149 protein-coding genes, 1 tRNA gene and 5 pseudogenes are annotated in these 172,120 nt (G+C 72.7%); 86 read left to right on the forward strand and 69 right to left on the reverse strand.

Annotated elements, in window-relative coordinates:
* The 3 genes and pseudogenes from IF19_RS0119665 to IF19_RS0119670 all read left to right on the forward strand — a co-directional run.
* Positions 1-988: Mur ligase family protein (locus IF19_RS0119665; RefSeq protein WP_032752255.1), on the forward strand; the 988-nt coding region annotated here is incomplete at its 5' end.
* A 164-nt stretch (positions 989-1,152) separates the two neighbouring features.
* Positions 1,153-1,519, forward strand: a pseudogene (locus IF19_RS1000000138690) (transposase); the annotation flags it as partial.
* Positions 1,520-1,588: 69 nt separating this feature from the next.
* Positions 1,589-1,948, forward strand: a complete 360-nt coding sequence (locus tag IF19_RS0119670; RefSeq protein ID WP_030118906.1) for a hypothetical protein — start codon at positions 1,589-1,591, stop codon at positions 1,946-1,948.
* Positions 1,949-2,047: 99 nt separating this feature from the next.
* Here IF19_RS0119670 and IF19_RS0119675 read toward each other — a convergent pair whose 3' ends face one another.
* The 5 genes and pseudogenes from IF19_RS0119675 to IF19_RS0119695 all read right to left on the reverse strand — a co-directional run bounded on the left by IF19_RS0119675 (position 2,048) and on the right by IF19_RS0119695 (position 7,225).
* Positions 2,048-2,359 (reverse strand): SCO5918 family protein, encoded by a 312-nt coding sequence (locus IF19_RS0119675; RefSeq protein ID WP_030118905.1) that lies wholly within the window; start codon positions 2,357-2,359, stop codon positions 2,048-2,050.
* Between the two features lie 56 nt (positions 2,360-2,415).
* Positions 2,416-2,820: a CBS domain-containing protein gene (locus IF19_RS0119680; RefSeq protein ID WP_030118904.1), complete on the reverse strand. Its 405-nt coding sequence runs from the start codon at positions 2,818-2,820 to the stop codon at positions 2,416-2,418.
* Between the two features lie 46 nt (positions 2,821-2,866).
* Positions 2,867-4,376, reverse strand: a pseudogene (locus tag IF19_RS01000000134855) (DEAD/DEAH box helicase).
* Positions 4,377-4,617: 241 nt separating this feature from the next.
* A pseudogene (locus tag IF19_RS1000000136280) lies at positions 4,618-4,820 on the reverse strand (cold shock domain-containing protein).
* A 536-nt stretch (positions 4,821-5,356) separates the two neighbouring features.
* Entirely contained in the window at positions 5,357-7,225 is a 1,869-nt protein-coding gene (locus IF19_RS0119695; protein ID WP_030118900.1) for a leucine-rich repeat domain-containing protein, read from the reverse strand.
* Between the two features lie 325 nt (positions 7,226-7,550).
* Here IF19_RS0119695 and IF19_RS0119700 point away from each other — a divergent pair, with 325 nt between their 5' ends.
* Entirely contained in the window at positions 7,551-8,165 is a 615-nt protein-coding gene (locus tag IF19_RS0119700) for a hypothetical protein (protein WP_030118899.1), read from the forward strand.
* Between the two features lie 460 nt (positions 8,166-8,625).
* Here the strand turns inward: IF19_RS0119700 and IF19_RS0119705 are convergent, their stop codons facing one another.
* Complete coding sequence (locus IF19_RS0119705) at positions 8,626-9,366, reverse strand: SDR family oxidoreductase (RefSeq protein WP_030118898.1); 741 nt, start codon at positions 9,364-9,366, stop codon at positions 8,626-8,628.
* Positions 9,367-9,519: 153 nt separating this feature from the next.
* Between IF19_RS0119705 and IF19_RS0119710 the strand changes: the two genes are divergently transcribed.
* From IF19_RS0119710 to IF19_RS0119730, 3 genes are all read left to right on the forward strand, one after another.
* Entirely contained in the window at positions 9,520-9,996 is a 477-nt protein-coding gene (locus IF19_RS0119710; protein ID WP_032747651.1) for an RrF2 family transcriptional regulator, read from the forward strand.
* Between the two features lie 486 nt (positions 9,997-10,482).
* On the forward strand, positions 10,483-10,710 hold the full coding sequence (locus tag IF19_RS0119720) for a hypothetical protein (protein ID WP_030118896.1): 228 nt from the start codon (positions 10,483-10,485) through the stop codon (positions 10,708-10,710).
* 506 nt (positions 10,711-11,216) lie between these two features.
* Entirely contained in the window at positions 11,217-11,666 is a 450-nt protein-coding gene (locus IF19_RS0119730; protein ID WP_030118894.1) for an SRPBCC family protein, read from the forward strand.
* A 948-nt stretch (positions 11,667-12,614) separates the two neighbouring features.
* Here the strand turns inward: IF19_RS0119730 and IF19_RS0119735 are convergent.
* The 3 genes from IF19_RS0119735 to IF19_RS0119745 all read right to left on the reverse strand — a co-directional run bounded on the left by IF19_RS0119735 (position 12,615) and on the right by IF19_RS0119745 (position 16,186).
* Entirely contained in the window at positions 12,615-14,084 is a 1,470-nt protein-coding gene (locus IF19_RS0119735; RefSeq protein ID WP_030121005.1) for an oxygenase MpaB family protein, read from the reverse strand.
* A complete protein-coding gene (uppS, locus tag IF19_RS0119740; protein ID WP_030118893.1) occupies positions 14,081-14,800 on the reverse strand; it encodes a polyprenyl diphosphate synthase in 720 nt (239 codons plus the stop codon). The genes IF19_RS0119735 and uppS overlap by 4 nt, the downstream gene beginning before the upstream one ends.
* A gap of 963 nt (positions 14,801-15,763) precedes the next feature.
* Positions 15,764-16,186: a secondary thiamine-phosphate synthase enzyme YjbQ gene (locus IF19_RS0119745; RefSeq protein WP_030118892.1), complete on the reverse strand. Its 423-nt coding sequence runs from the start codon at positions 16,184-16,186 to the stop codon at positions 15,764-15,766.
* 91 nt (positions 16,187-16,277) lie between these two features.
* Between IF19_RS0119745 and IF19_RS1000000138820 the strand changes: the two genes are divergently transcribed.
* The 6 genes from IF19_RS1000000138820 (at position 16,278) to IF19_RS0119770 (ending at position 21,976) form a co-directional block, all read left to right on the forward strand.
* Positions 16,278-16,361, forward strand: coding sequence for a putative leader peptide (locus IF19_RS1000000138820; protein WP_317992269.1), 84 nt, complete (start codon positions 16,278-16,280; stop codon positions 16,359-16,361).
* A gap of 404 nt (positions 16,362-16,765) precedes the next feature.
* Positions 16,766-17,650, forward strand: a complete 885-nt coding sequence (locus IF19_RS0119750) for an ABC transporter permease (protein WP_030121003.1) — start codon at positions 16,766-16,768, stop codon at positions 17,648-17,650.
* Positions 17,623-18,441 carry an ABC transporter ATP-binding protein gene (locus IF19_RS0119755; RefSeq protein WP_050493877.1) on the forward strand — a complete coding sequence of 273 codons (819 nt, stop codon included), beginning with the start codon at positions 17,623-17,625 and terminating at the stop codon, positions 18,439-18,441. Before IF19_RS0119750 ends, IF19_RS0119755 begins: the two co-directional genes overlap by 28 nt.
* A gap of 32 nt (positions 18,442-18,473) precedes the next feature.
* Positions 18,474-19,502, forward strand: coding sequence for an ABC transporter substrate-binding protein (locus tag IF19_RS0119760; RefSeq protein WP_030118889.1), 1,029 nt, complete (start codon positions 18,474-18,476; stop codon positions 19,500-19,502).
* Entirely contained in the window at positions 19,499-20,707 is a 1,209-nt protein-coding gene (locus tag IF19_RS0119765) for an LLM class flavin-dependent oxidoreductase (RefSeq protein WP_030118888.1), read from the forward strand. The genes IF19_RS0119760 and IF19_RS0119765 overlap by 4 nt, the downstream gene beginning before the upstream one ends.
* Positions 20,708-20,770: 63 nt before the next feature.
* The gene (locus IF19_RS0119770) at positions 20,771-21,976 is read left to right on the forward strand and encodes an NAD(P)-binding domain-containing protein (RefSeq protein WP_030118887.1); all 1,206 of its coding nucleotides are present in this window, start codon (positions 20,771-20,773) and stop codon (positions 21,974-21,976) included.
* A gap of 177 nt (positions 21,977-22,153) precedes the next feature.
* Here the strand turns inward: IF19_RS0119770 and mltG are convergent, their stop codons facing one another.
* The 3 genes from mltG to IF19_RS0119790 all read right to left on the reverse strand — a co-directional run bounded on the left by mltG (position 22,154) and on the right by IF19_RS0119790 (position 26,174).
* Complete coding sequence (gene mltG, locus IF19_RS0119775; protein ID WP_030118886.1) at positions 22,154-23,014, reverse strand: endolytic transglycosylase MltG; 861 nt, start codon at positions 23,012-23,014, stop codon at positions 22,154-22,156.
* Between the two features lie 480 nt (positions 23,015-23,494).
* Positions 23,495-24,106 (reverse strand): hypothetical protein, encoded by a 612-nt coding sequence (locus tag IF19_RS0119785; RefSeq protein WP_030118885.1) that lies wholly within the window; start codon positions 24,104-24,106, stop codon positions 23,495-23,497.
* A 250-nt stretch (positions 24,107-24,356) separates the two neighbouring features.
* A complete protein-coding gene (locus IF19_RS0119790) occupies positions 24,357-26,174 on the reverse strand; it encodes an ABC transporter ATP-binding protein (protein ID WP_030118884.1) in 1,818 nt (605 codons plus the stop codon).
* Positions 26,175-26,349: 175 nt separating this feature from the next.
* On the opposite strand from IF19_RS0119790, the gene IF19_RS0119795 reads away from it, so the two are divergent.
* The 5 genes from IF19_RS0119795 to IF19_RS0119815 all read left to right on the forward strand — a co-directional run bounded on the left by IF19_RS0119795 (position 26,350) and on the right by IF19_RS0119815 (position 35,493).
* Entirely contained in the window at positions 26,350-26,871 is a 522-nt protein-coding gene (locus tag IF19_RS0119795) for a MarR family winged helix-turn-helix transcriptional regulator (protein WP_030118883.1), read from the forward strand.
* Between the two features lie 74 nt (positions 26,872-26,945).
* Positions 26,946-29,900, forward strand: a complete 2,955-nt coding sequence (locus IF19_RS0119800; RefSeq protein WP_030118882.1) for an FAD-binding and (Fe-S)-binding domain-containing protein — start codon at positions 26,946-26,948, stop codon at positions 29,898-29,900.
* A 265-nt stretch (positions 29,901-30,165) separates the two neighbouring features.
* Positions 30,166-31,647 carry a Gfo/Idh/MocA family protein gene (locus tag IF19_RS0119805; RefSeq protein ID WP_030194639.1) on the forward strand — a complete coding sequence of 494 codons (1,482 nt, stop codon included), beginning with the start codon at positions 30,166-30,168 and terminating at the stop codon, positions 31,645-31,647.
* A 160-nt stretch (positions 31,648-31,807) separates the two neighbouring features.
* Positions 31,808-33,715: an ABC transporter transmembrane domain-containing protein gene (locus tag IF19_RS0119810; protein WP_030118880.1), complete on the forward strand. Its 1,908-nt coding sequence runs from the start codon at positions 31,808-31,810 to the stop codon at positions 33,713-33,715.
* The gene (locus IF19_RS0119815; RefSeq protein WP_030118879.1) at positions 33,712-35,493 is read left to right on the forward strand and encodes an ABC transporter ATP-binding protein; all 1,782 of its coding nucleotides are present in this window, start codon (positions 33,712-33,714) and stop codon (positions 35,491-35,493) included. The genes IF19_RS0119810 and IF19_RS0119815 overlap by 4 nt, the downstream gene beginning before the upstream one ends.
* A gap of 81 nt (positions 35,494-35,574) precedes the next feature.
* On the opposite strand, the gene IF19_RS0119820 is transcribed toward IF19_RS0119815, so the two are convergent.
* A complete protein-coding gene (locus tag IF19_RS0119820; protein ID WP_030120998.1) occupies positions 35,575-37,137 on the reverse strand; it encodes a fused MFS/spermidine synthase in 1,563 nt (520 codons plus the stop codon).
* 149 nt (positions 37,138-37,286) lie between these two features.
* Between IF19_RS0119820 and IF19_RS0119825 the strand changes: the two genes are divergently transcribed.
* Together IF19_RS0119825 and IF19_RS0119830 are read left to right on the forward strand one after the other, a co-directional pair.
* Positions 37,287-38,354, forward strand: coding sequence for a phosphotransferase family protein (locus IF19_RS0119825; RefSeq protein WP_078580676.1), 1,068 nt, complete (start codon positions 37,287-37,289; stop codon positions 38,352-38,354).
* A 125-nt stretch (positions 38,355-38,479) separates the two neighbouring features.
* Complete coding sequence (locus tag IF19_RS0119830; RefSeq protein ID WP_030120997.1) at positions 38,480-39,841, forward strand: NAD(P)/FAD-dependent oxidoreductase; 1,362 nt, start codon at positions 38,480-38,482, stop codon at positions 39,839-39,841.
* A 48-nt stretch (positions 39,842-39,889) separates the two neighbouring features.
* Here IF19_RS0119830 and IF19_RS0119835 read toward each other — a convergent pair whose 3' ends face one another.
* The gene (locus IF19_RS0119835) at positions 39,890-41,425 is read right to left on the reverse strand and encodes an ATP-dependent DNA ligase (RefSeq protein WP_030118874.1); all 1,536 of its coding nucleotides are present in this window, start codon (positions 41,423-41,425) and stop codon (positions 39,890-39,892) included.
* A 158-nt stretch (positions 41,426-41,583) separates the two neighbouring features.
* On the reverse strand, positions 41,584-42,375 hold the full coding sequence (locus IF19_RS0119840; RefSeq protein WP_030118873.1) for a metal-dependent hydrolase: 792 nt from the start codon (positions 42,373-42,375) through the stop codon (positions 41,584-41,586).
* 139 nt (positions 42,376-42,514) lie between these two features.
* Here IF19_RS0119840 and IF19_RS0119845 point away from each other — a divergent pair, with 139 nt between their 5' ends.
* Positions 42,515-45,028: a DEAD/DEAH box helicase gene (locus IF19_RS0119845; protein WP_030118872.1), complete on the forward strand. Its 2,514-nt coding sequence runs from the start codon at positions 42,515-42,517 to the stop codon at positions 45,026-45,028.
* 34 nt (positions 45,029-45,062) lie between these two features.
* Positions 45,063-45,938 carry an acyl-CoA thioesterase gene (locus IF19_RS0119850; RefSeq protein ID WP_030194651.1) on the forward strand — a complete coding sequence of 292 codons (876 nt, stop codon included), beginning with the start codon at positions 45,063-45,065 and terminating at the stop codon, positions 45,936-45,938.
* 24 nt (positions 45,939-45,962) lie between these two features.
* Here the strand turns inward: IF19_RS0119850 and IF19_RS0119855 are convergent, their stop codons facing one another.
* Positions 45,963-46,196 (reverse strand): DUF6011 domain-containing protein, encoded by a 234-nt coding sequence (locus tag IF19_RS0119855; RefSeq protein ID WP_030276571.1) that lies wholly within the window; start codon positions 46,194-46,196, stop codon positions 45,963-45,965.
* 106 nt (positions 46,197-46,302) lie between these two features.
* Here IF19_RS0119855 and IF19_RS0119860 point away from each other — a divergent pair, with 106 nt between their 5' ends.
* Together IF19_RS0119860 and IF19_RS0119865 are read left to right on the forward strand one after the other, a co-directional pair.
* Entirely contained in the window at positions 46,303-46,827 is a 525-nt protein-coding gene (locus IF19_RS0119860) for a GNAT family N-acetyltransferase (protein WP_030194657.1), read from the forward strand.
* Positions 46,828-46,875: 48 nt separating this feature from the next.
* Positions 46,876-47,364 carry a glutathione peroxidase gene (locus tag IF19_RS0119865; RefSeq protein WP_030118867.1) on the forward strand — a complete coding sequence of 163 codons (489 nt, stop codon included), beginning with the start codon at positions 46,876-46,878 and terminating at the stop codon, positions 47,362-47,364.
* A gap of 75 nt (positions 47,365-47,439) precedes the next feature.
* On the opposite strand, the gene IF19_RS0119870 is transcribed toward IF19_RS0119865, so the two are convergent.
* Positions 47,440-48,666, reverse strand: coding sequence for an acyl-CoA dehydrogenase family protein (locus IF19_RS0119870; protein WP_030118866.1), 1,227 nt, complete (start codon positions 48,664-48,666; stop codon positions 47,440-47,442).
* A 187-nt stretch (positions 48,667-48,853) separates the two neighbouring features.
* Here IF19_RS0119870 and IF19_RS0119875 point away from each other — a divergent pair, with 187 nt between their 5' ends.
* Positions 48,854-49,525 (forward strand): TetR/AcrR family transcriptional regulator, encoded by a 672-nt coding sequence (locus IF19_RS0119875; protein WP_030118865.1) that lies wholly within the window; start codon positions 48,854-48,856, stop codon positions 49,523-49,525.
* 142 nt (positions 49,526-49,667) lie between these two features.
* Here IF19_RS0119875 and def read toward each other — a convergent pair whose 3' ends face one another.
* Positions 49,668-50,216 carry a peptide deformylase gene (gene def / locus IF19_RS0119880; protein ID WP_030118864.1) on the reverse strand — a complete coding sequence of 183 codons (549 nt, stop codon included), beginning with the start codon at positions 50,214-50,216 and terminating at the stop codon, positions 49,668-49,670.
* A 114-nt stretch (positions 50,217-50,330) separates the two neighbouring features.
* On the opposite strand from def, the gene IF19_RS0119885 reads away from it, so the two are divergent.
* The 7 genes from IF19_RS0119885 to IF19_RS0119915 all read left to right on the forward strand — a co-directional run bounded on the left by IF19_RS0119885 (position 50,331) and on the right by IF19_RS0119915 (position 56,831).
* A complete protein-coding gene (locus IF19_RS0119885; protein ID WP_030118863.1) occupies positions 50,331-51,569 on the forward strand; it encodes a MurT ligase domain-containing protein in 1,239 nt (412 codons plus the stop codon).
* Positions 51,570-51,603: 34 nt separating this feature from the next.
* Positions 51,604-52,332, forward strand: coding sequence for a type 1 glutamine amidotransferase (locus tag IF19_RS0119890; protein WP_030194675.1), 729 nt, complete (start codon positions 51,604-51,606; stop codon positions 52,330-52,332).
* Between the two features lie 177 nt (positions 52,333-52,509).
* Positions 52,510-53,535 carry a 6-phosphofructokinase gene (locus IF19_RS0119895; RefSeq protein WP_030118860.1) on the forward strand — a complete coding sequence of 342 codons (1,026 nt, stop codon included), beginning with the start codon at positions 52,510-52,512 and terminating at the stop codon, positions 53,533-53,535.
* Between the two features lie 111 nt (positions 53,536-53,646).
* Complete coding sequence (locus tag IF19_RS0119900) at positions 53,647-54,597, forward strand: cytochrome c oxidase assembly protein (RefSeq protein ID WP_030118859.1); 951 nt, start codon at positions 53,647-53,649, stop codon at positions 54,595-54,597.
* A gap of 66 nt (positions 54,598-54,663) precedes the next feature.
* Entirely contained in the window at positions 54,664-54,822 is a 159-nt protein-coding gene (locus tag IF19_RS1000000137730; protein ID WP_032745620.1) for a hypothetical protein, read from the forward strand.
* Between the two features lie 175 nt (positions 54,823-54,997).
* Complete coding sequence (locus IF19_RS0119910; protein WP_030118858.1) at positions 54,998-55,714, forward strand: lysophospholipid acyltransferase family protein; 717 nt, start codon at positions 54,998-55,000, stop codon at positions 55,712-55,714.
* Positions 55,715-55,778: 64 nt separating this feature from the next.
* Positions 55,779-56,831 carry an NAD-dependent epimerase/dehydratase family protein gene (locus tag IF19_RS0119915; RefSeq protein ID WP_078580677.1) on the forward strand — a complete coding sequence of 351 codons (1,053 nt, stop codon included), beginning with the start codon at positions 55,779-55,781 and terminating at the stop codon, positions 56,829-56,831.
* 30 nt (positions 56,832-56,861) lie between these two features.
* On the opposite strand, the gene IF19_RS0119920 is transcribed toward IF19_RS0119915, so the two are convergent.
* The 8 genes from IF19_RS0119920 to IF19_RS0119955 form a co-directional block, all read right to left on the reverse strand.
* Positions 56,862-58,445, reverse strand: a complete 1,584-nt coding sequence (locus IF19_RS0119920) for an alpha/beta hydrolase (protein WP_030120987.1) — start codon at positions 58,443-58,445, stop codon at positions 56,862-56,864.
* 242 nt (positions 58,446-58,687) lie between these two features.
* Complete coding sequence (locus IF19_RS0119925; RefSeq protein WP_030276573.1) at positions 58,688-59,470, reverse strand: urease accessory protein UreD; 783 nt, start codon at positions 59,468-59,470, stop codon at positions 58,688-58,690.
* Entirely contained in the window at positions 59,467-60,144 is a 678-nt protein-coding gene (gene ureG / locus IF19_RS0119930; RefSeq protein WP_030118852.1) for an urease accessory protein UreG, read from the reverse strand. Before ureG ends, IF19_RS0119925 begins: the two co-directional genes overlap by 4 nt.
* Before the next feature lie 21 nt (positions 60,145-60,165).
* Positions 60,166-60,828: an urease accessory protein UreF gene (locus IF19_RS0119935; protein WP_030276575.1), complete on the reverse strand. Its 663-nt coding sequence runs from the start codon at positions 60,826-60,828 to the stop codon at positions 60,166-60,168.
* Positions 60,829-60,840: 12 nt separating this feature from the next.
* On the reverse strand, positions 60,841-62,562 hold the full coding sequence (locus IF19_RS0119940; protein ID WP_030118850.1) for an urease subunit alpha: 1,722 nt from the start codon (positions 62,560-62,562) through the stop codon (positions 60,841-60,843).
* Positions 62,555-62,866 (reverse strand): urease subunit beta, encoded by a 312-nt coding sequence (locus tag IF19_RS0119945; protein ID WP_030118849.1) that lies wholly within the window; start codon positions 62,864-62,866, stop codon positions 62,555-62,557. The genes IF19_RS0119940 and IF19_RS0119945 overlap by 8 nt, the downstream gene beginning before the upstream one ends.
* 13 nt (positions 62,867-62,879) lie before the next feature.
* The gene (locus IF19_RS0119950) at positions 62,880-63,182 is read right to left on the reverse strand and encodes an urease subunit gamma (protein ID WP_030118848.1); all 303 of its coding nucleotides are present in this window, start codon (positions 63,180-63,182) and stop codon (positions 62,880-62,882) included.
* 137 nt (positions 63,183-63,319) lie between these two features.
* Entirely contained in the window at positions 63,320-63,940 is a 621-nt protein-coding gene (locus tag IF19_RS0119955; RefSeq protein ID WP_030118847.1) for a TetR/AcrR family transcriptional regulator, read from the reverse strand.
* 145 nt (positions 63,941-64,085) lie between these two features.
* Between IF19_RS0119955 and IF19_RS0119960 the strand changes: the two genes are divergently transcribed.
* Positions 64,086-65,084: a hypothetical protein gene (locus IF19_RS0119960; protein WP_030120983.1), complete on the forward strand. Its 999-nt coding sequence runs from the start codon at positions 64,086-64,088 to the stop codon at positions 65,082-65,084.
* An 89-nt stretch (positions 65,085-65,173) separates the two neighbouring features.
* Here the strand turns inward: IF19_RS0119960 and IF19_RS0119965 are convergent, their stop codons facing one another.
* A complete protein-coding gene (locus tag IF19_RS0119965) occupies positions 65,174-65,464 on the reverse strand; it encodes a type II toxin-antitoxin system Phd/YefM family antitoxin (RefSeq protein WP_030118845.1) in 291 nt (96 codons plus the stop codon).
* A 108-nt stretch (positions 65,465-65,572) separates the two neighbouring features.
* Here IF19_RS0119965 and IF19_RS0119970 point away from each other — a divergent pair, with 108 nt between their 5' ends.
* The 3 genes from IF19_RS0119970 (at position 65,573) to IF19_RS0119980 (ending at position 67,693) form a co-directional block, all read left to right on the forward strand.
* The gene (locus tag IF19_RS0119970) at positions 65,573-66,196 is read left to right on the forward strand and encodes an ATP-dependent Clp protease proteolytic subunit (RefSeq protein ID WP_030118844.1); all 624 of its coding nucleotides are present in this window, start codon (positions 65,573-65,575) and stop codon (positions 66,194-66,196) included.
* A gap of 37 nt (positions 66,197-66,233) precedes the next feature.
* Complete coding sequence (locus IF19_RS0119975; RefSeq protein WP_030118843.1) at positions 66,234-66,554, forward strand: hypothetical protein; 321 nt, start codon at positions 66,234-66,236, stop codon at positions 66,552-66,554.
* A 668-nt stretch (positions 66,555-67,222) separates the two neighbouring features.
* Complete coding sequence (locus IF19_RS0119980) at positions 67,223-67,693, forward strand: C40 family peptidase (protein WP_030118842.1); 471 nt, start codon at positions 67,223-67,225, stop codon at positions 67,691-67,693.
* 131 nt (positions 67,694-67,824) lie between these two features.
* Here IF19_RS0119980 and IF19_RS0119985 read toward each other — a convergent pair whose 3' ends face one another.
* The gene (locus IF19_RS0119985; RefSeq protein WP_030118841.1) at positions 67,825-68,472 is read right to left on the reverse strand and encodes a LysE family translocator; all 648 of its coding nucleotides are present in this window, start codon (positions 68,470-68,472) and stop codon (positions 67,825-67,827) included.
* Between the two features lie 72 nt (positions 68,473-68,544).
* Between IF19_RS0119985 and IF19_RS0119990 the strand changes: the two genes are divergently transcribed.
* Positions 68,545-69,468 (forward strand): LysR family transcriptional regulator, encoded by a 924-nt coding sequence (locus IF19_RS0119990; protein WP_030120982.1) that lies wholly within the window; start codon positions 68,545-68,547, stop codon positions 69,466-69,468.
* Here the strand turns inward: IF19_RS0119990 and IF19_RS0119995 are convergent, their stop codons facing one another.
* Positions 69,469-69,909 carry an ATP-binding protein gene (locus tag IF19_RS0119995; protein ID WP_030118838.1) on the reverse strand — a complete coding sequence of 147 codons (441 nt, stop codon included), beginning with the start codon at positions 69,907-69,909 and terminating at the stop codon, positions 69,469-69,471.
* 271 nt (positions 69,910-70,180) lie between these two features.
* Here IF19_RS0119995 and IF19_RS0120000 point away from each other — a divergent pair, with 271 nt between their 5' ends.
* Together IF19_RS0120000 and IF19_RS1000000136290 are read left to right on the forward strand one after the other, a co-directional pair.
* Complete coding sequence (locus IF19_RS0120000) at positions 70,181-71,035, forward strand: helix-turn-helix domain-containing protein (RefSeq protein WP_030118837.1); 855 nt, start codon at positions 70,181-70,183, stop codon at positions 71,033-71,035.
* 11 nt (positions 71,036-71,046) lie between these two features.
* Positions 71,047-71,331, forward strand: a complete 285-nt coding sequence (locus IF19_RS1000000136290; protein WP_078580680.1) for a DUF397 domain-containing protein — start codon at positions 71,047-71,049, stop codon at positions 71,329-71,331.
* Here IF19_RS1000000136290 and IF19_RS0120010 read toward each other — a convergent pair.
* Complete coding sequence (locus IF19_RS0120010) at positions 71,324-72,484, reverse strand: 8-amino-7-oxononanoate synthase (protein WP_030276577.1); 1,161 nt, start codon at positions 72,482-72,484, stop codon at positions 71,324-71,326. The two genes, IF19_RS1000000136290 and IF19_RS0120010, sit on opposite strands and share 8 nt — an antisense overlap.
* A gap of 190 nt (positions 72,485-72,674) precedes the next feature.
* On the opposite strand from IF19_RS0120010, the gene bioB reads away from it, so the two are divergent.
* From bioB to IF19_RS0120030, 4 genes are all read left to right on the forward strand, one after another.
* On the forward strand, positions 72,675-73,937 hold the full coding sequence (bioB, locus tag IF19_RS0120015; RefSeq protein ID WP_030276579.1) for a biotin synthase BioB: 1,263 nt from the start codon (positions 72,675-72,677) through the stop codon (positions 73,935-73,937).
* Positions 73,930-75,273: an adenosylmethionine--8-amino-7-oxononanoate transaminase gene (locus IF19_RS0120020; protein WP_030276581.1), complete on the forward strand. Its 1,344-nt coding sequence runs from the start codon at positions 73,930-73,932 to the stop codon at positions 75,271-75,273. Before bioB ends, IF19_RS0120020 begins: the two co-directional genes overlap by 8 nt.
* 6 nt (positions 75,274-75,279) lie before the next feature.
* Positions 75,280-75,978: a dethiobiotin synthase gene (gene bioD, locus IF19_RS0120025; RefSeq protein WP_030118832.1), complete on the forward strand. Its 699-nt coding sequence runs from the start codon at positions 75,280-75,282 to the stop codon at positions 75,976-75,978.
* A gap of 116 nt (positions 75,979-76,094) precedes the next feature.
* Positions 76,095-76,772 (forward strand): class I SAM-dependent methyltransferase, encoded by a 678-nt coding sequence (locus IF19_RS0120030; protein ID WP_030276583.1) that lies wholly within the window; start codon positions 76,095-76,097, stop codon positions 76,770-76,772.
* Between the two features lie 170 nt (positions 76,773-76,942).
* Here the strand turns inward: IF19_RS0120030 and IF19_RS0120035 are convergent, their stop codons facing one another.
* Together IF19_RS0120035 and IF19_RS0120040 are read right to left on the reverse strand one after the other, a co-directional pair.
* A complete protein-coding gene (locus tag IF19_RS0120035; protein ID WP_030118829.1) occupies positions 76,943-77,314 on the reverse strand; it encodes a hypothetical protein in 372 nt (123 codons plus the stop codon).
* Entirely contained in the window at positions 77,311-77,538 is a 228-nt protein-coding gene (locus IF19_RS0120040; RefSeq protein ID WP_014157595.1) for a hypothetical protein, read from the reverse strand. Before IF19_RS0120040 ends, IF19_RS0120035 begins: the two co-directional genes overlap by 4 nt.
* 245 nt (positions 77,539-77,783) lie before the next feature.
* Between IF19_RS0120040 and IF19_RS0120045 the strand changes: the two genes are divergently transcribed.
* The 8 genes from IF19_RS0120045 to IF19_RS0120080 all read left to right on the forward strand — a co-directional run bounded on the left by IF19_RS0120045 (position 77,784) and on the right by IF19_RS0120080 (position 86,259).
* Entirely contained in the window at positions 77,784-78,665 is an 882-nt protein-coding gene (locus tag IF19_RS0120045; protein WP_030118828.1) for an LLM class F420-dependent oxidoreductase, read from the forward strand.
* 60 nt (positions 78,666-78,725) lie between these two features.
* A complete protein-coding gene (locus tag IF19_RS0120050; RefSeq protein WP_030118827.1) occupies positions 78,726-79,169 on the forward strand; it encodes a GNAT family N-acetyltransferase in 444 nt (147 codons plus the stop codon).
* A gap of 259 nt (positions 79,170-79,428) precedes the next feature.
* Positions 79,429-80,766, forward strand: coding sequence for a hemolysin family protein (locus IF19_RS0120055; RefSeq protein ID WP_030118826.1), 1,338 nt, complete (start codon positions 79,429-79,431; stop codon positions 80,764-80,766).
* Complete coding sequence (locus IF19_RS0120060) at positions 80,763-81,782, forward strand: hemolysin family protein (RefSeq protein WP_030118825.1); 1,020 nt, start codon at positions 80,763-80,765, stop codon at positions 81,780-81,782. Before IF19_RS0120055 ends, IF19_RS0120060 begins: the two co-directional genes overlap by 4 nt.
* Before the next feature lie 78 nt (positions 81,783-81,860).
* Positions 81,861-82,730 carry an SGNH/GDSL hydrolase family protein gene (locus IF19_RS0120065; RefSeq protein ID WP_030118824.1) on the forward strand — a complete coding sequence of 290 codons (870 nt, stop codon included), beginning with the start codon at positions 81,861-81,863 and terminating at the stop codon, positions 82,728-82,730.
* Between the two features lie 97 nt (positions 82,731-82,827).
* Positions 82,828-84,261: an adenylosuccinate lyase gene (gene purB / locus IF19_RS0120070; RefSeq protein WP_030118823.1), complete on the forward strand. Its 1,434-nt coding sequence runs from the start codon at positions 82,828-82,830 to the stop codon at positions 84,259-84,261.
* A gap of 37 nt (positions 84,262-84,298) precedes the next feature.
* Positions 84,299-84,880 carry a G/U mismatch-specific DNA glycosylase gene (mug, locus tag IF19_RS0120075; RefSeq protein ID WP_030118822.1) on the forward strand — a complete coding sequence of 194 codons (582 nt, stop codon included), beginning with the start codon at positions 84,299-84,301 and terminating at the stop codon, positions 84,878-84,880.
* A 221-nt stretch (positions 84,881-85,101) separates the two neighbouring features.
* Positions 85,102-86,259, forward strand: coding sequence for an ROK family protein (locus IF19_RS0120080; RefSeq protein ID WP_030118821.1), 1,158 nt, complete (start codon positions 85,102-85,104; stop codon positions 86,257-86,259).
* A 126-nt stretch (positions 86,260-86,385) separates the two neighbouring features.
* Here IF19_RS0120080 and IF19_RS0120085 read toward each other — a convergent pair whose 3' ends face one another.
* Together IF19_RS0120085 and sigJ are read right to left on the reverse strand one after the other, a co-directional pair.
* Positions 86,386-87,153, reverse strand: coding sequence for a GntR family transcriptional regulator (locus IF19_RS0120085; protein WP_030118820.1), 768 nt, complete (start codon positions 87,151-87,153; stop codon positions 86,386-86,388).
* A gap of 274 nt (positions 87,154-87,427) precedes the next feature.
* A complete protein-coding gene (sigJ, locus tag IF19_RS0120090) occupies positions 87,428-88,312 on the reverse strand; it encodes an RNA polymerase sigma factor SigJ (protein ID WP_030118819.1) in 885 nt (294 codons plus the stop codon).
* A gap of 217 nt (positions 88,313-88,529) precedes the next feature.
* Here sigJ and IF19_RS0120095 point away from each other — a divergent pair, with 217 nt between their 5' ends.
* The gene (locus IF19_RS0120095; RefSeq protein ID WP_030118818.1) at positions 88,530-89,360 is read left to right on the forward strand and encodes an alpha/beta fold hydrolase; all 831 of its coding nucleotides are present in this window, start codon (positions 88,530-88,532) and stop codon (positions 89,358-89,360) included.
* Positions 89,361-89,879: 519 nt separating this feature from the next.
* Here IF19_RS0120095 and IF19_RS1000000139005 read toward each other — a convergent pair.
* Positions 89,880-90,350: pseudogene (locus tag IF19_RS1000000139005) on the reverse strand (EamA family transporter); the annotation flags it as partial.
* On the opposite strand from IF19_RS1000000139005, the gene pdxR reads away from it, so the two are divergent.
* The 5 genes from pdxR to IF19_RS0120125 all read left to right on the forward strand — a co-directional run bounded on the left by pdxR (position 90,341) and on the right by IF19_RS0120125 (position 99,518).
* Complete coding sequence (pdxR, locus tag IF19_RS0120105; protein ID WP_030276584.1) at positions 90,341-91,816, forward strand: MocR-like pyridoxine biosynthesis transcription factor PdxR; 1,476 nt, start codon at positions 90,341-90,343, stop codon at positions 91,814-91,816. The pseudogene IF19_RS1000000139005 and the gene pdxR sit on opposite strands and share 10 nt — an antisense overlap.
* 146 nt (positions 91,817-91,962) lie before the next feature.
* Positions 91,963-93,555, forward strand: coding sequence for an alkaline phosphatase D family protein (locus IF19_RS0120110; RefSeq protein ID WP_030118815.1), 1,593 nt, complete (start codon positions 91,963-91,965; stop codon positions 93,553-93,555).
* A gap of 120 nt (positions 93,556-93,675) precedes the next feature.
* Positions 93,676-95,082: an SWIM zinc finger family protein gene (locus IF19_RS0120115; RefSeq protein ID WP_050493875.1), complete on the forward strand. Its 1,407-nt coding sequence runs from the start codon at positions 93,676-93,678 to the stop codon at positions 95,080-95,082.
* Positions 95,079-97,808 carry a DUF7825 domain-containing protein gene (locus tag IF19_RS0120120; protein ID WP_030276587.1) on the forward strand — a complete coding sequence of 910 codons (2,730 nt, stop codon included), beginning with the start codon at positions 95,079-95,081 and terminating at the stop codon, positions 97,806-97,808. Before IF19_RS0120115 ends, IF19_RS0120120 begins: the two co-directional genes overlap by 4 nt.
* Before the next feature lie 261 nt (positions 97,809-98,069).
* Positions 98,070-99,518, forward strand: coding sequence for a GNAT family N-acetyltransferase (locus tag IF19_RS0120125; protein ID WP_030276589.1), 1,449 nt, complete (start codon positions 98,070-98,072; stop codon positions 99,516-99,518).
* Here the strand turns inward: IF19_RS0120125 and IF19_RS0120130 are convergent.
* Positions 99,451-100,665, reverse strand: coding sequence for a trans-sulfuration enzyme family protein (locus IF19_RS0120130; protein WP_030118807.1), 1,215 nt, complete (start codon positions 100,663-100,665; stop codon positions 99,451-99,453). The genes IF19_RS0120125 and IF19_RS0120130 overlap by 68 nt on opposite strands.
* A 59-nt stretch (positions 100,666-100,724) precedes the next feature.
* Here IF19_RS0120130 and IF19_RS0120135 point away from each other — a divergent pair, with 59 nt between their 5' ends.
* The 3 genes from IF19_RS0120135 (at position 100,725) to IF19_RS0120145 (ending at position 104,022) form a co-directional block, all read left to right on the forward strand.
* On the forward strand, positions 100,725-101,204 hold the full coding sequence (locus IF19_RS0120135; RefSeq protein WP_030118806.1) for an Lrp/AsnC family transcriptional regulator: 480 nt from the start codon (positions 100,725-100,727) through the stop codon (positions 101,202-101,204).
* 176 nt (positions 101,205-101,380) lie between these two features.
* On the forward strand, positions 101,381-103,069 hold the full coding sequence (locus IF19_RS0120140) for a DUF885 domain-containing protein (protein ID WP_030118805.1): 1,689 nt from the start codon (positions 101,381-101,383) through the stop codon (positions 103,067-103,069).
* A 53-nt stretch (positions 103,070-103,122) separates the two neighbouring features.
* A complete protein-coding gene (locus tag IF19_RS0120145) occupies positions 103,123-104,022 on the forward strand; it encodes an ATP-grasp domain-containing protein (protein ID WP_030118804.1) in 900 nt (299 codons plus the stop codon).
* A 56-nt stretch (positions 104,023-104,078) separates the two neighbouring features.
* On the opposite strand, the gene IF19_RS0120150 is transcribed toward IF19_RS0120145, so the two are convergent.
* The 3 genes from IF19_RS0120150 to IF19_RS0120160 form a co-directional block, all read right to left on the reverse strand.
* Positions 104,079-107,087 carry an AAA family ATPase gene (locus IF19_RS0120150; RefSeq protein ID WP_030276591.1) on the reverse strand — a complete coding sequence of 1,003 codons (3,009 nt, stop codon included), beginning with the start codon at positions 107,085-107,087 and terminating at the stop codon, positions 104,079-104,081.
* The gene (locus IF19_RS0120155; protein ID WP_030118924.1) at positions 107,084-108,253 is read right to left on the reverse strand and encodes an exonuclease SbcCD subunit D; all 1,170 of its coding nucleotides are present in this window, start codon (positions 108,251-108,253) and stop codon (positions 107,084-107,086) included. The genes IF19_RS0120150 and IF19_RS0120155 overlap by 4 nt, the downstream gene beginning before the upstream one ends.
* A gap of 215 nt (positions 108,254-108,468) precedes the next feature.
* Positions 108,469-109,101, reverse strand: a complete 633-nt coding sequence (locus IF19_RS0120160) for a YigZ family protein (protein WP_030118925.1) — start codon at positions 109,099-109,101, stop codon at positions 108,469-108,471.
* Between the two features lie 75 nt (positions 109,102-109,176).
* Between IF19_RS0120160 and IF19_RS0120165 the strand changes: the two genes are divergently transcribed.
* A complete protein-coding gene (locus IF19_RS0120165) occupies positions 109,177-109,623 on the forward strand; it encodes a CoA-binding protein (RefSeq protein ID WP_030118926.1) in 447 nt (148 codons plus the stop codon).
* A gap of 153 nt (positions 109,624-109,776) precedes the next feature.
* Entirely contained in the window at positions 109,777-110,613 is an 837-nt protein-coding gene (locus IF19_RS0120170) for an AAC(3) family N-acetyltransferase (protein ID WP_030120971.1), read from the forward strand.
* 40 nt (positions 110,614-110,653) lie between these two features.
* Here IF19_RS0120170 and IF19_RS0120175 read toward each other — a convergent pair whose 3' ends face one another.
* Both IF19_RS0120175 and IF19_RS0120180 read right to left on the reverse strand, forming a co-directional pair.
* Entirely contained in the window at positions 110,654-111,247 is a 594-nt protein-coding gene (locus IF19_RS0120175; RefSeq protein WP_030118928.1) for a helix-turn-helix domain-containing protein, read from the reverse strand.
* Between the two features lie 204 nt (positions 111,248-111,451).
* Entirely contained in the window at positions 111,452-112,201 is a 750-nt protein-coding gene (locus IF19_RS0120180; RefSeq protein WP_030118929.1) for an acyltransferase, read from the reverse strand.
* A gap of 133 nt (positions 112,202-112,334) precedes the next feature.
* On the opposite strand from IF19_RS0120180, the gene IF19_RS0120185 reads away from it, so the two are divergent.
* A complete protein-coding gene (locus IF19_RS0120185) occupies positions 112,335-112,865 on the forward strand; it encodes a gamma carbonic anhydrase family protein (RefSeq protein ID WP_030118930.1) in 531 nt (176 codons plus the stop codon).
* Between the two features lie 206 nt (positions 112,866-113,071).
* On the opposite strand, the gene IF19_RS0120190 is transcribed toward IF19_RS0120185, so the two are convergent.
* Positions 113,072-113,509 (reverse strand): DUF4442 domain-containing protein, encoded by a 438-nt coding sequence (locus IF19_RS0120190; protein ID WP_030118931.1) that lies wholly within the window; start codon positions 113,507-113,509, stop codon positions 113,072-113,074.
* A 121-nt stretch (positions 113,510-113,630) separates the two neighbouring features.
* Here IF19_RS0120190 and IF19_RS0120195 point away from each other — a divergent pair, with 121 nt between their 5' ends.
* A complete protein-coding gene (locus IF19_RS0120195) occupies positions 113,631-114,725 on the forward strand; it encodes a DUF8017 domain-containing protein (RefSeq protein WP_030118932.1) in 1,095 nt (364 codons plus the stop codon).
* A 45-nt stretch (positions 114,726-114,770) separates the two neighbouring features.
* On the opposite strand, the gene IF19_RS0120200 is transcribed toward IF19_RS0120195, so the two are convergent.
* From IF19_RS0120200 to IF19_RS0120215, 4 genes are all read right to left on the reverse strand, one after another.
* Positions 114,771-115,616, reverse strand: coding sequence for a spermidine synthase (locus tag IF19_RS0120200; RefSeq protein WP_030276592.1), 846 nt, complete (start codon positions 115,614-115,616; stop codon positions 114,771-114,773).
* Positions 115,617-115,685: 69 nt separating this feature from the next.
* Positions 115,686-116,861 carry an elongation factor Tu gene (gene tuf, locus IF19_RS0120205; protein WP_030118935.1) on the reverse strand — a complete coding sequence of 392 codons (1,176 nt, stop codon included), beginning with the start codon at positions 116,859-116,861 and terminating at the stop codon, positions 115,686-115,688.
* 99 nt (positions 116,862-116,960) lie between these two features.
* On the reverse strand, positions 116,961-117,155 hold the full coding sequence (locus tag IF19_RS1000000136300) for a hypothetical protein (protein WP_107047596.1): 195 nt from the start codon (positions 117,153-117,155) through the stop codon (positions 116,961-116,963).
* Positions 117,156-117,264: 109 nt separating this feature from the next.
* Complete coding sequence (locus IF19_RS0120215) at positions 117,265-117,987, reverse strand: DNA alkylation repair protein (protein WP_381359869.1); 723 nt, start codon at positions 117,985-117,987, stop codon at positions 117,265-117,267.
* A 40-nt stretch (positions 117,988-118,027) separates the two neighbouring features.
* Here IF19_RS0120215 and IF19_RS0120220 point away from each other — a divergent pair, with 40 nt between their 5' ends.
* The gene (locus IF19_RS0120220; protein ID WP_030118938.1) at positions 118,028-118,750 is read left to right on the forward strand and encodes a TVP38/TMEM64 family protein; all 723 of its coding nucleotides are present in this window, start codon (positions 118,028-118,030) and stop codon (positions 118,748-118,750) included.
* Between the two features lie 175 nt (positions 118,751-118,925).
* A complete protein-coding gene (locus IF19_RS0120225) occupies positions 118,926-119,798 on the forward strand; it encodes an undecaprenyl-diphosphate phosphatase (protein WP_030118939.1) in 873 nt (290 codons plus the stop codon).
* Positions 119,799-119,967: 169 nt separating this feature from the next.
* Here IF19_RS0120225 and IF19_RS0120230 read toward each other — a convergent pair whose 3' ends face one another.
* From IF19_RS0120230 to IF19_RS1000000138330, 4 genes are all read right to left on the reverse strand, one after another.
* Positions 119,968-121,584 carry a TROVE domain-containing protein gene (locus IF19_RS0120230; RefSeq protein ID WP_030118940.1) on the reverse strand — a complete coding sequence of 539 codons (1,617 nt, stop codon included), beginning with the start codon at positions 121,582-121,584 and terminating at the stop codon, positions 119,968-119,970.
* Between the two features lie 100 nt (positions 121,585-121,684).
* Positions 121,685-121,761 (reverse strand) — tRNA-Ser (locus IF19_RS1000000137735).
* Positions 121,762-122,067: 306 nt separating this feature from the next.
* Positions 122,068-122,634: an AAA family ATPase gene (locus tag IF19_RS0120235; RefSeq protein ID WP_030118941.1), complete on the reverse strand. Its 567-nt coding sequence runs from the start codon at positions 122,632-122,634 to the stop codon at positions 122,068-122,070.
* Positions 122,635-122,650: 16 nt separating this feature from the next.
* Positions 122,651-127,048, reverse strand: coding sequence for a bifunctional nitrate reductase/sulfite reductase flavoprotein subunit alpha (locus IF19_RS1000000138330; protein WP_030276594.1), 4,398 nt, complete (start codon positions 127,046-127,048; stop codon positions 122,651-122,653).
* A gap of 414 nt (positions 127,049-127,462) precedes the next feature.
* Between IF19_RS1000000138330 and IF19_RS0120245 the strand changes: the two genes are divergently transcribed.
* The 4 genes from IF19_RS0120245 to IF19_RS0120260 all read left to right on the forward strand — a co-directional run bounded on the left by IF19_RS0120245 (position 127,463) and on the right by IF19_RS0120260 (position 132,207).
* Entirely contained in the window at positions 127,463-128,203 is a 741-nt protein-coding gene (locus IF19_RS0120245) for a class I SAM-dependent methyltransferase (RefSeq protein WP_030119366.1), read from the forward strand.
* A 119-nt stretch (positions 128,204-128,322) separates the two neighbouring features.
* Positions 128,323-129,510 carry a pyridoxal-phosphate dependent enzyme gene (locus IF19_RS0120250; protein ID WP_050493879.1) on the forward strand — a complete coding sequence of 396 codons (1,188 nt, stop codon included), beginning with the start codon at positions 128,323-128,325 and terminating at the stop codon, positions 129,508-129,510.
* Positions 129,507-130,730 (forward strand): ATP-grasp domain-containing protein, encoded by a 1,224-nt coding sequence (locus IF19_RS0120255; RefSeq protein WP_030119364.1) that lies wholly within the window; start codon positions 129,507-129,509, stop codon positions 130,728-130,730. Before IF19_RS0120250 ends, IF19_RS0120255 begins: the two co-directional genes overlap by 4 nt.
* 10 nt (positions 130,731-130,740) lie before the next feature.
* Positions 130,741-132,207 carry an MFS transporter gene (locus IF19_RS0120260; RefSeq protein WP_030119363.1) on the forward strand — a complete coding sequence of 489 codons (1,467 nt, stop codon included), beginning with the start codon at positions 130,741-130,743 and terminating at the stop codon, positions 132,205-132,207.
* Here the strand turns inward: IF19_RS0120260 and IF19_RS0120265 are convergent.
* Both IF19_RS0120265 and IF19_RS0120270 read right to left on the reverse strand, forming a co-directional pair.
* Positions 132,204-132,839: a sigma-70 family RNA polymerase sigma factor gene (locus tag IF19_RS0120265; protein ID WP_050493874.1), complete on the reverse strand. Its 636-nt coding sequence runs from the start codon at positions 132,837-132,839 to the stop codon at positions 132,204-132,206. The genes IF19_RS0120260 and IF19_RS0120265 overlap by 4 nt on opposite strands.
* A 377-nt stretch (positions 132,840-133,216) precedes the next feature.
* Positions 133,217-133,891 (reverse strand): hypothetical protein, encoded by a 675-nt coding sequence (locus IF19_RS0120270; protein ID WP_030276598.1) that lies wholly within the window; start codon positions 133,889-133,891, stop codon positions 133,217-133,219.
* A gap of 237 nt (positions 133,892-134,128) precedes the next feature.
* Between IF19_RS0120270 and IF19_RS01000000134865 the strand changes: the two genes are divergently transcribed.
* From IF19_RS01000000134865 to lnt, 4 genes are all read left to right on the forward strand, one after another.
* The gene (locus IF19_RS01000000134865) at positions 134,129-135,253 is read left to right on the forward strand and encodes a ferric reductase-like transmembrane domain-containing protein (RefSeq protein ID WP_030276600.1); all 1,125 of its coding nucleotides are present in this window, start codon (positions 134,129-134,131) and stop codon (positions 135,251-135,253) included.
* A gap of 164 nt (positions 135,254-135,417) precedes the next feature.
* Complete coding sequence (locus IF19_RS0120280) at positions 135,418-136,287, forward strand: universal stress protein (protein ID WP_030119358.1); 870 nt, start codon at positions 135,418-135,420, stop codon at positions 136,285-136,287.
* 220 nt (positions 136,288-136,507) lie between these two features.
* The gene (locus IF19_RS0120285) at positions 136,508-137,026 is read left to right on the forward strand and encodes a nuclear transport factor 2 family protein (protein ID WP_030120960.1); all 519 of its coding nucleotides are present in this window, start codon (positions 136,508-136,510) and stop codon (positions 137,024-137,026) included.
* A 157-nt stretch (positions 137,027-137,183) separates the two neighbouring features.
* Positions 137,184-138,836: an apolipoprotein N-acyltransferase gene (gene lnt, locus IF19_RS0120290; RefSeq protein ID WP_030276602.1), complete on the forward strand. Its 1,653-nt coding sequence runs from the start codon at positions 137,184-137,186 to the stop codon at positions 138,834-138,836.
* Here lnt and IF19_RS0120295 read toward each other — a convergent pair.
* Complete coding sequence (locus IF19_RS0120295; RefSeq protein ID WP_030119354.1) at positions 138,808-139,713, reverse strand: Gfo/Idh/MocA family protein; 906 nt, start codon at positions 139,711-139,713, stop codon at positions 138,808-138,810. The two genes, lnt and IF19_RS0120295, sit on opposite strands and share 29 nt — an antisense overlap.
* A 284-nt stretch (positions 139,714-139,997) precedes the next feature.
* Between IF19_RS0120295 and IF19_RS0120300 the strand changes: the two genes are divergently transcribed.
* Positions 139,998-140,465: a hypothetical protein gene (locus IF19_RS0120300; RefSeq protein ID WP_030119353.1), complete on the forward strand. Its 468-nt coding sequence runs from the start codon at positions 139,998-140,000 to the stop codon at positions 140,463-140,465.
* Positions 140,466-140,529: 64 nt separating this feature from the next.
* Here IF19_RS0120300 and IF19_RS0120305 read toward each other — a convergent pair whose 3' ends face one another.
* The 11 genes from IF19_RS0120305 to IF19_RS0120355 form a co-directional block, all read right to left on the reverse strand.
* Positions 140,530-141,039 (reverse strand): hypothetical protein, encoded by a 510-nt coding sequence (locus IF19_RS0120305; RefSeq protein ID WP_030120957.1) that lies wholly within the window; start codon positions 141,037-141,039, stop codon positions 140,530-140,532.
* Positions 141,040-141,158: 119 nt separating this feature from the next.
* Positions 141,159-141,848, reverse strand: coding sequence for a uracil-DNA glycosylase (locus IF19_RS0120310; protein WP_030119351.1), 690 nt, complete (start codon positions 141,846-141,848; stop codon positions 141,159-141,161).
* Positions 141,849-142,000: 152 nt separating this feature from the next.
* Positions 142,001-143,581, reverse strand: coding sequence for an ABC transporter substrate-binding protein (locus tag IF19_RS0120315; RefSeq protein ID WP_030120956.1), 1,581 nt, complete (start codon positions 143,579-143,581; stop codon positions 142,001-142,003).
* Positions 143,582-143,699: 118 nt separating this feature from the next.
* Positions 143,700-144,455 carry an SDR family oxidoreductase gene (locus IF19_RS0120320; RefSeq protein ID WP_030119349.1) on the reverse strand — a complete coding sequence of 252 codons (756 nt, stop codon included), beginning with the start codon at positions 144,453-144,455 and terminating at the stop codon, positions 143,700-143,702.
* Between the two features lie 20 nt (positions 144,456-144,475).
* Complete coding sequence (gene fabG, locus IF19_RS0120325) at positions 144,476-145,237, reverse strand: 3-oxoacyl-ACP reductase FabG (protein ID WP_006122981.1); 762 nt, start codon at positions 145,235-145,237, stop codon at positions 144,476-144,478.
* 215 nt (positions 145,238-145,452) lie between these two features.
* A complete protein-coding gene (locus tag IF19_RS0120330) occupies positions 145,453-145,833 on the reverse strand; it encodes a DUF3037 domain-containing protein (protein WP_030276604.1) in 381 nt (126 codons plus the stop codon).
* Complete coding sequence (locus IF19_RS0120335; RefSeq protein WP_030276605.1) at positions 145,830-146,708, reverse strand: HipA family kinase; 879 nt, start codon at positions 146,706-146,708, stop codon at positions 145,830-145,832. The genes IF19_RS0120330 and IF19_RS0120335 overlap by 4 nt, the downstream gene beginning before the upstream one ends.
* A 755-nt stretch (positions 146,709-147,463) precedes the next feature.
* Complete coding sequence (locus tag IF19_RS0120340) at positions 147,464-150,700, reverse strand: RHS repeat-associated core domain-containing protein (RefSeq protein ID WP_030120954.1); 3,237 nt, start codon at positions 150,698-150,700, stop codon at positions 147,464-147,466.
* Positions 150,701-150,836: 136 nt separating this feature from the next.
* Positions 150,837-151,334 (reverse strand): hypothetical protein, encoded by a 498-nt coding sequence (locus tag IF19_RS0120345; RefSeq protein ID WP_136975143.1) that lies wholly within the window; start codon positions 151,332-151,334, stop codon positions 150,837-150,839.
* Positions 151,335-151,954: 620 nt separating this feature from the next.
* Entirely contained in the window at positions 151,955-152,440 is a 486-nt protein-coding gene (locus IF19_RS0120350) for a VOC family protein (RefSeq protein ID WP_030113475.1), read from the reverse strand.
* Positions 152,441-152,470: 30 nt separating this feature from the next.
* Complete coding sequence (locus IF19_RS0120355) at positions 152,471-153,451, reverse strand: DUF5996 family protein (protein ID WP_030120952.1); 981 nt, start codon at positions 153,449-153,451, stop codon at positions 152,471-152,473.
* A 201-nt stretch (positions 153,452-153,652) separates the two neighbouring features.
* Between IF19_RS0120355 and IF19_RS0120360 the strand changes: the two genes are divergently transcribed.
* The gene (locus tag IF19_RS0120360) at positions 153,653-154,366 is read left to right on the forward strand and encodes a flavodoxin family protein (RefSeq protein ID WP_030113478.1); all 714 of its coding nucleotides are present in this window, start codon (positions 153,653-153,655) and stop codon (positions 154,364-154,366) included.
* Positions 154,367-154,504: 138 nt separating this feature from the next.
* Positions 154,505-154,864, forward strand: coding sequence for a UBP-type zinc finger domain-containing protein (locus tag IF19_RS0120365; RefSeq protein WP_030113479.1), 360 nt, complete (start codon positions 154,505-154,507; stop codon positions 154,862-154,864).
* A 215-nt stretch (positions 154,865-155,079) separates the two neighbouring features.
* On the opposite strand, the gene IF19_RS0120370 is transcribed toward IF19_RS0120365, so the two are convergent.
* Together IF19_RS0120370 and IF19_RS0120375 are read right to left on the reverse strand one after the other, a co-directional pair.
* Positions 155,080-156,594, reverse strand: coding sequence for an FMN-binding glutamate synthase family protein (locus IF19_RS0120370; RefSeq protein WP_030194874.1), 1,515 nt, complete (start codon positions 156,592-156,594; stop codon positions 155,080-155,082).
* Between the two features lie 157 nt (positions 156,595-156,751).
* Complete coding sequence (locus IF19_RS0120375) at positions 156,752-158,437, reverse strand: acetolactate synthase large subunit (RefSeq protein ID WP_030113481.1); 1,686 nt, start codon at positions 158,435-158,437, stop codon at positions 156,752-156,754.
* 308 nt (positions 158,438-158,745) lie between these two features.
* Here IF19_RS0120375 and IF19_RS0120380 point away from each other — a divergent pair, with 308 nt between their 5' ends.
* Complete coding sequence (locus IF19_RS0120380; RefSeq protein ID WP_030276609.1) at positions 158,746-160,614, forward strand: glycoside hydrolase family 18 chitinase; 1,869 nt, start codon at positions 158,746-158,748, stop codon at positions 160,612-160,614.
* Positions 160,615-161,149: 535 nt separating this feature from the next.
* A complete protein-coding gene (locus IF19_RS0120385; protein ID WP_030122189.1) occupies positions 161,150-161,395 on the forward strand; it encodes a hypothetical protein in 246 nt (81 codons plus the stop codon).
* Positions 161,396-161,563: 168 nt separating this feature from the next.
* Here IF19_RS0120385 and IF19_RS1000000136310 read toward each other — a convergent pair.
* Positions 161,564-161,944 (reverse strand): annotated as a pseudogene (locus tag IF19_RS1000000136310) (pyridoxal-dependent decarboxylase); the annotation flags it as partial.
* Positions 161,945-162,292: 348 nt separating this feature from the next.
* Here IF19_RS1000000136310 and IF19_RS0120390 point away from each other — a divergent pair.
* The 5 genes from IF19_RS0120390 to IF19_RS0120410 all read left to right on the forward strand — a co-directional run bounded on the left by IF19_RS0120390 (position 162,293) and on the right by IF19_RS0120410 (position 167,455).
* Positions 162,293-163,114 carry a hypothetical protein gene (locus tag IF19_RS0120390; RefSeq protein WP_030112255.1) on the forward strand — a complete coding sequence of 274 codons (822 nt, stop codon included), beginning with the start codon at positions 162,293-162,295 and terminating at the stop codon, positions 163,112-163,114.
* A gap of 99 nt (positions 163,115-163,213) precedes the next feature.
* Positions 163,214-163,927, forward strand: coding sequence for a class F sortase (locus tag IF19_RS0120395; protein ID WP_030112256.1), 714 nt, complete (start codon positions 163,214-163,216; stop codon positions 163,925-163,927).
* 416 nt (positions 163,928-164,343) lie between these two features.
* On the forward strand, positions 164,344-164,712 hold the full coding sequence (locus tag IF19_RS0120400; protein WP_223857862.1) for a GNAT family N-acetyltransferase: 369 nt from the start codon (positions 164,344-164,346) through the stop codon (positions 164,710-164,712).
* A 403-nt stretch (positions 164,713-165,115) separates the two neighbouring features.
* Entirely contained in the window at positions 165,116-167,011 is a 1,896-nt protein-coding gene (locus IF19_RS0120405) for a GAF domain-containing SpoIIE family protein phosphatase (protein ID WP_050493873.1), read from the forward strand.
* A gap of 87 nt (positions 167,012-167,098) precedes the next feature.
* Complete coding sequence (locus IF19_RS0120410; RefSeq protein WP_050493872.1) at positions 167,099-167,455, forward strand: STAS domain-containing protein; 357 nt, start codon at positions 167,099-167,101, stop codon at positions 167,453-167,455.
* Between the two features lie 320 nt (positions 167,456-167,775).
* Here IF19_RS0120410 and IF19_RS1000000138825 read toward each other — a convergent pair whose 3' ends face one another.
* Complete coding sequence (locus IF19_RS1000000138825) at positions 167,776-168,030, reverse strand: hypothetical protein (RefSeq protein WP_324605228.1); 255 nt, start codon at positions 168,028-168,030, stop codon at positions 167,776-167,778.
* Between the two features lie 53 nt (positions 168,031-168,083).
* Between IF19_RS1000000138825 and IF19_RS0120420 the strand changes: the two genes are divergently transcribed.
* Positions 168,084-169,586: an MFS transporter gene (locus tag IF19_RS0120420; RefSeq protein WP_030112260.1), complete on the forward strand. Its 1,503-nt coding sequence runs from the start codon at positions 168,084-168,086 to the stop codon at positions 169,584-169,586.
* A 112-nt stretch (positions 169,587-169,698) separates the two neighbouring features.
* Entirely contained in the window at positions 169,699-170,895 is a 1,197-nt protein-coding gene (locus tag IF19_RS0120425) for an FAD-dependent monooxygenase (protein ID WP_030112261.1), read from the forward strand.
* A 237-nt stretch (positions 170,896-171,132) separates the two neighbouring features.
* On the opposite strand, the gene IF19_RS0120430 is transcribed toward IF19_RS0120425, so the two are convergent.
* The coding region (locus IF19_RS0120430) for a Mur ligase family protein (protein WP_032747672.1) at positions 171,133-172,120 on the reverse strand (988 nt) is incomplete at its 5' end.

Here is a 172,120-nt window from a genome sequence, read left to right on the forward strand (position 1 = left end):
TCCGGAATCGCCCGATCTCCAGTACCTGCTGGGGCACATGCGCGACCGGGCGTGCGGAACCGTCGTCCTGGAGGCCACCTCGATGGGGCTGCTGACGCACCGCCTGGACCGGACGTTCATCGACGTCGGCGTCTTCACCAACCTGACCCAGGACCACCTCGACGACCACGGCACCATGGAGAACTACCGGGACGCCAAACTCCGCCTCTTCCAGGGCCTGTGCCGGCACGCCGTGGTCAACGCCGACGACCCGGTGGGTGCCGGGATCCGGAAGCTGATGCCCGGCGCCGTGACCACGTACGCACTGGACGGCGACGCGGACTACCGCGCGAGCGACCTCACCGTGGATGCCTCGGGCTCCCGGTTCACCCTGCACCACGACGGCCACAAGTATCCGGCGGCGATCCCGTCGCCGGGCCGGTTCTCCGTCTCCAACGCGCTGGCCACAGTGGCCGCGTGCCACCTCCTGGGCCACGGTCTGGCCGGGCTGGTGGACGCGCTGGAGCAGATGCCGCAGATCCCCGGCCGCTTCGAGCGCCTCCAGATCCCCGGGGGTACCTCGGTGATCGTGGACTACGCCCACTCGCCGGATTCCCTCAACAAGGTCCTCACCACCATCCGGGGCTTCGCCCGAGGGCGGGTCATCACCGTGTTCGGCTGTGGTGGCGACCGCGACACCACCAAGCGCGCCGAGATGGGCGCGATCGCGGGCACCCACTCCGACCTGTGCGTTCTCACCTCCGACAACCCCCGCTACGAAGACCCCGAGAGCATCCTCGACCAGATCGCGAAGGGCATCGTGTCGACCGGGACGCCGTTCGAGCGGCTGACCGACCGCCGCTCGGCCATCGCCGCCGCGCTGGCGGAGGCGGGGCCGGACGACATCGTGCTCATCGCGGGCAAGGGCAGCGAACCGCACCAGAGCATCCGGGGCGAACTGCTCCCCTTCAGCGACATGGCCACCGTGCGTGAGCTGATCGGCGCCTAACTTGATCTTCGACGCACGTCGTCGAACGCTGCGTCGTACTCGACCACTCGGTTGAGTATCGCCGTACACAGAAGCGGCCTTCGTCTGAACATGCGCTCCGACCACGGAGGGCTCCACGCCGCCCTCGCCCGGGGCTGTCGGACGCCCGGGCCGCGGCACCGAGCGTCTGCGCGCTGGAGCCGGGGCGCAGCTCGTGGACCGCCCCGCTGGATGCGTTACGCCTCGCCGTCCACCTCCTGCGGGACCTGCCGCTGCAGGTGCGGGCCCGGATGCGCTGGGACCGAGTCCTGCGCAGGCCGGCCCCGACACGGCAGCCTCACACCAGGGGCCGCAGCGCCGGCAGCGAGTTCGGTCTTCGCACAGCCCGGCACCTGGGACGCCCCGGACAGCAAACACCTCACCGACACCCGTATCCACGGCACCGCCGTCGCACACTCCCGGGGCCGACTGCATCCCAGACTCACCGACCGGTCGTCTTGGGCCGCGGCCGAAGCGGACACCGACCGGCTCTGGCAGGCCTACCTGCGGCGCCTCAGCGCCGTCGTCGAAGCCTCACCCCACAGGAGAGCAGCAGGGGCCCCGACGCATATGATCGGCCTCATGCCGAAGCACGATGCGCTGCTCGTTGACATTGCCGCTCTGGTCGAGTCCGGGCGGAGCAACCAGATGCCCCTGACCGTCGTAACAGGTGGAGCGGTCATCACGGGCCGGCTGGCACCGGAAGCCGTCTGGAGGCAGCGGGTGTCGGAGGTCCTTGCGGACTCGGCTCAGCTGAGCGACTTTTCCGCCATGTTCACCACTGCCGCACCTGAGGAAGGGCCCCCCACGCATCTGCACTTTCACGTGGCTCGGATTTTGCAGGGACCGGTGGGAATCCCGGAGACGGGTGGCATGTACCGGGTCGCCATCGAGGACGTCAGTGCATGGACCATGGGCGATTTCAGCTACTCCGACCACTGAACCGCTGCCCGGGGATCTCCGTACGCGGTGGGGGCCGGCCGGAACACTCCGGCCGGCCCCCACCCATGTTCTGGCCGACAGCACTCGTCTGCCTGCTCGTCAGGCAGGCAGAGGTGCGCCGAGCATCGCGGATGCCTGCTCCACCGACGTGGGAACCCGTGTGGGGACAGGGGCAGGGACCAGGCTGCGGCAGGTGAAGCCGAGCTGGGTCATGGCCCGTAGGACCTCGCCGGCACTGAAGTCGCGGCGGTCCTGACGTGTGATGACCTCTCCGACCTGCTTGACGGGGTAGGTGCGTCGGCCGATGATCACCGATTCGCCGGCGGCGTGCTCGGGCTTGATGCCCTTCATCGATTCCAGGACGCCGCTCCTGGTCAGGTCGAACGGGAAGCGGGCGATGACGAAGCGCATGATGCCTCACAGGGAGAGAAGCGACGATGGAGTGGTTCCGCTGCGGATGGGACAGCTCAGCGGGCCAGAGCGAACACGCCCAGGGCACTGCCGTGTTCGTCGATCACAGGCAGGGCATCGACGTCGCTGTGGCGCATCATGTGCCCGGCTTCGGCCGTGGTGGCCCACGGTGAGGTGAAGGGTCCTCGGTCGCGGAAGATGTCCCGCAGCTGGACCCTGTCCGAGTACGCCGGGCTCATGCGGAATGCTGTGAGCCGGGCGTGCGTGATGAGTCCGATGCACAGACTGCTGTCGTCGCAGACCAGCAGATGTCCGGTATGGGCACTGGCCATGACGGACAGGGCCACCTCGACGGTCATGTCGTCGTACACCTGGAGGCCGGCGGTGTCCATGGCCTCGGCCACCGTCCTGCCCACGGCTGTGGCCTTGGTCGAGCGGGGCTGCATCTGGACGAGCGTCAATAGGTGCCTCCTGCACAAGTGTGTCAGCTTCCGGATCACGGAGTTCTCAGGCCGCCGCGTTGACGGCCGCCTGATGTGCGCTCGCGCGCCGGGTTGCGGAGGCGGGGCGACACCGGCCGCGTGAGGACGTGCTGCGCTGAGGCCGCGCGGCCACCGGCGCGGTGATCGTCACGGGAATTCCGGAGGGAACCTGGGCGCCGGTGATGCGGCCGAGTGCCTCCTCGCCCGAGCGGATCTGGGTGGTCTGGGGCACGATGCCGACGGCCGCCATGAGGCGGGCCACGTCGCGGCGCTGGTTGGGTGACCAGGGTGACGACGCTGCCGGACTCCCCTGCCCGCGCGGTCCGGCCGCCGCGGTGGAGGTAGTCCTTGTGGTCGGTCGGCGGGTCGACGTTGACGACGAGGTCGAGGTTGTCGACGTGGATGCCGCGGGCGGCGACGTTCGTGGCCACGAGTACGGTGACGTGCCCGGTCTTGAACTGGGTCAGGGTCCGGGTGCGCTGGGACTGCGCCTTCCCTCCGTGCAGAGCCGCCGCCCGCACCCCGCTGGCCAGCAGGTGGTCGGTGAGCTTGTCCACGGCGCGCTTGGTGTCCAGGAACATGATGACCCGGCCTTCGCGCGCGGCGATCTCGGTCGTCGTGCGGTGCTTGTCGGTGCCGTGGACGTGCAGCACATGGTGCTCCATCGTCGTGACTGCTCCGGCGGAAGGGTCTACGGAGTGGACGACCGGGTCACTGAGGTAACGGCGGACCAGGCGGTCGACGTTGCGGTCCAGGGTGGCGGAAAAGAGCATCCGCTGCCCTTCGGGGCGGACCTGGTCGAGGAGTTCGGTGACTTGGGGCATGAAGCCCATGTCGGCCATCTGGTCAGCCTCGTCCAGGACGCTGATCGCGACCTGGTCGAGCCGGCAGTCACCGCGGTCGATGAGATCCTTGAGTCGTCCCGGCGTCGCCACGACGACTTCGGCACCGCCGCGCAACGCGTTGACCTGCCTCCCGATCGACATTCCGCCCACGACCGTGGCCAGCCGCAGCCTGACCGCACGCGCGTACGGAGCCAGTGCGTCGGTCACCTGCTGGGCCAGCTCACGCGTCGGTACCAGGACCAGCGCCAACGGCTGTCGCGGCTCAGCCCGCTGACCGGCAGTACGGGCCAGCAGGGCGAGGCCGAAGGCCAGGGTCTTACCGGACCCGGTGCGCCCCCGGCCCAGGGCATCACGGCCCGCGAGAGTGTTGGGCAGGGTCGCCCCCTGGATCGGGAACGGAACGCTCACCCCCTGCACGGTCAGCGCCGCCAGCAACTGCTTGGGCATGTCGAGGTCGGCGAACGCCTCGGCAGCAGGCAGTGCGGGAGTGACCGTGACCGGCAGGGCAAACTCGCCCTGGACCGCGACGGGCCGCCGTCCCAGGCCACCCGAGCGACTCGAACCTCCGGAGCGAGCAGGAGCGACCGAACGGGTCGCAGTGGTCGAGTTGACGCGGCTGCCGCCACGAATGGAGTCGGCGGTTCGGCTACGTGCGCGGGTAGAGCGGTTGTTCGTACGCGTGGGGTTCATTCAGAACCTTCCTTGAGGCGACTCGCATCAAGGAATTCCAGCAGCGAAAGAACAGCGCGGGGAATCACAAGAACGGGCCGAGCGGAACGGGGAATCAAATACGGAATGCGGTTGATCCCGCATGGGGAGGCAGGCCACGAGGCAAGTGACACTGCGGATCGAGAATCTCTGCCACCGCCGAGCGGGCATCCAGAGACGGGCCAGGAAACCCGGAAGCAAAGGTGCTGCACAGGTGCCAGTGTCAGACGAGAACGATATTCTCGGCCGTCGGCCCCTTCGGGCTGGGCGCGATGCCGAAGGTGACCTTCTGGCCTTCCATCAGTTCACGGAATCCCTCGGCGGCGATGTTCGAGGGGTGGGCGGAGACATCAGCGCCGACGCCCTTTTCGATGGAGCCGAGACCCTATGGCCCGCGCTGAACCACTTCACGATTCTCGACGCCATGTGACATCTCCTTCAGGGGGCAGGTACGCCGAGACCCGCGAGTGCGGGTCCCGCGTCGCCGCGATGATGCCCCGACCGGAGAAGCCCGGAAAAAGTGAAGCGTCTGCTGGTCGAAAACACCCAAACAGAAGCTAGAATTCTTGGGAACCACAACTGCAACCGAGACCGACAGTAGCACGCTGCAGCGATCCGCGTACGCTGAATAAATTCCACTGATCCTTTCGCTGCAGTAACGCTCCTGGCGCCGCGCATTGAAACCTGACGCCGTGGCCATAGATATTGGCCCACCGAAGTCAGTACGTAGACACCGCTGCGACCAGCCGGTGGGCCTCCTGCTCGAATGAGCAAGGCTCGGCAAGGCGCGCCCAGCTGGACTTCTCCCGTGCCTCGACCGGACTTCAGGCGGCGGGGGCGCGTTGGACGGGCCGACGCCTCGCTGGAGTTCGGCGTTGCTGCGCTGGTCTTCGAGGATGACGATGCGGACGACGGACAGCCGCAGCGGCCCAAGTCTGCAGCCTGTGCCACCCGGAAGTCCTTCAGCGCCGGTCGATGGCGACTTGGCGGTTGGCGAGTTCGACCAGCACGGGGTCGCGTCGGCCCTGCAGGATTTCCGCGTTCATCTGGGGTGACTTGTTGAGCCGCCGCAGTGACGGGATGTCCAGCAGGGGCCCGAGGTCGGTGAAGGAGTGAAGGTGTCCGAGGAGCAGTTCGGAAAGGTCGGGCAGTCCGGTCAGTGCGCTGATGTCGGTCAGGTCGTCGAAGTCGTCCAGGCGGAGGTGCTGGAGCCCTCCGAGGCCGGCGAGGGGCGAGAGTTCCTTCCAGTGGAGCCGGGCGAGGGAGAGCTCGCGCAGGGATGGGAGTGCGGGGAAGGTCCTGAGGCCGGGGATGTCCCGCACGCTCAGAACGCGCAGGTCGCGGCATTCCTCCAGCGCATGAAGCGAGTCCAGGGCCGTCGTGTGGTGGAGCGACAGTCCGGTGAGCGGCGTGCGGGCAAGCGCGCTGATATCCGTGAGCGCGGGGCACCCCCTGATTCCGACCGTGGTGAGCTCGGTCAGGCCGCCCAGGAGGCCGAGATCGGCGAGCGCGGGAAGGTCCCGGAGCTCCAGCACCCGCAGGTCCGGTGCCTCGCCCAGGTCGCCGGGACTGCTCAGGCTGCCGGTGCGGCTGACCGTCAGCTCCTCCAGGCCGCTGCGGAGGTCAAGCCCGGTGAGCTCCCACAGACCCTGGCACCTGTCGAGGGCGAGGGCGCGGAGGCCGGGGAGAAGGGTGAAGGGGGCGAGGTCCCGGATCAGGCCGAGTCCGCTCAGGTACAGCCGGTACGCGGAGGCGATTCCGGTAAGGCCTGTGAAGTCCGCCAAGGCGGGGCAGTCCTCGATGGCGATCTCCTTCAGGGCGGGCAGAGGGCCCATGCCCGCGAGGGAGGCCAGGCGCTCGCTCCCCGAAATCCGCAGTTCCTCCAGGTGCGACAGGGCGGAGGCACCGCGCAGATCGGAAAGCTCCGTGCAGCCCTTGAACTCCAGTTTCGTCAGCCGGGGGTGGCACCCGAAGCCTTGTACGGACCGGAGGGCTGGGCATTCCTCGACGACCAGCTCGACGAGGTTTTCAGCCGCGTCGATGCCAGTCAGGTCGCGCAACTGCTTGCAGCTCGCCAGGTGCAGGGACGTGAGCGCGGGCACGTCCGTCAGGCCGCTCAGGTTGCGTATGGCCGTCCACCCCAGGTCGAGATGGGTCAGGCGGGTCAGCCCCGAGAGCTGGGAGGGGCTTCTGAAGGACCGGCAACCCCGCAGGTCGAGCTTTTCGAGCAGGGGAAACGAGGCCGCGAATCCATCCACGGACGTGACCCGCGTGATACTCAGATCGAGATGGCGCAGACGGCTGAGGGTGAGCAGCGGCTTGACGTCGCGGACCGGACGGCAACGGTGCAGGCTCAGCCACGTCAGCTGGGTCAGACCGCTGAGAGGTGTCAGGTCCTCTACCCCCGCGCAGCCGTTCAGGTCGAGGGAGCGCAGCTCGGTGAGGCTTTCGAGTTCGGTGAGGTCGGATATCTCCTTGCAGCGCTCCACTGTCAGCCTGCGCAGCATGACGAGGTGCCGCAGGCCCGCCAGCGAGTTCACCCGTTGCAGCTTCAGCTCCGTACGCCCTTCCTCTCGGAAGGCCGGGGCCAGCAGGGCCGCGGCGAAGCCGTCCGGATCGTGGGCCTGCGGCCACAGCCGCACCAAGGTGTCCGGCGCAAGAGCCGCTACCGGCGCGAGCGCTGCCGCCAGCTTCAGGGCCGATCCGTCGTCGGCGAGCGCCACAAGCTCCCGCACCGCCTTGCGGGCCTGCGTGCGCTTCACCGACCCCAGGAGCCCGGAGTAGGCGGCCACGAGGTCTTCCGGGCGCTCAGCACCAGTGAGAGAGGTCATGGGCGGGGACCTTACAGATCCGCACTGACAACAACCCGAACGGGCTTCGCCGCGAACCGTGTTCGGTCCGCGAACGGGGTCCGCCCTTGCGGCCCGACTTCCGGAGAGGTCCACGGATTGGTGCGGCTGGGCAGGAATTGGCGACGGCGGGACTGACAGGCACTGCGGCTGACGCCGTGTAATCCGATGACCATTACGCAGCAACGCCCCGAAGAGATGCACACACGGTGATGCGGTCGATATCTTGGCACCCCGATATCCCTACGGGTGCCCGCCGCCGGGAGCGGACGCCGTCCGATTTCCGCCGTCGCCCAGGAGACAGCTCATGAGCCGCAGCCGTCAAGCCGCTCTGCTCGCCCGGCATCTGGCCGAGGTCACCGACATCGAAGTGGGGCTGTACCACCACACCGGCGCCCGGTGGATCGCGATGTGGGCGGACGGTCCTCTGGAGGAGGAGATGCGCACCCACCTCGACACCGCCCTCGCCGGGCAGCGCTACGTCGCCATGCGCGACCGCACGATCGACTGCCACCGCTCGACCTCGAATCGGGCCTGGGCCGCGCGGGCCATCGCCTCCCGCCGGGAGGGCACCCTGGGCACTGCCATCGTCGAAGGCGCGGCCCACCGCCGGTCGCTGGGTGTGGGCATGCCCCGCCCAGGCGTCCACGGCCCGACGCACACGCACGAGTACTACGCCCTGTTGCGGCATGTCGATGACCTGTGCCGGGGAACCGCGTACCCGGAGCGGGCGAGCGCGCCCGAGGACGAACCGCTCATCGGGCAGCTGCTCGAAGCCGGTAGCCGGGACCGCGCCAACACCGGCATGCCGACCGTCACAGAATACGAAATGGCCTCGGCGTTGCTCGCCGCCGAGCAAGCCCGCGCCGCGGACTGCCCGCCCAAGCTCGGCATCCTCCGGGCCCAGGAGGAGAACCGCTGACACAGAGGGCAAGGACACGGAGCCCCCCTCCAAGCGCAGCCCCTTCACCGCCTGCAGCGCATGGTCATGAAGCAACGGCGGAGACGTCTCGCTGACCTCAACGACCTTCTTCCGCCGCACCCGGCACACAGCGGAAGAACAGGAACCGTGCGGGCCGCTGTGCTCCGTACGCGGCCCGGAGGACCTCTGGTACGCCGACGAGCTCAGCGCCCCCTCGGGACCGAGACCATCCGCGTCATCCGCACCCGCCGCGCGTCGGCGGCGCAAGCGCTGGCGGGTGGCCGCCCGGACATCGTCAAGCGGCTCCTCGCATCGTGGCGGCAGGCTGTCGGTGACGGATCCCCGAGCCCGCCGCCCGGGGTCACGAGGGCACGGCGGCCCTCCGCACGGGGAGCCACCGCTGCGCGCGTTCTCGGCGGCTTCCGGCGCCTGGCGAGAGGACCGCCGTCCGCGGGGCGGGTCAGGCGTGCCTGGCCAGCCAGTCGGTATAGCGGGTGGGGGCGATTCGGGCGCCGCTCTTCGGGGTGAGGACGTCCCCGTTGACCGCGGCGAACATCCCAGCGGTGTCGTCGGTGGTCACCGAGCGGCTGTCGCCCTCGGCGCGGAGTGTGATGAGGCCCAGTTCGTCCAGCGGATAGGCGTCGGGCCCGGCGAGTTCGAGAGTGCCCCCGAGCGGGGTGCCGGCGGCTACCTCGGCGACGGTGGCGGCGACGTCCGCGGCGGCGACCGGCTGGAGCCGGGTGCGTGGCAGGCGCACCGTGTCGTCATCGGCGGTCCAGGAGAGGACAGCGGGGATGAACTCCATGAACTGCGTGGCGCGAACGATGGAGTAGGGCACGGGGCCGGCCTTGAGGATGTCCTCCTGGAGCGTCTTGGCCCGGTAGTAGTCCAGCTCGGGCACCTTGTCGACCCCGACGATCGACAGGACGACGAAGTGCCCGACATCCGCCTTCCTGGCGGCGGTGACGAGGTTGTCCATCGAGGTCCGGAAGAACCCGGGCGAGGCGTCGTCGAACGTCGGTGAGTTGGTGAGGTTGACGACCACGTCCGCGCCCGTGAGGGCGGCGTCCAGGCCCTCACCGGTGATCACGTCGACCCCGGTGGACAGGGAGTGGGGTACTGCGCGGTGTCCGGCCGCGTCGAGATCCCGCACCACCTGGGATCCGATCAGTCCGGTTCCGCCGATGACGGCAATGTGCATGGTCCTGCCCTTCCCTCGATCACGCGTCCCGCCCGGCCGGCCGGGGGCATCGCGCCTCCCACCCGGCAAACACGGACATCATTTATCCGCGATAATACTCGGACATTGTGTATCCGGGTATCTGGGGCCGTGGAATAGAGTGAAGAAGTGAAAATGTCTGGTGGCGTCGAGTGGGCACTGCACTGCTGCGTCGTACTGACCGCGGCGGAAGGGCCCACACCGGCCGCTCGGCTGGCGGAGCTGCACGACGTCTCGCCCAGCTATCTCGCCAAGCAGCTGCAGGCCCTCTCGCGGGCCGGTCTCGTCCAGTCGGTCCAGGGCAAAGCGGGCGGCTACGTCCTGACCCGGTCACCCGCGCTCATCACAGTGCTCGACGTCGTCGAGGCGGTCGACGGCCCGGGGTCCGCGTTCGTCTGCACCGAGATCCGACAGCGCGGCCCGATGGCCACTCCCCCGGAAGCCTGCGCCGCACCCTGCGCCATCAGCCGCGCCATGGGCCGGGCGGAGACCGCCTGGCGGGAAACCCTCCGGTCGATCACCGTCGCCGACCTCGCCACCGACGTCACCTCCGACTACGGCCCCGGGGCCCTGGGCAGGATCAGTACCTGGCTGAACACAGCCGGCGCCTGAGCACCACCACCCGGCACGGGCGGGGCTCGGACCGCCGAGGTGCCTCGGCGGTCGGACCAGCCTCAAGCTCGAGCAAGCGCCGGGGGCGAGGCCACCCTCCCGGGCACCCGTCGGCGTTCCTCAGCGGACGCGCGGTCAGGCAACCGAGGCGTAGTGCACGATGGTGCCCTCGCACGGCCCCTCGGCGTAGACCTGCAGCGCTTCGAGTGCGCGGTCATCCGCGGTGGGCTGCCGGGTGGTGAAGGGGGCAGCCACGATGCGGGTGGAGACTCTGCCGGTTCAGAGGCCGTCCGCCCAGAAGCGGGCTCGCCGCTTTGGGCGTCCGGTGTCAGGCCGGGGCCGGTGCGCTCTTCTCCACAGGTCCCGCCGCAGGGCCGATCAGGTCTTCCGTGCCGGGATCCCCGCGTGCCGCGTCCATCACCCACCGGTCTTGTGGTCAGGGTGACTTCACGCGCATATGCCTATGGAACGAAGGAGAGACCACTCATGATCCGTCGTATCGCCATCACCCTGGCAGCTGTCACCGCAGCCGGTTTCATCGCCGCGGCCCCCGCTTCGGCGAACGGCCTCGACGCCCACGCCGGCGGCCACGCGGGCATCGAGGCGGGGTGGGCCATCGGCGAGTACCAGAACCTCGGCGGCCCGTACGGGATCACCACCGTGAAGGGGCAGGCAGCCTACTTCGACGCGGAGCGCGGCTGGATCGTTCGCTGACCCCGCCACCAGGCGTACACAACCGCCGCAGGGCTCCCGGATGGGAGTGAAGGGCCTGCGCCGAAACGGCGCAGGCCCTTCACTCTGCCGTCCCCCGATGATCAGCGCCGGCCACCGGAGCGGTGATCACGGGCCCTTACATGGATGTCCCGCCATCACCCCCATGCCCAGGGGTGCCGGCGGGCGGCGGTCAGGGGCCGCATTGCCCTCGGGCGTGATAGGAGTCGGTCGCGGACTCGGGTGAGCGTGGTGTCCGTGGCGGTGAAGAGTGCGGTGGGCAGCAGGCTCGCGTGGGTGGTGGATACCTCACCGAGTGCGGTGGTGAAGGCGGAGGGAACGCCGTCGGTCTCGCTGTCAGGCTCTTCGCCGCGGGTGACGGCCTGGTCGGTGGAGGGGGCGTTCTGAAGGAGTTCGGTCTGTTCGTGCCACCAGCGGGCGGGTGACGGGGTGTGCCGGGCGTGATCGGGGGCACCCCAGGGGGACATCCCCCCACGAAGGAGAGCACCGTGTCGCAGGTTGAAGAGTCCATCGAGGTCAACGTCCCGGTCAGTGCCGCGTACAACCAGTGGACGCAGTTCGAGAGCTTCCCGCAGTTCATGGAGGGGGTCGAGCGGATCGAGCAGCGTACGCAGACTCTGACGCACTGGAAGACGAAGATCGCCGGTGTCGAGCGGGAGTTCGACGCGGAGATCACCGAGCAGATCCCCGACGAGCGGGTCGCCTGGACCAGCGTCGGCGGAGAAGCCAAGCAGGCCGGTGTCGTGACCTTCCACTACATCGACGACACCACCACCAAGATCATGCTCCAGCTCGACCACGACCCCGAGGGCCTGGCCGAGACCGTCGGCGACAAGCTTGGCTTCGTCAAGCGCCAGGCCACCGGCGACCTCAAGCGCTTCAAGCAGTTCATCGAAGCCCGCGGCACCGAGACAGGCAGCTGGCGCGGCACCGTCTGACCCGCACTCCTGCCGAACGCCGCGCGGCGCGGCCGCGCCGCAGATAGGCGATGCGGCTGTCCGGTTGGCCCGGCGGTTCGGCAGCCAGCCGCCGGCTGCCGGTACCCGAGCAGGAGGAGGGCGGCGCGGTGGCGCTGCCCTCTGTACGACCCCAGCAGCTGAAGCACCTGCTCGTCGGCGCCGCCGCGGGCGTAGCCGATCTGGACGGGCAGGTGGAAGTCGCCGAGGGAAGGCGCCGGGGCGCCAGGGGTACGTTGCAGCGTTTCTGCGGCGGCGGTCCACGCGCCGATGCCGGGAGCGGGCTGGAGGCGGGTCATCGCCTCCGGCAAAGTCGTGTCTGCGGCTTCTTCCAGGCGCGGGGCGTAGAAGCAGCCGCGCAGGATCTCGGCTGCTCCGGACCGGTGCCACTCCCGGCTCGGCACCATCCGCCAGGCGGCGACCGACGGCAGGATCCGCATCCCCTCAGGGACCGCGCCCGGGGTTTCTGCCCGTAACGGTTCAGCAGGCGCCGCCTGGTCCAGTGGGCGCTGCCGGTAGTGATCCGCTGCTCCAGCACACTCAGCACGAGGGACTCCGTCACACGCCCCGGACGGGCCATCCACGGCTCGCAGTGAGTGCGATGCGGGCGGCCGCCACCACTCGGTGACGAGGCCGGAGCACGGCCGGCTCATCCTGCGCACCGAGCGGGGCTGGAAGCTGCTCCAAACCCGGTCGGCGCCCGAGCCCCCGCCGTAGTGATCGGGCGTCCGGCCCATGCTCCTGGACAGGGATCAGGAGTTCCCGGGGGCACCTCGCCCATCGCCCCGAGGGGTGCACCGCGTCTGACACCCCCTGACCCGCACCGGCCGCACCTGTCCGCCCTCCGCCGAGGCCTCACCGAAACAATCGCGCCCACCCACCGTCCCGCAGGAGAGCGTGCAGCCGTGGCCGCCGACCTGCACGAGTTCGTCAGGCGTCGGCCAGCAGGGCGTCGTACGCGGAGTTCCTGCGTCGGCCTGCCATGAAGGTGAGGAAGTCGCCCACGAAGGCGCTGCGGTCGTAGGTGCCGTCGGTGATGGTGAGGTCACGGTGGAAGGCGGTGCGGAAGAGCGCCCGGTGTTCTTCGGCGTTGATGGTGCCGCTGCCGTCCTTGTCGGTCGCGTCGAAGAGCACCTCAGCGACGCGGATGAGCGCGGGCCCGGCGAGGGAGGGGACGGCTGTGGCGTACTCGTCGGCGCTGACACGGCCGTCTCCGTCTGTGTCGAGGGCGGCCTGGAGTTCACGCCACCAGGCAGCGAAGGCGTCGTAGAGCCGGGTCTCTTGGGGTTCGTCCAGGTCGAGTCGAGTGGCCAGTTCGCGTGCCATGGCGGCGAGGTCGGGCCAGTCGAGGTAGCCGTCGCCGGTCTGGTCCAGCACCGTACGGAAGAACTCCTCCGCCGAGCGTCGGCCTTCTCCCGTGGTCTTCGAGGCAGTGGGGGCCGGGCCGGGGCCTGCGTCGCCGCCCAGTGGCGTGAGGAGGCGCAGCAGGGCCGAGGCTTGTGTCATGCGGGCGCGCAGCGCGGTCACGGTCCGGGCGCGGGGGTCGTCGCTGTCGGGCGAGAGGGAAAGGGTCTCGATGATGGTTTCGGCATTGATCCAGCCATCGGGCAGGAACCGGGTAAGCCCGGCGGCGAGGTAGGCGCCCTGCATGAGGGTCGGGGTTCCCGGCATCTCGGCCAGGCCGGCCTTGCGCCGGTAGGGCTCGGGGAGCGAGGCGACGGTGATCGCGCCGAGGAGGGGACCGACGACAGCGCGGCCGGCCGCCCACAGGGCCGGCATGCCGTCCAGCAGTGCCGGGGCGGGCAGGTGGTCGAAGAGCCGGTAAAGGATGAGGCGGGCGGCCTCGGTGTTCTCCAGTTCGTCCTCGACGACCCTGTCGAAGTAGCGCCAGAAGTCGTTCAGGTCCTCGGGTAGTTCACCGGCGTCGCCGTCGAGTGCAGCGAGGAACGCACGGTACTCGCCGTACAGCCGCTCCATCGTGGCCTGGTCGAGCGGCTGACCGCTGAGCCGGCACATGGTGACGGCGCTCTCGAAGAGGGTGGCGACCACCCAGGCGCGGGTCGCGCGGTCCATGGCGTCGTAGGCACGGCCGCGGGAGTCGGAGCCGCTCATGCGGGCGTGGAGCCTGTTGAGCCGGGCGGCCTCCCGGTCTCGCACCGCTGGGTCGGCGTCGAACATGCGCCGCATGCTGAGGAAGGTGTTGCGCAGTCGGCGCCAGGGGTGGGCGACGAAGGTGGAGTTGTCGGCCAGAGCCGCGCCAACTTGCGGGTGGGCGGCCTCCAGCACGGTGGCGCGGATGATGGCAAGCGCCCAGCGCGGGTCGTCGAAGAAGGCGCGGAACGGCGCTTGCGTGGCGAACAGGGGTGTCTCTTCAGCCGTTCCCGTGGTTCCAGTCGTCATGACGGGTCTCCGTTCGTCTGGGGCGGGACGCCGCCGAAGCGGCGGTCACGGCGCCGGTAGGTGCGCAGGCAGGTGAGAAAGTCAGGGGCCCGGAAGTCCGGCCAGAGCACGTCGGGAAAGACCCACTCGGCGTAGGCGACCTGCCAGAGCATGAAGTTGGAGATGCGCTGCTCGCCGGAGGTGCGGATGACGAGGTCGACGTCGGGGGTGTCGGGAAACGGCAGGTGGTCCGCGAAAAGCCGCTCGGTCACGTCGTCGGCTTGTGTCCCGTTGCGGATCAGCGATCTGGCGGCTTCGACGATGTCTCGGCGCCCGCCGTGGTCGAAGGCGACTGTGAGCGTCATCCCCCGGTTGTCGGCGGTCAGCGTCGCCAGGTCGTCGAAATCCTGGGCCAGCTCCCGGGGGATGCGTGGGTCGGCGGCTCCGAGGAAACGGCAGCGGATGCCGCGGGCGAGCAGCAGGGGTGCGTGCTTGCGCACAACCCGGCGGACCAGGCGCATCAGGTAGTCGACCTCGGTGCCGGGGCGGTTCCAGTTCTCGGTGGAGAAGGCGTACAGGCTGAGCCACTCGACTCCGGCCGCCCGAGCCGCCTCGATGATGTCGATGACGGTGGCTTCGGCAGCCCGATGGCCGGCCGTCCGTGGAAGCGAACGCCGCTGGGCCCAGCGGCCGTTGCCGTCCATCACGCAGGCCACGTGCCGCGGCACCGCACGCACCCGCCCGGTGTCCCGGCGTTGGTCGTTGCCGGACCGTCGCCCACCCGGCCCGCCTCCCGTTGCCTTGTATGCGCGATGGACACCGTGATCGGTCAACTCAGCCCCGTCTCCCCCGGGGCGGCACGATCGGTCTTACCCCGCTCGATCACGCCCGCCCCGTATCACCCATACCCACGCTCCGCCGGAGCGTTCCCTCCTCGGAGTCTGGCGGCACGGAAGGGCGCTGACCGGCCGAACGGGGGCCCGTCACCCTTGGCGCAGATGCCCGATTCCCTTTGGCGACGGCAGCTCTGTCCGGTAACCACACCTCGTCGGCGAGGTCTGCCATGCCTCCCGCATCCGGGCCGCGGCCTCCTCCAACCGCGGGGCGTGGAGAGCAGGCGCGCAGCGTCGCCGCCGCTCTCAACCGGTCGATGCCGGCCGGGTGCCATCCCCAGCTCAGCCCTGCTCGGGGCGGTGAAGGAAACCGGGCACCCAGCGAAGGGGAGCGCGGGCCTGAAGTGCGTCACCCGTACGCCGAAGTCGATCAGGAGCTCCTTTCGCGCCTGTACACCCGCAGCACGGCTCCACCGGCCCGCAACCGGTCTCGCCAAGCTGCCACCGGATCATGCCAGTCGCCCTCCATGGCTCAGCCTCGAGAGCGACGAGCTCCCGTCCCGGCACGGCATACCAGTCCCGGAAACCACACGGCGTCGTACAGGCCGGCCGCCGGAGACCTTCCGATCGTCCGCCCAGCCGATGATGTGGGCCCCGCCGACGGCGGCCGTGAGCACGTTCTCGCGCTGGCGCTCAGGGGAAGGCGTCACCAGCTTCACGCGCGACAACCGCCGCACTCCGAGCAGGCACTTGCCGCATCCGTCATAGGGTCGTTCGACCGCATTGAGGCCCGTACCGCAGGACTTCTCTCCGCTCGAGCGCGCCCAGTACGGAGAATCGGCGGCACGCCCCAGAGCAACGATCTTTTCAGCCGAGGAAGCTCAGCCGCACCTGACGGTCCGGGTTGTCCCGGTTCGTGTCCACCAGGCAGACCGACTGCCAGGTCCCCAGTTCGAGCCTGCCCGCGATCACCGGCAGGGTGGCGTGGGGTGGGACCAGGGCCGGGAGTACGTGGTCGCGGCCGTGGCCGGGGCTGCCGTGGCGGTGTTGCCAGCGGTCGTCGGCGGGGAGCAGGTGGTGGAGGGCGGACAGGAGGTCGTCGTCGCTGCCCGCTCCGGTCTCCAGGATGGCGATGCCGGCCGTGGCGTGGGGGACGAAGACGTTGAGGAGGCCGTCGCGGCCGGGGGCGATGCGGGTGAGGAACTCCTCGCAGGCGCGGGTCAGGTCGGTGACGCTCTCGTTCGTCCCGGTGGTGAGGTTCAGGACCGTGGTGCTGAAGGAATCGGACATGCCTCCATCCTCACCCCTGCGCGTGAGATCACGCGTCCACGCTCCGAGACGCCATTGACCGTGTCCCGACCGGATGACTACGTTCAGCGCCATGTCCCGATCAGCTCTGCTCACTTCGCGCGGTCATATTGACCTGCTGCGGGTGGCTTCTGCCGCCTGTTGTCGCGGCTGCTGACGTTCTTCCGGCGTCTCCCGGGCTGATTCCGACCGTACTCCCGCGACTGTCGCGCCCGCGGCCCTGCGCCGCCCGGCCCGCCTCGTCGTGGTAGCCGCGCCGGTCTCCCCGGTCGCTTCCGCCTTCGCGTCGCTGCGGTGATCGCCGGGCTCGCCCGGTTTCTTCCGTTCTCGCCGTCCCCCGCTCCGCCGGCTTCCGGTCTGTCGTGGGCGTGGGCGCGGAATGCCCCGGCATGCCCACGCGTCACCCGTTCGACGCACTGCCGACACGCCCTCCGGTGTCGCTTCCTCCTCCCCCCCTGCCGACACGCCCTCCGGTGCCGCTCCCTCCTCCCCCTGCCGACACTGCCTCCGGTGTCGGCGCCACTCCCCCTGCCGTCCGCCCTCCTCCCCCGTGGAGTCCTCATGACCGTCAGCCATGCGCCGCCCCCGGCCACCCCGTCCGTCACCGTGGAGGAACCCCCGCCCCGTACGCCCCCCGACCTGGAGGCGGTCACCCCGGCGAACGTCCGCCGCTCGCGGCTGCCGGCGGCGCCGCGATGGGTGCGGCGCACGGTGGGTCCGCTGCTGCTGCTCGCGGTGTGGCAAGTGTCCAGCGCCACCGGGATCCTCCATCCCGACGTGCTCGCCTCGCCCGGGACCATCGCCCGTGCGGGCGCGGACCTCGTGGCCGACGGGACGCTGCCCTCCGCGATGGGGGTCTCCCTCCAGCGGGTGGTGGCGGGGCTCCTGCTCGGCGGGACGATCGGGACGGCCCTCGCGCTGGTGTCGGGACTGTCGCGGCTCGGCGAGGACCTGGTCGACGCGACCGTGCAGATGCTGCGCACCGTGCCATGGGTGGGGCTGATCCCGCTCTTCATCATCTGGCTCGGGATCGGCGAGGCGCCCAAGGTGGCCCTCATCGCCCTCGGGGTCGCCTTCCATCTGTATCTGAACGTCTACGCCGGCATTCGCGGTGTCGACGCGCAACTCATCGAAGCGGGAACGTCGTTGGGGCTCGGCCGGTGGGGGCTGGTGCGGCATGTGGTGCTGCCCGGCGCGCTGCCCGGGGCCATGACCGGTCTGCGGTACTCGCTGGCGACGGCCTGGCTCGCTCTCGTCTTCGGCGAGTCGATCAACGCCGACGCCGGCATCGGGTTCCTGATGAACCAGGCCCGCGAGTTCTTCCGGACCGACGTGATCGTCGTCTGTCTCGTCGTGTACGCCTTCCTCGGCCTCACCGCCGACGTCATCGTCCGGATCCTCGAAAGGCTGCTGCTGCAATGGCGACCGACCTTCACCGGCCAGTGAAGAACTCCCGTCCCCCGTCCGCCTCCCGCATCTCTGACGCCCCGGACACCGTGGTGCGCGTCGAGGGGCTCACCCGGTCGTTCGACGGGCACGCGGTCATCGACGACCTCGATCTCTCGCTCAGGGCAGGGGAGTTCACCGCGCTGCTCGGACGCAGCGGCTGCGGCAAGTCCACTCTGCTGCGGGTGCTGGCCGGGTTGGACCGGGAGATCTCGGGCACCGTCCTGGTCCCCCGCCGGCGCGCCGTGGCCTTCCAGGCCCCGCGGCTGATGCCCTGGAAGCGGGTCTGGCGCAACGTCCTGCTCGGGCTGCCCGGGAAGCCCGAACGCCCGGTGGCCGAGCGCGCGTTGGCGGAAGTGGGACTGGCCGGTCGGGCCGGGGCGTGGCCGAAGACCTTGTCCGGCGGCGAGGCCCAGCGCGCCTCGCTGGCCCGGGCCCTGGTGCGCGAGCCCGATCTGCTGCTGCTCGACGAGCCCTTCGGCGCGCTGGACGCCCTGACCCGCATCAAGGCCCAGCAGCTCGTGGCCGAGCTCTGGCAACGACGGGGGTGCGCGGTGCTGCTGGTCACCCATGACGTGGACGAGGCACTGCTGCTGGCCGACCGCGCCCTGGTGATGCGGGACGGGCGGATCGCGTACGACACGCCCGTCACACCGGCCCGGCCGCGCGGCGTCGACTCCCCCGGCTTCGCCGACCTGCGCGCCCGGCTGCTGACCGAACTGGGCGTCGAGAGCGCGGGCCGAGCCCACCACCGTACGGAGAACCCCGACGCCTCACCCGCGCCCGCCTAGCCCTCCACCCACCCCCGTCACGGAGACCCGTCGTGAAACGTCGCACGCTGCCCGCCCTGCTCCTCCCTCTCGCGCTGCTCCTCTCCGCGTGCGGCGGCGCCTCCTCCGCGAACCCGGGCGGGAACACCGACGGGAGAGGCAGCCTCACGCTCAACATCGGTGACCAGAAGGGTGGTTACGAGGCGATCCTGCGCGCCTCGGGAGAGCTCGACGACCTCGACTACCGCATCAAGTGGTCCACCTTCACCTCCGGGCCCCCTCTCCTGGAGGCCGTGAGCGCCGGCGCGGTGGACATCGGCGGGGTCGGCAACACGCCACCCGTCTTCGCCGCGGGGGCCGGCTCGAACATCGCCGTCGTCGGCGCGACACACGGCTCGCCGGCCGGCGAGGTCATCGTCGTTCCCGAGGACTCCCCGCTGCGGAAGCCCTCCCAGCTCAAGGGGAAGTCCATCGCCGTGGCCCAGGGCAGTTCGGCCCACTTCCAACTGGTCGCCTCGCTCGGGAAGGCCGGGCTCGGCATCGGGGACGTCAAGCTGAACTACCTCCAACCCGCCGACGCACTGGCCGCGTTCAGCCGGGGCAAGGTCGATGCCTGGGCGATCTGGGACCCGTACACCTCACAGGTCCTGCGCACGGCGGACGCCCGGGTCCTCACGACCGGTGAGGGCGTCGTCAACGGGCTCGGCTTCCAGGTCGCCTCGCCCTCCTCGCTCAAGGACGCGAAGAAGTCCGCGGCCATCGGCGACCTGCTGGTCCGGCTGGAACGCGCCCAGAAGTGGGTCTTCGAGCACCCGGAGGAGTGGGCGAAGGTCTGGGCGAAGGAGACCGGGCTCCCCTACGAGGTGGCGCTGGACGCCGTGAAGCTCAGTTACGGCACCCGTGTCCCGGTCGCGATCGACGCCGCCGCCATCGCCTCCGAGCAGGAGATCGCCGACACCTTCGCCGAACTGAAGCTGATTCCCCGGCGGTTCGACTTCGAGGACTACGTCGACACCCGGTTCAACCGCGACCTCCCCCCTTCCTCCACCGTACCGCGCTCCTACGGAAAGGCATCCTCGTGAACGTCCATCTGCACTGGTTCCTGCCCACCGGCGGCGACGGCAGGACCCTCGTCGACCGGCACGCGTACACCGACGGCGGCATCAGGCGCGACCGGATCACCCCGGTGAGCGGAGTACGCGCACCGGACATCGAGTACCTGGCCCAGATCGCCAAGGCTGCCGAGCAGTTGGGCTTCGAGGCGGTGCTGACGCCCACCGGCACCTGGTGCGAGGACGCCTGGCTGACCACGGTGGCGCTCGCCCAGCACACCGAGCGGCTGAAGTTCCTGGTCGCGTTCCGGCCGGGGGTCATATCCCCCGTGCTCGCCGCCCAGATGGCCGCCACGTACCAGCGGATCACCCGGGGGCGGCTGCTGCTCAACGTGGTGACCGGGGGCGACTCGACCGAACAGCGCCGGTTCGGGGACCACTTGGACCACGACCGGCGGTACGCCCGCACGGCGGAGTTCCTTTCGGTGGTGCGGGGGGCCTGGAGCGGGCGGCCGTACGACTTCGACGGCGAGCACTACCGGGTGGAGGGCGGGCTGACCGCGCTGCCGCCGGACCCGTTGCCGGAGATCTTCTTCGGCGGGTCGTCGGCGGCGGCCGGACCGGTCGCCGCCGCGCACGCCGATGTCTACCTGACGTGGGGCGAGCCGCCGTCGGCCGTGAAGGAGAAGATCGACTGGATTCGCGGCCTCGCGGAGGAGCGCGGGCGCACGGTCCGGTTCGGCATCCGGCTGCACACCATCTCCCGGGACTCGTCGGCCGAGGCGTGGGCCACGGCCGACCGGCTGCTGGGCGACCTCGATCCGGAGACGATCGCGGCGGCGCAGCAGGCGCTGGGGAAGAGCGAGTCGGTCGGACAGCAGCGGATGCTGGCGCTGCACGGCGGTTCGCGGGACAAACTGGAGATCGCGCCGAACCTCTGGGCGGGCGTCGGTCTGGTGCGCGGTGGGGCCGGGACGGCGCTGGTGGGCAGGCACGCGGAGGTCGCGGACCGGATCGAGGAGTACCACGCGCTGGGCGTGGAGCATTTCGTGCTCTCCGGGTACCCGCATTTGGAGGAGGCGTACTGGTTCGGCGAGGGCGTCACCCCCGAGTTGTCGCGCCGCGGTCTGCTGCCGACCGTGCCCGCCTCGCCGCTGCTGGGCTCGAACGCCTCCGAGCCCCGCCCCGCCACTGCTCCGGGCGGGGCGCCCCTGCTGGTCGCCGGCGGTCGCTGAGCCCCTCCAGCCGCTCCTCGGGTGCCCGGGAAGATCCCGAGCACCCGAGGAGTTAGTAGAAGCGTGAACATTTCTGGGGTGCGCGAGCTGGACGTGGTCGTCATCGGCGCGGGTCAGGCGGGGCTGTCCGCCGCTCACCATCTGCGCCGTGCCGGGCTGGAGCCGGACCGCGACTTCGTGGTCCTGGACCACGCGCCCCGGCCGGGCGGCGCGTGGCAGTTCCGCTGGCCCTCGCTGACGTACGGCAAGGTCCACGGGATGCACGCGCTGCCGGGCATGGAGCTGACCGGAGCCGACCCCGACCGCCCCTCGTCGGAGGTGATCGGGGCGTACTTCGCCGCGTACGAGGACCGCTTCGGCCTGCGGGTCCACCGGCCCGTGGAGGTGAGCGCCGTACGGGAGGGGAGCGGCGGCCGGCTCCGGGTGGAGACCTCCGAGGGGGTGTACGCCCCGCGCGCCCTGATCAACGCGACCGGCACCTGGGACCGGCCGTTCTGGCCGCGCTACCCGGGCCAGGAGACGTTCCGGGGGCGGCAGTTGCACACGGCGGACTATCCGGGGCCCGAGGAGTTCGCCGGGCAGCGCGTCGTCGTGGTCGGGGGTGGCGCCTCCGGTACGCAGCATCTGATGGAGATCGCCGAGTTCGCCGCCGACACCTTCTGGGTGACGCGCGGCGAACCGGTCTTCCGCGAGGGACCGTTCACCGAGGAGTGGGGCCGGGCGGCCGTGGCGATGGTGGAGGAGCGGGTACGCAACGGGCTGCCGCCCAAGAGCGTGGTCAGCGTGACGGGGCTGCCGATGACCGACGCGGTGCGCCGGGCCAGGGAACAGGGGGTGCTGGACCGGCTGCCGATGTTCGACCGGATCACGCCGACCGGTGTCGCCTGGGACGACGGCAGGGCCGTCGAGGCGGACGTGATCCTCTGGGCGACCGGGTTCCGGCCCGCCGTGGACCACCTCGCGCCGCTGAAGTTGCGGGAGGCGGGCGGCGGCATCCGGGCCGAGGACACGCGGGCCGTACGCGACGGGCGCGTCCATCTCGTCGGGTACGGCCCCTCCGCGAGCACCATCGGCGCCAATCGTGCGGGCCGCACGGCCGTCCGGTCGGTGATGCGCCTGCTCGATGCGACCGACGCTGGGAGGCCGGAGCAGCCGGAGCAGCCGGAGCGGCCGAAGCATCCGGAGGAGCCGGGCGGAACAGCCGGTGGCGAGCAGGCGAACCGGGCGGCCGGGCGGGCCGTGACGGCCTCGGTCGCGGGGAGGGGCTGACCGCGGCGGTCGCGGGGGTCTGGCGGCCGTGGCCCCGGGTTCAGTCCGGAGAGGCCCCCGGCGGAGGACGGCGGCGGCCCGGGTCGGCCCGGGACCGTCCCGGACCGCGGACATCCGCCACGGGCCGCAGGCGTCCGGCCCGGCCCGCAGGCGTCCGCCCCGGCCCGCAGGGGTCCGTCAGTCGCTGCCCCCGGTGCCGCGGCTGCGGTTGAACTCCTCCACGTTCTTCTGCTGTTCGGCGTAGTCGTCGGTGAACCGGGTGTCGCCGGGGCCGACCGTGACGAAGTAGAGCCACGGACCCGGCGTGGGGCTGACCGCCGCGCGCAGCGCCTCCTCCCCCGGGTTGCCGATCGGCGTCGGCGGCAGGCCCTTGACCCGATAGCTGTTGTACGGGCTGTCCAGCCGCGTGTCGGTGGTCGTCGTGTCCAGGGTGGAGCGCTTGAGGGCGTAGTTGATGGTGGAGTCCATCTGCAGCGGCATGTCCTTGAGCAGCCGGTTGTAGACGACACGGGCCACCTTGCCCATGTCGGAGGCGGTGTCGGCCTCGGCCTGGACGATGCTGGCGATCGTGACCGTGTCGTAGACGGAGACGTTGTTGCGCTGGGATCCCGCCGTGACATGTCCGGCTCCGAACCGCTTGTGGGCGGTGTCGGCCATGTAGCGCAGGAGACCGGCGGGCTCGGTCCCGGCGTCGAGCGGGTACGTGGCCGGGAAGAGGTAGCCCTCCGGGTTGCCCTCGGCCTGGGCGGGCAGCTTCAGGTCCACCGTGGACGCGGCCTTCCGGGTGCTGCCGGACGCGAGGCCCAGGGCCCGGTCGACGGACGCGTACACCTCCGAGGCACGGCGGCCCTCGGGGATCAGCAGCGTCTTGTGCGGCTGGTCCCTCTCCTGCCGCTGTTCGTCGGATCCGAGCAGGGACAACGGGATCAGCACGGCGGCCGACACGAGGAGCAGTAGGCCGACGACCAGAACGATCTTTCCGCGGCGGGTCGGACGGAGTCGGCGGTGGGGGCGTGCGTCCGGGGACTCGTTCACCATGCCGGGCACGTTAGCCCGGGGTGTGAGCCGCCGCCGGTAGCCCGGCCAGGGCGTCGGTCCAGGCGACACGAACGCCGTAGCGGACCTCCGGAACACGCGGTTCCTGGAACACGCGACTACGGGAACACGGGGCCCTGGAACATATGACCCCTGGAACATCCGAACAAGGGAGCGGGTGTTCGCTGGAACGCATGATCGTCAGCGGATTCGTTGCTCATCACCCATCCGTGACGTGATGATTGCAGAGCGCAGTCAACGGGCTGCAGACCGCTTCTGCGCAGTCCCACAGATGCACCACGCACAAGGAGATAGACCAGATGAACTTCCTGACCAACCTGCTGGCCGGCGTCGTCCACTTCGTGGGTTGGCTCGTCTGACCATCGCTCCACCCGGCGCCGCCGCTCCCCGTCCCAGGGAGCGGCGGCGCCGCCGTGTGTGCGGGCCCGACCGGGTGCGCTGCCGTACGAGCCGGCCGCCGGATCAGGTGGGGGGTGCGACCGGTCCGGTGAAGGGCGGCAGCGCGGCGAACCCCGGTTCGACCGTCACCGCCGCGGCGAGGGCGTCGAGCGTGCGGCGGACCCGGGTGAGCGGATGGTCCGGGAAGTCCGCGTCCCACTGGACGTGGTCCGCCGCGTGGAAGGGAAGCCCGCCCTGGAGCTCGGGGGCGTAGGGGTGCGGACGGAAGTACTGGTCGGGCCCGAGCCTGGCCATCACCACGGCTTCCCGCATACCGGTCATGCCCCGCTCGGCGGCCTGGATCTTCACCACGGTGCTGCATCCGGCGCGCGGCACGGTGAAGCTGCCGATGAACGCCTGCCCGCTGGGCTGGTTCGGCAGGGGCAGTTTGAGTATCTGGCGCAGGGCGGGCAACTCCCCCAGTGGCTTCACCGACGCCTCGATGAGGCCCCCGCCGGCCCGCGCGGTGAAGTGGGCGAGCCGGTGGCGGAGGGTGGGGCCGTCGTCCAGTGCGGCCGGGAGATCCGGCGGCAGATCGAAGAAGTGGAGCGACAGGACGTCGCCGTGGTCGTTCAGCCAGGTGTCGGTGTCCACGGTCCGGTAGCCGGGGAGTTCTGCCCCGAGGAGAGCTCTCATGGGCGGTGATCCTGCCGGACGCGAGCCGTGCCGCCGACCTCAGGGGCACCCGCCCCTCCGGGCTCGGGGTCCGTCACGCGTCGAGCGCGGAGTGCCGTTCGCGCCTCGGGACACCGTGTGCGCCTCTCAGGGCTCCGGGAAGTTCGCCCGTCCGGGCGCGGAGGCCTGCCGTGCGTCCGGGCGCGGAGGCCGTTCGTACGTCCCGGCGCGGGTCCCCGGAAGGCCCGGGGCCCGGTCCGGCCCGGTGTTCTCAGGGGGCCGGGGCCGGCACGGGGTGGGAGTCGCGTCGGATCAGTGCGGCGTAGCGGCCGTCGCGGGCGAGCAGGTCCTCGTGCGTGCCGCGCTCGGCGATCCGGCCGCCCTCCAGGACCACGATCTGGTCCGCGTCGCGGACGGTGGACAGTCGGTGCGCGATGGTGAGCGTGGTCCGTCCGGCGGACAGGGCGTCGATCGCTTCCTGCACGGCGTGTTCCGTACGGGTGTCGAGCGCGCTGGTCGCCTCGTCGAGGATCAGCACCGGAGGGTCGCGCAGGATCGTGCGGGCGATGGCGAGGCGCTGCTTCTCGCCGCCGGAGAAGCGGTGACCCCGCTCGCCGACCAGGGTGTCGTAGCCGTCGGGCAGGGAGGCGATGTGGTCGTGGATCTGTGCGGCGCGGGCCGCGGTCTCGATCTCCTCGGCGGTGGCGTCCGGCTTGGCGAACCGCAGGTTGTCCGCGACCGAGGCGTGGAAAAGGTAAGTCTCCTGCGAGACGACGCCGACCGCTCGGGCCAGGGTGTCGAAGTCCAGGTCGCGGACGTCCACGCCGTCGAGGGTGACCCGGCCGCCGGTGACGTCGTACAGGCGGGGCACGAGGTGGCTCAGGGTGGACTTGCCGGAGCCGGTGGAGCCGACCACCGCCAGGCCGCTGCCCGCGGGAACGGTCAGGTCGATGCCCGTCAGCGTCGGCCCGTTCTTCTCGTCGTAGCTGAAGTCGACGCCCTCGAACGCGATCTCGCCGCGGATCTTCTCCAGGCGGACCGGGTGCTCCGGTTCGGTGATGTCCACCGTGAGGTCGAGGTATTCGAAGATCCGCTGGAAGAGCGCGAGGGAGGTCTGCATCTGCACCCCGGTGGAGAGCAGGCTGACCGCCGGGCGGAACAGCCCCTGCTGGAGGGTGACGAAGGCGACCAGGGTGCCGATGGAGACGGCGGCGGCTCCGGAGGCGAAGGTGAGCCCGGCCGCCCAGTAGATGGCGGCGGGCATGGCGGCCATGACGATGCCGATCGTGGACATCCGCCAGCGGCCGGCCATGTTGGAGCGCACCTCCAGGTCGACCAGGCGCTCGGACTCCTCGGCGAAGCTCCGCGTGAGGGAGTCGGAGCGGCCCATGGTGCGGCCGAGGAGGATGCCGCTGACCGAGAGGGACTCGGTGACCGTGGCGGCCATGGCGGCCATCTGCTTCTGGCGCTGGGTGGTGATCTTCTTGCGCTCCCGGCCGACCCGGCGGCTGATCGCGACGAAGACCGGCAGCAGGAGCAGCGAGACGACGGTGAGCCGCCAGTCGAGGGCGAGCATGGCGACGACGGTGGCGACGACGGCCGTGAGGTTGGAGACCAGCGAGGTCGCGGTGGAGGTGACGGTGGCCTGCATGCCGCCGATGTCGTTGGCGATGCGCGACTGGACCTCGCCGGTGCGGGTGCGGGTGAAGAAGGCGAGCGGCATCCGCTGGAGCCGGTCGTAGACGGCGGTGCGCAGGTCGTGCATGACGCGCTGGCCGACGGTGGTCGAGATCAGGGTCTGGAGCACACCGAAGACGCTGGTCATCACGGCGGTGAGGATCATGCCGAGGGCGAGCAGGGTCAGCAGACCCGTACGCCCCTGCGGGATGGCGGTGTCCAGGATCTCGCGCAGCAGGAACGGGGAGGCGACCGAGACCAGGGAGGACGCGCCGACCAGCAGGCCGACGAGGGCCAGGCGGGCTCGGTAGGGGTGGAAGAGGCGGAGGATGCGGCGCACCTCGCCCGGCTGCCGGTCGGTGACGGAGCGGGCGTCGGGCGGGGGTGTCCAGGGTGGGGTGTCGGGTTTCATGGGCTCCTTCGTGGTGCGCGAGGCGATGGGTCCGGCCGGGCCGACCGGGGGCGGGCCGGGCAGGTGACCGGACCGCCGGAGCCGGGCGGGGCGGCCCCTCCGACTTCTCTCGATCGAGAGCATAGCTCACTGTTACCTATACTCACAATGAACGAGGTCCTGATATTGTTCCCGTATGGACGCCCCCGATTCCTCCGGCCCGGCCGGCTCTCCCGCGTCACCCGGTCGCGCGCCGCGCCGCCGCCCCGGTGACTCCGGTCCTCCGGACACCGACGGCCTGCTCGCCGAGCAGTTGCTGCGCCTGACCCGGCGGCTGCACCGGATCCAGAGCCGCCAGCTGGAGCCGATCGGCATCACCCCCGCCCAGTTCCGGCTGCTGCGGACGGTCGCGAGCTACGAAGCGGCGCCCCGGATGGCCGACCTGGCGCAGCGGCTGGACGTCGTGCCGCGCGCCGTGACCACGCTGGTCGACGCCCTGGAGGCGAGCGGCCGGGTGCGCCGCGCCCCGGACCCCGACAGCCGGCGGGTCGTCCGGATCGAGATCACCGACGAGGGGCACGCCACCCTGCGGTCGCTGCGCAGCGCGCGCCGGGCGGCCGCGGAGGAGATCCTGGCACCATTGACCGCCGATCAGCGCGCGGTGCTCGGCGGTCTGCTGTCCGCCCTGGTCGACGGGATGCCGGAGCGCCACTGCTGAGCAGCGCGTCAGCCCCGCCCGCCGACCGCCGAGCACCGCACCGCACCGCACCACACCGAGGGAAGGCCGATCACATGCCGCTGCTGGAGCCCGACCCGGAAGCCCTGCGCCCGGGAACGCCCCGTCGGCCCGCCCCCGACCGGGTCACCGACTCCAGCGCCGGGGGCACCCCGGAGCCGCTGCGGAGCGAACTGACGGCGCTGCTCGGCGCGGACAAGGTGCTCTGGAAGATCTCGGATCTCGTGCGGTACGCGTCCGACGCCAGCCCCTACCGCTTCCTCCCCCGGGTCGTGCTGCTCCCCGAGGACCTCGACGACGTCTCCGCGATCCTCTCCTACGCCCACGGCAAGGGCCGCGACGTGGTCTTCCGGGCCGCCGGCACCAGCCTCAACGGCCAGGCGCAGGGCGAGGACATCCTCGTCGACGTACGCCGCCACTGGACCGGGATCGAGGTGCTGGACGGCGGGGCGCGCGCCCGTATCGGACCGGGTACGACGGTGCTGCGCGCCAACACCACCCTCGCCCGGTACGGCAGGCTGCTGGGCCCCGATCCGGCCAGCGCCATCGCCTGCACCGTCGGCGGAGTCGTCGCCAACAACGCCTCCGGCATGACGGCCGGGACCACCCGCAACTCCTACCGGACGCTCGCTTCGCTCACCTTCGTACTGCCGAGCGGCACGGTCGTCGACACCGCCGATCCGGCCGCCGACGAGGAGCTGCGCCGCGCCGAGCCGGAGCTGTGCGCGGCGCTGCTGGAGCTGAAGGCGGAGATCGAGGCGGACGCGGAGCTGACCGCCCGCATCCGCGCGAAGTACACGATCAAGAACACCAACGGCTACCGCCTGGACGCCTTCCTCGACGGGGCGACCCCGGTGGAGATCCTGCGGGGGCTGATGGTCGGCTCCGAGGGCACCTTCGGTTTCATCGCCGAGACCGTCTTCGACACCCTGCCGCTGGAACGGCGGGTCTCCAGCGCGCTGCTGTTCTTCCCCTCCCTCACCGCCGCCGCGGCCGCCGTCCCCGGGTTCACCGAGGCGGGGGCCATCGCGGTGGAGCTGATGGACGGCAACACCCTGCGGGCCTCCGTCAGCGTGCCGGGCGTTCCGGCGGACTGGGCCGCGCTGCCCCGGGAGACGACCTCGCTGCTGGTGGAGTTCCGGGCGTCCGACGAGGCGGGCCAGGAGGCCCACGAGAGGGCGGCCGAGGCGGCTCTGGCCGGTCTCGACCTGGTCCGCCCCGCCGCGTCCGTGACCAACGCCTTCACCCGCGACGCCGGGGCGATCGCCGGGTACTGGAAGGCCCGCAAGGCGTTCGTCACAGCGGTCGGCGGGTCCCGGCCCTCGGGCACCACGCTGATCACGGAGGACTTCGCGGTGCCGCCGGCGCGGCTGGCCGACGCCTGCGAGGCGCTGCTGGAGCTCCAGTCGCGCCACGGCTTCGACGCGGCCGTGGCCGGGCACGCGGCGCACGGCAATCTGCACTTCCTGCTGGCGTTCGACGCGGCGAAGCCGCAGGACGTGACGCGGTACGACGCGTTCATGCAGGAGTTCTGCGCGCTCGTGGTGGACCGGTTCGACGGGTCGCTCAAGGCGGAGCACGCCACCGGCCGCAACGTCGCGCCGTTCCTGGAGCGGGAGTGGGGGCCGCGCGCCACGGAGCTGATGTGGCGGACCAAGCAGGCCATCGACCCGGCCGGGGTGCTCGCGCCGCGCATCGTCCTGGACCGGGACCCCCGGGCCCATCTGCGGGGGCTCAAGACCATCCCGAAGGTGGAGGCGGTCGCCGACCCGTGCATCGAGTGCGGATTCTGCGAACCGACCTGCCCCAGCGAGGACCTGACGACCACGCCCCGCCAACGGATCGTGCTGCGCCGGGAGATGATGCGCCAGACCGACGGATCGCCGGTGGAGTCCGGTCTGCTGGACGCGTACGGCTACGACGCCGTGGACACCTGCGCCGGCGACTCCACCTGCAAGCTCGCCTGTCCGGTCGGCATCGACACCGGGGCGATGATGAAGGACTTCCGGCACCGCAGGCACACGCCGCGCGAGGAGCGGATCGCCGCGCTGACCGCGCGGAACTTCCGTGCGGTGGAGGCGTCCGCGCGGCTCGCCGTCGGGGTCGCCGACGCGCTCGGGAAGCGGGTGGGCGACGCCCCGCTCCAGGCGGTGACGCGCCTCGCCCGCAAGGCCGTGCGCCCCGATCTCGTACCGGAGTGGCTGCCGCAGATCCCCGGCGCGGCGGCCCGTCGCCTGCCCGCCACCTCGCGGGCCGGGGCGAGCGCGGTCTACTACCCGGCCTGCGTGAACCGCATCTTCGCCGGGCCGGACGGTGGCGGGGCCGACGCCGGGCTCTCCCTGGCGGAGGCGGTGGTCGCCGTGTCCGCGCGGGCCGGGAAGCCGGTGTGGATCCCCGAGGACGTCGCGGGGACGTGCTGCGCGACGATCTGGCACTCCAAGGGGTACGACGCGGGCAACAGGATCATGGCGAACCGCATCGTGGAGGCCGCCTGGGGCTGGACGGCCGGAGGAAGGCTTCCGCTGGTCGTGGACGCGTCCTCGTGCACGCTCGGCATCGCCGACGAGGTGGTGCCCTACCTCACCGAGGACAACCGGGCGCTGCACGGCGAACTGACCGTCGTGGACTCGCTGGTGTGGGCGGCCGACGAGCTGCTTCCGAAGCTGACGGTGTTCCGGACCGCCGCGTCCGCCGTCGTCCACCAGACCTGCTCGATGGAACACCTGGGCGACGTGGGGCAGTTGCGCGCGGTCGCCGAGGCGTGTGCCGACGAGGTCGTGGTGCCGGACGACGCGGGGTGCTGCGCGTTCGCGGGCGACCGGGGCATGCTGCACAAGGAGTTGACGGACTCGGCGACCGCGAAGGAGGCGGCCGAGGTGGACCGCCGGTCCTACGACGCCTATCTGTCGGCGAACCGGATGTGCGAGATCGGCATGGAACGGGCCACCGGGCACCCCTACCGCTCGGCGCTGATCGAGCTGGAACACGCCACCCGGCCGACCGTCCGGTGACCCCCTGACCGCGATCGGCAACACCCCTGCCGACGTGCACAGATGAGCGTTCGACGGCCTCGATTGGTTCAACCGGTCGGGGCCGTCGGCGCGCCGTGAGAAAAGTCCAAGGTTTGAGGACGAGAGTCCAAATCCTTCCCTTGCGCACCATCAGCCTCAGCCTCCAGGGTCCTTACCGAGACCCGGTCCCCCGCCCGCCGTCCGTACGGGGAGGGACCGGCCGCACTCGCGCACGTCTGAACCCCCAACCCCACCTGGAGGCTCGATGAACGACGACGCCCGGCCCGCACCGGAACCGCAGGACTTCCCCCCGCACAGCGGCGCGGCCGACGAGGCGGAGCGGCGGGATCCCAGCCGCCGTTCGGTGCTGTGGACCACCGCGGGAGTGGCCGGGGCCGGGCTCGGCCTCGGCGCACTGGGCACGGGCACCGCCTCCGCCGCGACGACGGCCCCCGAGGCGATGGCGGCCGCCGAGGCGGTGGCCGCCGCTCCCGCCCGGCAGGGCCGCACGATGGCGGGCGTCCGCTTCGACCGCCGCTCCACGGTCCGGGTCGGCATCGTGGGCCTCGGCAACCGGGGCGGCAGCATGATCGACCTGTTCCTCGCGGTACCGGGCGTGCAGGTGAAGGCGGTCTGCGACCCCGTCCGGGACAAGGCGGAGAAGGCCGCCGCGAAGGTGACGGCGGCCGGCCAGCCCGCGCCCACCGTCTACGCCAAGGGCGACCACGACTACGAGAACCTCTGCAAGCGCGGGGACATCGACTTCGTCTACGTGGCGACGCCCTGGGAGCTGCACTTCCCGATGGCGAGGACGGCGATGCTCAACGGGAAGCACGTCGGCGTGGAGTGTCCTATCGCGATGCGGCTGGAGGAGCTCTGGCAGCTCGTCGACCTCTCCGAGCGGACCCGGCGGCACTGCATGCAGTTGGAGAACTGCTGCTACGGCAAGAACGAGATGCGAGTGCTGCGCATGGCGCACGCGGGTCTCTTCGGCGATCTGCTGCACGGTGCGGGCGCCTACAACCACGATCTGCGCGGTCTGATGTTCGACCCCGACTACTACGAGGGGCCCTGGCGGCGGCTGTGGCACACCCGGCTGCGCGGTGACCTGTACCCCAACCACGGGTTCGGGCCGGTCGCCAACTACATGGACGTCAACCGGGGCGACCGGGCCGTGAGCATCACGAGCATCGGCACGCCGGCCCTGGGGCTCGCCGAGTACCGCAAGGAGCACATGCCGCCCGGCGACCCGAGCTGGAAGGAGTCGTACATCGGGGCCGACCGGACGATCAGCCTCGTCCAGACGGCCAAGGGCCGGGTGATCCGGCTGGAGCACGACGTGTCGACCCCGCACCCCTACTCCCGTATCAACAGCCTCGGCGGAACGCGGGGCGTGTTCGAGGACTACCCGGAGCGGATCTACCTGGAGCCCACGAACACCGACGACCGGTGGGACGACTTCAAGAAGTACGCCGAATGGGACCACTGGCTCTGGAAGGAGCACGCGAACCCGCCGGGCGGCCACGGCGGAATGGACTACATGATGGTCTTCCGGCTGATGCAGTGCATGCGGCTGGGCCTGGTCCCCGACTTCGACGTGTACGACGCGGCGACCTGGACGGCCCCCGTGCCGCTGAGCCACCTCTCCATCAAGGCCAAGGGCGCGCCGCTGCCGATCCCGGACTTCACCCGGGGCGAGTGGAGGAAGGCCCGTTCCGGAATGGACTCGGAGAAGCCCGAGGAGTGACGTCGCCCGGGCCCCCGCGCCGGCCGGGCGCGGGGGCCCGCGGGGGTGCGGAGTGGGCCGGAAAACCGGTTGCCCCGGACCTTGCAGAACAGGGAGCCTTGCACGTCACCCCGTTCTTCGAGGTCCGCCAGGATCTCCGTTTCACGAGCCCTGGGACGTCATGCAGATTCGCGACCTTCCGTATTCGGATCCCGGCGACCCCGATGTCCGTTCAGGCCCCCGCTTCCTGTACTGGCTCGGGCGCAACCAGCTCGGCGGCCAGCTCAAGGCCCTCGGCTGGGGGCTGCTGCACCAGTTGGGCATCGCCGGGTTCCCGGTCGCCGTGGGTTTCGCCGTCCAAGCCGTCATCGACCGCTCCGGAGGGCGGCTCGCGCTGGCCGGCGGCATGACCGTGGTGCTCGGCGTCCTGCTCGCCCTCGGCGACACCATGCTGCACCGGACCGCCGTGACCAACTGGATCACCGCCGCCGCCCGCGTCCAGCAACTGCTCGCCCGCAAGACCGCCGAGCTGGGCTCGGCGCTGACGCGGCGGGTCGCGGCCGGCGAGGTCGTCGCCGTCTCGACCGGCGACGTGGAGAAGATCGGCTGGTTCGTCGAGGCGCTCTCCCGTTTCGCCGCCGCGGCCACCGCCCTCGTGGTGGTCTGCGTCGGCCTGGTTCTCTACCTCCCGTCCCTCGGCCTGCTGGTGGCGCTCGCCATGCCGGTGCTCGCCCTGGCCGTGCTGCCGCTGCTGCCGCCCGCCACGCGGCGCGCCGACGAGCAGCGGGACAAGGCGGGCAAGGCCACCGAGCTGGCCTCGGACACGGTCGCCGGACTGCGCGTGCTGCGTGGGATCGGCGGCGAGGAACTTTTCCTCGGCCGCTACCGCCGCGCCTCCCAGGAGGTTCGCAGGGCCGCCGTGCGCAGCGCCCGGATGTGGGCGCTGATCTCGGCGGTGCAGGTGCTGCTGCCGGGCGTTCTGCTGATCTCGCTGGTCTGGTACGGGGCGGTACTCGCGCGCGAGGGCCGGATCGAGGTCGGCCAGCTCGTCACCGTCTACAGCGCGGCCACCCTGATGCTGTTCCCGCTGCGCCACTTCGAGGAGATCGCGATGGCGTACTCCTTCTCCCGGCCGTCCGCCCAGCGCGCGGTGCGGGTGCTGTCGCTGCGCCGCAGCGACCGGGAGGCCACCGTCGAGGGCGTCGCCCCGGTAGGCGACCTGTACGACCCCGTGACCGGTCTGATGGCTCCCCGGGGGCAGTTCACCGCCGTCGTCTGCGGCGATCCGGACGAGGCGGGACGGCTGGCCGAACGGCTCGGCGGGCACGCCGGGGCGCCCGAGGACGCGGAACCGGGGAACGCCGGGACCGCGCGGGGCCCCGGGGCCGGGGAGGCCCGGGAGAGCGCGGGTACGGCGAAGGACGCGGCGCGGCAACCGTCCGTGCTGCTCGGCGGGGTCGCCCTCGACGAGATCCCGCTGGACGCCGCGCGGGCCGCCGTCCTGGTCCAGGACAAGGACCCGGTGCTGCTGTCCGGCACGCTCCGGGAGCTGCTGGACGTCCCGTCCTCGGGTCTGGTCACCGCCGACGCGGCGTTGGAGGCGGCCCAGTGCGGTGACGTGCTGAGCGCCCTGGCGCAGGCGTCCCCCGACAGCGACGGGGATCCGATGCGGACCCGGATCACCGAGCGCGGGCGGTCCCTGTCCGGCGGCCAGCGCCAGCGCCTCGCGCTGGCCCGGTCGTTGGTCACCGATCCGCAGGCGCTGGTGCTGGACGAGCCGACCTCGGCGGTCGACTCGCACACCGAGGCGCGTGTGGCCGCCGGGATCGCGAAGCTGCGCCGGGGGCGTACGACGGTGGCGTTCGCCTCGTCGCCGCTGCTGCTCGACGCCGCCGACCGGGTGGTCCTCGTCCACGAGGGCTCCGTGGTCGCCGTCGGCGGCCACCGCGACCTGCTGCGCACCGAGCCGCGCTACCGGGCGGTCGTCACCCGGGAGACCGACGAGGAGGCGGCCGCCGCACACCCGGTGGGCGACGCCGTCGAGATCCCCGCCATGAAGAGCATCCAGGAAATCGAGGAGAGGGCATGATCGGCGTCGCACCCCCGGCGTACGACCCCGCGGCCCCGGAGTCGGCGACGACGCTGCCCGTGGGCTCGCCGACGACCGTGCGGAGCTACGTACGGAGTCTGCTGCGCCGCCACCGCGTGGCGTTCGCGATCCTGATCGCGGCCAACGCGGTGGCCGTGATCGCCTCGATCACCGGGCCGTATCTGCTGGGCCGGCTGGTGGAGGACCTTTCGAGCGGGGCCGCCGAACTGCACCTGGAGCTCACGGTGGCGGTCTTCGCCGTCGCGCTGGCCGTCCAGGTCGTGTTCACCCGCTCCACGCGGGTGCGCGGCGCGATGCTGGGCGAGGAGATGCTGGCGGACCTGCGCGAGGACTTCCTCGTACGGTCCGTGGGGCTGCCGCCCGGGGTCCTGGAGCGGGCGGGGACGGGCGATCTGCTCTCCCGGATCACCACGGACATCGACCGGCTGGCGAACGCGATGCGCGAGGCCGTGCCGCAGTTGGTGATCGGCGTGGTGTGGGCCGGGCTGCTGCTCGGCGCGCTGACGGTGACCGCTCCCCCGCTGGCGCTGGCCGTGCCGATCACGCTGCCGGTGCTGGTCGTCGGCTGCCGCTGGTACTTCCGCCGGGCCCCCTCGGCCTACCGCTCGGAGGCCGCCGGTTACGCCGCCGTCGCCGCGATGCTGGCGGAGACCGTGGACGCCGGGCGGACCGTGGAGGCGCACCGCCTCGGCGACCGCCGGGTGGCGCTGTCGGACCGCCGCATCACCGAGTGGACCGCCTGGGAGCGGTACACGCTGTTCCTGCGCTCGGTGCTGTTCCCCGTCATCAACGCGACGTACGTGACGGTCCTCGGCGCGGTCCTGCTGCTCGGCGGCTGGTTCGTGCTGGAGGGGTGGATCACGGTCGGGCAGCTGACGACGGGTGCGCTGCTGTCCCAGATGCTGGTCGATCCGATCGGTCTGATCCTGCGCTGGTACGACGAACTCCAGGTGGCCCAGGTGTCGTTGGCGCGGCTGGTCGGCGTCCGGGAGATCGAGCCGGACGCGGGCGACGCCGATGTCGTCCCGGACGGCCGGGACGTGCGGGCGGACGAGGTGCGGTTCGGCTACCGGGAGGGCGTCGACGTCCTGCACCGGGTCTCGCTCGATGTGGCCCCGGGCACCCGGCTCGCCCTGGTGGGCCCCTCCGGCGCGGGCAAGTCCACGCTGGGGCGGCTGCTGGCGGGGATCTACGCCCCGCGCACCGGTGAGGTGACGCTCGGCGGGGCGGAGCTGTCCCGGATGCGGGCGGAGCGGGTCCGTGAGCATGTGGCCCTGGTCAACCAGGAGCACCACGTCTTCGTCGGGACCCTGCGGGACAACCTGCTGCTGGCCCGGAACGGGGCCGGGGACGCGGAGCTGTGGGCGGCGCTGGCCGCGGTGGACGCGGACGGCTGGGCGCGGGGGCTGGAGAAGGAGCTGGACACGGAGGTCGGCTCGGGCGGGTTCGCGCTGACCCCGGCGCAGGCCCAGCAGATCGCGCTGGCCCGGCTGGTGCTGGCCGATCCGCACACGCTGGTGCTGGACGAGGCGACCTCGCTGCTGGACCCGCGGGCCGCCCGTCATCTGGAGCGTTCGCTCGCCCGGGTGCTGGAGGGCCGTACGGTCGTGGCGATCGCGCACCGCCTGCACACCGCGCACGACGCGGACGTGATCGCGGTGGTGGAGGACGGCCGGATCAGCGAACTGGGCAGTCACGACGAGCTGGTGGCGGCGGACGGCGCGTACGCGTCGCTGTGGCGGTCCTGGCACGGGTGAGCCGCCGCCTCCGGCCCGGGCCCGCGCTCACCGGGCCGGAGGGTCTGCCCGCGCTCACCGGACCGGAGGGTCTGCCCGTGCTCACCGGGCCGCGGGGCCGCGGTCGGTCTGGAGGAGCTGGTCGACGGGGGCGTGGTCGTCGGTGAGGACGCGGGCGTCGCCCGTCCACGCGGCGAGGGTCTCGCCGGAGGCGATCCGCCAGCCGACGTCCCGGGCGTCGAGGGCCCGTTGAATGGCGGGGGCGTCGACGGGACGGCCGGAGGCGACCACCACCAGGTTGCCGCCCACGGTGGACGCGGTCGGGTCCAGGCCGATGTCCGCGGCCTTCCCGAGGAGCGCGACGTGCGGGAAGGCCGCGGCGAGGGTGGCGACCTCGGCGCGGGCGAAGGCGAGTCCGCCGTGGTCGATGAGGTTGGCGACGTACAGGCCGTCCGCGTCGAGCGCCCGGCGTACGTCCGCCAGCGCCTGGGAGGTCGTGAGGTGCCACGGCACGCTGACGCCCCCGAAGGCGTCGCCGACGACCAGGTCGCGGCTGCCCTCCTCCAGCCGCCGCAGCCCCAGCCGACCGTCCTCCACGCGTACGTCGATGCCGGTCGCGGCCGGGGAGCCGAGGCCCAGCCGTTCCCGGTCGACGCGGACGACTCCGGGGTCGATCTCGGAGACGAGGCTGCGGGTGCCGGGGCGCACGGCGGCGAGGTAGCGGGGGAAGGTGAGGCCGCCGCCCCCGATGTGGTGGGCGGTCAGCGGCTCGCCCTCGGGGAAGGCGGTGTCGACCACGGAGGCGATGGCGCGTACGTAGGCGAACCTCAGGTACGTCGGATCGTCGATGTCGACATAGGAGTGGCGCAGGCCGTCCAGGACCAGGGTGCGGCCGGTGGCGCGGTCGGGGTCCGCGACGACCCGGGCACAGTGGTAGCGGGTCTCCGCGTCGCAGCCGCCGGGCGCGAACCCGGTGGCGAGCGAGCCCGCGACGACGGTCGCCAGGGCGGCGGCCGCCGCCCGGCGGGAGCGCCGGGCCCGCCCTCCGACGAGGACGGCCGCGAGAACCAGCAGGGTCCCGAGGCCGATCAGGATGGAGCTGACGGGCAGCCGGGAGACCAGGACGAACCCGGTGAGGACGGTGCCGACGATGGCTCCGAGGGTCCCCACGCCCGACAGCCGCCCCACGACGGTCCCGGTCTCGGCGAGACTGGTGAGCCGCAGCTTGGTCACGAACGGGGTCACCGCGGAGAGCAGCGCCCCGGGCACCAGGAGGGTGGCCGACGCGACCAGCAGGAGCAACGCCGGTGACCATTGGGCGGTGGTGCGCAGCAGCAGCGGGGTGAGCGCCACGACCACGCCCGACACCCCGAGCGCGGGAGCGATGAGCGGGCGCGGATCGACCTGGTCCGCGAGGCGGCCGCCCAGCCAGGAGCCCAGCGCGATCGCCGTGAGGGCGACGCCGATCACCATGGTGCTGGTCTCCAGCGTGAGACCGAGGTACGGGGCCAGCAGCCGCAGGGCGACGATCTCGACCACCAGGACCGCGGCCGACGACCCGAACACGAGGGCCGCGGCGGCGCGGGGCCCCGGCCCGGGAGCGGGCGACGGGATGTCGGCGGGAGGGGGCGTGTCGGCAGGGTGCGGGGAGGGCGAGGTGGTCACCCCGGCATCCTCGCACGGGGGCGTACGGCCGAACTCCCCTCGCCCCAGCGGGTGGTGTGCTCCGGCACACCGGCGGTCCGCACGCGCCGGGGAGAGTTCCGGCGGTAAATGCGGTGCGCCCGCGCCGGGGACGGTGGTCCCATGGGCCGATGCACCGAGACGAGACGGCCGGCACCGCCACCACCACCGACGTGATCAGGGCCGATGCGCCCCCGGCCATCGACCGGGGGCGGTTCCCGGACGCCGTGACGCCCTGGGAGGACCCGGTCTGGCGGGCGGACGCCCTCGCCTGGATCGCCGAGAACCTCGCCGCCCACGGGCTGGCGGAGACGGCCCCCCGGAGCGTACGGCTGCGCCCCTGGTCGGTGCTGGTGCGGCTGACCGTCGCCGGAACCGGCCCGGTGTGGTTCAAGGCGGTGCCGCCCGCCGCGGCCTTCGAGGCGGGGCTCACCGACGCCCTGGCCCGCTGGGTCCCGGACCACGTGCTGACTCCGCTCGCCGTCGAGGTCGAACGCGGCTGGATCCTGACCCCGGACGGCGGGCCCGTGCTGGCTGAGGTGCTGGACGGGGCCGCCGAGGAGGGCCGGGCCGCCGATCCCCGGTACTGGGAGGAGCCGCTGCGCCGGTACGCCGCGATGCAGCGGGCGCTGACGCCGTACGCGAAGGAGATCGCGGCGCTCGGGGTGCCGGTGGCCAAGCCGGGCGATCTGCCCGCTCTGTTCGACCGGCTGGTCGCGGAGAACGCCGCGCTGACCAGGGACGACCGGGTGGCGATGGAGGCCCTGCGGCCCCGGGTGGCCGACTGGTGCGAGGAGTTGGCGGCGACGGGGGTGGCCGACTCGCTGGACCACGCCGATCTGCACGAGAAGCAGGTGTTCGCGCCCGGGTCAGGCCGGTACGCGTTCTTCGACTGGGGTGACGCGCTGGTCGGGCATCCGTTCTGCAGCCTGCTCGTCCCCGCCCGCGCCGCCCTCGATCGCTGCGGCCCCGAGGCGCTGCCCCGGCTGCGGGACGCCTATCTGGAGCCGTGGACCGGCGGCGGCGCGAGCGCCGCGGAGCTGCGCCGCGCGGTGAGGACGGCGTGGCGGCTGGCGGCGCTGGGCCGGGCCGCCTCCTGGGGGCGGATGTTCCCCGCGCCGCCCGGAGCGCCGGCCGTCGCCGGGGACGAGGAGGGCGCGTACTGGCTGCGGGAGCTCGCGGTCGATCCGCCGCTCTGACCGGCCCCCGTTTCACCCCGCCGGGAGGCGGATGCCGGGGCATCCGGTGAGGATGAGGGGTGAATCACCCGGTAAACGGGGCAGGCGAGCGCAGAACCACGCAAGCCCGAGAAGGGACGCAGACCGTGGCACCACCCAGGATTCTTGTCGTCGGCGCCGGCTTCGCAGGCGTCGAGTGCGTACGCCGCCTGGAGCGCAGGCTCGCTCCGGGAGAGGCCCGGATCACGCTCGTCACACCGTTCTCGTACCAGCTCTACCTGCCGCTGCTCCCCCAGGTGGCCTCCGGGGTGCTCACGCCCCAGTCCGTGGCGGTCTCGTTGCGCCGCAGCCGCCGCCACCGGACCCGGATCGTGCCGGGCGGGGCGATCGGCGTGGATCCGCAGGCGAAGGTCTGCGTGATCCGCAAGATCACGGACGAGATCGTCGAGGAACCCTACGACTACATCGTGCTGGCGGCCGGCAGCGTCACCCGGACCTTCGACATCCCCGGACTGCTGGACAACGCCCGGGGGATGAAGACGCTGGCCGAGGCCGCATACGTGCGGGACCACGTCATCGCCCAGCTCGATCTGGCGGACGCCAGCCAGGACGAGGCCGAGCGGGCCTCCCGGCTCCAGTTCGTGGTGGTCGGCGGCGGTTACGCGGGCACGGAGACGGCAGCCTGCCTCCAGCGGCTCACCACCAACGCGGTGAAGCACTATCCGCGGCTGGACCCCCGGCTGATCAAGTGGCACCTGATCGACATCGCGCCCAAGCTGATGCCGGAACTGGGCGACAAGCTGGGGCTGGCCGCCCTCGACGTGCTCCGCAAGCGGAACATCGAGGTGTCGCTCGGAGTCTCGATCGACAAGGCCGGGCCGGAGGAGGTCACCTTCACGGACGGCCGGGTGCTGCCCTGCCGGACGCTGATCTGGACCGCCGGGGTGGCCGCGAGCCCGCTGATCGGGACGCTCGGCGCGGAGACCGTGCGCGGCCGGCTCGCCGTGACCCCGCAGTTCGCGCTGCCCGGGTCCGACGGGGTGTTCGCGGCCGGCGACGCGGCGGCGGTGCCCGACCTGGCCAAGGGCGACGGAGCGATCTGCCCGCCCACCGCGCAGCACGCGATGCGGCAGGGCAAGGTCCTCGCGGACAACCTGATCGCCTCGCTGCGCGGCCGGCCGCTCCAGGACTACGTGCACAAGGACCTGGGTCTCGTCGTGGACCTGGGCGGCAAGGACGCCGTCTCCAAGCCGCTGGGCATCGAACTGCGCGGGCTGCCCGCGCAGGCCGTGGCTCGCGGCTACCACTGGTCGGCGCTGCGGACCAACGTGGCGAAGACCCGCGTCATGACGAACTGGATGCTGAACGCGGTCGCCGGCGACGACTTCGTACGGACCGGGTTCCAGTCGCGCAAGCCGGCGACGCTGCGGGACTTCGAGTACACGGACGCCTATCTGACGCCGGAGCAGGTCAGGGAGCACACGGAGGCGGCGGTCATCAAGCACTGAGCCGCCGCCGTCCGTGCCGTGAGCCCGCCCCGGTCGCCCGGGGCGGGCTCATGACTGCCGGAACAGGACCGTCTCCACGGTGTCGGCCTCCTGCGCGGTCTTGTCCTCCCGGTAGCGCAGGACGCGGGCGAAGCGGAGGGTGACGCCGGCCGGGTAGCGGGTGGAGCGCTGGAGTCCGTCGTAGGCGATCTCGACGACGAGTTCCGGGCGTACGGTGACGACGTGGCCGTCGTCGTGGGTGGCCAGTTCGCCCAGTTTCTCCGTCTGCCAGTCCAGCAGGGCGTCGGTGAGCCCCTTGAAGGTCTTGCCGAGCATCGCGAACGTGCCGTCGGGCCTGCGGGCGCCCAGGTGCAGGTTGGAGAGCTTGCCGGTGCGGCGGCCGCTTCCCCACTCGACGGCCAGCACCACCAGGTCCAGGGTGTGCACGGGCTTCACCTTCAGCCAGGACGCGCCCCGGCGGCCCGCGCTGTAGGCGGCGGCGAGGTCTTTGACGACGACGCCCTCGTGGCCGCGTCCCAGGGTGGTGGCGAGGAAGGCCCCGGCCGCCGCGCGGGCCCCGGGGTCGTCCGGGTCGGCCACCGGGGTGCGGCGGACGCGCAGGTCCTCGGGGACGAGCCGGTCCAGGACGGCGTGGCGCTCGGCGAAGGGCAGGTCGAGCAGTTCGTCGTCGCCGACCAGGAGCGCGTCGAAGAAGACCGGGACGACGGGGACGTGGGCCGCCGCCTCGGCCACGTCGCGGCGGGAGCCGACCCGGGAGGCGGTCTCCTGGAAGGGGCGGGGGCGGCCGTCCTCCCCCAGCGCGATCACCTCGCCGTCCAGGATGAAGCGGTCGGCCGGGAGGGCGGCGACGGCCGTGACGAGTTCGGGCAGCCGTTCGGTGATGTCGTCGAGGGTCCGGGTGTAGGCGCGGATCCGGTCGCCGTCGCGGTGGACCTGTACGCGGATGCCGTCGAGCTTCTCCTCGACCGCGCACGGGCCCAGCCGGTCGAGGGCCTCCTCGACCGAGGCGGCGGTGTGCGCGAGCATCGGCTGGACGGGCCGCCCGACGGTGAGCCGGAACCCCGCCAGGGCGCCGGGGCCCTCCGCGAGGAGGACGCGGGCGACCTCCTGGAGCGAGCCGGCGAGCATCACGGCGCGCCGGACGTCGGCGGGCGGGGCGTCGGCGGCGTGGGCCAGGGCGTCGGCGGCGAGGGCGTCCAGGGCCCCCTGGCGCACCTCGCCGATGAGCAGGGCCCGCAGGAAGCGCTGTTCGTCGGCGGTGGCGGCGGCGAACAGCGCGCGCAGGTGTTCCTTGCGTCGCGCCTGAGAGCCAGGGCCGGAGACGGCGGCGAGGGCGGTCAGCGCGGCGTCGACGCCGGTGACGGTGAGCGTGGGCTCCGCGGCCGGTTCGACGGGGTCCCCGAGGCTCCGCCACCCGACGCCGATCCGGCCCTGGGGCAGCCGTCCGGCGAGGTAGGGGATGACGACGGGGACGTCCTCGGGTCCGGCGTCGCGGAAGAGGCCGGCGAGGAGCGCCACCTTCCTGGACCGGGCGGAGGTGGCGGCGACCTCCAGGGACACCTGGGCGAGCTCGGCGAGCAGCATGCGCCCATGGTGCTACGGGGCCGCGCCCGATGCCCTTCCGTACGGCCCCGGGCGCGCCGCCGTACGGAGGGGCGCGGCGGCGAGAAGGGGCCCGGACGAAGGAGCGGCGCGGCAGCGCGGGGGGGCCGGACGGCGAAGACGCCCGGCCCCCCGGGGCGTCATATGAAGTTGAGGGCGGCGGCCCCGCCGACCCCTCCGAGGATCATGAAGAGGGGCATCAGCACCTTCAGCTCCACCCAGCTCCCGGCCCGGAAGCGCATGGCCTTCGGCGGGCCGAGCGGATACCAGCGCTTGCGGCCGATCGGGATGGGCCACAGGATCGGGCAGCCCGAGACGGTCAGGGCGTCGCCGATGTCGTGGACGAGGGCGCCCAGCACGATGGGCAGGCCCAGCCACATGTACTCCTGGCCGGGGGCGTCGAACAGCCAGTCGGCGCCGTTGCCGGGCTTGTCCAGGACGCCCGCGAGAATCCAGGCGCTGGTGGCGCCGAGCAGCCACACCAGGATGTCGCTGGAGACGCGGGCGGCCCGCCACAGCAGGCCCTCGACCGCGAGCACGAGGTGGACGAAGAGGATGGCGAGAACCGCCCAGCGGCCGCCGTTGACCGCGGCGAAGGAGCATCCGCCGCCGACCAGGGCGGCCCACACCCAGGTGTGCGTCAGGGTGCGGTGCCCGCCGGTCCTGCGGGGGTCGCCGGCGCTCTTGGTGGCCTTGTAGACGGCGTAGGAGAGCTTGTCGACGATCTCGCAGAGGGCTTTGGAGACCGGGCCGAAGGCGCGCGAGATGGTCGCCGACTTGTGGTCGAGGTCGGGGGCGAGCGCGGCTCCCGCGCAGATCAGGGCTCCGACGACGAGGACCGGCCAGGGCATCGCGTAGCCCGCCGCGGTGGCCGCGGCGCCCACCCCCAGCCAGGCCGCCGCGCCGGACAGCGAATGTGCCGGTCCCATCATGGTCTTTTCCCGCCCCCAGTGTCGCGTGCGCCCAGCACCGGTGCGGAGCGGGCAGGTTGAGAGCGCAGCGTATCGCCCATGATCTTGGTCGCGTCGGCCGGTTCCCTCATCCGGGCGGAAGACAGGCAAGATGGGGGGCGTGACCCTCATCGACCAGCTTCCCCAGACCGCCGACCCGGACGCCCTCTTCGAGGCCTTCTCCTCATGGACCGAGAGCCAGGGCATCACGATGTACCCGGCTCAGGAGGAGGCGCTGATCGAGGTGGTCTCCGGGGCGAACGTGATCCTCTCCACCCCGACCGGCTCGGGCAAGAGCCTGGTGGCGGCGGGCGCGCACTTCACCGCGCTGGCGCAGGACAAGGTCACCTTCTACACGGCCCCCATCAAGGCGCTGGTGTCGGAGAAGTTCTTCGACCTGTGCAAGCTGTTCGGCACCGAGAACGTCGGGATGCTCACCGGTGACGCCTCGGTCAACGCGGACGCCCCGGTGATCTGCTGCACGGCCGAGGTGCTGGCCTCCATCGCGCTGCGCGACGGGAAGTACGCCGACATCGGCCAGGTCGTGATGGACGAGTTCCACTTCTACGCGGAGCCGGACCGGGGCTGGGCCTGGCAGATTCCGCTGCTGGAGCTGCCGCAGGCGCAGTTCGTGCTGATGTCGGCGACGCTCGGCGACGTCTCGATGTTCGAGAAGGACCTGACCCGGCGCACGGGCCGCCCCACCTCCGTGGTGCGCTCGGCGACCCGCCCGGTGCCGCTCAGCTACGAGTACCGCTTCACGCCGATCACCGAGACGCTGACGGAGCTGCTCGACACCCGCCAGTCGCCAGTCTACATCGTGCACTTCACGCAGGCGGCGGCGGTCGAGCGGGCGCAGTCGCTGATGAGCATCAACATGTGCACCAAGGAGGAGAAGGAGAGGATCGCCGATCTGATCGGCAGCTTCCGCTTCACCACCAAGTTCGGGCAGAACCTCTCCCGTTACGTACGTCACGGGATCGGCGTGCACCACGCGGGGATGCTGCCCAAGTACCGCCGCCTGGTGGAGAAGCTGGCCCAGGCGGGGCTGTTGAAGGTGATCTGCGGGACGGACACGCTGGGTGTCGGCGTCAACGTCCCCATCCGCACGGTGCTGTTCACGGCGCTCACGAAGTACGACGGCACCCGGGTGCGGACCCTGCGGGCACGGGAGTTCCACCAGATCGCGGGCCGGGCGGGCCGGGCCGGCTTCGACACGGCGGGCTTCGTCGTGGCGCAGGCCCCCGAGCACGTCATCGAGAACGAGAAGGCGCTGAAGAAGGCGGGCGACGACCCGAAGAAGAAGCGCAAGGTGGTCCGCAAGAAGGCTCCGGAGGGGTTCGTCGCCTGGTCGGAGACCACCTTCGACAAGCTGATCCAGTCCGAGCCGGAGCCGCTGACCTCCCGCTTCCGGGTCACGCACACCATGCTCCTCGCGGTGATCGCCCGGCCGGGCAACGCGTTCGAGGCGATGCGGAGTCTGCTGGAGGACAACCACGAGCCGCGCCGGGCGCAGCTGCGGCACATCCGGCGGGCCATCGCGATCTACCGGTCGCTGCTGGACGGCGGGGTGGTGGAGCGGCTGGAGACGCCGGACGCCGAGGGGCGGATCGTGCGGCTGACGGTCGACCTCCAGCAGGACTTCGCGCTGAACCAGCCGCTGTCCACGTTCGCGCTGGCCGCGTTCGACCTGCTGGACCCCGAATCGCCGTCGTACGCGCTGGACATGGTCTCGGTGGTCGAGTCGACGCTGGACGACCCCCGGCAGATCCTCGCCGCCCAGCAGAACAAGGCGCGCGGCGAGGCCGTCGGGCAGATGAAGGCGGACGGGGTCGAGTACGAGGAGCGGATGGAGCGGCTCCAGGAGGTCACGTACCCGAAGCCGCTGAGCGAGCTGCTGTGGCACGCGTACGACGTGTACCGGCGGAGCCACCCGTGGGTGAGCGACCACCCGGTGTCGCCGAAGTCGGTGATCCGCGACATGTACGAACGGGCCATGACGTTCACCGAGTTCACCTCGCACTACGAGCTGGCCCGGACCGAGGGCATCGTGCTGCGGTATCTGGCGAGCGCGTACAAGGCGCTGGAGCACACGATCCCGGACGACCTGAAGTCGGAGGACCTCCAGGACCTGATCTCGTGGCTCGGCGAGATGGTGCGCCAGGTGGACTCCAGCCTGCTGGACGAGTGGGAGCAGCTGGCCAACCCCGAGGTGGAGACCGCCGAGGAGGCCCAGGAGAAGGCGGACGAGGTCAAGCCGGTCACGGCCAACCCGCGCGCCTTCCGGGTGCTGGTGCGCAACGCGATGTTCCGGCGGGTGGAGCTGGCCGCGCTGGACCGGGCCGGCGCCCTGGGCGAGCTGGACGGCGACTCCGGGTGGGACGAGGACGCGTGGGGCGAGGCCCTGGACGCGTACTGGGACGCGCACGAGGAGATCGGCACCGGGCCGGACGCGCGCGGCCCGAAGCTGCTGAGGATCGAGGAGGACCCGGCGCACGGGCTGTGGCGGGTCTGGCAGGCGTTCGCCGACCCGGCGGGCGATCACGACTGGGGCATCAAGGCCGAGGTGGACCTCGCGGCGTCCGACGAGGAGGGCCGGGCGGTCGTCCGGGTCACCGGGGTCGGCCAGCTGTGAACCGGACTCCGACGCGTGACGGGAGAGGTACGGCATGACGAATCCGGCCGAGCGGCTGGTCGATCTTCTCGACCTGGAGCGGATCGAGGTGGACATCTTCCGGGGTCGCAGCCCGGAGGAGTCCCTGCAACGGGTCTTCGGCGGGCAGGTGGCGGGCCAGGCGCTGGTGGCGGCGGGCCGGACCACCGAGGGGGACCGCCCGGTCCACTCGCTGCACGCCTACTTCCTGCGGCCGGGGCGGCCCGGGGTGCCGATCGTGTACCAGGTGGAGCGGGTGCGGGACGGTCGGTCCTTCACCACCCGGCGGGTCACGGCCGTCCAGGAGGGCCGGACGATCTTCAATCTGACGGCGTCCTTCCACCGTCCCGAGGAGGCGGGGTTCGAGCACCAGCTGCCGCCCGCCCGGATCGTCCCGGACCCGGAGGAGCTGCCGACGGTGGCCGAGGAGGTGCGCGAGCACCTGGGCACGCTGCCGGACGCGCTGGAGCGGATGGCGCGGCGGCAGCCGTTCGACATCCGGTACGTGGACCGGCTGCGCTGGACGCGGGAGGAGGTCGAGGACGCGGATCCGCGGAGCGCGGTGTGGATGCGGGCGGTGGGCCCGCTGGGCGACGACCCGCTGGTGCACACCTGCGCGCTGACGTACGCGAGCGACATGACGCTGCTGGACGCGGTGCGCATCCCGGTGGAGCCGCTGTGGGGTCCGCGGGGGTTCGACATGGCGTCCCTGGACCACGCCATGTGGTTCCACCGGCCGTTCCGGGCGGACGAGTGGTTCCTGTACGACCAGGAGTCGCCGATCGCGACGGGCGGGCGGGGCCTGGCGCGGGGCCGGATCTACGACCGGTCGGGCCGGCTGCTGGTGTCGGTGGTGCAGGAGGGGCTGTTCCGGCGGCTGGACCGCCTGTAGCGGGCGCCCGGCCCCGGCGGCACTTCAGATGCCCGGCAGCGTGTCCTGCTCCACCTCGTGACGGCGGGTGCGGATGTCCGGCGGCGCGGGGTGCAGCTTGGCGTCGCAGGTCGGGCCGAGGCCGCTGCGGCGGGAGCCGGCGCCGGTGAGCGGCCGGCCGCAGAGGCGGCAGCGGACGAGGCGGCGGGCACCGTCACCGGATCGCTCCACGTGGTCGACTGCGGGCAGCGGTTCGGGGAAGGCATCGGGAGACCGCACAGGAAGATCCTTCCTCGTCGGACGGCGGAGAGAGCCATGATCCACCCTGACCGGTGTCCGCGGCCATCCCGCCCCAGGACCGTATCGCCCGAAAGGAACCCCTCTCATGACCGAGATCGTCCATGTCTCCGCGCCCGAGCTGGTCACCTACGCCGACGAGTTGGCCGGTCTGCTGGTCGAGACCGTCGATGAGGGGTCCTCGGTGGGGTTCCTGGCGCCGATGGACCGGGAGACGGCCGCGGTGTGGTGGCGGGAGCGGGCCGCCGCCGTGGAGGCCGGCAGCATCGGCATCTGGATCGCCCGGGACGGCGGCCGGGTCTCCGGGACCATCGCCCTGGTGCGCGCGCCGCTGCCGAACGCCCGGCACCGCGCGGAGGTCGCCAAGCTGATGGTCCGGCCCTCCGCCCGGGGCCAGGGGCTCGGCCGGGCGCTGCTCGCGGCGGTGGAGGCGTACGCGGCGACCGAGGGCATCACGCTGCTGATCCTGGACACCGAGACCGGCAGTCTGGCCGAACAGGTCTACTGCGGCGCGGGCTGGACGAAGGTCGGCAGCGTACCGGGATACGCGGCCGATCCGGCGGGCAGCCTCAAGCCGACGACCTTCTACTACAAGGAGCTCGCCGCTCCGTGAGCGGTGGGCGGCACCATGAGCGGTACACGCGAGGAACAGGGAGATTTCATGACGCTGCACGACATTCCGCTGCGCACCCTCACGGGCGAGCCGACGACGCTGGGCGCGTACAGCGGCCGGACCGTCCTGGTGGTCAACGTGGCCTCCAAGTGCGGGCTCACCCCGCAGTACGAGGGCCTGGAGCGGCTGCAGCAGAACTACGGGGACCGGGGCCTGACCGTGCTCGGCGTCCCGTGCAACCAGTTCGCCGGGCAGGAGCCGGGGAGCGCGGAGGAGATCCAGAGCTTCTGCTCGACCACGTACGGGGTCAGCTTCCCGCTGCTGGAGAAGACCGACGTCAACGGCGGCGACCGGCACCCGCTGTACGCGGAGCTGACGAAGCTGGCGGACGCGGACGGGGAGGCCGGGGACGTCCAGTGGAACTTCGAGAAGTTCGTGATCTCGCCGGCCGGTGAGCCGGTGGCCCGGCTCCGGCCGCGTGCGGAGCCGGAGTCCACGGAGGTCGTCGCTGCGATCGAGGCGCATCTGCCGGGCTGAGGCCGCGGGAAGGGGTGGCCGGGGACCTGTCGTCCCCGGCCACCCCTTCCGTGTGTCCGCCGCTCCGCTCCTCCGTTAGCGGATCGGCATGCCCGAGAGCGTGCGGGCGATCACCAGGCGCTGGATCTCGCTGGTGCCCTCGAAGATGGTGTAGATGGCCGCGTCGCGGTGCATGCGCTCGACGGGGTACTCGCGGGTGTAGCCGTTGCCACCGAGGATCTGGATGGCCTGCGCGGTGACGTCGCGGGCGGCCTCGCTCGCGTACAGCTTGGACATGGAGCCCTCGGCCGAGGTGAACGGCTTGCCGGTGGTCGCCATCCAGGAGGCGCGCCAGACCAGCAGCCGGGCCGCGTCGACGCGGGTGCGCATGTCGGCGAGCTGGAAGGCGATGCCCTGGTTGTCGATGATCGGGCGGCCGAACTGGCTGCGGGTCTTCGCGTAGTCGAGGGCGACCTCGTAGGCGGCGCGGGCGGTGCCCACGGCCATGGCGCCGACCGCCGGGCGGGACGCCTCGAAGGTGGCCATCGCCGCGTTCTTGACGCGCTCGCCGCCGGCCTTGGCGCGCTCCCGGGCGCGGGCGAGGCGCTCGTCGAGCTTCTCCTTGCCGCCGAGGAGGCAGTGGCCGGGGACGCGGACGTCCTCCAGGACCACCTCGGCGGTGTGGGAGGCGCGGATGCCGTGCTTCTTGAACTTCTGGCCCTGGGAGAGGCCGGGGGTGTTCGGCGGCACGATGAAGGACGCGTGGCCCTTGGAGCCGATGTCGGGGTCGACGACGGCGACGACCACGTGGACGTTGGCTATGCCGCCGTTGGTCGCCCAGGTCTTGGTGCCGTTGAGGACCCACTCGTCCTTGGCCTCGTCGTAGACGGCGCGGGTGCGCATCGAGGCCACGTCGGAGCCGGCGTCGGGCTCGGAGGAGCAGAAGGCGGCGACCTTCACGTCGTCGGCGTCGCCGTACATCTGCGGGATCCAGGTGCCGATCTGCTCCTCGGTGCCGTTGGCGAGGACGCCGACGGCCGCCAGGCCCGTACCGACGATCGACAGGCCGATGCCCGCGTCGCCCCAGAACAGCTCCTCCATGACCATGGGGATGCCGAGCCCGGTGGGGTCGAAGAACTGCTGGGCGTAGAAGTCCAGGGAGTAGATGCCGATCTTCGCGGCCTCCTGGATGACGGGCCAGGGCGTTTCCTCACGCTCGTCCCACTCGGCGGCGGCGGGGCGGATCACGTCCGCGGCGAAGCCGTGGAGCCACTCCTTGACCTGCTTCTGGTCGTCGTTGAGCTCAAGCGTGAACTCGGCCATGTTTCCCCTCCAGGCACTGCTGCGGAAAAGCGTACGTTACTTGCGGTAACCACAGTCTGTTACCGGCAAGTAGCCACTGTCAACCGCTCCGGAGCCCATCCGGCGCCGTCAGCGCGGGGTGTTACGTTGCGCGGGCGTGCAGGAGCGATGCGACGCCATCGCGTGGCCAGGGGTGGGAGAAGACGACATGGAGACCGCACGAAGCGCCGAGCGACAGCGGACCGCGGCCGAGAGCCGCCGCCGCGAGTTGCTGGAAGCGGCGGACCGGGTGGTGCTCAGGGACGGTCCGCATGCCTCGATGAACGCCATCGCCGCCGAGGCCGGGATCACCAAGCCCATCCTCTACCGCCATTTCGGGGACAAGGGCGGCCTCTACCGCGCGCTGGCCACCCGGCACACCGACGCGCTGCTCAGCGCCCTGCGGGCCGCGCTGGACGCGCCCGCCGACCGGCGCCGCCGGGTGGAATCCACGCTCGACACCTACCTCGCCGCGATCGAGGCCCGCCCCCAGGTCTACCGCTTCCTGATGCACCCGTCCGAAGGGGCGGCCGACGCCTCCCCCGCCGACGCCGCCCCGGCCGAGCAGGGATTCGACGTCGGCCGGCACTCCGCCCCGCTGCTGCGCCGCCTCGGCGAGGAGCTGGGCCAGGTGATCGCCGAGCGGGTCGACCTGGGCCCGGGCAGCGAGCAGACGGCCCGGATCTGGGGCCACGGGATCGTCGGCATGATGCACGCGGCGGGCGACTGGTGGCTCGGCGACCGGCCCTGCTCCCGCGCGCAACTGGTGCGGGCGCTGGCCGATCTGCTGTGGGGCCGCCTCGCGGAGGCGGGAGACCGCCAGGGCGGCCCGGGGTTCTGACAAGCCCGGACGCCCTACGCGGGTTCCGGCCCGGCCCGCGCGGGCGCCGACCGGCCCGCGCTCCGACCAGCCCGGCACCGGCCCGGACCGCGCGGGTTCCGACCCGCCCGGGACCGGCCCGGACGCCTCGCCCGCCCGATCCCTACGCCTCCTTGCGCGCCCAGGGCGCCCGGCGCGCCGCCCGCAGCGCACGGCTGCGGCGCAGCCCGGTCAGCCGGTCGGTGTAGACGGTGCCGGCCAGGTGGTCGCACTCGTGCTGGAGGCACCGGGCGAACCACCCCGTCCCGGCGATCCGGACCGGCTCGCCGGTCATCGTCAGGCCCTCGACGACCGCGTGGTCGAAGCGTTCCGTGCCCGCTTCCAGACCCGGAAGTGACAGACAGCCCTCCGGTCCGCGTACGGTGAGTCCGTCCGCCTCGACCAGTTCGGGATTGACCACGTGTCCCAGATGGCGGACATCGTCGTCGTCCGGACAGTCGTAGACGAACACCTTGAGCGGGACGCCGATCTGGTTGGCGGCGAGCCCGACACCCTGTGCGGCGTACATCGTGGCGAACATGTCCTCGACCAGTTTCGCGAGCGACGGGCCGAAGTCCGTGACGTCCTCGCAGGGCCGGTGGAGCAACGGGTCGCCGAGCAGACTCATCTCACGGACGAGTCCGGAGCTGCCGGGGATCGGGCGGTTTCGCATGGCGGCAAGCGTACGTTCCGCCGTGACCGGGGAGTTCCGCCGGTGCCGCGGTGCGACCGTCGCACCGGACATCGATAGGCTGGGCGCGGACCGATGCAAGGAGGATCTAGGACGATGGCAGGCAACACGGAGCCGTTGTCGCCGCGGGCCAAACTGGCCGTGACGGCGGGCAAGGCCGCGGCGGCGGTGTCACGCGCCGCGGGGCGGGGCAGCGGATCGGTGATCGGCGGCCGGGTGGCGCTCAAACTCGACCCCGACCTGCTGGGGCGGCTGGCGCAGCACCTGGACGTGATCCTCGTGTCGGCGACGAACGGCAAGACGACCACCACCCGGCTGATCGCCGAGGCGCTGCGGGCCGCCGGGCCCGTCGTCTCGAACGCGCTCGGCGCGAACATGCCCGCGGGCATCACGTCGGCCCTGGCCGGCGGCTCGGACGCGAAGTTCGGCGTGATCGAGGTGGACGAGAAGTACCTGGCGGGGGTCGCCCGCGACACCACGCCCAAGGCGATCGCCCTGCTCAACCTCTCCCGCGACCAGCTGGACCGCGCGGCCGAGACCCGGATGATGGCCGAGCACTGGCGCGAGGGCCTGTCCGGCTCCAAGGCCGTGGTCATCGCCAACGCGGACGACCCGCTGGTCGTCTGGGCGGCCTCCTCCTCGGCCAACGTGGTGTGGGTGGCGGCCGGCCAGGCGTGGAAGGACGACGCGTGGTCCTGCCCGTCCTGCGGCGGCGTCATGCAGCGCCCCGGCGACGACTGGTTCTGCGGGCAGTGCGGCTTCCGCCGCCCCGCCCCGAGCTGGGCGCTGAACGGCGACTACGTCCTGGACCCGCACGGTTCGGCGTGGCCGATCCACCTCCAGCTGCCGGGCCGGGCGAACAAGGCGAACGCCGCGACGTCGGCCGCCGTCGCCGCCGTCTTCGGAGTGCCGCCGCAGGTCGCCCTGGAGCGGATGTACCAGGTGCAGGCGGTGGCCGGACGCTACGACGTCGTCACCTTCCAGAACCGTGAGCTGCGGCTGCTGCTGGCGAAGAACCCGGCGGGCTGGCTGGAGACGTTCTCGCTGATCGACCCGCCGCCGACGCCGGTGATCCTCTCGGTCAACGCGCGCGGCGCGGACGGCACGGACACCTCCTGGCTGTGGGACGTGGACTACACCCAGCTGGCGGGCCACCCGATCTTCGTGCTCGGCGACCGCAAGCTGGACCTCGCGGTCCGTCTCGAAGTGGCCGGTCTCGACTTCCGGGTCTGCGAGACGCTCGACGAGGCCGTGCAGTACGCCCCGCCGGGCCGCATCGAGGTCATCGCCAACTACACCGCCTTCCAGGATCTGCGCCGCCGTGTCGGCAACTGACCCCGGCCCCGGCCACCTCCGGAGAGGACGAAGCATGAGCAACAACGGTCTGCGTCTGGTCTGGGTCTACCCCGACCTGCTCAGCACCTACGGCGACCAGGGCAACGCGCTGGTCGTGGAACGGCGGGCCCGGCAGCGCGGTCTGGACGTGCAGCGCGTGGACGTGCGCAGCGACCAGCCCGTGCCGACGTCCGGCGACATCTACCTGATCGGCGGCGGCGAGGACCGGCCGCAGCGTCTCGCGGCCGAGCGGCTGCGCCGGGACGGCGGGCTCAGCCGGGCCGCGTCCAACGGCGCGATCATCTTCTCGGTCTGCGCGGGCTACCAGATCCTCGGCCACGAGTTCATCAACGACCTCGGCGAGCGCGAGCAGGGCCTCGGTCTGCTCGACGTGATCTCGACGCGCGGCGAGGGCGCGCGGTGCGTCGGCGACGTACTGGCGGACATCGACCCGCAGCTCGGGCTGGAGCCGCTGACCGGGTTCGAGAACCACCAGGGCGTCACCCACCTGGGGCCGACCGCGCGGCCGTTCGCCCGGGTGCGGTTCGGCCGGGGCAACGGCACCGGGGACGGCACGGAGGGCGCGTACAACGACACGGTCTTCGGGACGTACATGCACGGTCCGGTGCTGGCGCGCAACCCCCAGATCGCGGACCTGCTGCTGAAGCTGGCCCTCGATGTGAACGCGCTGCCGCCCACCGACGACCGGTGGTACGAGGCGCTGCGCGCCGAGCGGATCGCGGCCGCCACACAGCCCGCCTGATGAGGCGTTTTCCGCTCTCCTGAGCGGTGTTCGCCTGAGGTGTTCTCCGCTCGATCGAGCGGAGTCCAGCAGGCGGACGGCCGGTTCGGTCCCGTCACTCTGCGCCGGTAGGGTGGCGGGATCCAGCCGGACGACGTGGTCCGGTCGTCGACTAAACGTTGCAAAGGTTCTCGGGCCATGCGCATTGGTGTACTCACCTCCGGCGGCGACTGCCCCGGCCTCAACGCCGTCATCCGTTCCGTCGTGCACCGCGCGGTCGTGGACCACGGCGACGAGGTCATCGGATTCCACGACGGCTGGAAGGGCCTGCTGGAGTGCGACTACCGCAAGCTCGACCTTGACGCGGTGGGCGGCATCCTGGCCCGCGGCGGGACGATCCTCGGCTCCTCCCGGGTCCAGCCCGCGCATCTGCGCGACGGGGTCGAGCGGGCCCGCGGCCACGTCGCGGACCTGGGACTGGACGCCGTCATCCCGATCGGCGGCGAGGGCACCCTCAAGGCCGCGCACCTCCTCTCCGAGGCCGGCCTCCCGATCGTCGGGGTTCCCAAGACGATCGACAACGACATCGCCTCCACCGACGTCACCTTCGGTTTCGACACCGCCGTCGGCGTCGCCACCGAGGCGCTGGACCGGTTGAAGACCACCGCCGAGTCGCACCAGCGGGTGCTGATCGTCGAGGTCATGGGCCGTCACACCGGCTGGATCGCCCTGCACTCCGGGATGGCAGCCGGCGCCCACGCCATCGTGGTGCCCGAGCGCCCCTTCGACATCGACGAGCTGACCGCGCTGGTCGGCAAGCGCTTCTCGGCGGGCAAGAAGTTCGCCATCGTGGTGGTCGCCGAGGGTGCCAAGCCCCGCGAGGGCTCCATGCAGTTCGAGCAGGGCGTCAAGGATGTCTACGGGCACGAGCGGTTCGCCGGGGTGGCGACCCAGCTCTCCGGCGAGCTGGAGCAGCGGCTCGGCAAGGAGGCCCGCCCGGTCATCCTCGGCCACGTGCAGCGCGGCGGGACGCCCACCGCGTACGACCGGGTCCTGGCGACGCGGTTCGGCTGGCACGCGGTGGAGGCGGCGCACCGGAGCGAGTTCGGGATGCTTACCGCGCTGCGCGGCACCGACATCGTGATGACCCCGCTGGCGGAGGCCGTCGAGACGCTGAAGACGGTCCCGGCCGAGCGCTACGCCGAGGCGGAGTGCGTCCTCTAGGGACACGCCGTTCCAGAACCGCCCCCGGCCGCGAGCGCGGCCGGGGGCGGTTCTAGTCTGGACCGGACAACCGGCACGAAACGGGGACACGTCCCCATCGGGAGTGAACTGATGGATCACAGCGGGCACGGCATGAACATGGATCTGCCGCCGTTCACGCTGGGACGGGGGCTGGAGCTCTCCGTCGACCCGTTCTTCCTGACCGGCTGCGTCCTGGCCCTCGCCCTGTACGGGTACGGCGTGGTGCGGCTGCGTCGGCGCGGGGACGGCTGGCCGGTGAACCGGATCGTGTTCTTCGTCGTGGGCGTGCTGAGCATCGCGCTGGTGATGTGCACCAAGCTCAACGACTACGGCATGGTCATGTTCAGCGTGCACATGGTGCAGCACATGGTGATCAGCATGCTGTCGCCGATCCTGCTGCTGCTGGGCGCCCCGGTGACGCTGGCGCTGCGCGCGCTCCCCCCGGCGGGCCGGGGGCGGACCGGGCCGCGCGAGCTGCTGCTCAAGCTGCTGCACAGCCGGTACATGAAGATCATCACGCATCCGGTGTTCACGATCCCGCTGTTCATCGCGAGCCTGTACGCCCTCTACTTCACCCCGATCTTCGACTTCCTCATGGGCTCCAAGCCCGGCCACATCGGGATGATGGTGCACTTCCTCGCGGTCGGCCTGGTCTTCTTCTGGCCGATCATGGGCGTGGACCCGGGCCCGCACCGGCCCGGCTATCTGATGCGGATGCTGGAGCTGTTCGCCGGGATGCCGTTCCACGCCTTCTTCGGGATCGCGCTGATGATGGCGTCGACGCCGATGGTGGAGACGTACAAGAACCCGCCCGCCTCGCTGGGTATCGACGCCCTGAGCGACCAGAACTGGGCGGGCGGCATCGCGTGGGCGTTCAGCGAGATCCCCTCCGTGCTGGTGCTCATCGCGCTGGTCTACCAGTGGTACAACTCCGAACAGCGCGTCGCCCGGCGCACGGACCGGGCCGCCGACCGCGACGGTGACAAGGAGCTGGAGGCGTACAACGCCTATCTCGCCTCTTTGCAGGCGCGCGGACAGTAGCGCGGAGGGCGCGTACGGGGTGACCATGGGAGGAACGGCCGCGCGGCCGACGAGGAGCGTGCGCGCATGTCCGGATCGACGAAGACCATGGGATACCTGACCGTCGGGGCGCTGGTCGCGGTGACCGCGTACACGGTGGCGCTGGGAAGCAGTGGCTGGCTCTGGTTCGGCTGGGTGGTGCTGGGAATGTGCACCCTCGGCATGCTGGCCACCCAGGACACCTGAACCCGACGGCCCGCGACCACGCCTGACGGGCGTCGGCGCGGGTACGAGCCGAAGGACCGGTTCACCCCGGTCCCACGGTGGCGCCCGGGGCCTACGCTGTGATCTCCCGGTACCACCGTGCCGGGGTGACCGAGCGGTCCCGAGTCGGCCCGGCAGAGCGAGGTGCGCCCTCAAGGTGTTCTATTACGTCCTGAAACATGTCGTGCTGGGGCCCGTCCTGCGGCTGCTGTTCCGTCCCCGCATCGAGGGCCTGGACAACATTCCGGAGGACGGCGCGGCGATCGTCGCGGGCAACCACCTCTCCTTCTCCGACCATTTCCTGATGCCGGCGATCCTCAAGCGCCGCATCACCTTCCTGGCGAAGGCCGAGTACTTCACCGGTCCGGGCGTCAAGGGTCGGCTCACCGCCTTCTTCTTCCGCAGCGCGGGGCAGATCCCGGTGGACCGGTCCGGCAAGGACGCGGGGCAGGCGGCCATCCGCGAAGGGCTCGGCGTGCTGGCCAAGGGCGAGCTGCTGGGGATCTACCCGGAGGGCACCCGCTCGCACGACGGCCGGCTCTACAAGGGCAAGGTCGGGGTGGCGGTCATGGCGATCACCGCGGGGGTGCCGGTGATCCCGTGCGCCATGCTCGGCACGTTCGAGATCCAGCCGCCCGGCCAGAAGATCCCGAAGATCAAGCAGGTCGCGATCCGGTTCGGTGAGCCGCTGGACTTCTCCCGGTACGCGGGCATGGAGAACCAGAAGGCCGCGATCCGGGCGGTGACGGACGAGATCATGTACGCGATCCTCGAACTCTCCGGTCAGGAGTACGTGGACGAGTACGCGGCCAAGGTGAAGGCCGCGGAGCAGGAGGCCGCACCGTCCAGGAAGTTCCCGAAGCTGCGACGCTGAGCGCGAATCCGCCGACGGCAGAGCGGCCTCGTCCCGGTGGGCGCGCTCCCCTAGCGTCGGCGCCATGAGCAGAGGACGCGCGTGGGTGCTGGGAGCGACGGGGCAGATCGGGCGGGCGGCGGTGCGGGCACTGACCGCGGACGGCTGGGAGGTCACCGCCGCCTCGCGGGGCGGGGGCCGGGATGCGACATGGGACGCCGGGGTGCGCGCGGTGGCGCTCGACCGGGACGAGGAGGGGGCGCTGGAGAAGGCGCTGGGCGACGGCTGCGACGTGCTGGTCGACATGGTGGCGTTCGACGGCGCGCACGCCCGGCAGGTGACGGGGCTGGCCGGCCGGATCGGCTCGGCGGTCGTGATCTCCAGCGGGGCGGTGTACGAGGACGCGCGCGGCCGCAGCTTCGACACCCAGGCCGAACCGGACGGCTTCCCGCGCTATCCGGTTCCGCTGCCGGAGACCTGCGGCACGGTGGCGCCGGGGGACGCCACGTACGGGACGCGGAAGGTGCTGCTGGAGCGGGAGACGCTGGCGGCGGGCGAGGCGCTGCCGGTGACGCTGCTGCGGGCGGGCGCGGTGCACGGCCCGTACTGCCGCACCCCGCGCGAGCTGTACTTCGTGAAGCGGCTGCTGGACGGGCGGCGACGCCGGGTCCTCGCGTACGGCGGGGAGAGCCGCTTCCATCCGCTCCATGTCTCCAACGCGGCGGAGCTGATCCGCCTGGCCGCCCGGAAGCCGGGGTCGCGCGTGCTGAATGCGGCGGACCCCGAGGCGCCCGCGGTCGCGGAGATCGCGTCGGCGATCGACGGGGTGTTCGGGCGCGGGACGGAGACGGTGCTGATCGACGGCCCGGCGCCCGAGGGGCAGGTGGGCGAGACACCGTGGAGCGGCGCGCATCCGGTGGTCTACGACATGACGGCCGCCGGTGAACAGCTCGGCTACCGTCCCGTCACCGGCTATGTGGAGTCACTGCCGGAGACGGTGGAGTGGCTGGCCGGGGAGCTGGCGGGGCGGGACTGGCGGGAGGCGTTCCCCAAGATGCTCAGGAGCTACGGCGAGGGCCTCTTCGACTACGCGGCGGAGGACGCCTGGCTGGCGGCGTACGACCGGGGCCGCCGGTGAGCGGCCCCGGTCGTACGCCTCAGGGGCGTTCTACGGCTTCGGCGTGGCGTGCGGGGCGCACGTCACGTCGCGCCGGTCGGTCTTCCCGGTGAGCAGGTAGGTGTCCACCCGCTCGTTGACGCAGGGGTTGACCAGTCCGGTGACGCCGTGGGATCCGGCGTCCTTCTCGGTGATGAGCCGGGAGCCCTTGAACCGCTGGTGCAGTTCGACCGCGCCCGCGTACGGGGTGGCGGCGTCGCGGGTGGACTGCACGATGAGGACCGGCGGCAGCCCCTTGCGGGTCTTCACCTCCAGCGGCGTCCGCTGCTTGGCGGGCCACGTGGCGCAGGGCAGGTTCATCCAGGCGTTGGCCCACGTCATGAAGGGGTACTTCTCGTGGAGCCGGGTGTTGTCCCGGTCCCAGGTGCGCCAGTCGGTGGGCCACCGGGCGTCGGCGCACTCGACGGCGCTGTAGACCGCGTTGCCGTTCTCGGCGGAGGCGTTGCCCGCGTGATCGCTCATGTCGGGCCCGGCGGCGTCGACCAGCGCCTGGGTGTCGCCGGCCCGGTAGGCGCTCCAGGTCTTGGCGGTGGGGGCCCAGGCGGAGTCGTAGTACGGGGCGCTCTGGAAGAAGCCGATCAGCTCGGCGGGCCCGACGACGCCCCCGATGGGCTCCTTCTTGGCGGCGGCCCGCAGCTCCAGCCACGCCTTCTCGACCTTCTGCGGGGTGTCGCCGATGCCGTAGACGGAGTCGTGCTTCGCGACCCACGCCTTCCAGTCGTCCCAGCGCTTCTGGAAGGCGATGTCCTGGTTGAGGTTGGCCCGGTACCAGATGTTCTTCCGCGACGGGTCGACCACGCTGTCGACGACCATGCGCCGCACGTGGTCGGGGAAGAGCGTGCCGTAGACGGCGCCGAGGTAGGTGCCGTAGGAGACGCCGATGAAGTTGAGCTTCTTCTCGCCGAGCGCGGCCCGGATGACGTCCAGATCGCGTGCCGTGTTCGGCGTGGTCATGTGCGGCAGCATCGCGCCGCTGCGCTCGCCGCACCCCTCGGCGTACTCACGGGCCAGCTTGCGCTGGGCGCGCTTGTCGGCCTCGCTGTCGGGGACCGGGTCGGCCTTGGGCGCCTTGACGAACTCCTGCGGGTCCACGCAGGAGATGGGGGCCGAGTGGCCGACGCCGCGCGGGTCGAAGCCGACGAAGTCGTACGCCTTCGCGGTCTTCGTCCAGAGCGGGTTCTTGGAGGTGATCCGGGCGGGGAAGCGCAGTCCGGAACCGCCGGGCCCGCCCGGGTTGTAGAGCAGGGCGCCCTGCCGCTCGCGCTCGGTGCCGGTACTGACGTGCCGGTCGACGGCGAGCTTGATCTTCTTGCCGTACGGCTTCGCGTAGTCGAGCGGCACGGTCACCCACCCGCACTGGATGGGGGCGGCCAGCCCCCAGTCCTCCGGGCAGTCCTTCCATGCGATCCCGGTCCGCGCCGCGCGGTGTGCCGCGACGGCGACCCCGCGCGCCTCCGCGTCGCCCCGCCCGTGGTGGCGGCCGTCCGCGCTCGCGGCGGGCGCGGCCATCGCCCCCGCTATGAGCGTGCCCGCGACGAGAGCCCCGGCCGAGCCGAGCACCGTGGTACGTCTCACGTGGAACCTCCCCCTTCATCCGTTCCGCCGCCGAGGAGCGACGTGGTCATCGGTACGTGCGGGGGATCCTTCCGCCTGTGGGGCACCGGAGACCAGTGCGCACACGCGTTTCTTTACCGAACCCATAACCGGTGAAGGAAGTTCGCTGAGCGGACCGGAGCGTGTTCCCGGCCGCCCGGGTCCGGCGGCCCGGGAAGGGGACCGGGCCGCCGTGGGACGGCCGGACCCCCTCCTGCGGGCCGTCAGGGATGATCTTCCTTGAGCCCGTCCAGCAGTTCGCGCGTCGCGTCGTCCAGGAGCCCGCGCAGCAGGCGGGCGTCGGGGGCCACAGCGGTGACCAGGACGGCTGGGCCGGCCAGCGGGGTGAGGGCGGCGGTGGGTCCGAGGAGGCGGGACGGGGGCGGACCCTCCTCGAACGCCGGGTCAGCCAGGAGGAGTTGGCCGACCGCGCGGTGGCCGGCCAGGACGGCCGGGCCGTCCCAGCCGCCCGGGGCGCCGGGGCCGTAGGCGAGCTGCTGGTCCAGGAGGGGGCGGCCGGCGCGGTGGACGGTGAGGCGGGTGGTGAGCGCGCCGGTGGGTTCGTCGTGGCGGCCGAGGATCTGCTCCTCGCGCAGCAGCAGGCGCGCGGTGGGGGCGAGGCGGACCCGGGTGATCTGGTGCAGCCGGCTGCCGCTCGCGGAGACCAGTTGTTCGGGGAGCCAGTGCAGGACCGCCCCCTCCCCCACGGTCAGGTCGACGGTGTACGTGGACGGATCGGCGTCCGCCCGGGGGCCGGGGAGGGCGACCGTGGCCGCCGCCGCGTCGACGGTGAGGCGGGCGCCGTCCGCGACCTGCGCCTCGACGGCGAGGTGGTCGCCGTTGAGCGGAGCGCTCATCGCGCCGACCACGGTGACCCGGGCGTACGCGGGCCGTGGGGAGCGGGTGCGGCGCAGGGCGAGCGGGCCGTCGCTCTCCAGGACGGGCAGGGCGCTTCCGCCCCGCCCGTCCGGTTCGGCCCGGAGCCGGGCCCGCGCGCGGACGCTCACGCGGTCCAGGCGGCGAGTCGCGCGCGCACCCAGTCGGCCACGGGTCCCACGCCCTCGGCCGAGGTCAGGGAGGTGAAGGCGACGGGGAGTCCGCCGCGCTGCTTCTCGGCGTCCAGGGCCATCCGCTCCAGGTCGGAGCCTACGTAGGGGGCGAGGTCGGTCTTGTTGACGACGAGGAGGTCGGCGGTGGTGACGCCGGGGCCGCCCTTGCGCGGGATGTCGTCGCCGCCCGCGACGTCGATGACGAAGATCTGCGCGTCGACCAGCCCCTTGGAGAAGGTGGCGGTGAGGTTGTCGCCGCCGGACTCGACGAGGATCAGGTCGAGCGGGCCCACCGCGTCTTCCAGGTCCTCGACGGCTTCGAGGTTGGCGGAGATGTCGTCGCGGATCGCGGTGTGCGGGCAGGCGCCGGTCTCGACGGCCTGGATGCGCTCGGGCGGCAGGACGGCGTTGTTCAGCAGGAAGTCGGCGTCCTCGCGGGTGTAGATGTCGTTGGTGACGACGGCGATGGAGAGCCGGTCGCGCAGTTCGCGGCAGAGGGCGGCGACGGTGGCCGTCTTGCCGGAGCCGACCGGGCCGCCGAGCCCGATCCGCAGGGCGCGCCGGGTGCCGTCGGGGCGGGTGGCGTCGGCGCTGACGGCGGCGGGGCCGTCGTGGGTGTGGCCGAGGTGCACGAGGACTCCTGTGGGTGCGGGTTACGAGGCGAAGAGGCGGACCGGCCAGGCGGCGTGCGCCTCGGCGGTGATGTCGAGGAGCGGGGCGGAGGCGGCCGGCAGGGCGTCGATGCCCCGCCGGGCCGCCTCGGCCGCCGCTTGCGCGACCCGGTCCGTTTCGGGGGCGAGACGGGCGAGTACGGCGGTGGCGTGGTAGGGGTCGAGGGAGAGGAGCCGGACGACGGCGGTGGCGGGACCGCTCACGGTCTCGTACGCGGCACAGTGCGCGGCGTCCTCGGGGCCGAGCCCCGCCGAGCGTGCGGTGAGCCCGAGGACGACGGGCTGGTGGGCTCCGCGCGGCCGGGCCGCGGCGAGCGCGTCGAGTTCGGGGCTCGGCCAGGTGGCGCGGGCGGCCCGCATCATCTGGCGGCCCAGTCTGCGGGCGGTGGCCCGCAGGGCGGGTGAGGGCGTACGGGCGTCGGCGGCCGCGTCGAGGGCCAGCGGGTCGAGACCGTGGGCCGCCGCCGCGGCGAGGGCGGCGGCGGTGAGGCCCGCGGTGTGCAGCCGGCCCCGGCAGAAGTCGGCGAGGGAGTCGGCGTCGTGGACGCGGCCCTCGGCGACGGCCGGTTCGGCGCCTCCGGAGTGTGCGTGGCCTCCGGCGGGGAACCGGCCGTCGGCGAGGACGAGGAGAGCGGCGCGTGACATGGACCGGTCCGCTCAGAAGAGGAAGTAGCGCTGGGCCATGGGCAGTTCCGCGGCGGGCGCGGGCTCGACCGGATCGCCGTCGATGGTGACGGCGAAGCTGTCGGGGTCGACCTCGACCCGGGGCAGGGCGTCGTTCTCCCGCATGTCGGCCTTGGTGACGCCCCGGGTGCTGGTGATCGGCGTGAACCGCTTGTCCAACGCGAGCCGTTCGGGCAGCCCGTCCTCGATCGCCGCCGTGGAGACGAAGTTGACGGAGCTGTGCGCGGCGGCCCGGCCCAGCGCGCCGAACATCGGCCGGGGCAGCACGGGCTGGGGCGTCGGGATGGAGGCGTTGGCGTCACCCATCTGCGCGTACGCGATCTGGCCGCCCTTGATGACGGTCTGCGGCTTCACTCCGAAGAAGGCGGGGTCCCAGAGCACGAGGTCGGCGAGTTTGCCGGTCTCCACGGAGCCGATCTCCCCGCCCATGCCCTGGGCGACCGCCGGGTTGATGGTGTATTTGGCGACATAGCGACGTACTCGGTGGTTGTCCGCCCGGCCGTCGCCGGGCAGGGCTCCGCGCCGCTTCTTCATCACGTGGGCGGTCTGCCAGGTCCGCAGGATGACCTCCCCGATGCGTCCCATGGCCTGGGAGTCGGAGGAGATGATCGAGATGGCTCCGAGGTCGTGCAGGATGTCCTCGGCCGCGATGGTGGAGGGCCGGATGCGGGATTCGGCGAACGCCAGGTCCTCGGGGACGGCGGGGTTGAGGTGGTGGCAGACCATCAGCATGTCGAGGTGTTCCTCGATGGTGTTGACGGTGTGCGGCCGGGTGGGGTTGGTGGAGCTGGGCAGGACGTACGGCTCGGAGACCACGCTGATGATGTCGGGCGCGTGCCCGCCGCCCGCCCCCTCGGTGTGGTACGCGTGGATCGTGCGGCCGGCGATGGCGGCGAGGGTGTCGGCGACGAACCCGGCCTCGTTGAGGGTGTCGGTGTGGATGGCGAGCTGTGCGCCGGTCCGCTCGCAGACGGTGAGGCAGGCGTCGATGACGGCGGGGGTGGCTCCCCAGTCCTCGTGGATCTTGAATCCCAGTGCGCCGCCGCGCAGTTGGGAGTACATGGCGTCGTGGGACATCGTGTTGCCCTTGCCGAGCAGCCCGATGTTGACCGGGAGTGCGTCCATGGCCTCGAACATCCGGGCCAGGTGCCAGGGGCCGGGGGTGACGGTGGTGGCCTTGCTGCCCTCGGCGGGCCCGGTGCCGCCGCCGACGAGGGTGGTGATGCCGCTGGACAGCGCCTGGTCGATGAGGGTGGGCGAGATGAAGTGGACGTGGGCGTCGACCGCTCCGGCCGTGAGCAGCTTTCCGTTGCCGGCGATGATCTCGGTCTCCGGCCCGATCACGAGGTCGGGGTGGACGCCGTCCATGGTGTCCGGGTTCCCGGCCTTGCCGATGCCGGTGATCCGGCCGTCCCGGATGCCGAGGTCGGCCTTGACGATGCCCCAGTGGTCGATGATCACGACCCCGGTGACGACCGTGTCGGGCGCCCCCTCGGCGCGGGTGGTGCGGGCCTGGCCCATCGACTCGCGGATCACCTTGCCGCCGCCGAACACCGCCTCGTCGCCCGCGTTTCCGGGCCCGCCCGAGCGGTCCTCCTCGATCTCGACGAAGAGGTCGGTGTCGGCGAGCCGGACGCGGTCGCCGGTGGTGGGCCCGAACAGGTCGGCGTAGACGGCTCTGTCGAGGTCAGGCATCGAGGGCACCTCCGGTTTCGCCGCGCAGGCCGGGGACGACGCGGCGGCCGGTGAGGGGGACGAGTTCGACGTCGGCGGGGATGCCGGGCTCGAAGCGGGCCGCCGTGCCGGCGGCGATGTTCAGCCGCAGGCCGCGGGCGGCGGCGCGGTCGAAGCGCAGCCCGGGGTTGGCCTCGGCGAAGTGGTAGTGGGAGCCGACCTGGACGGGCCGGTCGGCGGCGTTGAGGACGGTGAGGCGGGTGACCGCACGCCCCTCGTTGAGGGGGATGTCCCCGTCTCCGTAGAGGATCTCTCCGGGAATCACCGGCGCGCCCCCGTCAGACGATCGGGTCGTGGACGGTGACGAGCTTCGTGCCGTCGGGGAAGGTGGCCTCGACCTGGACGTCGTGGAGCATCTCGGGGATGCCCTCCATGACGTCGTCACGGGTGAGCAACGTGCGCCCCGACGCCATGAGTTCGGCGACGGTCCGTCCGTCCCGGGCGCCTTCGAGCAGGTGGGAGGTGATGAGGGCGACCGCCTCGGGGTGGTTGAGCCGCAGACCGCGTGCGCGGCGCTTCTCCGCCACGTCGGCGGCCACATGGATGAGCAGGCGTTCCTGCTCGTGCGGGGTCAGTTGCACGCTTCCACCTCATCGTCTTCCGTCCGGCACCGGCTCCGGACGCAGCGGGACCCTATCCCCGTTCAACAATCCGTTGAAGGCGAAGAGGCCACCCACGACCAGGCATTGCACGTTAGAGCGGAAGTTTTTCCGGCGCGTTAACTGATCTTTTGCGTCTTCATGGCCATCAGACCGCGCAACCCTCCCTCCAGCACCTGCGGCCGCACGTCCCCGAAGAGCGCCTCCTGCACGATGAACCCCTGCGCCGTCGCGATCATCGCGCGCGCCATGTGATCACTCGCGGCGTCGCTCTCCAGGATTCCGGCGGCCCGATAGGCGTCGACGAGCTCCGTCCAGGCTCCGCGCATGAGGGTGTACCCCTCGTCCAGCAGGGCGGCGAGCCGTTCGTCGCGCAGGGTCTCGGACCAGAGCTGGACGACGAGCGCGGCGAAGGTGCGCGGCTCCAGTCCGTGCACCCGCCCCGCGAGGACACCGCCGAGGACGCGGGCGAGCAGTGCGTCCGGGGTGGGCGGCGGCGTCAGGCGGGCGGCCTCCTGGAAGGCGCCCCGGATGACGCCGAAGGTCTCCTCGGTGATGGCCGCGATGATGTCGTCCTTGCCGGGGAAGTAGCGGTAGACCGCCCCTGCGGAGAGCCCCACTTCCTTGAGGACGTCCTGCATGGACGTGGCATGGAAGCCGTTGCGGGCGAAGCAGCGCGCGGCGCCGTCGAGAATCTGACGGCGACGGGCGTCGAGGTGTTCCTGGGTTACGCGAGCCATGCGCCCCAACCTAAAACGAACGTTCCTTCTTGACAATCGAACGCGCGATGCCGACAGTGGGGCCAGGGCGTAAAACGAACGATCCTTCTTTTAGATGGCTCCCCCGCCGCCCCGCTCCCGTCGCTCCACGAATCGAGGCCCCCTCATGCCCACCGCACCCGACCGCCGCGCGGTGGCGGTCGCCCTGCTCGTCCCCCTGGTGGCGATCCTCGCCCTCTGGGCGTTCGCCTGGCCCGCCGCCCGGATCGCGCCACGTGACCTCCCGGTGGGAGTGGCGGGCGCGGCGCCGGCCGCCGAGCGGATGGAGCAGCGCTTCGAGGAGCGCGAGGGGGCCTTCGAGGTGCACCGCTTCGCCGACGAGGCCGCCGCCCGCGCCGCCATCGAGGACCGGACCGTATACGGAGCCGTCGTCGTCGGCCCGCGGGGGCCGCACCTGCTCACGGCCTCGGCCGCGAGCCCGGTCGTCTCCCAACTGCTGCGCGAGGCCGTGACGGCGTCAGCCCCCGAGGGCGCCCAGGTCCGCGTCACCGACGTGGTGGCCACGCCCTCCGCCGACCCCCGGGGCAGCGTGCTCGGCGCGAGCATGCTGCCGCTGGCCCTGGCCGGGATGGCGGCCGGAGCCGTGGTCACCCTGGCCGGGCTGCGCGGCGCGCGGGCCGCGGCGACCCTGGTCGCGACGGCGGCGCTGGCCGGCATCGCCGTCACCGCCGTGGCGCACAGCTGGCTCGGCGCGCTCGCGGGCGACTGGTGGACGGAGGCGGGCGCGCTCGCCCTGACCGTCCTGGCCATCGGTTCGGCGGTGGCCGGGCTCGCCGCCCTGCTCGGGCCGCGCGGCATCGGACTCGGCGCACTGCTGATGGTCCTGCTGGGGAACAGCTTCTCCGGCGTCACCAGCGCACCCGAACTGCTGCCGGAGCCCGTCGGCGCGATCGGCCAGTGGCTCCCGCCGGGCGCGGGCGGTTCACTGCTGCGGTCGGTCGGCTTCTTCGACGGCGGCGCGGCGGGCGGGGCCGTACTGACGCTCTCGCTCTGGTCGGCGCTCGGACTGGCGGCCGTCCTGCTCGCCCGCCGGAAGCCGGCCGGGACCGGGCCGGTCGAGCCCCGTCCCGCCGATCCCGCCCGGGAACCGGCCCTCGCCGGCTGACCGGCGCACACCGACCGAGCCGGGTGCCCCTCCTCATCCAGGAGGGGCACCCGGCTTCGTGCTGTCGCGCGGGCGCCGGAGGCCGGTCGTCAGGCGTCGCGCTCGTCGCCGGCCCGGGGGTGGTGCTCGGCCGCGATGCCGAAGCTGCGCCGTTCGCCCTGAGCGGAGCGAGCGGTGCCGATCGAAGAGACCGAACTGATCACCCGCTCTTCGGCCTCGACCTCTTCCGCCTCAAGTCGTTGCAGGTCAGCGGCGGAAACCAACGCGACGAGCGGCTTGCCGTGCCGCGTCACGACGACGCGTTCACCGCCGTAGACGACGCGGTTGATCAGTTCGGCGAGCTCCGCCCTTGCTTGCGTCACCGGAATCTCGTAGGCCATAGTCCCCATCATAACCTTCTGTACGTCCTGTACATTTTCTACGGACGGGGAGGCGGCCGGTCGCTCCGGTCCGCCGCGCCCGCGCGCATCCAGGAGAGAGGCACCGCCATGATCCGCCCCACCGCTCACCGCTCCCCCTCCGCCCGGTACGTCCTGCCGGAGTTCACCGAGCGCACCGCGACCGGGACCCGCACGCTGGACCCGTACTCCAAGCTGCTGTCCGAGCGGATCGTCTTTCTGGGGAGCCCCATCGACGACACCGCGGCGAGCGACCTCGTCGCCCAGCTCATGTACCTGGAGCACGCCGATCCGGACCGGCCGCTGTCGCTGTACATCAACTCCCCCGGCGGCACGTTCGCCGCCATGGCCGCGGTGTACGACACGATGCGCTACCTCGCCTGCGACGTGGAGACCTTCTGCCTCGGGCAGGCGGGCTCCTACGCCGCGGCCCTGCTGGCGGCCGGGGCCCCGGGCCGCCGACATGCGCTGCCCGGCGCGCGGGTAGTCATCCAGCAGCCCGCACTGGAGGAACCGATGCGGGGCCAGCCGTCCGACCTGGAGATCCACGCGCGCGAACTGGTGCGCACCCGCGAGATGTTCGCGGCCATGCTGGTCCGGCACACCGGAAGGACCCCGGAGCAGATCACCGACGACATCGAGCGCGACACCATCCTCGACGCGAAGGCCGCTCTCGCCCACGGGCTGGTCGACCACGTCGTGGAGAACCGCTGACGTCCCCGCCCGCCCACGCCGCGAAGGTGAACCGCCGATGGAGCCACCGGAGTTCCCGCCCCTGCCCGCCCTGACCCGCGCCGAGGGCGAGTTCGTCGACTGCTATCTGGCCGTGCTGGACCAGGTGGGCCGGATCAACCCGGCCCACGGCGGCGACACCTACAGCGCGCTGCGTGCCGCCCAGGCGCTGGCCTCCGGGGCGGCGGCGCTGCGCGACGCCCTGGCCCTGATGCACGAGCGCGGCGAGTCGCGCCTCCACGCGGCGGCCCTGGGGCGCGCTCTGCGCGTCCTGGACGGGGAGCGCCGGGCGGGCCGGGTCGCGATGCCTCCGGCCGGCAACCGGCCCGGCTGCGACTGAGCGCATCGGTCGGCGGGCGGAGCGGTGACGGTCGCGAGCGGGCCGGTCGCCCCGACGGGCGGGCTTCCGCCGGCCGGATCGACCGAGGCGCCGCGACCGGTGACGCCCGGGGACGGCGCCCGCTCGGGCCGCCGTCCCAGGCGTCCGCCCTCCGCTCGGAGTTCTCCGTCGCACCGGTAGCGACACGCCCGATCCCGGGCTCGAATTTCCTCGCTCGTTCGGCGTAGACGTTCACTCGCGCGAGCGACGACTCAACTTGCGTTCCGCGCCCGGGTCATACTCGAAATCTGCCCTTTCGTCGCTGGTACGGGGGTGTGCGCCGGGCTCGATCACCGGAGCGAATCCGGCCTGTCCACTCGAATGGATCAGGCGTGAGGAGACTCACAAACCACCGTTTCAGCTCGGAAATCCGGCACTGAGTGAGTCAAGATCCCTGGGACGACAAGCCCCCGCCACCGCGGCGGGGCGGTCCGGGCGGACGCCGAGTCCTGCCGCCGCCCGGATGACTGGTCGACAGGAAGTGGATCGGCAGGAGTGGAGGACCCGAGCACAACGGGCCGACCGGGAGACCGGGAAGCCCTCGGGGTGAAGCCGCTACGCGGCCGGGCAACTTCGCCAGCCCGAACCCGACAGGTCATCCTTCACAGGCGGCTGACGAAGGGTTGCGCATGCCTGCGCAGGTTCATGTCCCGTCTCTGTTCGCCCGGGTCGGTACGGCCTCGGCACTCACCCTGGCCGTGACGTCCACGATGCTGGCGCCCGGTCTGGTGAGCGACGCCGAAGCGGCCACCCACTCGACGAAGGCGCTCAAGGTCGCCGCGTCGAAGAAGGGGGCCCCGTACAAGTACGGTGCGGCCGGTCCCCACCGCTTCGACTGCTCGGGCCTCACGGTCTACTCGTTCAAGAAGGCGGGGAAGAAGCTCCCCCGCACGGCACAGCAGCAGTACAACAAGACCCGCCATATCGGGAAGTCGCAGCGCAAACGCGGCGACCTCGTGTTCTTCCATTCGGGGCGCAGCGTCTACCACGTGGGCATCTACGCCGGGAACGGCAAGATCTGGCACTCCCCCAAATCGGGAGACGTGGTACGACTGGCGAAAATCTGGTCCAAGAGCGTCTGGTACGGACGGGTCCGCTGACCCACCGGCCGGACGCTCTTCCCTTGGGGAACGGCCGGGCTCCGTGAAGGGCGCCCGGCCCCTGCCCGACGGGGACGTACGGGCGGCTCGCGCGTCGTCGCGGAGCCGCCCGGCCACCCCGGCGCCGCCGTTCAGCGCAGCAGCGGCCCGGTGACCAGGGCCAGTCCCAGCCCGGTGAGCGCCACTCCGCTGCCGCCCTCGACGACGCGGGCGGTGCGCGGGCGGCGCAGCCACCGGCCGAGCCGGTCCACGAGCAGGGCGACCGCCGGGAACCAGATCAGCGCCAGCACCACCACGACCGCCGCCAGCAGCAGGGTCCGGGGCAGCGGCGGCTGCCCATGGGGCACGAACTGCGGCAGCAAGCTGAGGAAGAGGACCGGCGCCTTCGGGTTGAGCGCGTTGGTCAGGAAGCCCTGGCGCAGGGCGCGTCCGAACTCCCGGGGAGCGGGCCGCCCCGCCCCGTCGTCCGCCGTTCCCTCCTCGCTCTGCCCGCTCCGGCGGCGCAGCGCGTACAGCGCGCTGATCCCGAGGTAGAGCACGTACGCGCCGCCGAGCAGTTGGACGGTGCGGAAGAGGACCGGCAGGGTCACCAGGACGGCGGCGAGTCCCGCGACCGCGAGCGCCGTGTGCACCAGCAGCCCGCCGGCGACGCCGAGCGCGGTGGCCAGGCCGGCGGTGCGGGAGGCCAGGGCGTTGCGTACGACGACGGTGAAATCGGCGCCGGGCAGCGCGACCATGCCGGCGGCGACCCCGGTGAAGGCGATCAGTTGTGCGTCCATGGGTCCACCCTGGACCTGCGGAGCCTTTAGCGTGTACTTGCAATCTTCTGGGTCTGCCTAAAGGAACGCTTCATGTACGACCCGACGCGGCTCGCCGCGCTCGTGGCGGTCGCGGAGGCGGGTTCGATCACCCGGGCCGCCGCCCGCCTGGGCTACACCGCGCCCGCGCTCTCCCAGCAGCTGGCCAAGCTGGAGCGGGAGGCCGGGGCCGCGCTGCTGGTACGCCACCACCGCGGGGCCCGGCTGACGGCGGCGGGCGAACTGCTGGCCGGCCGGGCCCGGCGGATTCTGGACGAACTGGACCAGGCCCGGCACGAACTGGCGCGTCTGGCCGGGCTCTCGGGCGGCCGGCTGCGGGTGGGGACGTTCACGACGGCCGGGATCCATCTGCTGCCGCCGGTCCTGAGCGCGTTCCGGCGGGCCCATCCCGAGGTCGATCTGGCCGTCGCCGACCACGAACCGCCCGGCGGGATCGCCGCGGTGGCCGCGGGAGAGGTCGACCTCGCCCTCACCCACGCCTACGAGCCGGGTGGTGTCGGCCCTCCCCCGGCGGGCGTGGTCGTCGAGCCCCTGCTGGTGGAGGAGCTGGTGCTGGTCACCTCGGCGGGCCACCGGCTGGCGGAGGGCACCGGGCGGCTTCCGGTCGGGGAACTGGCGGGCCGGCCGCTGATCAGCAGCGCGCCCACGCACCCGCCCCGGCGCGGGGTCGAGATGGCGCTCGCCGAGGCCGGGGCGACCCCGGCGGTGGTCTGCGAGTCGCCGGGGTACGCCCTGGTGTGCGCGCTGGTCAGCTCGGGGCTCGGGGTGGCGGTGGTGCCGGAGATGGTCGCCTCGATGGCGCCGGCCCCGCTCTCGGTGCGGCGGCTGGAGCCCGCCTCGTTCCGCCGGACCATCTCCGTCGTGCACCGGGGCGAGCGGTCGAGCGTCGCGGCGGCGACGCTCCTCGCCCTGCTGCGCAGCGGCTTCGGCCGCGGGGGCCCGGCCGCCGCGGGCTGATCACCCGAGGGGTTCCGGGAGCGGGACGGCCCAGGGGAGGGCCAGCCAGACCGTCTTGCCGCCCTCGGCGGTCGGGGTGACCTGGAGCCGCCCGCCGTACTCCTTGGCCAGCGACCGGATGATGGGCAGGCCGCGCCCGTTGTCCTGCCGTACGGCGGCGGGGAGCCGCTGGGGCCACCGGGGGTGACTGTCCGTGACGCCGACGTACAGCTCCTCGTCGCGGACGAGGCGCAGGACCACGGTGAAGGTGGGCGATCGGCCGAAGGTGTGCTGGACCGCGTTGGTGGCCAGCTCCGAGACGATCAGGCGGACGGTGTCGGCGAACTCGGCGTCGTCGGGCAGTCCCCACTCGGTCAACGTCCTGGCCACATGTCTGCGGGCCGAGGAGACCGAGGCCGGATCGCTCGGCAGCGTGAGGGTTGCTTCCTGATGATCTGCCATGGCGTCGCCGTCCCTTTCCCGCTCCGGGCGACCGACGGCCGACCGGGATGGTGCTTCGCGCCAGCCTGCCATCGATGAAGCTTTCTGTAACGGCGTTCGGCCGAGATATGCATATATCTGTCGCTCGAAGCGGTGAATTCGGGACCCGGGCGGTGTGGGCGGGCGGCACACTGGCGTCTCTGCGGGCAGCGCGGGTGGCGGCCGGGCCCTTCCGGTCCGTACCGGCACAGGCACAAGCCCGTATCCACAGAGGCAGAGAGGGGAGACCTGCATGCTGCACGGTCCCGTGGTCCGGCGGCGCAAGCTCGGCGAGGAGTTGCGGAGTCTGCGTCACACCGCCGGGCTGACCAGCCGGGAGGCGGCGCGCCTGCTCGGGTGGCACCAGTCGAAGGTGAGCCGCATCGAGACGGGCGCGAGCGGCGTGAAGCCCTTCGACGTGGCCCGGCTGCTCGACGCGTACGCGGTGCGCGACAGCCGGCTGCGTTCGCTGCTGGAAGTCCTCGCGGGATCGGCGGGCGGCGGCGGTGCGGGGTGGTGGCACGCGTATCGGGAGCTGATTCCGCCGCAGTACCGCGATTTCATCAGTCTGGAGTCGCAGGCATGCACGGTCCGGACGCTGGAGACGTCGGTGGTTCCGGGGCTGCTCCAGACCGCCGGGTACGCGCGGGCCGTGACGAGCGCTTCGTTGGGCGGGTTATCGGAGGACCGCCTCGACTCCCTGGTCGAGGTGCGGCTGACGCGTCAGCGGGTGCTGCGTACGGACCCTCCGCTGCGGTTCGCCGCCGTACTGGACGAGGCGGTGCTCCACCGCGAGGTGGGCGGCCCCGAGGTGATGCGGGACCAGGTGCGGCATCTCGCCCGGGTCTCGCAACTTCCCCATGTGTGCCTGCAGTTGCTGCCGTTCTCGGTCGGCGGGTACGTCGGGCTCACCGGCCCTTTCGTTATCTTCTCTTTTCCGAACATCTCTGATCTGGATGTGGTCGTTCTCGACCATCTGACGCGTAGCCTCCACTTGGAGCGGAAAGAAGACCTCGACGCGTACAGCTCGGCCTTCCGCGCCTTGCAGGCACACGCGCTGTCACCGGAACGCTCGCTGGACCTCATCACCGAGATCGCACGCAGCTAAGGGGCCGCCCCATGTCAGACCGTCTCGCACCGCCCACCGCGTTACCGCCAACCGCCGCACCGCGCACCGCGTCACCGCCGCCGCCGTCCGCCGTACCGCCCGTCCCGCGCTGGCGGCGAAGCACCCGCTCGACCGGGATGAACAACTGCGTGGAAGCGGCCCCGCTGCCCGGCGCCGCGCTCGCCGTACGGGACTCCAAGGACGTGGACCGGCCCCCGCTGCGCTTCTCGGCGGCGGCCTGGAGCACGTTCGTGGCCGGACTCGGCCCGCAGGCCGTGCCGCGCCGCTTCAGCTGACCCGGGCGCCGGCCTGCCGGGGTGCGGTGGCGACGATCGTGTCCACGGCCGCCGTGATCTGCTCCTCGGTCAGGTCGGCGCGGGCGGTCAGCCGCAGCCGGGAGACGCCGTCCGGCACCGACGGCGGGCGGAAGCAGCCCACCGCCATCCCGGCCGAACGGCAGTCGGCCGCCCAGTTCACCGCCGCGTCCGCCGAGGGGGCGCGGACGGAGACGACGGCCGCGTCGGGCCGGACGGCCGTCAGCCCGGCGGCGGTGAGCCGCGTGTACAGCGCGGCGGCCACCTCCCGCGCGCGAGCGGCCCGTTCGGGCTCTCGGCGCAGCACCCCGAGCGCGCCGAGGGCGCCGCCCGCCGACGCCGGGGCGAGCCCGGTGTCGAAGATGAACGTGCGGGCGGTGTTGATCAGGTGGTCGATGACCCGGGCGGGCCCGAGGACCGCGCCGCCCTGGCTGCCCAGGGACTTGGACAGGGTGAGCGTGGCCACGACCCCGTCGTTCCCGGCCAGTCCGGCCGCGGCGAGCGCGCCGCGGCCCCCGTCGCCGAGGACGCCGAGCCCGTGGGCGTCGTCGACCAGCAGGGCGGCGTTCGCGGCGCGGCAGACCTCGGCCAGCGCGGGGAGCGGGGCCGCGTCGCCGTCCACGGAGAAGACCGAGTCGGTGACGGCGAGGGCCCGCCCCTCGTGCGCGCCGAGCGCCTTGGCCACCGCCTCCGCGTCGGCGTGGGGCACGACGGCGGTCTCGGCGCGGGAGAGCCGGCAGCCGTCCACGATCGAGGCGTGGTTGCCCGCGTCGGAGACGATGAGGGAGCCGCGCCCGGACAGCGCGGTCAGCGCGGCGAGGTTGGCCGCGTATCCGGAGGAGAGCACGAGGGCGGCCTCGAAGCCGCAGAAGGCGGCGAGTTCGCGTTCGAGTTCGGCGTGCAGGGCGGTGGTGCCGGTGACCAGCCGGGACCCGGTGGCCCCCGCCCCCCAGCGGCGGGCGGCGCCGGCCGCCGCCGCGGTGACCTCCGGATGCCGGGTGAGGCCCAGGTAGTCGTTGCTCGCGAGGTCGAGCGGCTCCGGCTCCGCACCGCGCGGGCGCAGGGTGCGGACGAGCCCGGCGGCGGCCCGGCCGCGGGCCTCGGCGTCGATCCAGTCGAACGGGGCGTAGGGCATGGGGCGGTCCCTCGGGTAGGCGGGCTCGGTGCCGTCGGGCCGGTGCGCGAACGGTCCGTTTGTAGGCAGCCCACAGACCCTAGCCGGGCGCGCAGCAGGTCAGGGTGTGGCAATACACACACCCTCGCCCGGCTCTCCTGTCTGGTTCCTCCTTGGCTGGAGGCGGTGCCGTACGTCAGGATCAGCTTCCATGGACCTGCTGAACACGCTGGTGGACAAGGGGCTGCGGCGCGAACTGCCGACCCGCGAAGAAGCGCTCGCCGTACTGGCGACCTCCGACGACGAACTGCTCGACGTGGTGGCCGCCGCCGGGAAGGTGCGCCGTCAGTGGTTCGGACGACGCGTCAAACTCAACTATCTGGTCAACCTCAAGTCGGGCCTCTGCCCCGAGGACTGCTCGTACTGCTCGCAGCGGCTCGGCTCCAAGGCCGGGATCCTCAAGTACACCTGGCTGAAGCCGGAGGAGGCGTCCAAGGCCGCCGCCGCCGGGGTCGCCGGCGGGGCGAAGCGGGTCTGCCTGGTGGCGAGCGGACGCGGCCCGACCGACCGGGACGTCGACCGGGTCACGAAGACCATCGAGGCCATCAAGGAGGAGAACGAGGGCGTCGAGGTGTGCGCCTGCCTCGGTCTGCTCTCCGACGGGCAGGCCGACCGGCTGCGTTCGGCGGGCGCCGACGCGTACAACCACAACCTCAACACGTCCGAGGAGACGTACGGGGCGATCACCACCACGCACACCTACGCGGACCGGGTGGAGACCGTGCAGCAGGCCCAGGCCGCCGGGCTCTCGGCGTGCTCCGGGCTGATCGCCGGGATGGGCGAGAGCGACAAGGACCTGGTGGACGTGGTGTACGCGCTGCGCGACCTGGACCCGGACTCGGTGCCGGTGAACTTCCTGATCCCGTTCGAGGGGACCCCGCTCGCCAAGGAGTGGAACCTCACCCCCCAGCGGTGCCTGCGCATCCTCGCGATGGTCCGCTTCGTCTGCCCCGACGTCGAGGTGCGGCTCGCGGGCGGCCGCGAGGTGCACCTGCGCTCGATGCAGCCGCTGGCGCTGCACCTGGTCAACTCCATCTTCCTGGGCGACTACCTGACGAGTGAGGGCCAGGCCGGCCAGGCCGACCTGGACATGATCGCGGACGCCGGTTTCGAGGTGGAGGGCGCGGGCACGACGACGCTGCCGCGCCACCGCGCCGACGCCCTGGCCGGCGGCTGCGGCAGTACGGCGGCGGAGCCGGCGGGGTGCGGTACGCAGGGCTCCTCGGGCTGCGGTTCGCACGCGGCCGGCGGGGGCTGCGGGCCGTGCGGCGGCCACGGGGAGCCGGAGCCGGTGGCCGCCGGCGCCGAGGACGGCGTCCCGGCCGCGCGCACGGAGCCGAACGGGGCGGCGCGTACGGATCTGGTGGCGGTGCGTCGGCGCGGTGCGGGGACGGATCTCGCCCCCAATGTCTGAGCCGTACGCCCCCGCACTCCCCCGGTCCGCCCCGCCGAAGCCGTACGCCCCCGACGAGCTGCGGGCGCTGGACCGCGCCCACGTCTGGCACCCGTACGGTCCGATGCCGGGCCGCCAGGACCCGCTGATCGTGGAGTCGGCGTCCGGGGTACGGCTCCGGCTCGCCGAACCCGTCGAGGGGCGGCGGGAGTTGGTGGACGGCATGTCCTCCTGGTGGTCGGCGGTGCACGGCTACAACCACCCGGTCCTCAACGAGGCCGCACGCGGCCAGCTGGACCGGATGAGCCATGTGATGTTCGGCGGGCTCACCCATGAGCCCGCCGTCCGGCTGGCGGCCCGGCTGGTGGAGATCACGCCGGAACCGCTCCAGCACGTCTTCCTCGCCGATTCGGGCTCCGTCTCCGTCGAGGTCGCGGTCAAGATGTGCCTGCAGTACTGGCGTTCGGCCGGGCGGCCGGCCAAGCGGCGGCTGCTGACCTGGCGCGGCGGCTACCACGGGGACACCTGGCAGCCGATGTCGGTGTGCGACCCGGAGGGCGGGATGCACGAGCTGTGGTCGGGCTCCCTTCCCCGGCAGGTCTTCGCCGACGCCCCGCCGGACGGCTTCGACGCCGAACCGGACCCCGCCTACGCGGCTCATCTGCGGGAGCTGATCGCCGCGCACGCCGAGGAGGTCGCGGCGGTCGTGGTGGAGCCGGTGGTGCAGGGGGCCGGGGGCATGCGGTTCCACTCCCCCGCCTATCTGCGGGTGCTGCGCGAGGCGTGCGACGAGCACGACGTGCTGCTCGTCCTGGACGAGATCGCGACGGGGTTCGGGCGTACGGGCAAGCTCTTCGCCGCCGGGCATGCCGGGATCGCGCCCGACGTCATGTGTGTCGGCAAGGCTCTGACCGGCGGCTATCTCACGATGGCGGCGACCCTGTGCACCACCCGGGTCGCCGAGGGCATCTCCGGCGGCAAGGTGCCGGTGCTCGCGCACGGCCCGACGTTCATGGGCAACCCGCTGGCCGCCGCGGTCGCCTCGGCCTCCGTGGACCTGCTCCTCGGCCAGGACTGGGAGGCCGAGGTGGCCCGGATCGGCGCGGGGCTGCGCGCCGGGCTCGCGCCCGCCGGGGAGATCGACGGGGTGACGGACGTACGCGTCCTCGGGGCCATCGGCGTCGTCCAGCTCGACCACGAGGTGGACATGGCGGCGGCGACCCGCGCCGCCGTGCGCGAGGGCGTGTGGCTGCGGCCGTTCCGCGACCTCGTGTACACGATGCCGCCGTACGTCACGGGCGACGAGGACGTGGCACGGATCTGCCGGGCCGTGTGCGCGGCCGCACGGGAAGGCTGAAGCGACATGTCGACGATTTTGGTGGTGTCCGGTACGGGCACGGAGATCGGCAAGACCGTGGTGACCGCCGCCGTGGCGGCCGCGGCGCGAGGCCGCCGGGTCGCGGTGCTCAAGCCCGCGCAGACCGGGCTGGCGCCCGGTGAGCCGGGCGACGCGGCCGAGGTCGCACGGTTGGCGGGGAGCGGGGTGACGGCCGTCGAACTGGCCCGCTTCCCGGAGCCGTTGGCCCCGGCGACGGCCGCCCGGCGGGCCGGGCTCTCCCCGGTGCGGCCGGTCGAGGTGGCCGAGGCCGCTCAGAAGCTCGCCACCGAACACGATCTCGTGCTGGTGGAGGGCGCGGGCGGGCTGCTCGTCCGGTTCGACGACGAGGGCGGGACGCTGGCGGACGCGGCCCGGCTGCTGGACGCGCCGGTGCTGGTGGTGGCGCCCGCGGGACTGGGGACGCTCAACGCCACCGCGCTGACGGCCGAGGCGCTGCGGGCCCGGGGGCTGGACTGCCGGGGCGTGGTGATCGGCAGCATGCCGGCCGAGCCCGACCTCGCGGCCCGGTGCAACGTCGAGGACCTGCCGGTGGCGGCCGGCGCACCGCTGCTGGGCGCGGTGCCGGAGGGCTCGGGGGCGCTCCCGGAGGCGGAGTTCGCGGCGCGCGCGCCGCAGTGGCTGGCCCCGGCGCTGGGTGGGACCTGGGCACCGGCCCGGTACTGAGGGCCGGGTCACGTCGCGGATTCGTCGGTGCCGTCCCCGGCCCTCGGGGACTGCCCGGCGACGATCCGGGGGAGAATGGCGAAGGAGCCCGCGTCCGCTCCTCAGGGAGGTCCGTCATGCACCTGCGCGGCAGAACGCCTCCCCGGGACGCGGTGCACCACCCGCTCTTCGCCCGCTTCTACGCCCGGTTCAGCGTGGCCGCCGACGCGAGGGGCGGCATCGTGGCGTACCGCGAGGAGCTGCTGGCGGGGCTCTCCGGCCGGGTCGTCGAGATCGGCGCGGGCAACGGGCTGAACTTCGCCCACTACCCCGGCGCCGTCTCCGAGGTCGTGGCTCTGGAGCCGGAACGCTCGCTGCGGCAGCTCGCGGTCCGCGCCGCCCTGCGCGCCGAGGTGCCCGTGGACGTGGTGCCGGGCGCGGCGGAGGCGATCCCGATGAAGAACGAGGGCTTCGACGCCGCCGTCGCCTCCCTGGTGCTGTGCACCGTACGGGACCTGCCCCGGGCGCTCGCCGAGATCCGGCGCGTCCTGCGGCCGGGCGGCGAACTGCGGTTCTTCGAGCACGGGTTGGCGCGGGGACGGGTGCCGGCGGCGGTGCAGCGGGTGGCGGACCGGACGGTGTGGCCGCTGCTCTTCGGCGGCTGCCACACGGCACGGGACCCGCTGGCCGCGATCGAGGCGGCGGGCTTCGAGGTGGGCGCGTACCGCAGGCTGCGGATTCCGGAGACGGGCCCGCAGATGCCGTCGTCGCCGTGCGTGCTTGGCGTGGCCCGGAAGCCGTTCACGGAGGAGTGAGCCCGGCGGGCTGGGGAACGGAGGCCGGGCGGGCGGTCCGTACCGGGGCACGGGCCCGAAGGCCGTTGGTCCGGGCCCGTTGGTCCGGGTCGCGCCGCGGTGGGTCGCAAGCCGGTGGTTCGGGTCGCGCCGCCGAGCCGCCGGTCCGGTGTCCGGGGTTCCCTAACGGGTCAGACGCTCCACTGCCGCAGCTCGTCGGCGATGGCCCGGACGTCCGCCTTGCCCTGCTTGACCAGCAGGGCGAGGTCACGGACCTGCTCGGGCGAGGTGATGACCTTGAGCCCGGAGGCGACGAGGTAGCCGTAGGCGACGGCCGAGGCAAACATCGCGTTGGAGTGTTCGAGGGCGGGCACGTGCAACAGCAGTTGCAGCAGGGCGGCCGCCCGCGCGTGCGGGTCGGTGTAGACGGCGCTACCGAAGATCTCCGCGTCGTGCCGTGCGACGGCGGCGACGAGCGCCCCCCAGTCGACGACCTGCGGATCCCCGGGCGTCTTGTGCTCGGCCACCATCAGCAGCCAGGAGAGGTCGATCCGGAGGTTCAACGGGTGCCTTCGCGCTCCGGGCCGAACTCCTCGGCGAACACCGACTCGTACTGCTTCATGAAATCGGCCGCGGCCTCGACGAACGTGTGGCCCACCTCGCCCGCGTCCTGCTTGACGAGTTCCTCTATGTAGCGGTTCACGCTCATCCCCCTCTGGAGCGCGCGCTGCCGCGCGGCCTCGGCGGTGGCCTCGTCCACTCGAACGTTCAGCTGAGTCTTGGGCACCCCTCCACGCTAGCGCGGGCGCGCTAGCACCGGCAAGAGGACGGCGCACGAGCCGGAACACCTGTTCGGCGGACAGGGGGCGGCCTTCTTGGCAGGGTGTGTGGTCGGCCCACCGAACTCGTCGTTCCGGCGGGTTCGTTCCGTCCCGACTCGTCGTTCCGGCGGGTTCGCCCCGTCCCGCACGTCCGCTTCTTCCCGCCCTGTGACCTTGTGAGGTGTGTTCAGTGAGTGCTGTCCAGGCGCCCATGACCAGGCCGTTCCGCTTCGGCGTCAATCTCATGGCCCCTGCCGACAGGGCGGAATGGCGGGCCCGCTGCCGCCGGGCGGAGCAGCTCGGCTACGACGTGATCCTGGTGCCGGACCATCTGGACATGCCCGCGCCCTTCCCCTCCCTGGTCGCCGCCGCCGAGGCCACCGAGCGGCCCCGCGTCGGCACCTTCGTGCTGAACGCGGGGTTCTGGAACCCGACGCTCCTGGCCCGCGAGACGGCCGGTACGGACGCGCTCACCTCGGGCCGTCTGGAGCTGGGCATCGGCGCCGGATACGTCCGTACGGAACACGAGCGGGCGGACATCCCGTTCCTCACGCCCAGAGGACGCGTGGACCACCTGCGGCGCACGGTGGAGGAGCTGGACCGGTCGCTGCGCGACGAGGCCCACCGGCCGGCTCCCGCGCAGCGCCCCCGCGTCCCCCTGCTCATCGGCGGCAACGGGGACCGGGTGCTGCGCCTGGCCGCCGAGTACGCCGACACCGTCGCCTTCGCCGGGGCGGCCGGCGACAAGGACGGATCCCTCTCCGTCCTGACGGCCGACCGGCTGGAGGCGCGGGTCGCCGCCTACCGGGCGTTCGCCGCGCTGCGGGAGAGCCCGGCGGAGCTGAACCTGCTGCTCCAGATGGTCGCGGTCACCGACGACCGGCGGGCCGCCGTCCGGCCGCTCCTGGAGCACATGCCCCATCTGAGCGAGGACGAGGTGCTGGAGCTGCCGATCGTCGCGGTCGGCAGCGTGCGCCGGATCGCCGAGCAACTTCGCGAACAGCGCGAGCGGTTCGGCTTCTCGTACCTGACCGTGCTGGAGCCGGCGATGGAAGCCTTCGCACCGGTGGTGGCGGAGCTGGCGGGCACCTGAGGGCTCCGGGCGGGCCGCATGGTGAAACGCGGTCGATCGCGGGCCGGGACGAGTGGTGTGATGACCGCCATGAACGATCATCCGACCACCGTACGATCCGCGACCACCGCCGACCTCGACGAGGTCCTCGCCTTCTGGAAGACGGCCGCCGAGGGCACCAGCATCAGCGACGACGGCGACGGGATCGCCCGCCTGGTGGAGCGGGACCCGGCGGCGCTGCTGCTCGCCGAGCGGGACGGGGTGCTGGTGGGGACGGTCATCGCGGGCTTCGACGGCTGGCGCTGCCACCTCTACCGGCTCGCCGTCCACCCCTCCTCGCGGCGCGAGGGCGTCGGAAGCACCCTGCTCGCGGCGGCGGAGGAACGATTCGCCGCGCTGGACGGGCGACGGGCCGACGCCATGGTCCTCGACCGGAACGCCGTAGCCCACCACGCCTGGCGCGCGGCGGGCTACGGGCCCGAGCCGCAGTGGAGCCGCTGGGTGAAGCACCTGGCGGACCGGTGAGGGCCGGGCCCGTACGCGGAGGCGGTGACGTCGCTCCCGCCCCCGTCGACGCGGCGGCGGGTTTACCTGCGCGCGGACGCGGTAGGGCGGGGCTCCGCTGGGCAGACGCCCTACGATGACATGCCCCTCCACCACGTATTCCTGTCGAAAGGTGTGACCGTCCGCCCATGGGCGAGCCTCCCGGTAGCCGATTCCACCGACCCCGCCGACACCGCGCGGTCCCCGCACCTCTGCCCGATCATGGGACGGAGGTGAACCGATGATCGAAGTCCTTCTGCTGTTCGTCGCCCTGCTGCTCTGCCTCGCCTGCGGCGCCTTCGTCGCGGCCGAGTTCTCGCTCACGACCGTGGAGCGCAGCGAGCTCGAACGGGCCGTCGAACAGGGCGACCGGGGCGCTTCGAGCGCCCTCAAGGCCGTCCGGAGCCTCACCTTCCAGCTCTCGGGGGCCCAGCTCGGCATCACCGTCACCAACCTGGTGATCGGCATGCTCTCCGAACCGTCCATCGCCAAGCTGATCCGCGGCCCCGTCGAAGCGGCCGGGCTGCCTCCCGCCGCGGCCTCCACCCTGGCCCTCGTCATCGGCACGGCGCTGTCGACGGTGGTCCTGATGGTCGTCGGCGAGCTGGTCCCGAAGAACTGGGCGATCTCCTCCCCGCTGGCCGTGGCCAAGGCGGTGGCCACCCCGCAACGGATGTTCACCGCCGTGTTCCGGCCCTTCATCAGCCACCTCAACAACACGGCCAACCGGATCGTGCGCCGCTTCGGTCTGGAGCCGACCGAGGAGCTGGCCTCCGCCCGCAGCCCGCAGGAGCTGGTGGCGCTGGCCCGGCACTCGGCGAAGGAGGGTGCGCTGGAGGCGGACACGGCCGAGCTGTTCGTCCGCACCCTGAACCTCTCCGAACTGACCGCGGAGAACGTGATGACACCGCGCGTGCAGGTGACGGCGCTGGACGTGCAGGCGACGGCCGAGGACGTCGCCAACGCCACCCGGGCCACCGGCCTGTCCCGGTTCCCCGTCTACCGGGGCAGCCTGGACACCGTGGTCGGCGTGGCGCACATCAAGGACGTCCTGGCCGTCCCCGCCGACCGCCGCCCCCGTACCCGGGTGTCCGAGCTGCTGCGCGAGCCCCTGCTCGTACCGGAGACGCTCACCGTGGACAAGCTGCTGGACCGGCTGTCCGGGAAGCTCGCCATGGCCGTGGTGATCGACGAGTACGGCGGTACGGCCGGCGTCGCGACGCTGGAGGACATCGTGGAGGAAGTCGTCGGCGAGGTCCGCGACGAGCACGATCCGCACGAGACGCCCGATCTCGCCGCGGCGGGTGAGGACGCCGACGGCCGCTCCCTGTGGTCGGCCGACGGGGCGGCGCGCACCGACCAGCTCCGCCGGATCGGTCTGCGGGTGCCGGACGGGCCCTACGAGACGCTCGCGGGGCTCATCGCCGCCGAGCTGGGCCGGATCCCCGAGGTGGACGACACCGTCGAGCTGGAGGGGTGGCGGATCGACGTGGTGGACGCGTCGGGCCGCCGGGCCGCGCGCGCCATGCTGCACGCCCCGGTGCCGGGGCCCGAGGACGAGACGGAGGACGAGCGATGATCGTTCTCCAGCTCTTCATCGGCTTGCTCACCCTGGTCGCCAACGCCTTCTTCGTCGGCGCCGAGTTCGCCCTGATCTCGGTGCGCCGCAGTCAGATCGAGCCGGAGGCCGAGGCCGGGAACCGGCGGGCCCGCAGCGTCATCTGGGGTCTTGAGCACGTCTCCGCGCTGCTCGCCGCCGCCCAGCTCGGCATCACGCTCTGCACGCTGGTGCTGGGCATCGTCGCCGAACCGGCCATCGCGCATCTGCTGGAGCCGGTCTTCGACGCGGTCGGGGTGCCGCACGGGCTGGTGCACCCGCTCTCCTTCGCCATCGCGCTGAGCGTGGCCACGTATCTGCACATGCTGCTGGGCGAGATGGTCCCGAAGAACATCTCGCTGGCCGAGCCGACGCGCAGCGCCCTCGCCCTGGGTCCGCCGCTGGTCGCGATGGCCCGTGCCCTGCGGCCGGTGATCTTCGCGATCAACGCGTTCGCCAACGCCCTGCTCAAGCTGTTGCGGGTCGAGGCGAAGGACGAGGTGTCCGCGACGTTCTCGGACAGCGAGCTGGCCCGCATGGTGCAGGACGCCGGGGACGCCGGACTGGTCGACGACCGCTCGGCCCAGCGCCTCCACCACGCCCTGGAGCTGGGCCGCCGCCCGGTGCGGGACGTGGTGATGCCGGTCGACCGGGTCCTGTACGCCGAGGTCGGCACCACACCGGAGGAGTTGGAGCGGCTGTCGTCGGAGTCCGGGTTCTCCCGCTTCCCGGTGATGGACCGCGAGCAGCGCATCCTCGGCTACCTGCACGTGAAGGACGCCCTGGACGCGACGCCCCGGGACGTCCCCTTCCCGGTGTCGGCCATGCGGCCGATCGCCCGCGTACGGACGACGACCCCGCTGGACGACGCGCTGACCGCGATGCGCCGCAGCCGGACCCATCTGGCGGCCGTGCTCGACGAGGACGGCGGGCTCTCCGGCATGGTCACGATGGAGGACGTGCTCCGCGAACTGGTGGGGCGGCCCGGCGCGCGCTGACCCCGCCCTCCCCGTGTCACCGCCCCGTCCGGCCTCCGCCGGGCGGGGCGGTGACACGCGCGGTAGGATCGCCGGGCCATGGAACTGAATGCCTCCTACACCAGTCTCGTCGCGGTCGGCGACTCGTTCACCGAGGGCATGTCGGACCTCCTCCCCGACGGCACGTACCGGGGCTGGGCCGATCTCCTCGCCTCCCGGCTGGCGGCCCGCTCCCCCGGTTTCCGGTACGCGAACCTCGCCGTGCGCGGCAAGCTCATCAGCCAGATCGTGGACGACCAGGTGGAGGCCGCGGCGGCGCTCCGGCCCGATGTGATCACCCTGGTCGGCGGGCTCAACGACACCCTGCGCCCGAAGTGCGACATGGGGATGGTCCGGGGGCGGCTGGAGGAGGCCGTGGAGCGGCTCACACCCTCCTGCGAGCAGCTGGTGCTGATGCGGAGCCCCGGGCGCAGCGGGCCGGTGTTCGACCGGTTCCGGCCCCGGATCGAGGCGCTGTTCGCACTGATCGACGATCTCGCCGCTCAGCACGGGGCCGCGGTGGTGGACCTCTACTCCGCGCCCTCGCTCGCCGACCCGCGGATGTGGGACGTCGACCGGCTGCACCTCACCGCCGAGGGGCACCGGCGGGTCGCCGAGGCCGTCTGGCAGGTCCTGGGGCTGCCGCCCGAGCTGGACTGGCGTGCGCGGATGCCGGCGACCGCGCCGCCGCACTGGGCCGCCCGGCGCACCGAGGACATCCGCTTCGCCCGCCGGCATCTGGGCCCCTGGATCGGGCGGCGGCTCACCGGCCGCTCCTCCGGCGACGGCCGCTGGGGCGCGCAGTACGACGCGGCGGCCGGCCGGGCCTTCTGGATCACCCCGGCGGACGCCGAGAACCCCGGCCCGGTGACGGGATGGCGACGGGCCGCCTCCCCCGACGCCGCGGTGAGCGGTAAGGAGAGCGACTGAACCGGCTGCCGCGCCCGCGCGCTTCGTAGCAAACCACCAACCGGGGTGCGGCGCGGAGCTGCAGGAACCGCCAGTAGAATCGGTCCACGTGAACGCCGTGTCTGCGAAGCCTCGCATCCCCAATGTCCTGGCCGGCCGCTACGCCTCCGCGGAGCTGGCCGTCCTGTGGTCCCCCGAGCAGAAGGTGAAGCTGGAGCGTCAGCTGTGGCTGGCGGTGCTGCGCGCTCAGAAGGACCTCGGGATCGAGGTGCCGGACGCCGCCCTCGCCGACTACGAGCGCGTGCTCGACCAGGTGGACCTGGCCTCCATCGCCGAGCGCGAGAAGGTCACCCGGCATGACGTGAAGGCCCGGATCGAGGAGTTCAACGCCCTCGCCGGCCACGAGCAGGTCCACAAGGGCATGACCTCGCGGGACCTGACGGAGAACGTCGAGCAGCTCCAGATCCGGCTCTCGCTGGAGCTGATGCGCGACCGCACCGTCGCCGTGCTGGCCCGGCTCGGCAAGCTCGCGGCCGAGTACCGCGAGCTGGTGATCGCCGGACGCTCGCACAACGTCGCCGCCCAGGCCACGACGCTGGGCAAGCGCTTCGCGACCGCCGCCGACGAGCTGCTGGTCGCCTACGGCCGCCTGGAGGACCTGCTCGCGCGCTACCCGCTGCGCGGGATCAAGGGCCCGGTCGGCACGGCCCAGGACATGCTGGACCTGCTCGGCGGCGACGCGGACAAGCTCGCCGACCTGGAGCGGCGCATCGCCGCGCACCTCGGCTTCGCCGAGGCGTTCACCTCGGTCGGCCAGGTCTACCCCCGCTCCCTCGACTACGACGTGGTCACCGCGCTGGTGCAGCTCGCCGCGGCGCCCTCCTCGGTGGCCAAGACCATCCGGCTGATGGCCGGGCACGAGCTGGTGACCGAGGGCTTCAAGCCCGGCCAGGTCGGCTCGTCCGCCATGCCGCACAAGATGAACACGCGCTCCTGCGAGCGGGTCAACGGCCTGATGGTGATCCTGCGCGGCTACGCCTCGATGACGGGCGAGCTGGCCGGCGACCAGTGGAACGAGGGCGACGTCTCCTGCTCCGTGGTCCGCCGGGTGGCGCTCCCGGACGCGTTCTTCGCCTTCGACGGGCTGCTGGAGACCTTCCTGACGGTGCTGGACGAGTTCGGCGCGTTCCCCGCGGTCGTGGCGCGCGAGCTGGACCGCTACCTCCCGTTCCTGGCGACCACCAAGGTCCTGATGGGCGCCGTACGGGCCGGAGTGGGCCGTGAGGAGGCGCACGAGGCGATCAAGGAGAACGCGGTCGCCTCCGCCCTCGCGATGCGGGAGCGGGGCGTCGAGCGCAACGAACTGCTGGACAAGCTCGCCGCCGACGAGCGGATCCCCCTGGACCGGGCGCGGCTGGACGAGCTGATGGCCGACAAGCTCTCGTTCACGGGCGCGGCCGGCGACCAGGTGACCTCGCTGGTCGCCCGGATCGAGGAGATCGCCAAGCAGCACCCGGAGGCCGCGGGGTACGCCCCGGGCTCGATCCTCTGACCCGGCGCGGCCCGCTCCGGACGACCTCCGAGGACGTATGACCCCCGAAGAGCTGAACGCCGCCCGCGGCCGCATCGTCCCCGATGTGGTCGCGGGCGGTCTGCGCGTGCTCTTCTGCGGCATCAACCCGAGCCTGACGACCGCGGTGACGGGCCACCATTTCGCCCACCCCGGCAACAGGTTCTGGCCGGTCCTGCACCGATCGGGGTTCACGCCCCGGCAGTTGCGCCCGGCGGAGCAGGCCGAGCTGCTCGGCCTCGGGCTCGGCATCACCAACGTGGTGGCGCGGGCCACGGCCCGCGCCGACGAGTTGGACGCGGAGGAGTTCCGCCGGGGCGGGGCGGATCTGACGGCCAAGGTCGAACGGCTCGCGCCGCGGTGGCTCGCGGTCGTCGGCATCACCGCCTACCGCACGGCGTTCGGGGAGCCCCGGGCCCGGATCGGCCCCCAGGACCGTACGGTCGGCGGCGCCCGGGTGTGGGCGCTCCCCAACCCCAGCGGCCTCAACGCGCACTGGACGGTCGCGACCATGGCCGAGGAGTACGGCCGCCTCCGGAACGCCGTACGCGACGACACCGGGCCGGCGAGGCCCTCGGCCGGAACGCACCGCTCCGGCTGACCGCCCGGGCGGCCCGGACAGCGTGGGCCGGGCGCCACGGTGTGGGCGGGCGGCCGGTTCCGCAGGCCGGCCCCTACCGGCCGCCGTGCCCCGATACGCCCGGTTCCGCCGCCGCGAGGCGCCCAGGTTGCGGCTCGATACCGGCTTCCCTCGCTGGTCGCGGGGCACACGGCCACCAAGTACGATCCGGCAGACATGCGCACGAGCTGGGAGGACATACCGTGGGTCGGCTGACCGGTGGGGACCCGTCCCTGTTGCGGCGGATCAATTCCGCGGTGGTGCTGCACGCCCTGAGAGGGGCCGGCGCCCCCACGCTGACGGACCTCACGCAGATCACCGGGCTGTCGCGGCCGACGGTCGAAGGGGTTGTCGAGGGGCTGTTCGAGGCGGGTCTCGTCGCCGAGGCCGCGCCCGACGAGAGCGAGGCCCGGCGTCAGGGCCGACCCGCCCGGAGGTTCCGCTTCCGGGCCGAGGCGGGGCACCTTCTCGGGGTGGAGATCGGTCCGCACCGGGTGTCGGCGCTCATCTCGGGGCTCGACGGGCGGATCGTCGGGGCCGGCTCCCGGGTGGTGTCGGAGACGGCGGGCGCGGACGACCGGCTCGACCAGGTCCGGGCCGTCATCGCGGACGTGCTCCGCCGCACCGGGGTGGCCCGGAGCAGTCTGCGCGCGGTCGGTGTGGGCAGCCCCGGGATCGTCGAGGCCGACGGCACCGTACGGCTGGGTACGGCGCTGCCGGACTGGACCGGACTCGCGCTCGGGGAGCGGCTGCGCCGTTCGTTCCGCTGCCCGGTCCTCGTGGAGAACGACGCCAACGCGGCGGCCGTGGCGGAGCATTGGAAGGGCGCGGCAACCGGGACCAACGACGTGGTCTTCGTGCTGGCGGGGCTGAGCCCCGGCGCGGGGTCCCTGATCGGCGGGCGGCTGCACCGGGGGTTCGGCGGGGCCGCCGGGGAGATCGGCGCTCTGCACCTGCTGGGCCGGGAGGTGACCCCGGAACACCTGCTGTCGACGACGGACACGCCGCTGCACCCGCTGGACGAGCAGGCGGTGGCCGTGGTGTTCGCCAAGGCCAAGCAGGGCGACGCGGGGGCCAGGGCGGCGGTCGACCGGTTCCTCCAGCGGCTGGTGCACGATGTGGCGGCGCTGGTGCTGGCGCTCGATCCGGAGCTGGTCGTGGTCGGCGGCTGGGCCGCCGGACTGGACGGGGTGCTGGAGCCGCTCCGGAAGGAGTTGGCCCGCTACTGTCTGCGGCCGCCCAAGGTGACGCTGTCGCTGCTCGGGGAGGCCGCCGTCGCGACGGGGGCGCTGCGGCTCGCCCTCGACCACGTCGAGAAGGACCTGTTCGCCGTCGAGGGGGCCGTGACGGCCGGCCGCTGAGCGGCGTGGTCGCACACGGCGGAGCCCGGCCGTGACCGTACGCGGCCGAGCACGGCGGGTACGGGACCCGACTCGAACCCGCCGAGGATCTGGCGGGCGCGGGTTGGTCCGGTCCGGCCGGAAAAGTCAGGACGCCTGGCGCTCGGGCTCGTCGTCGTGGCTGATCTCCAGCGCGCCGGAGTCCCCGAAGGTGAGCCGGCAGGTGTCCGCGCGGTAGGTGGCGACGGAGACGGCCGCCGTTCCGACCGCGGTGAGGTAGCGAGTGGTGACGACCAGGACGGGGGCGCCGGGGAGGCGGTCCAGTTCCTTGGCGTCGTCCGCCCGCGCGGAGCCGAGCTCCACGGAGCGGTCCTGGCCCTGCAGGCCGAGCCGGTGCAGCTCGCGCAGGACGGCGCGGGCCCGCACCGGGCCGGACGCCTCGATGGCGGAGAGGTCGGGCACGGAGGAGCCGGGGACGTAGACCAGCTCCGCCGCCACCACCTGTCCCTGGGTCTCGCGGATGCGGCGCACCACGTGCACCGGCTCGGCGGGGTCGGTGCCGAGCGTCGCGGCGACCGGCGCCGGGGCCTTGGCCACGGTGCTGTCGACGGGCTGCCACGCCTCGCCGCCGACGTCGCCCGCCCACTCGTGCGGGGCGGTCGAGACGGCGACGCCGACGCGCGGCGGGGCGACGGTCGTGCCCACACCGCGGCGACGCTGCAGGCGGCCTTCCAGTTCGAGCTGTTCCAGTGCCTGCCTCAGCGTGGCGCGCGCGACACCGAACCGTGCCGCGAGGTCCCGTTCGTTGGGCAGGATCTCGCCCACCGCAAAGTCCGAGTCGAGTGCCTCACTGAGCACGGTCTTGAGGTGCCAGTACTTCGGCTCCTGTACCGATTCCAGCTGCGTGGTCCCCACCCTGTCCTCCGCAATCGCCCAGCGTCTTTCCGCGACGTTATTTATTAAAGGTTCCTGCCTTAAGTGGAGACCCTAGGACGGCCTACCCCCTTGGTCAAGACCAATACTTATTCCGTAACGGAACGAAACGGAACTCTGGCGCAGAGCGTTCACACGACGTTCGTGATGCCGTGAGGTGGGCGCAGCACGAAAGCCCCGCCGACACAAGGACGGCGGGGCTCTGACCAGGGGTTCGATGACCCATGAGGCCGGAGTGGCGCGAGTGCGCCGACCATTACGGCGCGGACAAAACTGCGAGCTTGTCCGGATTACGAATGATATAGGCGCATTGAATGACACCTTGGCCGACTTCGATCTGAAAGACGGCGTCGGCTTTCCCTCCGACGAAGTAGACCACCGCGGGCGCGCCGTTGAGCTCGACGACGCGGAGCTCCCCGGCGGGGTCCAGCTCGCCCGCCACCGCGAAGAGGAAGCGGCCGACCTTGTCGGCGGTCTCGATGATCCGGCGCGGACCCTTCGCCTTGCCGCCGCTGTCGCCGACGAGCCGGACGTCCGGCGCCAGCAGCGCGAGCAGCGGCTCGATGGCTCCCCCGGCGGCGGCGGCCAGGAACCGCTCGGTGAGGTCGCGCCGCTCGGCGGGGTCCACGACGTAGCGCGGCCTGCGCTCCTCCACATGGCGCCGGGCCCGGCCGCCGAGCTGCCGCACCGCCGCCTCGGTACGGTCGAGGGCGGCGGCGATCTCGGCGTACGGGAAGCCGAACGCCTCCCGGAGCACGAACACCGCGCGCTCCAGCGGGGAGAGCGATTCGAGGACGACCAGGACGGCGAACGAGACGGAGTCGGCGAGGACGGCGCGCTCCGCGGTGTCGGGCACGGCGGGGCCGAAGTCCGTCACCAGCGGTTCCGGCAGCCAGGGTCCCGGGTACGCCTCCCGGCGCGACCGGAGGTGGCGCAGCCGGTCGACGGCCAGCCGGGTGGTGATCCGTACCAGGTACGCCGGGGGTTCCCGGACGCGTGCGCGGTCGGCGGCCGACCAGCGCAGCCACGCCTCTTGGACCACGTCCTCGGCGTCGGCGATCCGGCCGAGCATGCGGTAGGCGACGCCGGTGAGAACGGGGCGGTGCTCCTCGAAGAGGTCGGTCGCGGCGTCGGCGGTCATCGCCCCATCCCAGTCCACGGATCACGCGCTGTCCAGCCGGGGCCGCCCCCTCGGCAGCGGGAACAACGCGACTCCCCCTCGGCAGCGACGACAGCCCGGCGCCCGCCCTCTCTGCAGCCGGGCCTCGGCATCCGGGACCGCCCCGCCTCTTGAACTGCAAGCTACTCGACGGTAATTGTTGTTGACGAGATGTCTACCCACACCAGGGAGCAGCAGCATGACGACCACGGTCTCCTTCACCGCCCCGACGGCCGTCGGCCCCCGCCGCGTCTCGGTCGCGTACGAACGGACCGGCTCCGGTGAGCCGTTGCTGCTCCTCCACGGCATCGGGCACCACCTCCAGGCGTGGGAGCCGGTGACCCGCGTCCTGGCCGCCGAGCGCGAGGTGATAGCCGTGGACCTGCCCGGTTTCGGCGTCTCGCCGCCGCTGCCGGACGGTGTCCCGTACGACCTCCCGACCGTCGCCGCGGTGCTCGGGGCCTTCTGCGCCGAACTGGGCCTGGACCGCCCCCATGTGGCCGGGAACTCGCTGGGCGGGCTGATCGCACTGGAACTCGGCCGCGCCGGGCTGGTGCGCTCGGTGACCGCGCTCTCCCCGGCCGGCTTCTGGACCGAGCCGGAGCGCCGGTACGCCTTCGGTACCCTGCGGGCGATGCGCCGGGCCGCGCTGGCCATGCCGCTGCCGCTGATCGAGCGCCTGTCGCGCGGCGCGGCCGGGCGGACGGCCCTCACCAGCACCATCTACGCCCGGCCCGGCAGGCGTTCACCCGAGGCCGTCGTCGCCGAGACGCTCGCCCTGCGCGAGGCGACCGGGTTCCACGCCACGATGGCGGCCGGCCGGGGCACCACCTTCGACCAGGACGTCAAGGGCATCCCGGTCACCGTCGCCTGGGGCACCGCCGACCGGATCCTGCTGCGCCGGCAGGGGATCCGCGCCAAGCGGGTGCTCCCCGACGCCCGGCTCGTGCGGCTGCCCGGCTGCGGGCACGTCCCGATGAACGACGACCCGGCGCTGGTGGCCCGCGTCGTCCTGGACACCAGCCGCTGATCCCGGCCGTCCGGCACCCGGTCGCCCGGGGCCCGGAGCGCCGGCGGCCGGACGGCGGCGGAGCACGCCGGAGCCGTACGCCACGCCGATGCCGACGAGGAGGCTCCCCGCGCCCTGTGCGAGGCCGTACGTCCCGGCCCCGACCAGCGGTGCGGTGAGCGCGGCGGAGACCGGGATCAGCCCGGAGAACAGCGTGGCGCGCTCGGCCCCGATGCGCTGGATCCCGCTGTACCAGCAGACGAACCCGATGACGGTGACGACGGCGGCCTGCCACAGCAGGGCAGCCGCCTCGCCGCCGGTCGGGAACCGCAGGAATGAGCCGCCGTCCAGCACCGCGCCGAGCAGGGCCGACTCGACGGCGGCCACCGCGCACACGGTCGCGGAGAGCAGTTTCGGGCCGAGCGGCCGCAGGACCGGGACGGCGAGGACCGCGAAACCCACCTCTCCCGCGAGCGCGCCGACCGAGAACAGCACGCCCGTCGCATCGGTGCGCCCCCAGCCCTGGACGGCGAACGCCCCGGCGGCGACGAGCCCGGCCGCGTACAGCGTCGTGCGGGCGGGGCGACGGCGCTCCAGCAGCGGCACGAGGACACCGACCACGATCGGCGCGCAGCCGACGAAGACCCCCGGAACGGCGGGCTCCGCCGACTGCTCGGCCGCCAGGACCGCCAGGTTGAAGCCGACCATGCCCACGGCGGCGAGCACCGCGACGCGCCCCCACTGGCGAGGGGTCAGACGCCGGAGCCGGTCGGACGCGCGGTCGGGCCCGCCGCGCAGCAGGGGGACGAGCAGCAGTGCGGCGAGCCCGTAGCGGAGGGCCTGGCCGCCCGCGAACGGGTAGTCGCCGAGGACGCTGTTGGCGGTGAAGGACGCCCCCACCAGGACACACGCGAAGGCGGCGAGGAGCACCCCGCGCAGAGAGGTTGCGTTCATGGGGCCGACGCTAAGGTCGCCGCCGGACCGGTTTAAGGTCCACTTCCATGACGTCATCGGGGACCAATCCGCGACATGCTTCGGCGGAAACCCTCGCCCCGGCCTGGGAGTTGCTGGTGCCCGCCGCTGCCGCCCCGGCGCGCGGGCGGGGGCGCGCGCTGAGGTCCGCCCTCCGGGACGCGGTGCGCTCCGGCCGTCTCGCCGCCTCCACCCGGCTGCCCTCCAGCCGCGAACTCGCCGCAGATCTGGGGGTGTCGCGCGGGCTGGTCACCGAGGCGTACGAGCAGCTGACCGCCGAGGGGTACCTGCGCAGCGGCCGGGGCGCGGGCACCTGGGTGAGCGACGGCGTACGCGCGGCGGAGCGCTCCGCGCGCGACCGTGCGCCGCGCGCGCGGGGCGTGCGGTACGACTTCCGCCCCGGCACCCCGGATCTCTCCCTCTTCCCGCGCGGCGCGTGGAGCGCCGCCCAGCGGACCGTGTCCGGTCGGCTGCCGCACGACGCGCTGGGCTACCCCGATCCGCGCGGGCTGCCGGAGCTGCGCGAGGCGCTGGCCGGGCTGCTCGCCCGACGCCGGGGAGTGGTGGCCGATCCGGAGCGGGTGGTGGTCTGCTCGGGGGTGGCACAGGCGACGACGCTGCTCGGATTCGTGCTGCGGGACGGGGGCGCGGCCTCGGTCGGGGTGGAGGACCCGGGCAGCCCGGAGCACGCGGCGCTGTTCGCGGCGACCGGCCTGAGCACCGTCCCGCTCCCCCTCGACGAGGACGGCCTCGCCCCGGGGCCCCTGGAACGCTCCGGCGTACGCGCCGTGGTGACCACGCCGGCGCACCAGTTCCCGACCGGTATCGCCTATTCCGCGCGGCGCCGGGGCGAGTTGCTGGACTGGGCGCGCCGGACGGACGGCGTGATCATGGAAGACGACTACGACGGGGACTTCCGGTACGACCGGGAGCCGGTGGGGGCCCTCCAGGGGCTGGACCCGGAGCGGGTCGTGTACACCGGTTCGGTGAGCAAGTCGCTCGCCCCCGGTCTGCGGCTCGGCTGGCTGGTGGCCCCCGCCGCGCTCACCGAGCGGATCGTCGCCCGCAAGCGGACCATGGACCTCGGCAATCCGGTGCTCGACCAGGCGGTCCTGGCCGACTTCGTCGTGCGCGGCGGCTACGACCGGCAGTTGCGGCGCTGCCAACGGGCCTACCGGGAGCGGCGGGACGCGATGGTGGCCGCGCTCGACGAGCACTTCCCCGGCACGGCGGTCAGCGGGATCGCGGCGGGGCTGCACGTCATCGCCCGGCTGCCCGCGCGGTACGGCCCCGAGGACGTCTTCCTGGCGCGGGCGGCCTCGGCGGGCATCGCCCTGCGACCGCTGCGCGACTGCGGAACGGCCGGTTCCGAGGACGGTTCGCTGCCGCTGGTCCTCGGGTACGCCCATCTCGCCCCGGCCTCCATCGCACGGGGCGCGGCGGCGCTGGCCGCGGCGGTGCGCCCCGGAAGGCGTCCCGGGCCCGGCCGGTCCGGGCCCGGCTGACCCTCCGGGGCGGGACGACGGGCGCCGTTCACCCGGGGTTGGGGCTCCGGCCGCCGCGGGGCGCTAGGCATGGGCGCAGACCCGCGCCGGACCACGGACCTCCCGGGAACGGCGCACCGCCCGACCATCTCCCTGGAGGCGCTTCGATGTCCTACCGTCCGCACCGCCCGCGTGTTCCCTCGCCCGGCCGCCGCGCGGTCCTGCGCGGTTCGCTGATCGCCCCGGCGGCGGTCGCCCTCACGCCCGCGACGGCCGGGGCGGCCCCCGCGCTGCACCTGGCCGGGCGTCCCGAGGCGTCGTGGGGGGTGCAGGCCGGGAGCGTCACCTCCTCCTCGGCGCTGCTGTGGGTCCGCTCGGACCGGCCGGCGCGGATGCTGGTGGAGACCTCGGCGACCGAGTCGTTCCGCCGGGTGCGCCGGTGGCACGGGCCGTCGATCGGACCGGGGACGGACTACACCGGCACCACTCCGCTGTACGGCCTGCCCCCGGGCGAGCAGGTGCACTACCGGGTGACGCTCGCCGACCCGGCCGATCCGCGCCGTACCGGAAAACCGGTCTACGGGACCTTCCGCACCGCTCCGGCCCGCCGCCGGGCCGGGGTGCGGTTCCTGTGGTCGGGCGACATCGCGGGGCAGGGCTGGGGCATCAACCCGGAGACCGGCGGCTACCGGGTGTACGAGGAGATGCGCCGCCTGGACCCGGACTTCTTCCTGTGCAGCGGTGACAGCGTCTACGCGGACGGTCCGCTGGAGGAGAGCGTCACGCTCCCGGACGGCCGGATCTGGCGGAACGTGATGACCGAGGAGAAGGCGAAGGTCGCCGAGACGCTGGAGGAGTACCGGGGCAACTTCCGCTACAACCTGCTCGACCGCAACGTCCGCCGGTTCAACGCGCAGGTGCCCTCCGTCGTGCAGTGGGACGACCACGAGGTGCGCAACAACTGGTACCCGGGCCAGATCCTGGACGACGCCCGGTACACCGAGAAGAACGTGGACATCCTGGCGGCACGCTCCGTGCGCGCCTTCCACGAGTACGTGCCGCTCGCCCCCTCGTACGGTTCCGGGCGGCGCTCCCGCATGTACCGGGTGGTCCACCACGGGCCGCTGCTCGACGTGTTCGTGCTCGACATGCGCTCGTACCGCAACGCCAACTCCCCCGGGCGGCAGGCCGACGACACGACGGGCATTCTCGGGGCCGAGCAGGCGCGGTGGCTCAAGCGCGCGCTCGCGGCCTCCCGGGCGGAGTGGAAGGTGATCGCCGCGGACATGCCGCTCGGGCTGGTGGTGCCGGACGGGGCGACGGACTTCGAGGCGGTGGCGCAGGGCGACCCCGGGGCGCCGCTGGGGCGGGAGCTCCAGATCGCCGAACTGCTGCGGTTCATCAAGCACCGCGGGATCACCGGGACGGTGTGGCTGACGGCGGACGTGCACTACACCTCGGCCCAGCACTACGCACCGGAGCGGGCGGCGTTCAAGGACTTCGCCCCGTTCTGGGAGTTCGTGTCCGGCCCCCTGGCGGCGGGCGGCTTCCCGGCCAACGCGCTGGACGGCACCTTCGGTCCGGACCGGGTCTTCGTACGGGCTCCCGAGCGGGCGAACGTCTCGCCGATGGAGTCGCCGCAGTACTTCGGGGAGGTGGAGATCGACGGCGACAGCGCGGAGCTGACGGTGCGTCTGCGGGCCGAGGGCGGGTCGGTGCTGTTCACGAAGGTCCTCCGGCCGGGCCGCGTCGGCCAGTGAACGGCGGCCGGGAACCAGTCGGCCTGCGAACGGGGGGCGGGTGAGCGACAGGCTGGGACGCGGGGTGAACGGCGGCTTCGGCCGGGGCCGTTGTCAGTGGCGGGTCCTACGCTTTTTTCCATGACCCGATCCGTTCAGGCCCTGGCCTACGCACGCCCTTCCTCCCTTGAGTCCTCGCAGGTGGGGCCCTCTCTCGGTCTGGAGACCGCGGGGGGTCTCACCCCGCGCGGGGCGGAGGCGCACCCGCGGTTCTTCGCGGGCTTCCTCACCGATCCGCGCATAGCGGCGCGCGGGCTGCTGGCGGTGGCGGACGTGGCCGCCGCCCGCTACCACCAGCGCACGCTGCCCGCCTCGCTGGACCCGGTGGTGACGGGGAACGGGGATCGGTTGCGCTTCGAGTCGTTCTCCGGCTGCTGCGGGGTGTACGCCCGGCTCGATGTGCTGCAGGAGGGGCTGGACGGGCGGACGACCGGGCACGGGACGACGAACGTGGACGTGAACGCCCCGCTGCGGGAGGCCCTTTCGCGGATCACGGCCGACGATCCGCTGCATCTGCGGGTGGGGCCCGAGGAGCTGGCGGTGACGACGCTGGACGGGCCGGTGGTGGAGAAGAAGGTGCCGCTGCCCGACCGGTGGCTGCGCGGTTTCGCGGAGGCGCAGGTCGCCTCGGCCGGGTTCGACCTGCGGGCGGAGCTGACGGCGGCGCAGGCGGTGGCGTTCCTGCGGTCGCTGCCGCGTACCCCGTCGTCGGGCCGCGCGGAGCGGGGCGCCCGGTGGGTGGTGGCGTCGGGCGGGTCGCTGCGGCCGACGACCCGGCCGGTGCCGGGCGCGGTGTGCCTGCCGGGTCCGGAGCGGCTGGTGGCGTTGCGGCGGGTGCTGCGCGACGCGACGGCCCTGCGGGTGTACGGGCCGGTGGCCGACGGTGCGGCGGCGGCGAGCGCCTGGGAGGTGGTGCTGCCGGGGATGCGGCTGACGCTGACGCTCTCCCCCGATTCCGCGCGGGGGTTCTCCGGCGAGGGCGGTGTCCTGGAGGCGCTGGCCACGGACGACGCGGCGGCCGACGCCGAGCTGGTGTCGGTGCTGCTCGCCTGGGAGCCGAGGATCGAACCGGCCGAGCTGGCCGGGCAGGCGGGACTGAGCGTGGAGCGGGTGCGGGCCGCGCTGGTCCGGCTCGGCACGGCGGGCCGGGTCGGCTACGACCTGGCGGACGCGGCGTACTTCCACCGGGAGCTGCCGTACGACGCGGACCGGGCGGAGCGGCACAATCCGCGTCTCGTGGCGGCGCGGCGGCTGGTCGGCGAGGGCGCGGTGTCGCTCGACGGCGCGGGGGCCACGGTCGCCTCGGGGGACCGCCGCTACCGGGTGCGGGAGAGCGGTGCGGAGTTCAGCTGCACGTGTCAGTGGTGGGCGGACCACCGGGGGCGGCGGGGGCCCTGCAAGCACGCGCTCGCGGTCCGCATGGCCCGCCGGGGCGCGGCGGACGTCGACGCGGTGCGCGGCACGGCGGTCGCCGGAGGCGTGCGATGAACGAGCTGCTCACCGCCGTACGGGACGGCCGTCACCACGAGGTGCCGCCGCTGGTGCTCGCCCTGGACCGGCCGGGCCGCCGCGCCGCGCTCGCGGAGCTCAAGGAGTTGCGCAAGGAGGCGCGGGGCTGGGACTGGCGACGGCGGGACCGGGTCCGCAAGGCGCTGCTGGTGGCCGGTGCGGGCTGCCAGACCGGGGCGGCGGCGTGCGCCGCCTGGATCGGCGGCCGTGATCTGCGGGACTGGACCCGTTCGCCGTATCCGCTGATCCTCGCGGCGCTCAAGGACCGCGATCCGGCGTGGCTGGGCGACCTCGCCCGACGGTTCGCGGGGCGTGCGGCCCTCTCCGACGCGGAGTACGTGTTCGTCGGCGAGCTGACGCGTACCGCCGGTGTCCCGCTGCCCGTCACGGACCATCTGGTGGTGGGCTGGACCGAGCTGGTCAGCGCGGCGCGTTGGCGGGGCCGGACCCACCGTCCGCTGGCCGAGATCCTGCGGGCCGACCCGCATTCCGCGGCGCTGGCGGCCCGGCTGTTCGAGATGCCGGAGCTGCCGCCGCAGGTCGACTTCTCCGACGCGCCGGACTCGCGGGACCACTGGCCGGCGGCGGTGTGCGCGCTCGTGGACGACGGGGCCCTGGATCGGGCCCGTCTGGTGGAGCGGTGCGTGACCCGGCTGCTGCGCGGGGGCCGCTCCGTCGACCTGCGGTTCTTCCTGGCCGTTCTGGTGCGGCTGGGGGCGACGGACGAGGAGGAGGAGCGCCATCTGCGGGACTGGACGGCGATGGCGGCGGACGGCATCGCGCCGGTCGCCTCGCACGCCCAGCAGGTGCTCGTCCGGCTCGACGAGCGGGGCGCGTTGCCGACCGGGGTGCTGGCGGAGGTGTCGGGTGCGGTGCTCTTCCGCCAGGAGAAGAAGCTGGTGCGGGCCCAGCTGACGCTGCTGGGCAAGGCGCTGCGCCGGGATCCGGCGACGGCGGACGAGCTGCTGGTGGCGGTGGCCGAGGCGTTCGGCCACGAGGCCGTCGACGTTCAGGAGCGGGCGCTGAAGCTGGTGGCCCGCTATCTGCCCCGCACCACCGTTCCGGAGACGCGGGAGCGGCTGGCGTCGGCCGCGGAGCCGCTGGGCCCGCTGCACCGGGAGACGGTCACCGCCCTGTTCGGGGACCTCGTGGAGCCGGAGCCCGCCGAGGCGTACGAGGAGTTCCTGCCGCCCGCGCCGGAGCCGCGGCCGCTGGAGCCCGCGCCGGGGACGGTGGCCGAGCTGGTCGAGGAGGTGGCCGCCCGGGTGAAGGCGCACGCGTCGGAGCGCTGGATCCCGTCGTCGGCCGTCCTGGACACCGCGGCCGGGATCACCGGCTTCGAGCGGTCGCTCGACGGCCTCGTCCGGCTGGCGAGGACCGACCGGGAGGAGTTGACGGGGGCGTTGCGGGAGGCGCTGGCCGGGGTGCACTTCGTCGAGCACGGTCTCTCGCCGTACATGGTCGATCCGCGCGGCGTCTCGACCTCGCACGGGCTCTCCGTCGTGGTGGCCTCGCTGCTCGGCCTGGTGTCGGAGCGGGACCGGTCCGCGTGGTGGGCGATGGCGGCCGTGCCGGGGGGCGCCTGCGCCCACTCCGCGCTGAACGGGGTGCTGCTCGACCGGGCGTGGGAGGCCGCCGAGGCGATGGAGTCGGGGCGGCTGCCGTTCCTGCTGGCGACGCCCACGTGGCACACGGGTGCGCTCGACGCGGCGGAGCTGGTGGAGCGGCTGCGGGTCTACCGGGAGTCGGGGGCCGTCCCGGGTCCCGCCGACTTCGCCCAGGCGCTGCTGCGGGTGCGCCGGTGCGGGGGCCCCGAGGGGGACGGGTCCGCCGCGGCGGCCGAGGCGCTGGGCACCGCGGAGGGCGACCGGCTGGCCGCGTGGCTCCGGGCGGACGAGCCGGTGGCCCCGGTGCTGCGGCATCCGGCGACCGCCGTCTCCCGTCCCTCGGCGGCCAACTGGTGGCAGCGGTCGGCCACCGGGGCGCGTCAGGTGCTCCTCGCGACGCGGGAGCGGGCGGTGATCCGGCGCGACTTCCCGCCGGCGTTCCACTGGCTGGGCCGGGCGCAGCTCCCCCAGGCCCGGCAGTGCTACCACTGGGGGCCGGAGCGCTCCTCGCACTGGACGGCGACGTTGCCCGAGGATCCGGAGACGCTGGCCGCCTGGCTGCTGCCGGATCTGCTGTTCGCCGCCGACGAGGGGCAGCGGGGGGCCGTCGGCTTCCTGCCGGCGCTGGCCGAGAGCACGGGCGTGACCGGCGGGGCGACCCATCTCGCCCTGGCCTACGCGCTCGGCGCCCGGCATCAGGAGGACCGGACGGCGGCGGTGGACGCCCTACTGGTACTGGCCGGCCGGGACCGGCTGGACGGGGCGCTGCTGGGGCGGGAGTTGGCGATCCTGGTCGACCGCGACCTGGTGAAGGTGAACCGTACGGCGGACGCGCTCGGCACGGCGGCCGACACCGGCGCTCACCGGACGGTGCTGGCCGTGCTGGCGGCGATGCTGCCCGGCCTGCTGGCGTACGAGAAGACGCCCCGGGGGCTCGGGGACCTGCTGTCCGTGGCGGCCGGCTGCGCCGAGCGCTGCGGGACCGGGGGGATCGGGCCGATAGCGGGGCTGGCGGAGACGGCGGGACGCAAGGGCTCGTCCCAGACGGTCCGCCAGGCGGCCCGCCTGCTCGCCGCGTTCCCGCACGGGCCGGCCTGAGACGGGGGCCGGGCCGCACCCGCCCCACGCCTCGACAGGGTGGGGCGGCCGCCCCGGGACCCGGCCGCCTCACGGGCCGGCCGCACACGTCCCACGCCTCGTCCAGGGGCCGTCCGCACAGGGGTCCGGCCGCCTCGGTGTCCCCCGCAGCGGAACCTGACCGAAAACGACGATAGGCGACCAGATCAACACGTAACCCATCAGTCACAAAGCGTTCGTGATCAGGCAACACCGTTCGTCCACAGTGAGGATATGACTGATGTGACCTCCACGAAGAGCGCCCGCCGTCCGCACCACTGGCGGCGGGACCTGATCGAACTGGCCGCTCTGTTCACCGCCGTGGCCGTGGCCGACGCGATCGCCAACCTGATCGGACACCAGCCGGACGGGCCCTTCCTGCTCATGGCGTCGGCGGTGGCGCTGGTGGCCACGGCGGCGTTCCACACCTGGTGGGCCCGGCGCCACAGCCACGCCCCACCGCCGGATACGGCCGGCCCCGTGCCCGGCGGGGCCGGAACACCCGCCGGAACACCCGCCGAAACGTCCGCCGGTACGACGGCGGCCGCCGCGAGCGGGGACGGGGGCAGCCGGGCCGGCGGGATGGACGGCGCCGAGGAGACGGTGCTGTGGCGGCTCCGGACGACGGTGCACGACGCGCCGGGGAGCCTGGCCGCCCTGTGCCTGGCCCTGTCCGGACTGCGGGTGGACATCCTCACGCTCCAGACGCATCCGCTGGCGCACGGAACCGTGGACGAGTTCCTGCTGCGGGCCCCGGCCCCGCTCCAGGCGCAGGAGCTGTCCCGGGAGATCGCGGCGGCGGGCGGCACGTCCACCTGGATCGAGCGGGCGGACGCCCACGACCTGGTCGACACCCCGACCCGGGTGCTGTCGCTGGCCACCCGGACGGCGCTGGACGCGGCCGAGCTGCCCCTGGCGCTGCGCCAGTTGCTCGGCCGGTGCACGATCCACTCGCTGCCCGCCGTCTCCGTCACCGGCCGGGCGACCGGGCAGAGCGCCCCGGTCGAGGGTGTGCTGGAGGAGACGGTGATGCGGCTGCGGGACCCCTCCGGCGGTGTCATCTCCGTGGAGCGGCCCCATCTGCCGTTCACGCCCACCGAGTTCGCCCGGGCCCGCGCCCTGGTCGAGCTGGACGCCCGGCTCGGCCCCCGGGTGCCGCGCGGCAAGGACGTCCTCACGCTGCCCGAGGGCGACGAGATCACCGTGCGCCGCGCGGACCGCGGCGATCTCGCCGCCGCCCGCGCCATGCACGACCGCTGCTCGCCGGACACCCTGGGCCTGCGCTACCACGGTCCCGTCAAGGACGCCGACCGCTACCTCGACCACCTGCTGAGCCCCCGCTTCGGCCGCACCCTGGCGGTGCGGACGGCCTCCGGCCGGGTGGTGGCGCTGGGCCACCTCCTGTGGGACGGCGACGAGACCGAGGTCGCCCTCCTCGTGGAGGACGAGTGGCAGCGCCGGGGCATCGGCTCCGAACTGCTCGCCCGGCTGGTGGCGATGGCCGGGGAGGCGGGCTGCGACAGCGTGTACGCGGTGACGCAGTCCCGCAACACCGGCATGGTGGCGGCGATGCGCGCGCTGGGGCTCCCCCTCGACTACCAGATCGAGGAGGGCACCCTCGTCATCACCGCCCGGCTGACGCCCCGACCGGCTGCCCGGCCGGCCGCGCCGACGGAAGAGGCCCGTCGCTGAGCGCCTGGCACAGATCCGCCCACAGGTCCTCGACGTCCTCCAGCCCGACCGACATGCGCAGCAGCCGGTCCCCGACGCCGGAGGCCCGCCGGTCCCCCTCCTCCACGATGCGGTGGCTGATGGAGGCCGGGTGCTGGATGAGCGAGTCCACGCTGCCGAGGCTGACCGCCGGGGTGATGAGCCGGACCCCGGCGATCACCCGGTGCGGGTCCCCGTACACCTCGAAGGAGATCATCGCGCCGCCGATCCGCGGGTAGTGCACGCGGGCGATCCGGGGGTCGGCGGTGAGCCTGCGGACGAGTTCGGCGGCGCTCGCCGAAGCCGCCCGGACGCGTACCGGCAGGGTGGACAGGCCGCGCAGCAGGAGGTAGCCGGCCAGCGGGTGCAGCACTCCGCCGGTGGCGAAGCGCACCTGCCGCAGCGTGGCGGCGAACGCCTCGTCGCAGGCGACGACGCCGCCCAGCACGTCCCCGTGGCCGCCGAGGTACTTGGTGGCGCTGTGCAGGACGATCCGCGCCCCGTGTTCGAGGGGCCGCTGCAGGACGGGGGTGGCGAAGGTGTTGTCGACCAGCAGCGGCACGGAGCCGCAGGCGTGGGCGACGGCACGGATGTCGATCTCGGCCAGCGTCGGGTTGGCCGGGGTCTCGATCATCACCAGCCCGGTGTCCGGGCGGATGGCGTCGGCGATGCCCGCCGGGTCGGTCCAGGTCACCTCGGTGCCCAGCAGCCCGGCGCCCAGCAGATGGTCGCTGCAGCCGTACAGCGGGCGGACCGCGACGACGTGGCGCAGCCCCTGGCTCGCGCGGGCGAGGAGCACCGCCGAGAGCGCGGCCATCCCGCTGGCGAAGGCGACCGCGCTCTCGGCCCCCTCCAGCCGGGCCAGCGCCGTCTCGAAGCGGGCCGTGGTGGGGTTGTCCAGGCGGGCGTAGACCGGCGGTCCGTCCGGGCGGGCCCCGGTGGTGGCGAAGGCGTCGATCCGCATCGCCTCGGCGCGCGAGTCGTAGGAGGGGTAGGTGGTGGACAGGTCGATCGGCGGGGCGTGCAGGCCGAGGGAGGCGAGGTCGTCGCGTCCGGCGTGCACGGCTTCGGTGGCGAGGGCCCTGGGCGCAGTGGCGGCAGGGGGCGTCATCGAGACTTCGTCGTCCATGGCGTCACTCTGAACAGTTACCGGCTCGTAGCGGCACAGTCCCGTGTTACGTTCGCCGCATGTCCGATTCCTTCGCTCTGGATCCGGTGGATCTGCACATTCTGCGGCTGCTGCAGAACGATGCGCGGACCACGTACCGCGAGCTCGCGGCCGAGGTCGGCGTGGCCGCTTCGACGTGTCTGGACCGGGTGGCCCGGTTGCGCCGCGGCGGGGTGATCCTCGGGGACCGGCTGCGCCTCGATCCGGCGAAGCTGGGCCGGGGGCTCCAGGCGCTGCTCCTGGTGCAGGTCAGGCCGCACCGCAGGGAGTTGATCGGGCCGTTCGTCGAGCGGATCAGGTCGTTGCCGGAGTCGCGTGCGCTGTTCCACCTCACCGGCCCCGACGACTACCTGGTGCAGGTGGCCGTGGCGGACGCGGCGGATCTGCAGCGACTGGTGCTGGACGAGTTCACCTCGCGCCGGGAGGTGGCCCGGGTGGACACCCGGCTGATCTTCCAGCAGTGGGAGTGCGGCCCGCTGCTGCCGCCCGCCGCGAACTGACCGGTCGCGTCCGGGCATCGGCCGGCCCCTGGCGTCCCCGCACCCCCGGCGTCCGGGCGTCGGCCTGCCCCTGCGTCCCCGCGCCCCCGCGCACGGCATCCGGCCGACCGGCGGAGATCGGACGCCGGGCGGCCCCGGTGGTGACGGGAGGGGCACCGTCGTACGAGGATGTCCGCATGTCAGACACTTCGAGCAGCGCGCTGCCCCGTCAGGTCGCCGACGCCTACGTCGACGCACTCATCGAACTCGACCCCATCACGGGCACCTATCTGGGTGTGCCCGAAAGCTCGCGCCGGCTGCCCGACTTCTCACCGGCCGGCCAGGCGGCGGCCGCCGACCTCCTCCGCGCCACCCTGCGCGAGCTGGACGCCGCCGAGCGGCTTCCCGGCGCGGACAGCGACGCCGAGCGGCGCTGCGGGCGGCTGCTGCGGGAGCGGCTGACGGCGGAACTCGCCGTGCACGAGGCCGAGGAGGGGCTGCGGACCGTCTCCAACCTCTCGTCGCCCGCCCACAGCATCACCGAGGTCTTCACGCTGACGCCCACCGCGACGGACGAGGACTGGGCGGCGGTCGTGGAGCGGCTGCGCGCGGTGCCCGCCGCGTACGAGGGGTACCGCGCCTCGCTGGCGGCGGGCCTGGAGCGCAAGCTGTACGGCGGCCCGCGCGCGACCGCCACGTTCATCGGGCAGCTCACCGAGTGGGGCGGCGAGGGCGGGGGCCCGTCGTTCTTCGCGGAGTTCGCCGCCCCCGGGCCCGCCTCGCTGCGGGCGGAGCTGGACGAGGCGGCCGGGCGGGCGACGGCCTCGGTGCTGGCGCTGCGGGACTGGATGCGCGACGTGTACGCCCCGGCGGTCGAGGGCGCCCCGGACCCGGTCGGCCGGGAGCGCTACGCCCGCTGGTCGCGGCTGTACAACGGCACCGACCTGGATCTCGACGAGGCGTACGCGTACGGCTGGTCGGAGTACCACCGGCTGCTCGCCGAGATGCGGACCGAGGCCGAAAAGATCCTGCCCGGGGCGGGCCCCTGGGAGGCGCTCGCCCACCTCGACGTGCGCGGCAAGCACATCGAAGGGGTGGACGAGGTCCGCGAGTGGCTGCAGGGCCTGATGGACGAGGCGATCGAGGCGCTGGACGGCACGCACTTCGACCTCGCCGAGCGGGTGCGGAAGGTGGAGTCCCGGATCGCGCCGCCCGGCGGGGCGGCCGCGCCGTACTACACCGGCCCCTCCGAGGATTTCTCCCGTCCCGGGCGGACCTGGCTGCCCACCATGGGCGAGACCCGCTTCCCGGTGTACGACCTGGTCTCCACCTGGTACCACGAGGGCGTGCCCGGCCACCATCTGCAGATCGCGCAGTGGACACACGTGGCCGACAGCCTCTCCCGCTACCAGGCGTCGGTCGGCATGGTCAGCGCCAACGCCGAGGGCTGGGCGCTGTACGCGGAGCGGCTGATGGACGAGCTGGGCTTCCTGCCCGATCCGGAGCGGCGGCTCGGCTACCTGGACGCCCAGATGATGCGCGCCTGCCGCGTGATCGTCGACATCGGCATGCACCTGGAGCTGGAGATCCCCGCGGACTCCCCCTTCCACCCGGGCGAGCGCTGGACGCCCGGTCTGGCACAGGAGTTCTTCGGCGACCACAGCGGACGTCCGGCCGACTTCGTGGAGAGCGAGCTGACCCGGTACCTGTCCATGCCGGGCCAGGCCATCGGCTACAAGCTCGGGGAGCGGGCCTGGCTGCTCGGCCGGGAGAACGCGCGCGCCGCGCACGGTGACGCGTTCGACCTGAAGTCCTGGCACATGGCGGCGCTCTCCCAGGGGTCTCTGGGCCTGGACGACCTGGTGGACGAGCTGTCCCGGCTCTGAAGCGGACCGGGTGGCGCGTACGGTTCTCGGCTCCCGAGGGAAGGCGGTGTCTCATGAACGAGCGGAACGGATTCCTGTTCTGCGCCGACCCGTTGAGGGCGGCACGGCCCGATCCGCAGTTCGCCGGGGAGGTCGCGACGGCGCGTGCGGCCGGCGGCCGGATCGCACTGCTCGACCATGACGCGCTGCTCGCCGGGGACGCGGCCCGGGCGGTGGCCCGGGTCGCACGGGACTCCGGACCGTACTGGTACCGGGGGTGGATGATCCCCTCCGCCCGGTACGCGGAGCTGGAGGCGGCGCTCGGTGCGCGGGGCTGCGCCCTGCTCACCGGCGCCGCCGGCTACCGGCGCGCCCATGAACTCCCGGGATGGTACAAGGAGTTCGCCGCCCTCACTCCGCGCAGCGTCTGGCATCCCATGGCTCCGGACGCGCCGCCCGCCGCCGACGCGCTGACCCGGATCGCGGCGCCCCTGGGTCCGGGGCCGGGCGTCGTGAAGGACTACGTGAAGTCCCGCAAACACGAGTGGCACGAGGCGTGTTACGTCCCGGAGCTCACCGATCGGAGGCAACTGGCCTCCGTGGTCGGCCGGTTCGTCGAACTGCAGGGCACGTTCCTGGCGGGCGGCCTGGTGGTGCGGTCCTTCGAACCGTTCGTCGCGGGCGGCGAGGCACGGGTGTGGTGGGTGGACGGCGAGGCCGTCCTGACGACCGCCCACCCGGACACCCCCGACCGGGTCCCCGCGCCCGAACTCTCCTCCGTCCGGGAGGCAGTGGCACGTCTGGGGCTGCGCTGGGTCACCACCGATCTGGCGCTGCGCGAGGACGGGGCGTGGCGGGTGGTGGAGGTCGGGGACGGCCAGGTCAGCGGGGTGCCCGCCGGGGCGGACACGGGTGACCTGTTCGCCGCGCTGGCCGCCGCCGAGGCACGCCGAGATCCTTCGGGCGCCCGCTGAGCACTCCGGGACCCGGCGGCCACGGCGACCGGTTCGTGGGGGCCGCGTGCGCGCGGTCACAACCGGTGGCGCACGGAGGACCCCTGACGCTCCTTCACCACTTCGAGCCGGGCCGGGATCCGGCGGCGCAGGTCGGCGACGTGGCTGACGATGCCCACGCTGCGGTCCCGCTCCCGCAGGGAGTCCAGCACGTCGAGCACCTCGTCCAGCGTCTGGTCGTCCAGGCTGCCGAACCCCTCGTCGATGAAGAGGGTGTCCAGGCGTACGCCGCCGGCCTCCTCGGTCACCACGTCGGCGAGGCCCAGGGCGAGGGCCAGCGACGCGAAGAACGTCTCGCCGCCGGACAGGGTCGCGGTGTCGCGTTCGCCGCCGGTCCAGGCGTCGACCACGTGCAGCCCGAGCCCGGCGCGGCGACCGCCGGTGCGGGCGTCGGAATGGACCAGCGTGTAGCGGCCGGAGGACATCCGCCGCAGCCGGGCGGTGGCGGCGGCCGCCACCTGTTCGAGGCGGGCGGCCAGGACGTACGACTCCAGGCGCATCTTGCGTTCGTTGTCGGCGGAGGTGCCCGCCGCCAGCCCCGCGAGGCGGGCGATCCGCTCGTACTCCTGGCGCACCGGTCCCAGTCGGCGGACCTCGTCGGCGGCCTGTTCCGAGAGCCGGTCGAGTTCGGCGCACCGGTCCCGGGCCGCCGCGCGGGCCGAGGCGGCCTCCCGCAGCAGCCGTTCCGCCGTCTCGTGGACGCTCTCGGCCGCCTCGGGCCGGGCGGCCGGGCGCCCGGCGGCCTCGCGCGCGTCGCGTTCGGCGCGCCGGTCCGCGACCGCCGCCGCCTCCGCCTGCCAGGCGTCAAGGCGGTGCTGGAGCTCTCGCTGCCCGGCCGCGCCGAGGAGCGTCGCTGCGGCGGCCTCCGGGGTGTCGAACCCGGCCTTGAAGGCCGCGTCGGAGAGCCGGTCGTCGGCCTCCTTCCGGCGCCGCGCCGCCTCCTGCTCGGCGTGGACGGCCGTGGCGGCGTCGGCGAGGCGCGCCACGCGGCGGGTCAGCCGGTCCGCGCGCTCCGCGACGGACGCCGACGCGCCCCGGGCCGCCGCGATCCGCTCCGCCAGGCGGGCCTGTTCGGCGTCGAGGGCCTCGCGGGCGGCGGTACGGGCGGACATCCGGCCGTGCGCCTCCTGCCGCCGCTCCAGCCGCTCGGCGTGCTCCCGCTCGGCGGCGGCGAGCGCCTCGCGTGCCGGGTTCGTCGCGGCGGCGAGGCGGTGGGCCTCGGCGTGCTCGTCGGCCAACCGGTCGGCCCGGGACTGGAGTTCGGCCACGGCGAAGGATGTGTGGCCGTCGTCCCCACGGGCTTCCGTCTCGGCCGCCGCGTGCCGTTCGCGTACCCGTCCGAGCTGCTGTTCCGCGTGGGCGCGGGCTTCCTCGGCCGACCGCTGAGCGGCGAGCGCCCGCTCCTCCGTGGCCCGGTCGACATGGCCGTCGCCGGGGCTGGCGGGGGCCGGGTGCTCGGCCGAGCCGCAGACCGTGCAGGGCTCGCCCGCGACGAGACCGGAGGCCAGCTCGGCCGCGATGCCCCGCAGTCGGCGCTCCCGCAGGTCCAGCCAGGACTTCCGGGCGTCCAGCTCCTGTTCGCGGGCGCCGGTCAGCCGGTCCTCCGCCTGCCGTACGTCGGCGGCGAGCGCGTCACGGCGGTGTGCCGCGTCCAGACGGCGGCGGGCCGGGGCGAGGAGTCCGGCGAGCTGCTCGGCGCGGGTGGCGGCCTCCTGCGAGGCGTCGACGCGCTCCTTGAGGGCCGTACGGGTGGTGTCCCAGTCGGCGAGCCACGCGTCCGCGTCGCGGATCAGCTCGTCGTCGGCCCGGGCCTCCCGGTTCAGGCGAAGGCGCTCCCCGTCGATTTCGGCGCTGCGCTCCTCGGCCTCCCGTGCCGCGTCGAGGGCGTACAGCTCCTGCTGGAACGTCCGTTCCAGCTCGGCCAGCCGGTCGGCGCCCGCGTCACGCAGCTCCGGGGACAGCAGCGACCGGGCCCGGTCGAGACCGTCGCTCGCGGCCCGGTACGCCCGCTCGGCCTCCTCGCGCAGCTCCAGCGCCGGGGCGACCCGGTCGGCCCTGCGGGCGCGCTCCAGCCGCTCCTGGCAGGCGTCGTGTTCGCCCCGCCGCTCCTCCAGGGCCTCGGCACGCCGCAGTGTCTCCGCGTACCGCTGCTGGAGCCGGGCCAGTTCGCGTTCGGCCTCCAGCGCGCGGCGGGCGGCCCGTTGGCGCTCCTCGGCCGCCGCCAGCGCCGCGTGGGCGGTGTCCAGCCGTTCGCGGGCGGTGGAGCGGGCGATCGCGGCCCACGCCAACACGGCTTCGGCGAGGCCCGGTTCGCCGGGCCGGGCGGTGACCGGCGCGGCCTCGACGCCGGCGGGCCCGGCCGCCTGGGCGGTGCGCTGGGCGAGGGCGAGGACGCGTTCGTCGGCGGCGGTGACCTTGGCCTCGGCGCCCCGGCGCAGTTCGGCGAGGCGCTCCTCGACGGCGGCGAAGCGGCGGGTGTCGAAGAGCCGGCCGAGGAGCCGGCCGCGCGCCTCGGCGTCCGCGCGCAGGAAGCGCGCGAAGTCGCCCTGCGGCAACAGCACGACCTGGCAGAACTGGTCGCGGCTCATGCCGATGAGCTGGGTCAGCTCCTCGCCGATCTCCTGGTGCGACTTGCTGAGGGCGTGCCAGCCGCGCTCGGGGTCGTATCCGCGCAGCCGGCTCTGCGCCTTCTCCATGGTGAAGCCCTCGCCCCGCTTCTTGGGGCGCGGCTGGGAGGGGCTCCGGGTGACTTCCAGGCGGCGGCCGCCGACGGTGAGTTCGAGCTGGACCTCGGTCGGCAGGCCGGGGGGCGCGTGGTCGCTGCGCAGGGACGCGCCGGGGCTCTGGCGGGCGCCGGGGACCGTTCCGTAGAGGGCGAAGCAGACGGCGTCCAGGACGGAGGTCTTGCCCGCGCCGGTGGGCCCGTGGAGGAGGAAGAGGCCGGCGGAGGAGAGGGCGTCGAAGTCGACTTCCTGGGTGGCGCCGAACGGGCCGAAGGCCGTGATGCTCAGGCGGTGCAGTCTCACCGGGACACCTCGCGCACGGTCCCGTCCACCCGTACGTCGTCGAACGCGGCGCGCAGCACGGTGCGTTCGAGGTCGTTCGGGCCGCTGCCGCCGCGGACGTGGGCGACGAAGTCCTCGGCGATCTGGTGGTCGTCGCGGCCCTTCAGCCGCTGGGCGTAGGTGGCGCCGGGGTCGTCCGGCGGCCGCTCGGGGTCGAAGACGAGGCTGAGGGTGTGGGGGAAGCGCCGGGTGAGCCGGGCCATCGGGTCGGCGGGGCGCACGGGGTCGGTGAGGGTCGCCTCGACCCAGGCGTGCTCGTGGCGGTCCAGGGCGGGGTCCTCCAGCAGCGTGTCGAGACGGCCGCGGAGGCGGGCAAGGGGGCGCTCCACGGGGCAGTCGATCCGCTCCTCGGCGGCGATGTCCCCGTCGCCGTCGAGGTCGATCAGCCACATCGTCTTGCGGTGGTCTGCCTCGGAGAAGGAGTACGCGAGCGGGGAGCCGGAGTAGCGGACCCGGGCGGTGACCCGCTGGGAGCCGTGCAGATGTCCCAGGGCCGCGTAGTCGACGCCGTCGAAGACCCCGGCGGGGACGGCGGCGACCCCGCCGACGGTGATGTCGCGTTCGCTGTCGCTGGGCTCGCCGCCCGCCACGAAGGCGTGGGCGAGGACGACGGAGCGGGTCCCGGCGGGACGGGTGGCGAGGTCGGCGCGGACCCGGTCCATGGCGGCGGTGAGGACCGCCTCGTGGCCGGCCTTCGCGGCCCCCAGGGCGTCCTTGACCAGGGCCGGTTCCAGGTAGGGCAGCCCGTAGAACGCCACGTCCCCGTGGTCGTCGGCGAGGACGACCGGGGTGGCGCAGTTCTCGGGGTCGGTCCGCAGATGGATGCCGGCCCGTTCGAAGAGGCCCGCGCCGACGCCGAGCCGGCGGGCCGAGTCGTGGTTGCCGGAGATCATGACGGTGGGCACGCCTTCGGCGGCGAGCCGGTGCAGCGCCCGGTCGAACAGCTCGACGGCGGTGAGCGGCGGGACGGCCCGGTCGTAGACGTCGCCGGCGACGAGGACCGCGTCCACCTCGCGCTCCCGGACGGTCGCCACGAGGTGGTCGAGGTAGGCGGACTGGGCGTCGAGCAGGGGGACGCGGTGGAAGGACCGGCCCAGATGCCAGTCCGAGGTGTGCAGGAGCCTCATGTGACCACTCCGCCGGTTGTGGCCTGCATCGTCACTCGTCCTCCACCCCGTGGGCCGCGCACCGGCGGCCCGTGATGCCGCCCGGCAGCGACCACGCTAACGCCGTCGGCCCGTCGGACCCGCATCGGTCATGGGTCCCGCGGGCGTGGGATTGCCCTCATCCCGGTCGTCCGCTCCCCCGCGCACGGGCCGGGGCCGTGGAGCCGCCGTCCCCCTCACGCGCTCACATCGCCGTACGCCTCGCCGCCCAGTTCCAGGACGGCGGTCCCGGCGGTGGCGTCGGCCAGCCACCCGGTGAACGCCTCGACGTCGGCGTCGGGCAGGCCCAGCTCGATGGTGACGGCCTCGGCGTAGCGCACCTCGCGCACGTCCCGCCCGGTGGCCCGCAGATCGTTCTCCAGCTTTCCGGCGCGCTGGTGGTCGATCCGGACCGTGGCGAGCCGGAAGCGCTGCCGGGTGAGGGTGCCGAGCGCGTCGAGCGCCTCGCCGACCACGCCCCCGTACGCCCGGATCAGCCCGCCGGCCCCGAGTTTGACCCCGCCGTAGTAGCGGGTGACGACCGCCGCGACGTACCGCACCTCGCGCCGCATCAGCATCTGGAGCATGGGGACGCCCGCGGTGCCGCCGGGTTCGCCGTCGTCGCTCGCCTTCTGCACGGAGGCGTCGGCGCCGATCACGTACGCGTAGCAGTTGTGGGTGGCGGTCGGGTGCTCCTTGCGGACGCGGGCGACGAACTCCTGCGCCTCCTCCTCGGTGGCGGCGGGGGCGAGGGAGCACAGGAAACGGGATCGGTTGATCTCGCTCTCGTGCACACCCGCGCGGGCGACGGTCCGGTACTGCTCCTGCATCCGTCCACCCTATGCGCCGCCGCGCGGCCGGGCCCCGGCGGGAATGATCGGGCGGGCCCCGCCGGTTGTCCGGACATGACGACAGAGGGCACGGACACGAACAGCACGCACGCGGACCCCGCGACGATCCGGCGGATCCTACGGGAGACGGGCGACACCTGGGCGGTGGTGGGCCTCTCCGGCAACCGCTCCCGGGCGGCCTACGGCGTGGCGGAGGTCCTGCGACGGTTCGGGAAGCGGGTGGTGCCCGTGCACCCGAAGGCCGAGAGCGTGCACGGCGAGCAGGGGTACGCCTCGCTCGCCGACATCCCCTTCCCGGTCGACGTGGTGGACGTGTTCGTCAACAGCGAGCTGGCCGGCGCCGTCGCGGACGAGGCGGTGGCGGTGGGCGCGAAGGCGGTCTGGTTCCAGCTCGGCGTCGTGGACCCGGACGCCTTCGCGCGGACCCGCGCGGCCGGCCTGGACATGATCATGGACCGGTGCCCCGCCATCGAGATCCCCCGGCTCGACGGGGCGGTCTGAGGGGACACCCGCCGGGCCGGCCGGGCAGAGCCGGTCGGCGTGGGCCACCCGCCGGGCCGGTCGGGCGGTCAGGTGCCGGGCGGCGGACCGTGCCGTACGCAGGAGGGGCCGTCCGGGTGTGCGGCGGGGGCCGGGGTGGGCAGAATCCCCGCCGTGGACGACGTACGTGAAGCGCCCGACCGCACCGCCGGCGCCGACCCGTCCGGCACGGCGGGGGCGCTGAGCGGGCTGGGCGTCCGGCCCGGGGACGTGCTCCTGGTGCACGCCTCGCTGCGGTCGCTGGGCCCGGTGGCCGGCGGGGCGCGGGGGGTGCTGGCCGCGCTGCGCCGGGCGGTGGGGCCGGAGGGCACGGTCGTGGTGCCCTCCTTCACCCCGGAGAACTCCGACACCTCCCCGCACTACCGCGCCCGGGTGCGGGGCCTGGACGCCGCCGCCGTGGAGGCCGTACGCGCCGCGATGGATCCGTACGATCCGGCGCTGACGCCCGCGCCGTCGATGGGCGTGCTGGCCGAGACCGTGCGGACGGCGCCGGGGGCCGGGCGCAGCGCGCATCCGCAGACCTCGTTCGCCGCGCTCGGCCCCCGGGCGCACCGGCTGCTCGCCGGGCACCGCCCCGACTGCCACCTCGGGGAGGACTCGCCGCTGGCCCGCCTGTACGAGGCGGACGCCAAGATCCTGCTGCTCGGCACCGGGTACGGCACGTGCACGGCGTTCCACCTGGGCGAGTACCGGGTGCCGGCCCCCCCGCGCGGGAACTACCGGTGCGTGGTCGCGCCGCACGGGGTGCGCCGCTGGTGGGAGTACGAGGACGTCGCCCTGGACGACGGGGACTTCCCGGCCCTGGGCGCGGCCTTCGAGGAGGCCGCGGGCACAGGCGACGTGGCGACGGGGCGGGTGGGCGCGGCGGAGTGCAGGCTGCTGCGGCTGCGGGCGGCCGTCGACTTCGCCGCGCTCTGGCTCACCGGGCGCCGGCCCCGGTGCGACGGCTGAGCGGGCGCACCCGGGGGAACCGCGTGCGGGACCGGGAGGATCAAGCGTTCCCGGGGGCGGATCGGCGCACGGGCGGGATGGCGACCGTCATCGTGAACGCGGTCGGTTCGTCGCCCTCGTTGCGGTAGCCGTGCGGTACGTGCGCCTCGAAGGCGGCCGAGGTCCCGGCGGGGACCGGATGCGTACGTCCGTCGACGAGGAGCGTCAGCTCGCCCCCGGTCACGTGGAGGAGTTCGACGGTGCCCTCGGGGTGCGGGTCGGAGGTGGTGCCCTCCCCCGGCATCAGCCGGCAGGTCCACAGTTCGAGCGGGCCGCGGGCCTCCGCGCCGACCAGCAGGGTGGTGGAGCTGCCCGCCTCGGTGGACCACATGCGGACGGCCCGGCTCTCCGGGACCAGCCGGACCTGGGCGCCCTGCTCGTGGTCGAGGAGGGTGGTGATGCTGACGCCGAGGGCGTCGGCCAGCTTCACCGTGGTGCCGACGCTCGGGTTCGTCCGTGCCTGCTCGATCTGGATGATCATCCCCCGGCTGACCCCGGCGCGGGCGGCGAGGGCGTCGAGGGTGAAGCCGCGCTCACCGCGCCAGCGTTTGAGGTTGCGGGCCAGCGACTGGGTGAGCTGGTCGAGGTCGGACACGTACCCTCCCTGCGGTGGATGGCGGAGTGGGGGCACCCGGGCGCGGGTGCGCGGGGCCCGGATGCGGACGCCCGCGGCCAGTGCCGGGCGCGAGTGGCTGAGTCGCGTACGGCGCATGCCGGGGTCAAGAATATTGCACCGCCGGTCGGGGAACGCCCGCGTCCACCAGCCCGTACCTCCGGCGTGCGGGTGCTCCGGGCGGTCCTACGGGGTGTTCCGCGCCTCGTCGGCTTCGCCGAGGGCGAGCAGTTGTTCGGGCGTGACGCCCTCGGGTATCGGCACGGGCGCGGGCGTCCGCAGGGGCGGCTGCCACCCCTTCTCCGCGTCCCAGCTGCGTACGACGCGGGCGGGCGCCCCGGCGACCACCGCGTGGTCGGGGACCTCGCCCCGGACGACCGCGCCCGCCGCGACCACCACGTTCCGGCCGAGGCGGGCCCCGGGCAGGATCACCGCGCCGGTCCCTATCCAGCAGCCGGGGCCGATCGACACCGGTTCCATCCGGGGCCACTGCTTGCCCACGGGCTCGTGCGGGTCGTCGTAGCTGTGGTTCGTCGAGGTGATGTAGACGTACGGGCCGCAGTACGTGTCCGAGCCGATGGTGACCGTCGTGTCCGCTATCACGTGGCTGCCGCGCCCCAGGACCACCCCGTCGCCCAGGGTGAGGACGGTGTCGGCGCCCAGGTCCAGGTCCGGCATCATTCCGGCGGTGAGCGTGACCTGCTCGCCGATGACGCAGTGCGCGCCCAGCTCGATCCAGGGCTCCCCGAACACGGTTCCCTGCGGGAAGGCGAGCCGGGTGCCGGGGCCGATCGCGCCGAACCGCAGCCGGCCGGGGTGCTCGGCGGTGACCGCGCCCGCTCGCTGCGCCCAGGACCAGCCGCGGTGGACCGCGCGGGAGGCGGCGCGGCGCGGGAGGCGGGCGAGGAAGGAGAACGTGTTTCGGTTGGTCGGCACGCGCTCACGGTAGTCGGCGGCGCGGTGGGCGATCCGTGCGATGACCTGTGATGTTCGCCCCACTGCGCGACGGCCCCGGGGAGCGGTCCCCTACCGTGTGAGTCGGCACCACACCGGCGCGAAGGAGCAGGCGATGGCGGAGCAGGCGTTGATCACGGGCATCGGCGGCAAGGAGCCGGACGTCGACGCGGACGCGTTCACGGCCCCCACCTCCGTGGTGATCGGCGAGGTCACGCTCGCGGCGGGCTCCAGCGTCTGGTACCAGGCGGTGCTGCGCGCCGACTGCGGCCCCATTTCGATCGGCGCGGACAGCAATGTCCAGGACAACTGCAGCGTGCACACCGACCCGGGGTTCCCGCTGTCCGTGGGAGCACGCGTCTCGGTGGGCCACAACGCGGTGCTGCACGGCTGTGTCATCGAGGACGACGTGCTGGTCGGCATGGGCGCCACGGTGCTGAACGGGGCGCACATCGGCGCGGGTTCGCTGGTCGCGGCGCAGGCGCTCGTACCGCAGGGGATGCGCGTGCCGCCGGGGTCGCTCGTCGCCGGTGTGCCCGCGAAGGTGAAGCGGCCGCTGACCCCCGAGGAGCTGGAGGGCATCCGCTTCAACGCGGCGGGGTACGTGGAGCTGGCCAAGGCCCACCGCGAGGCCCACGGGGGCTGAGCCGCGCGGAGTCGAGGCTCGGCGCGGGGCGGGGCGGGCGGGGGCCAGGGGGTCCGAGGCGCGCGCAGAAGCTCATGGCGCGCCGGGGCCGAGGGGTGGCGGGCGCCTGTTCTCCGCGACCGGGCCCTCGCCGTACGCGACCGGGCCGCCGCCCCTCCCTTTCTCGGGAGGGGCGGCGGCCCGGTGCGGTGGCGTACGGCGTCGGGTCAGCTGTTGGGGCGCAGGGTCCACACGACGGTCATCTCCCCCGTGACCGCCCCGTCGGCCCGCCGGATCTCGATGGCGACGGGGAATTCCGGCCGCTCGCCGGCGTCCAGCTCGGCGACGACGTCCGCGATGGGGCGGCCGAGGGTCGCGGTCGCGGTGACCTCGCCCTTGGCGAGCTTCTTGTAGCCGATCTCGGCCTTCACGGCGAGCGGCACGGCACGCGTCATCTGGTCGCCGAAGGCGGCGATGACGATCGCGCCGCTGGCGGACTCGGCGAGCGTGAACATCGCTCCGGCGTGGGGCCCGCCGAGGTGGTTGTGGTAGTCCGCCTGGTCGGGCAGCCGGACGACGGCCCGCTCCGGGGTGGTCTCCAGGAATTCGAGGTTCAGGGTCCGGGCCATCGGAACGGTCGCGACGAGCATCTCGCCCACGGTCATCTGTTCAGCGCTCATGCCGGAATGTTACTCACCAGTAGAACCGTTTGGCCATCCCCTTGTGACGGCACCGGTACAGGGCGGCCGTAGAAGTGGGCACACAGCCCATCTATGGTTACTGGCCATGTGGCCAGGAACGCAGCCGCCCGGGGGCGAGCAGAACCCGCAGGACCAGAACCAGAACCCGTACCAGCAGCCGGGGTACCAGCAGCCGAACCCCTATCAGCAACCGGGGTATCCGCAGCAGGGCCATAACGGGCAGCCGACGGAGCCGGGCTACGGCTATCCGCAGGGCCCGCCGCCCGGCGGGCAGCCGGGATACCAGCAGCCCAACCCCTACCAGCAGCCGACGGCGCCGCAGTACGCCGTCCCGGGTCCGCCCGGCGGGCCGAAGCCCGGCGACGACAAGAAGAAGACCACCATCACGGCGATCATCGCGGCGACCGCCGTCGTGATCACGGCGGGCGTAACCGGCTTCCTGGTGCTCGGCAAGGACGACGACGGCGGCAAGACCGTCGCCGACGACAAGAAGTCCGCGTCGCCGAGCGCCAAGCCCACCGAATCGGCCACCGGCTCCGCGCCGGCGGAGAACCCGCGCGGCTCCGACAGCGACCCCAAGCCGCTCATTCCGGGCTGGAAGGTCGTCACCAACCCCAAGTGGGGCACGCAGTTCGACGTGCCCGGCGACTGGGAGGTCTCCAGCGCGGGGACGTTCGCCGGTTTCGAGGACGCCAAGAAGGAGGACGGGACGCCGGTCGCCGGCTTCTCCGCACCCGCCTACTACAAGAGCAAGTGGTGCGTCGACGACTCCGACGGTGACGGCCGCGAGGAGGAGAGCGAGCTCGCCGGCGTCGGTACGAAGGGCGCCCGGGGCGCCAAGAACAGCGACGAGGCCGCGACGGCCGAGGCCGGCAACTTCGTGTGGGCCGCCTACGCCCAGCTCGACCCGAAGTCCAAGGTCAAGGTCGGCAAGCCCAAGCCCTTCACCACCAAGTCGGGCCTCTCCGGCAGCGTCGTCGAGGCCACCGCCCTGGGACTGGCCAACAAGGGGAAGTGCGACACCGACGGGAAGTCGATCGCGTTCTCCTTCAAGAACTCCAAGGGTGACTTCTCCACCTGGGTCCTCTACGGCCCCACCGGCGTCAAGGAGGAGCTGCCGGACACCACCGTCCAGCAGATCCTGAGCACGGTCCGCCTCTCGGGCGAGCCCACCGGCTGAGCCTCCTCCCGTCCCCGACCCGCTCCGGACCGCCCGTCGGGAGCCTCAGCCGACGCTGAAGGCCCCGGCGGGCGGTTCGGGCGAGGCGACCGCGTCCGCGTCCGCCACCGGGCGGGCCGCGCCGGTGAACCGGGCGAGCGCCGGGCCGTGGGTGACCCGTGCGGGAAAGGCGTCCGCCGCGCAGCGCCGGACGAGCGGAGCCGTGTCGAGGGGCGCGTACGAGGCGAGCAGGACGACGTTGCCGAAGCGCCGTCCGCGCAGCACCGCGGGTTCCGCGATCAGCGCCAGTTCGGGGAAGACCCCGGCGAAGTTGGCCAGTTGGGAGCGGAGGAAGGCGAACGGCGCGCTGTCGGCCAGGTTGGCCGCGTAGACCCCGTCCTCGCGCAGCGCCCGGCCGGCGGCCCGCGCGTACTCGACGGAGGTGAGGTGCGCCGGCACCCGGGACCCGCCGAAGACGTCCGCGACCAGCAGGTCCACGGAGGCGGGGGCCGCCGCCTCCAGCCGCTCCCGGGCGTCGGCCGCGTGGAGGGTGATCCCGCTCCCGGCGGGCAGCGGCAACCGCTCGCCCACCAGCCGCAGCAGCTCCCGGTCGGCGTCCACGACGTCCTGCCGCGATCCGGGGCGCGTCGCGGCCACGTACCGGGGCAGGGTCAGCGCCCCGCCGCCCAGGTGCAGCACGTCCAGCGGCGCGCCGGGCTCCCCCGCGCCGTCCACGACGTGGGCGAGCCGCCGCACGTACTCGAACTCCAGGTGGTGCGGGTCGTCGAGGTCGACGTAGGACTGGGGCGCGTCGTCGACCGTGAGCAGCCAGGCCCGGTCGCGGTCCACGTCGGGCAGCAGCCGGGCGGTGCCGCAGTCGACCTCGCGGATGACGGGTATCGGCTCGTTCACCCTTCCATTGTCCCCTCGCCCGCACTGCGGCCCGCCACCCCTGACCGGGATGACGGGCCGCGGTGGACGTCAGAGCAGCGCGGTGACCGTGCCCGCGCCGACCGTCCGGCCGCCCTCGCGGATCGCGAAGCCGAGGCCGGACTCCAGCGGCACGTCCCGGCCGAGCTCCACGGTCATGGTGACCGTGTCGCCCGGGCGCGCGACGGCCGCCTCGCCGAGGTCGACGTCGCCGACGACGTCCGCCGTACGGATGTAGAACTGCGGCCGGTAGCCGGTGGCGACCGGGGTGGTGCGGCCGCCCTCCTTCGCCGACAGCACGTACACCTGAGCGGTGAACCGGCGGCTCGGCGTGACGCTGCCGGGCGCGGCCACGACATGGCCGCGTCGGACGCGGTCGCGCTCCACGCCGCGCAGCAGCAGCGCGACGTTGTCCCCGGCCTCGGCGGACTCCATCGGCTTGCCGAAGGTCTCCAGACCGGTGACAACCGTCTCGACGTCCGCGCCCAGCACCTGGACCCGGTCCCCGACGCGGACGGTGCCGCGCTCGACGGCGCCGGTGACTACGGTGCCCCGGCCGGTGATGGTCAGGACGTTCTCGACGGAGAGCAGGAACGGGGCGTCGGTGTAGCGCACCGGCATCGGTACGTACGTGTCGACGGCGTCCAGCAGCCCCTCGATCGCCGCCGTCCAGCGCGGGTCGCCCTCCAGCGCCTTGAGCCCGGAGACCCGGACCACGGGGACAGAGTCACCGCCGTACCCGTGCGCGGAGAGCAGGTCGCGGACCTCCAGCTCGACCAGGTCGGTCAGCTCGGGGTCGCCCGCGTCGGCCTTGTTGAGCGCGACCACGATGTGGTCGACGCCCACCTGACGGGCCAGCAGGACGTGCTCGGCGGTCTGCGGCATGATCCCGTCGAGCGCGGAGACGACGAGGATCGCCCCGTCGAGCTGCGCCGCTCCCGTGACCATGTTCTTGATGTAGTCGGCGTGACCGGGCATGTCGACGTGGGCGTAGTGGCGGGTGTCGGTCTCGTACTCGACGTGCGCGATGTTGATGGTGATGCCGCGCTGGGCCTCCTCGGGGGCCCGGTCGATCCGGTCGAAGGACACGTAGGAGGTGGAACCGCCGCCGCGCTCGCTGAGGACCTTGGTGATGGCGGCGGTGAGGGTGGTCTTGCCGTGGTCGACGTGGCCCATGGTGCCGATGTTGAGGTGCGGCTTGGTGCGCACGTATGCCGTCTTGGACATGGCTGGTTCCTTCGGAGAACGCGAAGCTGAGAAGAGAGGTGGACCCCGGGGCTCCGCCGACCCTCCCCTTGCGGGGTCCGCCGGACTGTCGGAGGAGGGTCAGCTTCGGGCGCCGCCGATGGGCGCCGCGGCAGCGGTGCACGCCGCTGCGACGCCTGCTGCCGCGAGTGCCGCCGTCGCGGCGACCGCTGCGGACGCGGCCGGGGCGAGGGCCACGGCGACCGCGTCGTTCCCGGCAGCCTTCGGCGCGTCCGCGACTGCGGACGGCGCTGCGAGGAAGGCGTACCGGAACATGCCCCTGATCATGGCCGAGGACGGTGAGCGCGTCGAATGCTTTTCCCGGCCCCTTCCCTCGTCGCGGAAGACCCCGGGCCTCAGAGGTACTTGAGCCTCGCGTGCGGATTCAGAGGTTCTTGAGCGCCTCGCGCGCGGAGAGCGGCGACAGGCGGTCCCGGGCCCCCTCGACGAAGTCGCGTACGGCGGCGGGGTCGGTCTTGGCGTACTCGCGCAGGGCCCAGCCGATCGCCTTGCGGACGAAGAAGTCGGGGTGGTCCGCCCGGCGCAGGCAGTAGCCGAACAGCCGGTCGGCGTCGGTGGCCTCCTTGTAGCGCAGTTGGTGCAGCAGGGCGGTTCTGGCCGCCCAGAGGCTGGGGTCGTCGATCCACCGGTCCATCGCGCGGACCATCGCCGGGTCGGCGGCCACCAGGGGGCCCGCGACATGCGCGGCGAGCACGTCGACCGTGTCCCACCAGGGGACGGTGGTGACCAGGTGGTGCAGGACGGGCAGGAAGCCGGAGGTGCAGCGGTTCGCGTACCGGCGGAGGTAGTCGGCGGCGAAGTACTGGTACTCCCGCTCCGGCAGCCGCCAGCAGCGCAGCGCGACCGCCGCGCAGTCGCGTTCGTCCGGCCGCCCGAGACCCGCCAGGACGGTCCGCGACAGGGCACGGCGCTCCGGGGTGGGGATCCCGAGGAAGGGCGCGACGTGCTTCATGTACGCGGCGGCGCCCTGCGCCCGTACGGGGTCGGCGGCCGGGGCGTACGCCGCGACGAGCCGCGTGAGGACGGCGTCGGCGAGCGGGCTCCCGGGCGGGGCGGGGACGGCTGGTGCTGGGCTCACGCGACGCACATTACGGCGATCACACGCCCTTTTCGGTTACTCTCCCCGAATGTTCGACCCCGTACCCACCGCCCGGTCCGCCGCCGGCCCGGCCGAGCGCCTCTCCCGGGTGCTCCTGTCGCCGTGGTCCCGGTTCTCGCTGCTCGTGGTCGTCCTTCTCGGGGCCGCGTCGACGATGCTGCTGTTCGAGCCGCAGAGACTGCTCGCGTCGGGCTGGCCGGCGCAGTTGACCGGCGGCACGGCCGCGATGCTCTTCGGGCTCGCGTACGGGGCGCTGACGGTGGCGTTCGTACCGCGTCCGCTGCTCAACATCGCGGCGGGCGCGCTGTTCGGCGCGCAGACGGGTCTGGCGGCGGCGCTGGCGGGCACGGTGCTGGGCGCGGGCGTGTCGTTCATGCTGGGCCGGGTGCTGGGCCAAGACGCGCTGCGGACCCTGTTGCGGGGGAAGCTGCTGACCGCGGCCGACGGGGTGCTGAGCCGGCACGGTTTCCGGTCGGTCCTGGCGCTGCGGCTCTTCCCCGGGGTCCCGTTCGCCGCCGCCAACTACTGCGCGGCGACCTCCCGGATGGGTGCTCCGCCGTTCCTCCTGGCCACCGGGCTCGGGTCGATCCCGAACACGGCGGCGTACGTGATAGCCGGCAGCGAGGCCGCGTCGCCGACCTCGCCCGTGTTCCTCGCCGCGATGGGCTTCATCGTCCTCTCCGCCCTGGGCGGGGCGCTGGTGGCCTGGCGCAAGCGGCACCGGCTGGGCCGGGACACGCCGAGGGACTGACCGCGCGGCGGCACATGGACGACCGGTTCAGTCAGCCTGCCGTTCACCTTCGGGCGCTACGCTTCCCGCGACCTCGAAGCCTTGATCCTTGACCGCACTCCGCACTCCGCACCCGGCCGCCGGGCCCCGTCGCCCGTCACCGATGCACGATCACCTCCGGGATGGCCCAAACCCCATGAGCTGGTTCGAATCATTCGTCCTGGGACTTGTCCAGGGACTCACCGAGTTCCTGCCGATCTCCTCCAGCGCGCACCTGCGGCTGACGGCCGCGTTCGCCGGCTGGCACGACCCGGGGGCGGCGTTCACCGCGATCACGCAGATCGGCACCGAGGCGGCGGTGCTCATCTACTTCCGCAAGGACATCGCGCGCATCCTGTCGGCCTGGTTCCGCTCCCTGACGGACCGTGCGATGCGCGGCGACCACGACGCCCAGATGGGCTGGCTGGTCATCGTCGGCTCGATCCCCATCGGCGTGCTCGGCCTGACGCTCAAGGACCAGATCGAGGGCCCGTTCCGCGATCTGCGGCTGATCGCGACGACGCTGATCGTCATGGGCGTCGTGCTCGGCGTCGCGGACCGGCTGGCCGCACGGGACGAGGCGGGCGGCAGGCACCGGGTGGTGAAGGAACGCAAGACGCTCAAGGACCTGGGGGTCAAGGACGGCCTGATCTACGGTTTCTGCCAGGCGATGGCGCTGATCCCCGGGGTCTCCCGCTCGGGCGCGACGATCAGCGGCGGCCTGCTGATGGGCTACACCCGCGAGTCGGCGGCCCGCTACTCGTTCCTGCTGGCGATCCCCGCGGTGCTCGCCTCGGGCGCCTACGAACTCAAGGACGTGGGCGAGGGCCACGTCTCCTGGGGCCCGACGATCTTCGCGACGCTGGTGGCCTTCTTCGTCGGATACGCCGTCATCGCCTGGTTCATGAAGTTCATCACCACCAAGAGCTTCATGCCCTTCGTGATCTACCGGATCGTGCTGGGCATCCTGCTGTTCGCGCTGATCGGCATGGGCGTGCTGAGCCCGCACGCGGGCGAGTCCGCGGGGTAGGACGGGAGAAGGAGGAAGGCGTCGCGGGGCCGATCGGCTCCTCCGTCTCCCGGATGTCTCCCAGCAGGCACGGCGGCGGGGCGCACCGTCCGACAGGTCGTGCGCCCGCTGCCGTCGAACGGCGACCGCGCCCCGTCCTCGCACGAGGACGGGGCGCGGTCGCGTTCGGTCAGGCGGCCTTGTCCTCCCACGGCCAGCTCGCGTCACGGCCCGACTCCAGCAGCGGGATCATCCGGAACGCCTGGTCGCCGAGCCCGCCGAACGTGTGCCGGTGGGCACGACCGGACGGGGCGTGCCCGGTCCGGTAGCCGGCGAGGTTCCAGGTGTACATCGGGGTCGAGGCCGGGATCGCTTCGGTCACCTCGCGGCCGTCGTGGGCGGCCTGCTCGTCGGTGACGACGACCACCCGGTCGTGCCCCCTGTACTCCTCGCGGAGCGCGGCGGCGGTGTCGGTACCGCCGCCGAGGAACCAGCCGCCCTCCTTCCATTTCCGGACGTCGCCGAGGAGCGACCCGCCACGGGTGAGGGGGAACGCCTTCGTCTTCGCGCCGGGCCGGTCGGAGGTGTAGTAGCGGGCGGAGGAGAACGAGACCACGTCCGCGTGGGCGCACCGGGAGCCGACCGCGAGCCCGAAGAGCGCGGCCGCGTCCCAGCGCATGAGCGAGCCGTCCCGGGAGAACGAGGCGTTCATGGAGCTGGACGTGTCGACGAGGACCAGCGTGCGCCCGCCGAGCCGGGGGACGTTGGCGAGGGACGCGGTGAGCGCCTTGTCCAGCGCGTGGCCCCAGCGCAGGGACGGGGCGGCGTTGAACGCGGAGTAGAACCGCATGGGCAACTGCCGGGACCTGGCGACCTGCTCGGGGTCGGCGAGCTTCCGGGCGACGGTGTCGGCGGCCTCGTCGGACACTCCCGCCTCGTCGAAGTTCCGCAGGTTGCGGAGCAGCGCCATGTAGCCCATCGACGGGATGACGGCCTCCCAGGCGGCGGCGTCCATCGGACCCTGGAGCCAGCCGGCCAGCGGCTCCCACGTCATGCCGGCCCGCTGGAGGAGGTCGCGGTGGTCGGCGAGCGCGTCCCTGCGCCGGTCGACGGGGGTACGCATGAGCTGCTCGCGTGCGCGCAGCGTGGACAGCCGGGCGGGTATCTCCTCGTCGCGCTTCTTCCTGCGGTCGAGTGCGTGCTTGAACAGGTCGCCCTGCCACGGTTTGCCGGCGGCGGGCGACGGGTGAACGAGGTTGAGGACGTCGCCGAACCGGTAGCCCTTGGAGTCGGTGTCGTACGTGAGGAGGGACCGTTCGCTGTACAGGCGCCGCACGGCGTCGGCGAGACCGCGCTTCACCGGTTTCGGTAGCGTCCGCCCGTACTTCGACGTCCAGTAGCCGAGGAACTCCCCCGGCTCGTCGGCGCGCTGGAGCACGGATTCGACGGCCTGCCGGGAGCAGCCGGCCAGGCCGGCATCGAGGCGGGCCTTCGTGAACTCGGCGGCCCCGACGAGAGACGCGGTGCGCATGTTCGCGTCGGTACGGAGCCACCGCAGGAACCGGGCGCACCAGTCGGGGTCGGTGACGGCCACCTCGCGGATGAGCCGGGTGTACCGGTCGTCACGTTCCCCGCCCTTCTCGTAGAAGGTGTCGGTGCCGACGAGGTGGGAGACGGCGAGGAGGAACAGTTCGGACTCGGTGTCACGGAGAAACCCGGCACCGCCCTGGTGGTTGGTGGTGCGCTTCCCGCTCGTGGTGACCGGCGAGGCGGCGGGCCGCGCGTTGCGCTGATTGAAGCGAGACATGGCTGAAGCCCCTCACAGGGAGGGAAGGTCCAGCAGAGGGGTGCCCGAGATCAAAGTCGGTCCGGGTGACAAGACGCTCTACCGATTGAGCTACCGGCGCCGGACGCCGGACGGGACTCGAACCCGCAACCATCCCATTGACAGTGGAAGTAACCCGGTCCTGCGCACCGGGCACCCCCGATGCTGTGCCTCCCGAGATCAAGAACGGACCACGGCGATTTCACTCGAAGAAGTAGCCGTAGACCTGCGCACCGGGAGGTGCGTGATGTTGTGCCGTCACTGTAGAACCCGAACGGCTGACGGGGCCACGGCATTTCCGGGCCGCGCCGGTGTCTCCTGGCCCGGGGCCGGTCCGGGGTCCGGTGCCAGGGGCGATAACGCCCCGCCCGGGAGCAGCCGGGCGGGGCGATCCAGCAGCGCAGCAGCCAGCAGCGCGGATAGATGGTTCCCACCGTACGGCGGGGGTCTGACAACGCCCGGGGGTCAGGGCAGCGACGGTGTCAGGCCGGTGGCGGAGAGGACCGCCTCCACCGTCTCGGCGACGGTCAGGTCCGCGTTGTCGATCCAGGTGCCCGCGTCGGCGAGTTCGGCGCGCATCACCGTGTCCAGCGGGGACCAGTCCGTCGTCAGCCTCTTGTCCCGGGCCAGGTTGCGCTCCATGGCCTTCGCCGCTCCCGGGGCCAGGATCACGGGGTGCAGCGGTCCCTCGGTGAACCTGGCCCGGTAGAAGTCCAGGTGGGCCCGGCGTACGACGACGTCGTCGATGACGGGGAGGAAGCCCGCGGTGACGAAACTGCCCGCGAGCAGGCAGGCGTTGCGGGCCCGGAGGAAGATCTGCCGGTCCGCCTCCTCGTCCCGCTCGGGCGAGGGCCACCGGCCGCCGGAGACGATGAGCTGCTGGAGGGCGTCCACCTCGATGTGGGCCGCGGCGGCGAACCGGGCGGCGAGGGCGGCGGCCACCGTGCTCTTGCCGCTGCCGGGGACGCCCATCAGCAGGACCGCGCCCGCCGCCGGCTCCCCGGTGTCCACCGGTACTTCCGCCCAGGCCATCGCCGCACTCCCTCGTTCAGTACACGTCACGCACGTATCGGCGGTCCGAGGCTAGCTGCTTCACCTGCGCGGCGGCGGCGTCGGGTTCGAGTCCGCCGTGGGCGACGGCGATGTCGCGCAGTGCCCGGTCCACGTCCTTGGCCATGCGGGAGGCGTCGCCGCAGACGTAGAGGTGGGCGCCGTCGCGGAGCCAGGACCAGAGCTGCGCCCCGTGCTCGCGCATCCGGTCCTGTACGTAGACCTTGGCGCGCTGGTCGCGGGAGAAGGCGGTGTCCAGCCGGGTGAGGGTCCCCGTGCGGTGCAGGGCGTCGAGTTCGTCGCGGAAGTAGAAGTCCGTGGCGCGGTGCTGCTCGCCGAAGAAGAGCCAGTTGGCTCCGGAGTGGCCGAGCGCCCGCCGTTCCTCCAGGAAGCCCAGGAACGGGGCGACACCGGTCCCGGGGCCGATCATGATCACCGGCACGGCCGGATCGGCGGGCGGGCCGAAGCGGTCGTTGCGCTGGACGAACACGGGCAGCGGACTGCCGGGGGCGGCGTCAGCCAGGTATGTGGAGGCCACGCCCTTGCGGATCTGCCCGAGGCGGTTCCCGTAGCGGATCACGGAGACGGTCAGGCGCACCCGGTGGGGGTCGGCGAGCGGGCTGGAGGCGATGGAGTAGAGCCGGGGGCGCAGCGGGCCCAGCGCTTCGGCCCAGGTGGCGGCCGTGGCCCGGACCGGGTGCTCGGCGAGGACGTCGACGGCCTGCCGCCCCCACGCCCACCGGTCCCGCTCGCCCTTGTTGTCGGGGCGCAGCAGCTTCCTGAGCGTGCGGTCCCCGGTCCGCTCCGCGACCAGGCGGAGCAGGTCCGGAGTGATCCGGGTGATGTCGAGGTGGCGGTGCAGCGCCTCGTCGAGCGCGACCGTTCCGTGGCCGGGGACGTCCACCTCGGCCGCCGCGTCGAGTCCGGTGACGGCGAGCCATTCGGCAACCAGACCGGGGCAGTTGAGCGGCTGTACGCCGAGGGCGTCCCCGGCCGTGTACGTCAGGGGGGCGTCGGAGTGCCGGGTGTCGATCGTGAAGGCGCGGACCTCCTTGGACGCTCCGGGGAGACTCAGCAGGCGGTTTCCGGTCAGGCGGGCAGTGACGGGTGCGGCCCTGGAGGGGCGGGAGGGCCGCTTCTCGGCCAGAGGCGGCAGAGGCGGCGGTGGCGCCAGAGCCGTCGCGGTGCTCGCCTCCGGCGTGGCTTCCGGGGCCGCGGCTCCTTCCGGTGTCGTCGCCTCCAGGGCCGCCCGGACCTCCTTGAGCCACTGCTCGAAGGGCTGCTCGTACTCCGGTTCGCAGTCGGTGCGCGGGACCAGCCGCTCCGCGCCCAGTTCGCCGAAGCGTTCGTCCAGGCGGCGGCCGTGGCCGCAGAAGTCGTCGTACGTGGAGTCGCCGAGCGCGAGCACGGCGTAGCGGACGCCTTCCAGGCGCGGGGAGTCGGGGGCGTTCAGCGACTTCCAGAACCCGGATCCGTTGTCCGGGGCGTCGCCGTCGCCGAAGGTACTGGTGACGACGAGCAGGTCGGCCTGGCTCGGTAGCGTCCCGGGCGGGCCGTCGTCCATGCCGAGGAGCGTGGTGCGGTACCCCTCGGCGGCCAGTGTCCGGGCGGCCGTCGCGGCGACCTCCTCCGCGTTGCCGGTCTGCGAGGCCCACAGCACGACGACCGGGCGGCCGCCCGGCTTCTCCGGGGCGCTTTCCGGTGGCGCGGGCGCGGTCCCGGGGCCCGAGGGCTCCGGGAGGCGGGAGTGGGCGCCGGCCAGCATTCCGTTGACCCACAGGGCGTGGTCCGGGGCGAAGGGGGCTCCGGCCGGAAGTACCGGGGTGCCCGCCGGGCGGGCGCCGAGGCCCGCCAGGAACCCGGCCAGATAGCGGCGTTCCGGGTCGGTCAGGACCGGCGGGGCGGTCTCCGGCAGCCCCAGGGCGTCCGCCAGTCCGGTCAGGCCCGCGGGCACTGCCCGGTCCGCCGGTCCGGTGAGGCCCGCCGACTCCGTCCGGCCCGCGAGCCCCGTCGGGCCCGCTGTCCCCGCGCGTCCCGTGCGTCCCGTCGGGCCCGTCGCCCCCGGGTGCCCCGCCGATCCCACAAGGCCCGCCGCCCCCGCAAGCCCCGCCGGTCCGACAAGGCCCGCCGCCCCCGTGTGGCACGCGGGCCCCGTCCGGTCCGTCGTGGCGGGAGCCGGGCGCACCACCGGGGCCGCGACCTTCGTCAGCCGTACCGCGCACGCCTTCAGCTCCGGCTGGAAGGAGATCGGGTCGACCGCGTCGTTGGTCACGGCGTTCACCGCGAGGTACTCGCCGAACAGGTCGTTCCAGTGGAACGGGGCGAAGCACTCCCCCGCCCGCACCCGGTCCGTGATCCGCGCCGGGAGCACCGCGCGGCCCCGCCGTGAGGCGGCCTCGACCCCGTCGCCCTCCGTGAGGCCGAGCGCGGCCGCGTCGTCCGGGTGGACCTCGATGAACGGGCCGGGGTCGAGCCGGTTCAGCTTGCCGATCTTCGCGGTCTTGGTGAGCGTGTGCCACTGGTGCTGGAGCCGCCCGGTGTTGAGGAGGTACGGAAAGTCCTCGTCTGGCATCTCGGCCGGCGGCAGCTGCGGCCGGGCATGGAAGACCGCCCGGCCGCCGGGCAGCGGGAAGGCGAGCCTCGGCACGCTTCCGTCGGGGCGTACGGTCAGCTCCTGGCTGACGCCGTCGTTGCGGTAGCGCACGGGGTTGCGGGCGGGGCCCCCGGCGTCGGCGGCGGGCCACTGAACGGGGGTCGCGCGCAGCCGCTCGTACGTGACTCCGCGCAGGTCGTAGCCGGTGCGCGGGTTCCAGGCCCGGGTGATCTCCGCGAAGACCTCCTCGGCGCTCGTGTAGGCGAAGGCGTCCTCGTACCCCATGGCGCGCGCGACCTCCGCGATGATCCGCCAGTCCGGCCACGCCTCGCCGGGCGGGTCGACGGCGCGGCGGGACAGGGTGAGGGTGCGTTCGGAGTTGACCATCACGCCCTCCGACTCGGCCCAGAGCGCGGCGGGCAGCACGATGTCGGCGTGCGCGTTGGTCTCGGTTTCCGCGAACACGTCCTGGGTGACGACGAGTTCGGCCGCTTCGAGCCCCGCGACGACGGTACGGCGGTTGGCGACGGAGGCGACCGGGTTGGTGCAGATGATCCAGCACGCCTTGATCGCGCCGTCGGCCATGCGCCGGAACATGTCCACGGTCCCGCCGCCGGAGCCGTCGGTTCGCAGGGTGCCGGGTTCGATCCCCCACAGCTCCTCGGTGAAGGCGCGGTCCTCGTCGTCGAGGAGCGACCGCTGGCCGGGCAGTCCGGGACCCATGTAGCCCATCTCGCGGCCGCCCATGGCGTTGGGCTGGCCGGTGAGCGAGAACGGGCCGCTGCCGGGGCGGCAGATCGCCCCGGTCGCCAGGTGGAGGTTGATCAGCGCGTTGGTGTTCCAGGTGCCGTGGGTGGACTGGTTGAGCCCCATCGTCCAGCAGCTCGTCCACGCGCCCGCCTCGCCGATCCAGCGGGCCGCCTGCCGGATGTCGTCCTCCGGGATGCCGGTGGTCTCCGCGACCGCGGCGGGCGGGTAGTCGCGGAGGAAGGCGGGCATCCGCTCCCAGCCCTCGGTGTGCTCGGCGATGAACTCCGGGTCGGTGTGCCCGTTCTCGACGAGGAGGTGCAGCAGTCCGTTGAGCAGGGCCAGGTCGGTGCCGGGCCGGATCCGCAGGTACAGATCGGCCTTGTCGGCGGTGGCGTTGCGCCGGGGGTCGACGACGATGAGCTTCGCGCCCGCCTTCACGCGTTCCATCATCCGCAGGAAGAGGACAGGGTGGCAGTCGGCCATGTTGGCGCCGGTGACGAGGAAGACGTCGGCGTGGGCGAAGTCGTCGTACGAGCCGGGAGGGCCGTCCGCGCCGAGGGACAGCTTGTAGCCGCTGCCCGCGCTCGCCATGCAGAGACGGGAGTTGGACTCGACGGCGGTGGTCCGGATGAAGCCCTTGGCCAGCTTGTTGGCGAGGTACTGCGCCTCCAGCGACATCTGCCCGGAGACGTAGAGGGCGATCGCGTCCGGGCCGTGGGCGTCCAGCACGGACCGCAGCCGGCGCGCGGTCTCGGCGATGGCGTCGTCCCGGCCGAGCGGGACGGGCCGCTCGCCGCGCTCGGGGCGGGCCAGGGCGGTGGTCAGCCGGCCGGGGGCGGCGAGGAGGTCGGCGCCGGTCGCCCCCTTGGTGCAGAGCCGGCCGGCGTTGGACGGGTGGTCCTTGTCGCCCGACGCCTTGACGACGGTGCGGCGGCCGTCGGGTCCGGTGGCGACGTCGAGGACGATCCCGCAGCCGACGCCGCAGTACGAGCAGACCGTACGCACCCTGTCGGCGGTGCCGGCGTCCGGCGGCGGGGTCGTCGGCGCGGTCATGGCGGCCCTCCGGGGGCGGGCGTTCCCGAAGGAGCGCGGGTCGGGCGGCGGTCGCTCCCGAACCTAGGAAGGGCCCGTTACCCGGGGATGACACCGGGCGGGCGGCGGCTGTTACGTCGGCTGCACACCGGCCGGAAGCCCCTGGTGAGGCCCGGGAGAGCGGTGGCGTCCGGGGAGCGTCCGGCGGACCAGGGGTCGGGCCGGGACAGCGGTGGTGTCCGCGAAGTATCCGGCGGATCGGGGATCGGGCCCGGTCGGCGCGCCGGGCCAGGGAGCGGGCCCGGTCGGGGTCCGCCGGACACGCCCGGGGCTTCTCCGTCGCGTACCGGGATGTCTGCGGGAACCCCCCGCCCGCGCCGGCCGACTACTGGAGGGACGGCAGACAGCTCCTGGCCCGTGAGGAGACCGCACGGCATGCACTGGTACGAGGACGACGCGCTCTGGTCCGATTTCGCCCCGACGATGTTCCCGCCCGCGCGGGCCGAGTCGGCGGCCGCCCTGGTCGACGGCTCGCCGCTGCTGGACTTCCCGCCCGGTACGAGAGTGCTGGACCTGTGCTGCGGGCCGGGGCTCTTCGTGGTGCCGCTGGCCGCCCGGGGGTACGAGGTGACGGGCGTCGACCTGTCCCCCTCGATGCTGGAGAGGGCCCGCGCCGCCTGCGACGCGGCGGGGGCGAAGGCCCGGCTGGAACGCGCCGACATGCTCACGTACCGGGAGCCGGAAGCCTTCGACGTGGTGCTGAACGTCTTCACCTCCTTCGGCTACTTCGAGGCCGCCGAGGACAACCTCCGGGTGCTGCGCAACGCCCGCGAGAGCCTCGCGCCGGGCGGCAGGCTCCTGGTGGACGTGATGGGCAAGGAGGTGCTGGCGGGCTGGATCGGCCGGCCCAAGGCGGTCGATCTGCCGGACGGCTCCTACGTCGTCCAGCGCGACACCGTCCTCGACAGCTGGCGGCGGCTGCGCACGGACTGGACGCTGGTGCGCGGCACGACGGCGCGGACGGCGTCCATCACCTCCTGGCTCTACTCGGCGGCCGAACTGCACGCCCTGTTCGAAGAGGCGGGCTTCACCGACGTGGAGTGCTTCGGCGGGTTCGACGCCTCCGGGTACGACCAGGACTCGGACCGGCTCGTCGTCCGGGGGCGACGCCCGTGAGGGCCGGGACGGGCCCCCGCCCGCACGCCGCGCCCGACAGCACCCGGCCCCGCTTCACCCCGGCGCTCCGGGATGCGCCGGAACCCCGGGACCCCGGCCTCCGGGCCGCCCCCGCACCGATCCACGAACACATCACCGACGCCGTGAAGGCCCCGGACCTGATCCGGCTGACCGGCGACGTCGTCCTCGCCCGCTTCGAGACGATGAAGGTGTACGCGGCGCTCGGCGCGGTCCGCTCGCTGCTGCGCCGGGGCCGGGTGGTGCCCGGGCAGACCCTGGTGGACAGCTCCAGCGGGATCTACGCGCTGGCCCTCGCCATGGCCTGCCACCGCTACGGACTGCGCTGCCGCATCGTCGCCTCCACCACCGTGGACGCCACCATGCGGGCGCAGTTGGAGATCCTCGGGGCGACGGTCGACGCGATGCCGCCCTCGCGGAGCCTGCGCCTGGACCAGGAGGCGCGTGTACGCCACGTGCGCCGGCTGCTGGCCGAACGGCCGGACTTTTACTGGATGCGGCAGTACCACGACAGCGTCCACCACGAGGGCTACCGGGAGTTCGCGGAGCTGCTGTCCGGGGCGCTGCCGGAGGGCCCGCTGACCGTGGTCGGCGCGGTGGGCACCGGCGCCTCGACCGGTGGACTGGCCCGCGCGCTGCGGGAGTCGGGGCGGCCGGTGCGGCTGGTGGGCATCCAGCCGTTCGGCAGCGTGACGTTCGGGAGCGAGCGGTTCGAGGACCCCGAGGCGATCATCGCGGGCATCGGCAGCTCGATCCCGTTCGGGAACGTCCGTCACGAGCTGTACGACACCGTCCACTGGCTCGACTTCCGCCATGCGATGGCCGGGGCCGTCGGACTGCTGCGCGACCACGCCGTGTTCGCGGGTCTGTCCACCGGCGCGGCCCACCTCGCGGCGGGCTGGGAGGCGGCCCGCGACCCCGGGCGGCTGCATCTGGTGCTGGGCGCCGACACCGGACACCGTTACGCGGAGCGGGTGTTCGCCCGCCACACCGAGGCGCTGGACCCGGCCGGGCTGCGGCCCCGGACCATCGTCTCACCGGACGATCTGCGGCCGCCGTGGTCCGTGATGGAGTGGGCGGGACGCGCCGCTCCCCGGGCCGCGCGGACCGCCGAGGGCGACGGGGCCGCCGAGGAGGACGCGACCGTAGCAGGCGGCGCGGCCGCTGGAGCCGACGCCCGGACAAGCGCCGAGGGCGACGACGTCACGCCCGGGAGCCCTGGCCCCTCCCCCTCAACGCCCTCCCCCGTACCGCCGTCCCCCTCACCGACCGTGGAGCTGCTGCCATGACGATCGCCGCACTGGAGTCCCTCTCCTTCGGCCTGGGCCGGATGGCGGAGGCCGCCGCCGGGGCGGGGCACCGGCTGTCCCTGCTGACCCGCGACCGCTCCGTCTACCGGCACGAGCTGGCGGTCCTGCCGCCGGACGCGCTGGACGTCGTGGACGTGGACACGGACGACCCCGGGGCCGTCCGCCGGGCACTGGCCGCCGTGCCGGACCTGGCCGGGCTGATCAACACGACGGACACCTGGAGCGTGCCGGCCGCGGAGCTGGCCGCCGCCCTGGGGCTGCCGGGCGCCGATCCCGCGTCCGTACGGCTGCTGCGCGACAAGCGCCGGGTCCGGGAGGCGCTGCACGCACACGGGTTGAGCCGCGGCACGGCCGTGTCCGTCCCGCCGGGTCCCGAAGGCGCCGGGGAGGTGCTGCGGGCGGTGGGGCTGCCCGCGGTCCTGAAGGACTCGGCGGGCACCTCCTCGCGTGACGTCTGGATCGCGCACGACGAGGAAGCACTGCACCGGGCACTGGCAGAGGCGGGTGAACAACGGCTGGCGGGCGGGCTGTTCGCCGAGGCGTTCCTCGCCGGGCCGCTGTACAGCGCGGAGACCCTCAGCTGGGACGGGACCACGCGACTGCTCGGAGTGCTGAGCCGGCAGACGTCCCGGGCCTCGGTGGTACGGGAGGAGGCGGCGGCGTTCCCGGTGGCTCTGCCCTCGGCGGAACGGGCCGGGATCGAGGCGTGGGTGGGCCGGGTCCTGGCGGTGGCCGGGCACGAACGGGGCTTCGCCCACGTGGAGTTCATCCTGACGGCGGACGGCCCGGAGCTGGTGGAGATCAACCGCAGGATCGGCGGGGCGCTGGTCGGCGAGGTGCTGTGCCGGACGCTGCGGACCAACGTCTACACGGCCATGGTGGACGAGGCGCTGGGCCGCCGCCCGGCGCTGCTGGACGCCCCGCTCGTCGCCGAGGGGCCGGCGTACGGCTTCGTCCTCGTCTACGCCGAACGGCCCGGGGTGCTCAAGGGCTGGCTCGGCCTCGACGAACTCGCGGCGTTCCCCGGGGCGGTGGAGTGGTTCCCGGTCCGCGTTCCGGGCGAGAGCGTCACGCACGTGGGAGATCAGCGCGGCTGTACGGGGATGGTGCTGGCGGAGGGGGCGACGGCGGAGCTGGCGCAGCACCGGGCGTGGAGCGCGGCCGTCCGGGTCCGCCCGGTCGTCGCCGACGCGGTGTGAGGCCGGACGGATGAGCCCCAGCCGGCCGAAGGGGGCTCCGGAGGCCGGGGTCGGCCCGGTCCGGCGGTGGGGGAAGGGGCGTGGCGACGCCGGGCGTACGCCGCTGAGCGGGGCCCAACGGGCGCTGCTGGCAGCCTCGTTCCTGATCACGCTGGGCAGCTTCGCCGTGCTGCCGTACATGTCGGTGCTGCTGCACCGGCGTCTGGGGCTGGGGCTCGGCGCGGTCGGCTTCGTGCTCGCCGTCGCCTCGCTGATCCAGTTCGCCGGCGGTGTGGTCGCGGGGCCGGTGGCCGGGCGGATCGGGTTGCGGCGGGCGATGCTGCTGGCGTTGGCGCTGCGTACGGCGGGGTTCGCCGCGTTCGTCCCCGGGCTGGGCAGCCCTGCTCTGGCGGTCGGGGCGTTGCTGCTGGTGTCGGCGGGTGCGGCGCTGTATCTCCCGGCCAACAAGGCGTACTTGGTGGACGGCGCGTCCGAGGCGGCCCGCCCCCGGCTGCTGTCGGCGAGCGGTTCGGCGTTCAACGCGGGCATGGCGCTGGGCCCTCCGGCCGCCGCGCCTCTCGTCATGGGATCGCCCGGGGCGCTGTTCGCGTGCGTCACCGTGCTGTTCGCGCTCGTCGGAGCGGGGCACGCGCTGCTGCCGCGCGAGGGGTCGGGGGGCGGAGCGGGCGGGCGTTCCGCCCCCGCACCGTCGGTGTCGGCCGGTGCCCCGCTGACGCCGCCCCCCGCCCCACTGACGCCGACTGCCACCCCAGCGACGCCGGCCGGCGCACCGCCGACGCCGACCGCCGTCGCGCCGATGCCGGGCGCCTCCCTGCCGGCCCGGGGCGGCGGTGAACGGCGGGACCGCGTCCCGGGCGGGGCCGCGACGGCCGCGGCCCCGGTCCGCGACCGCCTCACGGCGTCCCCCGGGCTCTCGCCGTTCGTGGTGACCGTGCTGAGCGTGTACGCGTTCATGTTCTTCCAGCACTACCTGGCCCTGTACGCGGTCCCCCGCACGTCGGCGGGGTTCTACGGGGCGGTGCTGACGGGGTACGCGGCCCTCCTCGTCGTCGCGCAGCCACTGCTGGCGGAACGCGTCGCCGCGCTGGGCTATCCGGCGGCGCAGTGGTGGGGTTTCGGCGCGATGGCGGCCGGCATGGCGGCGATCGGGGCCGGCGGGCACGCGGGGATCGCGGTGGGCGCGGTGCTGCTGTGCCTCGGCGAGATCGTGCTCTTCCTGAAGAACGACCTGGAGGCCCTGGCCCGTTCCACGGCCGCCCCGGCGAGCGTGTTCGGGCGGCAGCGGCTGGCGGCGGGCATCGGCGCGTTCGGCGCCGCCGTGGTGGGCGGCCAGCTGTACGGGGCGGCGGAGACGGCGGGCTCGGCACGCGGGTTCTGGGTGGCGGTCGGCCTCCAGTGCCTGCTGCTGCCGGTGTTCCTGCTGCTCCGCCGCCGTACCGCCCGGGACCCCGAGGAGTCCCGGGCGGCCGCGCCTTAACCGGCCCCGGGCCCGCCCTCCTCCGGCTCCGCCCGCCACTGCCCCGCCAGTTCGCGGCGGGCGCGCGCCACGCGGGAGCGCACCGTGCCGACCGGGCAGCCCGCGGTGGCCGCGGCCTCCGCGTAGGAGGCGCCCAGCAGTTGGGTGAGGACGAACGCCTGGCGGCGGGCCGGGTCAAGTCGGCGCAGGGCGTCCAGCACCGCGGCGTACTCCTCGAATCCGGGCAGGTGGCGGGGCTGGGCCCGTTCCGCGGCCGTCTGCCAGTCCGCGGTGTCGGCGGTCCGGGGGCGTACGGCGGCGGCCCGGTGCCGGTCGATGACGACGCGCCGTGCGATCGACATCAGCCAGGTACGGGCGCAGGAACGCCCCGCGAACCGGGCCAGTCCGCTCATCGCCCGCAGGTAGGTCTCCTGCGCCAGGTCGTCGGCCCCGGGGGCGTCGGAGCTGAGGTAGGTGACGAACCGGCGGACGTCCTCGTAGGTCGCCCGGACGAACCGGTCGGCGGCCTCCCGGTCGCCGCCACCCGCCGCCAGCGCCCAGTCGGTGATCTGCCCGTCGTTCCGCCGGGCGGCCGGACCCCTGGAGCTGTCGGAACTCCTGGGGCCGTCAGGACCCCGGGAGCCGGGCTGCACCCGGGAGCCGTCAGGGCCTTTGAGGCCGGGCGGGGCTCCGGAGGCGTCCGGGACCCTCGGGCCGGGCGGACGGGTGTCGGCCGGGTGGGCTCCGCGCTGGCGGGGGCCGGGCGGACGGAGTCCGGCCGGCCGGGGCGCGGCCGCGGGGGCGGGAGGAGTCGGCGCGGGCGGCGCCGGTTCCGGTCGTACGGGAACAGCTGGTTTCACGGTGGTCCTTCGCGTCCTCGCGGAGCCGGGGCGGCGAGCGCCCGGCTCCGTACACCGGTCGCGGGCGGTCGCGCGGAGCGACGGGCCCGGGAGGCCGGCGTGCCGGTCACGGGTGTGCGCGGGCACACCCGTGCAGCCTCCGGCGCATGGCGGCCGGAGAGCGTGGATGGTCAGCGGAAGCGGAGGGAGAGCGGTGGCCCGCGCCGGGAGATGGCATGCAGGGCGAGCGGGTCCCGCCGCCGGCGGCTGCGCCGGGGACGGGTCCGCCGGCGGGCGGGCCGGGCCGGGGCGGACGGTGTCGCGAACCACAGGCGCCAGGCCGTCCGGAGCGGGGCCCGGACGAACAGCACCAGACAGCGGGCCAGCCGGGCGAGGGCGACCTCGCCGCGCCACAGCCACCAGCCGCAGACCAGCCCCGCCAGCGCGTGGGCGGCGGCCATGCCGAGGGTGAACGCCGCACCGTCGAAGGCCGACAGGAGCCCCATCAGGTCGAACGGGCCGCCGACAGCGGCCTGGTGGGCGGAGTGGTTCATCGCTCCCATCGCATGACGCCCACCGCCCGCACCGTGCCCACCGTGCCCGCCCGGCAGCCGGGGCCCGGCGAAGGAGAAAAAGGCGTGCAGCCCCAACTGGCCGAGCACATGCGCCGATACGGTCACCGGGGCATTCCGCCGCCGCGCCCCGAGCCACCACCCGGCCCCGCACACCGGAATCAGCGCCGCGCCCTGGACGAGCAGGGGCAGGGGCGCGCCGGACATCAGCGCGTGCCCGAGTCCGGACACGGCGACGCACACCACCGCGAAGAGCGCGGTGCGTCCGAGTCGGAGTGCGGTTCCGGCTCCCATGGGGCCATCGTGCCAGCAGCCCCCACGCGGGAGAGAAGGGCATCAGATGCCGACACAAAGGGAGTTGGCCCCGTTTGCACCACCAACCCTCGACGTGATCCACATCACATCACCTGTGCGGGAACTTTCCCTCTCCCCCGCCCGACTGCTCCAACAACGCGCCTGCACCAGCCTCGTGGCCCGCGGCCGCCGCACACGCCCCACCCGCCGTTACCGCCCCCGCACCGAAGAGGCCGCATGACGAACCCGTCCCCCACCCCCGAACAGGCAGCGGCCGCCGAGACACCCGGGAGCGTTCCGGCCCCGGCGGACAGCCCGGTCACGGTGTCCGGCCCGGGCACACCGCCAGCGACGGTCCCGCCCGCCACCGCGTCCGGCCCGGACGCGGCGACCCCGGCACCCGGCTCCGCGTCCGGCGACGGACGGGTCCCCGCCCCCCGGACCGCGGGCGAGTCGAGACGGCCGACGCTCCGCTCCGATCTGCGGGCGTCGTGGCCCGACGGCCTGGTGGCGCTCCTCATCACCGCGGCGGTCTTCGTCCTCCTCTATGTGCGCATCCGCAACAAGACGTCCTCGACGGTCACCGTGATGCCGTTCATGGCCGACGCGGGCGGCTTCTGGATGTACTTCCTCAGCCAGGCGTTCGGCTGGTCCGCGCTGCTCTGGGCCTGGGGCACCGTCGTCCTGGGGCTGATGCTGTCGGGGCCCCGACCGGGCCGCCTCCCGATATCGGCGCCCCGGCTGGAACGCCTGCACCGCACCACGAGCCTCAACACCATGGCCCTGATCGCGGCCCACGCCCTGCTGTTCGCGGCCGAACTGGTCCGCCACGACACGGCGTCGTGGAACTCGGCGGTCGCCACCGCCTTCGTGGAGGCGTTCGTCCCCGGCGGCTACGACTCGGGAACCGGGCGGATCGCCATCCCGGTCGGCCAGGCGGCCCTGTACCTCGCGATCCCGCTCGGCCTGCTCTTCTACGTACGCCACCGCATCGGCCCCAGAACCTGGCGGGTCCTGCACCGCTGCGTGATCGTCGTCTACGTCCTCAGCGTCTGGCACACCCTGCTGTACGGGACCAACGTCTGGTACGACGGGTGGTTCCGCACCAGCGTCTGGCTGCTCCAGCTCCCGATCGCCGCGCTGCTGCTCCTGCGGCTGCTGCGGCCCGCCCGGCGCTCGGAGAAGCTGTCCGCCCGCCCCGGGGCGGGCGCCGGGGAACGTACGCGGTGGGCCCTGCGACTCGGCGGCCGGCTCGCCGTCGTGGCGGTCGTGGTGGCGTTGGTCGCCGTGGTGGCCACCGGCAGGGACGGCGGTCGCAGTGTGCCCCCGGAGGACACTTCCTCCACCCACAATCACGACTGAGCCACCGTCCGCGACCCGGGAGGCGGGGGCCGTGCGGAGAGGGGAGCCGCACGGAGGGGGGGTGGCTCGGCCGCCCCGGCGGGGAGGTCGGGGGGCTCGCGCCCGGCGGGGGGTGGTTCCGGAGCCCGGCGAGAGGCGTTCGCACGGAGACGTACGCTCGGTCCATGACCACCAACGATCTTCCTGTGATCGCCGCCGTCGACGGCTCCACGCACAGCCGCCAGGCGCTCGACTGGGCCACCCGCGAGGCCGTGCGGCGCGCGTTGCCGCTGCTGATCGTCCACGTCCGTCCGCTCACCCGGCAGATCGACGAGGAGACCGGGCGGCGGGAGGCCGAGGAGCTGCTGGCCGAGTCCGTGCGCCGGAGCGCGATCGTCGCTCCGGCGCTGCGGCCCTCGACGCTGGCCCCGCTGGACTTCCCGTCCGCGGCCCTGGTCTCGCTGGCCCGGGACGCGTCGATGGTCGTGGTCGGCTCGCGCGGACTCGGCGGTTTCCGCTCGTTGATGACCGGTTCGAACAGCCTCGCCACCGCCTCCATGGCGAGCTGCCCCGTCGTGATCGTGCGGGACGACCGCCCCGAGGGCGACGGCGACCGGGACGCCGAGGCACCGGCCCGCACCGACATCGTGGCGGGGGTGGCCGCCGACGAGAGCAGCGAGGCGGTCCTGGAGTTCGCCTTCGCCACCGCGGCATCCCGTCCCGGGGCCCGGCTGCGGATCGTGCACGGCTGGACGATGTTCTCCTCGATGCTCGCGGGCGGGCCCGTCCTGGACCGCGAGGAGGCGGCGGACTCGGCGGCCCGGACGCTGGCCGAGCTGACCTCGGGATGGCACGAGAGGTACCCGCAGGTCGAGATCGTCCGGGAGCCGGTCAACGGCTCCGCGTCGCGGACCCTGGTGGCCGCGTCGGCGACGGCCGCCCTGACGGTGATCGGCCGCCGCAAGGGCGGCGAGTCGCTCGGGCTGGGGCTGTCCCCGGTGGCCCAGACGACGGTGACGCACGCCCCCGGCGCGGTCGCCGTCGTGCCCTGCTGAACCACGCCGCCCGCCCCGGCCGACCACCGGGCCTCCGATCTCCGGCCCGCCCGCCCCGGCGAACCGCCAAGCCTCCGGTGCGGACGGGCCGGTGCAGACGGGCCGTGCCCCACCGGGCCTCGTACAACGGCCCCACAGGGCCTCGTTCACCACCCCACACTGCCTCGTACACCGCCGCACGACTCTTGGCCTCGCGGGCCGCGTGGCCGAGACTTGGCCGATGACACAGCGCGTGGCACTCGCGACCGTACTGGACCGGCTTGCCATCGATGAGGTGATCACCGGGTACGCCGCGGCCGTGGACGACGGTGCCTGGCCCGCGTACCGGGCCCTGTTCGCCGAGGACGGCCGCGCGGACTACCGGGACGCCGGCGGGATCGAGGGCCCGGCCGAGGAGATGGCCCGCTGGCTCGCGGAGACGATGCGCCTCTTCCCCGTACGCCAGCATCTGATCGTCAACCGGCGCGTCCGCCTGGAGGACCTGGGCGGCTACCCGGGCGACCGGGCCGAGGTGCGGGCCGACTACCTCAACCCGATGCGCCTGGACCGGGCGGCGGCCGGCACGGGCTCCCCCGGCGAGGCGGACTCCGGGGAGGCGGGCTCCGGGCGGTCCGGCGGCCTCTCCCCCGACTTCGTCACCGGCGGCCGCTACACCTTCGAGCTGCTGCGCACCGGGCCGGACTGGCTGATCCACCGGCTCACCGTCCACGAGAAGTGGCGCCGCGCCCCGGGCGCGTGACGGGACGCCCACGACCCGGCGTGCCCCGCTCGGCCCGCGTCCTGTGTCCGACGCGGACCGTCTGGCCCACACTGGGTGGCGCGGGGCTCCAGGGGCTGACGCGGTGACCGGCGACCACGGTGACCGCCCGCCCGTGCACGACCGAGGAGGGCACGGCATGCGCATACGGGGCGGGCGTGGCACCCCGGACGGCGGGCCCGCGGGCGCCCCCGCTCCCGGCGAGGGTTCCGGCACCGCCGGGGCGGGTGACGAAGCGTCGCCCCCGGGCCGGCGTTCCCCCCGCGCCGGGCCGCTCACCTCCGCCTGGACGCGGGGCGCGGCGGCGGTGCTCGCCGGGGCCCTGCCGGCGCTCGCCTTCCCCGCGCCCGGTCTCTGGTGGTTCGCCTATCTGGCGCTGGTCCCCTGGCTGCTGCTGATCCGTACCGCGCGCTCACCGCGCCGGGCGGCGCTGGACGGCTGGCTCGGCGGGATCGGATTCGTCGTCGCCGTGCACCACTGGCTGATGCCGAGTCTCCACGTCTTCATCGTGCTGCTGGCCGCGCTGCTCGGGCTGCTGTGGGCTCCCTGGGGGCTGCTGGCAGCCCGGCTGCTCGGCGGGACGCCGTCCGCCGCGCGGGGGGCGGCCGCCGTGCTCGTGGTGCCCTCCGGCTGGCTGATGATCGAGCTGGTCCGGTCCTGGGAGGGGCTGGGCGGCCCGTGGGGGCTCCTCGGCGCGAGCCAGTGGGAGGTGGGTCCGGCCCTGCGGCTCGCCTCGGTGGGCGGGGTGTGGCTGGTGAGCCTGCTGGTGGTCGCGGTGAGCACCGGTGCGGTCCTGCTGATCGCCGACCGCGCCGCCCGGACGGCCGCCGGGGCGCTGCTGGTGGTGTGCGGCCTGTGCGTCGCGGCGGTGGCGGCGTGGGCGCCCCGGCCGCAGAGCGCGGGCGCGGTCAGGATCGCCGTCGTACAGCCGGGTGTCGTGGGGGGGCCGGGCAGCGTGGCGCGCCGCCTCGACCGGGGCGAGGAGCTGACCCGGACGCTGGCGGGCCGGGACGTGGACCTGGTGGTGTGGGGCGAGAGCAGCATCGGAGCGGGGGCGTGGCAGGACCCGCGGACCGTACGGCGGCTGGCGGAGCTGTCCCGCCGGGTCGGCGCGGACCTGCTGGTCAACGTGGACGCCCGGCAGACGGACGGCTCGGGGCGAACGGGCATCTTCAAGTCGGCCGTGCTCGTGGGGCCCGGCGGACCGACCGGGGACCGCTACGACAAGATGCGGCTCGTCCCGTTCGGCGAGTACGTGCCCGCCCGCTCCCTGCTGGGGTGGGCGACCTCCGTGGGCAGGGCGGCGGGCGAGGACCGGCTGCGCGGCGACCGCCAGGTCGTGATGGCGCTGCCGGACGGGGCGCCGGGGCTGCGGATCGGCCCGCTGGTCTGCTTCGAGACGGCGTTCCCCGACATGAGCCGCAGGCTGGTGCGCGACGGTGCGCAGGTGATCGTCGCGCAGTCCGCCACCTCGACGTTCCAGCACAGCTGGGCCCCCGCCCAGCACGCGTCGCTGGGGGCGCTGCGGGCGGCGGAGAACGGCCGTCCGACGGTCCACGCCACGCTGACCGGGATCAGCGCCGCGTACGGGCCGAGGGGGGAGCGGGTCGGCCGCCCGCTCTCCACCGACGCGAGCGCGGCGGAGGTCTTCGAGCTGCCCCTGGCGCGCGGGGAGACGCTCTACGGCCGGTTCGGCGACTGGCCGGTGTACGGGGCGCTGGCGGTGCTCGCCGTCCTGTGCGCGGTGGAGGGGGCGCGGGCGTTCAGGAAGCCTGTTCCAGGGCCTCGGTGACCACCCGCTCGCACAGCTCGTGGGTGGCCAGGGCGTCCCGGGCGCTGAGCGTCTCGCCCCGGCCGACGGCGTCGAGGAAGGCGAGGACGCACGCCTCGATGCCGCGCTGGCGGGCCACCGGCACCCAGTCGCCCCGGCGGCGCACGCTGGGCTGGCCCTTGTGGTCGACGATGTCCGCGAGGTTGAGTACCTGGCGCTTGGTGTCCTGGCCGGAGACTTCGAGGATCTCCTCGGTCGAGCCGTTCAGCCGGTTCATCATGCCGATCGCGGTGAACCCGTCGCCGGACAGCTGGAGCACCACGTGGTGCATCAGTCCGTCCACGACGCGGGCCCGCACGGTGGTGTGGTCGACCGTGCCCGGGGCGAGGAAGCGCAGGGTGTCGACGACGTGGATGAAGTCGTCGAGGACCATGGCCCGCGGGTCCTCGGGCAGCCCGACCCGGTTCTTCTGCAGGAGGATCAGCTCGCGCGGGTGCTCCGCGCACTGCGCGTATCCCGGGGCGAAGCGGCGGTTGAAGCCGACGGCGAGGCTGACGCCGCGTTCCTCCGCGAGGTTCACCAGCCGCTCGGAGTCGGCGAGCTCGTAGGCGAGCGGCTTGTCGACATAGGTGGCGACACCGGCATCGAGGAGGCGTTCCACGATCTGCGGGTGCACGGCGGTCGGGGCGTGCACGAACGCCGCGTCCAACCCCGCGTCGATGAGGGAGTCCAGGGTGGTGTGGCGCTGTCCGGTCGGGACCCGGTGGGCGTCGCCGACCTCCTGGAGCGTGGCCGGGGTGCGGGTCTGCAGATGCAGTTCGGCCCCCGGTACGGCGGTGAGCACCGGCAGGTACGCCTTCCGGGCGATGTCGCCGAGCCCGATGCAACCGATCTTCACGAGGTCTCCCTGTCGCCGTGCCGCTCCACAGTGCGCGGCTGTCCGGCCGCGCCCCGGCAGCATACGTCGCCGCCGGTGGCCCATCGACCGCCCCGGCGACAAAACCCCTGGCCAGGGGCGTGATGGTGGGGAACGCGGAGATCGGGCGCCGCCGCGGCGGCACGCCGTGGGGGGGTGCTCCCCGGCGTGTACGGGCCGGGGAGCCGTGCTGACCGGGTCACTCGTGCGGGCCATTCCCGGCGCACCGGCGCCCGCCAGAGGGGTGCGGGCCGCAGAGTTGCCGCGTGCAGAGAACCAGAATCGCCGCGACGCTCCTGGCCGGCCTGGCGGTCGCCGCCGTCTCCGGCTGCGTGTCGGTGGAGCCCGGAGCCGTTCCCTCCCCGCGTCCCGGCACGGCCGGGCCGGTGCAGGACGTGGCCCCGCAGGTCGTGCAGCCGCCCGCCCGCGAGGCGCTGGAGGCCGTGCCCGGTCCGAGTCCGTCGCCCTCCCGCGCGTCCTCCCCCGCGCCCCCGGCCCCCGACGCCGGTCCGCCCCGGCGTTCCGGTCCGGCGGACGCCGCCCCTCCGGCCGAGCGCGCGGACCCGCCGCGGCAGCGGACCCCGCGCCGGCCGCGCGCCGCACCGCCCGTCGTCGCGCCCGCCGTGCCGCGCCTGCCCGGCGGGGCGGACGTCTGCGCGCTGGGCCGGGGGTACGGCAAGTGGCCCGCCGGAAGCCCGCAGTCCCGTATCTGCTCGGAGGCGTACGGTCGCTGACGCTCCGGCCCCGGGGCCACCGCGGCCGCCGGCCCGGTGGCCGGCGGTTCGCGGGCCGCCGGGGTCACCGCTCCCGGAGGCGGAGCTCCAGGCGGTCGATGGCGGCGCGGACCCCGCGGCCCTGTCGGTCGTCCGCGAGCTCGGCGGCCGCCGCGCGGGCCAGCCGGAGGTGGGTCCTGGCCGCGTCGTGGCGGTGGAGCTTGAGGTAGTCCGCCGCGAGGTTGAGGTGGAGCGAGGGGGAGAACGCGCGGACGGCCGGCAGGTCCCGGTGCTCCGCCGCCCCCTCTCCGCCGGACTCCCCCGGCTTCCCCGGGCCCTCGGTGTGGCGCACGGCCTCCGCGGCGGTCAGGGCGCGCAGGTCCCAGGCCAGCTCGTCACCCGGGTCGTCCTGGGCGTCGGCCATGTAGTGCGCGAGCGTGCAGCGGTGCAGGGGGTCGCCGTCCGATCCCAGCTCCGCCCAGAGCGCGCCGAAGCGGTTGCGGGCCTCTTCGCGGTCACCTGCGTGGAGCAGCATGACGGCTTGGCCGATCCGGGTCATGACGGCGTCCTCCGACACCTGCTGCCGCTCCACCACTACTCGCTCCTCGTCGCCCGTCCGACCGCCGGACACGCCCTCAGGGCTGTCCCGTCCGACGCTAACGCCGGGTCGGCGCGGAACCGGTCAGACACGGGCTCCGAGGAGCGGCCCGTCCGTCAGCCGAGGTCGGGGATGCGCCAGTCGATCGGCTGGTGCCCCTGGGCGGCCACGGCCTCGTTGATCTGCGTGAAGGGGCGGGAGCCGAAGAACTTCTTGGCGGAGAGCGGGGAGGGGTGGGCGCCCTTCACCACGATGTGGCGCTCCTCGTCGATCAGCGGCAGCTTCTTCTGCGCGTAGTTGCCCCAGAGCACGAAGACCGCCGGGTCGGGCCGGTCGGCGACGGCGCGGATCACGGCGTCGGTGATCTTCTCCCATCCCTTGTTCTTGTGGGAGTTGGCCTCGCCGCCCCGGACGGTGAGCACCGCGTTGAGCAGGAGGACGCCCTGCTCGGCCCAGGGCATCAGATAGCCGTTGTCCGGGATCGGCAGCCCGAGCTCCTGGTGCATCTCCTTGTAGATGTTGCGCAGCGACGGGGGCGTCCTGACGCCGGGCCGCACGGAGAAGCACAGGCCGTGGCCCTGGCCCTCGCCGTGGTACGGGTCCTGGCCGAGGACCAGGACCTTCACCTTGTCGTACGGAGTGGCGTCCAGGGCGGCGAAGACCTGCTCGCGCGGCGGGTACACGGGCCCCTTCGCCCGCTCCTCCTCGACGAAGTCCGCCAGCTCCTTGACGTACGGCTTCTGCAGTTCTTCGCCGAGGACACCGCGCCAGGACTCGGGCAGCAGGTCGATATCGGTCACGTCCACAACCTCCGGTGAGCAACAGGTTCTTGCTCCCAGAACCTACCGGGCCCCACTGACAACGGACCCGGGCAGCCCCCGCGCACGGTCGCCGCCCGGGTCTCGGGGGGGGCCGTGCGCGAGGGCCGACCGGGCCCCGGGGAACGTCCGGCGGGCGGCTACCAGCTGGCCTTGCGGTACAGCTCCCACATCTGCATGACGGTCTGCGGGTCGAGGGCGCGTTCGCCGCCGCCGATGTCCTCCCCCGCGGCGACGTACAGCTTGCCCTGCCACAGCGGCAGCAGGCGGACGTCGTCGACCAGGATCTCCTGGGCCCGCTCGAACTGCTTGCTGACCGCGCCCCGGTCGCTCTCCTGCCGGGAGGCGGGGAGCAGCTGCTGGGTGATCTCCTTGCTGATGTACGGGGTGCCGGTGACGCTCTCCTTGCCCACGAAGGGGGCGACGAAGTTGTCGGGGTCCGGGAAGTCCGGGAACCAGCCGCGGCCGAAGACCGGGTACTCGCCCTTGTTGAAGCCTTCCTGGAAGGTCTTCCAGGGCTCGCCCTTGATGGTGATGTCGAAGAGTCCGGACGCCTCCAGCTGCCGTTCTATCTCCTCGAACTCGGGCTCGGTGGAGGAGCCGTAGCGGTCCGTGGTGTACCAGAAGGTCATCTTCACGGGTTCGGTGATGCCCGCCCCGGTCAGGAGGCTCTTCGCCTTCTTCACGTCCGGGTCGCCGAAGGTGTCGAAGAAGCTCGTGGTGTGTCCGGCGATCCCCTTCGGGATCATGGAGTACAGGGGCTCGGCCGTTCCCCGGTAGACCTTGGCGACCAGGGCGTCGCGGTCCACGACGTGGGCGATGGCCTTGCGCACGACGGGGTTGGCGGCGGCCGGGTCCTTCGGGTTGAAGACCAGGAAGCGGATGTCGGCGCCGGTGGACTCGACGATCTGGAGGCCCTCGGTGCCGTCCTTGCCGTCCTCCAGGCTGACGACCTCCTCGGCGGTCAGACCGCGGTAGGTGGCGTCGATCTCGTCGGCCTTGAGGGCGTCCACCATCTCGGTCGACTTGCCGAAGTAGCGGATGGTGACCGCGTCGTTCTTGCGGTTGGCGAAGCCCTTGTAGCCCGTGTACTTCTTCAGCTCGGCGGTCTTGCCCTCCTCGTACGCGTCCAGGAGGTACGGGCCGGAACCGGTGACCTTGCCGTCCGTTCGGATCCGGTCCTTGGGGTAGTTGCCGGGGGCGACGAGGGACATCGCGGGCGTGGCCAGGATGAACGGGAACGTGGCGTCGGACTTGTTCAGGTGGAAGACGACGGTGTCGTCGCCCTTGGTCTCGATCCGGTCCAGGGAGCCGAGCATGCCGGCCGGGCCGCCCTTGAAGTGGATGTCCACGATCCGGTCGATGGAGTACTTCACGGCCTCGGCGTCGAGCTTCTCACCGTTGGAGAACTTCAGGTTCCTCTTGAGCGTGCACCGGTACGCCATGCTCGTGGCGTCGGTGAACTCGCACTTCTCCGCAGCGTCCGGCTCCGGGCTCGTGCTGCCGGTGGGGAAGCTGACCAGGGTCTGGTAGACGTTCCGCATCAGCTCCCAGGAGTTGTCCCAGGCGGCTGCCGGATCGAGCGTGGACGGGGAGCTGGTCGTCCCGACGGTCAGCTTCTGCTCCGTCTCCGAACCACTGTCGGAGAGGAGACCGCAACCGGCCAGAAGGGACAGGGAAGCAAGGGCTGCAGCAGCCTGCAGACTGGCCCGGTAGAACACGCGCACGCTCCTCGATCAGCCTTGGGTCGGCAGACCATACCGCAGCGCCCCGCCGGATCAACCTGCTGGTCCGGCGGGGCACTTGGCCCAATCAGGGCCAAACCGACTCAGGCCGATCTCAACCCACACCGGCGTTGAGGAAGATTCCGCCGTCGACCACGAGGGTCTGCCCGGTGACCCAGTCGGACTGCGCGGAGGTGAGGAAGGCCGCCGCCCCGCCGATGTCCTCGGGCACCCCGAGCCGGCCCAGCGGGTAGGCGGCGGCCGCCTCCGCCTCGCGGCCCTCGTAGAGGGCCTCGGCGAATTTCGTCTTGACCACGGCCGGGGCGATGGCGTTGACCCGGACCACGGGCGCGAACTCGTGCGCCAGCTGGAGGGTCAGGTTGACCATCGCGGCCTTGCTCATGCCGTACGCGCCGATGAACGGCGAGGCGGAGACCCCGGCGATCGAGGCGATGTTCACGATCGCCCCGCCGTTCTCCCGCTGCCACGCCTTCCAGGTCTGCTGGGCGAAGCCGAGTGCCGAGATCACGTTGGTCTCGTAGACCTTGCGGGCCACGTTCAGGTCGAGCTCCGCCATGGGGCCGAAAACGGGGTTCGTCCCGGCGTTGTTGACCAGGTAGTCGACCCGGCCGAACGCCTCCATGGTGCGCTCGACCGCCGCCGCCTGGTGGGCCTCGTCGTGCGCCTTGCCCGGGATGCCGATCACCCGGTCGGAGCCCAGCCGCTCGACGGCCTCCTTGAGGGCGTCCTCACCGCGCCCCGTGATGGCCACCCGGTCGCCGCGCGCCACGAGCGCCTCGGCGACGCCCCAGCCGATGCCCCGGCTCGCGCCCGTGATGAGCGCGACCTTTCCGCTGTCCTGCACCGTCATGATGTCCGTCGCCCTTCGCGTCAGTTGAGGGGGCCGCCGGCCACGTACATGACCTGGCCGGAGACGAAGCCGGCGTCGTCGCCCGCGAAGAAGGCGATGGCGTTGGCGACGTCCTCGGGACGGCCGACGCGCTGCACCGGGATCTGGGTGGCGGCCGCCGCCTGGAACTCCTCGAAGCCCATGCCGACGCGCTCGGCGGTCTGCGCGGTCATCTCGGTGACGATGAAGCCGGGCGCGACGGCGTTGGCGGTGACGCCGAACTTGCCGAGCTCCTTGGCGAGGGTCTTGGTGAGGCCCTGGAGCCCCGCCTTGACCGCGGAGTAGTTGGCCTGGCCGCGGTTGCCGAGGGCCGAGGAGGACGAGAGCGAGACGATCCGGCCGAACTTCGCCTCGACCATGTGCGCCTGGACGGCCTTCGCCATCAGGAACGCGCCCTTGAGGTGCACGTTCATCACGATGTCCCAGTCGGACTCGCTCATCTTGAACAGCAGGTTGTCACGGAGCACGCCCGCGTTGTTCACGAGGATCGTCGGCGCGCCGAGTTCAGCGGCGACACGCGCGACGGCGGCTTCCACCTGGCCGGCGTCCGACACGTCGCAGCCGACGGCGAGCGCGGTGCCCCCGGCGGCGGTGATCTTCTCGACCGTGTCCTTGCAGGCCGCCTCGTCGAGGTCGAGTACGGCGACGGCGCGGCCCTCGGCCGCGAGGCGTACGGCGGTGGCGGCGCCGATGCCCCGCGCCGCTCCCGTCACGATGGCGACACGCTGCTCGGTGGTGGACATGCTTGGTTCTCCTCGCCCTTGGATCGCGGCTCAGCGGACGTCGGGGCGCTCCCTGACAGAGGACACCGATGACTGAGCAACCGCTTAGTACCTTCAGCAGTCGAGACGCTAGAAGCCCTGGCACCCGGTGTCAACGGCGCACGCCCCGGCGGGCCGCACGTCACACCGGGCGGGAGCGCCCGCCGCCGTGCCGTGGAGCCCCGCCGGGGCGTGGGTCAGCGCACGAGGAGGTCGAGCAGGCGCTCCACCTCGCCGGCCGGATCGGCGGTGAGGCCGCTGTGCACGGCGCCGGGCTGGACGACGGTGGAGCGCGGGGCGATCAGCCAGCGGAACCGGCGTCCGGCGTCGTCGCCCGCCGCCTGGCCGGCTCCCTCGCCGCCCCCGCAGACCTGTTCCACGGCGCGCAGGGCGGCCCGTACCCCGGCGGCGTCGGCGTCCGGGTCCAGCGCCCTGAGCTTGGCCTCGTCGAGGTGGGTCCGGGCGGCCACGAAGGAGCGCGCCCGGCAGTAGACGAGCACCCCGGCGTTGAAGCACTCCCCTCGCTCGACCCGGGGGACGACGCGCAGGAGGGCGTACTCGAAGACGTCGCGTGTCATCGGCCGGCCTCCTCGCCGCCGGGCGCGGCCGCCGCGTCCGGGCCGTCGCCCGCCCGCTTCGGCCGGGGCGGCAGGCGGTCGGAGAGCCAGCCGGGGGCCTGGGAGGGCCGGGTCGCGGTCGGCGCGTCCAGCGTGATCCTCTCGTGGATGTCGGCGGCACGGGCGAGCAGCGGGGCGATGTAGGCCCGGCGGACCTCGTCGGCGGAGTCGAAGCCGGGCTCGTCGGCCAGCCACACGTCGGGGACGTCGCCGGCGACCTCGGTGAGCAGCTCCTCGGTGACCAGCGGGGCCAGCTCGGCGGCGGCGCCCGCGATGTCCGGCGCGAACGGGACCAGGACGTGGTCGGACGCGTTGTACGGCTTGGCGGCGGACGCCTGGGCCCCCGGCCAGTTGTGGTGCCAGATCATGGTCGCGCCGTGATCGATGAGCCAGAGGTCACCGTGCCAGACGAGCAGGTTGGGGTTGCGCCAGGAGCGGTCCACGTTGTTGATCAGCGCGTCGAACCAGACGATGCGCCCGGCCTCACCGGCCCCGACCTCGTACGCGAGCGGATCGAAGCCGAACGAACCCGGAAGGTAGTCCATCCCGAGGTTCAGCCCGCCGCTCGCGCGCAGCAGCTCCTGCACCTCCTCGTCGGGCTCCGCGAGCCCGATGACGGGGTCCAGCTCCATGGTCACCAACTCGGGCACCCGCAGCCCCAGCCGCCGGCCGAGCTCCCCGCAGATGATCTCGGCCACGAGCGTCTTGCGCCCCTGCCCCGCCCCGGTGAACTTCATGACGTACGTGCCGAGGTTGTCGGCCTCGACGATCCCGGGGAGCGAACCGCCCTCACGCAGGGGCGTGACATAGCGGGTCGCTACGACCTCTTGCAACACTTTCCCAGGCCACCCATCTCTTCGACCTTGCAATCACGGAAGACTTCTCCGGAGCGTAGACGCCGGGAACACAAGTCAACAGCAGTGGGGAGAATCCGGGGAGTTTCAGCCGGCAAGCCGATCCCCCGCGCTCCCCGAGCAGACCGTCGCTGGTGCGCGTCCCCTTGCTCCCGGCCCTCCGGCATGAAGTGAGCATAGTAACCGAGAGTGATCGCAGGCGAGGAGTGCCCGAGTCACCGGGCCAGGGTCACGACGGACTCTCCGGCTTCCGGCATGATCGAGGCGTAGGTGTGCCGAAGCACAGGGAAGCCGTCTTTCGGGGCCGCCGCCCACCACACACCGACTGCCCCCTTCCCGGCGTTACGTGCCGGGAAGGGCGAAAGCCGGGCATAACAGGGTCGGAGGTTGTCGGCCGCTGTGGGCCGACAACCTCCGACTCCGAGATGCACGCGGGTGAGGGAGGAACTCCCCGGCCCCTCGGAGGGGGCGCACCTCGCGCATTCGGAACTCAGGGCTTCGCCTTCCGGCCGGCGAGCACGGCGATGACGGCCAAGAGCACTCCGCATGCCGCAGCGATGGCCCCGAGCACCTTCGGAACACCGTCACCTGTTGCGAATCCCGCGACACATCCGCACAAGCCTCCCACCATCAGGATGATGGAGAAGATCCGCACGGCACGTACAGCGTCCCTCGTCGGGGCATCGCTCGCTGTCATTCTTACGCCACTTTCCCTTGGACGGTCGGGTTCCTGAACGTCACCCGTATGTGATGATGTCGGCGCCGTAGTAGCCTGCGACGCCTCCCAGTGCACAGCTGCCGACTACAGCGGCACCGGCGCCGACCGCGCTGCCGACTCCGGCACCGACCGCTCCTCCGGCCGCGGCGGCATACCCGATGGTTCCGGTTTCCGCGGCTGCGCCTATGCCGGCCACGCAGCCCGACACGACGCCGAAGATGTCACTGCCGTTGTCCAGAATGTCCGAGAAGCTGAACAACCCGGTTGGGTCGGTTCGGTTGACCGGGTCTCCGGCCGCGTAGAGGTAGGGGTTCGCCTCTTGCCCGGAGGGGTCGGGTTGGGTGAAGCGGCCGAGGTCGGGGTCGTAGTAGCGGGCGCCCATCTTGTACACGCCCGACTGGTCGAGGTAGGTGCTGGTGTAGCGGAACGGCTGGTTGGCGCCGCTGTTCCCGCGCTGCTCGCCGTAGGGGCCGTAGGAGTAGGTCGCGGTGCGCTTGCCGGAGGTGTCGACCAGGCCGATGACGGAGTTCTGGGCGTCGGTCAGGTAGTACTGGCTGGCGCCTCCACTCTTCATGGCGACCAGCGTGCCCGAGGGCTCACGGACGAAACCGGTCGCCGCCCCGGAGGCGTTCTGCCCGGTGATGCCGACGGCGGCGTTGGTGAAGGTGGTGGAGCCGGCCTTCAGGCGCTGGGTGTTGTCGGTGCCGGCGTAGGTCTGGTCGATGGTGGTGCCGGACTGGGTGTAGGCGCCGAGCTGGGTGTGCGGCGTCCACGTCTCAGCGGTGCGGGTGCCGGTGGGGCTGGCGGCGGAGGTCTCGTTGCCCGCGCCGTCGTAGGTGAAAGCGTCGTTGCCGTCGAACGAGGTCAGCTCTCCCGCATTGTTGTGGACGGCCTTCTGCTGGGCGTCGTCACAGTTGGACGGAAGCGACGTTCCGGTGGAGCGGCCGGTGCGGTTGCCGCCCTTGTCGTAGCAGTAGGACCAGCCGGCCGTGGTGGAGCCGGACTTGGTCTCGACGGCCTTGGTCAGGCGGCCCAGGCTGTCGTAGGTGTAGGCGGTGGCGGCGCCGTCGGTGGTGCGCTTGCGGACCTTGTCGGTGTCCTTGCCCGCGTCGGCGTAGTCGTAGGAAATCGTCGACAGGCTCGTGGAGCCGGACTTGACCTCGATCTTCGTGGGCCGGCCGGAGTCGTCGGAGGTGACGGTCTGCGTGGTGCCGCCGGGGAAGGTGGTCCTGGTGCGGTCGCCGTTGTTGTCGTAGGTGAAGCCGGTCTTGGCGCCGCCGGGTTCGGTGACCGAGGTCAGCTGGTTGGCGTCGTCGTAGCCGTAGCTCACGGTGCCGGCGGCATCGACGGCGGTGGCGACGTTGCCGGTGGCGTCATAGGTGATCGACGTGGCCGGAGTGCCGGGCAGAGCGCGAGTGCGCTCGCGGTTCTGCTCGTCGTAGGTGAATGTCGACGTGCCGCCGGGGGTTGTGCGGGTCGTGAGGTTGCCGTCGGCGTCGTAGGTGAACGTCGCGTTCGCCGAGCCGGCGTTCTGCGTCGTGACCCGGTCGCGGCCGTCGTAGGTGTAGTTCGTGGTGACGCCGCGCCCGTCGGTCACCGTCTTCTGACGGCCGAGGTCGTCGTAGGTGTACGTGACCGGCTTCAGCGGGGACGGCGGGGTGACCTTGGTCAGGTTGCCCTTCGAGTCGTAGGTGTAGGACGTCTTCTGGTCCCGCGGGTCCGTGGCGCTGCACCGCTGGCCGGGCAGGCCACCGCAGTCCATGGCTCCCGTCCTGGGGTTGTAGTCGTAGGTCCACTTCGCGCCGGTGCCGCCGGTGGTGGAGTCGGTCGACGTCAGCAGGTTGCCGGAGGTGTCGTAGCCGTTCGCCGTCTTGTCCGAGGACGCCGAAGTGGCGGTCTCGGGGAAGTAGCCGCTGCCCTTCTTCACCCACGTCGATGTCGCCGAAGCTCCGGTCGGCAGGGTGACCGTGGTGGGGTTGAAGGCGCTGTCGTACGTGTAGCTGGTGACGTTGCCGTCCTCCGGGGAGGCGCCCATCGCGTCCGTGGCGGTGGCGATGTCGTTGTCCGGTCCCCAGGACTTCGAGCGGCTGTGGCCGAGCGGGTCCTCGGTCTTCTTGGTCCGCCAGAAGCCGTCGACCGTCTTGAGCGTGTTGTTGCCCCGCGGGTCGGTGATCTGCACGAAGCCTTCGGCGCTGGTGTTGTCCGGGCCCAGCGCCCAGGTGAACACGGTGGTGTTGCCCGCGCCGGTGGAGTTGGTGACCACGCGGTTGACGGAGGCGACCTTGGCGCTGTCCCAGGTGAACTTCGTCTGTCGGCCCTCGGCCGTGGTCACCTTGACCAGGCGGTCGGAGGAGTCGTAGTCGAAGACGGTGGTCTTGCCGTCGGTGTCGGTGAACGTCTTGATCAGATCGCCTGAGTAGGTGTAGCTGATCGTCCTGCCGGTGCTGTCGGTGACCTTGGTGATGTGCTTGCCGTCGTTGGCGAACGACAGGGTGCGTCCCGAGGCCGAGGTGATCTTCGAGGTGAAGCTGCCCGAGTAGGTGATGGTCGTGGCGTTGCCGTTCTTGTCCTCTACCTTCGACACCCGCGCGACACCAGTGGTGCCCGAGCGGGAGAAGGTGGTCTTCTCCCCGGTGCGGCGGCTGGTCAGGGTGAAGGACTTCTTGTCGGAAGCCTCGGTCAGGTCCTGCTTGTAGCCCTTGGCCGGGGTGAAGCCGGAACCGGAGCGGGCGAACACTCCCACGGTGCCGGTGGGGCCTTCCACCGAGACGCCGTCCGCTGTCGTCTCCTTGACGAGGTAGTCGGACCCGGAAGTGGCGTTCCAGCCGACGCTGTTGAGGCTGTTGAAGGTGTTTCCGTAGGCCAGGCCCGGTCCGGCGTCGGCGATGTCGAAGCCGTCGACGGTCAGGAGCAGGTTGCCGTTGCCGTAGTTGACCTGCGCGCTCACACCGTCGGACAGCTGCGCGGAGTAGAACTCCGACCACGGCACCTGCCCGATACCGAGGGCGTAGAAGCCGGGGTCGGCCGCGGCCGACTCGACCACTGGCTGTCCCTCCTCGCCGACTGCCTTGAGCGGGGTGCTGGCCGGTGCCTTGGTCCTGCCCAGGGGCGAGGGGACCGGTGCCCCCGCCGCGGCGGCGGGGGCACCGTTTGGCTGGGCGGAGGCCGGGACGGCGGTGGCCATGGTGGCGGTAGCGGTCGCCGCGGCCAGGATGGCCAGCGGCAAGAAGTGTCTGCGGCGCCGGAGCGCGGGCATGCGAGGATTCACGAAGGTCTCTCCGATGCGTTGGATGAAAGCGGAGCGGAGCAGGGCCGTCTGGGGCGGCACCCCTGCACGGGTGCCGCCCCTCCCTGCTTCAGAGGCAGACGCGCGGGCCCGAGGGCCCGGCGTATCAGCAGCGCTGTGAGGTGCGCGTGCTGAGCGGCGCGGGGTAGGAGGGAATATTGATCGTTCCCTCGCCCGAGGTGCACTCGTCCGCCGTCTTCGCGGCGTTGCTCCAGAACTCCTGGGCGTTGGTGTTGAAGACGGTGCGCTGCCCCACCAGGGAGTCGCGCTTGTACGACCACACGCCGACCGTCACGTTGACCTTGGTCTTCTGGTCCAGGAACGACTTCCAGACCCACACATAGCCGTAGTTCTCGTCGCACTCGGCCGAGTAGAACTGCTTGACCGAGGCGATCGTCTCCGTACCCCGGTAGATGTACTCCGTCGTCCCGATCTGCGCTGCGTCCGAACACACCCCCGCCGCCGTGGCGACAGCGCTCGCCGGGTTGCCGGCCTCCGTACCCGCCGCCCCCGCCGCAGCGTTGGCCTCACGCTGCTGCGACGTCTGCCCCGGTCCCGTCGCCGCCGAGGCGACCCCTCCACCCAGTACTGACAACGCTGTCACCGCAGCCACAGTCAGACCCGTCATGCGCGCACGCGTCACGTGCACAACCCCCTTGAAGAAGCGCGCAGGCCCCAGGCGCTGAAGCGTCGGCCGGGCAACCCGCGTAGATGAGTGCGCACCAAGTGGCGCGTCTCCCCATCCTCATCACAGGCCCCACCGGAACGGGATATTCCAAGGAGTCCAGTACACACAGTAGCCACATGACTGTCTGTCAAAACCAGAATTTTTGATTCATCCGCCTTCATCCCGCAGGCGGAACACCGTCACCACTAGGCATTGCAGCGCTCGCGTGTCCTCAGGTGGTCGAACCTCAGGAAAGCGCTCTCCCTGTGATGTGTGCAACATGAATGGGCATCACATGGCCGGGCACGAGGCGGTGTTGAACGATTGCGTGTGCGCCCCCCTCAGGCGACGTGGTCGTCAGCCGGGTCGAGGGTGACGGGCCTGGCCCCGGTGCGGCGGGCTGGCGCTCGCAGTTCACTCCAGCTCCGCCGCCGACGCCCGCCATCACGGTCGGAGACGGCAGGAACGCGTCGATACGGCCGCGGTCCGGGCCCGGATCGCGGCGGCCGCGGCGCGGGCGTGCTCGGAGACCACGGGCGGGAACGGTCGGCACGTACTCAACGTGAGGTGTTCTCGGTGTGGTCACGGGCGTCCGGGGCCGGGTCGGCGTAGACGCCGTGGAGCATGCCGGTGGCCTGACCGATCTCGATCAGGTAGCCGTCCGGATCGCGCAGGTAGCAGCGGATCTCGGCTTTGCGGTCGATCGGCCCGGTGATGAACTGGGCGCCTTTGGCGCTCCAGTCGCGGTGGACGGCCTCGATGTCGGCCACACGGATGTTGAGGAAGCAGGATGCGCTGGTGACGTCGTCCGGTGGGCGCAGAGTGATGCCGGGTTTGTCGGGGGTGGGCCCGCCGCCGGGATTCATGATGATCCAGCTGTTGGCCAGCCGGACGGTGCACGGGTTCTCGGCGAGAACGACTTCACCGCCGAGGACATCCGTGTAGAAGGCGCGCGAACGGGGTACGTCGGCGACGCTGAGGAAGTAGGTCAGGAGCATTCCTGATGCGGGTGCGGGAAAGCCTTCCGTGTCGTGCGAGGGCATGCCTTCACATCCTTCGTCGTCGTGTCTGCGTCAGCGGCCGGAACCGCGTGCGTCCGGTCGGCCTCCGGGCCGAGGAGGTGCCGAGACCTGCGGGTCGGTCACTCCCCCGGGGCAGAGCCGGTCGGTGTTCCAGCCCGCCAGGCGCGCGCCGGCCGCGTATGCGGTGTCGTAGAACCGGAGAATCTCGGCTGACGCGTCCGGCGCGGTGCGCACGTCGTCGTAGGGCAGCAGGGCCAGGTGCGAGCCGTTGCTCTCCGTCCACCGCGCGGCCGCCGGCTCCAGCGGTTGCCGCTGCAGCCCGTCGGGTTCCGGCGCCGTGTAGGAGTAGAAGGCAGGTTCGGGATAGGACCGCTCGTCGCCGAACCAGAAGCCGCTGCTGATCACCTCACGCGAGTACGCCTCGCGGGTCACGGGATCGACGGACCGGCCTTGTGCCACATGCCGGTCGGAGAACCGGGTGACGGCGAGGTCGAAGGTGTGCCAGAAGTGGTGGCCGGGGCTGGTTTTCCCGGAGTAGCCGGCGGCGTACTTCTCCAGGACCAGCATCACCTGGGTGAGGATCGTCCAGTAGCGGCTCACGGCGGCCTGGTCGTACGTGGCGTGTTCGTCGTCCTCGGCGAACGGCCGGGCGGCGTCGGGCAGGTCGAAGGGGTACGGGTGCTCCGGAACGACATCGATGCCCAGGTACTGAAGCGCGCCGGTGAACTCCCGGTAGAAGTCGCCGACCGACAGGCCGGTCAGGGGGAAGGACACCTGGCGCCCGTCGAGGGTGAGAGTCCGGAGGCGGTGGGTGGTGAAGTCGAAGTCGACGGTGAACACCGTGCCGTCGCCGAGCGGGCCGCTGGGCCGGGTGGTGATGCCGTCGCCGGTCAGATGGAAGGGAACGTTCCACCAGTGGTTGCGCCGGACGCCGGCCGCCAGCCGTACCTTCCCGACGATCTGGAGGAACCGGTGCAACGTCTCCTTCGTCGGCGCCCAGGACTCCCTGGGCAGCGGGGGAAACAGATCCATCGCAGGCGCACCTCCCCGGGGGCCCGCCCCGGCCCGGACGGCCGAGGGCACATGATTCCACTCTCACGCCCTCGGGCCGGGCCCGCATCCGCTGGAAGCGGGGGGCGTACCGCGTTCGCCACGCTGCGATGGCCCTTCTCCTCCGGGTCCAGCAAGCTCATGTCATCGTCCGCCGCGAAGGGACCTGCGACCGTGCCGTCCATGGATCCGCCCCGTTACGAGAATCTCCGGGCCCTCTACCTGAACTGCACCCTCAAGCCGTCTCCGGAGACGAGCAACACCGAGGGGTTGATCGACCGCAGCACTGCGGTGATGCGCGCGGCCGGTGTGCACACGCAGGTGATCCGTCCTGTCGACCGGGACCTCGCGGTCGGCGTCCAGCCCGACATGACCGAGCACGGCGCCGCCTCCGATGCCTGGCCGGATCTGTACGCCACGGTGATGGCCGCCGACATCCTGGTGCTGTGCGGGCCGATCTGGCTCGGTGACAACAGTTCCGTGATGAAGCACGTCATCGAACGGCTCTACTCCAGTTCGGCCGAGCTCAACGAGGCGGGCCAGTCCGCCTACTACGGGCGGGTCGGCGGCTGTCTCATCACGGGCAACGAGGACGGCCTCAAGCACTGCGCCATGAACATCCTCTACAGCCTCCAGCACATCGGCTACGCCATCCCCCCGCAGGCCGACGCCGGCTGGATCGGCGAGGCGGGACCGGGGCCCAGCTACCTCGATCCCGACTCCGGTGGGCCGGAGAACGACTTCACCAACCGCAACACCACCTTCGCTGCCTGGAACCTCATGCACCTCGCCGCTCTGCTGAAGCGGGCCGGGGGAATCCCCGCGTACGGCAACCAGCGCCCCGCATGGAACGCCGGCTGCCGGTTCGACGCGCCCAACCCGGAGCACCGCAGCTGACGAACACCCGCGAGCCAACGATGAGCTCGCCGCTCTCCCCCGCCGCCGCACGGCGACCGACCGCAGCCTGGAAGAGGCGGATCGCCCGGACCGACCGGGACCACAGCCCGGCAAACACCTGGACATGGAGCACACCTCATGGCTGATCAAGAAATCCCCGGCATCGATCCGCAGGCCGCTCCGAGCGGACCGGGATGCGCCGACTGCCTGGCGGGGGACGGCCCCGGCTGGTGGTTCCACCTGAGGCGCTGCGCTGCCTGCGGCCATATCGGCTGCTGCGACTCCTCCCCCTCCCAGCACGCCACCACGCACTACCGGAAGACCGGCCACCCCTACATCACCAGCTACGAACCGGGCGAGGAGTGGTTCTACAACAACGAGACCGAACAGTTCTACGAGGGCCCGCGACTCGCTCCTCCCTCCGCCCACCCTGCCGACCAGCCCGTCCCCGGACCGGCCGGCGCGGTCCCCCAGGACTGGCAGCAGCGGTTGAACTGAGCGGTGCCGCAGACGGAACGAGCCCGGGTCGTCGTCGGCACCGTGCAGGACCGGTGGCTGCTCAAGAGCCCAGGCGCGCGAGGGTGTGACGCTCTGTGCAAGGGCCGAGGCCGAGGCGCGACCATCCGGTGCACACCGCGATGCGAACCACCGTCGACTCGGCGGGCGTGCTGCGCAGGGCATGGCGGTTGAAGACAGGTGGCCGAGCAGCGGGCTCAGGTGGTGAGCAGTTCGGCGATCTCATGGGCGAGCTCCGGGCCGAGCGAGCCCCAGCCATCCTTGTAGCCGTACACACTCCCCAGGCTGCGGGCGTCGTAGTCGCCGTTCAGGATGTCTATGTCGGTGGGGGTGATGAGCGACGGGTGGGGGACGCCGACGGCTCCCGAGACCTTCAGCAACTCCCTGCGCAGGGTGCGCAGGTACATCGCGGCCCGGATGCCCTTCGAGGGCGCGTCGATGCCGCGCGCCAGCCACGGGTTCTGGGTGGCGATGCCGGTGGGGCACTTGTCGGTGTGGCACTTCTGGGCCTGGATGCAGCCGATGGACAGCATCGCCTCACGGCCCACGTTGATCATGTCGGCACCGAGGGCGAACGCGACGACGGCGTTCTCGGGCAGGCCGAGCTTGCCGGAGCCGATGAAGGTGATGTCGTCGGTCAGGCCCCGCTCGGCGAACACGCCGTAGACGCGGGAGAAGCCCATGCGGAACGGCAGGGACACCGAGTCGGCGAAGATCAGGGGTGCCGCCCCGGTGCCGCCCTCGCCACCGTCGACGGTGATGAAGTCGACCCCACGCTCGCCCCGCTCCATCAGAGTGGCGAGTTCCTCCCAGAAGTCCATCTCCCCGACGGCGCTCTTGATCCCGACCGGCAATCCGGTCTCCGTGGCCAGCAGCTCCACGAAGTCGAGCATCGAGTCCACGTCGTGGAACGCGGTGTGCCGCGACGGCGAAGCGCAGTCCTCGCCTGCGGGAATGTCGCGGATCCGGGCAATCTCGTCGGTCACCTTCGCGCCGGGCAGCATGCCGCCGAGCCCCGGCTTCGCGCCCTGCGAGAGCTTGATCTCGATCGCCTTGACAGGCGCGCCCGCGACCATGGACGTGAGCTTGTCGAGGTTGAACGTCCCGTCCTCGTTGCGGCAGCCGAAGTACGACGTACCGATCTGGAGGACGAGGTCCCCGCCATTGAGATGGTAGGGCGACAGGCCGCCCTCGCCGGTGTTGTGCATCGTCCCGGCCAGCGCCGCGCCCTTGTTGAGCGCCGTGACGGCCGCGCCGGACAGCGAGCCGAAGCTCATCGCCGAGATGTTGATGACGCTCGCCGGGCGGAACGCCTTCGCGCGGCCGCGCGGCCCGCCGAGCACCTTGGCCGAGGGCAACGCCGCCTGCGGGTCGCTCAGATCGGGCAGCGCGCCGGCGAACGTACGCTGCTTCACGTACGCATGACCCTGTACGTGTTCGACGTCGTTGTCGGTGCCGAACCCGAAGTAGTTGTTCTCCCCCTTCGCCGACGCGTAGATCCAGCTGCGCTGGTCACGGCTGAAGGGGCGCTCCTCGTCGTTGGACGTCACGATGTACTGCCGCAGCTCGGGGCCGATCGTCTCCAGCACATACCTGGCGTGCCCCACCAGGGGGAAGTTCCTCAGCAGCGCGTGCTTCCTCTGCACGAGGTCGCGGGCGGCCACCAGCGCCAGCCCCGTGGCGGCTGCCGCACCTATGCTCCGTGCACGCATGACAAAAAGTTCCTCTCCTCGACCGGCCGTACTTCACGGTGGCCGTCTACCCCGCGCCGCGGGAATGCCACGCGATGCCGCAGGCCCGAAAGCACCGCCCCTGCGGGAGGACCCGCGGCGCGGCCCGTGCAGGGGGCCGGGCCGCGCCGCGGGCGGGTCAGAGCGCCGAGTCGAGGTGTCCGAGGTGTTCGATGAGGTTCATGTTCTCGGCGTAGTCCACCGGGCAGTTGATGATCGACACGCCCGGGTCCGCCAGCGCCTCACGGAGCGTCGGCAGCAGGTCCCCGGCGGACTCGATGTGGTAGCCCTTCGCGCCGAAGCTGCGGGCGTACTGGACGATGTCCGGGTTGCCGAAGTCGGTGTTGGAGTGTTCGCCGACCTCCAGGTCCATCTTCCACTTGATGAGCCCGTAGCCGTTGTCCTCCCAGATCAGCACGGTCAGCGGGATGTTCTCGCGAACCGCGGTCTCGATCTCCTGGGAGTGCATGAGGAACGAGCCGTCGCCGACCGCCGCCAGCACCTTCGTCTGCGGCCTGGCGAGCTGGACCGCGAGCGCGCCGGGCAGCGAGAAGCCCATGGTGGACAAGCCGTTGGAGATGAGGCAGGTGTTCGGCGCGTACGTCGGGTAGAGCCGGGCCATCCACATCTTCAGCGCGCCGGTGTCGACCAGCACGATGTCGTCGCGACCGAGCGCGGCGCGGGTGTCGGCGATGACGCGCTGCGGGGCGAGCGGGTAGCGCTCGTCCGCGGCGCCCTGTTCGAGTTCCTTGGCCAGCAGCGTGCGGGTGGCCTTGGTGTCCTCGTCGTCGATGGTCCAGCGCAGGCCGTCGAGTTCGGTGGCGAGGGCGTCGAGGGAGGCGGAGATGTCGCCGATGATGCCGACGTCGACCGAGTAGCTGTCGTCCACCTCCGCCGGGACGCGGTGGATGTGGATGATCTTCTTGTCACCGTCCGGGTTGATCCGGGACGGGTCGAACTCCTGAAGCTCGTAGCCGACGGCGATGACGACGTCGGCCTCCTCGAACCCGAAGTTGGTGTAGTCGCGCCGCATGAAGCCGAACGTGCCGGTCGCGCACGGGTGGTCGTCGGGCAGGACGCCCTTGCCGTGGAAGGTGGTCGCCGTCGACACGTCGAGTGCGGTGGCGAACGCCGCCAGCGACTCCTCGGCGCCGCCGCGCGCCGCGCCGTGTCCGGCGAGGATCACCGGCCGGCGGGCCTGCCGCAGCAGCTCCCCCGCGCGCTTGATCTGCTTCGGGGACGGCGCCTCGGGCTGCACGACGTTCCTGCGCAGCGGGCGCAGGTCCGAGCCGTCCGTCGCCTCGTCGACGTCCTCGGGCACGGCGAGGTAGACGGCGCCGGGCCGCTCGGACTCCGCGGTCTTGAAGGCGCGCCGCACCATCTCCGGGATGGCCCGGGTGGCCGGGACCTCCGCCGACCACTTCGTGACCGGGGCGAACATGCTCACCAGGTCAACGAACTGGTGGGACTCCTTGTAGTTGCGCTCCTTGCCGACCTGCGCGGTGATCGCGACAACGGGGGTGCTGTTCGTCATGGCGTCGGCGACGCCCAGCATCAGGTTGATCGCGCCGGGTCCCAGCGTCGCGGACATCACGCCCGCCGAGCCGGTGAGCCGGCCGTGCATCTCCGCCATGAACGACGCGGCCTGCTCGTGCCGGGTGAGGACGTAGCGGATCCTCTCCGAGCGGGCGAGAGCGTTGGTGAAACGGATGTTCTCCTCGCCGGGTACGCCGAACACCACCTCGACGCCCTCGTTCTCCAGGCAGCGAACCAGGAGTTCGGCCGCTCCGTCGGGGGTCTGTTTCCGGTGCTCGGATTCGCTCACGCCGGTCGTGTCCTCTCCTGAGTTCTGGCCGCGCCGATGAGGTGGGCCGGTCAGCCGTCTACCCCAGGCGTCCAGGCCGAGTCCTTCTGGACGCTCCTCGCTGACGCCGGGGCCCGGCAGGATCCAGCGCCCTGCCGAGCCCCCGTCAACTTTCCGTTGGTCCAGACCTCTTGACGATTGGTCTAGGCCTTCTTAGGGTCACGGCAACACTGCGAGGGCCCCGACGAGAGCTCGTGGCTCATGGCCGCGCAGGGTTGACGGGCCAGGGACCCCCCTGCCCATTGGAGCCCCCCACTCATGGAGCAGCCTTGAGTACACAAACGCGTTGGCGCCGTGCCAGATCCTCCCGGACCGCCTCCCCGGGCAGACGGTCCAAGACCCTCGCGGGGGCCACGGCGCTCCTCGTGCCGCTGGCCGCCATGGTGGGTCTCGCGGCCCCGGCGGAGGCCGCGTCCTCCGCCACCGCCGTCTACACCAAGGCATCCGACTGGGGCAGCGGCTTCGAGGGCAAGTGGACGGTGAAGAACACCGGCACCACCACGCTCTCCACCTGGAGCGTCGAGTGGGACTTCCCGGCGAACACCAAGGTCACCTCCGCCTGGGACGCCACCGTCACCAACTCCGCGAACCACTGGACCGCCAAGAACCTCGGCTGGAACGGCACCCTGGCACCCGGCGCGTCCGTGTCCTTCGGTTTCAACGGCTCCGGCACCGGCACGCCCTCCGGCTGCAAGCTCAACGGCAACCCGTGCGACGGCGGCTCCACCAACCCCGGTGACAACGCCCCCTCCGCCCCCGGCAAGCCCACCGCGAGCGACGTCACCAACTCCTCGGCGAAGCTGTCCTGGGCACCCGCCACGGACGACAAGGGAATCAAGAACTACGACGTCAAGCGCGACGGCGCCACGGTCGCGACCGTCACCGGCACCACGTACACCGATACCGGCCTGACGGCGGGCACGGACTACAGCTACTCCGTGGTGGCCCGCGACACCGCCGACCAGACCGGCCCGGCGTCGGCCGCCACGACCGTCCGCACCACCGGTAGCGGTGGCGGCGGCGAGAACCCCGGCGGCAACGGGAAGATCAACCTGGGCTACTTCACCAACTGGGGCTCCTACACGGCGAAGGACCTCGTGACCTCCGGCTCCGCCGAGAAGATCACGCACATCAACTACGCCTTCGGCAACGTGCAGAACGGCAAGTGCACCATCGGCGACGCGTACGAGGACTACCAGAAGTCCTACAGCGCCGCCCAGTCGGTCGACGGCAAGGCTGACGCTTCGGACCAGCCGCTGCGGGGCCACTTCAACCAGCTGCGCAAGCTGAAGGCCAAGTACCCGAACATCAAGGTCCTCTGGTCGTTCGGCGGCTGGACCTGGTCCGGCGGCTTCGGCCAGGCCGTCCAGAACCCCGCAGCCTTCGCCCAGTCCTGCTACGACCTGGTCGAGGACCCCCGCTGGGCCGATGTCTTCGACGGTATCGACCTCGACTGGGAGTACCCCAACGCCTGCGGTCTCACCTGCGACACCAGCGGACCTGCCGCGTTCAAGAACATGATGCAGGCCATGCGGGCCAAGTTCGGTGCGAACAACCTCCTCACCGCGGCCATCACCGCCGACGGTTCCAACGGGGGCAAGATCGACGCCGCCGACTACGGAGGCGCCGCGCAGTACATCAACTGGTACGACGTGATGACGTACGACTTCTTCGGCGCCTGGGCAGCACAGGGCCCGACGGCCCCGCACTCCCCGCTGACCTCCTACCCGGGCATTCCCGCGCAGGGCTTCACCTCGGCCGACGCCATCGCCAAGCTGAAGGCCAAGGGCGTCCCGGCCTCCAAGCTGCTCCTGGGCATCGGCTTCTACGGCCGCGGCTGGACCGGCGTCACCCAGTCGGCCCCGGGCGGCACGGCGACAGGCCCGGCGGCCGGCGTCGAGCCCGGCAACCAGTACTACAAGGTCCTCAAGACGGCGTGCCCGGCCACCGGCACGGTCGGAGGCACGGCGTACGCCCACTGCGGGAAGGACTGGTGGAGCTACGACACTCCGGCGACCGTCGGCACCAAGATGGCGTGGGCCAAGAGCCAGGGCCTGGGCGGCGCGTTCTTCTGGGAGTTCAACGGTGACACGACGAACGGCGAACTGGTGACGGCCATCAGCAGCGGCCTGAAGTAGTCCCCGGACCATCCCCGTGCCCGCCCGCCCCACGAACAGGGGCGGGCGGGCACGACACTGTCCGGGGCAGACGGAGCGGCGCGGCCTGAACGGCTCAGGCCCCAGCGACCCGCTGTTCCGCCCGCCGCTCAGAGCCTCTGCCCCTTCGACGAGGACGAGTCCGCTCGGACCAGTTCAGACAGGGGTCCGTCGACGAGCACTGCCCGTCGAGAAGGACAGCGGTAGCTGCGGTGTCCCGCCGGCCGATGGGGCGTAGGAGGAAGAGGGGCGCTGCCAGGAGCGCCGCCGGGCGCAGCGGGGTGAAGGCGCCAGCCGGGACGCTTCAGTGGATCATGCGGCACCTGCCGCAGCCCATCGGCAGTGGTGCAGGACGGCGCGAACCCGACGCCGATGATCTCTCGAATGCGCCGGGGATCGGCCAGTCCATGACCCGGCTCCCCCTGCGCGGGCAGCTTCGGTGGGGCGGGTCGAGATGCGGGTCCGGGATCGCGGGGCGACTGTAGATGGAGCGTCTACCTGCGTCGTCTGGAGAGTCATGATCGTCAAGATGTTGCACGAGAAGGGTCTGAAGGCGGAGCACGCCTACACTGCGGCGTTCGCCTCGATCGGCCTGTCCGTCGTCTCCTGGTGCGGATCGATGAAGGCCGAGGCCGCAGGCACCGCGCGTGCCGACCGGTGGGGCATCTTCGTCGGGGAGTGGGCCCCCACCTTCTTCGCCCTCGGGCTCGCCCTGGCGAACTACGAACGCGACCACGACCTCCTCCACTCCCCCGCTCACTGATCGCACGCCGGGCCGGGCCGAATTCCGGCAGCCGCATGCCGCCGTCGAACTCGGCGGCGGGCGAAGGGAGCGATCAGCCACTTGTGGGGGGCGATGACGAGGGTCGTCCTGCTCGATTCCCGCGTAGCGGTCCCGGACGCTCGGGGCGAGGAGACCGGCACCCCCGTACGCGCCATCGACGTGGAGCCAGAGGTCGAAGTCACGGACCACGGCGGCGACTCCCGCGAGGTCGTCGATGATTCCAGCGTTGGCGGTACCAGCGGCCGCCACCCCGGTCACATGGGATGGGCCGGCGTCGGCGAGGAGCGCGGTGCGCAGTACAGGGCCGGTGATGCGGTGGCCCATGGTCGGCACCGCGAAGGGCTCGACGCCGATGATGCGCAGGGCGTCGCCGATGGACGAGTGGGCCTGGTCGGACAAGGCGAACCGGACACAGTCGTACGGGCCGAGCCCCCGACGTCGTCGAGCCGTGTCGCGCGCGGTGACCAGGGCGGAGAGGTTCCCGGCCGAGCCGCCCGGGACGAAGCACCCGCCGGTCTCGGCCGGCATCCCGGCGAGCTCCGCGAGCAGGCGCAGCACCTGGTTGTCGGCAGCGATGGGTCGGCGCGGACCAGGTCCGCCGCCCGTAGTCCGCGCCGTCACGACGCGGCGCGGTCACCGACTTCTCAGAAGTGCGCGGCCACAGACGCACCACGCGTACCGCGCGCCTCTAACTCCATCTCGCCGAGCACCTGGAGGCGTACCTTCCACCTTCGGATGAGTCCGTCCCGGCGTCACACGAGCCCCACCGGTCATGCTCAGACCAATCCGTACGGCGAGCAGTCCCGAGTAGACGACATCAGCGACCGAACGAAGTTCCGGCCTCGCGCCGGAACTTCCGGAAGGGGATGTGTCCTCGTGACAGCCAGCCGTACAACTCGTTTCACCGCCCTGCTCGTTCTGCCCGCCGCGCTCACTCTCGGGGTGGCCGTGCCCGCCCTGGCACATGAGGGGCACCCCGTCGGCACCACCAACGCGGTCGACGGCGACACGTATCAGATCGACCTGGAGCAGCTGAACGACTCCGGTGCCGGCGGCGCCGCCCTGGTCAGCCTCGACGGCGACAAACTGACCGTGAAGATCGACGCGGAGGGACTCGTCCCCGGTCAGCCCCACGCCCAGCACATCCACGGCTCCACCGACGGCCACGACTTCCGCTGTCCCGACAAGAGCGCCGACAAGGACGGGGACGGCATCGTCACCACCGCCGAGGGGCTGCCGCAGTACGGGGACATCAACATCTCCTTGACCACCAAGGGCGACACGTCGAAGGACAGCGGCCTCGCGGTGGATCGGATGCCCGTCGCGGACAAGGACGGCAAGCTGACGTACTCCCGCACGATCACCGTCTCCCGGGACGTGGCGGACCACCTCAAGGACTTGCACGTCGTCCAGCACGGAATCGACCGGAACGACGACGGGAAGTACGACTTCGGCGCGGGCAAGAGCGAACTCGACCCGAAGCTGCCCCAGGAGGCCACTGCCCCGGCCACCTGCGGCATGGTCAAGGGCGCAGCCGTCGGTTCCATGCCGGTGGGCGGCGTCGAGACCGGCGGCACCACCACGGAAGGCGTCGAATCGCCGGGGCTTCTCGCCGCGGGGGGCGTGGCCGCGCTCGCGGCCGGCGGTCTCTTCGCCGTACGCCGCCGTACCCGCACGGCCGACCGCGGTGGCAGCTGACCACCAGCCCCGTCCGACCGGCCGGCCCCAGGGGCGCTCTCCGGCCGGCCGACGAGTCCGAGGTTCCGCAACGGCAGTGAGCAGGGAAGGGAGAAGGCGATGAACGGCAGCGAACCGAACGACGGGCCCCCGGGATCACAGGGGCGAAGGACGCTCGTGCTCACGGCCGCCATCACGGCACTGCTGCTGGCCGGCGGGCTGTTGCTGGGATGGGGAGTGGGCCGACAGCAACCCGCCCCGCCCGCCGCGAAGAACAAGGCCGGCGAATCCCGGGCCCCGGCCACGCGGACGCCTCTGTCGGACGGAGGCGCCTCCAGCCCCTCGGGAGGCGGACAGCGTACGGAGGCGCTGTCCGCCTCTCGCCCCCTGAGCATCACGATCCCCGCGATCGACGTGACCTCCCCCTTGGAGGATCTGGGCCTGGGCAAGAACAGAGCCATGGAGACACCCCGCGATCCGGACAAGGCCGGCTGGTACACACCCGGCCCGGCACCCGGCTCCGTGGGCCCTTCGGTGATAGCAGGTCACGTGACCTGGGACGGCGCTCCGGCGGTCTTCTTCAAGCTGACCGAACTCGACCCCGGTGACCGCATCGAGGTCCGGCGCGCCGACGGCCGGACCGCGGCCTTCACCGTCGACCGCACCGCCGTCTATCCCAAGGACGAGTTCCCCACCGTCGAGGTCTACCGCAACCTGGATCACTCCGGTCTCCGCCTCATCACCTGCGGCGGAGACTACTCCGCCTCCGACAGCCGGTACGCGGACAACGTGGTCGTCTACGCCACTCTCACCGACAGCACGGCTGGTAATTGACCGATCCGTTGTGGGGCGCCCAGGAGAGTGGCGCCCCACAACAGCCGTCCCCCGCGGGCCCTGCACCGCGGGGAGCGATCCGAGGTTCGCCGCAGCCGCCGGAGAACCTCGCATGTGCGGAGCCTCCTCCTGACATCCGCTCACATCGGGTATTCGTCACCCTCGGGGCGGCGGATTGGCCGGTTCCGGTACGACACCCGGTCGGGCTGATTCCTGAGCGAATACGCTGGAGGAGACCTCGCCCGGGCGAGTCGGCCAAGACAAGAGGGGCATCCAAGATGCTGCTCGGGGGTACACGGGCTCGCATGCACGGACAACACGCGCGTCCTACGAGCACTCTGTTCGGCTCCGCCCTGACCGCTCAGGAGGGCGCGGTCAGCCGTGACGCTCCACGGCACTCTCGCCGGGGTCGGCCGATGGGCCGCTTGCGGCGTCGGCTCCTGGCCTACCGATCGATCGAGTTCCTGCCCTCCCGTGTACCCGGCGGTACCCGTCCGGACGAGGAATGCCTGCTCCTGGTCCACATCCGCAAGGTCGTCGGCCAGGTCCGCTACCGGCTCTGCGACCGTTGCGAACAAGGCGTCATCACCGACGTCACCCTGGAGGAACGGTTCCGCAGCACCGGCCTGGGGACCCGCGCCCTGTCGCATCTGCGCTCCCGTCACCCAAGCGTCAAGTGGCGCAGCACCCTGAACCTGCGCGCGACACGCGACCTCCTGCGCCGTATGTCCATCCCCGCAACCGCAGCGGCCGCCTGCCCGCACACCATGGAGCCGGACGTCTGACGCCAGAGGCCCTGGGCGACCCGTTCCCACCTGCGGCGAGACCCCGGTGGCAGACGCGCTCGCGCGCCGGCGTGGGGGCTCCGATTGAACGAGTCCATCCGGGGAGAGGGCAGTTCGGCAGTCGAGAAACCCCGGCCACGGCGTGGGCTCCTCGGGTCCGGTCCGGCCCTTCGGACTTCGCAGGGATTCGCCGGCCGCCGGACAGCCCGTGCCCGAGAACTCAGGCTCGCGGCCCGGGGTCATGGCAGGTCTCCTGCCGCTCTGTGTACGGCGACGTCGCCTCCGCCTCGACCGGGAAGGCATACCCTCCCGTCCTTGACAGCTCATCGTGACGGCGCGTTGAGCTACTGTTGCCTCCGGGCAAATATGTCGGCGCCTGGGTGCGCGGTTGCGGGAGTGTGTGATGGCGGACTCTGACGGAGAGGCTTCGCTGTCGCGGCTGTGGGACGAGGGCCGGCTCGGTGGGCTGCGGGAGACGGGGCTGAGCGCGGCGTCGGATGCGGGGATGGAGCGGTTCGCCCGGCTGGCCGCTGAGCTGGTGGGCGTACCGGTGTCGTTGGTGTCGTTGGTGGAGCCGGCGCGGCAGGTGTTTCCGGGCATGGTGGGGCTGCCCGGTCCGTGGGCGGAGAGCCGGCAGACGCCGTTGACGCATTCGCTGTGCCGGCACGTGGTCGCCGAGGGCAGGCCCTTGGTACTGACCGACGCTCGCGAAGACGCTCGGACGGTCACGTCCCTCGCCATCCCGGACCTGGGCGTGGTCGGCTACGCGGGGATGCCGCTGACGGACAGTGACGGGCACGTTCTGGGGTCACTGTGCGCGATCGACACCGAGCCCCGGCGGTGGAGCGAGCGGGAGCTGGGGCTGCTGGAGGACTTGGCGGCCGCGTGCAGCGCGGAGCTGCGGCTGCGGATCGTCTCGCGCCAGCGCCAGGACGCCATGGACAAGGCGGAGACCATCACTCGCCGGTACCGGGGCGCGTTGGACCGCTCGCAGCTGCTGCTGAGTGCGGCCGACGCCCTGGCCGACACCACCGGTCTGGCCGAGGTCCGCCAGACCGTACGGGATCTGGTCACCAGCGACCTCAAGCCGGTCTACGTAGGGCTCGCCCTGGTGGAAAACGACTCGGCGGGCCGGTTGCGGCGCCTGATCGACGAGACCGGCGGCGCGCCCATGGAGCGCGAGTACGAGACGTACGACCTGGACTCCGGTTGGCCGACCGCCCGCGCGGCCCGGGAGAACCGCACCATCACCGTCACCGACGAGGCGGAACTGCGCCAGGACTACGCCCCCGAAGCCGTGGAGGCGTTCAACAGCCTGGGCCTGGCCAGCGCGGTGTGCGTACCGCTGCCCGGCACGGTGATCCCGCTGGGCACTCTGGTGCTGGGCTGGGACGAAGCCCACGAGATCGACATCGTCGAACAGGCACTCCTGAGGGCCCTGGCCGGTTACACGGCCCGCGCGGTCGAGCGGGCCCTGTTCGTGGAGAACCGGGTCTCGGCCGCACGGCAGATGCAGAGGGCCATGCTCACCGACCTTCCCGAGGTCGAAGGGGTCGAGCTGGCAGCGCTCTACCGGCCCGCCGCGGAGACCGACCTGGTCGGTGGGGACTGGTACGACGCCTACCCGCTGCCGCCCGCCGACCAGGGCGGCGACGACTCCCCGGCTCCGGACGTACTGGCGGTCTCGATCGGCGACATCACCGGCCACGACCTCGACGCCGCGACCCTGATGGGCCAGGTCCGCAGCATGCTCCGCCAAGCCGATCTCGACCACCCCGGCGGCGGCCCCGCCCGCACGGTCACCGCGTTCGAGCATGCGAACACCCGCCTGAACCTCGGAGCCAGCGGCACCCTCATCCACGCCCATCTGCGCCCCTGCCCTCCGCCGCGGGAAGGCGACTGGGAGCTGACCTGGACCAACGCCGGCCACCCTCCGCCCCTGATCGCCACACCCCACGCCCCGGGCCGGCGACTCCACGAACACGGAATGCTGCTGTTCCCCGGACTCGCCGGCCCCGAACGCACGGACAACCGGATCACGCTGCCCGCCGGCAGCGCCCTGCTCCTCTACACCGACGGCCTGGTCGAGCGCACCGGACAGACCATGACCGAGGCCATCGACCTGACCGCACACCTTCTCACCGGCCACAGCGGCCGGCTGCTGCCCGAACTGCTGGACGCCATCATGGACGAGGTACCGGCGCCCGACACCGGCGACGACATCGCCCTCCTCGCCGTGCGGATCCCCGCCACGCAACCGCCCCCCATCCAGGCGGGCGCCACCACCACCGAACGGTGAAAGGGAGCCCGCGGCAGGAGGCACACCCCTCTGGCCACGGCAACCACCCGTGCCCGCCGCCCCGCCCGAGGCTGCCATCATGGACACGTGCAGAGGAGAGACAGCGACCACCACAGCCTGCGGATCCAGCACACCCTGTATCCGGCGGCCTACCTCCTGCGCCTGATCGGGGACACCCACCCGACGAGCCATGAGCTCGCGGCCGCCTTCCAGCACGCCGACGCGTGGGCGCTACCGCTCATCGTCGACCTCTCCGCGCTCGGCTTCGGCGACGAAGAACTCCTCCGGCGCCTCCTCCACGCCCACCGGACCGGCCTCACCCTCATCGGCCCGATCAGCGACTCCTTCCAGCGCCGCCTCGACACCACCGGCGTCACCGACCTGTTCACCATCCGACCGACCCTGGACGCCGCCCTCGACTCCCCCGGGCGCGACCGGCGGTGACGATGCCCGAGGCGATCGCCAGGCCGGTTCCCGGATTACTGGCCGGTGGGGCAGGGGCCCCACGCAGCTGTGCCACGTCTGTCCGCCACCGCTGAAGCTCCGGGGCGGGTAGTGCGACATCGCGGCGGCGCGGCGGCGAGCGTGGCGTGGCGGCGTGGCGGCGAGCGAGCGTCGCGAAGATATCGTCTGCCCGTTTCTGAATGTGTCCGCCGCGCGGTGTGACGATGCGCCGGTCGGTGTGCTCGCGGGCCCGGGTGATGTGCGCTGCCGATTCGAGGCGATTCAGCAGCGCGGTGGCGGCACCCGTGGACATCGCTCGCTCAGCCGTGCCGGTGACAGGGAATGCCGCACTCCTGGGCGGCGGTGACCTCCAGGACCGCGGTCACGTTCGCGGAGTGCGGGCCCGGCCGGGCGGCGGAGCACCGACCGAGCTCGGCGCAGTGGCCGCCGTAGATCCTCAGTGACTCCATCAGCCGCTCACGCCGCTCCGGGACGCCGTCACGCACCACGCCCTCCATGCCTTCACGCCTCTCCTCCGCCACGCGCTCCGCACGGCTCTGCGCTTTGACAACCAACCGCCACTATTTTACCTTCACTGTGGAGCTATTTCACCACGGAGGTATTTGGTATGCGCGATCCGTCCGCCGCCCTTGAGGAGACGGCTGAGCCCTACCGGTGGCGGTGGCTGATCCTCGCGGTGATGATCGTCGCTGAGATCATGGATCTCCTGGACGCCTCGATCGTCAACGTCGCCGGGCCTGACCTGGAGAGATCCCTCGGGGCTGGTTCCGTCGGGCTGCAGTGGGTGATCGGCGGCTACGCCCTCACTCTGGGAGCCGGGCTCGTGCTCGGTGGCCGCCTCGGAGACCGCTACGGCCGGCGACAGATGTTCCTGCTCGGGCTCACGGCCTTCACCGCGACCTCCCTGCTGTGCGCGGTCGCGCCGAACATCGAGTCGCTGATCGCCTTCCGCCTGCTGCAGGGCACCGCCGGAGCGATGCTGCTGCCCCAGGGCCTGGGCCTGCTGCGGGAGAACTTCTCCGGCCCCGAGCTCACCAAGGTCTTCGCGATCTTCGGACCTGTGCTCGGCCTGGGCGGCATCATCGGCCCGGTCCTGGGCGGCTTCCTCATCGAGGGCGACTTCTTCGGCCTGGGCTGGCGGTCGGTGTTCCTGGTCAACCTGCCCATCGGCCTCGCGGCGCTCGTGGTCGCCGCGAAGTTCGTGCCCAGGAAGGCGGGCGACCGCACGGTGCGGGTCGACATGACCGGCGGGGCCCTGATCGTGGCTTCCTGCACCCTGCTCGTGCTGCCGCTGAACCAGGGACAGGAGAACGGCTGGCCGCTGTGGACGTGGCTGTCCATGGCCGGCTCGGTGATCGGTTTCGCCCTCTTCGCCCTCCAGCAACGCCGTACGGCCGCCGCGGGCCGTGAGCCGCTGGTGACCCCGGGGCTGCTGCGCAAGCCGGCCTTCACCGTCGGCCTCGGCGGCATCGCCCTGTTCTTCGGCGGGCTGGTCGGCACCCAGCTCGTACTGACCCTTTTCCTCCAGATCGGCCACCGTTTCACCGCCGGTGACGCGGGTCTGGGCAACCTGCCCCTCGCCGTGGGAACCGCGATCGGCGGTGCCGTCAGCGGCGCGTTCCTCGCCGAAAGGATCGGCCGCAAAGTGCTCCAGATCGGGCCGATGGTCCAGCTGGCCGGCGCGGTCGTGCTGTGGGTCGAGCTCGAAGGGCTCGACGCCGCCTCGTTCTCGATCTGGGACATCGCTCCCGGCGTGGCGGTCGCGGGCATCGGCGCCGGCATGGTGATCGCCGCCCTGTTCAGCTTCATCCTGGCCGCGGTCGACGACGACGAGATCGGATCCGCCTCCGGTGTCCTGTCGGCGGCCCAGGCGGTCGGCGGTTCCATCGGCGTCGCGGTCTTCGGCTCGGTGTTCTTCGCCCGGGCCACAACCGATGACTTCACCGGCGGTTTCCACCACGCGCTGATCGTCCAGGCGTGCTTGCTCGTGGTCTTCCTCGCGATCACCTTCCTGCTTCCCGAGAAGGGCCGCCCGGAAGACGAGCAGCACGGCGTCACCCCCGAAACCACAGCCGACGACTCCGGCGCCAAGCAGCACCTCACCGTCTGAGCCCCGGGCCGGGGGCGGGAATACGGCTGCCCCCGGCCCGGGCCGGAACGGACCGCGCACCGAAGCCGCCGCCCGAGGCGGGAGAAGATGAGAAAGGCGGAAGGGAAGCGTCGTGACACATCGCAGCGTACTGATCGCGGGAGCCGGCATCGCCGGCCCGGCCCTGGCCCACTGGCTCGGACGGCACGGAACGCAGGCCACCCTCGTCGAGCGGGCTCCCGCCCTGCGGGAAGGCGGGCAGACCGTGGACCTGCGCGGCGCCGGGAGGGACGTCGCCCGCAGGATGGGCCTGGAACGTACCCTCCAGGACCACGCCACTCGCGAAGAAGGCGTCCGCTTCGTCGACGCGGCGAACCGTACCGAAGCCGCCTTCGCCAGCGGTGCCTTCGGCGGCCAAGGCCCGATCGCCGAGCTGGAGATCCTGCGCGCCGACCTGTCACGCATCCTCTACGAGGCGACCCACCCGCACGCCGAGTACCTGTTCGGGGACGAGATCACTCAGCTGTCCGACACGGGGAAGAAGGTCGACGTCTCCTTCCGCTACGGCCCGGACCGCGCCTTCGACCTTGTCGTCGCCGCCGACGGAGCCCGCTCCCGCACCCGCGACCTGATCTTCGGCGGCACCACCGACATCCGCGCCGTGGGCCTGACGACCGCGTACTTCACCATCCCCCGCCGGCCCTCGGACGGCACCTGGGCCCGCTGGCACAACGCCACTGGGGGGCGCACGGCGACTTTGCGCCCCGACAACCGGGGCACCACCCGCGCCTCCCTCTCCTACCTCTCCCCGCCACGGGGAGACGAACGCCTGGCACCGGACGCCCAGAAGAAGCTCCTGCGCGGGCTGTTCACCGGCGCGGGCTGGGAGATCCCGCGCATCCTGGCCGCCATGGACACCGCCGACGACTTCTTCCTCGACGCCGTCAGCCAAGTCCGCATGCCCTCGTGGTCCCGGGGACGCGTAGCCGTCGTCGGCGACGCCGCCTACTGCGCCTCACCTCTCAGCGGCATGGGCACCAGCCTCGCCCTCACCGGCTCCTACGTCCTGGCCGGCGAACTCGCCCACCACGCCCACCACAGCGATGCGTTCACCCGCTACGAGCGCATCCTCCGGCCCTACGCAACCCGCGCCCAGAAGCTGCCGCCCGGCGTGCCCCGCATCGCTTCACCCCGCACCCGGGCCGGCATCCGGACCCTCAACACCGTCCTGCGCGCCGCCTCCCGCCCCCGCGTCGCCCAAGCCCTCAACCGATTCCTCGTACCGCCCGCGGACACCTTCACGCTGCCTCCGTACGGCCTCCAGCGGTGACGGCGCTTCCTGTGGGCGAACAGCGCAATCGGCCGCTCCCCGCGCGCGGGCAGGCGGCTCAGGGGGCAGAGCCCCGATCGCCGACCGCGACCCGGCTTCCTGGGCCCGCGCGGGAGGAGGCGAGCGCACGGCGGGCCGGACGGGCTCAGGCGTGAGGCACGGCCGGGACGGGCCCCGTACGTATGCCGACACCGCCGACGCATCGATCCGGGCCCGCACACCTCAGGGCCGACCGGCCTACGCGCCGATCAGCTCACGCACGGTCGCCATGTCGCTGAAGGGCAGCAGCTCGCCCCGGATGCTCTGGTGCGGTTCGCTGCCCTTGCCCGCGACGAGCACGATGTCGTGCGGACCCGCCTCCGCCAGCGCGGCGGCGATGGCCGGACGGCGGTCGGTCAGCCGCTCGAACGGCGTCCCGGTCGACGCGATGCCCTCCGCGATCTGGTCGAGGATGGCCTCGGGGTCCTCGAACCGAGGATTGTCGGAGGTGAGAACGCACAGGTCGGAGTGGGTGCCCGCGATCACGCCCATATCGGCGCGCTTGGTGGTGTCACGGTCGCCGCCACAGCCGAACACGGTGATCACCCGGCCCCGGGCGAAGCCCCGGATGGTGGTGAGCACCTTGCTGAGGGAGTCCGGTGAGTGGGCGTAGTCCACGATCACCGAGGCGCCTCCGGGGATCTGGAGGCGCTCGAAGCGGCCGGGAATCTGCGGCATCCGCTCCAGTGCGTCGACCAGCCCGGCCAGACCGTGGCCCAGGAGGTGGCACGCCGCCACCGTGGCCAGCGCATTGGAGATCGAGAACCGGCCCGGCGACGGAATCGCCGCCGGATACTTGCGCCCTTCGTGGTGCAGGGTGAACCGGGAGCCCGAGGCGTCCACCGCGAGGTCGCTCGCGCGGTAGTCCGCGTCGCCGTCCAGCGCGTACGTGGTCACCGCGCCGGGCATCAACTTCCGGATCCCGGCACCCACCGGGTCGTCGGCGTTGACCACGGCGCGTCGGCACAGGCCCTGGAAGAGACGCAGTTTGGCGTCCCGATAGTTCTCCATGGTGCCGTGGTCGTCGAGGTGGTCCTGGGTCAGGTTGGTGAAGACGCCGATGTCGACGAACGTCCGGTCCAGGCGATGCGTCAGCAGCCCCATCGAGGTGGCCTCCAGGACGACGGTTCCGCACGCCCGGTCGCGCATGTGCCCCAGCAGGTACTGGAGATCGGGCGATTCCGGA

Source organism: Streptomyces californicus, assembly GCF_000717645.1.
Taxonomy (GTDB): Bacteria; Actinomycetota; Actinomycetes; order Streptomycetales; family Streptomycetaceae; genus Streptomyces; species Streptomyces californicus.

Coding starts and splice junctions, on each gene's coding strand:
- IF19_RS0119745 (WP_030118892.1), bottom strand. CDS start 16,186: ATGTCCGATTCCTTCAGCACCACGGTCCTGAACCTCACCACCGGGACG.
- bioB (WP_030276579.1), top strand. CDS start 72,675: ATGGACCTGCTGAACACGCTGGTGGACAAGGGGCTGCGGCGCGAACTG.
- IF19_RS0120195 (WP_030118932.1), top strand. CDS start 113,631: ATGTGGCCAGGAACGCAGCCGCCCGGGGGCGAGCAGAACCCGCAGGAC.
- IF19_RS0120110 (WP_030118815.1), top strand. CDS start 91,963: ATGTCCTACCGTCCGCACCGCCCGCGTGTTCCCTCGCCCGGCCGCCGC.
- IF19_RS0119860 (WP_030194657.1), top strand. CDS start 46,303: ATGACCGAGATCGTCCATGTCTCCGCGCCCGAGCTGGTCACCTACGCC.
- IF19_RS0120220 (WP_030118938.1), top strand. CDS start 118,028: ATGTTCGACCCCGTACCCACCGCCCGGTCCGCCGCCGGCCCGGCCGAG.
- IF19_RS0119915 (WP_078580677.1), top strand. CDS start 55,779: ATGAGCAGAGGACGCGCGTGGGTGCTGGGAGCGACGGGGCAGATCGGG.
- def (WP_030118864.1), bottom strand. CDS start 50,216: ATGCGAAACCGCCCGATCCCCGGCAGCTCCGGACTCGTCCGTGAGATG.
- IF19_RS0119675 (WP_030118905.1), bottom strand. CDS start 2,359: ATGCGCTTCGTCATCGCCCGCTTCCCGTTCGACCTGACCAGGAGCGGC.
- IF19_RS0120225 (WP_030118939.1), top strand. CDS start 118,926: ATGAGCTGGTTCGAATCATTCGTCCTGGGACTTGTCCAGGGACTCACC.
- IF19_RS0120340 (WP_030120954.1), bottom strand. CDS start 150,700: ATGCCCGCGCTCCGGCGCCGCAGACACTTCTTGCCGCTGGCCATCCTG.
- IF19_RS0120320 (WP_030119349.1), bottom strand. CDS start 144,455: ATGACGGTGCAGGACAGCGGAAAGGTCGCGCTCATCACGGGCGCGAGC.
- IF19_RS0120260 (WP_030119363.1), top strand. CDS start 130,741: ATGAGCCCCAGCCGGCCGAAGGGGGCTCCGGAGGCCGGGGTCGGCCCG.
- IF19_RS0119870 (WP_030118866.1), bottom strand. CDS start 48,666: ATGGCCGAGTTCACGCTTGAGCTCAACGACGACCAGAAGCAGGTCAAG.
- IF19_RS0120350 (WP_030113475.1), bottom strand. CDS start 152,440: ATGCCCTCGCACGACACGGAAGGCTTTCCCGCACCCGCATCAGGAATG.
- IF19_RS0120185 (WP_030118930.1), top strand. CDS start 112,335: ATGGCGGAGCAGGCGTTGATCACGGGCATCGGCGGCAAGGAGCCGGAC.
- IF19_RS0119750 (WP_030121003.1), top strand. CDS start 16,766: ATGACCGTCAGCCATGCGCCGCCCCCGGCCACCCCGTCCGTCACCGTG.
- IF19_RS1000000138820 (WP_317992269.1), top strand. CDS start 16,278: ATGTCCCGATCAGCTCTGCTCACTTCGCGCGGTCATATTGACCTGCTG.
- sigJ (WP_030118819.1), bottom strand. CDS start 88,312: ATGACCGCCGACGCCGCGACCGACCTCTTCGAGGAGCACCGCCCCGTT.
- IF19_RS0119935 (WP_030276575.1), bottom strand. CDS start 60,828: ATGTCACGCGCCGCTCTCCTCGTCCTCGCCGACGGCCGGTTCCCCGCC.
- IF19_RS0119955 (WP_030118847.1), bottom strand. CDS start 63,940: ATGGCTCGCGTAACCCAGGAACACCTCGACGCCCGTCGCCGTCAGATT.
- IF19_RS0120405 (WP_050493873.1), top strand. CDS start 165,116: ATGGCGGACTCTGACGGAGAGGCTTCGCTGTCGCGGCTGTGGGACGAG.
- IF19_RS0120065 (WP_030118824.1), top strand. CDS start 81,861: ATGGAACTGAATGCCTCCTACACCAGTCTCGTCGCGGTCGGCGACTCG.
- IF19_RS0120055 (WP_030118826.1), top strand. CDS start 79,429: ATGATCGAAGTCCTTCTGCTGTTCGTCGCCCTGCTGCTCTGCCTCGCC.
- IF19_RS0120365 (WP_030113479.1), top strand. CDS start 154,505: ATGGCTGATCAAGAAATCCCCGGCATCGATCCGCAGGCCGCTCCGAGC.
- IF19_RS0119900 (WP_030118859.1), top strand. CDS start 53,647: ATGGATCACAGCGGGCACGGCATGAACATGGATCTGCCGCCGTTCACG.
- IF19_RS0120135 (WP_030118806.1), top strand. CDS start 100,725: ATGTCCGATTCCTTCGCTCTGGATCCGGTGGATCTGCACATTCTGCGG.
- IF19_RS0120050 (WP_030118827.1), top strand. CDS start 78,726: ATGACCGCCATGAACGATCATCCGACCACCGTACGATCCGCGACCACC.
- IF19_RS0120235 (WP_030118941.1), bottom strand. CDS start 122,634: ATGGCCTGGGCGGAAGTACCGGTGGACACCGGGGAGCCGGCGGCGGGC.
- IF19_RS0119865 (WP_030118867.1), top strand. CDS start 46,876: ATGACGCTGCACGACATTCCGCTGCGCACCCTCACGGGCGAGCCGACG.
- IF19_RS0120145 (WP_030118804.1), top strand. CDS start 103,123: ATGAACGAGCGGAACGGATTCCTGTTCTGCGCCGACCCGTTGAGGGCG.
- IF19_RS1000000137730 (WP_032745620.1), top strand. CDS start 54,664: ATGTCCGGATCGACGAAGACCATGGGATACCTGACCGTCGGGGCGCTG.
- IF19_RS0119835 (WP_030118874.1), bottom strand. CDS start 41,425: ATGCTGCTCGCCGAGCTCGCCCAGGTGTCCCTGGAGGTCGCCGCCACC.
- IF19_RS0120030 (WP_030276583.1), top strand. CDS start 76,095: ATGCACCTGCGCGGCAGAACGCCTCCCCGGGACGCGGTGCACCACCCG.
- IF19_RS0119755 (WP_050493877.1), top strand. CDS start 17,623: ATGGCGACCGACCTTCACCGGCCAGTGAAGAACTCCCGTCCCCCGTCC.
- IF19_RS0119995 (WP_030118838.1), bottom strand. CDS start 69,909: ATGGCAGATCATCAGGAAGCAACCCTCACGCTGCCGAGCGATCCGGCC.
- mltG (WP_030118886.1), bottom strand. CDS start 23,014: ATGGTGAACGAGTCCCCGGACGCACGCCCCCACCGCCGACTCCGTCCG.
- IF19_RS0119850 (WP_030194651.1), top strand. CDS start 45,063: ATGACGAATCCGGCCGAGCGGCTGGTCGATCTTCTCGACCTGGAGCGG.
- IF19_RS1000000136300 (WP_107047596.1), bottom strand. CDS start 117,155: ATGTTCCGGTACGCCTTCCTCGCAGCGCCGTCCGCAGTCGCGGACGCG.
- IF19_RS0120395 (WP_030112256.1), top strand. CDS start 163,214: ATGAACGGCAGCGAACCGAACGACGGGCCCCCGGGATCACAGGGGCGA.
- IF19_RS0120095 (WP_030118818.1), top strand. CDS start 88,530: ATGACGACCACGGTCTCCTTCACCGCCCCGACGGCCGTCGGCCCCCGC.
- IF19_RS0120270 (WP_030276598.1), bottom strand. CDS start 133,891: ATGGGAGCCGGAACCGCACTCCGACTCGGACGCACCGCGCTCTTCGCG.
- IF19_RS0119990 (WP_030120982.1), top strand. CDS start 68,545: ATGTACGACCCGACGCGGCTCGCCGCGCTCGTGGCGGTCGCGGAGGCG.
- IF19_RS0120160 (WP_030118925.1), bottom strand. CDS start 109,101: ATGCAGGAGCAGTACCGGACCGTCGCCCGCGCGGGTGTGCACGAGAGC.
- IF19_RS0119790 (WP_030118884.1), bottom strand. CDS start 26,174: ATGAAACCCGACACCCCACCCTGGACACCCCCGCCCGACGCCCGCTCC.
- IF19_RS0120045 (WP_030118828.1), top strand. CDS start 77,784: ATGACCAGGCCGTTCCGCTTCGGCGTCAATCTCATGGCCCCTGCCGAC.
- IF19_RS0120360 (WP_030113478.1), top strand. CDS start 153,653: ATGGATCCGCCCCGTTACGAGAATCTCCGGGCCCTCTACCTGAACTGC.
- mug (WP_030118822.1), top strand. CDS start 84,299: ATGACCCCCGAAGAGCTGAACGCCGCCCGCGGCCGCATCGTCCCCGAT.
- IF19_RS0120355 (WP_030120952.1), bottom strand. CDS start 153,451: ATGGATCTGTTTCCCCCGCTGCCCAGGGAGTCCTGGGCGCCGACGAAG.
- IF19_RS0119785 (WP_030118885.1), bottom strand. CDS start 24,106: ATGAGAGCTCTCCTCGGGGCAGAACTCCCCGGCTACCGGACCGTGGAC.
- IF19_RS0119735 (WP_030121005.1), bottom strand. CDS start 14,084: ATGACGACTGGAACCACGGGAACGGCTGAAGAGACACCCCTGTTCGCC.
- IF19_RS0120285 (WP_030120960.1), top strand. CDS start 136,508: ATGACACAGCGCGTGGCACTCGCGACCGTACTGGACCGGCTTGCCATC.
- IF19_RS1000000138330 (WP_030276594.1), bottom strand. CDS start 127,048: ATGACCGCGCCGACGACCCCGCCGCCGGACGCCGGCACCGCCGACAGG.
- IF19_RS0120140 (WP_030118805.1), top strand. CDS start 101,381: ATGTCAGACACTTCGAGCAGCGCGCTGCCCCGTCAGGTCGCCGACGCC.
- IF19_RS0119975 (WP_030118843.1), top strand. CDS start 66,234: ATGGAGCCACCGGAGTTCCCGCCCCTGCCCGCCCTGACCCGCGCCGAG.
- IF19_RS0119705 (WP_030118898.1), bottom strand. CDS start 9,366: ATGCACATTGCCGTCATCGGCGGAACCGGACTGATCGGATCCCAGGTG.
- IF19_RS0119970 (WP_030118844.1), top strand. CDS start 65,573: ATGATCCGCCCCACCGCTCACCGCTCCCCCTCCGCCCGGTACGTCCTG.
- IF19_RS0119985 (WP_030118841.1), bottom strand. CDS start 68,472: ATGGACGCACAACTGATCGCCTTCACCGGGGTCGCCGCCGGCATGGTC.
- IF19_RS0119710 (WP_032747651.1), top strand. CDS start 9,520: ATGTCTGGTGGCGTCGAGTGGGCACTGCACTGCTGCGTCGTACTGACC.
- IF19_RS0120420 (WP_030112260.1), top strand. CDS start 168,084: ATGCGCGATCCGTCCGCCGCCCTTGAGGAGACGGCTGAGCCCTACCGG.
- IF19_RS0120115 (WP_050493875.1), top strand. CDS start 93,676: ATGACCCGATCCGTTCAGGCCCTGGCCTACGCACGCCCTTCCTCCCTT.
- IF19_RS0120330 (WP_030276604.1), bottom strand. CDS start 145,833: ATGACACGCGACGTCTTCGAGTACGCCCTCCTGCGCGTCGTCCCCCGG.
- IF19_RS0120010 (WP_030276577.1), bottom strand. CDS start 72,484: ATGCCCTACGCCCCGTTCGACTGGATCGACGCCGAGGCCCGCGGCCGG.
- IF19_RS0119840 (WP_030118873.1), bottom strand. CDS start 42,375: ATGATGGGACCGGCACATTCGCTGTCCGGCGCGGCGGCCTGGCTGGGG.
- IF19_RS0119670 (WP_030118906.1), top strand. CDS start 1,589: ATGCCGAAGCACGATGCGCTGCTCGTTGACATTGCCGCTCTGGTCGAG.
- IF19_RS0120245 (WP_030119366.1), top strand. CDS start 127,463: ATGCACTGGTACGAGGACGACGCGCTCTGGTCCGATTTCGCCCCGACG.
- IF19_RS0119720 (WP_030118896.1), top strand. CDS start 10,483: ATGATCCGTCGTATCGCCATCACCCTGGCAGCTGTCACCGCAGCCGGT.
- IF19_RS0120190 (WP_030118931.1), bottom strand. CDS start 113,509: ATGACCGTGGGCGAGATGCTCGTCGCGACCGTTCCGATGGCCCGGACC.
- IF19_RS01000000134865 (WP_030276600.1), top strand. CDS start 134,129: ATGACGAACCCGTCCCCCACCCCCGAACAGGCAGCGGCCGCCGAGACA.
- IF19_RS0119825 (WP_078580676.1), top strand. CDS start 37,287: ATGCACCGAGACGAGACGGCCGGCACCGCCACCACCACCGACGTGATC.
- fabG (WP_006122981.1), bottom strand. CDS start 145,237: ATGTCCACCACCGAGCAGCGTGTCGCCATCGTGACGGGAGCGGCGCGG.
- IF19_RS0120020 (WP_030276581.1), top strand. CDS start 73,930: ATGTCTGAGCCGTACGCCCCCGCACTCCCCCGGTCCGCCCCGCCGAAG.
- IF19_RS0120385 (WP_030122189.1), top strand. CDS start 161,150: ATGATCGTCAAGATGTTGCACGAGAAGGGTCTGAAGGCGGAGCACGCC.
- IF19_RS0119965 (WP_030118845.1), bottom strand. CDS start 65,464: ATGGCCTACGAGATTCCGGTGACGCAAGCAAGGGCGGAGCTCGCCGAA.
- IF19_RS1000000136290 (WP_078580680.1), top strand. CDS start 71,047: ATGTCAGACCGTCTCGCACCGCCCACCGCGTTACCGCCAACCGCCGCA.
- bioD (WP_030118832.1), top strand. CDS start 75,280: ATGTCGACGATTTTGGTGGTGTCCGGTACGGGCACGGAGATCGGCAAG.
- IF19_RS0120130 (WP_030118807.1), bottom strand. CDS start 100,665: ATGGACGACGAAGTCTCGATGACGCCCCCTGCCGCCACTGCGCCCAGG.
- IF19_RS0119980 (WP_030118842.1), top strand. CDS start 67,223: ATGCCTGCGCAGGTTCATGTCCCGTCTCTGTTCGCCCGGGTCGGTACG.
- IF19_RS0119795 (WP_030118883.1), top strand. CDS start 26,350: ATGGACGCCCCCGATTCCTCCGGCCCGGCCGGCTCTCCCGCGTCACCC.
- IF19_RS0120060 (WP_030118825.1), top strand. CDS start 80,763: ATGATCGTTCTCCAGCTCTTCATCGGCTTGCTCACCCTGGTCGCCAAC.
- IF19_RS0119695 (WP_030118900.1), bottom strand. CDS start 7,225: ATGACCTCTCTCACTGGTGCTGAGCGCCCGGAAGACCTCGTGGCCGCC.
- IF19_RS0120230 (WP_030118940.1), bottom strand. CDS start 121,584: ATGTCTCGCTTCAATCAGCGCAACGCGCGGCCCGCCGCCTCGCCGGTC.
- IF19_RS0120255 (WP_030119364.1), top strand. CDS start 129,507: ATGACGATCGCCGCACTGGAGTCCCTCTCCTTCGGCCTGGGCCGGATG.
- IF19_RS0120155 (WP_030118924.1), bottom strand. CDS start 108,253: ATGAGGCTCCTGCACACCTCGGACTGGCATCTGGGCCGGTCCTTCCAC.
- IF19_RS0119875 (WP_030118865.1), top strand. CDS start 48,854: ATGGAGACCGCACGAAGCGCCGAGCGACAGCGGACCGCGGCCGAGAGC.
- IF19_RS0119940 (WP_030118850.1), bottom strand. CDS start 62,562: ATGCCTGACCTCGACAGAGCCGTCTACGCCGACCTGTTCGGGCCCACC.
- IF19_RS0119890 (WP_030194675.1), top strand. CDS start 51,604: ATGAGCAACAACGGTCTGCGTCTGGTCTGGGTCTACCCCGACCTGCTC.
- IF19_RS0120120 (WP_030276587.1), top strand. CDS start 95,079: ATGAACGAGCTGCTCACCGCCGTACGGGACGGCCGTCACCACGAGGTG.
- IF19_RS0119895 (WP_030118860.1), top strand. CDS start 52,510: ATGCGCATTGGTGTACTCACCTCCGGCGGCGACTGCCCCGGCCTCAAC.
- IF19_RS0120000 (WP_030118837.1), top strand. CDS start 70,181: ATGCTGCACGGTCCCGTGGTCCGGCGGCGCAAGCTCGGCGAGGAGTTG.
- IF19_RS0120400 (WP_223857862.1), top strand. CDS start 164,344: ATGGGCCGCTTGCGGCGTCGGCTCCTGGCCTACCGATCGATCGAGTTC.
- lnt (WP_030276602.1), top strand. CDS start 137,184: ATGCGCATACGGGGCGGGCGTGGCACCCCGGACGGCGGGCCCGCGGGC.
- IF19_RS0119815 (WP_030118879.1), top strand. CDS start 33,712: ATGATCGGCGTCGCACCCCCGGCGTACGACCCCGCGGCCCCGGAGTCG.
- IF19_RS0120165 (WP_030118926.1), top strand. CDS start 109,177: ATGACGACAGAGGGCACGGACACGAACAGCACGCACGCGGACCCCGCG.
- IF19_RS0120280 (WP_030119358.1), top strand. CDS start 135,418: ATGACCACCAACGATCTTCCTGTGATCGCCGCCGTCGACGGCTCCACG.
- IF19_RS0120370 (WP_030194874.1), bottom strand. CDS start 156,594: ATGCGTGCACGGAGCATAGGTGCGGCAGCCGCCACGGGGCTGGCGCTG.
- IF19_RS0119885 (WP_030118863.1), top strand. CDS start 50,331: ATGGCAGGCAACACGGAGCCGTTGTCGCCGCGGGCCAAACTGGCCGTG.
- tuf (WP_030118935.1), bottom strand. CDS start 116,861: ATGTCCAAGACGGCATACGTGCGCACCAAGCCGCACCTCAACATCGGC.
- IF19_RS0119800 (WP_030118882.1), top strand. CDS start 26,946: ATGCCGCTGCTGGAGCCCGACCCGGAAGCCCTGCGCCCGGGAACGCCC.
- IF19_RS0119810 (WP_030118880.1), top strand. CDS start 31,808: ATGCAGATTCGCGACCTTCCGTATTCGGATCCCGGCGACCCCGATGTC.
- IF19_RS0119960 (WP_030120983.1), top strand. CDS start 64,086: ATGCCCACCGCACCCGACCGCCGCGCGGTGGCGGTCGCCCTGCTCGTC.
- IF19_RS0119805 (WP_030194639.1), top strand. CDS start 30,166: ATGAACGACGACGCCCGGCCCGCACCGGAACCGCAGGACTTCCCCCCG.
- pdxR (WP_030276584.1), top strand. CDS start 90,341: ATGACGTCATCGGGGACCAATCCGCGACATGCTTCGGCGGAAACCCTC.
- IF19_RS0119700 (WP_030118899.1), top strand. CDS start 7,551: ATGAGCCGCAGCCGTCAAGCCGCTCTGCTCGCCCGGCATCTGGCCGAG.